The sequence below is a fragment of the Thioclava sp. DLFJ5-1 genome (genome assembly GCF_002020115.1).
GTDB lineage: Bacteria > Pseudomonadota > Alphaproteobacteria > Rhodobacterales > Rhodobacteraceae > Thioclava > Thioclava sediminum.
The window spans coordinates 1-223343 of sequence record NZ_MPZU01000001.1 but is presented as its reverse complement, the minus strand read 5'-3'; the positions used below and the strand labels follow the sequence as shown (position 1 = coordinate 223343).

Here is a 223343-nt window from a genome sequence, read left to right as displayed (position 1 = left end):
AACTGGCCGCGCGCGAGGCTGCGGAGGCCGAGGCGCGCGAGAAAGCGGCCAAGACCGCTGCGGGCCGCTCCGAGATCGAAGAGGGCTTCGACAGTTTCAACAATGCACGGCGCTACGATCCGACGGCGAAGTCGAAGCCGACGCGCAAAACGTCCTCCCGCCGGTCCGATACGATCCTCGAGACCTTCGGCAAGAGCCTTGCGCGTCAGCTGGGCACCAAGACGGGCCAGACGATCGTGCGCGGGGTTCTCGGCTCGCTCTTCAAGTCGCGCTGAGCGAAGGGGCGCTCGCGCTCTCCTCAGAGGGCTGCGGCGCAAGCCGCGCCTCCGCCAGCAGCGCGATCAGCAGCTCGATATGGCGGGCGACCGAATAGGTCGCCTCGCCCGCACGCCGCGCGTGATCGAGCGCCGCTTCCTCGGCCATCAACGCGCGCAGGGCCGTTCCCGGACGCGGCAGCTCGCTCATCCGCATCACCCGCTTGAGGTCGCGCTTGCGGCTGTAATCGCTCAGCCCGTGCCGGGCGGCGCGGATCAACAGGCGCGGGCGGCGCAGCTTCGCCACGGCGGTGACCGGATCGGGGTCGGGGGCGACACTGTCGGCTGCGGTCGGTTCGACGAGGCGCAGCGGCGACGCGGCGTGGACGGCGGGCGTGGATTTCTGGCGAAATGCGAAGGTCATCGGAAACTCCCTTGAGGTGAGATCCCGAGCGTTACCCAGCCTCAGGCGGTGTTGCGCAATTTCGCCCTCAAGCGCGCGCCCCGCAAAGCTTTGTTTAGGAAGTTTAAGGAATTCTTGCTGGCGTCCCGTTTATTAACGAACGGGTAACCAAAGCAACTCACGGTTGTTACCGGACGGACTCGTCGCGCGTTTCGCGGCGCAATCTGGGGGACAATATGACTTCGATCGCACCGGCCCCGGCGGCGCTTCCCGCCTGGCTGCCCGAACATGCCCGACTCTATCTGCGCCATGTCGAAGAAGGCGTTCCGATACGGGCACTGGCACGGGCGGAAGGGTGCGCGGCCTCGACCATCCTGCGCCGCGTGCGCCGGATCGAGGCGCGGCGGGACGATCCGCTGGTCGATGAAGCGCTCGAACGTCTTGGCCGCGCGGCCGGGCCGGGCGCCGCCAATTATCCCGAGGCTCCGATGACGACCGTGCTCCAAAAGGACACGCCCATGACCGCTGCTTTCCGCCCCTCCGAGACGCCCGCCGATGAAGACCAGCTGCGCCGCGAGACGCGCCGCATTCTGCGCCGCCTGGCCGAGCCGGGTGCGCTCCTGATCGTGGGGCGCGAGATGGACAAGGCCGTGGTGCTGCGCGGCACGGTGCGCACGGCGGTGCTGGAGCGTGCGGTGGCGCAGGCTTTCGCGCTCAAGGACTGGATCGAGGTCGCCCATGCGGGGCGCGTCACCAGCTACGAGATCACGCAGGCGGGCCGCGCGGCGCTGAAACGCGTGCTGGAAGAAGAGGCCGCGGCACGCGGCGAGACCGCCGCCAATCCCTTCGCCGCGCAACATGGCGAGTTCGTCCACGAGACGCGCGCCGACGCGGACGGGCATCAGCGCCGGGTGCGCGCCAATCTGGCCGAAAGCCCGCTCGCGGTGCTCGCGCGGCGGCGTGACAAACAGGGCCGGCCGTTCCTCGGCGCCGATCTCGTCGCCGCAGGGGAGCGTCTGCGCGAGGATTTCGAGCTGGCGCAGATGGGCCCGCGCGTGGGGCAGAACTGGGAACGGTTCCTGACCGGCGGCGGCGGGCGCGGTCAGTATCGCCCCGAGCTGGCGATGGGCGGCGGCTCCGACACTGCGCGCGAGCGGGTGGCGCTGGCGCTGCGCGATCTGGGGCCGGGTCTGGGCGACATGGCGCTACGCTGCTGCTGCTTTCTCGAAGGTCTGGAGACGGCGGAGAAGCGGCTTGGCTGGTCGGCACGCTCGGGCAAGATCGTCCTCCGCATCGCTCTGCAACGCCTCAAGCGGCATTACGACGACACCTATGGCGGTGCCAGTCCGATGATTGGGTGAGTGGCGGTCCGGGCGTTCTCACTCAGCCGAACCCTCAATGCCTAACAGTCCGCTTAAGTTAAGGTGTTACCTTAGCTTTTCTTTGCAAGACTCTGATAAAGCGAAAGAAAGGGCGTGATATTTTCTCGCGCCCTTTCTTTTTGTCGCTGGTCCGCGTCCTGCCGGCCATGGCGCGCACCCTTACGGCTTCCTTCTTGGCATGAGCGACCCACGCGAAAGCGATATAATGCAAAGTTGTATATTTTTTCGCGTGGCGATAATCGAAGGTTATGAATATCACGCTTCGCCAACTCACCTATCTGCGGGCGCTCGGTCAGGCGCGCTCTTTCTCGCGCGCCGCTGAGATCGTCCATGTCAGCCAGCCCGCGCTCTCGGTGCAAATCCGTGAGTTGGAGGAGCAGGTGGGCCAGCCGCTGGTCGAGCGCCGCCCGCGCGATGTGCGGCTGACGCGAGCCGGGCGGCGGGTGCTGGAGACCGCCGAGCGGGTCGCGGGCGAGTTGCGCGATCTCCAGTCCGAGGCGCGGCGCGGGCTGGGGCAGGTCAATCTTGGCGTGATCCCGACCATTGCGCCCTATCTGCTGCCTGCGTCTCTGGCGGGGCTGCGCGCGCAAGGGGGGCTGCGGCTGCGCGAGGCCACGACTGAGTCGCTGCTGGCCGAGATCGCCGAGGGACGCCTCGATGCCGCGATCATCGCGACGCCTGCGCCCGAACTGTTCGAGACACCGCTGTTCGAAGATCGCTTCCTGCTGGCCGGGACGCCGGATCAGTTGACCACGGTGCGCGGGCTCAGTCCCCAGGCGATCGACCCGGATCAGCTCTTGCTGCTCGACGAAGGTCATTGCCTCGCCGATCAGGCGCTGGCGCTATGCGGGCTGACGCGGGCGGCGCAGCGCATCGATCTGGGGGCGTCCTCGCTGACCACGCTTTGCGCGCTGGCCGGGCAGGCGATGGGGCTGACGCTGGTGCCCGAGATCGCGAGCTTGCAGGAAACCCGGGCCTTCCCGACGCTCGCGCTCAGCCGGTTCGACGAGGAGCCGGCACGGACTGTAAGGCTGGTCCGTGCCCGCGAAGTGTCCGATGCCGAGGCATGGTTCGACCCGCTCGCGCAGGTCTTGCAAAAAGCCGGCGAGGGGCTGGTCGCGCAGGCGCGCAGACGCTTCTGATCGTCGTGCGCCCCGATCCGTTGGTAGCCGGCCCGATAACGGGCCGGCATAGGGTCACGCCGCCGCTTCGGCCTTGGCGTCGACCAGCCAGTTCATGACGGTCTCGGGCGAGGAGACGCCATAAGGGTCTTCGCCGTGGTTGTCTTCAAGGCCCGGCTCTTCGAACCAGGCTTCGACCACGCCGTCATTGACGACGGCCGCATAGCGCCACGAGCGCAGACCGAAGCCCAGATTGTCCTTGCGCACCAGCATGCCGACGCGGCGGGTGAACTCGCCCGAACCATCGGGGATCACCTTGACGTTCTCGAGGCCCTGCGCCTTGGCCCACTGGTTCATCACGAAGGCGTCGTTGACCGACAGGCAGTAGATCTCGTCGATTCCCTGCTCGGCGAAATCGTCGAAGCCCTTCTCGAAGCCGGGCAGCTGGTAGGTCGAGCAGGTGGGGGTGAAGGCGCCGGGCAGTGCGAACAGCACCACGCGCTTGCCTGCGAAGTAATCCGAGGTGGTCTTGTCCTCCCAACGGAAGGGGTTCGGCCCCTCGATGCTGTCATCGCGCACGCGGGTGTGGAAGGTCACTTCAGGCAGTTTCGAACCGGAAAGCATGGGGAGGTCTCCTTTATCGGTTGGGGAGGTTGCGTTTTGGAGAGTGTATTGACTAGCGGATGTCCCTTTCGGTCACAATCGCTGACTTTGCAGTTGCGGCATTCGCTGTGCGAGACCCTTTCGGAGGCGCGGAGATGTTCGGCCTCTTTGAATTCGTTATCCTTGTGGTGATCCTGACCGCCGCTTACGCTCGGGTCAGCCGCGCGCGATGTGCAAGGCTGCCTTCGGGCTTGCGCATTTGCATCCGACACGCAATCGGCTTATGTGACGATCAACCGCACTCCGAAAGGATGGATCATGCGCGATCTCAAGATGCCCGGTGAACGCCACCCCGAAAAGGCGCATCGCGCCGACAATGCTCAGCCCAAGAAACCCGATTGGATCCGCGTGAAAGCGCCGGTCTCGGAAGGTTACAAGAAGACGCGCGACATTCTGAAGACCAACAAGCTGGTCACCGTCTGCGAAGAGGCAGGCTGCCCGAATGTCGGCGAATGCTGGAGCCAGGGTCACGCCACCATGATGATCATGGGCGAGATTTGTACCCGTGGCTGTTCCTTCTGCAACGTGGCCACCGGTCGCCCGGACGCGCTCGACGTGTTCGAACCGGGCCGCGTCGCCCATGCGGTCGAGACGCTGGGTCTGAACCACGTCGTGATCACCTCGGTCGACCGCGACGATCTGGACGATGGCGGGGCGGAGCATTTCGCCCAGACGATCCGCGCGATCCGTCACCGCTCGCCCGACACCACGATCGAGATCCTGACGCCGGACTTCCTGAAATGCGAGCCCGCCGCGCTGGAGAAAGTCGTCGAGGCGCGCCCCGATGTCTTCAACCACAATCTGGAAACCGTGCCGGGCCTCTATCCCGGCGTGCGCCCCGGTGCACGTTACTTCCACTCGCTGCGCCTGCTGCAGCGCGTGAAAGAGCTGGACCCGTCGATGTTCACCAAGTCAGGCATCATGGTCGGTCTGGGCGAGGACGCACCGCAGGTCCGTCAGGTGATGGATGACATGCGTTCGGCCGACGTCGATTTCCTGACGATCGGTCAGTATCTGCAGCCGACGCCGAAGCACCACGCGGTGATGCGTTTCATCACCCCGGACGAGTTCCGCGACTACGAGAAGGCGGCTTACGGCAAGGGCTTCCTGATGGTCTCTGCCACGCCGCTGACCCGCTCGAGCTATCACGCGGGCGATGATTTCGCCCGGCTCCGCGAGAACCGGCTCAAGAAGCTCGGCCTGAGCTGAGCGCGCCCATCGCGATTTGAAATGAACCCGGCCCCCAGCGGCCGGGTTTTTCATTTCTCCAGCCGCGTGAGTTTTTCGTCCAGACCGAACAACGCGCGAAATCCCAACGCGTCGCGCGCGCCCAAGGCCTGCGCGCCTTGGATGCTCAGATGGCCCGCGTCGCGGTAAAGCGGCGTGCCGGCTTCCTCCAGCGGGCAGGTATCATTGGGGCAAAGGACGCCGATCAGGTCCAGTACGCGCACGCCCTCGATCTCCTCCAGCCCGTCGAGCGCCGCGAAGGCCTGCGCGCGATAGGCCCGCGCCTCCGTCTGCCGCATCTCGCAGCGCGCACGGGGGCCGAATCTGAAAAGCCCGCTTTCGGCCCGTTCGCGACAGGCGAAGAAATTGGTGCCGACAGAGGGCGGCGGGCTGACCACGACGATCTGACGGTCGGGGCGGGCGATGGCCTGCACAGCCGCGTGCAAGGCGGCGCGGCCTCGGGGGAAACTCATCGCCACGGGGATGATCCGACCGCGCTCCATCGCGAGGCCCTGCGGTTCAGAGCCGAGGATCTGTGCGACGGGGCTGGAGATGACGACGCGGGTGATCTCGGGATGGGCTTGCAGATAGGCGACGATCTCAGCGTTCGAGCGGATGCAGCCTTCGCCCCAGATGGCATCCTGACCGACCTCCGGCTGTATTTGGGACAGGCCGAGCACCGTCGCGCAGGCGGATTTCGTGGCCTGCGCGACGGGGCCGATCTCGGGCGGCAGCGTCGCGGCCAGATGCATCGCGTAGCTGTCGCCCCATAGGAACGTGGTCGGGCGGGGGCCTGTCGTGCACAGGGCCTCCGGGTCGAACGCCCCGGTGAAGTCGCATCCCGGCGCGATCCCGGTATTGGCGGCCCCGAGCGCGAGGTAGTCGCGCGGAGGCGTGCGCAGGCCGGGCAGGGCGAGGGCGATCAGCCACAGCGCCACCGTCCCGCCAAGCGCCAGCCCCGCCGCGCGCGGCCATGAGGGCAGCGGCGCGCTATGCAGCGGCCGTTCGATCCCGATATGCAGCAGATGGGCGAGCCCCAGCGAAACAGCGATCAGGCTCAGTCGCAGCCAGAGCGGCAAAGGCGCATCCAGCCACGCATTACGCGTCAGCGCGAAAAGCGGCCAATGCACGAGATAGAGCGCATAGGAAATCCCGCCGAGCCAGAGGAGCGGTCGCATCACCCAATGGCTGCCATTCATCCAAGGCGGTCGCGCCGCGATCACAAGCGCCGTGGCCCCGACCACGATCACCGCATCCAGCCCCGGATGTACCGAGCCCCAGCCCGCACCCGGCGCGATGGCGCAGACCGCCAGCAATACGGCCAGCGCCAAGGGGCTGAGCAGGCGCAGCCAGCGCCCAGCACGCCTTTCGATCCGCGGCTCGAACAGCATCACCACCGCCCCGGCCATCAGCTCCCACGCCCGCGTCGGCAGCAGGAAAAAGCTCGCAACCGGGCTGCGCGGGGCCAAAACGAGGCAGCCGGCGAGGCTGATCGCTAGAGCCCCCAGCAAAAGCAACGGCCAGTGCCTGCGCGGTATAATCAGCATGGCGAGGGGCGTGACGAGGTAGAACTGCTCCTCCAGCGACAGCGACCAGCTATGCAGAAGCGGGTTCAACTGCGCGCCGGCGGTGAAGTAATTCACACTCCGCCAAAGCGCGATATTCGAGGTGAAGCTCAACGCCGCCCCGAGCGTGTCGAGGAACCGCGCCATCTCGGCTTGCGACAGCAGCCAGAGCGCGGCCACAGCGGTTGCGAGATAGACGGCAAAGGCCGCAGGCAGCAGGCGTTTGGCGCGCGATAGGTAGAATGTGCGCAAGGAAAACCGCCCCTCCGCCAGCGCGCGCGCGATCATCCCGGTGATCAGGTAGCCCGAGATCACAAAGAAGATGTCGACGCCGAGATAACCGGCCGCGAGGGGCAGCTCCGCGTGATAGAGCACCACCATCCCCACCGCGAGCGCGCGCAGCACCTGAATGTCGCGCCGATGGGGCAGACCCGCGCTCATGCCGAGGCCTGTGCGGGGATCGCGCGCAGGTCGGGCGCGATGTCGAGGGTCAGCCAGTCGGGGATCAGATCGGGCCGTGGCTCCTGTGCCGTCCATATCCCGTCCCGCAGCGTGAAGCCGTTCGCGGCATAGACGTCGCGGCACGGCGCGTTGAGGGGGCTCTCGTTGATCCGTCCGTGCAAGGGACGGCGTCCCGGGCGTGCCGCCAGCGCAGTCTGCAACAGCGCCGTCTCGATCCCGTAGCCGAAGGCCCGGCAACTGAGAACGAATTGGGTAATTTCACCCGCCTCGGCCCCATCCGCGATCACGAGCGCGCTCACGATCCCCATCGACCCGAACCTGTCGCCCGCCTCGGCAATCAGCACATGGCGGGAGGGATCGGATAGCTCCTTGGCCGAGATCGGAACCTGCGTCGTGTTGAACTGATTGGTGCGCGCGATCAACTCGCCGATCCGGGACAGATCGCGCCCTTTGGCGGTGCGGATCGCGACCCGCAGTCCAAGCTGGCGATAGGCGGCACCGGGGTCTTCGGAAGGCGTGGCGACATAGGCCTGCCGCGCCGCCCGCGCCTGATAGAGCGTGGTGCGGTCGGAGCCCGCAAACGAAGCGCGCTGATCGGCCCAGTCGTCCAGAAACTGCCAAGTCTCCAGCGCGTTCGGGTCGAGCGCCAGCAGCCCCGGACACCCAGCTTCGGCCAGCGCGCGCTCATCCGCGCGATCGTCGAGAAAGACGAAGCTCTCGGGCGCGAGGTTCAGCCGCGCCGCGATCTTGGCGATATTGCCCGCCTTCGGCGCCCAGTCGATCTCGCGCGCGACGAAATCGGAGGCCCGCAGTGCGGCACCCCGCCAACTGATATTCGTCGGATCGTTCTTCGAGGCCACCGCGAGCAGCACCCCGCGCGCCTTCAATCGCAACAGCAGCGCCTGACGGTCGTGGTGATGGGTGATCAGACCTTCGCCGATCTCACCGGCCCAGAGCGTGTTGTCGAGATCGCTCACCACCAGCTTGCGCCGCGAGAGCAGATGCGCCGCACGGCAGGCGCGCAGATAGGGGCCGGGTGCGAGCGATGCCGCCAGCGCCGTGGGGTGCAGATCGCCCGCCTCGAAGAGCACGCGCCCCGCCGCTGGCCCGAGACGATTCGCCTCTGCAGCCTCCGGGATGCGCAGAACCGGGCGCGCCGCCCGCTGCGCCAGCGCGTCGAGCCTCTCGTTCAGCCACGTCGCCACGCGGGCCCGCCTCCGCGCGCCGATGTGATCCGCCAGCGCACCGTGCCAGCCCGAAGCCTGCCGCGCGCCCGAGACGTCGTGCAGGTAAATCGGGGCATCGGTCCGCGCGAGGAGGTGGGACAGCGTCGCCTCCACCTCATCCAGCGTGGCGCGTAAACCGGGCAGGTCGCGCGCCATCGGGCGCAGGAGGGCGCCGTGCGCGAGGGCGCGGGCATAGCTTTGCGCGAAGCCGAACCCGAAAGGGGCGTAGAAGACCAGATCGACCGGGCCAGCCCGCTCCAGCGCGCGGCGCAATTCTGCCCTGTCGCGCTGGGCGCAGAGATGCGGCGTGATCGCGATGCCCTCCGCCGCCGCCGCGATCTGAAGCTGGGTCGCGATGTCCCAGATCAGGCAATCCCCGATGAACAGCACGCGCAGCGCACGACCGGGCGGTCGCGCCAGCGTCTCGGTCAACCGAGCCACGCCTTGGATGAGCGTGGTGCGGGCAGCCTCCGACAGCTCCGGGCTGAGCCTGTCATGCCAGAGTGCGGCGAGCGTCGTGTCGCAGCCCGCCTCTGTCTCAGACAGCCGGACGGCGCCAAAGGTCAGCTTCAGCCATCCCGCCAAAGCCGTGAAGCCCTGCGCGGCGTTTCCTTGCGAGAGGTGATGGGCGAGCAAGGCACAGCCCGTGCGGGCCTGCTGCAGTGCCGCAGGGCTCGGCGCCTCTGCCAGCCTTTGCAAATCCCCGGCAAGGGCGTCAGCTTGCGCACGGATCGCGCGGGACAGATCCAGCTCCCCCCCGTTCATCGCGCGGCTCTCCGGGGTTTCAATCGCAACCACGCCCTCAGCAGCCAAGGCGCGAGCGCGATCATCAGCGCCTTCGCCCAGAGCGCTTTCGGCGCGACCTGCCAATTAACCTGCGCCAGCCGCGCGAGTGCCGCATCCCGATGGCCCACATTCGCCTGCCAGATCACCGCATGCAGGCAGGAATAGGCGTGAAACCGCGCCGCGCTCCTCCGTCGCGGCAAAGCGATACGTCCGCGCGCGATCCAGTCCGCGAAGGTCTGATGCCAATGCGGCACCTCGCCTTGATGCGCGCGCCAGCCGCTCGCGCCGTCTTCGATGTGGTAGCGGGCGACGGGGGCGGGGAGATAGGCAAACCGCGCCTCGCAGCCCAGCCGAAACCACGTGTCGCTGTCCTCGCCGACCGTGACGCCTTCGGGAAATCCGCCCGCGCGGATAAGCGCGCCACGGCGGATCATCACCGAGGAGGCGGTAACCTCTGGCCCGCCCCGAACCAGATGCGCGAAGTAATCGCTCAGAGAGAGAATAGGCGTCTCGGCCAGCTCCGTCGCGGGCGATGTGTCCAGCCCCGCATGGCACACCTCGCCGAAAATCACCTCCGCCCCCGGGACCGTCCGCCTTGCGCGCTCGAACGCGGCCAGCGCGCCCGGCAGATAGGCGTCATCGGCGTCGAGAAAGGCGATCCAGTCGCGCCGCGCGGCCCGCATCCCGGCATTGCGCGCGACACTCACGCCGCGATTGTCCTGCCGGATCAGCCGAATGGTAAGCGGCGAACGCGTGGCGATCCGCTCCACCAGCGCGGCGCCCTCGTCGTTGGAACCGTCGTCGATCACCACCACCTCGGCAGGCGCAGGCCGCTGCGCCTCGATCGAGGCGAGCGTCCGCGCGATGAAGGGCGCCTTGTCATGCAGTGGGATCACCACGCTCAGATCGGCGCAGCGGTCGGGCCCGGCGCTGGGCGTGCAGAGGCGGGGCGTACGGTCCATCCTTGGCGAAAGCGCGGTCATGCGAAGGCGACCTCCTCGGCGAATTGGGTGAAGGCGCGGGCCAGCCCGGCGATCACGCCATCGATGGCGTCTTGCGGGGCGCAGCTCGCGAGGGCGCGCAGATCGGCGAGGCTTTCCGAGCCCGTAAGCGCCACGGGGTCCCAGACGCGCCGGGCCACCGCGCTGGCGTAATCGTCGAACTTGAACCGCCCGCCGATCAGCCCCGGCGCGGCCAGCCAGATCGCGGGCAGGCCAAGCGCATCCGCTGCGATCAGCCCGTGCAGCGAGGCCGAGGCGATACGTTCGCATGTGGCGATCTGCGCGATCACTCGCGCGGGCGGAGCCGCAGGCGAGATCACCCGGATCGCCGCCCCGTGCCGCGCTTTCAGTGCCGCAAATTCCGGCGCGTCGAGATGGGCGTGATGGGCCACCAGCCCGAAGGCATGGCTCGGCGCGGGCAGGGTGGGTCGTTTCTCGGTACCGCCGAGGAGAAGCCGCGTCGCGTAAAGCCCCGGATCCCCGAGGATGACCCCGTCGCCCACGCCCTCGATCCGGTCCCGGCTCAGCGCGCCGCGCAGCCCCACGATCCGCGCCCCGGTGAAGCGCCGTGTGCTGCGCGCATCGATGAACCCGGAGCCGAGGATCGTGCTGCGATATTGCTCCCTCAGGTGTTCGAGCACCGATCCGGTCGCGGTCAGCTGCGCGCGGTCGGGATAGGCATGGACCGGGGTGAAACCGTGATGGCGCAGGATCGCGGGCGTCAGCAGATCGCCGAAATTCAGCGTCTCGCGAAACCAATAGGCGCTGAGCCCGTTGCCCCGCGCCAGCGCAAGACCCTGTTGGGGCAGCCGCTCGGCGAGGTGATAGCTCATAAGCCGGTCGATCCGGTGGCGCAGCATGAGGCTCATTCGCCCGCCCTCCCGATGAGTCTGGCGAGACGCTCAGGGTTTTGTGCCGCAGCACCTTGGCCGCTCCGTGCAGCCTCCGCACGCAGGGCCGCGGCCTGCCGATAAAGTGCCGCCATCTGCGCCCCGACCTGCGGCCAGAGATAGGCCCGGGCCACAAGCGCCCGCCCGCGCGCGCCCATCGCCGCCCGCTCGGGCGCGGTGGTCGCACCAAGCGCCGCAATCGCGCCGCCCAAGCCCACCAGATCGGGCGCGACCCACCAGCCGCAGCCCGCCTTGGCCAGTTCCGCCCAAGGGCTGCCGGTCGTGGTAATCACGGGGCGGGCGGCGGCCAGCGCTTCGGCAACCACAGTGCCGAAATTCTCGGTGTGGCTCGGCAGGATCAGCGCATCCGCCGCCGCGATTTCCGCCTGTTTCGCAGCACCCCAGACCGGTCCTGCGAGGGTGATGCGTTCTGCTGCACCCCGCTCGGCGACGCGCGCGACAAGCGCCGGGGTCAGGCCGTCCTCGTCGGGGCCGATGATCCGCAGCTCCCAATCGCGCGGCGCGCAGGCGGCGAAGGCGCGGATCAGCGTGTCGAGGTTCTTGACCCGGTGCAGCCGCCCGAGAAACAGGAGGCGTTTGCGCCCATTCGGGCTGCGCGTCCGGGTTGGTGCACTCTCCGGCGGCAAGGCGATCCCCAGCGGAACTTGCGCGATCCGCGCGCCGCGGCAGTGGTTTGCGACCGCCTCCGCCTCGGCCTGCGAAGTGACGTGCAAAAGCTCCGCTCGCCCCAGATCGCGGCGCTGATACAGGTGCCACGCGAGGTCTTTCTTGCGCCGCTTATGCGCCCGCGCCCATGGCAGCAGCATCCCGTGCGGGCTGACGATCCGGCCCAGCCCCAGATCGATCGCAAGGCGCAGCCCCGCATGGTTCAGCGGGTCCCACAGCCCGTGGCTATGCACCACCATCCGCGCGCCGGCTCGCACCTGCGCGCGCATCCCGGCCATCGCTCGTGCGAGCTGCGCGACGTTCGGACCTTGCGTGGGCGCGCGCAGGCAGCGCGCGGCGATCTCCGCGTCCGGGTCGAAGGCGCGGGTCAGAAAGCGGCTCGCGATGCCCTGCGCCGCAAGCGCCTCCGCCAGAGCGGGTGCATTGGCTGCGATCCCTCCGGCGCTGCGGCGCAGGTCCGGCACGACATGCAATACGGTGATCTCAGGCGGGGGAGAAGTCATGGGAGAACTCCGGTTGGGGCATCGGGTCGGCAGAGAGATGGTCCATAGCCGCGGTCGCGAGGGCGGCGGTGAACCGGGCGGGGGCGAAGCGCGCGACGTCGGCCTGCAGGGCAGCGCTGAGCCGGGATTGCAGGTCCGCGTCGCGCGACAGGGACAGCAGGCGGCGCGCGGCCTCTGCCGCGTCCGAGAAGCGGCAGTCCGGGGCGGAGACGATTTCGTCCTGCCCGGTCCCGCGCGGCACCAGAGGGATCATCCCGCTCGCGGCCATCTCGGCGGTGGCGATGCCGAAGGCTTCCACCTCGCAGCAGTTGAGCCCGTAGCGCAGCGATCCCAGAAGCGCGGCTTTCGCGGCACCGCTCTGAGGGGGCAGCCGTTCGATCCAATTTTGCCCAGCGATCAGCGCGCGGATCCGGGTCATGTAATCGGGCGGCCCGTCCGGCCCGGCGATCACGAGCCTGCCGCGAAACCCTTGGGCACGAGCGCGCGCGACGATGGCGATGGCCCGCTCGATCCGTTTTTCCGGTGCGATCCGGCCGAAGATCAGCACATCTTCGCGCCGTACCGCCCAGTCTCGGGTCGGGCCGGGGACGGCGGCCAGCGCGACTGGCGGGGCGATCACGCGGACCCGGCCGGGGCAAAGCGGGGCGCTCGCCGCCGCCAGCCAACGCGAATTGGCGATCACCATGTCATCGGGGCGCGGGCGCAGGGCGGGGCCGTCGATCACGCGGCACAGAATCTTGGCGCGCGGGCCCGTTTGCCCTGCGAGCGCGGGATGCCAGTCGCGGGCAGAGAGCAGATGCAGCGCGGGCGCGTTCCAGCGACGGACGCCGGATAGCGAGACCCGCAGATCGTAGTCCCGCCCGAGCGCCGCCAGCGCCCGGTTGAACCGCGCGGCCTCAAGCGTGCCGATAGTGCTTCGCGCGGGAAGGGTGAGAACCCGCAGATCGCCGGGAGAGAGGTCGGTGCCCGCCAGCGCGTTGAGCGCGTTGCAGTCGAAGCCGCCACGCGTGACGACGGTCAGATCGAACCGCTCGCGCATTGCCACGAGGGCCCAGGCGGCCACGGCCTCCGCTCCGCCGCGCCCCCAGATCCCATGGGCGAGCACGGCGCGCGGATTTTGGGGCGGCGCGCTCATGCCGGTCCCTCCGCCGGGCGGCGTCGCAGGAGTGCGGTCAGCCGCGCACGTTCTCGCGCGCTCAGCCCCAGCCGCCAGCTTGCCCCGAGCCAGAGCGCCCCGCAGAGCCCGAGGCTCAGCGCCAGCCGCGCCGCACCTTCGGGCAACAGTCCCTGCACCAGCGCCGCGCCAAGCGCCACGGGCAGCGCGCTCGTCAGCACCGGGATCAGGGTCTCGTGCGCCCAGCGTGTGGCGGTGCCGGGGGAGAGGCGCGTCAGAAGCATAATCCGTAGCGCGGCGACCGCCGCAGTGACGGCGAGGGCGACCCAGAGGGCCGCGCCGATCTCGCCACTGGCCCGACCTGCGAGATAGGCCGCAGGCAGGCTAATAACCGCCAGCGCCGCGCCCCAGCCCTGCATCCATGCGATGCGACCGCGCGCGAGAAAGGCCAGCCCCAAGCCCGCGCTCAACTGATCGAGCGCGAGTGCCGCCAGCATCAGCCGCACCACCATCACCATCTCGGGGTTGCTGCGGCCCAGCCACAGCGCCAGCCGCGCCGGGGCGTTCACCGCCATCGGGATCGCAGCCCCGAACGCGATCAGCGCAGCGATCCGGCTGGCGACGAGTGCGCCGGGAATGCTGCCGTCAGAGCCTCTTGTCGCATGATCGGCATAGATACGCGGGGCCAGAACCTGACGCGTGGCTTCGGCGAATTGGCGCAAAGCGGCGGGGAGTTGGTTGCCCAGCCCATAGGCCGCACTCGCGACCGGACCGCCCAGCGCCGCCATCAGAAGCACCATGCCCTGCGCGCGTGCACTCGCCGCGAACCCGCCTAGAACCGACCACGACAGGAGCGCGGTCTGGCCGCGTGCGGGGGTGATATCGATGATCCAGTTCAGGTGCAGCCGCGTCTCGGGCAGGGATTTGCGTACCCGCCACGCTCCGGCAAGCGTGGCGCTCAGGCTCAGCCCGGCGGAGAGCGCGGCGAATGTGGCAAGCGGCGGCGTAGTCTGCCCGCCTAGGAGATAGGCCACCGGGATCAGCGCCACCGCCCGCGCCAGATCGAGTGCCGCAAACAGGCCGAAGCGCTCGTGTGCCTGCAATGCGGCCTCATAGGGCGCGAGCGCGATCGCGACGACGCTCGCCGCCAGAACGCAGAAGAAGGCGACCTGGGCCTGATCCGCCAGCGCGGGGGGCAGATCGAACAGCCGCGCCAGCGCGGGCGGGCCCAGAACTGCGCCGATCCCCGCCACGCCGAGCGCCACCCGCAGATGCAGCCCGATCAGCGCGTTGAAGAGGCGCGGTCTCTCTGCCAACGGCGCAAGGGAGAGCGCCCGCAGCGTCGTGCTTTGCAGCGCGCCGGTCACAATGCTTGCGATCAGCGCCAGAGCGAGGGCTGCAAGATAGGCGCCCATCGCCTCGACCCCCAAGGCGGCGAGCGCAAAGCGGGTGCTTAGCAACCGTGCGACCAGCCCGCCTCCGATCTGGCCCCATGCAATCGCGCCGTTGCGCATTGCGCGTGACGGAGGTGATTGTGGTGAGGAGGAAGGCAAAGGCCGGGGGACGATACGGAGACGCTCATCGGACACCGCCTTCCGACGATACGCCATCCGATGCCGCGCGCGGGCCGCGCCCGTCTCCGGCGCTGACATCGCCCAGAACGACGACACGCGGCGGCACGATCGCGCCGGGGCGCAGGACGCGATGCGCCGTGACCCATGCGCTGTCACCGATCTCGATGGACCGCGCGAAGAAGCGGAAATCGCCGCGCGCCCAGTCATGGCTGCCTGTGACGATGCGCACCCCTTGGCTGATGCAGACATGTGCGCCGATCCGCACCGGGCCGGGATTGTCGATCCAAACGCGCTCGCCCAGCCAGACATGCGCGCCGATCTCCAGAAGCCACGGGTATTTGATGGTGACGCGCGGCTTGCAGACGAGGCCGGGGCCGACTTTCGCCCCGAACCCGCGCAGGATCGCGGCTTTCGCGCGCGAGGGGATCAGGGCGAGAAGCGCCGATTGGAAGAAGAGCGCATTGACCAGATACCACGCCACGCGCCAGCCGAAGCTGCGATTGCCCGCGATCACCGGGCGGGGGAAGCGAGACAGGTCCTGCGTGGCGATGGGCCGGAAGGGACCTTGCCGGGAGGAGGGGCCCGGTTGCGGCGGGACAGGGAGGGGCATGGCATCAGGCATTGGAGCGCACCGCAGCTTGGGGGAAGCGTGCCCGGACCGCTTCGATCGCGCCGGCCACGCTCGGGCTGAGCCGAGCGGGCTTGAGCCGGGTCCGAATGCGCTTGGCCAGTGCGGTCGTCATTCCCAGCGCGGTCCAGAAGGCGGGGGTCGCCGCGCCTCCGGGCGAGAGCAGCCATGCCTCGAACTGCGCATGCGTGAAGAGCGCCGCGAGATAGCCTAGCAACAGCGCCATCAGCACCCGGTCGCTGCGGCGGCGCGCATGCCGGGCCGCGAGAACCGCGCCGCGCGTGATCAGGAGCAGCATTCCGGTGAATAGGACCGCCCCCGCAAGCCCGACCTCTTCGATCAGCGCCAGCGCCGAATTGGTCTTCTCGCGCCCATAGTGCGACGCGCTCGCCGACAGCGCGTAGTCGTCGAAACCATACGAGACGCCGAAGCCCAGCCCGAACATTCCGCCCTCGCGGGCCCCTTCGAGCGTGGCTGCCCATGTCTCTGCGCGCGAGGCGATCAGGGGCTCGGTCTGTGCGGACGCCTTGAAGAGATAGCGCTGCGTCAGCGCCTCCGCCCGATCCGGGAAATAGAGCCACAGAAGCGAAAGCACCGCTCCAAGCGTTGCCGCCGCCATCGCCAACCGCTTGAAGCCACGCCCCAGAAGAAAGGCCACGATCAGCACCGTGAGCGACAGCAGGCTCGCCCGCGACAGGCTCATCAGCACCAGCACCGTCAGGATCAGTGCCACCGCGCGCCAGAACAGCCGTCTCTGACGCCCGATCCGGCGCTGGGCGAGCCGCCACAGCGGTAGCGGCGCGACGGTAAGGATCATCAGGGCGAGGAAGTTGGAATTGGCGCTCAGCCCCCGATAGAGCGAGATATCCGCGTTCATCTCGACCGTGCCGAAGCCCGAACGCAGCCCCCCGACTCCGGCGAACAGGACAAGCGCCAGCAGCGGCCAGAGGATCGCGAAGAGATCGCGCCGCCGCGTGTGCTGTGCCCAGGCCGCGCCTGCCGAGGCGAAGGCCAGCGCGGTCAACGCGTAGGTCGCGGCTTTCGGCCCGCTCAGATGCGGCACGCTCGACCACAGCGCAGACAGCGCGGCCAAGCTCAGCAGCGCCAGCCTGAAATACATCCCGTCGCCCGGTATCTTGCGCCACAACCGCCCATTGAGCAGAAGCGCGAGGACCAGAACCCCCATCACCGCCCAACGCGCGCCGGGTCCGAAGATCATGTTGACATAGATGACGCTCGGCGCGGCGGTTGCGGCGATGCCGAGGCCCAGCAACAGGCCGCGTTTGCGGATCGCGAGCCTCATGCGCGTTCCGCCTTGCGGTTGGGCGCGGGCGCGGAGCTGGCCTCGCGCACGGTTTTCGGGGCGTCGTGCGTCACCCGCTCGGCCAGCGTGCAGAGCTGGCTTGCCCAATCCGCGCTCGACCAGCCTGCGATGGCCGCAGGCGCATCGGCCCGTATCCGGGCGCGCAGATAGGGATCGGCGCAGACGCGGGCCAGCGCGGCGTGCAATGCGCCGGCGTCGCCCGGCGGCACGATCAGCCCGGCCTCGCGCCCGCCCAGCAGGTCGGGCACCGCGCCGCAGGCCCCGCTTGCCACGACACCGCAGCCCGCAGCGAGCGCCTCGCCGATCACCAGCCCGAACGGTTCGGCGCGGCTCGGCAGGACGAGGCAATCCGCGGCGGCGAGGTGATCGCGCAGCGCCGCCCCTTCGAGCCGTCCGCGCCACAGGATACGGGGATCGCGTGCCGCCGCCTTCGCCAGTGTCTCGCCAAGCGGCCCGTCGCCCGCCACGATCAAGCGCGCCTCCGTGGCGTTGAGCTGCGCGAAAGCGTCCAGCAGCAGGTCCAGCCCTTTCTCGGGGGCGAGCCGCCCGAGAAACATCAGAACCGGCGCATCGGCTGCGATCCCAAGCCGCGCGCGCATCTCTTGCCGCCCTTCAGGGCCGAGGGTGCGAATGTGACGCGCGATGGCGGCGGTGTCCGAACTCATCCGTCCGGGGACGATCTTCTCGGGCGGCACGCCTTGGTGGCGAAGATAGTCGGCGGCGCGCTGGCCTGCCGGGCAGAACCCGTCGATCATCGCGAGGATCCGACGTTTGAGCACCGCGCGCACCCCGCGTGCAGGGCTGATCCACGTGTCGCTCAGCGCGATGATCCGCGCGCCCGAGAGTTTGCCGAGGACGATCGCGGCCAGCACGGGGAGATGCGCCCAACCGGCGGCGAAAATGACTGTGGGGCGCGTGCTGCGGATCTCGCGCCAGAGCGTGACGAGGGCAGAAAGACGCTTCGCGGGCAGGACGGTTTCAGGCGGGGCGTCTGCCCAGTTCTGCGTGGCCGCCGTCGAGATATAGCGCACAGTGAGACCGGTAGGCCAGCGCGCGGCCAGCGCAGCGGTCATTGCGACCATGTAGGGCGCGGGCTCGATCAGCACCGCGAATGCGGGGCCGGGTCGGGCTTCGGGGCAGGGAGGCTTAACCGGCAAGGCGTGCCTCCTGCGGGTAAGGAACGGCGCGGGCACAGGCGATGTACAGCACCTCGGACAGTGCGCGGGCATGGGCATCCCAACTGGCATGATCGCGGGCGAAGCGGGTGCCGGCGCGCGCAATCTGGCGCCACTCGGTACGCGGCCCGGTCAGCAGTGGGCGCACCGTCTCGACCAGCGCCCCGACCGAGCGCGGCGCGACCAGAAAACCGGTCTCGCCGTGGCGCAGGAATTGCCCCGGGCCCTGGCCCTCGACGCCGATGCAAAGCGCGCCAGCGGCCATCGCCTCGAGATAGACGATCCCGAAAGCCTCCCGCCACGACGGCAATACGAAAATGTCGCTTTGTCTGAGGTTTGCGAGCACATCTTCATGTGGTTTCTGACCGGCGAGGGTGATCCGATCCGCAAGCCCCTGCCGCGCAATCTGGGCGGCGAGATTGGCGCGCTCCGGCCCGTCGCCGATGATCGTCAGATGCCATGGCGCGTCCCCCTCGCGGGCAAGCCGTCCGAGCGCAGAGATCAGCAGGTTCAACCCCTTTGCGGGATGCAGATTGGCGACGCTCACCAGCCGCAGGGGAGCCTCGTCCGGTAGGCGCAGGGGCGGACGGTCGGGCGCGGGATCGACCCCGTTCCAGACCACCTCGATATGATCCCCACGCCCGGACAGATCGGTCGCGAAACGGCGCAGCGGTTCGCCCACGACGACAAGCCGGTCGAGCCCGCCCAGGGCGTCGCGAAACCGCTCGGCCTGCCCATTGGTCCAGAGATACCGCCAATTGCTGTTCTCGCCGTGCAGCACGCCGACCACAGGCAGTCCCAGCCGCGCGGCCAACGCCTGCGCGGCTGGGGCGAGGGTCTCTGTCTGCACCAGGATCGCATCGGGGCGGCGCGCGGCGATCATCTCGCCCGCCAGCGCCGTGAGCGCCCGGTCGAGCGTACGATTGGTCAGCTTGCGCATGAGCCCGCCCGGCAAGGTCGGGTAGCGCGCGAGGCGGATTTCGTCGATCTCGGGGAAGCGCGCGGCGTCGATCTCTCCGCGATGCTCGGGCGAGGCGAACCGCGCCGTACCCGCAGGCGTCAGCCCGCGCAGCACGCCGACCCGGACGCGGTGACCCTGCCGCGCGAGCGCCCGCGCGCTGTCGGCGACGAAGCGGCTCGGCCAGCCGTCGGGGCGGTTCGGAAACCACGGGGTCAGCATCAGAATGTCGAGCGATGCGCCGCTGATGATCACAATCCCACTCCTTCACTCGGTTCGCGAGGTCGGGAGGCGACGGGGCGCGCGCTTGGTTGACCTCGCGTTAACCGTCGCGCAAGCGAGGTTAATTTGAGGTTAATGGTCGAAAGCATTGCCTGCGGGGGGCGGCCAGAAGGGCGGAGAGGGCGCATCGGAGAGCGGACCGCGTGGCCCTGCGCACTGCGAATTCCCGCGCGCGCGAACCGGAATCTGCTATTCTGGTTCCCATAAAGAAACCTTTGCCGAGGTCCGGCGTTAAAGATATTCCAGCTTCTACGACACGCCGCAGACGGGTTTGTAATGACCAAGATTCACAGGCCCGCGCCTTCGCATGCGGTGTCCTTTCGACAAATCCTGAGACACGAGACCTCCGCCGCGCATGAGGCGGGCGAGGCGCAATTCTCCCAGTTCTTCGCGGCCCCGGAGCAGAAGCTGGGTTGGTTTCTCGCAGCGCAGGCCGCAGGGCTTGGCGTCTTGGCGCGCCATGCGGCTCCCGGCGCGCTCTGCGCGGGATTGCTGAGCGATTTGCTCGACCGGCTCGACCGGGATCTGGCGCGGCTGGGCCGTCCTGTGCACCCGGTGCCCGCCCCGGACGCAGAGCAGGGGCTGCTCGACCCGCTGGCGGTCGACTATCTCGTGCTGGGCTCGCGGCTCGGGACGCAGGTGATCGACCGCAAGGTCTTCGCCGAGACCCCGGCCGAGGCCAAACCGCTTTATTTTCAGGCACCTGCCGCCGGGGCGCTGTGGAAACGGCATTGCGCGACGCTCGACGCGCTGAGGCCCGCAGAGCCGCGCGCAACTCGTATTGTCGCCGATGCGACGCGAGGCTTCCATCTTTTCGCGCAGGCCGTGCAGGCGCAGGGGGCGGGCACAACGTCCGACGCTCTCGCACCGGCGCTTGCCTCCAATTCCATTGACCATCCGCGGCCCGGCAGGATCGCGGCAGACACCGATTTGACGCCCAAGGAGCCGACGTGACCTCCGATACCAGCCCCGCACCCAGCCAGCGCCCCGTCGATCTGACCGATTGCGACCGCGAGCCGATCCACCAACTGGGCCGGGTCCAGAGCTACGGCGCGCTTCTGGCGCTCTCGAGCGACTGGATCGTGCAGCATGCCTCGACCAATCTCGAGAAGATCCTCGGCATGTCCTATGAGGAGGCGCTTGGCCGTCCACTTGCCGATCTGATCGTCTCGGACGGGTTTGATCGGATCCGCGCGAGCCTGCGCACGGCAGAGGGCGGCGAGACGGCGGTGCGGCTGTTCGGTGTGGTGCTGAAAGCGAACGGGAAGAGTTTCGACGTCTCGCTGCATGCCTCGGGGCCGTATCTGGTCGTCGAATTCGAGCCGAAGCTGGAGACGCGCGGGCGCGATGTGATGACCGATGTCTACCCGCAGATCGCGCGTTTGCGCCGCGACCGGGGACTGGAGCGGCTTGCGCGCGATGCGGCGATGGGGCTGCAGGCGCTCTCGGGCTTCGACAGCGTGATGATCTACCAGTTTCAGCCCGACCAGTCGGGCAAGGTCATCGCCGAGACCCGCAAGGACCAGCAGCGCCTCTATGACGGGCTGCGCTTCCCGGCCAGCGATATCCCGGTGCAGGCGCGGGCGCTGTATAAACGCGCACTGCTGCGGCTGATCGCGGATGTGGACGATCCCGGTGCGCCGGTGCTGCCCGGGGTCGATCTGAACGGGCAGCCGCTCGATATGTCTCTGGCGGTGACGCGGGCGGTCTCACCGATCCATATCGAATACCTGCGCAATATGGGGGTCGGGGCCTCGATGTCGGTCTCGATCATGCGCGATGGCGAGCTGTGGGGGCTGTTCGCCTGCCACCATAACCACCCGCGCTATATCGATTACGAATTGCGCACCGCGATCGAGATGTACGCCCATATGTTTTCCTATGAACTCAGCAAGTTCGAGGATGGGGAGCGCAAGCAGGCGCAATCCGATACGGCCAGCCTGCAGCGCACGCTGATGGGGCATATGGCCGATGGCAAGGCGCTGTCGGAAAGCCTGATGGCCGTCTCCGACGAAATCCGTCTGGTGATCCCGCATGACGGGCTCGTCCTTTATGAGAACGAGGAATTCAGCGCGACCGGGACGACGCCGACCAAGGAGGAATTCGCCGGGATCGCGCGCATGCTGGACCGGTCGATCGGGTCCTCGACCTTCGCGACCGATCAGCTGGGGCGCGCCCACGAACCGGCCCGCGATTTTCCGGAACGGGCCGCAGGGCTGCTCGCCATTCCGATCTCGAAACGGCCGCGCGACTATCTCGTGCTGTTCCGCCGTCAGATCGCGGATACGGTCGAATGGGCGGGCGATCCCACGAAACCCGCGCAGCTTGGCCCGAACGGCGTGCGGCTCACGCCGCGCAAGAGCTTCGAGGTCTGGCGCGAGACGGTCACCGGGCGCTCGGCCCCCTGGACGAACCAGCAATGCCACGCGGCGGAGCTACTGCGCACGGTGCTGCTGGAGATCTTCCTCAAGATCACCGACGCGACCTCTGCCGAGCGCAAGCGCGCTCAGGAGCATCAGGAACTGCTGATCTCGGAGCTGAACCACCGGGTGCGCAATATCCTGAACCTGATGCGCGGACTGCTGGCGCAGTCGCGCAGCTCGGCGCGCTCGCTCGAAGAGTTCACCGACAATCTCGATGGGCGCATTCAGGCGCTGGCGCGGGCGCATGACCAGCTGACGGCCGAGCACTGGGAGCCCGCCTCGCTTCATGGGCTGATCTCGTGCGAATTCGCGGCCTATGCCGATCGCAAGGCCGAGCGCGTCCTCATCACCGGACCCGATGCGCTGATCTCGCCGCAGGCCTATACGACGCTCGCGCTGGTGCTGCACGAGATGGCGACGAATTCGATCAAATATGGCGGGCTGTGCGACAGCGGCGGGCGCGTCGAGATCGCGCTCTCCACCGATCACAGTGGCGGTCTGTTGATCGACTGGAAAGAGCGCGGCGGTCCGCCCGTCACCCCGCCGAAACGGCGCGGCTTCGGGTCGATCATCATCGAGAACTCGATCCCGCACGAGCTGCGCGGCGATGCCGAGATTTCCTACAAGATGACCGGGGTGGAGGCGCAATTCCGCATCCCGCCGACCACGATCGCGGAGCTGATCGATCAGCCCGGCACGGAGGGCGACGTTGCGGCGTCGCCCGCCGCGCAGACCGGCGCCGCGTTCCGCTTGTCGGGGCAGGGGCTGGTGCTGGAAGACACGCTCATCATCGCGATGGATGCCGCCGGTGTGCTGGAGGATCTGGGCGCGCGCGACGTCAAGATCACCTCCTCGGTGGAAGGCGCGCTGACATGGCTTGAGGGCGCGCGACCCGATTTCGCAGTGCTCGACGTCAATCTCGGGGACGAGCAATCCGTGCCGGTCGCCGAACGGTTGCACAAGATGGGGGTGCCCTTCGTGCTGGCCACGGGCTACGGGTCTGCGCCTGACCTGCTGGCGATCTACCCGCCCTGCTCGGTCGTCCAGAAACCCTTCTCCTCCGACTCGCTCAGAGAGGCTTTGCAAAACGCAATTGCGTGACACTACGCACAGAACTTCGATCATATCTGACGGTCCAATAACGATTTGACGTATCTGACATGTAAGTTTCCGTGATAATTCTGACCCCGCGGGACTGGGCAAACGGGGGTCGCCATGAATGTGAGTGCCAACGCGGTCGGCGGCAGCCGGGCCGATTTCACCGAGGACGAAATCGCGACACTCCGCGCGGCGCTGCACACGCTCGGGAATGTCGCCAGTGTCTGCGCCTCAAGCGCCCGCCTCCTGCCGCGATTTTGCGAGAATCAGGCGGCACTCGGGATTTGCGATGGGCTGAACGAGAATGCCGACATCGTCCGCGCCACGATGGAGGATCTGAAAGCGGTACTGCGCCTCGACAGCCTTCAGTGACGGTCGTGGGTCTATGCGCGCGGCCCGGGCCGAGTGATCCGGCGCGGCGGTCCTTTGCGTAGCCCTGTCACCCAAGCAAGAGGAGAGTGCCATGCGCCGCCTGTCGATCGCCTTTCTCGCATCAAGCCTTTGCGCTGCGCTGATGCCGAGCCTCGCCCCGGCCTCGATCTTCGGCGGCTGGACCGAGCAGCGGTTTTCGCTGTTCTCCTCCAACGACTGGCAGCAATCGGCCAATGGTGTCGCGATGCGCTCGGACGGCTCGGTGTCGCTGATCTGGCGGGCGCTGCCGCGCGCCGAGTGGGGCACGCGCAAGGCCGCGTGGCAATGGTCGGTCAGCCAGAGCGTCCCGCCCACGCCGCTCGACCGCAAGGGCGGGGACGATCGCGATCTGTCGCTCTATTTCGTCTTCATGCCCGAGGCCGTCGCCCGCGCCAATGAAGGGGCCAGCATCCGCAAGCTTCTGGCGGTGAAGGAAGCCCGCGTGCTGATGTATGTCTGGGGCGGCAAGCATGGGCGCGGGGCGCTGCTGCCCTCGCCCTATCTGGGGGCGCGCGGCAAGACCGTGGTGCTGCGCCCGGCGGGCACCGGCACGCATTCCGAGAGCGTGGATCTGGCGCGTGACTACCAGCGCGCTTTCGGAGGCCAGCCGACGCAGCTTGTGGGGTTGGCGTTGTCGGGCGACAGCGACGACACCGACAGCGCGATCCGCGCCCGGATCGAGGGGCTGAGCCTGAACTGACCGCGCCACACCGTCGCCGGTGATTTCACACAAAAACACTGCCAAGACATGACTTTGTCGGTAACCTGTGTCAGCAAGGCCCAAAAGGGGGGCAGGATGGCGCTCAATTTCCGACAGTCCGAAATTCTCGAGATCGCGCGCGACGAGGGCCGCGTCGTGGTCGAGGCCTTGGCCGAACGCTTCAATGTCTCGGTCCAGACGATCCGTCGCGATCTGACGGAGCTGTCCGAGGCGGGGCATCTGGAGCGCGTGCATGGCGGGGCGGTGATCCGCACCGGCGTGGTGAATTTCGCCTATGAAGAGCGCCGCCGGATGAACGAGGCGGCGAAGGCGGCGATCGGGCGGGCCTGTGCGCAGGCGATCCCCGATAACAGCTCGATCGTGCTGACGCTGGGCACCACGACCGAGGCGGTGGCGCGCGAGCTTCTGCATCATCGCAACATCACCGTGGTCACGAATAACATCAACGTCGCCAATATCCTGCTGGCCAATGAGAGCTGCGATATCCTCGTCGCGGGTGGCAACCTGCGCCGCTCGGATGGCGGGCTGGTCGGCGACCTGACGGCGGATTTCATGGGCGAGTTCAAAGCCGATTTCGCGGTGATCGGGACCTCGGCGCTCGATGCTGACGGCGACATGCTCGATTACGATCTGGCCGAAGTGCGCGTGAGCCGCCGGATCTTGCGGCAGGCGCGGCAGAGCTTTCTGGTGACCGACGCGTCGAAACTGGAACGCTCCGCGCCGGTGCGGCTCGCCTCGCTCTCCGATATCGACCGGGTCTTCATCGACAAGCCCTTGCCCGACGCGCTCATGGCGCTCTGCGCGCAATGGGACACCGAGATCACCGTGGCGGGGTGAGCCTTAGCGCAGCACGCGCCGCAGCCCGGTCTGCACCCGCGTGAGTTCCGGCAGATAGGTCTCGATCAGCGTCTCCGCCGGATCGGCGCTCGCAGCCATCCCGGTGTTGAGCGCGGCCACGACCCGCCCATGCATGTCGTAAAGCGGCACCGCGATGGAGCGCAGCCCGATCTCCACCTCCTGATCGATCACCGCAAAGCCGTCGCGGCGCACCTGATCGATGCGCGCGAGGATTTCGCCCGGATCGGTGAGGCTATAGGCGGTGCGCGGCGTCAGGTCCGACGCCTCCACGGCGGCGCGGGCTTCCTCCGGGGGCAGGGCGGCCAGCAGCACGCGCCCCATCGAAGTGCAATGCGCCGGCAGCCGCGACCCCGGCATCAGCCCGATCGACATCACCCGCCGCTGGGCGGCGCGCGCGAGATAGACGATCTCGGTGCCGTCGAGGATCGAGACCGAGCAGCTTTGCCCGATCCGATCCGTCAGCTGATCGAGCCACGGCTGCACGATCTGCGGCAGCGGCAGCGAGGCCAGCGCCCCCATCCCGAGCCGAAGAACCTTCGGCGTCAGCGTGAAGAACTTGCCGTCGTATTCCGCGTAGCCCTCCGCGTTCAGCGTCAGCAGGCAGCGCCGCGCGGTGGCCCTGTCGAAGCCCGTCGCCTGCGCCACCTCGGCAATCGAGAGCCGCGGCGTCTCGGCCCCGAAACATTCGATGACGCGCAGGCCTTTCGCGAAAGAGGCGATGAAATCGGTCGGTTTGTTCAACATGCGAACAGGTTTTCTCGCGATGCGAACAAATGTCAAGATGCGCACGAAATCCGTGGAAAGCCGTCCCACGCAGGTTTAAATCCAAGCCCTCAGGAGGACCGCAAATGGACAAGAGACTTTCCTCGCTGACCGAAGCCGTGGCCGATATTCAAGACGGCGCCACGGTGATGATCGGCGGCTTTGGCGGCTCGGGGGCCCCGATCGAACTGATCCACGCCCTGATCGACCGCTTTCTCGAAACCGGCTCGCCCAAGGGGCTGACCGTGATCAACAACAACGCAGGCAACGGCCATGTCGGCATCGCCGCGATGATCGAGCAGGGTATGGTCAAGAAGATGATCTGCTCCTTCCCGCGCTCGGCCGACCCGACGGTGTTCACCCAAGCGTATCTGGCGGGTGAGATCGAGCTGGAACTGGTGCCCCAAGGCACGCTGGCCGAACGTATCCGCGCAGGCGGTGCGGGCATTCCGGGCTTCTTCACGCCGACCTCCGTGGGCACCGATCTGGCCGAGGGCAAGCCGGTGCAGCAGTTCGACGGCCGTGACTACGTGATGGAGCGCTGGCTCAAGGCCGATCACGCGCTGATCAAGGCCGAGCAGGGCGACGCGCTCGGCAATCTCACCTACCGGATGGCCGCGCGCAACTTCTCGCCGCTGATGGCGACGGCGGCTTCAAGGGTCGTCGTGCAGGTCACGAAAGCGGTGGAGCCGGGCGAGATCGACCCGGAAGTCATCGTCACCCCGGGCATCTTCGTGGATGCGATCGTCGAGGTCGCCAACCCCGCCCAGGAAGAAGAGTTGAACCGCGCCGGAGCCCATCACCCATGACCCAGAAACTGAGCAATGCACAGATCGCCTGGCGCGCCGCCCAGGACATCGAGGACGGCGCCTATGTGAACCTCGGGATCGGCTTTCCCGAGATGGTCGCGCGCTTCCAGCCCGAAGGCCGCGAGGCGATCTTTCACACGGAAAACGGGGTTCTCGGCTTTGGCCGCGCGCCCGAACCCGGTCAGGAGGACTGGGACCTGATCAACGCCGGCAAGAAGGCGATCACGCTGAAACCCGGCACCGCCTTCTTCCACCATGCCGACAGCTTCGCGATGGTGCGCGGCGGGCATCTCGACGTGGCGATCCTCGGCGCTTACCAAGTCGCCGAGAGCGGCGATCTGGCGAACTGGTCGACCGGGCCGAAAGGCGTGCCGGCGGTGGGCGGGGCGATGGACCTCGTGCACGGGGCCAAGCGCGTGGCCGTCATCACCGACCACGTCACCAAGAAGGGCCAGCCGAAGCTGGTCGAGGCCTGCACCTTCCCGCTGACCGGTGTGGGCTGTGTGACCCGCGTCTACACCTCGCTCGCCGTGGTGGACGTGGTGGATGGCCGCTTCGTCCTGCGCGAAAAGCTCCCCGCGATCTCGATGGAGGAGCTGCAATCCGTCACCGGTGCGACCCTCCATGTCGAGGGCGAGGTGGGTGACCTGATCTGTCCCGAGGAGTTGGCCGATGCGTGACGCTTATATCTGCGACTATATCCGAACCCCGATCGGCCGTTTCGGCGGCGCGCTGGCGTCTGTTCGGGCCGACGATCTAGGGGCGATCCCGCTGAAAGCCCTGATGGCGCGCAATACGGGCGTCGATTGGGAGGCGGTCGAGGACGTGATCTTTGGTTGCGCCAATCAGGCGGGCGAGGATAACCGCAACGTGGCCCGCATGTCCGCGCTGCTTGTGGGTCTGCCGGTGAATGTGCCGGGGACGACGATCAATCGGCTCTGCGGTTCGGGGATGGATGCGATCCTCACCGCCGCGCGCGCGATCAAGGCGGGCGAGGCCGATCTGATGATCGCCGGCGGCGTCGAGAGCATGTCGCGCGCGCCCTTCGTGATGCCGAAGGCCGAGGCTGCCTATAGCCGCGCCAATGCGGTCTATGACACGACCATCGGCTGGCGCTTCGTGAACAAGCTGATGAAAGAGGCGCATGGCGTCGACTCGATGCCCGAGACGGCGGAGAACGTGGCCGATGATTTCGGCGTGAGCCGCGAAGATCAGGACGCCTTCGCGCTGCGCTCGCAAGCAAGTGCCGCAAAGGCGATGGAAGAGGGTCGGCTGGCCGAGGAGATCACCCCGGTCACGATCCCGCAGCGCAAGGGCGAGCCGGTCGTGGTCGACAGTGACGAACATCCGCGCCCCGGCACCACGCTGGAAGCGTTGACCAAACTGCGGCCAATCGTGCGGCCTGACGGCACGGTCACGGCGGGCAATGCGTCCGGCGTGAACGATGGCGCGGCGGCGCTGATCATCGCCTCCGAGGACGCCGTGCGCAAACACGGGCTGACGCCGCTGGTGAAGATCTCCGGCGGGGCCGCAGCTGGCGTGCCGCCGCGGATCATGGGGTTCGGGCCCGCGCCTGCGTCCAAGAAGCTGATGGCGCGGCTGGGGCTGACGCAGGACGCGTTCGACGTGATCGAGCTGAACGAGGCCTTTGCGAGCCAAGGTCTGGCCACGCTGCGCGATCTCGGTATTGCGGATGACGACGCCCGCGTGAACCCCAATGGCGGCGCGATTGCGCTTGGCCATCCCTTGGGCATGTCGGGCGCGCGGATCACCGGCACGGCGGCGCTGGAGCTGGTGCGCCGCAAGGGCCAACGGGCGCTCGCCACGATGTGCATCGGCGTGGGTCAAGGCATCGCCGTGGCGCTGGAAGCGGTGTAGAGAGCTGCGCCCGGTACGCGCCGAAGGCGCAGGGCGCGCGCCGGTCCGTCCCGACGGGCTGGCGCATCTGCAGCCGGGCACGCCGCTTCACTGATGGAGGGGCGTGGCAGGCATCAATCGCTAAAGCGGAAAAGTCGCGCGCGCCATCCCACGGACCGGCGCGCGCCCTGCTTGGCTCAGGTCCTGTCCAAGAAATCCTTCAGCAGCGCCGCGACAGCCTCGGGCTGCTCGTAACAGGGCAGGTGGCCCGCTTTCGCGATCTCGTGGAACTCGGCGCCGCACAGCTCTGCCGTTGCGCGCACCAGATCGGGCGGGGTCGAGGCGTCATCCGCACCCGTCATCGCCATCACTGGCAGCGTCAGCGCCCGCGTTGCCTCGGTCTGATCGGCCCCGGCAATCGCCGCGCAGCAGCCCGCATAGCCCTCGTCGGGCCCGCGTTCGAGCATGTTGCGGCAAAGCGTGAACTCCGCCGGGTGGGACTCGGCGAAACCGGGCGCGAACCAGCGTGCGAGGATTGCGTCGGAGATGCTCGCGATCCCGTCGCGGCGCACATTGGCGATCCGCTCGTTCCACATCTCGGGCGTGCCGATCTTGGCGGCGGTGTCCATCAGCACCAGCGCACGCAGAAGATCAGGACGGCGCGCTGCGAGGCTCTGGCCGATCAGCCCGCCGATCGAGAGGCCGATAAAGGTCACATCCCGAAGCCCGAGCGCATCGCAGATCGCGGCAGCGTCGCCCGAGAGGTCCTCGATGCTGTAGGGGCCGGGCGGGCAATCACTCAGCCCATGCCCGCGCTTGTCGAAGCGGATCAGCCGCAGCCCTTCGGGCAGATGCGGGATCAGTGCTTCCCAGAGCCGCAGATCGCTGCCGAGCGAATTGCCGAACATCACCACGCGCCCGTCGCGCGGGCCCTGGTCGAGAATGTGGAGCGTCACCCCGTCATGGGTCAGTGCGTGCATGAAAGCCTCCTCTTTGTGGGAGGTTGTACCGCGCAGGACGGGGGAAGGAAAACATACCGCGGAGGTATCGGGGATTACCTCGGTGATACCTTTGGAGGGGGCGGGATCTACTTGGCGCGGGGCGACCAGCCCCGGGCCGCGCCCGACCTCCCCCCGGGAGGGCGCATTGGCGAAGGCGTCGCGGGTGTAACCGGTCTACGGGCTTGCGAGATTAAGCGCCAAGCCACAGAGCGCGTACAGCGCCCACCCGAGGTCGGGCGCGGCCCTTTCCGCGCCAAAACGAAAAAGGCCACCCCCGAGGGGATGGCCAGTCTCCGAAACTGCGGAGAGGTATTACTCGGCCGGCTCGGCCACTTCGTCCTTGGTTTCCGCCTCGGCCATCGCGGCCTCGACGATCGGCGTGCCATAGACGAAGAAGTCCTGCGGAAGCTCGCCGCCGAACCAGACGCCACCGCCGTTGAAGAAGTTGCTCTCGTCCCAGGTCAGCGTCTTCCAGTCCGGATCGAAGATCAGGTAGCCGGTGTCGCCGAACAGCTCGATGCGGTTGCCGCCGGGCTCGTAGACATACATGAAATAGGCCTGAGAGACGCCGTGCTTCGCCGGGCCCGCTTCGATCGTGACATCGTATTCCTGCAAGATATCGGCAAGGTCGAGCATCTGGCCCTGATTGCCATACCAGAAGGCGACATGGTGCAGACGGTTGCCCGGACCGGCCTGATCCTTGGTGAAGGCGACCTCGTGCACGAGCGGGCTGACCGAGAACCACGCGGCCAACTCGTCCGAGCCGCCGAAGACCACGTTCTCACGCTTCAGGAAGCCGAGATTGTCCTGCAGGAACTTGCCATTCTTGGTCACGTCGGAGCAGAGCAGATTGACGTGGTCCAGACGACGCACCGGCACCCCGCGCAGCGGACGCTTCTGGGCGCGCGAGAGCAGCTTCGATTTCAGCTCTGCCGGGGCCTCGTAATACTCGACCTCCCAGAACAGGTGCTGCTTGTGGCCGTCCGGCGTAGTGAATTCATAGGCGCGGCCATAGCCCTTGTGGCCTTCGACCCATTTCCCCGGATTGTCGGAGGCCTCGAGCACGGCCACGCGGCGCTCCAGCGCCTGCGGAGACGACGCGCGCCAGCCCACCATGCCGATGCCGGCCTTGTCCGAGCGGGTCAGCTTCAGCGAATGGTGATAGCGGTCCTCGTAGCCGCGCAGGTAACACGAGGTGCCGTCATCCTCGGTGGGCGTCATCCCCAGAACGTCGTGGAAGAACCAGAAGCTTTCCTCGAATTTGGGGGTGAAAAGTTCGATGCAGGCAAGCTGCGCGATATCGTGGATCTGTTCCTGAAAGCTCATGGTGTCCTCCCTAAAGCTCGATAAGGTGAATGCGGTCAGTTTGCGGGGGCCTTCTCGTGGCCATTGGTCGGGGCTGTGCCGTTCGAGGCGGCGGGTTGCTCGCTCGTTTCGGCATATTTCGGCTCGCCCGCGACCGCGTAATGGCCCGAGCGCAGCTCGTTGAGCATGATCCGAACGGCCTGCGGCTTGACGCCCAGCGTCTCGACCGCCGCGCGCGTGACCTCGCGCATCAGCGCTTCTTTCTGCGCCTCGGTGCGGCCTTCCATAAGGTTGATCTGGATTACCGGCATGACTGCTCCTCTGTCTCGGGACGCGCCCTCATTCCCCGCGTGTCGGGGCCTCCTCGGCGTGTCCGTGGACCGAGATTGGGGCAGAAAAGGCGATACGATCAAATACCATTTAGTCCGGGTTTCGATACCGAAGGCGCATCGCTCCGTGTAAGAGGAAACCCGTCATATGGCATGATGCAGTACCCGGATCACGTCCGGTCTGTCGCATGAAGAACGTTTCGCAAGTGGCGGAATTTATTGGCTTAAACTGCGTGCGACTTCGAGGAAGTTCGCGACGATCGGGGACGTGTCACCCTCTCGGGAGATGCAGGAGATATCGACCCGCGCGGTCTCGCTCACATCACTGATCGGCAGGCATTTCACGCCCTCCATGATGACCGATGTGATCGATTGCGGGACGACCGAGACGCCGAACCCCGCCGCCACCAGCGCCATCGCGGTAAAGCCGTCGCCCACGACCTGCGCGACATTGGGCGCGAACCCCGCCTCGTGGCAGAGCCCCGTGACCTTCTCGACGAACCCCTGCGCGCGGCTGGCGGGAAACAGCATCATCGGTTCGCGCGCCAGTTCCGACAGCGCGACGCTCTCGCGATCCGCGAAAGGCCCCGGATCGGGCACGACGATATAGAGCGGCTCCGAGGCCAGTTCCTCGATCGCGAGACCCGGCACCGGCGTCAGCATCCGGTTGAAGCCCAGATCGATCGAGCGGTTCTGCAGCCCCTCGATCTGCGCCAGCTTGTCGAGCGCGTGCATCACCACTTTCACATCCGGATAGCGGCGTTTGAATTCGAGGATGATCCGCGGGATGAAGCTGAGGATCGCGGTGCCGAAGATCGCGATGTCGATCCGGCCAAGCCCGCCCTCGGACGCCCGATGGACCCGGTCCGCCGCCTGATCGAGCAGCGCCGCGATGTTGCGCGCCTCATCGAGAAACAGCGCCCCCGCCTGCGTCAGTTCGACACCGCGCGGCGTGCGGTTGAAAAGCTGCGCGCCGAGCTGTTCTTCCAGCGCCCGAATCTGGCGGGTGATCGGCGGCTGAGAGACATGAAGCCGCTCGGCCGCGCGACCGAAATGCAGTTCCTCGGCCACGGCGATGAAATAGCGAAGCTGGCGCAGGTTCATGACATTCCCTTTCCGCGTCCACAGTTACGCGAACGCGCGCCCCGGACAAGCCGGGACGCGCGCACAAGCCTTGAGACGAGGCTGGCGCTCACAGCTTAAGGCAGAGGTTCGTCCGCTCGGTGTAGAATTCGAGCGAATGCACCCCGCCTTCGCGTCCGATCCCGGAGGATTTCGAGCCACCGAAGGCCGTGCGTAGATCGCGCAGGAACCACGAATTGACCCAGACGAGACCCGCCTCCATCTGCCCGCCGACGCGATGCGCGCGGGAGAGGTTCTCGGTGAGGATCGTGGCCGACAGCCCGTAATTGGTGTCATTGGCCATCGCGATCACTTCCTCTTCGCTGTCGAAGGGCTGGATGTGGCAGCAGGGGCCGAAGATTTCCTCGCGCACGATGGGGCTGTCTTCGGGCAGGCCGGTCCAGATGGTCGGTTCGACGAAGAAGCCCCCGTTGCGGTAATCGCCTTCGGGGAAGTCCGGCGTGCCGCCGCCGGTGACGATCTGCGCGCCCAGATCGGCGGCCTTTTTGTAATAGCTCAGCACCTTCTGGCGATGCTCGGCGGAGATCAGCGGGCCGATGGTCGCGCCGTCGGTATCCGGGCCGCCTTGGATCAGATCTTCCGCCCCCGCTTTCAGGCGGCTGACGAACTCGTCAAACACAGGGCGTTCGACGTAAATCCGCTCGGTGCCCAGACAGACCTGCCCGGTATTGGCGAAACACGAGCGCATCGTGACCTCGATCGCCTTGTCCATATCGGCATCGGCGAAGACGATGGCGGGGTTCTTGCCGCCGAGTTCAAACGACACGTCGCGCAGACCCACCGCGGCCTGTTTCATGATCGCCTCGCCGGTGCGGGTCTCGCCGGTGAAGGTGATGCCGTTGACGCCCGGATGCTGGGTCAGCAATTCGCCCGCGCTTTCCGGCCCGAAGCCGTGGATCACGTTATAGACGCCTTTCGGAATGCCCACCTCGTTCATCACCTCGCCCAGCAGGGTCGCGGTGGCGGGGCTTTCCTCGGAGGGTTTCACGACGACCGTATTGCCACAAGCCAGCGCCGGGCCAACCTTCCACGTCATCAGCAGGAACGGCGCGTTCCAGGGCGAGATCACCCCGATCACGCCTTTCGGGCGGTGCAGTTCGAGATTGGCCGCGCCCGTGCCGTCGGGGGTATCCATGTGGAAATACTCGCCGCCTGTGTTCTTGAGCATCTCCGCGAAGATTCGGAAGTTGGCCGCGCCGCGCGGGATCTCGACCTTTTCGGCAAAGCCGCGCGTGTGGCCGGTATCGGCCACTTCCGCTTCCATGAAATCGGCCTTGCGCGCGTCGATCGCGTCGGCGAGCTTCATCAACAGGTCGCAGCGTTGCGCCTTCGGCATCTGGCTCCAGGGGCCTTTCAGCGCCGCCTGCGCCGCCTCCACCGCGTCATTCACATCCTCGGCCAGTGCCTCATGCACATCGGCGATCTTCTCGCCGGTCGAGGGGGAAATCTTGTCGAAGGTCTTGCCCGATTGCGCGGCGCGGTATTCGCCGTCGATGAAGAGCTTATGCGTGGTCATATCGTCCTCCCGTGAGCCACCTCTTGGGCGACAAGCTAGGCAACCCGGCCGATACGCTCCAATGCTTTTGCATCCCGCACGCGATACCGTTTTTGCATGATGCCGCATCGGGTCGCGATGCAAAACCCGTATCAAGCCCGGCCCGTCAAAGTATTGGAGCGTATCGCGCCGCCGTCTTAGCCTTGATCCGGAGGCAGCCCGTATCGGTTTCACGAGACCGACGCAGAGGAGGGCCGCGACGGAGGACACATGCTGGACAGCACCAAGATCGAGAGCTTGGGCGACGCGCTGTATGACGCGCTGCGCTCGGGCCGACCGACCCAGAAAATCAGCGCGCTCGAACCCGAGAGCGATATCGAGGACGCCTATCGCATCCAGTTGCGGATGCTCGAGCGGCGTCTGGAAGCGGGCGACGCGGTCGTCGGCAAGAAGATCGGCCTGACGAGCCGCGCCATTCAGGACGCGCTTGGCGTCTATCAGCCCGATTTCGGGCAGGTGACGAAGCGGATGCTGTTCGAGGACGGCGCGACGATCGACCTGTCGAAACTGATGCAGCCGCGCCTTGAGGGCGAGCTGGCCTTCCGCCTCAAGGAAGATCTGATCGGGCCGGGCGTGACGGTGACGGATGTGATCCGCGCCACCGATTACGTGACGCCCTGTTTCGAGATCGTCGATACCCGTTTCGAGGATTGGCAGATCAAGATCCAGGACACCGTGGCCGACAACGCCTCTTGCGGGGTGTTCGTGCTGGGCGAGGCCAAGGCCGATCCGCGCGATCTGGACCTGAGCCTCGCGGGCATGGTGATCGAGAAGAACGGCGAAGTCGTCGCCACCGGGGCAGGGGCCGCGGTGCAGGGCTCGCCGGTGATGGCGGTCGCGTGGCTGGCCAATACGCTCGGGCGTCTCGGGATTCCGCTGAAAGCCGGGGAGATCATCCTGTCTGGCGCGCAGGCGCCGCTGCTGGCCGTCGCGGATGGCGATCATTTCACTTGCGAGATCGCGGGCATCGGCACCTGCGAGATGCGTTTTGCCGGGAGGGCGATGGTATGAGCCTCGATCAACCGAAGACCGTCGATGACGAAGCGATCATCCGCATGGCCGAGCGCGTCGAGACCGCGCAGCGCTACGCGACCCCGATCCGCAAGCTGACCGAGGATTATCCCGATCTGAGCATCGCCGACGCCTACCGCGTCCAGACTGCGCTGCGCCGCAATCTGGAGAAGAAGGGCGAGCGGGTGATCGGCTGGAAAGCGGGTCTGACCTCGAAGCCGAAAATGGCGCAGATGGGGGTCTCGACCCCCGGCGTGGGCTTTCTGACCGACGCGATGGAGCGCCCGGCGAATTCGAAGATCACGGTGTCGGATATGATCCACCCGCGGGTCGAGGCCGAGATCGCTTTCGTCACCAACAAGGAACTGTCGGGCAAGGTCACGCGCGACGACGTGCTGGCCGCCACCGATTACGTCCAGCCCGCGCTGGAGGTAATCGACAGTCGCTTCACCGGGTTCAAGTTCGATCTGGAATCGGTGCTGGCCGATAATTCCAGCTCGGCCCGCTATGTGCCGGGCGGGCGGATGATCCGGCCCGACGCGCTCGATCTGCGCACCGTGGGTGTCGTGTTGGAGCATAACGGCGAGATCGCCCAGATCGGCGCGGGCGCGGAGGTGCTGGGCCACCCCGCTGAGGCGATCGCGATGCTGGTCGGCGTGCTGGCTGACATGGGCGAGGTGCTGCCCGCGGGCAGCTTCGTGATGGCCGGCGCGATCACCGCCGCCGTGGCCGTCAAACCCGGCGATGCCATCACCGCGAGATTTTACGAGATGGGCTCGATCACGGTGACTTTCACCGAGTGATCCCGAGCCAAGGAGGTTCAAGATGAACAAGATCAAATGTGCCCTGATCGGGTCGGGCAATATCGGCACCGATCTGATGTTCAAGCTGCTGCGCTCGGACGTGTTGGAACCGGTCTGGATGGTCGGCATCGACCCCAATTCCGACGGCCTCAAGCGCGCCAAGGACAAGGGGCTGAAAGTCACCCATGAGGGTGTCGACGGGCTGCTGCCCCATGTCGAGGAAGACGGCATCCAGGTCGCGTTCGATGCGACCTCGGCCTATGTCCATGCGGAAAACTCGTGCAAGCTCAACGAGTTGGGCGTGTTCATGGTCGATTTGACGCCCGCCGCGATTGGTCCCTTGTGTGTGCCGCCGGTGAACCTTGGTGATCTGGCGAAAGCGACGCCGATGAACGTCAACATGATTTCCTGTGCGGGTCAGGCGACGATCCCGATCGTCTCGGCCGTGGGCGCGGTGCAAAGCGTCGAATATGCCGAGATCATCGCCTCGCTCAGTTCGAAGTCCATCGGGCCGGGGACGCGGGCGAACCTTGACGAGTTCACCTTCACCACCTCGAACGCGATCGAGAAGGTGGGCGGGGCGAAGAAGGGCAAGGCACTGGCCATCATCAACCCCGCCGATCCGCCGATGATCATGCGCAACACGATCTATTGCGAGGTCGAGGGCACGCCCGACGAGGCCGCGATCACCAAATCGGTGAAGGATATGATCGCGCAGGTTCAGCGCTACGTCCCCGGCTACAAGCTGGTCAACGGCCCCGATTTCGACGGCAACCGCGTCGCGGTCTTCATGGAGGTCGCAGGCCTTGGCGACTACCTGCCGACCTATGCGGGCAATCTCGACATCATGACGGCGGCGGCGGCACGCACCGCCGAGATGTTCGCCGAGCGGATCCTCGACGGGTCGATGGAACTCAAGAAACTGGAGCCGGCACAATGACCTCAGAGAGCGTGATCCAACAGAAAGTGAAATCCGGCCTAGAGAGTCGCAAGGTCAAGCTGCACGACATGTCCCTGCGCGACGGGATGCATGCCAAGCGCGAGCAGATCCCGGTCGAGATGATGGTCAAGATCGCCAAGGGGCTGGACGCGGCGGGCGTGCCTTACATGCAGGTCACCCATGGCGCGGGTCTGGGTGGCAACTCGATCCAGCATGGCCGCGCGCTGGCGTCGAACGCGGAATATATCTCTGCAGTAGCTGATGTGGTGAAGCAGGCGGTAATTTCGGTGCTGCTGATCCCCGGTCTGGGCACGATGAAAGAGCTCGAAGAGGCCTATCAATGCGGCGCGCGCTCGGTCCATGTCGCGACCCATTGCACCGAGGCCGACACCTCGCCGCAGCATATCGCCTTCGCGCGCAAGCTTGGCATGGATGCGTCGGGCTTTTTGATGATGTCGCATCTGAATTCGGCCGAAGGGCTGACCGAACAGGCGCTCCTGATGGAGAGCTATGGCGCGAACACCGTCTATGTCACCGACTCGGCGGGCGCGATGCTGACCCATGAGGTCACCCATGCGATCGCGATGATGCGCGATGCGCTGAAACCGGAGACCGAGATCGGCTTCCACGGCCACCACAATCTCGGTCTTGGTATCGCCAACTCCATCGCAGCCATCGGTGCGGGCGCGACCCGGATCGACGCCTCGCTCGCAGGGCTGGGCGCGGGCGCGGGCAACGCGCCGATCGAGGTGCTGGCCGCCGTCTGTGACCGGATGGAGATCGAGACCGGCTCTGACACCTTCGCGCTGATGGATCTGGCCGAGGATGTCGTGGTCCCGTTCATGGATCACGTCGTACGCGCCGACCGCGAAGCGCTGACGCTGGGCTTTGCCGGGGTCTATTCGACCTTCCTGCTGCCCGCGAAACGCGCAGGCGAGCGCTTCGGCATCCCGGCGCGCGACATCCTTGTCGAACTGGGCCGCAAGAAGATGATCGGCGGTCAGGAAGACATGATCCAGGACACCGCAATGACCATGGCGCGCGAACGCGGTCTGCTGAAGGAGAGCGCCTGACAGATCCTTTCCGCGCGTCGGTCCCAACGGCGCGCGGAAAGCCGGACCGGGTAGGGGAAGAGGAGCCCTGATGCCCGGAGCGACCGGACCAAAGAAACGCGAAGGGAGGAAATCCATGAAACTGAAACGCGCCGCGCTCGCTTTGAGCGCGCTGATGTCGCTTGCCGCATTGCCGGCCCATGCCATAGACGTGGCCCCGGGGGATTACAACATCCTGCCGTCCGGCACGACTATCGGGCTGCTCTATCTGCAGCATCAAAGCGCCGATACGTTCGAGCTCGGCGGGACGAAGGTGCCCGACAGCAAGGCCAAGGTGAACGTGATGGTCCTGCGCGGGCTGCACTACTCCGAAGCCTTCGGGATGTCCGCGCTCTATCAGGCCGTGCTGCCGGTCGTGAATTTCGACACCGCGCGTATCGGCGGTGGGAACATGCCGACCAAATCGGGCGTGGGCGATCTGACGCTGGGCTTCTCGGTCTGGCCGGTACAGCCGGCGAACCCCGAGACCGGAACCACGCTGGGCGTGACCGCCTTCGTGACCGCGCCCACGGGGCGGTATGACGCGGCGAAGGTCAGCGCGGGCTCGGGGACGTGGACGCTGACGCCACAGATCGGGTTCATTCAGGGGCTCGGGCAGGGGCTCTATTTCGACGCGATGGCCGATGTGGCGATCACGATGGATCACACGGAGAATGGCCAGAAGATCAAGCGTAGCCCCGCCACGCAGGTTCAGGCCTATCTGCGCAAGCAATTCGGCCAGAAGACCTCCGTGTCCTTCGGTCTGTCCTCACAGCGTGGCGGCAAGATCAAGGTGGGCGGCGCCGATACCGGCCAGCGCACCGAGCGCGATCAGCTTCGTCTCTATGCCAATACTTTCGTCACCCCGACCTTTCAGGTGCAGGGGATGCTGGCAAAGGACGTGAACAGCGATGGCGGGTTCCGCAACGACGTGGTCGCGGAGCTGCGGCTCCTGAAGGTCTTCTGATCCTCCCCGGCCGGGCGCGAGCCCTCATTCGTGCCCGGCATTATCCAATACCTTTTGCGATAGTGAGGAGGGTTCCGTTATGACCTATATGGTATCAACGGGAGGAGGCGTGGGAATGGATTTCAAGCGGCTCAAATATTTCCTCGCGGTGGCCGAGGAATTGCATTTCGGACGCGCGGCGAACCGGCTCGATATCGCGCAGCCGCCGCTGTCGCGCCAGATCGCGGCGCTGGAGGCGGAGCTGGAGGTGCAGCTCTTCGACCGCTCGCGCAGCCAGATCCGGCTGACGCAGGCGGGCGAGGTGCTGCAGGATCACGCGCGGCAACTGCTCGAACGGCTGGATGCGGCCTATCGCGAGACGAAGATGGTGGGCTCGGGCGCGGGCGGGCGGCTGCGGATCGCCTTTGTCGGATCAGCCTCGCATGGCGTGCTGCCGACGCTGATCAAGTCCTACCGCTCCTTCTACCCGGAGGTCGAGCTGCAGCTCTCGGCGATGAACAATGCCGAGCTGCACACTGCGCTTGTGAGCCGGGAGATCGACATCGCAGTGGCGCGCCCGATCCTCGATGACGAGGAATTCCGCCGCGAGCCGCTCTGCACCGAGCCGTTGATCCTCGCGCTGCCCGACAATTCCGACCTCGGCACCCGCGCCGAGATTCATTTCGCCGATCTCGCCGATAAGACCTTCGTGCTCTATCCGCGCAAGCCCCGGCCCAGCTATGCCGATGTCGTGCTGGATATCTGCGCGCGGGAAGGGTTCAAGCCGAAGGCGGTCGATCTTGCGCAGGATTTTCAATCTGCGATCAGCCTTGTTTCCGTGGGCGTGGGGATCGCCGTGGTGCCGCAATCGGTGTCGCGCACGCAGCGCCCCGGCGTGATTTTCCGGCCCTATAAGGGCTATAATCCGGGGACCGGCCTGACCGTGCATGCGCGGCTCGACAATCGCGCGCCGCAGGTGATGCACTTTCTGGAAGTCACGCGTAAATTCGCGCGTAAACAATAGGTTGCGGTGCGAAGTTAAAGCGATGCATTAAGTCGGGCGCGGGTCGTCTCGGAAGGTCGTGGCCTGCACGGAGGGGCGTTCGGCAAAGCGTGCATGCCACTGCGCCAGCGCCGGACGGCCCTCGCGCCAGCCCTCACCGTCGAAGCGGAAATTGAGATAGCACAGCGCGACGCCGATGCTCAGATGACCGATATCGAAGGGCCGCTCGGTCAGGCGTGGGGCGTGGTCTTCGAGCCAATCGGCAACCCGGTTCATCTTGGTCCGGTAGACGGCGAGCATCTGCTCGGACCGCTGTTCCTCGGGCCGCATCTTCAGCTCCACCAGCCACGGCAGCGCCACATCCAGCAGCCCCGTTCCCAGCGCCTCGTCGCGCTCGGCCTCAAGCCGCGCGGCGGGGTCGGCGGGGAAAAGCTGCGGGCCGTCTGCGCTTTCCAGATCGGCCCATTCGCAGACCACATGGCTGTCGAACAGCACGCGGCCGTCCTCCAGCTCCAGCGTCGGGATTTTCGACAGCGGGTTGATCGCCATCAGCCCCTCATGCGGGATCATCGGATCGGCATGGGTGCGCACGGTCTCGACTTGATCGGCCAGACCTTTCTCATGCAGCGCGACCATCGCTTTGCGGACATAGGGCGAGCGCGGGGACCAGTGCAGGATCGGCATCGGCTCAGCCTTTCCGCGCGACGGAGGCCAGCACGTCCTCGTTCACCGTGATCCCGAGGCCGGGGCCGGTCGGGCAATGGACGTGGAAATCTGCGAAGCGGATTTCGCCGCCGGTGAGGTCCGTTTTCAGGATCTTCGGGCCGAAATGCTCGCAGCCCCATTCGAGCCGGGGCAGGGTCGAGAACACCGCCAGATGCGCCGCGGCGCCGATGCCGCTCTCGATGAGGCAGCCGCCATACAGCTCCATCCCGCAGGCCTGCGCGATCCCGGCGGCACGCTTGATTTCATTCAGACCGCCCGATTTCACTAGTTTCAGCGAATAGACGGAACCGGCTGCAGCGATGCCGTTGGCGATAATATCGGGGCCGGTGAAAGCGGCCTCGTCGACCATGATCGGGATCGCAGCGCGGGCGGCGACGCGCGCGGTCGCGGCAATCAGGCCGGGGCGCAGCGGCTGTTCGATCAGCGACACGCCCATCTCGGCCAGTTGCGGCAGGTAGCGGATCGCGACCGCCTCGGTCCAGCCCTGATTGACGTCGACGATGATCTCGGTGGCTTTGCCCTCCAGCGCCGAGACGATCTTGCGCAGGCGGATCATGTCCTGATCGGGCGTGTTGAAGCCCAACTTGATCTTGAAGCGACGATGCTCGCGCGCGTCGAACTTGCGGTTGGCTTCCTCGATTTCCTGATCGGCATCGCCCGAGGCCAGCGCCCAGATCACCTCGATCTTGTCGCGCACCGCGCCCCCCATCAGGACCGCGACCGGAAGATCGAGCGAGTGCCCGGCTGCATCGTAAAGCGCGGCATCCACCGCGGCGCGCGCCGCGTTGTTGCGGCTCGCGGCCTTGGCCATCTTGTCGGCGTTCAGCTCGAACTCGAGCGCATTCGCACCCGCCAGCGCCGGAGCGAGATAGGTGTCGATATTGGCCTTCATTGCCTCGACGCTTTCCTCGGCCCAGCGGGGGCCGCCCAGCGTCGATGCCTCGCCCCAGCCGACCGATCCGTCGGCCAGTTCGGCACGCACGATCACATAGGACTGGAAGTTGATTTCCGTGTTGGACAGCTTGTGACGCCGGGTCGTCGGGCAATCGACGATCATCGTCTCGATCTTCGCGATCTGGCGACCCGCATGGGCGTCCGCGCCCTGAAAATGATCTGCGAGTTTCGCAACGCCGGGCGTAGTCATCGGCTCTGTCCTTCGAAATATGTCATTGGTCTTCAAGGTAAATCCGGCGCCGCGCGTGCGGCGCCGGGAACTCTTTACGCCACTCGGATCATTCCGCGGCCATCGCCTGAGCCTGATTGCCCAGCGTGAAGTCGAAGCGCAGAACCAGATCGGTGTCCGAACCTTCGGGTGCCTTCTCGAACTTGCCGATCAGGTCCTCTTTCACGGCAAACACCGAGTCATTGTCGAGATAGTCGCTATCGGCGTCGTAGATCTGCGAGATCAGCGGGCGGTAGCCCTCGCGCGTGACCATCATGTGGATATGGCCCGGGCGCATGCAGTGGTGGCCCATGTAGCGGATCAACTCGCCCGCGGTCTCGTCGCCGGGGATCGGGTAGGGCACGGGGCGGATCGCGACGAAGGCGTAATGCCCCTTCTCGTCGCTCTCGAAACGGCCGCGCAGGTTATATTCGGGCTGATCGGGATCGTGGTTCTCGTAAAGACCGTTCGGCGCGTCTTCCCACACGTCGATAATCGCGCCGGGGATCGGGTTGCCCTTGTTGTCGCGGATATAGCCCTCGACATAGACGGTCTCCTGACCCTCGAAGTTCTTCTGAATGGTCGAGGCGCCTTTCGGCATCACCGGAGCGTTCTCGCGGAAGAACGGCCCGAGCACGGTCGAGACGGTCTCGTCGCCCGAGATCGGGTTCGAGAGCATGTCGACGAGCACTTCGACGCCGAGGATGTCGCCCAGAAGGATGAATTCCTGACGCTTGTCCGAGCACAGCGCACCGGCGCGGCCCAGATAGTCGCAGGCATAGAGAAATTCGTCATGGGTCAGGTTCACGTCTTTGCAGAACCCGTGCAGATGCTTGATCAGGCTTTCCATGATCTCGCGCTGGCGCGGCTCGAGCGTGGCGTGCTGGCCCAGCGAGTCGATGACCACATCGGTCACATTATCCACGGTTACGTTGCGCATAACTCTCCTCCTCGGATGCGGTGGGCGGCCCTCCTCCGGGCGGCGCCTTCAATTCGATAAGCGGAGATTTGCATGGCGCAGGCGGCTTGGGCCAGACGGGTGCGCGGTATCCTGTAATACCTCAAAGGTTCAGTTTGGCCGAAGTTCATACCCCAGGCGTTCGGAGATCGTCCGTGCGGCGCCCAGGGCGATATTGCGGAAGGCGCGCGGCTGGACCTCGTGGCGCGAGCGGGGGACCGAGATGACCAGCACCGCGACGGGCTGGGCGATATGGTCGCGGATCAGCGCCGAGACGCAGATCACATCCGCCTCGTCCTTCGGCGCGCCTGCGTTGAACCCGTCGCGTGCGAGCGCGTCCAGCTCCGCGCGCAGGCGTGCGCGATCTTCCAGCGGCGAGCCGGGCCGGGTGTGCCGGTCGAGATACTCGTCGAGCTGTGCCGGGGAGAACTGCGCCAGATGCAGCATCCCCGGCGGACTGTCATGCAGCGCGATCCACGATCCCAGCGCCTCGCGCGAGACCCGCAGCGCCTGCGTGCCCTCCAGCGCGTCGAGCACCAGAAGCCGCCCGTGATCGTGCAAGGTCAGGTGCAGCGTCTCGCCATAGTCGCGCCAGAGCGCCGCCAGCACGGGCCGCGCGGCCTCCGTCAGCGCGGAGCTGTCCTCCAGCGCGCGGTTCAGCGTCGCGACCAGCGGGCCCAGCCGATAGCGTCCCCGCTCGACCTTTCGCAGCAATCCGATTCGCGCCAGACCGTTCACGAGGTCATGCGTGCCGCTCACGGAATTGCCGATCGCGCGCGACAGATCCGTGACCGAATGCTCCGGCTGAGCGGCGGTGAACTGGCGCAAAAGCTCCCCGACCTTGCGTAATGTCTTCATCTGGACCCTCCCGCGGTGATTTCGGGTCTCAGAATTCCGGTATTGCCGGAAAAAGTCGCGGTATTTGTCGATACCTTTCGGTATCAGCCCGGCTCCGGCACCGTGAAGGGGACAGGTCGGACATGTCTTTCGTTCATCCGACCTGATGGAGGAGGAACCATGAAAGACCAAGTGAAAGGCGCCCAAAGCGGCGTCACGACCCCCTATACCGGTGACGAATATCTCAGCAGCCTGCAGGACGCCCGCGAAGTCTATGTCCATGGCGAGCGCGTCAAGGATGTGACCAAGCACCCCGCGTTTCGTAACTCGTCGCGCATGGTGGCGCGCTGGTACGACAAGCTGCATGCCGAGAAGGACTCGATCGGGCGTCCCACCGATACCGGCTCGGGCGGCTGGACGCACCCGTTCTTCAAGGGCGCGAAGACGAAGGAAGACCTGATCGCAGGCCGCGACGCCATCGCCGAGACGCAGCGCGTCGCCAATGGCTGGATGGGGCGCGCGCCGGACTACAAGGCGGCCTTCCTTGGCACGCTGGGCGCGAATTCCGGCTATTACGGAGAATACGAGCAGAACGCGAAGAACTGGTATGCCAAGTCGCAGGAACGTCTCGACTACTGGAACCACGCGATCATCAACCCGCCGATCGACCGTCACCTGCCGGCTGAGGAGACCGGCGACGTGTTCATGCAGGTCGAGAAGGAAACCGATGCGGGCATCGTGGTGTCCGGCGCGAAAGTGGTCGCGACCGGCTCGGCGCTGACGCATTACAACTTCATCGGCTATTACGGCGTCCCGATCAAAGACAAGAAGTTCGCGCTGACCTTTACCGCGCCGATGGACAGCCCCGGCGTGAAGCTGATCAGCCGGGCGTCCTACGAGCTGAACGCCGCCGTCATGGGCACGCCTTTCGACTATCCGCTCTCCTCGCGCCTCGATGAGAACGACGCGATCCTCGTTTTCGACAAGGTGCTCGTGCCGTGGGAGAACCTGTTCCTCTATGGCGATATCGAGAAGGTGAACGGCTTCTTCCCGGCGTCCGGCTTCGCGCCGCGCTTCACGCTGCATGGCTGCACCCGTCTGGCGGTGAAGCTCGACTTCATCGCGGGTCTGTTCTCGAAGGCGCTGGATGCGACCGGGGCAGGCGGCTTCCGTGGCCCGCAAACGGCGGTGGGCGAGGTGATCGGCTGGCGCAACCTGTTCTGGGGCCTCTCGGACGCGATGGTGATGAACCCCGACGACTGGGTCGGCACCGATGGCTATCTCGCGCCGAAATCGTCCTCGGCGATGGCTTACCGCGTCTTCGCGCCGATGGCCTATAGCCGGATCAAGGAGCTGATCGAGCGCCACGTCGCCTCGGGCCTGATCTACTTGCCGTCCTCGACGCTCGATTTCCAATCGGAAGACGTGCGCCCCTATCTCGACCGCTTCGTGCGCGGCTCGAACGGGATGGTCGCGGTCGACCGGGTGAAGCTGCTGAAACTCCTCTGGGACGCGATCGGCTCGGAATTCGGCGGCCGTCACGAGCTCTACGAGAGCAACTATGCGGGCAATTACGAAGCGATCCGCATGGAGACGATGTTCACCGCTCAGGCCACGGGCGAGCTGGATATGATGCGCGGCCTCGTCGACAATTTCATGAGCGAATACGACTTCGACGGCTGGGTGTCGAAGGACCTCGTGAACCCCTGGGACGTGAACCGCCTCAAGGGCGGCTTCCAGGCCTGAGACGAAAGGGGCTGCGCGGGATCCTCGCGCGGCCCACACCCCCGGGGAAGGAGGAGCCCCATGAGTTTGGATTTCACAGGGATGAAGACGCAGGTGCTGCGCGACGACCAGATCGCGCTGCCCGCGAGCGTCCTGACCATCGGCGCGTTCGACGGCGTCCATCGCGGCCATCAGGCGCTGATCACGCGCGCCGTGACCGAGGCGCGGGCGGCAGGTGTTCCGTCGGTCGTCTGGACCTTCGATCCGCCGCCGAAAGTGTTCTTCGGGCGCGCCAAGCAACTGTCGCCCGTCTCGGAGAAACTCGCCCGGATCGCGCGGCTCGGGCCGGATTACATCGTGCTGGCGTCGTTTTGCAAAAGCTACGCGGCGCGCAGCCCGCAGGCGTTTCTGGACGATCTGGCGCGGATCAACCCGGCCCGCATCCATGTCGGCGCGGATTTCCGCTTCGGCGCGAAACAGGCGGGCTGCGTGACGACATTGGCCGAGCGCTTCGACGTGACGCTGGCGCCTGCGGTGCTGTGCGAAGGTGGCGAGGTGATCTCGTCCACGCGCATCCGGGGCCTGCGCGCCGAGGGCCGCGCGCGCGAGGCCGTGGCGCTGCAGGGCTCGACCGATGCGGCTGCGCTGATGTCCGGCGCGCTTCTGACACAGGATATGAGATTTGGGGAGGAATTCGATGTCCGGAATTGATCCGCGCGATCTGCGCGACGCTTGCGGCAGTTTCGCAACCGGCGTGACGGTGATTTCGACGCGCACCGAAGATGGCGATCACGGGATGACGGCGAATGCGTTCATGTCGGTCTCTCTCGACCCGCCGCTGATCACCATTTCGCTCGATCACAATTGCAAGCTGCGCGAGAAGGTGCGCGCCTCGGGGCGCTACGCGGTCTCGGTGCTCAATCACGAGATGGAAGGGCTGGCGATGCATTTCGCGGGCCGCCACGATCCGGCGCATAACGATCCCTTCATCGAGCGCGCTGGGATGCCCGTCGTGCCGGGGGCTGCCTGCGTCTTCGTGACCGAGGTCGCGCAGGAGGTGGAGGCGGGCGATCACACGCTCTTCATCGGCAAGGTGGTCGAAATCGACCGCGATCTGGAGGCCCGGCCGCTTCTGTTCTGCGGTGGCAAGTTCGGCGCGCTGGCGAGCTAGGCCAACGCTATTGCGCGAAGATGTCGCGCCAGCGTTCGAGGAAGCGCGCGGTTTTCATCGTGTCGGTCGCGACCAGTAGCGGCGGGCCAAGCGCGATGAGGCGTTGCAGCGCGAGCGTCTCGTCGCTGTCGCTGCCGCCACCGTCGCGGGTGATCGGGTCGATGAGCTTGGTCTCCGCCAGCGCCCGCTTGCCTGCGGGCGAGAGCAGGAAATCCAGCAGCTTCGTGGCGGGCGGATTGGGCTCGCGCCCCGGCAGATAGGCTGCGCGGGACAGAACCAGCGTGTAATCGGCGGGCGCGATGATCCCCAGATCGGGATTGTCGCGCGCGGCCTGCGCCGCGTAGGAGCCGAGGATATTATAGGCGATCAGGTAGCGCCCGCCCGCGACCCCGTCGATGATCTCGGCCGAGCAGCAGGTGGCGACCGCGCCGGAGCGCGCGAAAGCCTCGGTCAGCGCGCCGAAGGTGCTGGCCTCCTGACTGTCGAGAAAGGCGAATAGGAACCCGAGCCCCGAATCCGCGATGTCATAGGTCGCGACCTTGCCGGTGTAGGGCGATTGCGCGGGCCGCAGCAGGTCCACCAGATCGAAGCGCGTGCGCGGCACGTCCTCGGGCGGGACCAGCGCGCGGTTGTAGATCATCACCGCAGGCTCGCGCGAGATGCCCCAGACCTGATCGCGCCAGCGCAGGTCTTTGGGTAGCGCCGTAGTCTCGGGCGAGACCCATGTGGCCGCGCAATTGTCGTTCACCAGCTTCACGACATGCTGCACGCCCGAACTGATGACCAGATCAGCGCCGGGTTTGCCGGACGCGCAGTCGGCCTCGGAAATATCGTAGAGGTCGTTCGAGCCCCATTGCTCGAACCGGATCGCGAGGCCGGGCTGGGTGTCGAGAAACGCCTCGATCGCGGGGGCGAGGATGTTGACGTCGGTCGTGGTACGCAGGGTGATTTGCCGCGCGGGCTGCTCGGGGCCGAAGGTGCGGACGGCTTCGGGCTCGGCCGCCGCGACGGCGGAACTCAGGCCCAGCCAGAGCGTCAGGGTCAGGAGCGCGCGGATCATGTGGTTTCCTCCGCCTGAGGCAGGGTGATCGCGATGGTGAAGCCTGCCGCATCGCTCTCCATTTCCAGCGTGCCGCCATAGGTCTCCGCCACCGATTGCGCGATGGCGAGGCCCAGCCCGCTCGACGCGCCGCGCCGCCGCGTGTCCGAATGCCCCGGCGCGAAACGCTCGCCCAGACGCGCGCGCAGCTCAGGCGTGGGGCCGGGGCCTGCGTCGCGCACCCAGAGCCGGGCGCGCCCGTCGCGCATGTCCGCGCCGATGGTGACCGGGGCCTCGCCATGCGCCAGCGCATTGCCCAGCAGGTTCTTCGCCGCCTCCGACAGCGAGAGTTCGTCGGCCAGCACGGGCACCTCCGCTTCGGCGATCTCCAGCCGGATTTCGCTCCCCGGTGCGAGGGCCGCGTGATCGCCTTCCTCGAAGATATCCAAAGCGATATTGCGCAGATCGACCCGCTCGCGCCGCGCACTGTCGGCGCGGTGGATCACAAGCGCCCGCGACAGCATCTGATCCAGCAGACGGCTCAGCCGCACCGTGCCGGAATGCATCTTCGCGACGATCTGGTCGCGCCGGGCGGGATCGTCTTCCTCGGCGGCGAGATCGGATTGCGCGCGCAGGGCCGCAACGGGCGTGCGCAGCTGATGCGCGGTGTCCGAGATCAGGCTTTTCATCGTGGCGAACTGCCGGTCCAGCCGCCCCATGAACCCGTTTGTCGCCTGCACCATCACATCGACCTCGCGCGGCACGGCGGCGCGGATCGGGGTGAGGTCCTGCGGGTCGCGTTCCGAGATGCGATGGGCGAGCCGTTCCAGCGGGCGCAGCGCGCTATGCACGATGATGATCGCGAAGGCGAGCATGGCGATGCCGCCGACCGCCAGCCCGCCAAGCGCGTTGCGGGTGATGCTGAGCGCAAGCTGGGTGCGTGCCCGCAGGGTCTGGCCGACGATCACCTCCACCGTGCCGGAGAACTGGCGCTCCGCGAAACGGCGCGTGACCCGGATGAAGCGCGCGGGCTCTCCCTTGAAGCGCGCGTCGTAGAGCTCGGAATCCTGTGCGGTCGTGTCGGGGCGGGGCAGATCCTCGTAGCCCGTGAGCACCGCGCCTTTCGGGCCGCTGACCTGATAGGCGATGCGGTCATCGGGGGCGAGGGCCAGCAGCTCAAACGCCGAGACCGGCAGATCGACCACCGGCGCGCCGTCGCGGATCGAGATCGAGGCGGCGATGTCATTGGCCGCGCCCACCAGCAGCCGGTCGAAGGCATCCCGCGCCGCCGCGCGCCCATAGGCGAAGGCCGCCAGCGCGAGGATCAACCCGCCGACGATCATCAGCCCCGACAGCCCGGTGACAAGCCGCGCGGTCAGCGAGCGCGTGGCGGAAAGGCCGGTTTCGCGGGGGAGAGCGCCGTCAGACATCGCCATCCCGTGCCGCCAGACGATAGCCGCGTCCGCGCAGGGTCTCGATCTCGACGCCGCTGCCGGTCAGCTTCTTGCGCAGCCGCGCGATATAAAGCTCGATCGCATTGTCGCCCGGCACCGCGTCGTCGAAGGCGTAGAGCCCCTCGTGCAGCCGATCCTTCGACATCACTTGCCCCGCATTGCGCATCAGAATTCCCAGCAGCGCGAATTCGCGGCCCGTCAGCTTCAGCGCCTGATCCCCGACCGTGGCGCTGCCTGCTGTCGCGTTATAGCGCAGATGGCCAAGCTCCAGATCGGCGGAGCGATCGGTTGCCTGCCGTCGCCCAATCGCATGAAGTCTTGCTTCCAACTCACGGTGATCAAAAGGTTTTACGAGGTAGTCGTCCGCGCCGAGCTCGAAGGCGGAGATCTTGTCATCCACCGAGAATTGCGCGGTCAGCATCAGCACAGGCATCGTGGCGGCCTGCGCGCGCATCTCGCGCAGAAGGTCCGTGCCGCTGCCATCGGGCAGGTTGATGTCGAGGATTACCGCGTCATAGGCCTGCACCGCCAGAAAGTCGCGCGCTTCCTCGACGGTGGCGGTGAGATCGCAGGCCATGCCTGAGCGCGCAAGCCGACGTTGCGTGGCCTCGGCCAGCTCCTCGGCATCCTCCACTAGCAAGAGCCGCATTCTTCCTCCCTCATGCGCCTCTGAACCTGTGACAGGTTCGTGACAGGTTCAAGCGGTAAAACCCGGCACATAGCCCGCTGCGGGAGGCAACGGGCGGACAGTGGAGGATATACCATGGCTTTTAAACTCATGCGCGCGGCGATTGCCGTCGCGGCACTCACCGTTGCGACCGGCGCTTCGGCGCAGGAATGCATCGCGCCCGCGAACCCCGGCGGCGGCTGGGACTTCACCTGCCGTCAGGTCGGCAAAACCATGCAGGATCTGGGCCTCATCGACTCGACCATGCAGGTCGTGAACCTCGCCGGTGGCGGCGGTGGCGTGGCCTTCGCCGAAGTGGTCAACAAGCGCAATGACGACGACAACCTGATCGTCGCGGCCTCCTCGGCCACCGCGACCCGTCTGGCGCAAGGCGCCTATCCGGGCAACTCGATGGATCAGGTCCGCTGGGTCGGCTCGATCGGCGCGGATTACGGCGTGATCGCCGTGGCAGCCGACAGCGACATCCAAACGCTTCCGGAACTGCTCGACAAGATCAAGGCCGATCCGAATTCGGTCTCCGTCGCAGGCGGCTCGGCTGTGGGCGGCTGGGATCACCTCAAGGTGCTGATCGCGGCTGACGCTTACGGCATCGATGATGTGCGCAAGGTCAAATACATCGCCTTCGACGGCGGCGGCGAAGCGGTCACCCAGCTTCTGGCGGGTTCGGTTCAGGCCTTTACCGGCGATCTGTCGGAAGCCAAGGGCTTCGTCGACTCCGGCGATATCCGCGTGATCGCGGTGCTGGCGCCCGAGCGTCTGGACGGCGAATTCTCGGAATTCCCGACCGCGAAAGAGCAGGGCGTGGACGCGATCGGCGCGAACTGGCGCGGCTTCTACGCGCCGGGCGGCATGTCCGACGAGGCTTACCAGGCTTGGGTCGACAAGGTCGGCCAGCTCTACGCCTCCGACGAGTGGAAGCAGGTGATGGCGGCCAACGGTCTGGCCCCGCTCGACCTGCAGGGCGCTGAATTCGAGAGCTTCGTGCAGAACTCGGTCCAGCAGATTCAGGACATCTCGCGCCAGATCGGCATCATCAAGTAAGCGAGACACCCCATGCGCGCGGCGGGCTTTCGAGCGCCGCCGCGCCTTCATACCAAGGGAGGGGATCATGAGTGATCGCATCTTCGGCGCCGTCGGCCTGTGCCTTGCGCTGTTCTACGGCTGGGCGACGCTGCAAATCCAAGAAAGTTTCCTGTCGGATGCGGTGGGGCCGAAAACCTTCCCGCTGGTGATCGCGGTGATCCTCGGGCTGGCTTCGCTCGTGATCTTGCTGCGCCCCGATCCCGACCCGGTCTGGCCGAGCCTCGCCCGGCTTGCCGAAATCCTCGCCGCCGTGGTGGTGATGATCCTCTATGCCGAGTTTTTGCCCGTCGTGGGCTTCCTGATCGCGACCGCTTTTGCCAGCGCCTACCTGACCTGGCGGCTGGGCACGCGGCCGCTGCAATCCGTCGTCGTCGGCGTCGCCACCTCGATCGGTATCTACGTAATTTTCAAGCTGGTTCTGGGCCTGTCGCTCGCCAGCGGCCCCTTCGGCTTCTGAGGTGAGATGATGGACACCTTAATGTCACTCGCAGACGGTTTTCATACCGCTCTGACCTTCGAGAACCTCGCGCTCGCGCTCTTGGGCACGTTCCTCGGCACCATGATGGGCGCGCTGCCCGGGCTCGGGCCGTCCAACGGCGTCGCGATCCTGATCCCGCTTGCCTTCACGCTGGGGCTGGGCGCCACGCCCTCGCTGATCCTGCTCACCTCGGTCTACTACGGGGCGATGTATGGCGGGCGGATCAGTTCGATCCTGCTCAATATTCCGGGCGACGAACCCGCAATGATGACCTGTCTCGACGGCTATCCGATGGCCAAGAAGGGTCTTGCGGGAGAGGCGCTGTCGCTCTCGGGCATCGCGAGCTTCGTGGGCGCTTTCATCGCCACCTGGGGCCTGATCTTGCTGGCGCCGCAGCTGGTGAAATTCGCGCTGCTGTTCGGACCGGCGGAATATTTCGCGCTCTTCGCGCTCGCCTTCGCCACGCTGGGCGGGGTCTCCTCGACCAATCAGGCGAAATCGGCTTTCGCCGCGATGCTGGGCCTTGGCCTGTCGGTGATCGGCGTGGATACCCAGACCGGCGTGCCGCGTCTGACCTTCGGCGAGGTCCACCTCTATGACGGGCTCGATTTCCTCGTCGCCATCGTCGGTCTCTTCGCGCTGTCGGAAGTGTTCATCTTCCTCGAGCACCGCCACGGCTCGGCCACCGGCGCGGGCCACAAGGTCTCGGTCGGGCGCATCACGCCGCCGTGGAAGATGGTGAAAGAGACGACGCCGACCATGCTGCGCTCGTCGCTGCTGGGCTTCGTCGCGGGCGTGCTGCCGGGGGCAGGGGCGTCGCTGGGCTCCTTCATCTCCTACTCGATGGAGAAGAAGCTGGTCGATCGCAAGAACACCTTCGGCACGGGCGATCCGCGCGGTGTTGCAGCCCCCGAAGCGGGCAACAACGCGGCCGCAGGCGGTGCGCTTGTGCCGATGCTGGCGCTTGGCGTGCCGGGCTCGGGCACCACGGCGGTGCTGCTGGCGGTGCTTTTGTCGCTCAACATCACGCCCGGGCCGCTGCTGTTCCAGAATAACCCCGATGTCGTCTGGGGCCTGATCGCGGCGCTGTTTATCGCCAACTTCATGCTGCTCGCGATGAACATCCCGATGGTGGGCATCTTCACCCGCGTGCTGATGATCCCGCCGCGCATCCTGATGCCGATTGTCGCGATGGTGTCCTTCGTGGGGATCTACGGCATCTCCGGCTCCAGCTTCGATCTGCTGGTGATGATCGGGTTCGGCGTGATGGGCTGGCTGCTGCGCAAGCTCGACGTGCCGCTGGTGCCGATCATCCTCGGCACGCTTCTGGGCAACACGATGGAGAACAACCTGCGCCGGGCCGTCACGATCTCGAACGGCGATTACTGGACGCTGGTCGGCAGCCCGCTGGCGATCGGTCTGTGGACCGTGGCGATCGTGGGCTTCATCCTGCCGCTGTTCCTGAGCCGCTTCGTGAAAGCGCGGATGCATGAGCGCCGCGATGACGAGGGTGCGATCTCGGACTGAGACCGCACCCCCTAGCGCAGGCATCACACCTCCCCCGAGGTGCCTGCGCCGGTTCGAAGGAAGGGGCGGCGGTGGTCAACCCGCCGCCCCTTTCTCTCCTCCGAGCCTTATTGCGTGGTCCAACCCCCATCGACCGGGATCGAGGTGCCGGTCACGTTGTGCGCGATCGGCGCACAAAGCCACAGCGCGAGCGCCCCGATCTCGGAGGGGTCGGACATGCGCCGGGTGGGCTGCTTCTCCGCCAGAAGATCCGCGATCCCCGCTGCCCGGTCGCCGCCATGTGCAGCCGCGCGCTCCGCGATCTGGGGCCCGAGGATGTCGGTCTCGGTCCAGCCAGGGCAGATGCAGTTCACCGTCACGCCACCCGCCTCGCGCGTGCCCGCCTGCGCATATTCCAGCGCCGCCACCCGGCTCATGCCGACGAGGCCGAATTTCGAGGCGACATAGGGCGCCTTATTGGCTGAGGCGACGAGCCCATGCACCGAGGCGATATTCACGACACGACCATAACCGCGCTCGGCCATGCCCGGCATAGCGCGCCGCATCGTGTGGAACGCGCCCGAAAGGTTCACCGCGAGAATGGCGTTCCAGATTTCGGGCGTGGCCTCGGCAAGGCTCACCGTGCGCTGGATCCCTGCGTTGTTCACGAGGATATCCGCGCCGCCCCAATCCGCGACCGCATCCATCATCGCGTCGATCTGCGCCGGATCGGCCATATCGGCGACGAAGAACTTCACCTCCGGCGCGCCCGCCGCCTCCAGCACCGCTGTCGCTTTGGCGATCTGCGCCTCGTCGGCGAGACCGTGCAGCGCGATGCGCGCGCCCGCCTCGGCCAGCGATTTCGCGATAGCCAGCCCGATGCCCTGCACCGAACCCGTTACCAGAGCCGTCTTTCCATCCAGTCGCGACATTAGTCCTCCTCCGTCACCATTTTGCGCAGCTCGGTCTTGAGGACCTTGCCGTAATTGTTCTTGGGAAGCTGCGTCACCACGCGATACGCCTTGGGGCGCTTGAACCGCGCGATCTGCTCGCAGCAATGCTGATCGAGGGCGGCGGGGTCGATCTCGGCCCCCGGCGCGGGCGTGACGAAGGCCACGACGCTCTCGCCCCATTCCGGGTCGGGCTTGCCGACCACCGCGACCTCGTGGACGGAAGGGTGCAGGAGCAGCGCCTCCTCGACCTCGCGGGGGTAGATATTCGTGCCGCCCGAGATGATCACGTCCTTCGAGCGGTCCTGCAGCGTGACGAAGCCGTCCGCATCCATCGTGCCCAGATCGCCGGTCCAGAGCCAGCCGTCGCGCAGCGCCTTCGCGCTCGCCTCGGGGTTCTGCCAGTAGCCCGCCATCACCGCCGCGCCGCTCACGAGAATCTCGCCGGTTTCGCCAGCGGGCAGGGCGCGGCCTTCGGGATCGGCGATGCGCACGGAGACCGGGCTATGCGCCAGCCCGACCGAAGCAAGCCGCGCGCGCCAGCGCGGATGGGCCCGGTCCGCCACCAATTCGCGCGAGAGGGCGGTGATCGTCATCGGGCTCTCGCCCTGACCGTAAATCTGCACGAAACGCGGCCCCATCACCTCGACCGCCTCGATGATATCCGCGACATACATCGGCCCGCCGCCATAGACGATCGTCTTGATGCCCTCGCCGGTCTGGCCCGTGGCGCGGGCGCGGTCCACCAGACGGCGGATCATCGTGGGGGCGGCGAACATCGAGACATGTTGCAGCTTCGGCGCGAGATCGAGGATTTCGTCGGCCTCGAACCCGCCCGAACGCGGCACCACATGGCGCGCGCCGCGCATCACATGGACGAAGTTGTAAAGCCCCGCGCCATGCGACATCGGTGCGGCGTAGAGGATCGCGTCCTGCGGTTCGACGCTGTCGACATCCGAGAAATAGCCCAGACACATCGCCTGCACATTGGCCGAGGTGATGCACACGCCCTTGGGCCGCCCGGTCGTGCCGGAGGTGTAGAACAGCCAGACCGTCTCGCTTTCCGCGATCTCGACCGGGGCGGGCATCGGGTCATGGCGCAGAAGATCGGCATAGGCCGGGCCTTTCAGGTCCACCGTTTCGACGCCCAGATCGTTTTCCGGGCCGCCGGTGAAGGCCAGCTTCGCCTCGGAAGCTTCAACGATCCATGCGGCCTCGCGCGGGTGCAGCTTGCCGTTGATCGGCACCGCCACCGCGCCTGCGAACCAGATGCCATAGATCGCCTCGAGATATTCGGGGCAGTTCTTGGCGAACAGCGCCACGCGGTCGCCCGGCGCGATCCCTTTCGCCACCAGCGCGGCCCCGATGCGGGCGGCACGGTCGGCGAATTCCGCATAGGTGGCGCGCAGCTCCTCGCCCTGCAGCAGCGCGGGGGCGTCGGGGGTGCGGACCGCACTGCGGATCAGCCACTCCGCCGGGTTCATGCCGCGCGCTCCGCTTCGAGGATCGAGCAGTAATTCGCGACGCCCGAGCCGCCCATGTTGAAGACGCAGCCCAGCTCCGCGCCGGGCAGTTGCATCTCGCCCGCCTGACCGGTGAGCTGCATCGCAGCCAGCACATGCATCGACACGCCGGTCGCGCCTACGGGATGGCCCTTCGCCTTCAGCCCGCCCGAGAGGTTCACCGGCAGCTTACCGTCGCGCAGTACCAACCCGTCGTCGATGGCCCGCGCGCCGGAGCCTTGCGGCACAAGCCCCATCGCCTCGTAGACGAGCAATTCCGCGATGGTGAAACAGTCGTGGACCTCCGCAAAGGAAAGATCATCGACACTGACGCCTGCCGAAGCATAGGCGCGGCGGAACGCCTCTGCCGGGCCCTCGAAGGCCAGCAGATCGCGGCGCGACATCGGCAGGTAGTCATTGACCTGCTCGGCGGCGCGAAAAGCGATGGAATTGGCGAAATCGCCCGCGCGGTCGTCGGCGACCATGACCAGCGCCGCAGCTCCATCGGAGATCAGCGAGCAATCGGTCATCCGCAGGGGCGGGGCGATCATCGGGTTCTTGTCGCTGACCGTGTTGCAGAACTCGAACCCCACATCCTTGCGCATCTGCGCCAGCGGATTGGCGAGCGCATTGTGGTGGTTCTTCGCCGCGATCCGGGCCAGCGCGGCCGAACGGTCGCCATGCGCCTGATAATAGGCCTGCGCAAACCGTGCGAAAATCTGCGGGAAGGAAACGCCCGCTTCCTCCATCTGGTAAGACGCCCCGGCCAATGCCTCGGTCACGCCTGCGGTGTCCTTCGCGGTCATCTTCTCGGCCCCGATCACCAGCGCGGCCTTCACCCGGCCCGAACGGATCGCATCGCGCGCAGCATAGATCGCAGCCGAGCCCGACGCGCAGGCGTTTTCGACACGCGTCGCGGGGGTAAAACGCAGCCTGTCGTCGATCCCCAGCGCCAGCGAGCTTGCGAACCCGTCCGGCACCAGCCCGGAGTTGAAATGCCCCAGCCAGATGCCGTCGATCTCCGCCGGGTCGATCCCTGCGTGCTCCAGCGCGCCGCCGCCCGCTTCGAGAACCAGATCCTCGAGCGTGCGCCCCTCCAGCTTGCCGAATTTCGTATGGCCCCAGCCGACGATCTTCGCGTCCATGCGGGTCTCCTCCCAATGATCCTCCGTTGCGGGGGAGACTAGCGCAGGGGCGGCGCGACCTCTATTCGTAGAACTACGCTATCGGGAGACGAGGATGGAGCAGGACCTGCTGGACAGCGATGAGATGGCGGTGCTGGCGTTCGAGCATGCGCCGGTCGGGCTGGCGGTCACCCGCGACCGGGTGATCGAGCGATGCAACGCGCGGTTTTGCGAGAGTTTCGGCTATCGCGAAGACGAGTTGCCGCAGCGCTCGCTCGCGGTGCTCTACCCGTCGCAGGAGGAGTTTCTGCGCATCGGGGAGATCGGGTTGCGGCGGATGCGCGAGACCGGGCGCTACGCGGATGAGCGGATCATGCAGCGCCGCGACGGGTCTTTGTTCTGGTGCCGGGTGCGGGGTCAGTCGCTGACGCCCGACGACCCGTTTGCGCGCGCGGTGTGGAGCTTTGCCGATCTGTCGGAATTGCGGCCCGTCGTCGATCTGACCGCGCGCGAGCGGCAGGTGGCAGCGCTTCTGGCCGAGGGGCAGACCAACAAGGAGATCGCGCGGGTGCTGGAGCTGTCACCGCGCACGGCAGAGGCGCATCGCGCGCGGCTGCAGGCGAAACTCGGCGCGCGCAACACCGCCGAACTGGTGGCGCGGCTGACGGGGCTGCCGCTCTAGACGCGTCGCCCCAATGAAAAAGGGGCGCCGATGCGCCCCTTTCTGTCTCGTTTCCAAATCTGGCCCAGATCACGAATGCGGTTCAGGTGACGCCTCAGGTGTCGACCGAGGCGGCCGTTCGCTACGCTGCGGGGTGAGCTTGCTCTGGATAATCGCGAGCGCGCTCGACAGCGAGGCGGCTTCCTGAGAGCTCGTCGCTTCTTCGGGGAAGACGTATTTGCCGTTCGCGATGCTCTTGGCATCCTCTGCCAGCCGCTCGACCGGGCGCAGCAGCAGCTTGAGGAACACCAGCGTCACGCCGAGCAGGCACAGCGCCGCGGCTGCGACCGTCGCCAGCGTCACCTGCGTCAAAACCGGCAGATCGTTCGAGATGTTGTCGCGGCGCAGAACCGCGAAGACGCGCCAGCCGAAGTTGGGCAGTTTGTTCCAGACGAAATCCGGCGCAAAGGCATAGGTTCCGCCGTCCTTGCCGTCGACAAGGTGGAAGACGCCGGAAGACTTGCTGCGCAGGCTCGCGCTCGAGGTCAGGCTTTTGGGCAGGGGCGTGCTCTCGTGACGGGTGTCGATGACGGTATCGCCGTTAATGTCCTGCACGACCACGTCGATGCCAAGTTCCTTGCTCGCCTCGAACAGGAAGCTGCGCACCCATGCGATCCGCACGCGGTAGACCAGCACGCCGATCTTCTGGCCGTTCGCGCCCTTCACTGGGGTCGAGAGGTTCAGGAAATACTCCATCTTGCCGGTCTGCGCATTCGTAGCCGTCTCGGTGATCGAGTCGACCGACGGCACGCGGATACCATCGCGGAACCACCGCTTGGAGCTGACATTCTTGCCGACCTCATAGCCGTTCGAGCCGGAGATGATCGTGCCATCGGGCGCGGCGAAGCCTGCCCAGGCGACCTGGCCCCCGGTGCGGGCGACGGCGTCCATGAACTTGTTGATGTCGTCTTGCGACGCGGTGCCGATGCTTCGCGCAACGGCATGCATACTGTCCCATTCGCGCATCAGCGCCGTGTTGAAGCTGAGCGCGATCGCATCCGAGCCTCTCAGGACCAGTTTGTGTTCAATGGCTGTCTGAAATTCATGGGCCTGATCCGACACGACCTTGGCGACGAAGACGGCCGTCGCTGCCACGACGAGCACCATCGCCAGAGCGGTGCGTCGGAAAATGCCCCCGAGATTGTGTTGTCGCCGAATGCTCATCTTCGCTTCAATCCTACGTTAATTGTAGAAGGGGTCCGATTTAAATCATGGTTACTGAGTAAATACGGCGAGAAAGTGGTGCGGGCCCATTTCAAGGTTAATTTTTTCGCGGACCGGAAGGATGGCTTGCAAAGCGCAAAGCGATGCCAAACACTCGAAGGAACAAGCTCCCGGGGTACGGGACTGCGAAGGCTCGATCGACGGGTCTTTCCGCAAAAACCAAATTGCAGATCGAGGGGCCGCAAAGGTCTCGGGCACAGGCTTACAGGACACGTAATATGCAAAAGATTCAAGGAGTAAGCGTCGCGATCGCGACCTGTCTGGCACTGTCACTGGGGGCGGGCTCGCAAGCCCGCGCGGATGGCACGTTTGTGCAGTTCGACGCGGCGCAGAATACCTCCGACACGGTCTTTTCGATGTCGCGCGGGAAAGTGAGCTTCAGCGCGAATTTCTCTGATTACGATGGCGGATGGTCGACCGGCGCGGCCGTGACGCGGGACTTCGCGCTCGAGGGAATCGGCACGCTGAAGCTCGGCCCCAGCATCGGGCGCACGCTGGACGATGATAACTGGCGACTCGGCGCGCGCGTGGGGCTGGAGCGGTATACGCCGACCAGCTTCGGGCATGTCTTCACGCTGGCGCAATACAACACGATCGATCAGGACTGGTTTGCGCTGTTTCAGGCCGGGAACCGCTCCGGGCTGGGGCTGGAACTGTCGGCGGGTGAAAGCGACACCTATTCCGAGCGCACCATCGCGGTGACCCAGAAAATCGACGGCGGCCCGGTCTCGATCCGGGCGGGTTGGCGTGCGTTGGCCAAGGAAGCCTTCGTCGGCATCTCCATCAATACCTATTAATCGCGCGCCCCGCGGGCTCACTCGTCCGAGGAGAATTTCGGCAAGAAACGGCGGTAGATGTCGTGCAGAAGCGCGCTTGCGCGGACATGGCTGACGCCCGGCTCGTCCCCTTCGGCATAGAAGCGCACGAACAGTTCTTCGCGCTGTTCCTCGGTCGGCAGAAGCTGGAGGCGCGCGCCGTCGCGGGTCTTCGCGATGACGTAGCATTCGATCGGGTCGGTGATCTGGTCGATCGTCAGCATCCCCCGGGTCTGTTCCGGCAGGGTCAGGCCACGCAGGCGCACCGTGTCCATCGTGAAAGAGGTCATCCAGACCCAGTATTCCGTGCCGTCGGAGACGAAGGAAATCCGCTCGGGCTTGTCGGCCACATGGATTTCGCGCCGGGGCAGCTCCACGCAGGCACGGCAGGTCGCGGCCAGCAGGAACAGGTTATAGATCGTCCAGAACAGGATCACCCATTTGCCGTCGCCCGCGTCGTAATAGGCGAAGCGATCCCAGACGATCCCGATCAGAAGGCCGCCCAGCGTCAGGAAAAACAGGATCAGGAACGGCATCATGATCCGCCACTGCACGACGACTTTCGACCGATCCCCGCCTTTCGCCGTCACCGAAAACGGGTGGCCATGGGGCCGCAGCAAGCCGGTGAAGGCGGCGCGGGCGATCGGAATCGCGCCGATCAACTGGCTCACGTCGTTCAGCAGCGGCACGACCATGCCGCGGCTGAGCATGTTCAGTATCATCAGGCTCCACAGGTAATAGACCCCGAAATAGCTCAGCACATCCGCGAGGCCCGCATTCACCACCGTGATGTTGAAATACCAGTAGAGCAGCGGGTAGCAGATCGCGGCGATCCGGAAGGGAAAGGTCGTGGTCCAGTAAAAGATCGAGTCGATGACGCTCCAGCGGTCGCGCAGCCGCAGATTGCTTTTCGAGAACGGGCCGAGCGAGGACCGCGCGATCTGCATCAGGCCGAGGCACCAGCGGGCGCGCTGGGTGATGTATTCCTTGAGGCCTTCGGGGGCGAGGCCTTCGGTCAGCGGCTCGGCCAGATAGACGGTGCGCCAGCCTGCGTTCTGCAACGCCAGCGTCAGCATAAAATCTTCGGTCACGCTCTCGGTGTTGAAGCCGCCGATCTCACGCAGCGCGCTCCAGCGGCAGACCGAGGAGGTGCCGCAGCAAAAAGCGATCCCCCAGCCGTCGCGCGCGGGCTGCATCTGGTCGAAGAAGAAGCGCTGCTCGTCCGGGTAGGAGCTGTCGAGCCGGAAATTGTGCTGGATCGGGTCGGAGTTGAAGAAATGTTGCGGCGTCTGCACGAGGCCCACTTCGGGGTCGTGGAACAGCGCCAGCGTGCGCGAGATGAAGCCGCGATGGGGCACGAAATCCGCATCGAGGATCGCCACGAAATCGGGCTGCACCTCTTCCTCGGCCAGCCGGTCCAGCGCGTGGTTGATATTGCCCGCCTTCTGTCCCTCATTGTCGGCCCGGCGCATGTAGCGCACGCCCTTGGCCTCGCAGAAATCGCGCAGCCAGTCGCGGCGGCTGTCGTCGCAGACCATGATCATCTTGTTGCGATGGCGCAGGAATTTCGCGCCCACGATAGTGCGTTCGAGAACGTCGCGATCCTCGTTATAGGTGGCGATCAGGATCGCGACGAGCGGCTCTTTCTCCGTCGGGAGATTGGCGTATTGATCCGCTTCCTCGCTGCGCAGCTTGATCCGCGACAGAACCAGAAAGGCGCTGAGCGAGCCGATCAGGGTGAAGACTTCGAGCGCGTAGAGAGACCAGCTCGCCACAACATCCAGCGTCAGGCCCGGCGGGGCGAGGGTCTCGGTTCCGCGCCACCAGATATAGCGCAGCGCGAGCACCGCGCTGATCCCCAGCAAGACCGCCCGGTGCCAATTGCGCCGCGGTTTGACGAAGCTCGGCAGAATGGCTGTGATGCCCACCACGAGGATGAGCTGCATCGCCGCCGAGCCAAGCTCTCCCAGTTGCGGATAGAAGAACATGCCGCCCCGCCCTCAGCGCAGGAAGTCGAGGGGGCGGTGCTCGAAGAACACCCGCCCGGTGCGCCCCACGGGACAGTCGAGGTCGGGATCGGATTTCAGGTCCGGAACGAGAAGCGTCACATCGTAGCGCTCGAGATGTTTCTGGCTCGGCGCGATGGCGAGATGCTGGTAGACGCGCGCCGCGCCGCTGCCGGCGAGCCGTGCGATCGTCGCGTCGTAGATCTTGTCGCGCGAGGCCAGCTTGAAGGTCGCGGAATCGCCCACCTTGAGGTTGTTGTAGACGCCTTCGCTCACCGAGGCGGTCACCAGCGAGACGTCGCAATCGACGAGCGACATGATCGGATCGCCGCGCTGCACCGTCACGCCATCCGCCTGCAGGGTTTCCCAGTAGATCCCGTTCGCGGGCGATGTCACCTGGCTCGAGGACAGGGTGTTGACCCGCGTCTGTTCCTTTGCCCGGCGCGCGTCGAGCGTCTTGACGCGGGCTTGGGCCTCGGTGAGGTCCGCGTCGAGCGAGGCGATCTCTTCGTCGAGAAGCGCGCCGCGCTGTTCGGAGCTCGGGGCGTCGTTATAGCCGTCGCCCAGATAGACGCCGGACTTGGCGGCGTCGAGCGCGTTTTCGAGCAGCGCCACGTCCTCGCGCGACTGGGTCACGGGCCCATTCTCCGCCGGGGCGGCAGGGGCGGTCTGCGCCACTTTCGTGGCACTCGTCTCCGAGCTTTGCGCATTGGGCTGCAGCCGGTCGAGCCGCGCGCGGGCGAATTTCAGCTTCGTCTCGATTTCGGCGATGCGATGCGTGCGATAGAGCTTGCTGCGCGCGCTATAGGCGTCGCGTTGCGTGCGTTTGGCGGCGAGGTCGCTTTTGATCCGCGCGACATTCGCCTCGGCATTCGCCAGCTCCATTCGCAAATCTTCGAGCCGCGTCGTGTCCGAGAGGATATCATCGACGGTGGCCAGCCGCTCACCCTTGTCGACATGGGCGCCAAGCGGTCGCTTCGGCATCGAGAGTTTGCCGGCGGTGCTACTGCGAACCGTGACCACGGGCGCATTGACGACGGCATCGGCGCTCACGCCCGACATCTGCTCTCCGACGATCACCCAAAGCGCGCCCGCGACTAAAACGATACCGATGACAGGGCGAAAAGTTTTCAATTCGGGGCTCCTCGAGATGACACGTTTCCGGGCGGCGGGGCCTAGATTTTAAACAACCTATAAACGTAACGTAATTGCAAGATGCAACCCAAGGTCTATTGAGAATATTTGGTTTGTGATGCGCCGCGGCACGCTAGATCAGCCGCGGCGTGAGGAGGGCGCCTCGCATGAAATGCGCGTCGATAATGCGAAGGAAAATCACTCGTTCGTGATATGCTTCCCGGTCTCAGGAGGAGGATTCACCATGACCGATCCAGCCAATGCGCGTCGCTTGACGGCGGCCGATTTCGACCAGGAACTTCTCGATCTTTACGATTACTATGTCCATGGCAAGATCTCGAAACGGGAATTTCTCGATCGGGCGGGGAAATGGGCGGTGGGCGGCGTGACCGCTCTGGCGATCCTCAGGGCACTCGCGCCCGATTATGCGCTGGCCCAGCAGGTGGCCGAGGGCGATCCCGACATTCTGGGCGAGGATATCACCTATGACAGCCCAAACGGCACCGGCGAGATTACCGCCTATCTCGTGCGCCCGACGCAGATCGACCCGGACAATCCGCCCGCGGCGATCCTCGTCGTGCATGAGAACCGCGGCCTGAACCCCTATATCCGCGACGTCGTGCGCAGGCTGGCCAAGGCGGGCTTCGTGGCGATGGGGCCGGATGGGCTGTCCTCGCTCGGCGGCTATCCGGGCAATGACGACGAGGGGCGCACGATGCAGCGCAGCCTCGATCAAGGCGCGCTGCTCAACGATTTCTTCGCCGGGTTCGAGTATCTCCAGACGCTCGACGGCACCAATGGCAAGGTCGGTGCGACCGGGTTCTGCTATGGCGGGGGCGTGGTGAACAAGCTCGCCGTCGCCTATCCCGAGATGGGCGCGGGCGTGCCGTTCTACGGGGCTGCGCCTGACAGCGCGCAGGTCGCGATGATCGAGGCGCCGCTGATGATCCAGCTCGCAGCGCTCGATCAGCGGATCAATGCGATGTGGCCGGAGTATCAAAAGGCGCTCGAGGAGAACGACAAGCGCTACGAGGCCTATATCTATCCGGGCGTGAACCACGGGTTTCACAACGACACGACGCCGCGCTACGACGAGGCCGCCGCCAAGCTGGCCGAGGAACGCATGATCGCGTGGTTCCGGACCTATCTCGCCGGATAAGCTGAGGCGCGCGCTTGCGACCTGCCGGGGGTGCGCTCCGATTTGGCGCGTGCTACGCCTCTCGCAAGATCCGCGTCATCGCGCGGAGCCGCAAACGGGAGAGAGGCGCGCGCATGAGAAACGGTGGTCAGGTTCTGGTCGAAAGCCTCGTGGGGCTTGGTGCGCGCAAGGCGTTCGGAGTGCCGGGCGAGAGCTATCTCGCGGTGCTCGACGCGCTGCATGACACGCAAGGCACGCTGGATTTCGTGCTGTGCCGTCAGGAAGGCGGGGCGAGCTTCATGGCCGCCGCTTACGGCAAGCTGACCGGGGAGCCGGGCATCTGCATGGTCACGCGCGGTCCCGGGGCCACCAATGCCGCGATCGGGGTGCATACCGCGATGCAGGATTCCGCGCCGATGATCCTCTTCGTAGGGCAGGTCGGCACCGATATGAAGGGCCGCGAGGCGTTTCAGGAGCTCGATTACAAGGCGGTCTTCGGCACCATGGCGAAATGGGCCGTCGAGATCGACCGGGTCGAGCGCATCCCCGAAATCCTCTCGCGCGCCTGGACGATGGCTGTGAGCGGGCGGCCCGGCCCGGTCGTGGTCGCTCTGCCCGAGGATATGCTGACGTCGATGACCGAGGTCGCGCCGCTTGGCGCGCCCGTCCGGATCACCGAGCCTCAGCCCGATCCGGCGGCGATGGGCGAGCTGCGTGAGATGCTGGCCGGGGCCAAGCGTCCGCTGATCCTCTATGGCGGGTGCAACTGGCGCGGGGACGGCACTGCGCACATTAAGTCCTTCGCGGAAGCCTCTGATATCCCGGTTCTTTCGGTGTTTCGCTATCAGGACCAGTTCGACAATAACTCGCCCGTCTTCTGCGGCGATGCGGGCGTCGGGATGGCGCCGCATGTGAAGCGTTTTATGCGCGAGGCCGACGTGATCCTCGCGATTAACGCGCGCTTTGGCGAGAACACGACCGATGGCTACACGCTTCTGGACGTGCCGCAGCCCGCGCAGCGGCTGATCCATGTCCACGGCTCGGATTTGGAGATCGGCAAGATCTACCGTCCCGAACTGGGTATCCATGCTGGGCCGAACGCCTTTGCCGCAGCCCTTGGCGCGCTGGAGCCGGTCAAGGGTGACTGGGCCGACTGGCGGGCCGAGGGCCGCGCGGCCTATGAGGCGGGCTTCGATCTGCCGGAACTGCCCTCGCCGGTCGATATGGGCAAGGTCTGCGCCTATCTGCGCGAGGAACTCCCCGAGGACATGATCCTGACCAACGGGGCGGGCAATTTCGCGGTCTGGCCGGGGCGGTTCTTCCGCTTCGGACCGAAAGCCACGCTGCTTGCACCGCAATCGGGCGCGATGGGTTATGGGGTGCCCGCCGCGATTGCCGCCAAGGTGGCGCAGCCCGAGAAGACGGTGGTCTGTTTCGCGGGCGATGGCGATTTCCAGATGACCTCGCAGGAACTGGCCACCGCCGCGCAGGCGGGTGCGCAACCGATCATCCTGATCCTCAATAACGGGATTTACGGCACGATCCGCGCCCATCAGGAGCGCAATTATCCGACCCGCGTCTCCGGCACTTCGATGTCGGTGAACCCCGATTTCGCGGCGCTGGCGAAGGCCTATGGCTTCCACGGCGAGCGGGTCGAGCGGACGGAGGATTTCGCCGCCGCTTTCGAACGCGCGCGGGCGTCCGAGACCGGCGCGGTGCTGGACCTTGTGATCTCTCCCGAGGCGCTGACCCCGCGCCAGTCGCTCTCGGCAATGCGGGCTGCGGCGCTGGAGGCGGGCAAGGGGCGCTGAGCGCCCGCCGGCTCAGAACGTCTCCACCCACGGGCGCAGCGTGATCTCGTTCGTCCAGGCGCTGCGATCCTGCTCGATCAGCTGGCGATAGGTCTTCGCGATCGCCTCGGGGCGCAGCATCGAGCCGGGTCTGTCGGGCGCCTCGCTGCGGCCCGGATTGAGGATCATACCGTCGATGTTCACCCATGCGACATGGATGCCTTGCGGGTGCAATTCGCGCGCCATGCTCTCGGCCAGCCCGCGCTGCGCGAATTTGCCCATCGCGAAGGGGGCCGAGCGCGCGAACCCTTTCACCCCGGCAGAGGCCCCGGTGAACAGGATCGTGCCGCGTGTGCCTTCGGTGGGCTCGGCTTCGAGCATCCGTCGCGCGGCGTGCTTGCCGGTGAGAAACGCCCCGATTGCGGTGATCTCGACGGCGGCGCGAACCTCGGCGGCATCGAGTTCCGCTACCGGGCCGCGCACCCTTCCCGAGGGGTTGTATACGACGACGCGCGGCGGCGCGGGCAGGGCGTCGAACAGATCGGCAATCGCGGCCTCGTCGGTCGCATCCAGTTGCACCATGCGCGCACCGGTCTCATCGGCCAGCGCCTGCATCTTCTCGGCGCTGCGGGCGGCCAGCGTCAGGTCATAATCGGGCGCAAGCTCCCGCGCCACTGCGGCGGAAAGCCCGTCGCCCACTCCGATAATCACCGCCTGTGCCTTGCTCATGGTCTGTCCTCCTCCAGTTCGCGTTCCCGCGCGCGGCGCGGATGCCTTACGACATAGCCCGGCGCGACACTGGCCCAAATCGGGGCTGCCCGTGTCGCGGACAGCTTAGCCGAAGAGGATCAGATGCGAGCGCCAGATCACGATCAGGCAGACGATCCCGAAGCTTGCGAACCCGGCCATCGACCAGATCAGCAGACGCCGCATCAAACCCGGCAGCGGCCCCGCCAGCGAGGCGCGCTTTTGAAACGGGCTGAGCGCGCCCGCCCCAAGCCCGGCTGCGGTGGCCAGAAACAGCGGCACATAAAGCGCGTAGCCGACATACCCGTATTCGGGCTTGAGGATGCAGAACGGGCAATGATGGTTGGGGTTTTCATAGATATAGAGCGAGATCGTGGCGACGATCGCGGTCAGCCCCATCCCGAACATCAACGCCGAGGCCAGCGCGTAAAGCCCGTAGCCGCGCTTGCGGATCAGCGCCGCGACCCCTGCCATCAAGGCGATCAGTGCGGTGAGGCCAAGCAGCCAGAGCGCCTGCGCCTCGCCGACGCCCGCCATCTGGTTCGCGAGATTGGGATTGTTCGGCGTGAACAGCTTCGAGCAGCACGAGGTGATCACATCGGTCTGCATGTCGAGGAAATAGCTCAACTCCACCGCGCCATCGGCAAGGATCAGCGGCGTGATCGCGAGGAGGAGTGCGTATTTCACGCGGGTCAGCGGGTAGTCCCGGCCCAGCCTGTCGGCCCGGTCGAGGATCAGCCAGATCACGGCGGCGAAGAACACCCCGATCTTGAGATAGAGCGCGGGGAAGCCGTAATCGTTCACGTTGAGCGTGCCGACGGCGCACATCGCGCCGACGAATAGCGACGACATCCGGTCGGCATTGAAGACGAACAGCAAAAGCGCTGCGAGCTCGGCCAGCATGACGGCGGCGAAGAGGGTCGAGACCAGCTCGGTCATCCGCTCCATGCGCAGCTGGCGCGCGCCCATATCCGTCAGATCCCAGCGGCGCAGCACGGTCACGGCGAAGCCGCCCGCCCAGAGCGCCGTCAGCGCGGCCAGACCGGCCACCAGCAAGAGCGCCATGATCGGCGTTTGAAAGATCATGGCTGCGGCTCCTGCTGGGTAGGGGCCTCCTCGATCCGCCCGTCGCGCATCGCCACCACCCGGTCGACGCAATCCGCGCCCCAGACGCGGGGGTCGTGGCTCGACATGATGACGGTGCGTCCGCGCGCTTTCTCCTCGGCGACGATCTGCAGGAAAGTCTCGGAAAGCGCGCTGTCGAGATTGGCCGTAGGTTCGTCCGCGATCAGGATCGGCGGATCGTTGATCAGCGCCCGCGCGATGGCGGCGCGCTGCGCCTCGCCGCCCGAGAGCAGCTCGATCCGGGTCTGGGCGCGCGGCCCCAGATCCAGCGCCTCGATCCGGTCCATCGCCCGTTCGCGCAACTCCCCGAAGGGCTGACCCAGCGGTGCGGCTGGCAGCATCACGTTTTCCAGCACGGTCAGGCCGCGCACGAGGTTGAACCGCTGGAAGATGAAGCCGAACCGCTCGCGCCGCAGTTCGGTCTGGAAGTGCTCGGGTAGGCCCGAGACGATCTCGCCGTCGAGGCTGACGCGGCCCGTGGAGGGGCGCGCCATACAGGCCACGACCGACAGGAGCGAGGATTTCCCCGAGCCCGACGGTCCCTTGAGCACGGTGACGGCCCGGCCCTCGATGCTCAGGTCGATCCCGTCCAGCGCGGTCACGGCATTGGGGCGGCCCGCATTATAGGTCTTGGTCACGGATTGCAGAGTGATCATGGGGGCCTCCTCAGCGCATCACGGCATCGGGATCGGCCGAGGCCGTGCGCCAGATCGGCACCACGGTCGCGGCGATATAGGGCAGGGTGGTCAGCAGCGCGAGCGTCAGTAGTTGCAGTCCATCCACATGCGGGCTCAGCGGGAAATCGGGATAGATCACCGCCCAGCCCTGCAGGATCGGTGCGAAGAGCGGGGCGCCGAAGAAGAACACATGGGCGAAGCCCGCGACGGTACCGATCAGGAAAGCCGCGAGCGAGATCAGCCCGCCTTCCCACATCTTCATCGCGATCACGTCGCGCGTGTTCCAGCCGACCGCCTTGAGGATGCCGATCTCGCGCGCTTCCTCGGCCGAGAGCCCGCTGGCTTTTTCGGCGGCGAAGATGACGAAGGCGAGGATGCCCGCGAAGGCCAGCGCCGTCAGCAACCCCTCGCGCCAGTCGAACAGTTTCTGATAGGTGCGCGCGATATCGGCGCGGGTGACGAAGCGCATCTGCGGCAGCGCGTTCGAGCCTTTCTGGACGATCGTAGCGACCTCGTTGGGGTTGCGCACGCGGGCCACGACATCGGTATAGCGGCCTTCGGGAATGTCGAAGAAGTCGCGGAAATCGGCCTCGTTCATCAGCATCAGATCCGAGGTCATCAGTGCGGAGTCGCGGCTGAAGGTCTTGGCGACGTCGAATTTCTTCAGATCGCCCTCGTAGCGCGACAGGAAAACCGGCGCGCCCGCCCATTCGAGGCCGCGCGCGCGGGGGATGCCCTCGCCAATCGCAATCTGACCGGGGTCGGGCATCATCTCGGGGTCGTCGGGCACCATGACGGTGTAATTCGCGCCATTGATGCGGTCGTAATAATAGCCCCAGAGCCGGGGATGGGCCTCGGTCACACCGCGGATCGCGGCGATCTCGTCGGCCACCGATCCGTCGATCAGGTCCTGACGGCCCAGCGTGATCTTCTGCACGGTGATCTCGGGCGCGCCTTCGAGCACGGTCGTGGTCTCGAACCGCAGGCTGGCGGTGAAGAACATCGCCGAGGCGAGCACGAAGACCACCACGGAATAGACCGCAATCAAGGCGATATTCTTGCCCTTGCGGCGGGCGAGAGCGGCGAGGGTGAAATCGGCCAGCGCGCGCTGGCGGCGCAGGAATGGGGTCATTTCGCGGCCTCGGGTTGGAAGAGGAGCCAGCCCTTGCCGGGCGTGGCGGGGGGCGGCACGAAGGTGCCGGAGGGGAAGTGGTCGAAGCTGCCCGGGTGGTCCTGAAACGGCGTGTTCAGATCGGCGAGGCTCGGGTTGCGGGTGTAGCGCGCCTCGGTAAACAGCGCCGGATCGGTCAGCCCCAGCCGCGCGACCAGTGTGCGCTCTTCGAGCAGACGCCCATCGCGATGAGGGCGCGCGAAGACGGGGTAATAAAGCTCCACCGCCAGCAGCAGCGTCAGGACGCCGAACCCCGCGAAAACATAGCTCGAACGGCGCATCAGAACGGGCCGCCCTGATCGAGCGCGTCGAGCAGCTCCGGCGTGACCTCGTCATGGCGCAACAGCTTCTGGCCCTTGTGGTCGCGCATGAAATCCTGCGCATCGACCGCGTTCATCAGCGGCACCAGCTCATGGCCCATCGGGCCCAGAACGTCCGAGCCCACGACATAAAGCGCCTCGCGCGCGTCGATCAGCTTGAGCCCGTAATACTCGGTCACGCCCATGCCGGTGATCTGGTCGGCTTTGCGGCCAAGGGCGTATTTCTCCATGTCGAACATGTATTTGAAGTAGTCCTTGGCGCCGTCGAAGTGATCGGCATAGCCATCCGCGTAGAGCACCGTGGTGACCCATTCGGGGTATTTGTAGACGAACATGCCGCAGACCGGGCAGGTGTCGCCGGGGCCGGGCGGGGGCAGGTCGAGCGTGGGCGCATCGGCGCGCGCGGGGCTCAGCCCCGGACCGAGCGAGAGGGCAGCGGCGAGGCCCGCCGCGCGTTTGAGCATCTGGCGGCGCGTAGGGCGCGACATGGCGCGCGACGGGGGGCGTGCGGGCGTGCCCCCGTGATGGCAGGGATGGTTGCACATCGTCTTGCAACTCCTTGAATATACGTCGGAAAGGACGGGGCCGCGCGGGCCCCGCCTTGAGGCGATCACTGACCGGCGCGGGCGCGGCGCTCGGCACGGCGTTTGCGAATGTTGATCGTGTCGCGCGCCATATCGGCATAGGCCATGACCAGCGCCTCGTCGAAGCTCGCCAGCTTGCCGCCGTCCTTGGCCGCCGCATCCGCCTTGGCCGGATCGGCATAGGCGTATTTCGACGTGCCAGTCATCGTGCCGGGCTTTTTCGTGTCGATCACGTAGGTCATGTCATCGACCACCGCGAGCGGCTTGACCTTGGCGGTGGCCCCCGCATCGCCCGCGTAGATCGTCTTCGGACCCGCATCCATGTTCAGCGCGAGGCTGATCGCTGCGCAATGCAGCGAGCAGGTGCCGTCGACCGTGTCGTTGTCATAGACGATCAGGTGGCGCGTCTGGCTGAACATCTGCCGCATCATGCCGCAATAGGGGCAGCGTGGGTATTTCTCGAACTCGTTCTCGAGCGGCGCGGTGTCGGTCTTGAGAAAGCGGGTCAGCCCGTTCTGGTCGGTCCAGTCCATCGGCGACATCGGCATGCCGTCCATCGGTTTCGCCATATCCTCGGCAGCGGCGCCGGAGGCCACCAGCGCGAGGCCGGTCGAAGAGGTCAGAAGAAAGTCGCGTCGTTTCATTGGGATCATCCTGTCATATCGCAACGCACCGCCATCGAGAGACGGGCGCAGTCGCGAGCCATGTGTCTGGTTTGGAAAAAGGCACGTCCGGATAGACGTGCAGGGACGCACTCAGACGACAGGAGGGGCGCGGGCGTGCCGGAAACGGGGCGTTGTCTGCACCGGGAGAGAGAGCCGCTCGAGGGACGCGTGGAGCGGGGCGATCTCGCGGTCGAGACGGGCCGGGGTGACGATGGTGTCGGGGGCTTCAAACGCGCAGACCGAGGCCGAGCCGCAGACTGCGCATTGGCTATGGACCTGACCGGTGGGCGCGGTCTGGCCGGGCAGGGGCGCGGCCCCATCCGGCGCGGCGACCGTTTCGCCCTGCGGGGTCATGTAGACGATGCCCTCGCCTGTACAGATCTGCAGCAGCCCCATCTGCGCGCCGGGCGCGGCCCGGCCGGTGGCGGCGATGGCGGCAGCGCCCAGATGATCGGTCAGAAGGACGACCTGCAACAGGATCGCGACGAGCGCGGTCAGTAGCGCCGATTGCGCGCGGCGCAATCCAGCGAAGCGCGGCGCGTGCAGACGCGGGCCGCGGTCGATCTTGCCGTCAAAGGCTCTGGAGGCGCGTTGGGATCGGGTCATTGTTCAAGCTCGTATCACACGAGGGTGAGCCGAGAATTGATCCGCGTCAAACGCTTGAGGGGTGACTCAGCGTCGCAGTCCCTCGCGCCCAGAGCGCAGGCGGCCAGGCCATGGCCCGGCCTGACCCTGTCCTTTCAGGCCGCGCCTCGCCAAGCTTGCGCGGGGAAGTGCACGACCTCGCCGGTCTCGATCGAGCGCTGCACTGCGCCTTTCGGGTCCCGCTGCGATATCTCAACACAACAACTCGGAAACCTGATGATAGGTCGGCAGGCCGATGCGCTATCAAGCAGGTTGCTTACCTAAGTTAAGTCGAAGAGAAATCGCGAGGGAGAGACGCATGACTGCAGTGCGGATGAGAACGGCTATGTCGCGCCGAACCTTTGGACCGGGGTGGGGCGCGCGGGCTGTCCGCGCGGCACTGGTGGGGGCAGCCGATCAGGTGCTCTCGAAGCTCGAGGAATTCCGCGAGATGGGCATTCGCGCCTTCATCTTGTAGGGCTATCCGCATATCGACACGGTCTCGCTGCCCGAAATCTATGGGACCGCCCGCAACACCGTTCGCAGAAGGGAAACGCCGCTATTGGAAAAGATCGACCTTACCTCGGATGTCGCGCTCAGCCGGATCGTCTATGGCATGTGGCGGCTGGCCGATGATGCCGACACCTCGCCCGCCCATGTGCGCGCCAAGATCGACGCCTGTCTGGAGCAGGGGATCACCACCTTCGACCATGCCGACATCTATGGCGGCTATACGGCGGAGGGGGTCTTCGGCGCGGCGATGCGCGAGGACCCGTCGCTGCGTGATCAGATGGAGATCGTCACGAAATGCGACATCATCGTCGCGGCGGGCCGTCATTCGCATCGCAAGGTGAAGCATTACGACACTTCACGCGCGCATATCGAAGCGTCGGTCGAGGCCTCGCTGCGGGAGCTGGCCACCGACCGGATCGACCTGCTGCTGATCCACCGCCCTGATCCGCTGATGGATCATCACGAGACCGGAGCGGTGCTTGACGATCTCGTGGCGTCCGGCAAGGTGCGTGCGGTCGGCGTGTCGAACTTCCGTCCCTGGGACTGGGAGCTGCTGCAATCGGGGATGAAGACGCCGCTGGTGACGAACCAGATCGAGATCAGCCTTGGCTGTCTGCAGCCCTTCACCAACGGCGATCTGGCCTTCCACCAGCGTCAGGCGCAGCCCGTGATGGCGTGGTCGCCGCTGGGCGGCGGCGCGCTGATGACGGGCGAGGGGCCGGTGCAGGCGGTTTTCGACGAGATCGCGCAGGCGCAGGGCGTGGATCGCGCAGCCGTCGCGACCGCTTTCCTGCTTGCCCATCCGGCGCGGATCATCCCGGTGATGGGGACGAACAATCTCGAGCGGATCGCGAAGCTTTCCGATGCGCTCAAGGTTCAGTTCGACAGGGAGACGTGGTTTCGCCTCTACGAGGCTGGGCTCGGTCAGCCGATCCCATGATGGACGCAACGCTTTAATTCACCCCGCGCCACCCGGCGCGGGGTCTTCTTTTTCGGGACGGATAAAGGGGCGTTCAGGCCGACAGCCAGCCCTCGAGCTTACCGCTATCCGGCAGGCCGCCCGAATGGACCAGCTTCCCGTCGACGGAGACCCCGGGGGTCGACATCACGCCCGCCATGGCGATGGCGCGGGGATCGGTCACCTTCTCGACCGACACTTCGATGCCGAGCTTGGCGGCCGCTTCCTTGACCATCTCCTCGGTCTTCTCGCAGCGCTTGCAGCCGGGGCCGTAAACCTTGACGTCCTTCATCTCTTTCTCCTTAGAACAATGCGTTGAACAGGAAGCCGACGGCGAGGATGCCGCTGGCGACGACCCCGATGAACACCGCGATCAGGCGCAGTTTGAGAACCTGTCGCAGGATGATCATCTCGGGCATCGACAGCGCGATCACCGACATCATGAAGGCCAGAACCGTGCCGAGCGCCGCGCCCTTGCCAAGAAGCGCCTCGACGATGGGGATGACGCCGGCGGCGTTGGTGTACATCGGCACGCCCATCAGCACCGCGGCCGGCACCGACCACCACGTGCCCGAGCCCATGATGCGCACCATCAGGTCCTGCGGCACATAGCCGTGGATCAGCGCGCCCATCGCGATCCCGACGATGATCCAGATCCAGACCTTGGCGAAGATCTCGCGCACCGCCTCGAAGCCCAGACGATAGCGGTCGGTCATGCTCAGATCGTCGCTCTCGACCGCGCCCGGCGTGGTCGCGCCGGAATGGATGTCGCGCACCCAGTCCTGCAGCCAGCCCTCGACATGGAGCCTGCCGATCACCCAGCCCGCGATGATCGCGATGGCGAGGCCGAAGGCGAGATAGACCAGCGCCACAGACCAGCCGACGAGGCCGACCAGCAGGATCAGCGCCACTTCGTTGACCATCGGGGCTGCGATCAGGAAGGAGAAGGTGACGCCCAGCGGGATGCCCGCGGAGACGAATCCCATGAACAGCGGCACCGCCGAGCAGGAGCAGAACGGGGTCAAGACGCCCAGGCCCGCCGCCATCACGTTGCCGACGCCCTCGCGCTTGCCCGAGAGAAGCGCGCGGGTCTTTTCGGGGCTGAAGAAGCTGCGCACGACCCCCATCGCGAAGACGATCAGGGTGAGCAGCATCATCACTTTCGGCACGTCGTAGAAGAAGAAGGCCAGCGCCTCGCCGGTATGGGTGTCGCGGGCGACCGGCAGCAGCGAGACGATCCATTCGGAGAGGGCCGGGAGCTGGTGGTAAACCACCCACCACGCGACGAGGCCTGCCGCGACGACCACGCTCCACGCCCAGCCGGGCATCCCGCCCTGCGAGGTTTCATGCTGTGTCACACTCATGCCGCGGTCCTTTCCGTCTTGGCGCTGGCTTTCATGACGGCGCTCAGAATCTGCTGGATTTCCGGGGAGAGGTCGGGGTTCACCCGATACCGGACCCATTGCGCATCGCGCCGGTCGACCACCAGCCCGGCGGCTTTCAGCACGCCCATATGGCGCGACATGCGCGACTGGGTGGCATTGAGACGCGCCATCAATTCGCAGGCGCAATGCTCGCCCCCGTCATGCAAAAGCTGCATCGCCCCCAGCCGGGTGGGTTCGGCAAGCGCGGAAAGAACAGTCACGATCATCGGTGCCTCCATTCCTACATTCGCATATGCGCATTCGCGCAAATGGAGTCAACGCGCCCGAGGTGGAGCATTCGGTCGCACCCATCCACCGGGGTACGGGAAACTATCGATGAGAGTGATCGCATCACGGGCCTCCGACCTTCACAGGGTCGGAGCCAGATTAGCGCTGAGGGGGCGCATCGCTTCAATGCGCTCGATCAAGTCGGGCGCGATTTTTCTCGATCTCTAGCGGAAGGTCACTGTGTTCGGCCTCAGGATTGGCCCTTCGCGATGTTGCGCTCCATGAGCCGCTGGAACAGCCGGGGCGAGGCGCGGTTGATCCACCACGCGAGCCGCGCGACGCGGCCCACCGGGATCATCGGGCGGCCTCGCTTGAGCCCGGCGAGGGTCACCTGTGCGGCAGCCTCGGGCGTCATGTAATCCACCCCGTCGGCGGCCGCTCCGGGGCGCGCGATGCCGTCGGATTGCCGCTCGGCCCGGTCGAGATTGGTCGCCACGAAAGACGGCGCCGCGATCTGCACGCGCACGCCGTGAGGGGCCTCCTCCGAGCGCAGCGATTTGAAGAAACCTTCGAGCGCGTGTTTCGACGCCGCATAGGCCGTGCGGTGGTAGAGCGGCGAGAACCCCGCGACTGAGGAAATCGCCAGATGCGTGCCGTGGCTTTCCCGCACGGGTTCGAGGAACTGCCGCGCCATTGCGGTGGCCGCGAAATAGTTGATCTCGAAGACCTTGCGATGCGCGGCCTCGGTCAGCTCCGAGAACGGCCCGATCTGGGTGACGCCCGCGTTGTAGATCACGAGGTCGATGCGGGGGTGACGCGCGCAGATATCGGCGCAGGCGCTGGCAAGCTGCGCCGGATCGGTCAGATCGCAGGCGATGGCTTCTTCGTTTGGCTTGGCCGTCAGCCCCGAGATATCCCGATCGAGCAGAACGACCTGCCATCCCTCGGCGCGCAGCCCCGCCGAGAGCGCCTGCCCAAGCCCCCCGGCACCGCCCGAGATTACCGCAACCCGCGCGCTCATAGCCCGGCCTCGCAGGCCCAGAGGTCGAAAACTTCCGCGCTGGTCAGCTCGGGCGTGTAGCCGAAGACCTCCTTCAGCGCGTCATTGGCCAGCACGGGGCGGTATTGCAGGAAGCGCACCTGCTCTGGCCCGTAGCGGCTCAGCCCCAGCGGATGGGCGAGGGCGAGCGCGGCCTTGATGCCAAGCGCGGGCAGGCGGCGCACCGGTTTGCGCAGACGTCGCGCCAGATCGGTGACGCCCAAAGCGCCGTCGCCCGCCACGTTGAAGATGCCCGGCGGGCCATCGGTCGCGGCGCGGATCAGGATGCGCGCGAGATCGCGGGTCCAGATGAAGACGAAGGGGCTCTCGCAGCCTCTCAGCGCGAGCAGGCGCGGCTTGCGGAAAAGCGCGGTGATCTGGTTGTCGGTGCCCTTGCCCAGAACCGTACCCACCCGCAGCACGACCTGCTCGAGGGCAGGGTGGGTGTCGCGCGCCTCGGCCAGCATCTCCTCGACCTGCCGCTTGTGATCGGCATAGGCGAACTCGGGATTGCCGCGCACAGGGTCGCTCTCGCGCAGCGGCACGGGATTGTCGGCGTGATAGCCATAGGCCGCGCCCGAGGAGGTGACGACGAGCCGCCGAACCCCGACCGAATGCGCCGCCTCCAGCACCTTGCGGGTGCCCTCCACATCGACCTTATAGGCCAGCTCGCGCCCCATGCCGGGGCCGGGGGTCACGATGGAGGCGAGATGCACGATCACCTCGGGCCGCTCGCGCGCGATGACCTTGGCGGGGGCGTCGGTGGTCACATCCATCGCCACGAAGCGCACGGCTTCGGGCAGGGTGTCGGGGCAAGCCAGATCGGTCGCGATGACCTCATGGTCGCTCTCAGACAGTTCGGCGGTGAGTACGCGGCCGATCATGCCGCCCGCTCCGGTAATCAGGATCCGGGTCATCGTGCGGCCTCCTTTCGTCTCATGAGTGTCGAGATCGCGAAGCCCGCGATGATGTGCCAGATGCCCCAGAAGGCCGCGACGATCGCCATGCCGCCTAAGCCCCCGAAAAAGGCAAAGATCAGCACGAGGCCGAGGCCGGAATTCTGGATGCCCGTCTCGATGGTGATCGCGCGCCGGTCGAAGGGCGACAGCCGCGCCAGCGTCGCGGTGCCATAGCCACCCGCGAAAGCCAGTGCGTTGTGTAGTACCACCATCCCCGCGATCAGCCCGACGAATTGCACGAAATACTGCCAGTTGGCGCTGAGCGAGAGCGCCACGAAGGCCACGAAGATCGCCATCGAGATCCATTTCAACGGATCGCGAAGGCGCGTGGTCAGATCATAGCGGTAATGGTTCAGCGCGATCCCGGCGATCAGCGGCAAAAGCAGCATGACGCCCACGGTGATCGCCACGCTCACCGGATCGATATGGGTCTCGTGCAGCAGCGCGCGCGTCGGCGCGTAAAGGCTGCCCCAGAAGGCGATATTGAGCGGCGTCAGCACGATCGCCGCCACCGTGGCGAAGGCGGTCAGCGAGACCGAGAGCGCCGTGTTTCCACCCGCCCGGTGGGTGAAGAAGTTCGAGACATTTCCGCCCGGGCAGGCCGCCACGAGGATCAGCCCGAGCGCAATCGAGGGGCTGGGCTGCAGCGCCAGCACCAGCCCGAAGGTCAGCGCGGGCAGCACCAGAAATTGCGACGTGAACCCCACGATCAGCGCCCAGGGCCTGCGCACCAGGGGGCGGAAATCGCGTGGGGATAGGTCGATCGCGACCGAGAACATGACGATGCCGAGGATCGCGTTGAGCAGATGCAGGGCGCCGGGGCTGAAATTGAGCCGAACCGCGTCGAGCCCGGTCATGCCGCCGCCTTCCCGCCGAGCGCCTTGATCCAGCCGGTGACCGCCTTGCGATAGGTCGCCTTGTCCACGTAATAGGCCATCCGCGCGAGCTTGAGATAGGCCATGCCGCCGGTCGCACGCTCGAACCCTTCGGCCTTCTTCGCCTGCAGGCGCTTCGCGGCCTCCGAGCCGTCGCGCAGCCCGCGAATGTAGCGCGCCACCATCTCGGCTTGCTCGTGGCGGCCCTGCCAGCCAAGCCCGCTCGCCTCGAGCATCCCCAGCACGAAGAGATCATCGCGCTTGGGGTGCATCGCGTTCAGGTACAGATGCGGCGCATCGCCCTGCCAGTTTAGCAGCTCGGGCGCGATGAACGGGTAATGCAGCTTGTAGCCGGTGGCCGCGAGGATCATGTCATACTCGGCCTGCGTGCCATCCTTGAAATGCACCGTGTGACCGTCGAGCCGTTCGATATCCGGGCGCACTTTCAGATCGCCGTGGCCTGCGTGGAACAGCACCAGCGAGTTCACGATCGGATGGCTCTCGTAGAGCTTGTAATCGGGCTTGGGAAACCCGTATTTCTGCGGATCGCCCACGAACCATTTCAGCAGCGCGCCGTCGATCTTGCGCTTGAGCCACATCGGCAGCTTGATCGCCCCGCCCAGCGAATCGGCGGGTTTGCCGAAGACGTATTTCGGCACGAAGTAATAGCCGCGCCGCATCGAGAGATCGCAGCTTTTGCCGTGATGGATCGCGTCCACCGCGATGTCGCAACCCGAATTGCCCGCGCCCACGACGAGCACGCGCTTGCCGGCGAATTGCGAGGGGTCGCGATAGGCCGAGGAATGGATCAGCTCGCCGTCGAACTGGCCCGGGAAGTCCGGCATGTTCGGCTCGGAGAGCGTGCCATTGGCGATCAGAACGCCAGCATAGACCTCCGAATGCTCTCCTTCCGCATCGCGCCAGCTGACCCGCCAGCCCTCGTCATCGTCGCCCAGCGGCTCGAGTTTGGTCACCTCCGCGCCGAAGCGGTAATGCCGGCGAATGTCGAAATGATCGGCGAAATCGCGGAAATACTGCGCCATCTCGCGGTGGCTGGGATACTCCGCCACCTCGTCGCGCATCGGAAAATCGGTGAATTCCGTCATCCGCTTCGAGGAAATCAGATGCGCGCTTTCATACATCGTCGAATGCGCGCCCTCGATATCCCAGAGCCCGCCCACATCGCTGTGCAGCTCGAAGCCCTGATAGTCTACCCCCTGTTCGCCCAGCACCTTGGCCGCGGCCAGACCCATCGGGCCCGCGCCGATCAGGGCGAACCTGCCCCTCGTATTTGTCATGTTGCGTCTCCTCCCAGACATTCTTAAATTGAACCATTGTTCAAAATAAGCAAGCCCCGATCTGATGACGAAAAAGACGACCGAGAAACAAAGGCTTAGGGCGCCGTCGAAGCGCTCTCTCGCGAGTCGTTCACGGATTCTCGATGCGGCGGAAACGGTGTTTGCACGGGACGGATTCGAAGGTGCGAAAGTGCGCGACATCGCCGCGCTGGCCGAGGTGCCGCTGGGTCTGGTGAACCATCACGGGGGCTCGAAAGAAGCGCTGTTTCGCGAAGTGGTAGAGCGGCGCGCCGAGGAGCTGGCGCGTCTGCGTCTGGAGGCTCTGGAGCGCGCGAAGGGGCAGGCGCCGCTCGATCTGACGGCGATCCTCGGCTGTTTCTTCCGGCCTTATCTGGCGAAGGCGGCGGGCAGCGATCCGCAATGGCTGGCCTATGCGCGGCTTGTGGCGATGGTCTCGGCCGATCCGGCCTGGGCGGATATTTCGACCGATCTGTTCGACCCGACCGCGCAGCGCTTCATGGATGAGATCTGCGCGCTGAATCCCAAGGTCAGCCGGGCGGTCGTCGCCGAAGGGTTCGTCTATTCGGTGGCGGCGCTTCTGGCCTTCCTGACCTCGGAATGGCGGATCGCGGCGCTGGCCTCGCAGTCCGATGCGCAAGCCTCCGTCGAGGGGCTGGTCGCCTTCTGTGCAGCGGGCTGTGCGGCGCGGATCGCGCAGGCCGAGACGTGACCGGATGTTGAGCACAACGACCCTGCTGGTCATCACGGCGGTGTTCTTCTCGGCTTTCCTGCGCGGCATCGCGGGGTTCGGTTTCGCGCTGGCCGCGGTGCCGATCGTCTCGCTGATGGTGCCGCCGGTCGAGGCGGTGACGCTGGCAGTGCTGCTGCAGGTCGTGGTCGGGTGCCGCGATCTTTTCACCCTGCACGGGCATGTGCACAAACCCTCGCTCGCGCGGCTGTCGCTGGGCGCAGTGCTCGGCACGCCGATCGGGATTTTCGCGCTCACCGCCGTCAGCGCCGACGCCGCGCGGGTGATGATCGCGCTCGCCGTTCTGGCGGGGCTGGCGCTGCTGTTGCGCTACAAGCCTGCGCGCCCGCATCCCCATGGCGGGGTCGCGCTGCTGGCGGGCGTCGCCTCGGGCGCGTTTTCCGGTCTGGCCGCGATGCCCGGCCCGCCTGCGGTGGCCTATTATCTGGGCGCGGGCACCACGGCTGTGCAGACGCGGGCGTCGCTGCTGTTGTTCTTCTTCGTGGCCTCGCTGCTGGCCACGCCGGGGCTGATCTGGGCGGGTGCTGTGAATGGCGATGCGCTCTGGCTGACGCTGGTCTCGGTGCCTGCGCTGGCGCTGGGGACATGGGCGGGCACGGCGGCCTTCGCGCGGCTCGACAACACGCAGTATCGCTCCCTCGCCATCGTGGTCATGGCGATTTCGGCGGTGCTGGCGGGCTGGAGGGGCCTGTCGGTCTATCTCTAGGGCAGGGCGCGCGCGCCCCTCTTAGCTGCTGCGGGCGAGGATGAACCACTCGCCGATATTCTCGCGATTGATGAAGCCCACGAAATTGCCGCTCTTGCCGATCACTGCCACGGCCGGAATGCGCCCTTTCGCGAACGCGTCGAGCACATCGTCCATCCCCGTCTTCAGCGACACGACGGGCACATTGTCGAACATGATCTCGGAAACGGGGCGCTGGCGGAACTCGGGGTCGGGCCGGGCGAGCACGCTCTCGCGGGTGACGAAGCCCACGAACTGCCCGTCCGGTGTGAGCACGGGGAACTCCGATTGCGAGCTGTGCAGGATCGCCTGAGCGGCGGTGTCGAGCGTGTCGTCGGGCGTCAGCGACACGAAGGAGGTGATGACCGCGTCCCGCGCGGCCGAACGATGGGCCAGACCACGCATCGCCGCATCCGAGCTTTCCGCCCCGGCCGCGAAGAAGATGAACGCCGCGATCAGCACGAGGATCGGGTTGCCGCTCGTCAGCCCCCAATAGGCGAAGAGCACGGCGATGACCTGCCCGGTGCGCGCCGCGACCTGCGTGGCTTTCACCCGGTCCATGAACAGCGCAAGCACGGCACGAAACACCCGCCCGCCATCCATCGGGAAGGCCGGGATCAGGTTGAACGCCACGAGAAGCGCGTTCACCAGCGCGAGCCGGCCCCAGAAGCTTTGGCCCGGATTGTCGAGCGATTGCAGGTCGCTCAGCCAGCCGCTGCCGCCAAGAACGATCGTCAGGATCAGGAAGATCACCACATTGACCGCAGGGCCCGCCACCGCGATCAAAATCTCCTGCTTGGGGTTTTCCGGGATCCGCTCCAGCCGCGCCAGCCCGCCGATCGGCAGAAGGGTGATGTCGGGCGTGCGCACGCCGAACCGGGCCGCCATCGTCGCATGGCCGAATTCATGCAGCACGACGCAGGCGAAGACCGACAGGATGAAGAGCATGTTGATCAGCGCCGCCTGCGGGCCCGCCGCCGCCCAAGCCGAGGCGGTAATCCAGATGATCAGCAGAACGAAGGTGACATGCACCCTGAGAACCGTGCCGCCGATCTTGCCGATTGAATAGGACCAGCTCATGTCATCCCTCTCTTTCCGCCGTGCGCTTGCCCCGAAAGCGGGGCGCGGCACATGGATGTCCGCCGCCCTCAATCTGACCCTTCGTCCCGGTCACCACAAGGAAGCAATCCCAATAAGTGACGGAGTTTGAAAAAGCTTCTGCCCGCGCAGATCAGAACTCGGTCACGCGCCGCGTCGTCTCCGGGTCGAGGAAACCCGCGACCGTGGCATCGGTCTCGAGCTGCAGCGCCCTGTGCAGGTCCGGCACCGCGGCGTGATTGAGAACGCGTTTCATCGCGCGCACCGACAGGGTGGGTAGATCTGCGAGGCGCTCGGCGGTCTGGACGGCCACCGCGATCAGCGCGGCATCGTCGACCACCTTCCACGCCAATCCGATCTCGCCCATCTCCTGCGCCGAATACCTGTCGCCGAAGATCAGCATCTCGCGCGCCTTGTTCAGCCCGACCAGCGCGGGCAGGAGTGAGGTGACGGCCCCGGTGACGAAGAGGTTCAGCGAGACCTCGGGGAAGAATCCCTTCGCGCTCTCCGCCCAGATCGGGAAGTCGCAATTGATCGCCCACTCCAAGCCGCCGCCGACGGCCCAGCCGTTGATCGCGCCGACCACCGGCTTCGCGCCCAGCGTAATCGCGTGGGTCGCGCGCTGGATCGCGTGCACGATCTCGCGCGCCTCTTCTTCGGTCTCGGGATGGGTATGGGCCTTGCGGTCATCGCCCGCACAAAACGCTTTGCCCGCCCCGGTGAAGATGATCACCTTGGTGGCCGGGTCGGCATTGGCGTCCTCGAAAGCGCGCGCGACATCGACGACCAGCTGCCGGTTCATCGCGTTGAGGCGTTCGGGGCGGTTGAGGGTGATCGTGCGCACACCCTTGGCGCCAAGCTGGCTCAGGACGGTATCGTAGCTGAAATGGCTCATTGGAAACTCCGGATGACGCGTTTGGTCTTGCCCTCGGTGCGCGGGAAGCTGTGGGCCGGGAGCAGGGTGACGCGCGCGCTCGCGCCCAGTTTCGACTTGATCCGTTGCTCCACCTTGCGCGCAAAATCGGGCGTGGCGTGCACGCCTTCCGCCAATTCGGCGCTGACGGGCAGGGTGTCATAGGGCGGCGGCGTGTCGAGCGTGATGCGGTAGTCGCCCGACAGCTCGGGGATTTCGTTGAGCACGGCGGCGACCATCGAGGGGAACATGTTGAGGCCCCGCACGACCACCATGTCATCGGAGCGCCCGACGACCGAGAAACGGAACCCGGTGCAGCCGCAGGCGCAGGGCTCGGTCTCGCCGATGGTGATTATGTCGCCCGTGCGGAACCGTACCAGCGGCTGACAGTCGCGCACGAGGTGGGTCAGAACCAATTCGCCGCGCGCCCCGGCCTCCAGCGGGATCGGCGCATCGGTATCGGGGTCGACCAGCTCGGGATGCAGCACGTCGGCGGCCATGAAATGCAGCTTCGTGTCATGCGGACATTCCGCCGCGAAGTTCGAGAAGACGTCCGAGACGCCGTAATTCGCGTTGCGCGGCTCCATCCCCCAGGTCTCGCGCAGGCGGGCGCGGAAGGCGGGGTCGTCGAGCCCCGGCTCGCCCCCGAACAGGCCCAGTTTGAGGCCGAGATCGCGTGGCGTCAGTCCGGGGTGTTTCTCGGCGATGACCCTTTCGAGGACGGAAGGGTAGGAGGGCGTGCAGGAAATCGCGGTGATGCCGACCTCGCGGATCGTCTGGATCAGCAGCTCGGTCGAGCCGACGCCGAAAGGCACGACCAGCGCGCCCGTGGCCTCCAGCGTCATGTGATCGGTCAGCCCGCCCATCCACATCTGGTAGTTCAGGCAATGCACCACCGTGTGTTCGGGCGTCAGCCCCGCAGAGCGGTGACAGCGCCCACCGACCTCCTGCGTCACCAATGCGTCGCGGGCCGACAGGGCGAGGTTCATGGCCTGACCGGTGGTGCCCGACGTCCGATGCAGGCGGTTGGCGGTGCTGCCCGTGGCGGCGAAGTAGTCGCCGAAGGGCGGATGCTCGGCCTGCGAGATCCGCAATTGCGATTTGTCGGAGAGCGGCATTTCGGGCAGGTCGCGCAGGTCTTCGGGTGGCCTGCGCCCTTGCCAGAGCCTTTGGTAGAAGGCGGAATGCGCGACGACATGGGCGCGCTGAGCCTGCCAGCGGCGTTCGATCTCGGGCTGCAACTCCGCGCGGGAGAGGTTCTCGGCGCCGGGAATGGTGCTCATGCCGTCATCCCCCGGTCCCAGAGCAGCGAAAGAGTCTCCAGCACCGCATCGCGGTCCTGCGATATCTCGATCAGGGCCGGGTCCTTCGCCAGAAGAAGGTTGGAGAGGTATTGATCGACCATGCCCCCCAGCGCATAGGCGCGGCGCAGCAATTCGTCGCGCGGGGGCGCCATCTTGCCCTCCTGCCGCTGCCTGCGTTCCACGGAGGCGACCACCGCCTCGATCCATTCCCGGTTCAGCGTCTGAAACGCCGCCTGCGCTTCGGGGAAGCCGTCGGTCGGGTGGATCAGGCTGCGCATCAACCCGCTATTTCGCTCGAACAGACGGAGATAGGCGCGGGTCGCCGCGCGCGGCGCATCATGGCCCTCGCGTTCGCTCGCCGCCCTCATCGCCAGTTGAAGGAAGGCCACGAACCCCCGAAGCAGGCTGTCGAGCAGGGCGTTGCGATCCTTGAAGTAGAGGTAAAACGTGCCGTTCGAGACGCCGGCTGCCTTGCAGATCTCCGCGACGGTGAGGCCCTGCGGCCCGCCGTCTTGTAAAACCTTGCAGGCGGCGATCTGCAGCTGGGCGCGAGTGCGCTCTCCCTTCGGGCGTCCGGCGCTTGTCGTGGCCAGATGCTCCGGGAAAGAGAACACGGCGGCGTCCTGCGACGCATTTGCGAGAGTGGGGGACACGTTCCGGCTCCAAATATGAAACTGACGTCAGTTTTATATTTAGGGAAAGCGTGCCCGTCAACGTTGGCGTGAATCCGTGTTGCGTCGGGGTGGCGGTCTCAGGTTCCAGAGGGCGCCAGATAGACCTCGCCGGGGGCAAAGGGGAGGAAGCGCTCCGCCGCGATCCCCGAGGCTGCGAGGCTTTCACCCAGCAGGGCGGGCGGCTCTTCGCGCGGCTCGTCGGTCAGCTGGAACGTCCCCCAATGACAGCCAAGCGCCTGCTTGGGGCCGATATCGGTGAAGATGCGCACGGCCTCTTCGGGCGCGACATGCTGGGGCTGCATGAACCAGCGCGGCTCATAGGCCCCGATCGGGATCACCGCGATGTCCGGCGCGCCGTGCCGGGCGCGGATGTCGCGAAAGAGTGCCCCGTCGCCATAGCCGGTATCGCCCGCGAACCAGATCCGGCTCTGCGGCGTGTCGATCCAGAAACCGCTCCAGAGCGCCATGCGCCGGTCCCCAAGGCCGCGCGCCGACCAGTGGTTTGCAGGCGTCAACGTGACCGAGACCTCGGAAGTCAGTGCGATCCGGTCGTGCCAATCCCCGGTCTCGATCTGTGCCCCGCGGACCGCCCGTCGCACCGTCGCATCCGTGCCCAGCGGCATCACCATCTTCGGGCGGTGGCGCTTATGCAGCTTGCGCAGCGTCACGGTGTCGAGATGGTCGTAATGGTTATGACTGATCAGAACCGCGTCGATGGGCGGGAGCTTGTCGAAGGCGATACCGGGCGCGGTGACGCGCCGCGGCCCGGCAAAGCGCAACGGGCTCGCGCGCTCCGACCAGACCGGATCGGTCAGCAGGTTGAGCCCCGCGACCTGAATGAGAACCGAGGCATGGCCGACCATGGTCAGCCGTGCCGCGTCGCTACGCGCGGGCGGCACGCTCGGCGCGACGGGGACATGTTTGGGCCAGCGCGCCCGCTGCCCCTCGCGGTGCCATTTCAGAATGTCGCGCAAGGAGCGGTCGGTGGAGGGCTGGCCATGCGGGTGAAACCGCTCGCCGTCGAAATGGTCCGTGACCGGGCCGGAATAGTAGCGGTTGCGTGCCATCTCGTGCCTGCCTTTGTCTTTCGGAGGGAGCGAACCGGACCCGGCCTGTCGCGTCCCGGGATATCAGCGCGCCAAGGCCTCGAGATGGGCGGTGGCCCCCTCTGCAAGCGCGGTCGGGTTATAGCCGCCCTCCAGACAGGAGACGATACGCCCCTCGCAGCAGCGGCGCGCGACGCCCCGGATCGCATTGGTCAGCCACCAGTAATCGCCCGCGGTCCAGAGCAACCCGGAGATATCGTCCTCGCGATGCGCGTCGAACCCGGCGGAGACGATGATCAGCTCCGGCTTGAACGCCTCGAGCCGCGCAAGCCCGTCCTCCCACGCGACCTTCATCTCGGAGGCGCCGCTTCCGCTGGCCAGCGGAAGGTTGAGCACGTTGTCATGCGCCCCGGTCTCCGATCGCGCCCCGGTGCCCGGCCAGAGCGACTTGGGCTCCTGATGCGACGAGATGAACAGGCTGCGCGGCTCGTCCCAGAGGATATCCTGAGTGCCATTGCCGTGATGCACGTCGAAATCGAGCACCGCGACGCGCGAAAGGCCATGCCGTTCGAGCGCATGCAGCGCGGCAAGCCCCGTATTGCCATAGATGCAGAACCCCATCGCCCGCGTCCGCGTCGCATGGTGCCCGGGTGGACGGGTCGCGACGAAGACGCGCTTGGCCTCGCCCGAAAGAACAAGGTCGACGGCCTGCAAGGCACCGCCCGCGCCCAGACGGCTCGCACGGCGCGACCCGGGCGAGACATGGGTGTCGGAGTCGAGATCGGCATGCTCTTGCCGCGCGAAGACCTCTTCGAGCGCTTCGAGATAGGCCGGATCATGGCCCAGCAGGAGGTCCTCGTCACTGGCCTCGCGTGCCTCGATGACGGGCAGCTCCATCTCGTCGATCAGTCCGCGCACCGTCTCCAGCCGCCACGGACGCTCGCGATGATGAGGCCCGGTATCGTGACCGAGGCAATCCTCGTGGGTGATCGTGACGAAACTGCTCATGAAGGTCTCCAGAGAAGGGGCGTATCGGGGCTATAGGCGCGAGTCGGACCCCGCCGCACCGTTACTCGTCCGGTGCTGCCCGTTGCGAAGCTGCGTCAGCCTTGGGGAAATGACAAGCACCCCCAAGGACGGAAACGCGCTTCCGCCGTGACTTTGAAGGGACGTCGCCTAAACGCGGCGCATTGCTGTCAGCAGGGTGGCCCGATCAGAAACACGGGCGGCAGTTCGCGCGCGCGGCGCTCTGCCAGCCGTCGTTTCGCGGTGGCCAGCTTGACCTGCGTGACCTCGAGGCGCACCAGCGCCCGGCTGCGCGCGTCATAGAGCCGTCGTATCGGTGAACCCGGATTTCCGATCATTCCCGGACGACGGTCCGCGCTTGGCGGAAACCAGTCGTTCAAGGCCACAAGCGCGTCTCGCCACGCTCTGTCCGCCTCGATGTAACGCTCGAACGCAAGACGCAAAGCGCGGCGGCGCGTCGTGAGTTCCGGTCGCATTCTCTCTCCTCCCCAGAAGATTCGACATTCTCCAATTATAGCAGAAACGCGGCGAGTCGTCAGATTTTGCTGGGCTCCACGGCGATCACCGTCTCGAACACGGTTTCGCGAGCAGCGCAGAATTCCTTGTCTCGACGCTTTAGGGTTGCATTAAATGAACCATCGTTCATTTAATATGAGCGCCCCCATGGAGGATCGTTGGCCCAATGTGCCGGCGATGGGGTGTCAGAGGAGGAAATCATGCATAGCGAGACGAACCCGCACCCTGAACTCGGTGTGGCCCCGAAACGCGGTCTGGCCCATGTCGCAGGACCGACCGATACCCCGCTGATCGAGGATACGATCCCGGCCGTGCTGAAGCGCACCGCCGCGCGTTGGCCCGATCGCGAGGCTGCCATCTTCACCTCGGAAGGCATCCGCTGGACCTGGGCGGAGTTCGCGGCACGGGTCGATCGGCTCGCCTCGGGGCTGCTCACGCTCGGTCTGCGGCACGGCGACCGGCTCGGCATCTGGTCGCCCAACCGCTCGGAATGGCTGCTGACGCAATTCGCGACGGCGCGGATCGGGGTGATCCTCGTGAACATCAACCCGGCCTATCGTCTGCACGAGCTGGAATTCGCGTTGCGCAAGACCGGTTGCCGGGGGTTGGTGCTGGCGGAGACCTTCAAGAGCTCGGATTACCTGTCGATGGTTCAGCGCCTGCTGCCGGAGCTTGCGAAGAGTGAGCCCGGGCAGCTCGAGACGCGCAAGCTGCCCGACCTGCGCGACATCATCACTCTGGGAGAGACCCAGCATCCCGGATGTCATCGCTTCTCGGATGTCGAGGCGCTGGGCGAGGCGCAGGACCGCAGCGCGCTCGATCCGATCACCGCTCGGCTGGACCCGAACGAGCCGATCAACATCCAGTTCACCTCCGGCACGACCGGGTCGCCGAAAGGCGCGACGCTGACCCATCGCAACATCGTCAACAACGCGCATTTCGTGACCCACGCGATGCTCGCGACCGAGCAGGACCGCGTCTGCATCCCGGTGCCGTTCTACCACTGTTTCGGCATGGTGATGGGCACGCTGGGCTGCGTCACCACAGGCGCGACCATCGTCGTCCCCAGCGAGGGCTTCGATCCCCAGAGCGTGCTGGAATGCGTCGCCGCCGAGCGCTGCACCGCGCTTTACGGCGTGCCGACCATGTTCGTCGCGATACTGGAGCATCCCGATTTCGCGAACCACGACCTGTCCTCGCTGCGCACCGGCATCATGGCAGGCGCGCCCTGTCCGATCGAGGTGATGAAGCAGGTGCAGTCGAAAATGCACATGTCGGAAGTAACCATCGCCTACGGGATGACCGAGACCGCGCCGGTCTCCTTCCAGTCGGCCACCGATACGCCTTTGGAAAAACGCGTGTCCTCGGTGGGTCAGGTGCAGCCGCATCTCGAAGTGAAGATCGTGCGCGAGGATGGCTCGCTTGCCAATGTGGGCGAGCAGGGCGAGTTGCTGACGCGCGGCTACTCGGTCATGTGCGGCTATTGGGGCGAGCCCGAGCGCACCGATGAGGCGCTCGATGCCGACGGCTGGATGCATACGGGCGATCTCGCCCGGATCGACAGCGAGGGCTATTGCAACATCACGGGCCGGGTGAAGGACATGATCGTACGCGGCGGCGAGAACGTCTATCCGCGCGAGGTCGAGGAGTTCCTCTACACCCATCCCGATATCAGTCAGGCGCAGGTCTTCGGCATCCCGGATCACAAGTTCGGCGAGATCGTCGCCGCATGGATCGTGCCGCGCAACGGCGCTGAACTGACCGAAGACGCTATCCGCGCGTTCTGCCGCGACGAGATCGCGCATTTCAAGGTTCCGGCGGTGATCCGGTTCAAGGACAGCCTGCCGCTGACGGTCTCGGGCAAGCCGCAGAAATTCGTCATGCGCGATGCGATGATCGAGGAACTGGAACTGGAGGTCGAGGCGACCGCCTGAGACGTCCCAAGCTTTAAGCGTCGCGCGGGGTCTCCGCGCGGCGCTCTCTGCGTCAGCCCGCGTCCTTGGGTTTATGCGTGCCATTGAACCGCGCGCGCAGCGGCAACAGGCTTAGCGCCGCCGTCGTCGCAAAACCCGCGCCCGCCAGGAACGTCCATTGCGCGCCGCCGATTTCCCAGAGCGCCCCGGCAAGCACGCTTGCGATCAGCAGACCCACGCCGGTCACGAGGTTGAACATGCCGAAGGCGGTGCCGCGCAGCTCTGCCGGGACCGCTTCGGCTACCAGCGCGGCCAGCAGACCCTGGGTGAAGCCCATATGCATCCCCCAAAGCAGCACGCCGACCGCAAGCCCGCCGATCCCGCCGACCAGCGCCAGCGTCAGGTCCGCTGCGATCAACAGGCCCAGCCCGACCAGCAGCAGCCCCACGCGCCCGACCCGGTCGGACAGCGCGCCCACCGGATAGGCGATCAGCGCATAGACCGCGTTCATGCCCACCAGAACCAGCGGCACCAGCATCACCGGAATGCCGTCGTCATTGGCGCGCAGGATCAGGAAGGCCTCGCTGAACCGCGCGAGGGTGAAGAGCGTCGCGACCACCACGACCCACCAGAACATAGGGCCCAGGAGCTTGAGTTCCGAACGGGCGAGCGGGTTGCGCACGCGGCGTTGCGTGCGGGGGTGGGCGGGCTCTTTCACTACGAACAGGATCAGCCCGAGCGACAGGAAGGCCGGGATCACCGCGACCCAGAAAACCGAGCGGAAATCGTCCGAGAACAGCCACATCAGCCCGATCGCGGCGAGCGGCCCGAGAAAGGCGCCCACCGTGTCGAGAGATTGCCGCAGCCCGAAGGCCGCACCGCGCATCTTGCCCGGCGCGAGGTCGGCGATCAGCGCGTCGCGCGGCGCGCCGCGGATGCCTTTGCCCACCCGGTCGATGAAGCGCGCGGCCACCAGCCAATCGAAGCTCGGCGCGAGCGGGAAGATCGGCTTCGTCACCGCCGCCAGCCCGTAGCCGAGCGCGGCCAGCTCTTTGCGTCGTCCGATCCGGTCCGACAGCGCGCCCGAGAAGACCTTGGTGATCGCGGCGGTGGCCTCGGCGATCCCCTCGATCACACCCACCGCCAGCGCTGTCGCGCCAAGCCCGGTCATCAGATAGACCGGCAGCAGCGCGTGGATCATCTCGGAGGAGATATCCATGAAAAGCGACACGAACCCCAGCGCCCAGATGCCCACCGGCAATCCGCGTCCAAACTTGCCCGCTGGCGTGTCCTGTGCCTCTTGCGCCTCGTCCGTCATGTGCCTCCTGCGCGCGCCGTGAGGGGCTTAGTGCCCGCGCGCCTGTGTCCTGCGATCATAAAGCGCGCGTATGAGCAAGGCCATCGCCCCTTCGAGGGGCAGCCAGACGAGACAATAGAGCCAAACCAGCAGCGCGGGCCCCCAGCCGATCGGCGTCACGAAGAGCCCGTAAACCGCGATCAGCGTGCCCAGCAATTGCGTGGCCTCGGTCGTCGCGAACAGCCGCAGCGCCGGGAAGGGCCGCCGCCAGAACCAGCTTTGGTGGCGCGTGACGAACAGCGTCATATGCCCCGAGACGAGCAGCTTGAGGAAGATGATCGTCTGGATTTGATCGCGCGGCAGGCCGAGATAGGCATCGACGAACCAGAACAGCACGAAGGTCTCGATCACCCCGGTCACGCCAAGCGTCGCCGCCACCGTCAGCACGCGCCGCATGTCCCATCGCACCGGGCGTGGCGAAACCGAGACATTGTCATAGGCGATCATCATGATCGGGAAATCATTCAGCACCGCCAGCAGCACGATCATGATCGCGGTGACGGGGTAGAAATCGAAGATCAGGATCGAGAGCGTCATGAATAGAAGCACCCGGATCGTCTCGGCGACGCGGAAGGTGGCGTAGCTCGTCATCCGCTCGAAGATCCGGCGGGCTTCCTCGATGGCGGTGGTGATGATCGACAGGCCCTTGTCGGTCAGCACCAGATCGGCGGCGGCGCGCGCGGCATCGGTGGCCCCGCTCACCGCAATCCCGGCATCGGCCTTGCGCAGGGCAGGGGCGTCGTTCACCCCATCCCCGGTCATCGCGACGATGGAATGCCCGGCCTGCAGCACCTCGACGATGCGGAACTTATGCTCGGGCAGGACGCGCGCGAAGCCGTCGGCGGCGCGGACATTGGCCTCCACCGTGGCCGGGTCGCCATCGAGCAACTGGCCCGCCGGATAAATCTTCTGCCCGAGATCGAGCTTGCCCGCGATCTGGCGCGCGATGGCTTCGTGGTCGCCGGTGATGATCTTGACGTCGATCCCCATGTTGCGGGCTTCTGCGATGGTGCTGGCGGCGTCGGGGCGCGGCGGGTCGATGATCGGCAGCAGACCGAGGAATTCCCAATCCTGCCCGGCGCGCTTCTGTGCGGCCCCGAGCGCGCGATAGCCCTGCTGCGCAAGGGTTTCGACCTCGTCCTCCACCGCCTTGCGCGCCTCATCTGCGAGGGCTGCAAGCTCCACGATCACCTGCGGCGCACCTTTCGCGACCTGCCAGCGATCTGCCCCGTGACGCACCTCCGCCTCGCTGCGTTTGCTCACCGGATCGAACGGGGTGAAGCTGAGCGTCTCGATGGTGTCGAGCGCAATGCCCTCCGCCGCCGCCAGCACCGCCTTGTCGATCGCATCGGGCGCGTCGCGGTCGCAGGCAAGCGCCGATGCGCGCAGCAGATCGTCGACCGCGATGCCCTCTGCGGGGCGCGGATCCTCGACGGTCAGCTCGTTCAGCGTCAGCGTCCCGGTCTTGTCCGAGCACAGCACATCGACGCCCGCCAGTTCCTCGATTGACACCAGCCGCGAGACGATCGCTTTCATCCGCGCAAGCCGCTCCGCGCCCACCGCCATCGTCACCGACAGAACCGTGGGCAGCGCGACCGGGATCGCCGCCACCGTCAGGATCAGCGCGAACTGGATCACCTCGAGCGGCGGGTTGTGCCGCTGAAACGAGACGATCACGATCATCGCCACCAGAACCAGCGCCGCTGCGATCAGGAAATTCCCGATCTGCATCACGGCTTTCTGGAAATGCGATTTGCCATTCGTGGTCTGCACGAGCGAGGCGGTGTGGCCGAAATAGGTCTCCATCCCGGTCGCCGTAACCTCGCCGGTCATCTCGCCCAGCTTCACGACCGAGCCGGAATAGGCGCTGTCACCGACCGCCTTGTCGACGGGCAGGGACTCGCCCGTCAGCGCCGCCTCGTCGATGGAGAGATATTTGCCCTCGAAGAGCGTCAGATCAGCCGGGACGATCTGACCGATCGACAGGCGCACGATATCGCCGGGCACCAGATCGCGCGCGGCGATCTCCTGCCATGTCCCGTCCCGTTTCACGCGGGCGCTCGGGGCCAACTGCGCCTTGAGCGCTGCGATGGCCGAACTCGCCTTGCTCTCTTCCTTGAAGCCCACGGCGGCGTTGAGCAGCAGCATCACGAAGATCACCGCGAAATCGGACCAGTCGCGCAGCACGAGCGACAACAGCGCCGCCAGTTCGATCAGCCACGGGATCGGTCCCCAGAAATAGCCCGCGATCCGTTGCAGCAGGGTTTTCTCGTCGCTCTGGAGCGCGTTGGGACCGTATCGCTCGAGCCTCTGTGCCGCCTCTGCCGCGCTCAGACCTGTCTTGCGGTCCGTTTGCGGCACATCCTGCGTCATCGGTTCAGCGACGGTCTGGTCCATTGTTCGTGTCTCCAGCTTTGGCCCCGAGCTTGCCGAGCCACTGACCGATTTCCGGCCAGACATTCGAGAGGGTATGGCTGCCCATGAAGAGGCCGATATGCCCGCCCTCGACGAGGCGGCTCACGATATCCTTGCGCGGCGTGCCGAGCAGCGTCTCGGCGGCGAAGACCTGTTCGCGCGTGGTGATGTCGTCCGCCTTGCCCGCCAGCAGGAAGGCCGGGCAGGTGATCGCGCCCAGATCGAGCTTGCGCCCGAGCCCCACGAATTCCCCCTTGGCGAACAGGTTCTGTTTGAACAGCAGGTCGATCGCCTGCAGATAATAGCGCCCCGGCAGGTCGATGGGGTTCTCGTACCAGCTCTCGAACCGCTCGGTGCGTTTCATGAAATTGCGGTCGTCGATATGTTCGTAGAGATCGACGAACTTGCCGAAATACTGCTGATCGGCATGCATGTTCTTCCAGCCGGTGAGCATGAACCGCCCCGGCATCCGGCCCTCACCGGCCTCGACCATCTCCTGATAGGCCGAGAGCGGCATCTCGTGGGCCAGCTTGCGGATCGGACCGTGCCCGGCATCGGTGTCGATGGGCGAGCCCGCCAGCACGAGACCCGCGACCTTCTCGGGGAAGCGCGCGGCATACATCGCCGACATCCAGCCGCCCTGACACAGCCCCACCAGCATCACCCGCCCGCCGAGCTCATCGACTGCGACATTGATCTCGGCGAGGTATTTGTCGATGTCGAAATCGCGCATCTCGGGCGTCGCGCTTTTCCAGTCGGTGCAGAGTACTCGCCCCAGCCCTGCATCCAGAAGCGTCTCGATCAGGCTCTGGCCCTTGGCGTAATCCGCGATGGTCGAGGAATGCCCGGCATAGGGCGCGTCGACAATCACCGGAATGCCGCCGCCCGTGCCGCCGAAATCGCGCAGCCGCATCGTGTCGAGATCGAGCAGAACGTCGTTCTTCGTGGCCCATTTCGGATCGGGCGGGTGCGTGATCTTCGCCGCCTCGTCGAGATAGGTCAGCCCTTTCTCGACCGCGTCGAGCCCGGTCTTCTGCCATTCCATCGCCGCCGCCATCGGCCAGAAGAAGGGAACGCTGTGTTCGTAGGTATTCTTGGCATCGCTCATGTTCGACACTCGCAAGACGCTTTGGTGCACAGATGCACTCTTTTGAGACCCCAAGGCCCGTTAGAATGCAAGCGCAGCAAAGCTCGAGCGCGCGAACGTGAAGCTGATGTGTGGAACGGTGAGGCGGTTTTGGTGGCGGGTGACGCTTTCTTAATCCGTGCTCAGAAGCGCCGTGACCAGCGCGCTGGACGGGTCGGACAGCTCCTCGATCACGTCGAAATGGTGCCGCCCGTAGGCCGCGACCAGATCGGCCTCCGGCCAGTGCTCGGCCAGCAGGGACGACTGGCGCAGGAATTCCGGACGCTCCGCCGCGCCGACCCAGGCGGTAACTTTCACGCCGGGGCGCAGCTTCAGCAGGGCGGGGCTCTCATCCGCGGCGATCTCGGGCGTGATCCCCAGCCGCGCGTTCATCGAATGCATCTGCAAGGGGCGCAGATCATGCACGCCGCTCACCGAGATCACCCTCCGGATGCGCGCTGCGGTTTCGTCTGACAGCGCGCTGCCCTCGGATACCGAGCGCGTTACCAGATGCCCGCCCGCAGAATGGCCGACGAGATGGATCGGGCCCTCCACGAGCCCCGCCGCGTGATCGATCGCCCGTGCGATCTGCTGCGCGATGCCGGGAATGCTGTTCTCCGGGGCGAGCGTGTAGCCGGGCAGGGCGACGGTCCAGCCCTGTGCCAGCGCGCCTTGCGCCAGATGAGACCACATGTCCTTGCTGAATTTCAGCCAGTAGCCGCCATGCACGAAGACCACGAGCCCCTTGGACGCGCCTTCGGGGCGGAAGATGTCGATCTTTTCGCGCGGCGCATCGCCATAGGCAGCTTCGCTCATCCGATCGGCGTGGCGCGACCGGAACTCGGCGGCGCGCTTGGCCCAGAGATCGGGATAGCTGCTGCCATTCTCGATATAGCCGCCGTTTTCGAAAGCGTCTTCCCAGTCGATCCCGCTCAGGTCTTCCATGTTTCCTCCCGCTCGTTTCGCGTCCTGTCCGGAGACAGAGCATATAGCGCGGGATATTGCGAGGGCATGGTTGCGCGGGTAGCGTGCGCCGGAGCCGAAACTTTCGTGATCCATCAGCCGATTGCCGGGTTTCGAGACGCGCTTTCGAGCCTTGAGAACAAGAGGAAAACGACCATGCCGAACCTGCCGAGAAAGCATCTTTTCGATCTGCCCGAGGGGGTGATCTATCTCGACGGGAATTCGCTGGGGCCGCTGCCGCGCGGCGTGGCGGAGCGGCTGGAGAGCTGCGCACGCGACGAATGGGGGCAGATGCTGACCCGGGGCTGGAACGAGGCGCATTGGATGGATCAACCCGCCCGCGTCGGCAACACGATCGGTCGGCTGATCGGCGCGCCGGAAGGCTCGGTCGTGTTGGGCGACACGCTCTCGATCAAACTCTATCAGGCGCTTGCCTCTGCGCTGGAAATGCGGCCCGACCGCAAGGTGATCCTGTCGGACAACGGCAATTTCCCGACCGATCTCTACATGGCGGACGGGCTGATCCGCTCGCTGGCTCGCGGGCACGAGCTGCGCACGCCGGCCCCGGAAGATGTGGTCGACGCCATCACCGAAGAGGTCGCGGTGGTGATGCTGACGCAGGTCGATTACCGCACGGGACGGATGCACGATTTCGAGGCGATCACCCGCAAGGCCCACGCGGTCGGGGCCGTGATGATCTGGGATCTCGCCCATAGCGCGGGCGCGGTGCCGGTGGACATGACCGCGAACGGGGCCGAATTCGCGGTCGGCTGCACCTACAAATATCTCAACGGCGGCCCCGGCGCCCCGGCCTTCATCTATGTCCGCCCCGATATCGCGGAGACCGTGCGCCCCGCACTCAGCGGCTGGCTCGGCCATGAGGCGCCCTTCGCCTTCGATCTCGACTATCGCCCCGGCCGCGCAGTCGAGCGGATGCGCGTCGGCACGCCACCGGTCCTCCAGATGACCGCGCTCGAAGAGGCGCTCAAGGCCTGGGACGGGCTGACGATGGAGGAGGTGCGTAAGCGCTCCATCGAGCTGTCGGAGCTGTTCATCCGCGAGGTCGAGGCGCGCTGCCCAGACCTCACGCTGCTCAGCCCGCGCGACCCGGAGGCCCGCGGCAGTCAGGTGTCGTTCGGTTTCTCCGAAAGCTACGCCGTCGTTCAGGCCTTGATCGCACGCGGGGTGATCGGAGATTTCCGCGCCCCCGACGCGATGCGCTTCGGCTTCACGCCCCTTTACCTCGACGAGGCCGACGTGACCCGCGCCGCCGAAATCCTCGGCGATGTGATGGCGCAGCGGGCCTGGGATACGCCTGCGTTCAAGGCACGCGGACGGGTCACCTAACCGTTCGCCTTTGCGCAGCCGTCAGCCCGGCGGCGATGTCGGGCGCGATCTCGAGCGCCTTCTCGGTGGGCTCCACCCCGTAGCGGGCGCGCAGGAATAGCTCGTCACCCAGCGCCGCACGCAGACGTGACAGCGCCGCGCTCACGGTGCTCTGGGATTGGCCGAGCCGCTGGGCCGCGGCGGTGACATTGCGTTCTTCCATGACCGCATGGAACACGCGCAAAAGCGATACGTCGGGTGTCATGTCTCCGGAATATCGATTTCTGACGTTGTCTGCATCAATTTCTCGATCAGTGAACGCAACCTATCTCTGTTGGGACGCGTTGACGGCCCGAGACGAACAGGACCGGAAATGCCCTGAAACGCACAACGAAGGAGGCCAAACCCATGGCACGTATTCTTATTCTTTCGACCGCAGCTGATGCCCTTGGCGACACCGGCAAACCGACCGGCGTCTGGTACGAGGAACTGGCGACCCCGTATTACGCCTTCCTCGATGCAGGCCACGAGGTGAAAGTGGCGACCATCGGCGGTCGCTCGATCCCGATCGACCCGAATTCCGACGTGACCGGCGATGACGCGCCGGCCTCGGTGACGCGTTTCCGGGATGACGCCGACGCCAAAGCGGTGCTGGAAAACCCGTCGCGGATCGAGGACGAGGACGTGACCGCCTATGACGCGCTCTACATCCCCGGCGGCCACGGCGCGATGTATGACCTCGCCGAGAGCGATATCTCCGCGAAGGCGATCAGCACCGCCTGGGATGGCGGCAAGATCGTCGCTTCGGTCTGCCACGGCCCGGCAGCCTTCGACAAGGTGAAGGACAAGAACGGCGACTCCATCGTGAAAGGCCGTAAGGTCTCGGCCTTCACCGATAGCGAAGAGCGCGGCGTGGGTCTTGCCGACGCGGTGCCCTTCCTGCTGGAAACCCGCCTGCGCGAGCTTGGCGCGAAGTTCGAGAGTACCGACGACTGGCAGCCCCATGCGGTGGCCGACGGGCGTCTGGTGACCGGCCAGAACCCGGCCTCGTCCGAGGCGGCTGCGAAAGAAGTGCTGGCCCTGCTGGGCTGATTTTGAGAGGCGCCGCCCGGTCCGGGTGGCGCCTTCTTCGTTCCCACCAAATTCAAAGAGGCTGACATGTCGAAAATCATTCTCATCACCGGCGCCTCCACCGGGATCGGCGAGAGCTGCGCGCGCCATGCGGTCGAAGCGGGTCACAAGGTGGCGCTGGCCGCACGCTCCGAGGAGAAACTCGAAGCGCTCGTCAAAGATCTGGGTGCAGACAACGCCCTCGCGCTGCCCACCGATGTCACGGACCCAGAGGCTCAGGAACGCATGGTCGCGCGTGCGGTCGAGCATTACGGGCGTCTCGACGTCGTGCTGGCCAATGCGGGCGTCGGCGCTTCGGCGCGCGGGACCGCGGCAGGATCGGTCGAGAGCTTCCAGAAGATGATCGAGGTGAACTGCCTCGCCGTGACCTACACCGCGAAATTCACGCTGCCGCATCTGCGCGCCTCCAACGGGCATATGGTGCTGACCGGCTCCAAGGCGTCGCAGGGCGCGATGTTCGGTTCGGTCTATTCGGCGACCAAGTGGTTCATCCGCGGCTATGCCGACAATCTCGGTGAGGAGCTTGGCGAGGCGGGCGGCCGCGTCACTTGCCTGCATCCGGGCATGGTCGACACGCCGTTCTTCGACGAGGCAAAGCCCGACGCGCTGCGCCCCGACGATGTCGCGCGCGCCTTCCTCTTCGCGATCGACCAGCCCGATCACGTTCTTATCCCGCATCTGCCGGTCTATCCCAAACCGAAGACGGATTGATCCGAGCGGGTCGCCTCTGCGGCGATCCGACATTGAAAGGAGCCGGCCCGAGGGTCGGCTCCTTGCTGTTTCGACCCTCTGAGAGCCCGGCTCAGATCGGGTAATGCTGCTTGGGGTCCTCGACGGTGATCCAGCGCAGATCGGTAAATTCGGCAATCGCCGCGCGCCCGCCGAACCGCCCGTAGCCCGAGGCCTTGACCCCGCCGAAGGGCATCTGCGGCTCGTCGCCCACCGTTGGGCCGTTGATATGGCAGATCCCGGTTTCGAGCCGGTTCGCCAGCGCCATCGCACGCGAGACATCGGCGCTGAAGATCGCGCTCGAGAGCCCGTATTCGGTGTCATTGGCCACTTTCAGCGCCTCTTCGTCGCCCTTCACGCGGATGATCGATTTGACCGGGCCGAAGCTCTCCTCGGCATAGATGCGCATGCCTTCCGACACCCCGTCGAGCAGCGTGGCCGCGACGATCGTTCCCTCGCGCGAGCCGCCAGCGACCAGCTTCGCGCCTTTCCCGGTCGCGTCGGCGATCAGGGCGTCCATCTTCTCGGCAGCCGCTTCGGAGACAAGCGCCCCCAGCGCCACATCGCCGCGCGGATCGCCCGCGGGCAGGGCACTGGCGCGTGCGGCGAGCTTCTCGACGAAAGCGTCGGCCACTTTCTCGTCGACGATGATCCGCTCGGTCGACATGCAGATCTGGCCCTGGTTCATGAAGGCCCCGAAAATCGCGGCATTCACCGCCCCGTCGAGATCGGCATCGTCGAGCACGATCAGCGGCGCCTTGCCGCCCAGCTCCAGCAGCGAGGGTTTCAGATGTTCGCCCGCGAGCCGCCCGATGATCCGGCCGACGGCGGAGGAGCCGGTGAAGTTCACGTGCTTCACGTCCCGGTGCGCGATCAGCGCCTCGACGACATCGGCCGCGTCCTCGGGCGCGTTGGTCACCACGTTGAGCGCGCCCTCGGGAAGTCCCGCTTCTGCGAAACATTCCCCGATCAAACGATGCGTCGCGGGGCACATCTCGGACGCCTTCAGTACCACGGTATTGCCGCAGGCAAGCGCCATCGCGACCGCGCGCGTGCCGAGGATGATCGGCGCGTTCCACGGCGCGATTCCGAGGCAGACGCCCTTGGCGCGCGCGACGCCCATCGCCATCGTGCCGGGCTTGTCGGAGGGGATGATCTCGCCGCCGATCTGGGTGGTCATCGCCGCAGCCTCGCGGATCATGCCGGCCGCGAGATGGACGTTGAATCCGGCCCAGGGCCCGGTCGCGCCGGTCTCGGTGATCATCGCCTGAATGAAGTCGTCGGCGCGGGACTCCATCACGTCAGCGGCTTTCGACAGGATCTTGCGCCGCCCGTTCGGCCCGGTCGCGGACCAGCCGGGAAAGGCGCGCGCGGCAGAGGCCACGACCGCCTCGACATCGTCACGCCCCGCCGCGGCGGCGCGGGTGGCGACCTCGCCGGTGACGGGATCGATCCGGTCGAAACTTGCGCCCGAGGCGGAAGGGGCGGAGGCCCCGTCCAGCAGCATTCCGATCTCTTTCATGGGTATTCTCCTCCTCGATTTCTGTCGCATTTGCGGAGTACCGCGCGCGCCCGTCGGGCATCACGTCTTCCCCGGCAATCATAGTGATAGTCCGGGCACCGAGGCGCGGATTGCAAGGGGGGATGACGTCACAAAACCGCAGCGGCGGGGGGCACCCTCCAAGCGGAGAGCGTCAGGCCGACGCTCTCCGAACCAGATCGGGCGAAGACCTCCGTCAGACGCGCAGCGCGTCGGCGGGGTGTTCGACCGAGGGGGCCGTCTCCTCGGGCTCGGGATCGGCGGTGCTGATACCGAAATCCTCCAGCACCGCGAGGATCGCCGGGGTCACGAAGAGCGACAGCACCGTGGCCGCGCTCAGACCGAAGGCGAGGCTCGCCACGATCGGGCGCAGGAACTGCGCTTGCGTCGAGGTCTCCAGCAAAAGCGGGCCAAGCCCGACCACCGTCGTCAGCGAGGTCAGGAAGATCGCGCGGAAGCGGTCGCGCACGGCCTCCTTTCCGGCCTCGAGCATCGGGGTACCGGTCGTACGTCTCTCGCCGATGAAGGCGTCGAGCAGGATCGCGTCGTTCACCACAACGCCCGCCAGCGTCGCCAGTCCCACGAGGCTCGGCAGCGAGAGCGGCAGGCCCAAGAGCACATGCCCCCACATCACGCCGATCAGGCTGAGCGGGATCGTCGCGATCACCGCGATGGGGCGGATGAAGCTGCCCATGTAGAAGGCCAGCAACAGATAGACCCCGATCGCCCCCGCCGTCATGAAACGCACGAGCGACGCGCCGGTGGTCGCGGTGTCCTGTTCCTCGCCCAGAACCTGCACCTTCACGTCGGGCCGCTTTTGCGCCAGTTCGGGCAGGTAATCGGCCCGCATCGCCGCCATCAGCTCGCGCGAATTGGCCCGCGTCGGATCGATCGTGCCCTGCACCGAGACCGCGCGCTGCCCGTTCACATGGGTGATCGTGGTGTAGCCGCGCGTCTCGCTGACCGTGGTCACGGCCGAGAGCGGCACCAGCGCGCCGTTCTTGCCCGGCACCCGCAGCGCCAGAACATCGCCGATAGCGCGCCGCTCGGAGGGCGCGAGCCGGGCCACGATATCGACCTGACCGCGCGCATCGGCGAAGCTGACCGCGCTGTCGCCCCGGAAGGCCGCGCGCAGCTCCCCCGCCAGCGCGGCAGGCGTCACGCCCAGCAGGTTGGCCACCGCCGGTTTCATCCGCACCACCAGCTCGGGCTTGCCCGGCTGCAGATCGAAGGTCACATCACGCACCCCGTCGAAGCCCCGGAAGAAGCGGCGCAGCTCGCGTGCGGTGGTCGCCAGATCAGCGAGATCGGGGCCGGTGACCAGCAGGTCGATCGGTTTGCCGCCCGCGCCGCGCTCCTTGTCGGTGATCCGGAAGGCGGCCATGTCGGGCATCTTGCCGACCAGCTGCTTCCAGCGATCGAGCACGGTGCCGACCTCGGTGGTGCGCGTCCCTGCGGGCAGCAGCGAGGCGCTCACCGTGGCCATGTTCGGCCCCGTCGTCGGGCTGTCGGCATTGCTGCCATAGGTGATGGTGTAGCTTTGCACGAGGGGCTGGCCGTCCGGCTGAGCGGGGCTCAGCTCGGCATCCATCTCCTTGAGCGCTTTCACGACCTTGCTCACTCGCGCCTCGGTCAGCGAGAGCGGCGCGCCCGCGGGCAGCAGAAGCCGCGCCTCGACCGTGTCGCTCTCCAGCGTCGGGAAGCTCTGATATTTCAGGAAGCCCCCGGTGAAGGGCGCGACCGAGACCGACACGAGCAAGATAGCCAGCCCAAGCGTCAGATAACGCCAGCGCAGCGCGACCCCGGCAAGCGGCACGATGACACGGTCGCGCAGCCGCTCGAAGACGCCGTTGACCGCGCGTTGTACGGGGCCGGGGCGCATGTCGTGTTTCAGCGAGTGGCGCATATGCGCGGGCAGGATCAGGAAGGCCTCGATCAGGCTGACCGTCAGCGTGATCAGCAGCACGATCGGGATGTATTTCAGCAGCGCGCCGATATTGCCGGTCAGGAAACTGAGCGGTCCGATCACCATCGCCGTGGTCAGGAAAGACGCCAGAACCCCGGGAAAGACCTGCATCGTGCCTTTGACGGCGGCGACACGGGCGGGCTCTCCCGTTTGTCGCCTGCGCACGATGTTTTCCGAGATCACGATGGCGTCGTCCATCAACAGACCGGTGGCGACCAACAGCGCCACCATCGTCATCATGTTGATCGTGTAGCCGAGGAACTGCATCGCGAAGATCGCGCCGAGGAAGCTGATCGGCAGACCCATCGCGACCCAGAAGGACATGCGCAGCCCGAAGAACAGCCACATCGCGACGAGCACGAGGATCAGACCCTGCAAGCCGTTGACCCCGATGATGCGCAGGCGTTCGACGATATTGCGCGTGGAATCCGCCGAGATCGCGAGCTGGATATTGCCCGGCGCCTCGGCCTGCGCCTGTGCCATCTCGCGATCGAGTGCGGCCCGCACCCGCAACGCATCCTGCGAGGCGGTTTTCTGGACCGAGACGATGGCAGCGCGCTTGCCGTCGAAATAGGTGGCCTGCGAGGGATCGGCGAAGCCTTCGCGGATCGTCGCGACATCGCCCAAGCGCACCTCGCCGCCCGCGGCACTGCCCGCAATCGGGATCTGCGCCAGCTCGGCAGGCGTGCGCCTCTCGCCGAGGAAGCGGATCGCCACCTCGCCCGAGCGCCCCTCGAGCGAGCCCGCGGGCATGTCGAGGCTGTAGCGCGCCAGCGTCGCGCCCACGGAGCCCATGTCGAGCCCGAAGCGCTCCAGCGCGGCGCGGTCGAACTCGATCGCGATCTCGCGGTCGGAGAAGCCGTTCACCGAGACCAGCGAGATCGCGGGATCGGCGCGCAGTTGATCGGCGAAGCTCTGGGCATAGGCGTAGAGCACCGCGGGATCGTCCGGCCCGGTCACCGCCACCGACGAGACCGAGGCGGTACGCTCGACGATCTGCACCACCGGATCGTCGGCCTTGTCGGGGAAGGAATTGATCCCGTCCACCGCGTCCTTGATGTCGTTGTAGAAGCGCGTCATATCCGCGCCCTCGATCATCTCGGCGGTGATCTGGGCGCTGTTGTCGCGCGCTAGGCAGGTCAGTTTCGCAAGGTTCTCGACCCGCGTCAGGACCGGATCGGTCACGGTGCAGATGCCGGTCTCGACCTCCGAAGGCGCGGCGCCGGGATAGGTGATACGGACCGAGACATCCGAGGGCGGCGTCGCGGGGAAGGTGTCGCGCTGCAAGCTTGGCAGCGCCATCAGCCCGAGCCCCGCAATCGCGATCATCGCGATATTGGCCGCCGTGCGATGGCCAGCGAAAAGCGCGATCATTGCGCATCTCCCGCGGGCTTGGCGGCGTCGCCTTCGGGCGCGGCCCCCTTGCCGCCGCCGCCACCGCCGCCGCCACCGCTGCCCGGTTGCGGGTTGGTGGCCGTCTGGCCAAGCGCCTCGGCGGCGATCTCGGCCTTGCGCGCCTCATCCTCGGTCGCTTTCACCGTCATGCCCGGCACCGCGATGGAGGGATCGGTGACGACCAGCTTGTCGCCCGCCTTGAGACCCTGCGCGATCACCGCCAGATCGCCCGAGACGAAGCTGGTCTTCACCGCGCGCTTCTCCAGCGTGCCATTTTCCGACACTACCATCGCGGTGCCGCCCGCGACCGCCTCGGCGGGCACGACGAGCAGGCTCTGCTTCGGCGCGGCGAGTTCCACCGCCACTACCATGTTGCGCCGCAGGGGCGGGCGCTCGCCCGCCTGCGCCTGACCCAGCGGATCGTCGACGCGCACCACGACGGGCGCGCTTTGCGTGGTCTCGTCGATAGCTTCGCCCATTCGCTCGACCCGGGCCTTCCAGACCACGGGATGCTCGGGCTCGGGCAGGGTGACGCGCGCCTTTAGATCGGTGACCTTGGTGCCATCGCCCGCGAGCCGGAGCAGGGGCCCCATCCGCCCGATCGGGAATTGCGCCGAGATATCGACGGCCGCCACGCCTTCGCCGCTCAGCAGAACCTGACCGCGATTGACGTATTGCCCCAGATCCGCGTCCAGCGAATTTACCCGCAGCTCGAAAGGTGCCGAGATCGTCGACAACCCGATCGAACGGTCGATCGTTGCCGCCTGCGTATCGAGCACCTCGCGTTCGGCCTCGTTCAGCTTCAGCTGGCTCTCAAGATCGGTCACCTTGGTCTGCGCGGTTAGCTGCTGGCGGCGCGCCGCGTCGAGCTGGGGCTGGGTGATCCGACCCAGATCGTGCAGCGTCTTCTGGCGGTCGAGCTCGTCCTGGGCGAGCGCGAGATCGGAGCGCGCCAGTTCGAGGCTCGTGCGCACCGTGTCATCCTTGACCTTGGAGGCCGCGACCTGCGCCTCGAGACTGGCGCGCTGCAGTTTCAGATCGCTGTCGTCGATGGTGAAAAGCGGCGTGTCCTTGGCCACGATATCGCCCGGCGCGAGCGGCTTGGCGATGTCGCGGATTTCCCCCTCTATCCGGGCGACGGCGCGCCACTCGCGCACCGGCGCGACCGTGCCATAGCCGGTGACGCGCGGGATCATCTCGATGGGCGCGAGCGTGATCACCCGCACCAGCGTCGCCGGGCGGTTCGCCTCGCTCGGGCTGGGCAGAGATTTCAGATCGCCCGCAAAAACGATCGCCGCCACACCCAGTGCGGTCGGAACCGCCACCATCGCGAGCCGTGCGAGGCCCGTTCCAATTCCAACCATGACGTCCCTCTTCGCGCATGTCTTTTGACTACTTATGCAAACCTTGGCGCGTCGGGCTAGCGCAAATGTGACGCACCCCCTGAAAGGCCCCGTGGCCGGGCCGGGGCGTCGCATGCGGCTGGTGGGTCGCGGGAGGCTTGGCGGGCGCGGCGCGGGCCCTACCTCAGGCAGGATCTCGTCTCGAGACACGCACAGACATCAGTCAGGGAGCCAGACCAGCCATGAAATATTCTCTCATCGTGGCCGCTGCGGTCTTCGGGGGCGCGCTCGCCTCCGCCGCGCAGGCCGATATCACCGTCTCGTCCAAGATCGACACCGAAGGCGGTCTCTTGGGCAATATCATCGCACTGTCGCTGGAAAATGCCGGGATGCCGGTGGAGCGGCGGTTGCAACTGGGTGGCACGCAGGTCGTGCGCAAGGCGATCCTCGCGGGCCAGATCGACATCTACCCCGAATACACCGGCAACGCGGCCTATTTCTTCAACGAGGCCGATAGCGACATCTGGAAGGATACCACAAAGGCCCATGACCGCGCCGCCGAACTCGACAAGCAGAACGATATCACCTGGCTCGACTCCGCGCCTGCCAACAACACCTGGGCGATTGCCGTGACCGGCGATCTGGCCAAGGAGAACAACCTCACCACCATGTCCGATTTCGGCAAATGGGTGTCGAAGGGCGGCGATGTGAAGCTCGCGGCCTCGACCGAGTTCGTCTCGTCCCCCGCCGTGCTGCCCGCGATGCAGAAGGCCTACGGGTTCAAGCTGAGCCCCGATCAGACCGTGGTTCTTTCGGGCGGTGACACCGCGGCGACCATTCAGGCAGCGGCGCGCGGCACCTCGGGCGTGAACGCGGCGATGGCCTATGGCACCGATGGCGGAGTCGGCGCGGCGGGGCTCGTCGTGATGGAAGACGACAAGGGCGTGCAGCCGGTCTACGAGCCCACCCCGATCGTGCGCGACGCGGTGCTGAAGGAATACCCGAAGATCCCCGAGGTGCTGAACCCGATCTTCGACAAGCTCGACATGCAGACGCTGCAAAAGCTCAACGGTCGTATTCAGGTCGGAGGTGAGCCCGCCGAGGCGGTCGCGAAGGACTACCTGACGCAGATCGGAGTGCTGAACTGACTGCGGCGGCGCGCAAACGGGCGGTGACGCGCTCCGCGATGGCGGGGCTGTCGCCGCCGGGCGTGCTGTTCGCGGTGCTTGGTCTGGCCGCGATCTTCGCGCCCTTCATGACCTTGGCGGCGAACCGGATCGTCGCCGGTGAGGGCAGGGCGCTCTGGACCCTCGCCGCGCCGCAGGTCACGGGGCCGGGGATCGCGCTGATGCTGTTGGGGCTCGCCTTGGGGCTGCCCGCCGCGCGGCCCTTTCTGCGCATCGCGGGGGCTGCGCTTGGCCTTGCGGGGCTGGTCTGGCTGCTGGTTCTCGGCGCGTCTTCCCTGCTCGAGGAGGCAGGGGAGTATGCCCGCGTCTCTCCGGCGGCGGGCTTCTGGTTCCTGCTGGTGGTCTTCGCGCTGATGATGGCCGATGCGCTTTCCGCGCTGTCGCCGGGGCCTGCCGCGCGGGCGGGGCTGCTGGTGCTGGTGCTTGCGCTGATTGGCGCGCTGCTGTGGTCGGGCGCGCTGAGCGATCTGTCCATCGCGCAGGAATTCGCGAGCCGCAAGGACGCTTTCTACAGCGCCAGCCTGCGCCATCTGGGCCTTGCCTTCGGCTCGCTTCTGGCGGCGGCGGTGATCGGCCTGCCGCTGGGCGTGCTCTCCCACCGCAACGCCGGGCTGCGCCGCGCGCTCCTGCCGGTGCTGAGTTTCCTGCAGACCATTCCGTCGCTCGCGATGTTCGGGATCATGATCCCGGTGCTGAGCTGGCTGAGCGGGATTATCCCCGGCGCCCGCGCGATCGGCATCGCCGGGATCGGCTTCGCGCCGGCCTTCCTTGCGCTCACCCTCTATTCGCTGCTGCCGGTGGTCGCCAATGTGCTGGCCGGGCTGCGCACCGCGCCCGCCGCCACACTCGAGGCCGCGCGCGGGATGGGCATGACATGGCGCCAGCGTCTGACCCGGGTGGAACTGCCGCTGGGCCTGCCGGTCGTGCTGGCCGGGCTGCGCATCGTGCTGGTTCAGAACATCGGACTGGCGGTGATCGCCGGGCTGATCGGCGGCGGCGGCTATGGCACATTCGTGTTCCAAGGTCTGAACCAGACGGCGGGCGACCTGATCTTGCTGGGCGCATTGCCCACCGTCGCACTGGCGCTGGTGTCGGCCATCGCGATGGACATCCTCGTCGAACTGACGACCCCCCGAACGGAGCGAGAAGAATGATCGAAATCGACGAGATCACGAAGCTCTATGAGGGCACCGCAGCGGTCGACCACGTGTCGATGACGGTCGAGACCGGGACGATCACGGTGATCGTGGGCACCTCCGGCTCGGGCAAGACGACGCTTCTGCGGATGATCAACCGGCTGATCGAACCGAGCTCGGGCGAGGTGCGGATCAATGGCGAGGCCACCGCCGCGCTGGCCAAGCACGAACTGCGCCGCCGTATCGGCTATGTCATTCAGGGCGACGGCCTGTTCCCGCATTACACGATCGCGGGGAATATCGGCGTGGTGCCGCGGCTTTTGGGGTGGTCCAAGGACAAGACGCGCGCACGTGTCGACGAGTTGCTGGACCTGTTCTCGATGGAGCCTGCGCAGTTTCGCGACCGCTACCCGGCGGAGCTGTCGGGCGGCCAGCAACAGCGCGTGGGCGTGGCGCGCGCTCTCGCCTCGCGGCCCGATCTGCTGCTGATGGACGAGCCCTTCGGCGCGCTCGACCCGATCATCCGGGCCCGGGCACAAGCCGATCTGCGCCATATCCAGCGTCAGTTGGGCTCGACCATCGTGCTCGTGACGCATGACATGGAAGAGGCGATCCATCTGGGCGACCGGGTGGCGGTGATGGATGGCGGCAAGCTGCTGCAACATGGCACGCCCGCCGAGATCATCGCCGCGCCCGCGACCGATTTCGTGGCGCAGATGGTGGGCGGCGTCGACCGTCCGCTGCGGCTGTTGTCGCTGATCCCGGTGTCGGAGGTGCTGGAAGACGGCACCGCCGAGGGCGAGCCGATTGCGCCCGACACGAGCCTGCGCGATGCGCTGTCGCTGTGTCTGTGGCGCGGCTGCGAGGCGCTGCCGGTGGCCGATGGGGACACACCGCTTGGCCGGGTGCCGCTGGCAACGATCCGCGCCCGCGCGGCGGAGCTGGCATGAGCCGTAGCGGCGCGATCCGGGCCGCCTGCGTGGCGCTCTTGCTGGCGCTGGTTCTGCGCCCGTATTGGTTCGCGCCAGTCTTCGCGCCTTTCGCCCCGGCGGGCGGCCCGGTGATCTACGAGCGCGCCTCGATCCTTTCGCTCTCGCTGAGCCATCTGGGGCTCGTGGCGCTGGCCTCCGGCCTGGCGACGCTCGTCGCGGTGGGCCTTGCCATCCTCGTGACCCGGCCTTCGGGCGCTGCCTTCCTGCCGCTGTCGCGCACGATCACCAATATCGGCCAGACCTTCCCGCCTGTCGCGGTGCTGGCGCTGGCGGTGCCTGCGCTCGGTTTCGGGGCGGGGCCAACGCTGGTGGCGCTGTTCCTCTACGGGTTGCTGCCGATCTTCGAGACGGCCATCGCGGGGCTCTCGACCCTGCCGCCCGCCACGATGGAGGCCGCCCGCGGCATCGGTCTGACCCGATGGCAACGTCTGATCCGGGTGGAACTGCCGCTGGCCCTGCCGGTGATCCTGACGGGCATACGGCTATCGGTGGTGATCGCCATCGGCACCGCCACTGTCGGCTCCACGGTGGCCGCGCGCACTTTGGGCGAGGTGATCATCGCGGGGCTTCTGACGAGCAACACCGCTTTCGTCCTTCAAGGCGGCGTGATCGTGGGGCTGTTCGCAGTGCTCGTCTACGACGCGCTGAGCCTGTTGGAGACCGCGCTGACGCGGCGCTTGGGCAGGCAGTCCGCCGGGGCCGATACCTGAAACCGGACAGGCTCGAGGAGCGACCCGCGCCTCGTCCGAGGCGCGGCCCGCTGGCAGGGCTTCAGAACGCCCAGTCTTCGTCCTCGGTCGCGACCGCCTTGCCGATCACATAGCTCGACCCCGAGCCCGAGAAGAAGTCGTGGTTCTCGTCCGATCCGGGCGAGAGCGCGGCGAGGATCGCCGGGTTCACGCGCGTCGCCTCGTCGGGGAACAGCGCCTCGTAGCCGAGGTTCTGCAGCGCCTTGTTGGCGTTGTAATGCAGGAAATGCTTCACATCCTCGGTCAGGCCCAGACCGTCATAGAGTTGCTCGGTGTAGCGGCCCTCGATGTCATAGAGGTCGAACATCAGCGAGAAGGCGAAATCCTTGATCTCGGTGCGCTCGGCCTCGGTCACATGCTCCAGCGCGCGCTGGAACTTGTAGCCGATGTAATAGCCGTGGATTGCCTCGTCGCGGATGATCAGGCGGATCAGGTCGGCGGTGTTGGTCAGGCGCGCGCGGCTCGACCAGTGCATCGGCAGGTAGAAGCCCGAATAGAACAGGAAGCTTTCCAGAAAGACGCTCGCCACCTTGCGCTTCAGCGGGCTGGCCGTCGCGTCGTATTCGTCGAGGATCAGCCGCGACTTCGCCTGCAGATGCGGGTTCTCCTGCGACCAGCGGAAAGCCTCGTCGACCTCGGCCGTGTTGCACAGCGTCGAGAAGACAGAGGAATAGCTGCGCGCGTGCACCGCCTCCATGAAGGCGATGTTCGACAGCACGGCTTCCTCATGGGGCGTCGCGGCATCGGCCATCAGCGCGGGCGCGCCGACCGTGTTCTGGATCGTGTCCAGAAGCGTCAGCCCGGTGAAGACCCGGATCGTGAGGGTCTGTTCGTCCTCGGTCAGTTGCGACCAGCTTTGAATGTCGTTTGACAGCGGCACCTTCTCGGGCAGCCAGAAATTCGAGGTTAGACGGTTCCAGACTTCGAGGTCCTTGTCGTCCTGAAGGCGGTTCCAGTTGACGGCACGGGGGACGGGGCGCGGAACGGGGCGGGGCGTGTGCAGATCTTTCATGGCGGGCCTCACAGGGAACAGGAAACGCAGCCCTGCACCTCGGTCCCCTCAAGGGCCGCTTGGCGCAGGCGGATGTAGTAGATGGTCTTGATGCCGCGCCGCCATGCATAGATCTGGGCGCGGTTGATGTCGCGGGTCGTGGCCTCGGCGGGGAAGAACAGCGTCAGCGACAGGCCCTGATCGACATGCTCGGTCGCCGCCGCATAGGTGTCGATGATCGCCTCGGGGCCGATCTGATAGGCGTCGCGGTAGAACTCCAGATTGTCGTTCGTCATGTAGGGCGCGGGGTAATAGACCCGGCCGATCTTGCCTTCCTTGCGGATCTCGATCTTCGCGGTGATCGGGTGGATCGAGGCGGTGGCGTTGTTGATATAGCTGATCGACCCGGTGGGTGGCACGGCTTGCAGATTGCGGTTCCACAGGCCGGTTTCCATCACCCGGTCGCGCAGGGCGGCCCAGTCGGCGCGCGAGGGCAGGGTGATCCCGAAGCGGTCGAACAGGGCCGTGACGGCCTCACTCTCAGGCAGCCAGTCGCGGGTCACGTATTTTTCGAAGAAGCTGCCATCGGCATAGGCAGAGGCCTCGAACCCCTTGAAACTGCGCCCGTGCTCGGCGGCCAGCCGGTTCGATTCCGCGAGCGCGTGATAGGCCACGGCGGCGAAATAGACGGAGGTGAACTCGATCCCCTCGGGGCTGCCATACTGGATGCGCTCGCGGGCGAGGAAGCCGTGCAGGTTCATCTGGCCCAACCCGATCGCGTGGCTTTCCTCATTGCCCTTGCGGATCGAGGGGACGGCGTTGATCGCGCTCATCTCCGACACCGCCGAGAGCGCCCGGATCGCGGCCCCGACGCTCGCGCCCAGATCGCCGCCATCCATCACCTTGGCGATGTTGAGCGAGCCCAGATTGCACGAGATATCCGTGCCCATCCGCGCATAGCCCAGATCCTCGTCGAATTCCGAGGGTTCGGCCACCTGCAGGATTTCGGAACACAGGTTCGACATGGTGATGCGCCCCGCGATCGGGTTGGCGCGGTTCACCGTGTCCTCGAACATGATGTAGGGATAGCCGCTTTCGAACTGGATTTCGGCCAGCGTCTGGAAGAAGGCGCGGGCGTTGATCTTGCGTTTGCGGATGCGCGCGTCGTCGACCATCTCGTGATATTTCTCGGTGACCGAAATCTCCGAGAAGGCGCAGCCATAGACCCGCTCCACGTCATGCGGCGAGAAGAGATACATCTCCTCGTTTTTCTTCGCGAGCTCGAAGGTGATGTCGGGGATGACCACGCCGAGGCTCAGCGTCTTGATGCGGATTTTCTCGTCGGCATTCTCGCGCTTTGTGTCGAGGAAGCGCAGGATGTCGGGGTGATGGGCGTGCAGATAGACTGCGCCCGCGCCCTGACGCGCGCCCAGCTGGTTGGCATAGCTGAAGCTGTCTTCGAGCAGCTTCATCACCGGGATCACGCCCGAGGACTGGTTCTCGATCCCTTTGATCGGCGCGCCGTATTCGCGGATATTGGTCAGCATCAGCGCCACGCCGCCGCCGCGTTTGGACAGTTGCAGCGCCGAGTTGATGCCGCGCCCGATGCTTTCCATGTTGTCTTCCAGCCGCAGCAGGAAACACGACACGAATTCGCCCCGCGCCTTTTTGCCCGCATTGAGGAAGGTGGGCGTCGCGGGCTGGAAACGGCCCGCCAGCATCTCTTCCATCAGCCGCATCGCCAGCGCCTCGTCGCCGCGCGCGAGCGTCAGCGCCACCATCACGACGCGGTCCTCGTAGCGTTCGAGATAGCGCTGCCCGTCGCGGGTCTTCAGCGTGTAGGAGGTGTAATATTTGAACGCGCCGAGGAAGGTCGGAAAGCGGAACTTGGCGGCAAACGCCGCGTCCCAGATCGCACGCTGGAAATTGCGCGAGTACTGATCGAGCACGGCGGCGTCGTAATAGCCTTCCTCCACCAGATAGCCGAGCTTTTCATCCAGCGAATGGAAGAACACCGTGTTCTGGTTCACATGGCGCAGGAAATATTGCCGCGCCGCCATCCTGTCGGCGTCGAAGCGGATATTGCCCTCCGCGTCATAGAGGTTGAGCATTGCGTTGAGCGCGTGGTGATCAAGCCCCGCGAATTCCGAGGCCGCGGCCCCGCTCGGTTTCACGTCGCTATCGAGCATTCCTGCCTCCAGAAGGTTTCGAGACCTGCGCGCACGCGGTCGATGTCACTGTCCGTGCCTGCCAGCTCGAACCGGTAAAGCACGGGGATATTGCATTTGCGCGCCAGCAGATCGCCCGCGCAGGCGAAGAGTGCGCCGAAATTGCGATTGCCGCTGGCGATGACGCCGCACAGGCCCGCGCGTCGGGCGGGATCGTTGAGAAAAGCGATGACCGGTTTCGCGACCGCACCTCGCCCCTTGCCGTCGGCATAGCTCGGGCAGATCAGGACATAGGGGCCGGGCGGGGTCGGCATCGGAGCCTCAGCCGAAACGGGCAGGCGCAGCGCGGGCAGGCCCAGCCGCTCCACGAAGCGCTGCGTGTTTCCCGACGCCGAGGAGTAATAGATCAGCCTTGCCTGTCCCATCGCGGCTAGGTCTCAGGCCAGCCGGTTGATCATGTCGGGGCGAAAGCCCGCCCAGTGATCCTCGTTCGCGATCACGACCGGGGCCTGACGGTAGCCGAGGTCCTGCACCATCTCCATCGCGGCGGCATCCTCGGTCAGGTCGATCACGTTGTAATCGATCCCCTTGGCATCGAGCGCACGGGTCGTGGCGGTGCATTGCACGCAGGCCGGTTTCGAATAGACGGTGATGGTCATTTTCCTGTCCCTTTGTTTGCTGTCGGCAGCGCGGGACAAGGCTCGTGGGCAGGGCGCAAAGCACACTGCCACGCGCCCGGGCCCTCCGCCGCGGTCGTCGTCTATCTGCTCTGGCAGGTCTCCTGGCTCGCGGCTCGAGCGCCTCTCGGTCCGTCTTCCCGGTGCATCGCACCAGTGACATTCGGACCTAAGGCTCGCCGCTTACAGTTGCGGGGGCAGCGCCGGAATCTCACCGGCTTCCCTCTTCGCCTGCGGAGTGACTCGCAGGAACCAAAGCAACATCATATTGGGTTAATGAGATGACGGCTGTCAATATATAGATTGCCCTGCCGCGCGAAATGCGCGCGCGACAGGGCGGTGTCAAGCCTCAGGCGCCGTCGCCAAGCGCCCGGATATGCGCCGGAAGGCGGGCGTTCTGGCCATACATGAAGTGGTTCTCCATGCGCTCCGAGAAGCGGCTGGCCTCGGTCTCGCGGCCCACGGCCTCGGCCATTTCGCGGATATGCATCGGGCTCGCCCCGCAGCACACGCCGAGGTAATTTACCCCGATCGCCTGCGCCTCGCGGGCGAAGGCGCCGATCTCGTAGCGGTTACACGCCAGCGGATCGAGCGCGGTCGGGAAGGTCCGGCCATGCGGCGAGGGGCAGGTGCAGCCGTTGTGGTCCGAGAGGTTGAAGAAGGTCGGCTCCTCCTTCGTGGTCCGGTAGGGCACGGGCAGGGCGCCGACATGGCAGCTCACCGCCGCGCGCACCTTGCGCAGCCACGGCATCATCGTCTGCGGCCCGCGGAAGCAGTTAAGCCCGACGACATCGGCGCCCGCCTGTTCGAGCTGCTGGCAGGTCTCGACGATGCCGACCCCGTCCATCATCTCATCGGCCGCCATCGGCGCCAGCGTCAGCACCACCGGCAGCCCCGACGCTTTCGCGGCCTCCAGCGCACATAGCGCCTCGCCCGCGTAGTAGAAGGTCTCGCCGATAATGATATCTGCGCCTTCCTCGACCGCCCATCCGATCATCTCGTCGAACATCGCGCGCACCTCGGCCTGCCGTGCCGGATCGGTCGGGTCCCAGATATTCGTGTTCGAGATATTGCCCGCCATCAGGTTGCCGGTCTTCGCATTGGCGACCTCGCGCGCGATCTTCAGCGCCGCGCGGTTGAGCGGCTCCAGCAGGTCTTCCTTGCCGATCACGCGCATCTTCTCGCGGTGGCCGTTATAGGTGAAGGCCTCGACGATATCGCTGCCGGCGCGCTGGAAATCGACATGCAGATTGCGCAGCGCCTGCGGGTATTCGAGCGCGACTTCGGGTACGAATTCCCCGGCGGTCAGATAGCCGCGCCGTTCCAGTTCGAACAGAAAGCCCTCGGCGCAGATCACCGGGCGCGCGTCGAGCAGACGGGTCAGTTTGTTGTCATTCATGGAGAGATCCTCTCAGTTCATCCATGACCATCGTTTGGAAAAGCCGAGCCTCACAGGAAACGGAGTGCCGTTTCCTGCTGCAATGGTCCTCGGCCGGGCCGCTGAATGCGACCGCAAGACGAGAAATGGGTCAGAGGCCCCGTCGGGCGCGAGCACCGCCCCGCCGCACCGGTGGAGGCATCTCGATCTGCAAGGCGAAAGGCTGCGGGGTCAGCGACTCCAGCAGGAGCTCGCAGAACACCTCCACCGCGGGCGAGATCAGGGAGTGCGGATAGGCCTGCATATGAGCGACGATCGCCGCCTTCGCATAGGGCATGTCGCCCGGCAGCGTACCGAGCCATTCCATGTAGCCGAGCGTCCCCAGCTCACGCGCACGCAGCGGCGAGATCGGTCCTATATCGAGTTGTAGCAGTGAAAGCGTTCGTTCCAAAAGCATCGCGCCCTCCGCGCAAAAGGGCGGGATTGGTCGCGGCACGGCGATATGCGAGGTCCGATCTGGTCCATCTCTCGTCTCTCCGTCCCAGGGCACCCCGCCCGGGTTTAAGGTGACCGAGATGCGCTAGGCGCGCATCCGAGATGGCAGGTCTCCTGACTCGCGGGTCGTAGCTTCACCGGACCTTCCCAACCTTTGCAGGTCAGTGGCGTTTCCGGTGGCGCTCGCCGCTTACAGTTGCGGGGGCAGTCACGGAGTTGGGCATCGCCCGCACCGTGTTCCCTTTTCAGCCGACCCTTTGGGGCCGGACACCATCCCGGATTTGATCGCAGGAAAATCTGGCGCTGTCCAGAACGGATTGGGGGATGTGGGACAAGCGGGCCCGCGTTGACAAAGATCAAGGTCAAAATGCGCCTCTGCGATAAAGTGCCCGCAGGTGCAAACAGGGGAGGCGAGCTCATGGCCACGAAGAAAGAAGTCATTCCTTTCGATAGCTTGCGTCGCGAGGATGTCGCGCTTGTGGGCGGCAAGAACTCTTCGCTTGGAGAGATGGTGCAGGAGCTTGGCGCCAAGGGCATTCAGGTCCCGCCGGGCTTCGCCACTACCTCCGACGCCTATCGGATGTTTCTCGAGGAAAACAATCTGACCGAGGCCATCGCGGGCTATCTCGCCGATTACGATGCCGACAAGATCAGCCTTCACGTCGCGGGTCAGAGCATTCGCGACACGATCGTGGCCGGGGACTGGCCCGCCTCGACCGAAGCCGCGATCCGGGAGGCGTATCGCGATCTGTCGAAGCGGGCAGGGGTGCCCGAGGTCTCCGTCGCTGTTCGCTCGAGCGCCACGGCAGAAGACCTTCCCGATGCCAGCTTTGCCGGTCAGCAGGAGACCTATCTCAACGTCTCGGGCGAGGAGGAGCTTCTGACCGCCTGCCGAAAGTGCTACGCTTCGCTCTTCACCGACCGCGCGATCACCTACCGCAAGCTCAGAGGGTTCAATCACCTCGATGTCGCGCTTTCCGTGGGCGTTCAGCAGATGGTGCGCTCCGATATCGGCGGGTCTGGCGTGATGTTCTCGATCGACACCGAAACCGGCTTCGACAAGGTCGTGCTGATCAGCGCGGCCTGGGGCTTGGGCGAGAATGTCGTGCAAGGCGCGGTCACGCCGGACGAGTTTCAGGTCTACAAACCTTTCCTCGGCAAGGCGGGCGTCAAACCGATCATCGAGAAGAAGCTCGGGGCGAAAGAGATCAAGATGATCTATGCCGGGCCGGACGCCCCGAACCCGGTGCGCAACGTGCCGACATCGAAAGCCGAACGCGGGAAGTTCGTCCTGTCGGATGACGAGGTACTGGACCTCGCGCAGCAAGCGGCGACCATCGAAGCGCATTACGGCCAACCGATGGATATGGAATGGGCGAAAGACGGCGTCACGGGGAAGCTGTTCATCGTGCAGGCGCGCCCCGAGACGGTGCAGTCGCGGGTCTCTGCAGGGTCGCTCAGGCGCTATACCATCGGCGCGCACGGTCCGGTCGTCGTCAGCGGTCTGTCGGTCGGCGAACAGGTCGCGACCGGGCGTGTCTGCCTGATCGAAGACGTCAAGGATATCGACGATTTCGTTGACGGCTCGGTCCTCGTCACCTCGACGACGGACCCCGATTGGGTGCCCGTGATGAAACGGGCCTCTGCCATCATCACCGATCACGGCGGCAGAACCAGCCACGCCGCCATCGTCAGCCGCGAATTGGGCGTTCCCGCCATCGTCGGCTGTGGCGACGCGACCCATGTGCTGCACGACGAGCAAGAGGTGACTGTCTGCTGCGCCGAAGGCGACGAGGGCCGGGTCTATGACGGCTTTGCCGAGTTCTCGGTCGAAGATCTGAACCTCGACGCGGTGCCGGAGACCAAGACCAAGGTCATGCTCAACCTCGCCAACCCGGCCATTGCGGCGCGCTGGTGGCGGCTGCCGATCGACGGTGTCGGTCTGGCGCGGATGGAATTCGTGATCTCGAACACGATCCGGGTCCATCCGATGGCGCTGCTGCATTTCTCCGACATCCGGGAGACGGAGGTGCGGGAGGAAATCGAAACGCTCACAAGGGGATACGAGGACAAGGCCGAGTATTTCGTCGATCAACTGGCGCTTGGCCTGTCCCGGATCGCCGCCGTGGCCTATCCGAACCCGATGATCCTGCGGCTGAGCGATTTCAAGACGAACGAATATGCCGACCTACTTGGCGGGCGGCAATTCGAGCCGGTGGAATCCAACCCGATGATCGGCTGGCGCGGCGCCTCGCGCTATTACGATCCCGCCTATGTCGAGGGGTTCCGGCTCGAATGCCGGGCGATCCGGCGGCTGCGCGAAGAGGCAGGCTTCGACAATGTGCTGGTGATGGTTCCGTTCTGCCGCACGCCCGAGGAAGCCGACCGCGTGCTGGCGGTGATGGCCGAGGAAGGGCTGGTGCGCGGATCGAACGGGTTGCAGATCTACGTGATGTGCGAAGTGCCCTCGAACGTCATCCTCGCCGAGGAATTCGCCAAGCGGTTCGACGGTTTCTCCATCGGGTCGAACGATCTGACGCAGCTGACCTTGGGCATCGACCGCGACAGCGACCGGCTCGCGCCGCTGTTCGACGAACGTCACGCCGCCGTTCAGTGGATGATCCGGAGCGTCATCGAAAGAGCGCATGGCGTTGGCGCGAAGGTCGGGCTCTGCGGTCAGGCGCCGTCGAACTACCCGGAATTCGCCCGCAGGCTGGTGGAGTTCGGGATCGACTCGATCTCGGTGACGCCGGATAGTTTCCTGAAGGTCAAAGGCCATGTTGCGGAGGCCGAAGGTCAACGCTGACCCGGATGTGAGCCTGCAGGACGCTGCCGTTAACCGTCTCGGGCAAGTTACCCGAGACAGTCGCGCGCTCAAGCCACGGGTGCCGGTTCGGCGCTCGGCTTCGCGGGGGCCACATGCATGCCCAGCCGCGCCAACAGGTCCTGATCTCTCCAGGCTGCGGGGTTATCCGTGGTCAGAAGCTGATCTCCCACGAAAATCGAGTTCGCGCCCGCGAGGAAGCACAGCGCCTGCCACGCGTCGCTCATCCCGGTGCGGCCTGCCGAAAGCCGCACCACCGACGCGGGCATCAGGATCCGCGCAAGTGCGACGACCCGCACCAGCGCGAAAGGGTCGACCGGCTCGGCATTCTTTTGCACCGGCACGCCGTCGATCTCGTTCCAGAGGTTGATCGGCACGCTGTCCGGGTGCGCGGGCAGGGTGGCGAGCGTCACCAGCATGGCGATCCGATCCGCCTCGGCCTCGCCCATGCCCAAGATCCCACCGCAACAGACCCGAATGCCGCCTTTGCGCACATTTTCGACCGTATCGAGTCGATCCTCCATGGTGCGGGTCGTCGCGATCTCCTGGTAATAGTCCGGCGACGTGTCGATGTTGTGGTTGTAGAAATCCAGCCCCGCCGCCTTCAGCTTCTCGACCTGCTGCGGCGAGAGCATGCCCAACGTCATGCAGGTCTCCAGCCCCAGATCGGAGACGCCGCGCACCATCTCGCACAGCGCATCCATGTCGCGATCCTTCGGGCTGCGCCACGCCGCGCCCATGCAGAACCGTTGCGCGCCTGAGGCCTTCGCGCGTCGTGCCGCGCTCAGAACCTCGTCTGTCTTCATCAGCTTGGTGGCCTTCACGCCGGTATCGTAATGCGCGGATTGCGAGCAATAGCCGCAATCTTCCGGGCAGCCGCCGGTCTTGATCGACAGCAGGCTCGCCGTTTCGATCGCGCTCGGGTCGAAATGGGTGCGGTGAACCGTTTGCGCCTGGTGAAGAAGTTCGGGGAAGGGCAGGTCGTGGATCGCTTTCGCCTGCGCCATGCTCCAATCGTTTCTGATGTCTCCCGCCATGATTACGCGCGCTCCTTCAGGCGAGTGAGGCCCGTCGCGAGACCGCTGGCAATCGCGATCTTGACCAGATCCCCGGGAACGAACGGTGCGACGCCGGTTGCGAGAAGTTTCGACGCCGGCACGAAATTGGCGAGCCAGGCGAGGCCCGCGGCATAGACCACGATCAGCCCGACGAGCATCGCCAGCGCTCTGCCGAGCCAGCCTCGACCTTGTGCGAGCACGCTGATCAAGGGCGCCGCCAGCAGGAAGCCCAGCAGGTAGCCCCCGGTCGGTCCCATCATATAGGCCAGCCCGATGCCGCGCTCGGGTGTGCCCGAGAAGACCGGCACGCCCATAGCGCCCATGGCGAGATAGCTCGCCATTGCGGCGGCCGCCATTCTGGGGCCGACGCTCGCTGCGATGAAGAAGACCGCAAGCGTGTGCAACGTCATCGGCACGGGCCAGAAAGGCACCTGAAGCTTCGCGCCGAGTGTGATCAGGGCCGCGCCGCAAAGCGCGAGGCCAAGGCCGCGCCAGAGAGTGTGGGTGAGCTTCTGGGAAGTATCGAACGCTGTCATTGAACCTGTCCTCAGTCGATAGTTGGAATTTCTATCTATGACTATGCAGGCACATCCGGGGCTATCAATTGAAGTTATAGATAATTATCCAGAAATCACGTAAGTCTCGTGTAAGTTGGCATTTTTTATCGATGACTTGCGTTTGCCGATCCAGCCGACATGGCGTGCCAAGGTTGCGCAGGCCAGGTCTGTCTGTCCCTTGTGGAGGGCGGTGATGATGATCCGGTGGTCATGGTCCGAGCGGGCTTCCCAGTCTCGACGCCAGGCGGCGAAAAGGAAGCGTGCGCTGGTCGTCTGCAGATTGTCGATCGTCTCCAGAAGTCGTGGCATTCCGCAGGGTGTCAGGATCAGCCGGTGGAATTGGCGGTTCGCGGCCTCCCAATCACGGACTGTTCTGGCACTGTCTCCGATACGCGTAACCTGTTCAGCTTTTTGGAGAATTGCGCGTGTCATGTTCGGAGCTGCATGGCGCAGCGCCAAGGGTTCGAGGCTGGCGCGCATCTCCGCCACTTCGCGCAGTTCGGCCACGTCGAACTCGGTCACACGAAAGCCGCGGCGCGCTTCGCTCTCGGCCAATCCGCGCGCCTGCAATTCGCGAAAGGCTTCGCGCACCGGGACGTGGCTCGCGCCGAACTCGCTCGCGATATGGTCCTGTCTCAGGCGGGCGCCGGGCGGAATCTCACCGGAAATGATGCGATCCGAAAGTATCCGCGCGATGCGCTGCGAATGTGTTTCATGGGGTGTATCCGTCATGCTTTATAGATAATTTTTCTCGCGGCAATTCGTCCACCTTTTTTTATGTGACCGAAACATGTTTGTAAGATTAAGGAAAAGCTATACTTGTGATGCGTGGTGGAGACGCACTTACCTGCATTGGATCTTATGTGACTTGGCAAGAAGCTTTCCGGCGTGATGCGCGCGGAACTGAGGACGACGCGGCTCCTGATGCTGGCTACAAAGCCCTGATGGAGCTGATCGATGACGGATTCTGCGTCATCCAGTTCATCGACGGGCCCAGAGGGCCCTTCAGCGACTATGTCCATATCGAAGCCAATTCCGGTTACGAAAGACATACCGGGATCGACGGTATCGTCGGCAAGACCGTGTTCGATGTCGCCCCGCAAGACGGGGCCGAGTGGGTCAAAATCTACGGCGAAGTGCTCAGAACCGGAGAGCCTCTGAGGTTCGAGCGCGAGTTCGTCGAGGCCGGACGGCATATCGAGGTTTCCGCGACGCGGGTGGAGCCCGCCGCGAAAGCGCAGGTCGCGGTTCTGTTTCGCGATATCACCGAGCGCAAACGCAAAGAACGCGAACTACGCGAAAGCCAGCGCCGCGCGGAAAAGAGTGCACGTCACGTCGCACGCGCGCTTTCGGCCGGGGCGATCCTTGGCACCTGGGTCTGGTATCTCGACAGCGAAACCTTCGATCTCGATGAAGAATTCTCGCGCAGCATGGGGCTCGATCCCGCGCAGGGGGCCGAAGGTCTGACGATCGACCAGATTGTCGTGAACGTTCATGAGGACGACAAACCGGGGCTGATGGCGGCGATCGATCGCGCCACGCAGCAGACGACGCCGTATGCATATCAGTTTCGCGTCAAGCGGGCCGACGGGCTGTATCACTGGGTCGAAGCCAATGGCCGCATGGAGGCCGAAACGCCGCGCATCTTCGCAGGCGTTCTGATGGATCTCGATGACCGGCGCGCCATTCTCGAAGAGCGCGACAAGGCGGCGGCCGAGCTGTCCAAGCTGAATGAAACCTTGGAGCAGCGCGTCGAAGAGCAGACCGCGAAGCTCATGCAGCGGGAGGGAGAGCTCCGGCAGGCCCAGAAAATGGAGGCCGTCGGGCAGTTGACCGGGGGGCTCGCCCACGATTTCAACAATCTCCTCACGGCGATTTCCGGGTCGCTCGACTTCGTCGCGAAGCGGCTCGAAGACGGGCGTCGCGAGGAAATCCTGCGCTATCTCGAAGCCGCGCAAGCGTCGACCGAGCGGGCCGCCAGCGTCACACAGCGTTTGCTCGCCTTCTCGCGTCAGCAGTCGCTGATGCCCAAGCCGACCGACGTGCCGCAACTGGTCCGCAGCATGGAAGACTTGATGCGGCACACCATCGGGCCGCATATTCTGGTAAGGGCGGAGGACGACGCAGAGGCCTGGCCCGCGATGGTCGACCCGAACCAGCTTGAAAGCGCGCTTCTCAATCTGTGCATCAATTCGCGCGATGCGATGCCCGATGGTGGCACGATCACGATCAGCACGACCAACGAGGCCATCGAGACCGAGAACTCGGAGCTTCCGCCCGGCGACTACCTGCGGCTGTCCGTGCACGACACCGGAACGGGAATGACTTCGGAGGAAATCTCGAAAGCCTTCGATCCCTATTTCACGACGAAGCCCAGCGAGAAGGGCACCGGCCTCGGGCTTTCGATGGTCTACGGGTTCGCGCGCCAAAGCGGCGGATGCGCGACGATCGACTCCGAACTGGGCAAGGGGACGACCGTGAACATCTTCCTCCCGCGCTCGGTCGAGACGGTCGCGCGCGCCGAAGAGGACCTGCCAGTCAGTGAGGAACCCGCCACAGGGGGCGGACACACGATCCTCGTTGTCGACGATGAGGCAATCGTGCGTTTCGTCGTCGTGGAGGCGTTGGAAGAGGCAGGCTTCACGGTCTATCAGGCGGCGCATGCGGCGGCCGGGCTTCAGGTGCTGCAGGACCAGCCCGAGGTGACGCTTCTCCTGACCGGTATCGGCTTGCCGGGCGGTATGACCGGCCGGGAACTCGCGGCCCGGGCGCGAGAGGCGCGAGAAGACTTGAGGGTGATGTTCATGACCGGCTATGACGAGGAAGCGGCAACGGCCACGACGCTTACGGACACCGAAGTCTTGCTGAAGCCATTCGATTTCGACGAAATGGTGCGGCGCGTCACGAGTTTCGCAAACCGTACCGCTGCGTGACGCGGGTCGCGCCCGAGTGATGTTCGGGGCGCCCGACCCGAGGTGGATCAAACGCCGCGCTTGTTGCCCCAGATCAGGACATGCAGCTGCGGCAGGATGCGGGGCGCAAACCAGTTATCCGCCATAGTGGTGTCGGTCAGCCAGCCAAGCCGGTCGGCCAGACCCTGCGGATCGACCGGAACCTCCGGGTCGACCTCGGGATTGCCCGGTTGAAGATAGAGCGGCAGATCCGGGTGGCGGGCATGGGCGTCCTTCGCCCAATCGTAATCCGCCCGGTCGAAGATCACGATCTTCATCACAGTGCTGCGGGCCGAGTGTCCGGCTGCCACGCACTTGGCAAAGGCGTCCCAATCGACCTGCTCGCCGCTCGAAGGCGGCTTCGGCGACAGCACCAGCGTATCCAGATTGCCAAACCACGGCCGCGCGACAGAGCCCAGTGTCTCGCGGGCGAAGCGGTAGCCGGCAGCCCGCCCGAGCGCGATCAGCGGTCCGAAATCCTGAATGGCCGGGTTTCCGCCGCTGAGCGAGATCGTCAGTGGCCGGTCACTCGACAGGCGGCGCAGCTCCGCCCAGACTTCCTCGGAACTCATCGGCGCCCATGTGTGGCGATAGGCGCTGTCCACCGCGTGGAGGCTGTCGCACCACGAGCAGCGGTAGTCGCAGCCGCCCGCGCGCACGAAGAGCGTGGGCTCGCCGATCAGCGCGCCTTCGCCCTGAATGGTCGGGCCGAAAATCTCGGCGATGCGAAGGGTGGTCATGGACGATACTCGGCCCAGGTCTTGGGCGTCTCGCTGACCAGCGCCGCACTGGTTTCGGGCCATCGTGCCTTGCACCAGTCGTAGAAATGCTTGGCCATGTTCTCTGCGGTCGAGGGCACGTCCATCACGTCGTTCAGGTGCCGGTGATCGAAGGTGTCGTCGATATAGGTCTTGAGCGGTTTCAGATCGTGATAGTCGCGCACGAACCCGTTCTCATCGAGCTTCGCGGCGGCCAGTTCGACGACCACGATGTAATTATGCCCGTGCAGCCGCGCGCATTGATGATCTTCGGGCAGATGCGAAAGCTGATGCGATGCGGAGAAGTGGAATTCCTTGCGGATACGGAACATCAGCGGGCCTCCTTCTCGGCAACGGCCTTGGCCCAGAAATCCGGATCGGCATAGACGGTCGGATCCGCGACACCCGCAAGATGGAACGCCTCGCGCCGCTCGACGCAGGTGCCGCAGCGCCCGCAATGCACATCGCCACCTTTGTAGCACGACCACGTCTCGGCAAAGGGCGTGCCGTGTTTGGAGCCCTCGGCCACGATGTCAGCCTTGGAGCGATGCACGAAAGGCGTCTCCAGCCGCACATCGGCATAGCCGTCGAGCGCCATGCGCTGCATCACATCGAAGGCCTCGGTGAAGGCGGGTCGGCAATCGGGATAGATGAAGTGATCGCCCCCATGCACCGCAGTCGCCACGGCCTCGTCGCCATTCGCGGCGGCCACGCCAAAGCCGATGGCGAGCATGATCGCGTTGCGGTTCGGGACGACGGTGATGCGCATCGTCTCTTCGGCGTAATGCCCGTCGGGCACGTCGATATCGTCGGTCAGCGCCGATCCGGTCAGCGCGGCCCCGATGGGGCGCATGTCGATGAGGTGATGCGGCACGCCAAGGCGGCGCGCGGCGGCGGCGGCGTAATCGAGCTCCTTGCGGTGCCGTTGGCCGTAATCGAAGGAAACGAGCCGCGTGAGATTGCCCTCAGCGGCGACGATATGGGCGAGCGACACGGAATCGAGTCCGCCCGAGCAGATGACGAGAGTCTTCATATTTGAACCCTTGTTTTGATGACCGGGTAGGCTGCGACCGGTTGAGCGGGCCTCTAAAGGATGGGGCAGGGCTCTGCAAGGGTGGCGCGCGGGATAGATCGCCACGATCGCGCGACCGGACAGACGCGAACCATCGAGGCCCCCGCTTGTCGTCACACCGCTTGTCGTCACACCGCTTGACGGGGGGCTCGGACGGTGTCACCTCTTTGCGCGAAGCGACAGGGGCGCTCGGGAAACCGGGCTGAGACGAACCCTTAGAACCTGAACCGGATAATGCCGGCGGAGGGAGGCGCGTGAGACGGTCAGGCGCAGTCCCGCCTTTTGCCCCCTCGCACTCCTCTTGCTGCCCGTAGCCAAGGAGAGTGCGATGGAAGACCCCGGACAATATCTCACGTCGATGCGGCAGACTGCGCCGCTCGTTCATAACATCACCAACTATGTCGCGATGAACGTGATGGCGAATGTGCTGCTCGCGTCCGGCGCCTCGCCCGCGATGGTCCATGCGCGCGAAGAGGCGGCCGAGTTCGCCGGGATCGCGCAGGCGCTGAGTATCAATATTGGCACGGTGTCGCCGCCATGGGCGGAGGCGATGGAGGCGGCGGCCACGGTCGCGCGCGCGCAGGGCATCCCGTGGGTTCTAGACCCGGTTGCGGTCGGCGCGACGGGTTATCGGCGCGCTCTCGGGGCGCGGCTGGTGGAACTGCATCCGACGGTGATCCGCGGCAACGCTTCGGAGATACTCGCGCTTGCGGGTGAGGCCGCCGCGGGCAAGGGCGCGGATTCCACCGAGAGTGTCGAGACGGCTGAAGGCGCCGCGCGGGCCTTGGCCCATGTGAGCGGCGCCGTGGTGGCGGTGACCGGCGCGGTGGATTTCGTGACTGACGGCACGCAGGCCGCGCGGGTTGCGAATGGCCATGCGATGATGCCCCGCGTGACCGCTTTGGGTTGTTCGCTCACCGGTGTCGTCGCCGCCTTTCTGGCAGGCCAGCCCCGGTTCGAGGCGGTCGTCGCGGCGTTGGCCTACTTCGGGCTCGCCGGGGAGCGCGCTGGCGCGACCGCCCAAGGTCCGGGCAGCTTTCAGTTCGCCTTCCTCGATGCGCTCCATGCGATCGACGCCGAAGCCTTGACCGCCGGTGCGCGGATCGAACCCACATGATCCCGCCCATCTGTTTCGTCACTGACCCCGACGCCCCGCAGCCCGTGATCGCGCAGGCTATCGCTGCGGCTGAGGGCGGCGCGGGCTGGGTGCAGCTGCGCGACAAGACGCTCCCCGATGCGGAATTCGCAGAACTCGCCAAGACGCTGATTGCGGCGCTCGCACCCTACGACGTCCCGCTGATCGTGAATGACCGGGTCGCGGTGGCCATCGAGATCGGCGCCGCCGGGCTGCATATCGGCCAGAGCGATGGCGATCCCGCCGCGATCCGCTGCCGGATCGGGCCCGAGATGCTCCTTGGCCTCTCCATCGAGACCGAGGCGCAGATCGGTGCCGTGCCTCCCGGCGTCGATTATCTCGGCGTCGGACCGATCCATGCGACCGGCTCGAAGCCCGACCACGCCGCCCCGATCGGACATGCGGGCTTTGCCGCGATCGTCGCACGCACGGACCTCCCCTGTCTCGCGATCGGCGGGATCACCGCCACCGATGCGCCCGCGGTCCGCAAGGCGCGCGGTGCCGGTGTCGCGGTGATCTCTGCCATCTCGCGCGCCCCTGACATGGCGCGCGCCACCCGAACCCTGCGCAGCGCATGGAGCGACCTATGACCCCGAATATTCTCACCATGGCTGGCTCCGACCCATCGGGCGGGGCGGGCATTCAGGCCGATATCAAGGCCATTTCCGCCAATGGCGGCTATGCGATGAGCGTGATCACTGCGCTGACCGCGCAGAACACGCGCGGCGTGCAGGCGGTGAGCCTGTGCGACACCGGCCTGATCGCGGCGCAGATGGCCTCGCTGCGCGATGACATCCGGATCGACGCGATCAAGATCGGGATGTTCGGCGAGGCTGCGATCATCGAGACCGTGGCCGAGGGGCTGACCGGGCTCGAGTGTCCGGTGGTGCTCGACCCGGTTATGGTCGCGAAAGGCGGGGATCGGCTGCTGGCGGAGGCCGCGGTGACCGCGCTGCGCGGCCTGCTGCCGCGCGCCGATCTGATCACGCCGAACCTGCCCGAGGCTGCCGATCTCTTGGGCTGCGCCGAGGCGACGACGCTTGATGAGATGCGCGATCAGGCCCATGCGCTGCGCGCGCTCGGGCCGCGTGCTGTGCTGCTGAAGGGCGGGCATCTGAGGGGCGATCACAGCCCGGACCTGCTGGTGGCCGCGCGGGATGAAGTTTGGCTGAATGCGCCGCGCATCGCGACGCGCAACACGCATGGCACGGGCTGCACCCTGTCCTCGGCGCTGGCGACGTGGCTCGGCGCAGGCTTGTCGCTGCCAGACGCCACCCGTCGCGCGAAGGCCTATCTGAACGCCGCGATTGCCGGGGCGGATCGGCTATCCGTCGGATCGGGCCACGGGCCGGTGCACCATTTCCACGCTTTTCAGGAGGACAGCCAATGAGCTTTACCCAAGACCTCGCGCAGGCGACCGCACCGCTGCGCCGCCAGATCCATGACATGCCCTTCAATCGCGAACTGGCAGAGGGGCGTCTCGATCCGGAAACGTTCCAAGGCTACATCATTCAGGACGCCCATTACCTCGAAGGCTTCGCCCGTGCGCTCGCGCTCGCCGCCGCGAAGGCCCCCGATGCACCGACCGTCGCGCAACTCTCAGGTTCGGCGGCCGGCGCGATCGCGGTCGAGCGGGAATTGCACGCGCATTACATGGGGCTATTCGGTGTTTCGGCCGACGATTTCGCGAAGATCGAGCCCTCGGCCGCCTGCGATCACTACGTCTCGTTCCTTCTGCGCAGTGCCACGACGGGCGATTTCCCCGAGGCGGTGGCGGCCCTGTTGCCCTGCTTCTGGATTTATCGCGATATCGGCCGGGAAATTGCGCATGTCAGCGGGGACGCGAACCCATATGCCGCCTGGATCGCGACCTATTCGGGAGAGGCTTTCGATCAGAGCGTGGAACGGATGCTGGACCTGACCGACAGGCTGGGCGCGAAGGCCGATGAGGCCGCCCGCCAGCGGATGCACCGGGCTTTCGCCCGCAGTTGCTGGCATGAATGGCGGTTCTGGGACAGCGCTTACCACCGCGAAAGCTGGCGGCGGCCTGCGGCTTGAGTATCGCGCGCACCTGACGCTCTCGGTGGGCCCGGTTTCGGGCCCGCGGCGGAATTCCCCGCGCGGCCCTGCGCCTCTCACAGGTCCTTGGCCGAGCCGTCGGCCTGTCCGGCGATCCAGTATCCTGCCGCCTTCAGCCATTCCTTCGGATGACCGCGGGCGGTCAGGTCGTCGCGCAGGGCGCGGGCGACGCTGGCTTCGGCCGCGATCCAGACAAATGTTCGCGGCGGCAGGGAAATGCGGTCCAGCAACCGGCGGAGCGCATTGCCATCTGCCGGATTCGCTAGATGCGTCCAGAGCGCGACGTGATCCGAAATCCTTTCGAATGCGCCCGTCGCTCGAGAGCAGGCGCCACCCCTTGCGTCCTGTCGATGAACCCGATCCCCCTACAGGGATCGCTGTGCTTCGGGGTAATAGGTCCAGGCTATGAACCGGCTTGTCTTCTGCCCCTGAGCCATTTCGACGACCCTGGACTCGGCAACCCTCGCTTTGCGCAGCAGTCTGGAAATTGGCTGCAGGTTGTCTTTCTTCGACACCAGAGAGGTAAACCACAGGCATTGATCGGCGACGTCCATGCTCTGCTCGATCATTCTGGCGATGAAGCCGATTTCGCCACCGGGGCACCAGAGTTCGGCGTTCTGGCCTCCGAAATTGAGTTTCTTCGAGTGACCTTTCCCCAAATTCCGCCACTTGCGCTGGGTGCCTTTGTCCGCCTGCTCAATGGACGCATGAAACGGCGGATTGCATAAGGTGACATGGAAGATATCGTCGGGACCGATCACGCCTTCGAAGATGTCCTCGGGATCGGACTGGCGCCTGAGGCTGATGTTCAGGCCGTTGCGGTCGCAAATCTCCGCCGCCGAGTTGATCGACACCGGATCGATATCGACGCCGGTGAACCCCCAGCCATATTCATGCTGACCGGTCAGTGGGTAGACGAGGCTCGCGCCGGTCCCTATGTCGAGCGCCTTGATCTCGGGCCCGTGCGGGATCTCATGGTCGTTACACTCGGCCAGAAGATCCGCCAGATAGTGGATGTAATCGACACGGCCGGGGATCGGAGGGCATAGGTAAGAGGCCGGAATATCCCAGAAATCGATGTCGTAATGCGTCCGCAAGAGTGCCCGGTTGAGCATGCGGACCGCGTCGACGTCCGAAAAGTCGATCGTCATCCGACCGCGCGGGTTTCTCGTCGTGAATGCCTCCAGCTCCGGAGTTTGCACGATCAGGCGCTCAAAGTCGTACCCCGCCCGGTGTTGATTGCGCGGGTGCAACATCGGTTTGGTGGCCATGGAAAGAACCTTCATGCATAGCGGTGGAGGCCGCGCGGCCAACAGGATGTCGACCTTAGATCTTCATCGCGGCTTGAGAAATGCCTGATCGGCCTGCTTGTCACCGATATCAATATGTCTGGGATGTGTCGCGGTCGGAATGCCGAAGCTCGATAGGGATTGGACTTGCGGGGCCACACCACAAGAGGCGAGGGCGGCCCACTGCCAAAAGGTGCCACCTATTTTGCGTTGTCGCTCAGAGCTGTGCAGGGGGGCAGGCGGTCTTTCTCGACATTGAGAAGCGCTTCGACCTGCGCGCTCACCTCGGCGCCCGGAAGCCCGGGCGGGATTGCCGGGAAATAGGCGACGGTGATCGTGCCCCCGGTCTTCACGTCCCTGCGCCAGACATGGCCCGCGTTATGCGCGACCGGCACGATCGGCAGGCCGAGCTTGCGATAAAGCGCGATGAGACCCGGCTGGAATTCGCAGCGATCAGTCACGCCGACCCGCGTGCCTTCGGGGAAGATCAGGATCGAGCGGCCTTTGGCGGCCTCTTCGCGCGCCTGGGTGATCATGCCGGCGAGGGCACGCCCGCCGCCGCTGCGGTCGATCAGGATCATCGGCGAATGTTCGAGGAACCAGCCGAAGATCGGGATACGCCGCAATTCTTGTTTCGCGATGATGCAGACATCGGGCACGAGCTGGTTGAAGGCCAGCGTCTCCCAGGTGGACTGGTGGTTGCAGACATAGATGCAGGGGCTGTCGAGATGCTTGTTCTCGAGCCCTTGCTCGCGCACGCGCAATCGCAGGATCCCGCGTGCGAACGCGAAGACCCCGCCGGTCCAGACCCGCACGGCGGCGCGCACGAGCCGGGGGCGCCGCGCCAGCGCGAGGACCGGAATCATCGGCGCTTGCAGTGCCGTCCACGCCCCGAAGGCTACGTCGAAGAGCTTTGAGCGCAGGCCTTCGAACCTCGGGGCCGAGCCGGCCCGTCCGCGTCGCGCGCGCGACGCCGTATGTGCTGTGTGATCAGGCTGCAATCGGGTGATCCATGGTTTCGAAAGGTGAAAAGCCGGCGGTGGTCGCGGCCCCGAGGAATGCGCTGCGCGCGTCGCCCACGGTGCCCAGACATTCCATGGCCGCTTCGACGCGGTCAATTGCACGGATCTGTGCGGTATCAGTGACCGGCCATTTCTCGCGCAGCCAGTAATGCACCTGTTCGATGGTGCTGAAGGTTTTGACGTCGCCGTCCGGCGACACGACGAGGGAGATGGGTTTGCCCCAGCAAATTTCGATCAAGGTTCGTATCTTTCTAAGCGGTCGTGACGGCTCCGATTTGAACGGTCGCGCGATCACGGAGGCATAGTGCGGGCTAAGCCTTTTCTATGCGGTGAATTAGGTCTGCGCGCGAGGGCGCGCCGGTTTGGTATCCCAAGCGGATCGCGAGGCGTCAGCGTCAATGCGCGCGGATCACGGTCCGGCCCCCCTGACATGCGAAGTTCTCGTGGAGGTCGCGAGGGGCAGAAATTGCGGTATCGACCAAGTTCATCCCGGTAGGAGGGCTGAATGGGTTCGTCTGCTCGAACGGCGTCACGGCACCATGGGCCGATGGGAAGCTCCTTTTCCTTACTGCCGCCTTTGAAAAGCTGCGGCCCGACAAAGCTCAAGATCGTCGCTGAGCCGGGAGGAACAGGGTCCGAGAATTAAGATATGCGAGTGCAGACATAAGGGATTTGCGCCCAAATTACGAGGAAATTGCGTTTCGGCACCGGAATTTTCGCGCAACGGCTTGATTGTACGAGATATAAATTGCGCGCTCGGAAAGACGTGGCCGTGCGTGCCGTTCGCTCGCTGCTGATTTCCTTTGCAAAAGGGGCCGCGGTCACTTAGGTATACCGGACTACGCTCGTCTCATCTGTAATTTCTCTTCTCTTCTCTGCCGGCTCCGGTCTTCCTACTGAAATGACTGAGCTTGGCTGATCTATTCTGCAGACGGGATATCTTCGTCCACATCTCGGCCCTTGCGCGTGCAGGTCTCTCTCTGCGCGAAGACAGACAGGCCGTTACCTGAGAATTCGGAACCGGACGCGACGGTCGTGAGACCGCCTGCAATCTGGCACCAGCTGATGCGGTTCCGTAGCCGGTCTTCAGACCGGATTTCGCGACCAGAGCGGGACTATGCCCCGCAAACACGACTTCGACGGCGTCTTCCGTGATCTGCCCCCGAAAGCCCCGACGGCTCGGGACCGGACGGACGCCGCATTGCGCCTCATCTTTGGAGGCACCGCCGCGACACGAGCGAAACTGACCGAAGCTTTCGGTCATCCAGAGGAATTCCGCGAGTATCCCTCGCGGGTAAAATGGAGGGCCGAACATGGCTATCGAAAAACTGCCCAAGGGTAAGACGCCCCAGACGAATGACATCGCGAACAACAAGGGCCATGCCGCCCTCGCCTGGCCTCATTTCTTCCGGACACTGTCCGAAGAGAAAGCTGCGAACGGGGAAAGCACAGCGCCGCGCAGCGCCCAGAAATAGGTCTTCGCGAAGATCAGGACCGGAATTCCCAGCATGAAGGCTGAGCGATGTGAGGTTCTACGCGAACCGGCCGATGCTCGCCACACGACGTGCCGGGACGTGGAGCGGCAGGGGGAAACTCCTGCCGCTTCGCTTTTTCGAAAGGCGGGTCAGCCGCCGTCGGCTGTCTAGGCCTCAATGCCCCGACATCATCTCGCCCTTCGCCATCGCCAGATGATGCGGCTGATGGTGCGCGCCGACCGTCAGGATGCCGATGAAGCCGAGCGCGCGGATCTTCTGCGAATCCGCGCCGGTCACGGTGAGCGCGCTGCCGCCGGGGATTTCCGCGGCGCTCATCTCCCAGCCCTCGACCCCGTTCATCGTCGCGACATGAGCGGGCACCATCGCGCGGATCGAGGCGGTGACCTCGGGGTCGTCCGAGGTTGCCTCGAAGCGCGCGCCACCTTCGATGTCGTCCTCTTTGACCTTGGCGCGCAGGGTGACGTTGTTCATATCGATCAGATGCTGGCGCAGGCCCTCGATATTGACGCGGTTCCAATCCGTGTCGGGATCGGCGAGCAGATAGGCGACGATCTCCTGAATGGCCGCGAAGGCGCTTTGGCCCGGCTCGGTGATCGCGCCCGTGTCCTCGGATTGCATTCCGGGCATCTGCGCGGTCGAGGTCATCGGCATCTGCCCGTCGGCATGGGCGTCGTCGGACATCATGTGGTCGTCATGTGCGGGCATGTCCTCGTTGTCGCCCATATGCTCATGGTCGCCCATGTCCGCGTCGTCCATCATCATGTGATCGCCCGACATCATGTCATGCGCGCTCCCATCCGCGCTGCCATCTCCGTGCGCGTAGCTGACGGTGGGCAACGCCACGAGGGCGAGAATGCTAAGAAAACGTGTCATGAGTCCTCCGGAGTTTTGCGTAACACTGTCATCTTTGCGCGCCAATGTCACAGCTTCAGCCTCCGCAGGCGCAAGGCGTTGCCGATCACCGAGACCGACGAGAAGCTCATCGCGAGCGCTGCGATCACCGGCGAGAGCAGCACGCCGAAGACGGGGTAGAGCACGCCCGCCGCGATCGGCACGCCCGCGGTGTTGTAGGCGAAGGCGAAGAACAGGTTCTGGCGGATGTTGCGCATCACGCCCTCGGCCAGACGGCGCGCGCGGACGATGCCGGTCAGGTCGCCCTTGACCAGCGTCAGACCTGCGCTCTCCACCGCCACATCGGCGCCGGTGCCCATGGCGATGCCGACATCGGCAGCGGCGAGTGCGGGTGCGTCGTTCACCCCGTCACCGGCCATCGCGATGGAGACGCCGTCCTTGCGCAGTTTCTCGACCAGTGCGGCCTTGTCCTCGGGCGAGACCCCGGCATGAACCTCGTCGATGCCCAGCTCACGCGCGACGGCCCTTGCGGTGCCCTCGCTGTCGCCCGTGGCCATGACGATCCGCAGGCCTTCCTCGTGGAGCGCGCGAATGGCGTCCGCCGTGGTCTCCTTGATCCGGTCGGCCACCGCGATCACCCCGATCACCTTGCCGTCGCGGGCGAGATACATCGCGGTTTTACCGTCCGATTGCAGACGCTCGACCGTGTCGGACTGAGCGGAGGTATCCGCGCCGATCTGCTCCATCAGCGCCGCATTGCCGAGCGCGATCTGTGCGCCGTCGACGCGACCCGTGACGCCCTTGCCGGTGACCGCCTCGAAGCCTTCGGCGTCGAGTTTGGGCGCATCTTCGGCCCCTTGCACGATGGCCTCGGCCAGCGGGTGCTCCGATCCGCGCTCCAGCGCGGCGGCAAGCGATTTGACCTCTTCCTCCGAGACCCCGTCCGCGATCACATCGGTCAGCGCGGGCTTGCCCTCGGTCAGGGTGCCGGTCTTGTCGACGATCAGCGTGTCGACCTTGGCGAAGCGTTCCAGCGCCTCGGCGTCGCGGATCAGCACGCCTGCGCTGGCACCGCGCCCGGTGCCGACCATCACTGACATCGGCGTGGCGAGACCCAGCGCGCAGGGACACGCGATGATCAGGACGGAGACGGCGGCCACGGTCGCATAGCCCAGTGCGGGCGAGGGGCCGAAGACGAGCCATGCGATGAAGGCGAGGATCGAACAGGCCACCACGGCGGGCACGAAGTAGAGCGCCACACGGTCGGCCAGCCCTTGGATCGGTGCGCGCGAGCGTTGCGCCTTGCCGACCATCTCGACGATGCGCGAGAGCGTGGTTTCCGACCCCACGGCCTGCGCTTCCATCACGAAGCTGCCCTGCTTGTTCAGTGTGCCGCCAGTGACCGGATCGCCTTGGGTTTTCTCGACTGGGACGGGCTCGCCGGTGATCATGCTTTCGTCGATGGCGGAGGAGCCTTCCGCGACTACACCATCCACCGGCACGGTCTCTCCCGGGCGCACGCGCAGCTTGTCGCCCGTCTGCACCTGATCGAGGGGGACGTCTTCCTCGCCATTTTCGCCCACGCGGCGCGCAGTTTTCGGCGCGAGGTCCATCAGCGCGCGGATCGCGTCGCCGGTTTTCTCGCGTGCCGTCAGCTCCATGATCTGCCCGACCAGAACCAGCACGAGGATCACCGCCGAGGCTTCGAAATAGACCGGCGGAAGCCCGTGCTCATTGAGCATTTCGGCGGGAAAGATCCCCGGCACCAGAAGCCCCGCGAGTGAGAAAAGATAGGCCGCGAGCGTGCCCAAAGCGATCAGCGTCCACATGTTGGGCGAAACATTCACCACCGATTTCCAGCCGCGCACGAAGAAGGGCCGCGCGAACCACAGCACCGGCGTCGCCAGCGCGAATTGCAGCCAGAGGAAGGCTTTCGGCCCGATCCACTCCGCGAAGGGCAGCCCGATATGCGCGCCCATCTCCAGCACGAAGACCGCAGCCGCCAGCGGCCCCATGATCCAGAGCCTGCGCCGGAAATCGACGAGCTCGGGGTTCGGGCCGCTATCGGCACTGGGGCTCATCGGCTCCAGCGCCATGCCGCATTTCGGGCAGTCGCCGGGCTTGTCCTCGACGATCTCGGGATGCATCGGGCATGTATATTGCGTGCCTTCGGGCATTGCCTTGGCAGCGGGACGAACGCCCAGATAATCCTCGGGCCGGGCCTCGAACTTGTGCTGACAGCCCTCGGAGCAGAAGTAGAACCGCTCGCCGTCGAGCTTGGCCATATATTTCGCCGTCGCGCGCTCGACCGACATCCCGCAGACCGGGTCGGTCGCCTTGATGTAGTCATTCGGCTTGGCCACGAACTTGTCGTGACAGCCTTGCGAACAGAAGTGGTAGAGATGGCCGTCATGCTCGGCACTGGGCTTGTCGGCATTCGGGTCGACCGTCATTCCGCAGACTGGGTCACGCGTGATCGCGTCCGTCGTTTCCTGCGTGTCGTGGGTCTCGTGGTGGGCGTGCTGCGATGTCATCCGTTCATCCTTTCGGCAACTTCGCCCGATCAGATAGGGCTTCCAGCTGCTGGAGGGTCAAGAGTATAACCGATCTTTTTCCCAAACCCGGTCCCGCGTCCCTATGTTCCGGCGGCCCTCACGTGAGCGTGACTTTTGCTTCCAGTCACTGGAAGGTTTATATTAGGCACAGGAGGCCTATGCAGATGAATATCGGAACCGCCGCGACGCAGACCGGGCTGCCGGTCAAGACGATCCGCTATTACGAGGAGATCGGCCTCGTCACGCCCGACCGGCGCGCGAATGGCTATCGCGATTTCTCCGAGGCTTGCGTGGAGCAGTTGCGGCTTCTGGCGCAGGCGCGCCATCTGGGGTTCTCGCTTGAGGAATGTCGCCGCCTGCTCAGCTTGAGCGCAGATGAGGGGCGGGCCAGCCGGGATGTGCGTGCGCTGGCGCAGCAAAACCTCGAAGCGGTGCGCGAGAAGATCGCCTCACTCAATGCATTGGAGGCGCAACTCCAGCGGCTGATCGCGCAATGTCATGGCGACGACGCCCCCGATTGTGCGATCCTCGACGACCTGATGGGGCAGCGCGGGAATTGACAGCCGCGCCACAGCCCACCAGATAGGGTACAGGGAGAAACCGGGAGAGCCATGCGCAAAGCGCTGCATATCGTCATCGTCGGGCTGGTCTGTTTGGTCGGTCTTTCGCAGTTGGGCGCGCCCGCTGCCGCGATGACCCATGCGCGTGCGATGGATGCGATGGAGACCGTCGCCGTGAGCGACTGTTCGGCCTGTCCCGACAGCCATCACGATGCGGGCTCGACGCAGGACCAATCCTGCCCCCATGCGCAGATAATGGTCTCCGCCACGCTGGACTTCGCGCCGGAATTCTCGCTGAGCCGGGCGGACCTGTCGGTGACGCTCCTGCCTGCGGAGACGCCCGCGCCCTTGGCGCATGAGCCGCAGCTCGACCTTCCGCCACCACGTATCTGATCGATCACACCGTCACTGGCCCCTGAGGGGGCTCGTCTGTCGCGTCCCAAGTCTGGGCGCATGATCGAACAGGATACTCTATGAAACGCTATATTCTCTCTGCCGCGGTCGTCGCGGCCCTCGCTGCGGGCGGTTGGCTCGTGTTGCGGCCCGACACCGCGAGTGAGGCCGAGGCGGCGACGCCCGCACAAGGTGAGCCGCTTGTCGCTGTCACCTTGCCGAATACGCTCTCCGAACAGGCCCAGATGGGCAAACGCGCTTTTGACGCGACCTGTGCGGCCTGTCACGGCGCGAATGCCACCGGCAAGATGGGCTTCGGCCCACCCCTCGTGCACAAGATCTACGAGCCGTCCCATCACGGCGACATGGCCTTCCAGGCCGCCGTTCAGGCGGGCGTGCGCGCGCATCACTGGAAGTTCGGCAACATGCCCCCGCAGGAGGGTCTGACCCGTGGCGATGTCGCCAATATCGTCACTTACGTGCGCGAATTGCAGCGCGCGAACGGGATCGAGTGAGATGCAGAATTTCCAACTGACCCGCCGCGCGGTCCTTGCAGGAATGGGGGGCACGGCGCTCACGGCGCGCATGGGTGGCGCGGCAACCGCCCCGACGCCGCTGACCGCGCAGCGCGCCATGGCCCAGATTGCCCCCGAGGGCTATCCGCAGACCGAGGTCTGGTCCTATGACGGCACGTTGCCGGGGCCGCAGCTACGGGTGCCGCAAGGCGCGCGCCTGCAACGCCGCTTCGTCAACAAGCTCGATGTGCCAAGCTCGGTGCATTGGCACGGCATCCGCATCGACAATGCGATGGATGGCGTGGCGGGGCTGACGCAAGACGCGGTGCCGCCCGGCCAGACCTTCGATTATGATTTCGTCGCACCAGATGCGGGCACCTACTGGTATCACGCGCATACGAACTCGATGGAGCAGGTCGCGCGCGGCCTCTCCGGTGCGCTGATCATCGAGGAGCCGGACGCCCCGGATGTCGATCGCGACGAGGTTCTGCTGCTCGACGATTGGCTGCTCGATCCCGATACCGCGCAGTTGGAGCCGGATTTCACCCATCCGATGGACCTCAGCCACGGTGGGCGCTTCGGCAATCTCGTCGGAACCAACGGACACTATGCCCTGACCCTGAAGGCCAAGCGCCACGAGCGCTTGCGGCTACGCCTGATCAACGCCGCCAATGCGCGGATCTTCGTGCTGCGTCTGACCGGGCTTTCGGGCTGGCAGGTGGCGCTGGACGGGATGCCGCTGCCCGCGCCAGAGGCCATTCCCGACGAGCTGGTCCTCGCGCCCGCGCAGCGCGTCGATCTGATCGTCGATGTCACCGGCGACGGGGTTCAGGCGGCGATCGAACGTTTGGGCAATGACGACCAATGGCACAGCCAGGTCGCGTTCGAGATTTCGGGTGAGGCAAGCCGGTCGCGGCGTGACGCGCCTGCGCCTTTGCCGCCCAATCCGAAGATGGCCCCGCCCGATCTGACGCAGGCCCGCCCGCTGGAGATGAAGATCGAAGGCGGCGCGATGGGGCGGATGTCGCGCAGCCAGTTGCAGGGGCTGATGCAGAGCGGCAATTTCTGGACGCTTGCAGGTAAGCCGGGGCCGGGAGATACGCCGTTTGCGCAGCTGACCAAGGGCGAGCCGGTGCGGCTGCGCTTCGTCAACGACACTGCGTTCCCGCATGCGATGCACCTGCACGGGATGCATTTCCGCGAGGTGCTTGAGGATGGACGCCTAGGCCCGATGCGCGACACGGTGCTGACCTTTGCTGGACGCAGCCATGAGATCGCGCTCACGGCCGACAATCCGGGCAAATGGCTTTTGCACTGCCACATGCTCGCGCATGCGGCGGCCGGCATGTCGTCCTGGATCGACGTGACCTGAGTTTCCGATGAAAGGAGTGACTATGAAACAACCCCTGATGACGACCCTGTTCCTGCTCGGCTGGGCGCCGATGGCGTTCGCGCATGGCGGGGTGGCGGACCCACAGGTTCTCGCGCGGATGGAAGGCATGAAGCGGCTCGGGACCGAGATGAAGCTTCTGAGCACGATGGCGAAAGGGGAGAGAGACTTCGAAGCCGAGAAGGTGCGGCGCGCGATCACCCGGATCGAAGCCGAGGCCGGACAGATTCCGGTGCTTTTCGAGCCCGAGGCGCAGGACCCGAAATCCGAAGCCCATCCGTCGATCTGGGACGAATTCCATGACTTCCGCGGCCAGGCGCAGGCGCTGAAGGAAGCGGCCAGCTCGCTCTCGGAGCCGATCGAGTCCCGGCAAGCGCTTGGACCTGCTCTCGTCAAGCTCGGGGTGACCTGCAAGGAGTGCCACGACGAGTATCGGGAGTGAGCGGCGATGCGAATTGAAGCCGTAGGTCTGGCTGTCGTAATCGCGCTCGGGGCAGGGGGCGCGCACGCCGCCAGTCTGCTCGACGGGCGCGATATCGCGGCGGGCAAGGATCTCTATGCGCAGAACTGCGCGAGCTGCCATGGCGCGCAGCTCGAAGGCCAGCCAGATTGGCGCGAGGCGGGACCCGACGGCGTTCTGCCAGCCCCGCCACATGATGCGAGCGGGCACACTTGGCACCACGAGACCGCGTTGCTGTTCGATTACGTCAAGCAGGGTGGGGCGGATGCGCTGGCCGCGCGCGGGGTCGCCGATTTCCCAAGCGGGATGCCGGGTTTCGGCGGAACGCTCGATGACGCGCAGATCCTCGATATCCTGGGCTTCATCCGTTCGACCTGGCCCGAGCGGATGCAGGCGGTGCAATCGGCGCGCGACGCACAGTAAGCCACCGGCGCGGCTCCGTCTCTCCGTGCCGCAAATGTGCCTTGGAGCGTGCCGCGTTTGTGCCTTCGGGAAGTGAAAAAAGAAAGCCCGGAGCGAACTCTGGGCTTTTCTCTTTGAAGTCAGTCTTTTGCGAGAGATTTGGCCCCGGCGGTAGGGAGCGGGGCTGTCTTGGATTCAGTCTTAAGGATTTGAAGTCGTTAAGGATTTTCTGCGTTGTCCGTGGTTTTTGCCACAGTTGGATGTCCTGCGGATAGGTGCGCGATTTCGGCGCGGCAAGGTATTTTCGGTAGTCCGATCACGCTATCGAGCCGAAAAATCGCTCGGCTTGACAGAAGGGTTGGCTTAGCTGCGTTCACCAAGTGTTCTTAGCTCATCTCGAGATTAGCTCCGGCCAGCCAGAAGGTGCCAGTCGAATTGGAGTCGAAATTCCAATGCTTCGAGGTATTGGTCGCCTGAGCTTGGCACGCCGAGTGTCAGTGCCGACTAACCGGAGCGTAAAAGGCAGCGAGGTTCCCATAGCTGCGTCCGAATATTGACGACACAGCCACCCCGTCCGACACGTTCATTGGTTCGTAATGTCGCCTTTGAGAGAATAGCCGATCATCAGCACGTCCTTGCGGGTCATCTCATCGATCTCATGCGCGGCGAGGACCGACATGATGTCGTCGATTGCGGCCATGTATTCGCCGGTGCTGATATTCATGCCCCGATGCGCCGCCACCATGTCTCGCCCGGTATATTGCTCGGGGCCGCCACTGCCTGCGCCGAAGAAAGCGCAGAGTTGGGCCTTGGCGTCGTTCAGGTCGTCTGGCCTTTCGCGATACGGCAGGAAGCGCGCGCTGATTGCGGGGTTCACCATATGCGCCTCGAGGACATCGTCGACGAGCGCCTTGATCCCGGGCTTCCCGCCCAGCCGGTCGTAGAGGGTCTGTTCCATCGCTCTTGCTCCTTGTTCGCTATCCGAAGTGTTTGCTGCTTGGACCCCGGGCGCTGGCTCGCGCCCGGGATGAGGGCTCATTGCGCGGCCTGCTGCACACGCTGCGGCTGGATGTTGTGATTGACCCGGAAGAGGTTCGTGGGGTCGTAGCGCGCCTTGATCTCCTGCAGCCGGTTGAGGTTGCCGCCATAGGCCTCGGCAAGGCGATCCGCGTCATCCGCTGGCAGGAAGTTCACGTAGACACTGGGCGCCGCATCCATTGCCGTTGCGTTGAACAGGTCGCGCGCCCACGCGATGCAGGCCTTGTCCTTCGTCGCGTCGTCCCAGCGGGTGTGAACGTTCATGGTGAAGTGGCTGTCGCGCTGCGGATAGGCGGTCGCGTCCGATGGCACGCGAGCCATCGCGCCGCCGACATGGGCGATGAAGATCTCGCATTGCGGATCGGGAAGCTCCTCGACCGCGCCGAGTATCGCCTCCATCGTGCCGGGGCCGAGCTTCAGGAAGTCCCGGCTCTTCCAGTAATTGCGCGCGCCGGGCGTCAGCAGCGGATCGAAGGCCGCCTGCCAGCCGGTGAAGGGATGCGGGCCGATCACATCGACAATAGGCGTGCCGAGGGCGCGCAGCTCGCGCATCGCCTCTTCGCCCTTGGCCATGTCGCCGACGTAGCAGGCCGCGAAGATCAGCACCTCTCGCCCGTGCCAGTCTTCCGGCAGGAAGGGCAGGGGCGGCGCCTTGCGCAGGACCGACCAGACCGTCAGCTCGTCGGGGGCCTTGTCGCAAATCTCCTGAAACTTCGGCAGCAGAGTGGCCGCCTCCGCGAAGGGATGGATAACGAGGCCGGACAGAACCTCGGTGCCGATGGCGTGGCCCTGGAATTCGAAGGAGGACACCACCCCGAAATTGCCGCCCCCGCCGCACAGCGCCCAGAAAAGGTCCGGATGCTCCGTCTTCGACGCCTTGACGCAGCGCCCATCGGCGAGCACCACGTCGGCCGACAAGAGGTTGTCGATGGTCATCCCGTATTTCCGGGTGATCCAGCCGAAGCCGCCGCCAAGTGTCAGCCCCGCAATCCCGGTTGTCGAGTTCACGCCGACAGGAACCGCAAGCCCATGCACCTGCGACTCGCGATCGACATCGCCCAGTGTCGCGCCCGGCTCGGCCCGGACGGTCCCGGCCTCAGGATCGACGTGAACCGAGCGCATGCCCGACAGGTCCAGCATCAGCGAGCCGTCCTCGACCGCGAGACCGGCAATCTGGTGGCCGCCGGACCGCACGGCCATCCGAAGCCCTTTATCCTTGGCAAAGGCGACCGCAGCCTGAATGTCGCTGGCTCCCATCGCATGCGCGACAAGCCCCGGTTTGCGGTCGATCATCCCGTTCCAGATCGACCGCGCGGTGTCATAGCCCTCATCTCCCTCGATCAGGGCCTTGCCGCGCAGAGCGGCTCCAAGGGTCTCCCGGTCCGCGCCGGTGATCTTCTTGCGCGTGCCGTCCAGCCCGTTCATTTCAATGATATCCGACATGTCTTTCTCCCTGTGAGATCATGGCGCACAGCGACGCGATCCACCCCTCGCGCGTCTGCCGCGTTCGATTGTTTGCGGTTCTGAAAGGATGAGCGCGCCGCGGGTCTCAAACCAGTGGCGAAACTGGACCGGCCCGCTCGGGCACAGGGTGTGGGCACAGAGTTGGATACAAGAAGCGCAATTTGCGCTATGCTGGGAAAAGCCATGGAGGAGATCTCCGATGTCCAACGCCAGCTATTTCCAGTTCTGTCCGGTCGCGATGGCCGCTGAAATCCTCTGCACCCGGTGGACGATGGTCCTCGTGCGCGAACTCGTGGCCGGATCGACCCGCTTCAACGATATCAGGCGAGGTGTCCCGCGCATGTCGCGCACACTGCTTGCGCAGCGCCTGCGGGAACTGGAAGCAGCAGGAATCGTCGAGAGACACCCGGTTGAGGGCACTCAAGCCGTCGACTACCTTCTCACCGATGCGGGAAAGGACCTGCTGCCGCTCGTCGAGGCCTTCGGGATCTGGGGGCAGAAATGGGTGGAATCCGAGCCGTCTCTGGAGCGGCTCGATGTGTCGCTGCTGATGTGGGACATGCGCCGCAATCTCGATCCTTCCCCGCTTCCTCCGGGCCGGACTATCCTGAATTTCCACTTCCCCGAGCTCGCGGCGTCAAAATCTTCGTGGTGGCTGATCGTGGAGGCGAGCGGCGATGTCGATCTGTGTCAGGTCGATCCGGGCTTCGATGTGGACCTCTTCGTCACGACGGATCTGCGCACGATGACAGAGATTTGGATGGGCCTCACGACCGTGTCGAAGGCCGCCCGCAAGCTCGACCTTATCGGGTCCCGAGACGTGGTGGCTTCGATGCAGAAATGGCTGGGCCTCAGCCCCTTCGCAGCCGAGAAAAAGCTCGCCTCCTGAGCTGCGTCGCCGTTCCGGTCAGCGTGTCATCGAAGGCTGTGGCAGACCGTGCCTGCATTGGCCACAGGCCGCACGTTCCGAAGGGCTACATGCCCATCAGCACCCGCGCGGCGTTGAAGAGCACTTTCGGGTCGAGGTCCGTGCGTGCAACCGGCGGGGGAGGTGTGATCCGTCCCGTCAGGCTCGCCACCGCGGCCCGGGCCGAGCGGACGGAATATTCCACCGTGAAGACGCAATCGCGCGGGAGTTCGCAGAATTGCCCGATGATCGCGAAGTTGCTGGCGCCGCTGGGTCGGGTGTCGGGGCGATCCCCGGGCTGACGCGGCATGAACTGGCTGGTGATGAACGGCATCCGGCAGGGGATCACGCGGGCGGTCTTGAACCAGCCCTGCTGTTCGGGCGTCAGGCCCATATGGCCGAACAACTCGGTCAGGATCTCGTCGCCGGTCGCCTCCCACATCGGTTTTGCGGTGAAGTCGCCGGGACGATCTCCGCGCAGGCCATATCCCCAGAAGACATAGGTGCCGTGTTTCTGGCCGCGGAAATTGGGTTGGTGGAAGAGCACGATCGAGAGCGTCCAGCCCGAATCCGCGAAGGTCACCAGCCCGCCCGTGCCCGTGCGGTTGCCGGTGAAATCCTCCATGAACTCGAAGAAATCGGGGCTGTCGAGCGTGACCGTGAAAGAATGCCACGCGGTTTTGTCAGTCTCGCTGCAGAACACCTCCGGGCGGCCGAAGCCCTCATGCTCCGCCGCCAGCTTTCGCCACAGCGTCCAGGCACCGCCCTCGTGGTCATCGCGGCTGGGCGCGCGGTCGTTCGATCCGGTCACCGAGGCATCGGTCATCGAGCCGAGCGTGAGATAGACCTTGTCGGTCTCGGCGACCGGTATCTCCTCGCCGCTGGCAAAGGCCAGCGCACTGACGCGGCGGTCCTGCCGCGTGCCCTCGATCCGCACGTCGACGACCTGCGTGCCGGTGACGATTTGCACGCCTCGGTCGCGCAGCCAGCTCACGATTGGTGCGATCAGGGAATCATACTGATTGTAGCGGGTGCGCAGGATGCCGGCGATCCGGGTGAAACCGGGAAAGAGATGGATGAACCGTCGCAGGTAGCGCCGCATCTCGACCACGGAATGCCATGGTTGGAAGGAGAACATCGTCGACCACATCAGCCAGAAGTTGCTGTCCAGAAAGGTCGGCTGGAACCAGTCCTCGATCGTTTGGGCGCCGAGAGACCCTTCGCGATGCAGGATCAGGCGGTTGATATCGACGATGTCCTGCGCCGTGAGCGTTAGGTCAAAGCGGTCCTCTGCCGGTTTGCCGTCGCGCACGATGCGGCAATTGGCCGAGCCGGGCACCATGCGGTTGAAGGCGAAGATGTCCTGTGCTGCCGAGGTGGCGGGATCGTCCGCCGAGGGGATCGAGCCGAGCAGATCGAACGTGCAGGCGAAATGCTCCTCGAACATCCGGCCGCCGCGGACGAGATAGCCGTCCTCGCCATCGCCCGATCCGTCCAGGGAACCGCCCGCCGTGCCGAGTTGTTCGTAGACATTGATCGCCGCGCCATCCACGCCCGCGTCGCGTAGCAGAAAGACCGCCGTGGCAAGGCCCGCGATACCGCCGCCGACGATGTGATGTCGTTCCGTTGTCGCTTCCATCGCCGAGCCTCGCTCCCTGCAGTCCAGATTTCCTTCGCCCGCGTCGAAATCCTTGGGGGCACAGCGAATTCTAGCATTTTATGAGAAGCGGACGAAGAAGATTGCTCGCCGAGTTTACGCCTGCTCCGCCCGCTTGCATGGTGATCAGGGAAGGCACGTCATGCGGCGGACTGCCCAAACTGTCTGAGCATGGGACCGGCCATTCGCGCCGGGTGCAGCTAATATCCATGCTCTCCCTTTGGCGAGAGGGAAAATCTCGGCCCTGAGCGGACATCTATGGCCTGAGCGGCGAAGGTCAGCTCTGAAGTATTTCGGATCAAAGAAAGCGTTTGGCCCGTTACTGAGAATAATGCTCCGGTCAAACGGCTTGGCACGGCGAAAGCGATGCTCATTGTTCGCACTGCATGCCAACCCGAAGCAACGACGGCTTGCTGGGAGTAGGAGGCGCGTTGACCGCTGTTGTGTATACGATCAATGGCGAGCGCTCTCGCCGGGGTATTTGGGAGGAGCGCCCTCTGGCAAAAGATCCTCACATCGTCAAACCGCGTAGGACTCATCAGCCAAACTGAAGATGGGTGATAGCGTGCGCCATGCTGCGATGCACAAAACCTCCAAGGCGACCGTTTTCTTTGACGGAGGGTGTCCTTTGTGTCGCGCGGAGATCGGTCTCTATGAGGAGACGCCGGGCGCGGAAGCGCTGGCGTTTGTCGATCTCTCCGAGCCGGGCGCGAAACTGCCTGACGGGTTGAGCCGGGCCGATGTGTTGGCTCGGTTCCACGTCCGCAAGGGGGATGGGCATCTCGTCTCGGGGGCTGCCGCTTTCGCCGAACTCTGGTCGCATCTTCCGCGCTGGCGCGGTCTGGCGCGCATCACACGGTGGCCGCTCGTCAAGACCCTCCTCGAACTGACCTATCGCGTTTTTCTGAAGCTCCGGCCTGCTATCGTCTGGCTCTTTGTAAGGCTCACGGGGCGGCGCGTCCGATGAGTTCGACGCCGGTGGAGCAGCCGAGAGACTACTGGCGCGTGGGCTTTCTCGCGATGTCGCTCGCCACGGCGAGCATCCCGATCTACATCCATCTGCCGCGCTTCGCGGCCACGCGTCTGGACCTGTCGCTCAGTCAGGTCGGGGCGATCCTGCTTTTGATCCGTATCGTGGACTTCCTGCAAGACCCGCTCTTGGGGTGGATTACCGATCGCTGGGCGCGTCACCGTTCGAGTTTCGCGGCGCTGGCGATGGGGCTACTGGCGACGGGCTGCGTCGCGGTTTTCTCACTGCCTGTGCAGGGAAGCCCTGCGCTCTGGCTGACCGGGGGGTTGGTCGTGGCGTTTACGGGCTACAGCCTTGGGACGATCCTGATCTACGGCCAGAGCGCCGCCTTCGCGGGCACCGGGCAGACCCGGGCGCAGCTGAGCCTTGCGGGCTGGCGCGAAACAGGTGTTCTGATCGGTGTGACTCTCGGGGCGATTGCGCCGACTTTGCTTGCGAACGTCTCCGCGCAGGCTGATGGTTATGTGGCGTTCGGCTGGCTCATCGCGGGTCTGGCTCTGATCGCGATCGTGCTGGCGCGGCCGCTGTGGCGCAAGACGCAAGTGGCGTCGATGCGACTGAACTGGCGGGGGCTGATCGGGTCCGGCGCGGGCTGGCTCCTGCTGCTGGCCTTCGTCAACAGCCTGCCGGTGGCCGTCACATCGACACTTTTTCTGTTCTTCGTGGGAGACCGGCTCGGCTTGCCTGACATGGCCGGGCCTTTCCTCATCCTTTTCTTCATCGCCGCGGGCGCAAGTGCGCCTCTCTGGGGGCGCCTTGCCCGACGCGTCGGCGCCCGCCGGGTGCTTCTGGCCGCGATGATCCTCGCGATCGTGAGTTTCATCGGCGCGTTCAGCCTACCGCCGGGCGTCGCGTGGTCATTCGCGGCGATCTGCATCGGCTCGGGCATCGCGCTTGGCGCGGATATGGTGATCCTCTCGGCGCTCTTTGCCGCCGCCCTGTCGCGTGCGGGGCTGCAGGCGGGGCAGGCCTTCGGGATCTGGAACTTCAGCGCCAAGGCGACGCTCGCGATCGCCGCCGGGACCGTGCTGCCGCTGCTTCAGTATTTCGGCTACCAGCCCGATGGCGAGAACAGCCGGGCGGCACTCGATGCGCTCAATGTCAGCTATGCGCTCGTGCCTTGCGCGCTGAAACTGGCGGCGATCGCCCTCGTGCTTCGATTGCCGCGTGACATTCTTGACCCTGCAACCTGAGGCTGGAGGATACCCGTGACCCTCAAATTCCTGCTCACGATCGCAATGCTCGTTGGCGCGACGATCTCTGCCCAAGGTGAACCGATGCCCCCAGAAATGCTCCCAGAGACCTTTTCGAACCACCCAGAGACCCGCTGGCGTGTCTTAACCGATAAGGTGATGGGCGGCGTCTCGACCGGGCAGGTTCGCTTCGAGCGCGAGGGAGCCACGCATTTCGCCCGCCTCAGCGGCAAGGTCAGCACGCAGAACCGCGGTGGTTTCATCCAGATGCAGATGAAACTCGATGCGCCACCAGAGGGCGCGCGCGGTGTGCGGATCGTCATGCGCGGCAATGACGAGGATTACTTTGTTCATCTGCGCAGCCGCGCGATGCTTTTACCCTGGCAGTATTATCAGGCGCGGTTTCATGCCACTGCAGGCTGGACGGAGGTGAAACTGCCCTTCGCGGCGTTCACGCCGTCGGGCGGAATGCTGCGGGCCGAACCTCGCGCGAAGAACCTCAAATCCATCGGCGTGGTTGCCTATGGCAAGGATTATGAGGCCTCCGTCGACGTTAAGGAAATCGGCTTTTACTGAACGCGGACCGGCCGGCGCAACGCAGACCGACGATCGCGCGGCGCGGCCCCTTGCGCCGCAACGAGGGGGCAGGGCCGCGCTTTGATCGTCGACATGTGCGCTCAGGCGGCTCGGATCGCGGGCGGCTGATCTCTCGCGATCCATGCGCCCTGTTCATAGCGCGCGCAGATCCGGCCCGCGTCATCCATCGCCTGCAGCGACAGCCAGCCATTGTCGAACAGGGTTTTAAGTTGCGGATGCCGCTCCAGCACGCCGGAGATCGCTTCCGTCGGAGCTGCGACGACGACCGAGAGCCGCAAAGGATCATGGCGTAGCTGTTCCCCGTCATGCAGCGATTGCATCGGCAGGCCGACCCGCAGATCGCCGCCATTGCCCTCGAACACGCCGATACCGCCGACCACGTTGTGCAGCAGCTTGTTGCCTGCCCCGAAGACCTCGGGCGCGGTGGCCGAGCCGTGATATTGCAGCGCGATCCAGCTGGTGACCACTGCGGGGGCGGTCAGGATCAGTTCCAGCGTCGCGAAGCCGTCATCCTGCCGCCAATGGTAATCGTGCAGGAAGGCTCGCCCGCCAAGATCACAGCTCAGGCTGCGCGCCCGCGGTGCCACGAGGAAGGCACGGCACCCGGCCAGACCCCATTCGGGGCGCAGCTCGGACCAGTCCTTGCCGCGCCGGGGCAGGCCGGCCCCGGATCCCGCGCGGGGCAGGGCCTGCGCCCGCGCCATCCGTGCGATTTCGCCTGCCTTCGCGAGCGCCGCTTGCAGCCGCGCCTGATGCGCCCGCGGCACCGCACCGAGCCCTTCGTCAAACAGGCGCAGCGCATCGGTGACCGTGTCATGCAACCCCGCGACGAAGCGCGTTTCAGGCGGGATCGCGATGCCGTTCCGCGACAGCCCCTTGCGCACCACCGGATCATTGAGCAGCTCGGCCAGAAGCCGCGCGTTCACATCGCCCGCATGGCCGCCGCAAGCCCCGCATTGCAGGGCGCTCGCGTGCGGCGCGTTTGTGACATGCGCCCCATGGCCGGCGATCAGCACGACCGGCGCGAAACCGGAGGTAAGCGACATAGCCCGCAACACCCGGCCCGCGAGTGCGATCCGCTCGTCCGAGGGCAGGTCGAGTGCGGGCACGGGGTCAGGGGACGGGGCGTCGTCCTGCGCCATCGCAGACCCGAATAGCTTGCCCAGATAGAGTGGTCCGGCCGCCTCCACGAAGGCGAAGGACGAGACCGCGGCCAGCTTGAACCGGCCCCAGGCGCGGGTCGCACGCTGGGCGATCCGTTCCGTCTGATCTGCCTTGCCGCTCTCCGCGACCTGCGAGTTGAGCGCCGCCTCCAGCAGCACCGGCGCGCGCGCCTCGCGCTGATCCGAGGCCAGCCCGAGATGCGCGATCGGCAGGCCGAAGAACCCCGCGAAGCCACGCGTCTGCACGCCCGGATCAGCGGTTTCCAGCGCCCGCCGGAACGGCTCGGAGCGCACGTCGATGCAGAAGATTGCCTGAATGTCCGGCGTCGATGCGCCAGCCCTGCCTCCCGAGGCGGGGAGCTTTTCAGCCAGCGCCCGCTCCTCGGCCTGATCGGCAGCCTCCTGCAGGGCCAGATCGATGCGTAGATCGAGGCTCGGCTCCAGCGGCGCGGCATGAGCTTTCAGCGCCTGCGCCCAGGGTGTGGATAGCTGCTCGCCGAAGCTGTCGAGCAGCGCCACCTCCCACGCGAGCCGGATCACCAACATCTCGAACCCCAGCGCGTTGCGTTCACCCTTCAGCCCATCGACCCAGCCGAGCCCGCGCACATATTGTGCCCAGCCGCCAAGGCTCATCGCGAGCCGGTGCAGATAGAGCGGTGCGGCCTCGGTGCTCAGACCAAGCCGTCCGGTCAGTTCCGCGAAGGCCGCGCGTGGATCCGTGGGCAGGCTCGCCGCGAAGGCGCAGAAGCCGCGCAGTCCGTGCAAGCCCGGCGTCAGGTCGCGCAGCGCGAACGCCCGCCACGCTTTGAAGGCCGATCCGCCCGGTGCGGGCCAGAGCGCTTGCCCCTTGTCGAAATGCCCGCCAGCCCACAGGCCGACCCGGTCCGCGATCAGCGCGGGCCAATCCTGCCCGGTTTCACGCGCCGCCAGATCGACCAGCGTTGGATCGGGGCAATAGGCGGGCGAAGGGTCATGAAGCGCCTTTTGCACCTGATCGGGCTCGAGCCCGGCCCCGATCGCGGCGGTGGCGATGTCCTGTTTTGTCACGCGCCCGGCCTTGAGCCACGCGGCGATCACCTCGCGCGGTGCGGTGATCCGGGCGCCTGCCACGCGCGCCAGCCGGGTTGCGGCCTGAACGCGGCTCTCTCCGGCCTGGCCGAGGTAGGGGTTCACCGCGACCGTCGCCTCCAAGCCGAAGGCGGGCGGGATCTGTGCCAACGCGTCTTCGGCGGCGGCAAAGAGTTGCAGCGTGGCGTCGGGAAACTGATAGCTGTGGAAGCTCATTGCCTTAACCTTTCTTTAGGGGTGTCTGCCCGATCAACCGATCGGTGAGCGCATTGAGATAGAGACCGTTCATCAGATGGACCCGCAGCCCCGCCGCAGCCGGATGGCTGCCCCAGAGCGGGAAGGTCGCCTGCGCCCATGCTGCGAGACCGAAGCCCACGACGGTCAGGAGCATCACCAGCCAGACCAGTGGATCGGCGACGGGCGGCGGCGGCAGGGCGCCCGCCGAGAGCGCATTCGCCCCCCAATGCAGCGCGAAATAGCCTAGGGTCGCGCCCAGAGACATCAGCGTCGTGCGCCAGAACAGAGGCCAGGGTGCGGCCTCCGCCAGCCCCTGCGCGATCAGGTAGGCCACACCGAAGACGAGGATGGCACCGAGCGCGATCGCCTGTGGCGGCTCGTGCCAGAGCCCGGAGATCGCGAGCGCCCCGCCATCGAGTGCGACCCGCGAGAAGCGCAGCACTGCCCAGCCGACGAAGCCCACGGTCAGCGCGAGAGAGATGCTGACGATATCGCTGCGCGCCGACAGCCCGATGCCTGCCACCCCGAGGAGCGGGCTTGTCTCGGGCCCTGACCGCGCGAGCGTCACCGCCGCGATCATTGTCGCGAGAAGCCCCAGCACCGTGGCCAGTTCCGGTCCGCGCAGGCGTGCCCCGGCCCGTGTCGCAGGCCGAAGAAGCAGATTTGTCCCGACCGCGATCAAAAGCGCCGAGGGCAGCAGTAGAAGATAAGACATGGCAACCTCCATTCCGTTCCGGGGAGAGGTAGCGGTGGTTCATCTTGAATGAAAATTCATTGTTTGCCTCATATCGTTCTGTTTAATGGAACGATGTCAGAGCTGAACTATCATCATCTGCGCTATTTCCACGAGGTCGCGAAGGACGGAAACCTGACGCGCACGGCGGAGCGTTTGAACGTCTCGCAATCGGCGCTCTCGACGCAGATCCGCACATTAGAGGCGCGGATCGGGCACCAGCTGTTCGAACGCCGCGGTCGCCAATTGGTTTTGACTGAGGTGGGCCATATCACGCTCGACTATTCGGAGCGGATTTTCGAGGCGGGCGAAGAACTTGAAGCCACGTTGCGGCAGGCTTCGGCGGGGCGTCAAGCGGTGCGCATCGGGGCGCTCTCGACGCTTTCGCGCAACTTCCAGATCGGGTTTCTCGCGCCGATCATCGGCCGTCAGGATGTGGAGATCGTGTTGCGGTCAGGCAGCGCGAACGTGCTGTTCGAGGCGCTGCAGGCGATGGCGCTCGACGTGGTTCTGACGACCGAGCCGCCCGCTCGCGACGTGTTCTCGAGCTTCATCGCGCATCGCGTCGCGGAGCAGAAGGTTCTCTTGCATGGCACGCCGCATCGGCTGCGGCACGCCACGCTTGAGGAGATGCTGCGTGAGGAGCCTGTGATCCTGCCGACCGACAGTTCGATCCGGACCGGGTTCGACAGTCTGATCACGCGACTCGGGCTGCGCCCGCAAGTGGCGGCGGAAGTCGACGACATGGCCATGATCCGCCTTCTGGCCCGGGAGGATGCAGGCCTTGCGATCACGCCCGCGGTCGTTCTGGCAGACGAACTCCGTGAAGGGGTGCTCATGACTGCGCCTTTCGATCTCGATATCGGCGAGGATTTCTACGCCGTGACCCTGCAGCGCCGATTTCCGAACCCAGTGGTTGCGGACATGCTGGAGAAGGCGCGCGAGGCCGAGACGGGGAAAGCTGACTGACGCCGCAGTCCATCGACCTTTCGGCCCTTACCTAACGCCGCTCAGCGCAGGCCGAGCGGTTGCCCGACGCGGCGAGGGCCACGTCACGGGCGAGACCGTCCGTGACGGCGCATTTCGTCACGGATGCGGCACTCAGATCAGCATCCGGCGCGGGTCCGCCATCAGCGTCGCGTAGCGCGCCAGGAAACGTGCCGCATCCGCCCCGTTGATGACCCGGTGGTCATAACTCAGATCGAGCGGGCAGAGCGGCACCGGGACCCATTCGCCCTCCCAGACTGGCGTGACCTGACTGCGAGTTATGCCAAGGATCGCGACTTCGGGCGGGTTCACGATCGGGGTGAAGGCGCTGCCGCCGATCCCGCCAAGATTGGAGATCGTCATCGACGCCCCGCCCATCTCCTCGGGACGCAGCTTGCGACCCTGCGCCTTGCGCGAGAGGTCGGTAATCTCCGCCGCGATCTCCCACAGTCCCTTGCGGTCGGCGTCACGGATCACCGGGACCATCAGCCCGTTCGGCGTGTCGACCGCGATCCCGACATGGACGTAATCCTTCAGCACCAGCGTCTCCCCGCTGGCATCAAGCGAGGCGTTGAAGCGAGGGAATTCCCGCAGGCAACGCGCGAGGACGCGCACATGAAAAGCGAGGGCGGTCAGGCGCGTACCACGTTCGCGCGCCTCGTCGCGCAGGCCTTTGCGGAACGCCTCGACCGCGCGCATGTCGGCGCTGTCGTGATGCGTGACCTGCGGGATCAACGCATTCGCGGCCGAGAGGTTGTCGGCGGCCACGCGGGCGATGCGCGAGAGCGGCTCTTCGGTGACGGGCCCGAAGGCCGCATGATCGACATCCCAGTAGCGCGCGGCATCCGGGGCGGTTGGTGCCGACGAGGTCGCCCCGGCTGCCTTCGCATCCACGTCTTCGCGCGCGAGCGTCTCGCGTCCGGTTTCCTGTGCGAGGCGGTCGAGGTTCACCCCACGCTCGGCGGCATAACTGCGCACCGATGGGCTTGCGACATAGCTCATGGCTTCCTCCTCACCAACTGGCCGAAATATATTGCGTTTCCATGAATTCGAGCATGCCCTCATGCCCACCTTCGCGGCCAAGCCCCGATTGCTTGGAGCCCCCGAAGGGTGCCGCCGGGTCGCTGACCAGACCTCGATTGAGGCCGACCATCCCGTAATCGAGCCGCTCGCAGACGCGCATCCCGCGCGCCATGTCCTGCGTGAAGACATAGCCGACCAGCCCGTATTCGGTGTGGTTTGCGCGCGCGATCACGTCCTCCTCGTCGGTGAAAGTCTGGATCGCGGCGACCGGGCCGAAGATTTCGTCATGCACGCATGCGGCATCCTGCGGAACCTTCGTCAGCACGGTCGGCGGGTAAAAATAGCCCGGTCCGTTCGGGACCTTGCCGCCCAGTTTCAGCTCCGCGCCGCGTTCCAGCGCGTCGGTGACGAAGCTCGCCACCTTGTCGCGAGTTTTGGCGTTGACCAGCGGGCCCACATCGACATCTTTCTCGACGCCGTTGCCCACCTTCAGCGCGCCCATCGCCGCGGTCATCTTCGCGGTGAATTCCTCGGCCACCGCCTCGTGCACATAGAACCGGTTCGCGGCGGTGCAGGCTTCGCCAAGATTGCGCATCTTGGCCAGCATCGCGCCTTCGACGGCGACGTCGATATCGGCGTCTTCGAAGACGATCAGCGGCGCGTTGCCGCCCAGCTCCATCGCCGGTTTCAGCACCTGATCGGCGGCGGAGCGCAGAAGCTTCCGGCCGACCCCGGTGGAGCCGGTGAAGCTGACGACCCGCACCCGCGGATCGTGCAGCATGTGGTCTACGATCTCTGCGGAGTTCTCCGACGGCAGCACGTTCACGAGGCCCTTGGGCACGCCTGCCTCTTCCAGCAGCGGCATCAGCGCGAGCATCGTCAGCGGCGTCTCGGAGGCGGGTTTGATGATGACAGGGCAGCCAGCGGCGAGCGCGGGCGCGATCTTGCGGGTGCCCATCGCGGCGGGGTAGTTCCACGGCGTCACCAGCACCGCGATGCCCGCCGGTTTGTGTTGCACCACGATCCGCGCGCCGGACGCAGGGGCGCGGGTGATCATGCCGTCTGCGCGCACAGCTTCCTCGGCGAACCAGCGGAAGAATTCGGCGGCGTAACGCGCCTCGCCCATCGCATCGGCCCCGGCCTTGCCGTTCTCCAGCGTGATGAGATGCGCGAAATGATCGAGCCGTTCGGTCATCAGCTCGAACGCCTTGCGCAGGATTTCCGAACGTTCGCGGGGCGAGCGTGACGCCCAATCCCCGAAGGCTTTCTGCGCGGCATCGAGCGCCGCGTCCGCGTCTTCGATCTCGGCGGAGGCGACGGAGGCGAGCACGTCCTCGGTCGCGGGGTTGATCACATCGAAGCGGGTGCCCTTCGCGCCCGGGCGCCACGCGCCGTCGATATAGAGATCGGTCTGGTCCATGTCGGTCCGGTTCCTTGTATCAGAGGAGATGGCGCAGCGGCTCGTCCAGCCGCGCGGCAAATCCGGTTATCAGGTCGAGCGCCGCCTCGGGCGCGAGTTGGCCGGGGTCGGCCTCAAGCGTGAGGGTCAGCGGATCGGAGCCCGTGAGCGTGAGCACCGGCTGCGCCTCCGCGCCGAGCGAGATCCGCTGCAACGCGCTTCCGCGCAGGTCGCGGATCAGGAGCGTGGGGGTGGCATCCTCTTCCGCCTCAGGCGCCTGACCCAGCGGATGACGCGCCGGGTCGGCGAAGCAGCGGCTGCGCCCGTGGCGCGAGATCGCGATCGGGCCGGACAGCGTCGCGCTCGCCGCAAGACCGGCGAGCAGCGCGCCCGGATCGGGGGCCTCACCCGTCTCCGCCGCGATCCATTCGCAGAAGGCGGCGAACCCCTGGGCTGAGACCTCGGCACTCAGATGCAGCGCCTGTGCGGTCGGGGATGGTCCCGCCGTCGTTTGAGGGGCGGGCAGGGTGCGCAGCGTCTCGAGATCCGAGACGTGATAGGGCTGCGCGATCCCGGCCTCGGCCAGTCGTGCAAGGTCGAGCCCTTGTTCGCGGGCCAGCCGTTTCGCCTTTGGTGAGGCAAGGATGCGGCCGCCGGGCGCGGGTGTTGCCGCGGTTTTCTCAGACGGCTTGGCCGCTGCTGACTTCGGCGCAGCCTCCTTCTCCGGCGTGGGTTTCGTAACCGGGGCTTCCGCTTTGGCAGGCTTGGGCGCGGTCAATTTCTGCGCATGGCTGCGACGGACCGGGTTCGCGGGCGCCTCCGCCGAGATGATCGCGATCGGCGCGCCGACCGGCACTTCCTCGCCGGGTTCGGCGAGGATCGCGGCGAGATAACCCGAGGCGCCGGCGGGCACTTCGACGGCGCTCTTGTCGGTCTCGACCTCGAAAAGGATGTCGTCGGCGCCCACCGCCTCGCCCGGCTCCTTCAGCCAGGTCGTGATCTGACCGGTCTCCTGCGCCATGCCGAGCGCGGGCATGATGACCTCCGCGCCTTCGGGGAGCGCATCGTCGGTCGCGGCCTCGGTGGCGGTCTTGGGAGTCGCTTCGGGGGCCGGGGCGTCTTGCGCGACATCCCCGCCAGCTTCGGCCTCCGCGGCCTCCTTGCTTTCCGCGATCACGGCGACGACCGCACCCACCGGCACGTCATCGCCCGCCATCGCACGCAGCCCACCGAGGAAACCGTCGGCCTGCGCCTCGACCTCCATCGTGGCTTTGTCGGTTTCGACCTCCATCAGAGGGTCACCCGCCTTCACGGCATCGCCCGGCTCTTTCAGCCAGGCGACCAGCTGGCCCGATTGCTGGGCCATGCCGAGCGCGGGCATGATGACCTCATGCGGCATCGCTCACCTCCTGCCGGACCAGCCGGCGGGCCGCTTGCGCCACGCCCTCGGCCGTGGGCACGGTCAGATCCTCGAGCGCGGGTGAGAAGGGCACGGGCACGTCCATCGCGCCCATCCGCAGCACCGGCGCATCGAGATGGTAGAAGGCCTTCTCGGAGATGCGCGCGGCGATCTCGCCGGTGATGCCGTAGCTCTGATGGCCCTCGTCGATGACGATGGCGCGGCTGGTCTTGCGCACGCTGTCGAGGATGGTCTTCTCATCCAGCGGCACGATGGTGCGCGGGTCGATCACCTCGGCCGAGATACCCTCGGCGGCCAGCGTCTCGGCGGCGGCCTGCGCCACCTGCACCATCGACGAGGTCGCGACCAGCGTGATGTCTTTGCCCTGGCGCAGCACGTTGGCCTCGCCAAAGGGGATGTAATACTCCTCCTCGGGCACCGGGGCCTTGTCATTATACATCAGCTTGTCTTCGAAGATCACGACCGGGCTATTATCGCGGATCGCGGTCTTCATCAGCCCCTTGGCCTCGTAGGCCGAAGAGGGCAGGGCGACCTTCAGTCCCGGGATATGCGCGACCAGCGCGTGCAGCGACTGGCTGTGCTGCGCCGCCGAGCGTCGGGTCGCGCCGAGGTTCGTGCGCAGCACGAGCGGCACGCTCAGCTTGCCGCCCGACATGTAATGGGTCTTGGCCGCCTGATTGCAGAGCTGATCCATCACGAGGAACAGGAAGTCCCCGAACATCAGGTCGACGATGGGCCGCGATCCGGTCATCGCGGCACCCACCGCCAGCCCCATGAAACCGGGCTCGGAGATGGGAGTGTCGATGATCCGCTCGGTGCCGAATTCCTCGACGAGCCCGGAGAGGACCTTGAAGGGAGTGCCGGCTTCGGCCACGTCCTCGCCGATCAGGAAGATCGTGGGATCCCGGCGCATTTCTTCCGCGATGGCCTCGTTGACGGCCTTGGACAGGGTGATCTCGCGCATGATTTCCTCCTCAGGCGGCGTCGTTGGGGGCGTAGACATGCATGTCGACCTCGCCCACGTCGGGGTAGTCGGCGGCAAGCGCATATTCGACGGCGTCGGCGGCGTCTTTCTTCACCGCCTCGCGGATCTCCTCGAGTTCCGCGTCGCTCGCGACGCCCTCACCGACCAGCCATTTACTGAAATTGATGATCGGGTCGCGCTGCTCCTTCCAGATCGTCTCTTCGTCCTTGGAGCGGTAGTAGTCGCGGTTGATGTCGCCGACATGGTGGCCGTGATAGCGGTAGGTCTTGAGTTCGATGAAGAATGGGCCCTCGCCCTTGCGGGCACGGGCAACCAGTCGCTGGGCGAGTTCGTTCACCGCCAGCACGTCTTGACCGTCGACCTCGAAGGCTTCGATCCCGAATGCCTCGGCCCGCGCGGTCAGCGAACCTGCGGCGATTTCGTCGGTCTTGGTGTACTCGGAATAGCCGTTGTTCTCGCAGGCGTAGATCACCGGCAGCTTCCACAGCGCGGCCATGTTCATCACCTCGTACCAGAGGCCCTGCGCGGTCGCGCCGTCGCCGAAGAAGCAGACGGTCACGTCGTCGCGCCCGAGCCGCCGTGCCGAGAGCGCGGCCCCCGTCGCGATCCCCATCGAGCCGCCGACTATGGCGTTGGCGCCGAGGTTACCGTGGCTTTGGTCGGCGATATGCATCGAGCCGCCCTTGCCGCGGCAATAGCCCTCGACCTTGCCCAGAAGCTCGCAGAACATCTGCTTGAACTCGGCCCCCTTGGCGACGCAATGGCCGTGACCGCGGTGTGTCGACGTGATCTTGTCGTCGTCGGTCAGCGCCTCGCAGATGCCTACAGCCACGGCCTCCTCGCCGGAATACATGTGGGTCAGGCCCGGCATCTTGGCGGACAGGTAAAGCTGGTTGGCGTTGTCCTCGAAACTGCGGATGCGCACCATCTGGCGGTACATGCGCAGGTAGTCTTCGGTATTCGTCTTGCGCTTGGTGGCTTTGGCCATGGCGCGCTCCCCCCTTTGGCGTAGGCGTTTTGCGTAAGGTCCGGGCCCGCGCGGGATGGCGCGGGCCCGGGAGCCGGTCAGTAGCGGGCCGCGATCGGCAGGTCCTCGGCCGGGAAGAGGCTGATCACGGTGCAGCCCTTGTCGGTCACCACGACCTCTTCCTCGATCCGTGCCGCCGAATAGCCATCCGAGGCCGGGCAATAGGTCTCGAGCGCGAAGACCATGCCGGTCTGGATCTCCATCGGATTGTCGAGCGAGACCGCCCGGCTGATGATCGGGCGTTCGTGCAGCGCCAGACCCAGCCCGTGGCCGAATTGCAGGCCGAAGGCCGACAGCTCGTCGGGGAAGCCGAACTCCTCGCATTTCGGGAAGGCCTTCGCGACGACATCGGTGGTCACGCCCGGCTTGATCAGCGCGATCGCATTGTCGAGCCATTCGCGGCACCGGATATAGGCGTCGTTCTGCGACGGCGTCGCCCGGCCGATGTTGAACGTCCGGTAATAGCAGGTGCGATAGCCCTGATAGCTTTGCAGGATGTCGAAGAAGGCCTGATCGCCGGGCCGGAACAAACGGTCGGTGAAGTTATGCGGGTGCGGATTGCAGCGCTCGCCCGAGATCGCGTTGATCGCCTCCACGTCGTCCGACCCCATTTCGTAGAGCAGCTTGTTGGACATCGCGACGATATCGTTCTCGCGGATGCCCGGCCGCAGCTCTTCATGGATCATGTGGTAGACGCCATCGACCATCGCGGCGGCCTGATTGAGCAGCTGGATCTCGTCGATGTTCTTGATCTCGCGGGCGCCGAGCATGACCTGCTGGCCGTCCACGACATTCAACCCGGCTTCTTTCAGCGCGAAGAACATCGCCGTTTCGGCATAGTCCACGCCAACCGGCATGTCGGCCATGCCGGCCTTCTTGATCAGCGAGGCGATTTCCTCGGCATATTTCTTCATCAGCCCGAAGGAGGGCGGGATCGTGCCGCGCATGCCGACGACGCCGGCCAGCATCCGCTCGGGGTCGAGCCAGTCGCAATATTCGCGGTGGTGCACGGCAGCCGAGCCGAAGTCCCAGACATAGGGTTCGTCATCGCCTGCGAGCAGGCAGAACCGGCACATCTTGTCGCGTTCCCACTCGCCGATCTTGGTGCCGGAGATGTAGCGGATGTTGTTCACGTCGAAGAGCAGAAGCGAGCCGCAGCCCGATTTTTTCAGCGCGTCCTTGGTGCGGCTGAGACGATAGCGACGCAGACGGTCGTGATCGACGCGGCGTTCGAAATCCACGGCAGTGTGGCCCCAGGCGGGGATGTGCTTGTCCCAACGCCAGTTCGGGTCGATGTCGCCGGGTTGCAGAATGCGCGGGTTGAGGGCGGTCGTGTTCATGATGGGTCTCCCGACGCAGCCGTGACGGCGCGCCTGTTTGGTTGAAAATGCGTAAGAGGGTCGGGGTCGGTCCCGCCTCAGCGGGGGGTCACTGGATCACCCAGCCGCCGTCGATATGGAGCATCTGCCCGGTCATGTAGTCGCTCTCCGGGCTGACGAGGAACGCGGCCGTGCCCTTGATGTCATCCGGGTAGGAGACCTTCTTGAGCGCGAGAATCTCGGCCAGATCGTCGAAAGCCTGACCTTCGCGCTCTTTGAAGCCGATCTCGACGAGATCCTTGTCGAGCTGTTCCCAAAGCGGGGTCTTCACCACGCCGGGTGCATAGCCGTTCACGGTAATGCCATGTTCCGCCAGCGCGATCGCGCCGCAATGGGTCAGCGCGAGGCAACCATATTTCGAGGTGCAGTACACGGTCACGTCGACCAGCGGCTTGCGCGAGGCGACGGAGCCCACATTGATCAGCTTGTAGGGATAGCTCTGCTTGCCCTGCGCGATCATCTGTTTCGCGGTTTCCTGCATGCCGAGCCACATCCCCTTGGTGTTGACCGTCATGATGTGATCCCAGTTGTCCTCATCGATATCCATGAAGAACCGGGGCTTGTTCAGGCCCGCATTGAAAAGACCCACATTGATCATCCCGAAGGCATCCACGGTGGCGCCGACCGCCGCTGCGTTGTCTTCGCGCTTGGTGACATCCATGCGCACCGCGATCGCTTTGCCATTGCCGCCCTTGTTGATCCGGTCGGCGGTCTCCTGGGCTGCGTCGAGGTCGATATCGCCCAGGCAGACATTCGCGCCTTGCTGCGCGAAATATTCGGCGTTGCACGCGCCCATCCCCTGGCCTGCGCCGGTAATCAGGATGTTCTTTCCCTTCAATCGATCGGGGTCCATGTTATTCCTCCCTAACTTGATGGTGTTCTCAGCACCCGGTCAGCGCGTTGCTGGATCTTTCCGAGTGCCTTGCGCGGGGGAATGACCCCGCGCAGCATGTCGTGGATTTCCTGTCCGCAAATTTCGATCAACTCGCAGATGCGCGGCAGCGGCGGTCGCGGCCAGAATTGCAGCTCGTCGCGCCAGGACATCGCGTCCACCGCCTCGAAGATTGGGGACAGGTTCTGCACCTGCGGGTCGGCGCCCACCGAGTAGCGCGGCACCGTCCGGCTGCCGTTGAGCACGTAAAGCTTCTGCGCCGCGGGCGATGTGAAGGCGATCAGCGCCTCGGCGGCGGCGGCGCGCCGCTCCTCGGGCAGGTTGGCCGGGATCGCGAGCACATAGCCGCCCACCGGGGCGACAGGCTTGGCACCAAGCCCCGTCGGGTGCGGAAGATAGCCGGTCGTGTTATGGGCCGGCGAATTCGCGTCGAGTTCGAAATACGGCGCGAGCAGCGTATAGCCATAGGCCATCGCGACCTTGCCCGCCGCATAGGGGCGCACGCGTTCGTACCACGACATCGACAGGATATCGGGTGGCGAGACGCTCATCAGCTCCAGAAGGTACTCGGCCGCCGCCTCGGTCGCGGGCGTGTCGAACTGCGCTACGAAATCGTCGCGGTCCAGATGATCGGCGTCGAACCCGCCCGCAACCGGGTCGAGATTGACGACAGGCTGGCCGAAATCGGCCATCGCCATGATGAAGGTGTGTCCCAGCGCAGTGCCGCGCGCGGCGTTCCAGGCGATGCCGTAGCGGCCATGCGCGGGGTCGTGGAAATGGCGCGCGGCCTCGAGCACGAGATCGGACGTGGTCGGCGGCGTCAGCCCGGCTTCGGCGAAGAGGTCCTTGCGGTAGAACAGCAGCTCCGGCGTGGTCTGGCTGGGCACGCCATAGGGACGACCTTCCCAATGCGCGCCGCGCCAGCCCGCGGTGTGAAAATCGCTCGGATCGAGGCGCGAGATGTCCATCACCTCGTCGAGCGGCATCAGAAGACCCTTTTTCGCGAATTCTCCGATCCAGGGCAGGTCGACGGCGATGATGTCGTAATGGCTGGTCTTGCGGGCCGCGTTGCGCAGAGTCTCTTCGTGGAGCCGGTCGATCGAGAAGGCCCGCTGCGAGATCGAAGTGCCCACGATATGCTCGAACTGGCGCTTTAGGTTCTCCATCACCATGAAGGTCGGGTCGCCATGGACCAGAACGCGCAGGCCGCCCGACACCGAGATCGGCTCGGGTAGCACCGAGGGCGGGGCGATCGAGTGCCCGGCGAGATAGGTGCCGCCGAAGTAATAGTCGCGCTCGCCCCCGTCGGATTCGGCGAGATGACGGCGCGCCAAGCGACCGACGCGGTCCGACAGCTGCCCCCAGTTCGTCAGCAGTTGCGTGCTGGCATGAAGCGAGACCGTCTTGCCCGAACGGGTGCGCGGACGCTGTTCGATCATCCCGGCATCGACCATGTCCGACAGTTTGCGCATCGCGGTCGCATAGGGCACGCCCGAGGCGGCGACGAGCGACGAGGGCGTGACGATCTTTCCCTCCAGATGGCAGCGCACCAGATGGGTAGCCATCGCGAAGTAAGGGTTCGGCGCGGAAAGTGAGAGCGTGGAATCGATCTCCTCGGCCAGCGACTCGAGCAGATCAATCATCGACAGCGCGGTATCCTTATCCTGAACGACGGACGCGCTCGACGCCGGAGCGCCGATATGTCCATGTTGGATATTTTGCGGATCGAATTTGGTCACGCGTTCTGGTCCGAGCTGTGGTTCTGGTTGCTTCGCCATAGGGTCCTCCGAAAGATGTCCAAATCGAGGATCGTTCACCTTAGCGAAAATATCCATTATGGATGCTTCAATATCCGAAATGGATAAGTTGGCGGGCGAAAGCGGGGGCTGCTGTCGGAATGATCAGGTTGTGCCGCCGGTGGATTCGGGCTGCATGGCAAGAGCTCAGGAGGGGGCGACTGCCACAGTCTCACCGGCCGGACTGAAACTTCATGGGAGGATAACAATGAAAAGATCGATGAAGGCGCTCGTCGCCGGAACCACCGCAGTCGCAACGCTCGCGCTTGCTGGCGGTGCATGGGCCGAACAGATGAAGATCGGCATCACGCAGAACAACGTCGGGGTGGACAGCTATCAGACCACCTACGAGAAGGCGTTCAAGGAAGCGGCCGCGGCCAATCCGGACGTCGATGCGGTCGTGCTCGATGCGGGCGGCGACGTGGCGCGTCAGATCGCGCAGATCCAGGATCTCGTGCAGCAGAACGTGCAGGCGATCATCGTCTGGCCGACCAACGGCAAGGCCGTGGTCCCGGCGGTCAAGAAGGCGCATGACGCGGGCATCCCCGTCATCATCACCAACTCCAACATTGCCGAGCAGGGTATGCCCTTCATCGCCGCTTTCTCGGGCCCGAACAATATCGAGCAGGGCAAGGAAGCCGCGGACATGATGTGCACCGGCCTCAACGGCAAGGGCGACATCGTGCAGATCTCGGGCAAGCCGGGCTACACCACCGCGATCGAACGCCAGAAGGGCTTCGAGGACGAGCTGGCCAAAGCCTGCCCGGACGTGAAGATCATGGACACCCAACCGGGTGACTGGAACCGCGAGAAGTCGCAGCGCGTCATGGAAGATTTCCTCGTGAAATATCCGCAGATCGACGGCGTCTATGCGGCCGACGACAACATGGGCGTCGGTGCGCTCAACGCCGCCAAGGCTGCGGGCCGTGCCAAGGACATCAAGTTCGTCGGCGCCACCAACTTCGCGGTCGGCTACGAGGCGATGAAGAAGGGCGAGTATTACGGCTCGGTCTACCAGTCGCCGATCGACGATGCGAAGAACGCGCTTCAGACCGCGATCGACGTGATCCAGGGCAAGGACGTTCCGAAGATGAACTACTTCAAGACGCCCCAGATCACCGAGAAGAACATGGACCAGTTCGAGAAGCCCGCCTTCTGATCTCTCCTCCCCGCGGGCATGGGCGCAGGCGACGGGCCGGCCCATGCCCAACTTATTGCAGGCAAGATGGAGATTTTAATGGGACGCGTATCAGGACGGGTCTGTCTCGTGACGGGCGCAGCGCGCGGTATTGGACGCGCAATTGCCGAGGCGCTGTTGGAAGAGGGGGCGGATGTCTGTTTCGCCGACCTCAACGGCGAACGGGTCGCTGAACTTGCCGCAGAGAATGCGGCGCGGGCAGAGGCCGCAGGCGGCCGGGCGATGTCGGCGCAGGTCGATGTGACCAAGCGCGATCAGGTGCGCGCGATGATGGAACAGGTGGCTGAACAGTTTGGCCGAGTTGACGTGGTGTTCAACAATGCCGGGGTGAACCGGCCGATGAATTTCCTCGATGTGACCGAGGAAAACTGGCATTTCATCATGGATATCAATGCGCTCGGCACGTTGATCGGGATGCAGGAAGCGGCCCGGCAGATGATCGCGCAGGGCGGGGGCGGCAAGATCGTCAACACCGCCTCGATCGCGAGCCGTCAGGGCTTCGACAATGTCGCGCCCTATTGTGCCTCGAAATGGGCGGTTGTCTCGCTCACGCAATCGGGTGCGCGCGATCTCGCGAAGCACGATATTACGGTGACAGGTTTTGCTCCGGGCGTGGTGGCGACCGAGATGTGGGAAGAGGTCGATCGCGACCTGATGGAAATCGGTGCGGCGAAGATGCCGGGGCAGGCGATGGAGGAATTCGCCTCCGGTATCTTGCGCGGACGCGTGGCGCGACCCGTCGACATCACCGGAACGACAACGTTCCTCGCCTCGCCCGACAGCGACTACATGACGGGACAGATCGTGATGATCGACGGTGGGATGACCTTGGTCTGACCCGCCGTCAGCGGCAGCGAGGAGGCTGCCCGACGGGAGGAGAAAATGGCGAATTTTCATGTGGAGAAGCCGGTCGCCTCGCGCGGCCAGCAAACTGCGCGCGTGGCGCGTGACATCAGGGGGAGTGGAATGAACCGAGACAGGTGGAAAACGATCGCGAGCGTTCTGGCGCGACAGGGCATTCTGGTGGCCTTCGCGCTGTTCCTGATCGGGTTTTCGATCTTTTCGGACCGGTTCCTGTCGCCTGAGAACATCCTTTCGGTGATGCGTTCATCAGCGATTATCGGGGTGATGGCGCTCGGCGTGACGGTGGTGGTGATCGGGGGTAATCTTGATCTGTCCGTCGGTTCGATGCTGTCCTTCTCGACGGTTCTGGTGGTCGATCTGCATGACAAGATCGGCCCGGCCCCGGCCATTGGCGTGATGCTTGTGGCAACATTGGCACTGGGGGCGGTGAACGGCCTTCTGGTCGGTGTTGCGCGGCTCAATTCCCTGATCGTGACGCTCGGGATGCTTTCGGCGATTCAGGGGCTTACGCTAATCTATTCGGGCGGCAAGAACGTCGATATCGTCAATCAGGACCAGACCTGGTTCAAGATTTTCGGGCGGGGCACCATCGCGGATATTCCGACGCCCATCGTGATCTTCGCGGTCGGCGCGATCTTGTTGCACCTGATGATGGCCTACACGCCCTTCGGGCGGCGCATCTACGCCACGGGCGGCAATGCGACGGCGGCGGTGTTCTCCGGCGTGCGGCGCTCGCGCGTGGTGTTCCTGACCTATCTGATCTCGGCATCCGGGGTCGCGATTGCCGCGATCATCCTCGGCAGCCGGGTCATGGGCTCGCAGAACAATGTCGGTCAAGGCTACGAGCTGCAGGTGCTGGCCGGGGTGATCCTTGGCGGGACCTCGCTGCTGGGCGGGGCGGGCACGATCTGGAAGACGGTGATCGGCGTGCTGATCCTCGGCTTCATCCAGAACGGCCTGCTGCTGATGGGCTTCGAATATTACGTGCAGTGGCTGGTGACCTGGGTGGTGATCATCCTCGCGGTCTGGCTCGACATCGCGGCCAAGCGTGGCCGGCTGCTTTCCCCGATCGCCTGAGGAGGAGACAATGGCGGATACCGTTATCAAATCGCCCGTGCGTTGGCTCGCTGCCAACCCGATCTGGGGCTTCATCGTTCTGATCTTCGTGTTCTTCAGCTTCGCGAACCCCTACTTCTTCGCGCTGCAGAACTTCCAGAACATCCTCGTCCAGACCTCGACCATCGGGTTGATCGCGCTCGGCATGACGCTGGTGATGATCAACGGCAATATCGACCTGAGCGTCGGTGCGGTCGTGGCGCTTGCGGCCAGCCTCTGCGTCGATATCCAGGGCTGGGAGATGTTTGCGGACTGGGGCAACTGGGCGATCCTGCCGGGCGTGATCGCGGCGCTGGTCGCGGGTACCGCGCTTGGTGCGCTCAACGGCTTCATCGTCTGGAAGACCGGGGTCGATGCCTTCATCGTCACGCTGGGCGCGATGCTCGGCGTACGTGGTCTCGTCTTCGTCTACACCAAGGAGCAATCCTTCTTCGCGATGAACTTCGCATTTTCGGATTTCGGCTCGAGCAGCATGGGGCCATTGCCGACATTGGCGGTGTTGTTCCTCGTTTGCACGGCGGCGGTGTATTTCCTGCTCGCGCGGACGGTTCACGGCCGAAACACCTATGCGGTGGGCGGGAACCGCTCGGCTGCGGTGAATGCCGGGATCCGGGTCGGGCCACACATGCTGATCAACTTCATGATCGTGGGCTTCTTCGCGGCGCTCGCGGGGGTGACGCTCTCGAGCCAGATGGGCGCTGCGACTCCGAACCTCGGCACCAATTACGAGCTTTGGGTGATCACCTCGGTCGTTCTCGGCGGCACCAAGCTCAATGGCGGGGCGGGGACGATCCTTGGCACGCTGGGCGGGGTTCTCGCGATCGGCATCCTGCGCAACGGGATGAACCTGATGCAGGTGCCCGCTTTCTACGTGCTGGTGATCCTCGGGACGATCCTGATCGCCGTGCTGCTTCTCGACAAGCAACTGAACCGCAAGGGCAAAGAGGAGCTTCGGGTATGAGCGATGTTGCTGCAACCAAAACCCCCGCGCTGCAACTCAAGGGGATCGTCAAGACGTTCCCCGGCGTGCGGGCGCTCGACGACGTGACATTCGAGGTCCGCGCGGGCGAGGTCCATGCGCTTCTGGGCGAGAACGGCGCGGGCAAGTCGACCCTGATGAAGGTGCTCGCCGGGATGTATCAGCCCGACGAGGGCACGATTGAGATCGAAGGCACCCCAGTCACGATGCGCACGCCGCTCGAGGCGAAACGACGCGGCGTGGTGCTGATCCACCAGGAGCTCTCGCTGGCCGAGGAGATGACGGTCGCCGAGAATATCTACCTTGGCGAGCTGCCCCGCCGGAGCCTCGGTCGGGTGGACTGGAAGACGCTCTTCGCCAAGTCGGAGGAAATCCTCAAACGGCTCAATTGCGGCTTCGGCCCGAAGGACCGGGTCGGCGCACTCTCCATCGCCAACCAGCAGATGGTCGAGATCGCCCGCGCGCTGACGGTGGATGCTAAGGTCGTTATTTTCGACGAGCCGACCGCCTCGCTGACCGATGCGGAAAAGGTGGTGCTGTTCGAGATTATCAACGACCTGAAAGCGCGCGGCGTGGGCATCGTCTACATTTCGCACCGGATGGACGAGATCTTCACGCTGGCCGACAGGATCTCGGTACTGCGCGACGGTGGCTATCGCGGCACGCTGGTCGCGGGCGACACCACCGAGGACGAGGTGATCCAGCTGATGATCGGGCGCTCGCTCGACCTGTCGCGCCGTCAACATTCCGAGGTGAAGACCGGTGAGGTCGCCCTGAAGGTCGAGGGGCTAAGCTGCGGCAAGCTGTTCCAGGATGTCAGCTTCGAGCTGCGCGAGGGCGAGGTGCTGGGCTTCTACGGTCTTGTCGGCGCCGGGCGCACCGAGATTGCCGAGACGCTGTTCGGCCTGCGCCGTCCCACCGCCGGCACGATCGAGATCGACGGTAAGGAAACCGCGATCCACTCGCCCGCCGATGCGATTGCGAAGGGTATCTCGCTGGTGCCCGAAAGCCGCAAGGAACAGGGGCTGGTGCTCGGCATGAACTGCCGCGACAACATCACCCTGCCGCAGGTCGGCGATCTGACCTCGGGGCCCTTCGTCTCGGACGGGGCCGAGATCGCGATCTTCGACCAGTATCGCGACACGCTGAAGATCAAGACGCCCAGCTGGCGGCAGGCGGTCGGCAACCTCTCGGGCGGGAACCAGCAGAAGATCGTGATCGGGAAGTGGCTGGCGATGCATCCGCGCATCCTGATCGTGGACGAGCCGACGCGCGGTATCGACGTGGGCTCGAAATCCGAGATACACGACCTGATCCGCGAACTCGCGCGCTCGGGCTATGCGGTGATCGTGATTTCCTCGGAAATGCCCGAAGTGCTGCATGTCTCGGACCGCATCCTCGCGATGTATCATGGTCGGGTGATCCGCCGCTTCACCGCCGAGGAGGTGACGGAAGACAGTCTCGTCGCCGCGATCTCCGGGATCGAGCAAGAACAGGTGGCGTGATGCGGATCGGTTTTGCAGGTTTAGGGCGCATGGGCGCCCCGATGGCGCGCAACCTGATCGCCGCGGGGCACGAGGTGAGTGTCTGGAACCGCTCGCACGAGCGTGCCGAGGCCTTTGCGCTCGAAACCGGGGCAGGGGTAGCCGCCACCCCGCGCGCCTTGGCCGAAGGGGCAGAGGTCGTCGTCACGATGCTGGCCGATGATGCGGCATCTTCTGCCGTGCATCTTGGTGAGGACGGTCTCTTCGCCGCTTCCGGCCCGCTGACGCTTCTGGAGATGGGCACGATGAGCCCCGAGCATATCGCCGATCTTGCGGGCGAGGCCCCTGCGGGCTGGCAGGTGATCGACGCGCCGGTCTCCGGTTCGACCGCGGCGGCAGAGGGCGCGAGCCTGATGATCATGGCAGGCTGCACCGAAGATCAGGCCGCGCCACTGCGTCCAGCACTCGATGCGATGGGCAAGACGGTGATCTGTCTGGGCAATGTAGGCGACGGCGCGGTGATGAAGCTCGCGGTGAACATGCTGATCCACAGCCTCAACCAGACCCTGGCCGAGGCGCTGAGCCTAACCGACGCAGCAGGCATCGACACAAGCACGGCCTTTGCCGCGATCGAAGCTTCGGCCGCCGCCGCGCCGATGCTGAGCTACCGCAAGCCGCTCTATCTCGACGAGGCGGCCCATCCCGTCAGTTTCACCGTGGCGCTTGCGCGCAAGGATATGGAGGTCACGCAGGCGCTGGCCGCGCAGCTTGGCGTCGGGCTGCCGCAGGGCGATGTCGTGCTGGAGCGGCTGCGCGCTGCCGAGACGGCGGGCCGAGGCGCGCGCGACATGGCCTCGATGGTCGATTTCAGCCGAAAGGATAAATCATGAAAGCTGTTCTCTTCGTTGGTGGCTGGGAAGGCCACGCGCCGACCGATTTTGCCGACTGGTGCCGCGACCTGCTGGAGGGTGAGGGCTTCGAGGTGGTCGTGCATGACACGCTCGCGCCTCTTGCCGAGCCAGAGAAGATGGCCGATTGCGATCTGATCGTGCCGGTCTGGTCGTCGGCCCGCTCCGCCCATCAGCCGGAATTCGGTAATATGACGAAAGCGGAGGAGGACGGCCTTCTCAAGCTGGTCGCCGATGGCTGCGGTCTGGCGGGCTGGCACGGGCATATGGGTGACGCGTTCCGCGACCGCCCGACCTATCACTTCCTGATCGGCGGGCAGTTCGTCGCCCACCCTCCGGGGTGGCCCGACAACCTCGTGCCCTCGGACGATTACGTCGATTACGACGTCACGATCTGTCGCCCCGCTGATCCGATCGTAAAAGGCATCCGCAGTTTCCGTCTGAAGTCCGAGCAATATTATATGCTTACCGATCCGTCGAACGAGGTTCTCGCGACGACGACCTTCTCCGGCGATCACCTGTGGTGGATCGAAGGCACGGTGATCCCGGTCGTCTGGAAGCGGCGTTGGGACAAGGGACGCATCTTCTATTGCTCGATTGGCCACACGCTCGACGATCTGCGGGTCGATCAGGTGACCGAAATCATCCGGCGCGGGATGCGGTGGGCGGCGCGGGGGCGCTCGCTCGAGGGTGCCCGATAAAGACGGCAGTCAGGTGCGAAAACATCGATTTACTGATGCAAGCCGATGCGGTCTTGCGGTCACTGTATCAGTTGCTCTCACCGACATATCTCGAAGACGACGAGGGTCGAGCGTCGTCGTTACAGTCCGAGGTGATCGGGTTCGGCACGGTGAGCCTTGACCTGGATCTCGCACTCGCAAGCGCGGCCACCGATCGCGAGGATGCTGTCAACGCCGGGCCTGGCGAGGTCGAAAGTGTGTGTCGTTCAATACTCGTTTTAGATTGGGTGAGGCATTTCCCTCCAATAAGGAAGTGCATTTGCTCTGTAGCGCCGAAGCGCCCTGAAAAGACCCGCGTGGCTTGTTGCCGGACCGCTCAGATGTCGATCCCTTGATCGCCAATGATGTTTGGCAGGTTCTTTCTGGGCTGGCAAAGATTACGGGCGGAGGAGAGGACCTTCGGACGCATGGCGGCGATGCCCATGGTCGCGAAAAGGGCATTGCGCCTGTTCATGCGCGGAGTGTCAGCTCGTTAGTTCATATGGCGAGCATCCCTGCGCTCTTCGTAGGCTCGGGGCTCATTAAGTGGCCTGCGCCGCCGTTGGCGGCATGTTTCCGGCCTCCCCGACTAAGACGGGACGATGAGAAATCTCTTCTGGCTGACCGACGAAAAGATCGCGCAACTTCAGCCATCTTTCTTGAGGTTTGCTACTCCCAAGTCGTTGGACAGGATTTGGTGGAAATCAAGCTGCTTGTTGCCCCTGCTGACCGGGTTGTTTGTTAGCATTGCTCTGCCAATCGGCCTACACAAGTGGTTGCTGGATCCGGTTCTTCATGTTCACCGCCCAAATCATTGACGACACCGGCGCGGCAGCTCTTCTGGTTCGCCTGTCCGCGGTTCGACGCTATGACGCCGACTGGTTTCGTGAAGCTTCGCGGAGCGAAAGGGGCGGGGGCTGCATTGCGGACCTCAAGTCGCGCAAGGTCGCCGGAAAATATGACAAGCGGTGCTACAAACGCCAAAACCGGATCGAGATCATGTTCGGTAGGTTTGAGGACTGGGTTCGACCGTTCTCTCGACCCAGTGCCGATCATGATCTCACCGTAGCGATCCGCTAAGATAGATGTCCGAAGGTGTTCCTCTCCGCTATAGCGCTCGCCGCGACTGCCCTGTTCTGGTGATGCATCCTGAGCATAGGATGTGACCTGAGCCCATAGTCGGAAGCGCTTGAATCGGATTTGTTCGCGCCAATGGCGCGTCGTTTTCGTGTTCGTTTGAATCGCCCCTGAGTTCTCGGGGGGGCTCTCGTTTGCCCATCGCTGCCGTTCGTCCAAGACGCAGCGAAGTGCGGCTCTCCGCCCTTCCAACTTCAGGGCAGTGAATGGCCCATAGCGGTCCTCGGGGCAGTGCGCCGCGAAAGTCTACGTTGCGTTAAACGGAGCCTCTAACTCAGACAATGGCTTACCCGTTTGCGCGAGCGGTGCCTGCGGCTCGCATCGCGGTCAACAGGACCAGCGCTACGGCGGTGACCGAGACCGGAGCGCCAGCGAAAGCGAGGATCGCGACCACAGCGGTCCCGGCCAAGAGCAGGTGCTGGCGCAGCAGACCTTCGCGGAACCTGTCCCGGATGAACCATAATCCGAACAGGTAAAGTGCAACGGGACCTGCGACCCAGCCTGAGGCGGTGGATGCGTCGATCTCGGAATGATGGGTCACGACATCCATCACCGCGCCCAAGCCTGCCGCGACCAGCGCGCCGGCGGCAAAGACGATAACATGGCCGTAGCCCCAGACGATGGCGCGACGAAATTCCGACGTTTCCAAATGATCTTCACTTTCAAGGAAATAAAGCCACCACAAGGCGAAGACGATCACCAGCCCCGAGACGGCGACGAAGATCAGTGGCGCTTCGGCTTGGCCCTCATAGAGATCACCGAACATCAGCGAGATCGAGACCACGACCTCGCCCAGAACGATAATGTTCAGCAGGCCGTAACGTTCGATGAGGTGGTGGCGATGCCAAGGCGTCTCGCGGGCGCGCTCGGCCCAGACCGGAACGGCCAGCTCCACCACAAAGATCGCGGCGAACACGGCAAGGAAGGCGGCGTGGTTGGGCGGCATCGCGAAATAAAGCGCGATCCAGAGCGCCTGAGCCACCGCGATGCCGATGGCATAGCGCAGCGCCGGGCGCCGATAGTCGGGGTTCGACCGCGCGGCCCGCAGCCACAGCGCGATCATGCCGATGCGCATGATGATCCAGCCGACCAGCGCATAGCTGAAATCAAGGGAGGTGGTGATGGACTCGACCCCTCCGGCAAAGACCGCGGCTCCGCTCATCACCACCATCGTCAGCAGGATGAACAGCGCATCGCCATTGTCGAAGGCTGAGGCGAACCATGTGAAGTTCATCCAGGCCCACCAAATCACCGCGAACAGGGCGATGAAGTTGAGCAGCATCTCCGGCCCGTGCCCTTCGGAAATCGCGTGGTGTAGCGTCACCGTGACCGAAGCAATGGCGACCACACTGACCAGATCGAAAAACAGTTCGAGCTGCGTGGCCGCGCGGTGGCCCTCGCGCGGATCGCGGGCGATGAGGGGGCGAATTCCTGTGGGCATCGGCGTCTCCTGTCCTTTTTGTCGTCAGGTTGGCACGGATCCCTCTGGTGCCAAAGAAAAACCCCGCCCGGGTTTCCGGGCGGGGTCGGTGACTGCGTTACGCTGCCAAATGCTTCTTGAAGAAAGGCGCGAGAACCGAGACCGCCTCGGCCACATATTGCTGACCATCATAGAGCATCATGTGGTTCGCTCCCTCGACGATGTGGAAGGCCTTGTCGCTGCTGGCGGCGCGCTCGAAGAGATCATCGCTCATCCATTTGCTGCCCGCCTCGGAGCCAGCCACGATCTGCAGGGGCTGGGTCAGGAAGGTCTCCGCCATGTTGAAAGCATCATAGGTGATAAGCTGGGTCAGGCTGCGTGCTGTGCCCCAGCCTGGTGCGGTCGGACATTGCGCACGTTGCGTGTGGTAATATTCCCAGGCCTGACGCAGTTCCTTGTTCGGGGCGTCTTCCTCTTTCAGCGGCGCCATCGGCATTTGCGCGACCGGGTTGCCAGCTGCATCCGAGCTCCGCGCCGCCGAGCCGGCCTCAATGTAGGGCATCGCGGCCTCCGAGGGCTGCTCGCCTTCCCAGCCGTTGCGCAGCATGGAGCCGATATTCACGGCGCTGACCGTGCCGACCGCCTTGATCCGGCGATCGTTGATCGCGGCATTGGCGGTGTAGCCAGCTCCGGCACAGACACCGGCAGCGCCGATCCGGTCGGTGTCGATGAAAGGCAGCGTGGTCAGGTGATCTATCACCGCACTCACATCCTCGGTGCGGATATAGGGGTTCTCGAGCTGGCGCAGCTCGCCGCCGCTCTCGCCCTGATAGGAGGCGTCATAGGCGATCGTGACGAAGCCCGCACGGGCGAGCTCCGCCGCATAGGTGCCCGCGGTCTGTTCCTTCACACCGCCGCCGGGATGGGTCACGACGATAGCGGGATACTTCCGGGTCTCGTCGAACCCTTCGGGCAGGTTGAGGATGGCCGACATCTCGATGTCGGGATTGTTGGAGTTCGCAAAGCTGATCTTGGTCATGTCTTAATCTCCTTGGGTTGGGCCATTTGCCCTTTCGATGGAGACAATATGCAGGCTGGCGCCCAAAGTGATTAGATGGCAAAATCTTAATGAACTTATAAATCAGGTGATGAATGCGGCGAGAGGATATCGCGGATATCTCTGCCTTCGTGATGGTGGCCGAGGCTGGCAGCTTTACCAAAGCCGCCCGACAATTGGGGATTACCCAATCCGCCCTTAGCCAGATCGTGCGGCGGCTGGAGGAACGGCTGGACGTGCGCCTGTTGGCCCGCACCACGCGCTCGGTCGCGCCCACTGCTGCCGGAGAGCGCCTCGTCGCGCGTATGGCACCGATGTTGCGGGACCTTGAAACGGGATTGACCGAGCTGATCGAGACCCGGGACCGGCCCGGCGGCCATATCCGTATCACCAGCGTCGAACATGCAGCGCGCGCTTATGTGCTCCCCGCTTTGGCGCGCCTGCTCTCTGACTATCCCGAGATCACGGTGGAAGTGATTGTCGATTACGGCCTGGTCGATGTGGTCGCCGACAGGTTCGACGCGGGCGTGAGGCTTGGCGCGCAGGTCGAGAAGGACATGATAGCGGTGCGCATCTCGCCCGACATCCCGATGGCCGTTGTCGCGACGCCCGAGCACATCTCGGCGCATGGACGTCCCGAACGGCCCGAAAGCCTCGTCGAGCATCGCTGCATCTGCCTGCGCCTCCCGAGTTCCGAGACGCTCTATTCGTGGCGTTTCGTGGCGGCAGATCGCGAGACCCAAGTGCGCGTATCCGGCCCGGTTATCTCCAACACTGCAGAGCTGATGCACAAGGCGGCGCGCGAGGGGCTCGGCTTTGCCATGCTTCCCGCAGATATGGTTGCGGAAGATCTGCAAGCGGGCCGGCTGGAACAGGTGCTGAGCGATGCGACGGCACCGTTGCCCGGGTATCACCTTTACTATCCCAATCGTCGCCACGCTTCGCCGGCTTTTCGCCTGCTCGTGGATGCGCTGCGGTATCGTGCGTAGAGACGTGATCAGGGTCCAAGTTCTTTGTTCGATTAGCGCACCCTGCGCGGAAAAAATCTAAGGACGGCCTGAGAAGAGGTAAGACTGGGATGCCAACGCCGGGTTGGTGTGGTGGCAGGGCGCGGTGGATCGGAGGAACCGCCATGCATACCATGAACCTGCCTGCCATCTGCGCCAAACGCCAAGCGTGGAACAAGGGCCGCCTCGTCGGCCAGAAACGTCCGCACCTTCCAAAGCACGTCTGGGCGATCCGCGTGCGTTTGGAGATCGCCGACAAGGTGCGCGACCTGGCGCTCTTCAACCTCGCCATCGACAGCAAGCTCCGTGGATGTGATCTCGTGACATTGAAGGTCGCTGACGTCTTCGCCGGTGGGCAGGTGAAAGAACGAGCTTCGATCATCCAGAGCAAGACACAGAAGCCGGTTCGGATCGAAATCACTGTGGGAACCCGCAATTCGCTGGCGGATTGGCTCGACGACCCGATGATGATTGGGTCAGAGTATCTTTGGCCTGGGCGTTTCCATGAGCGTCTTCACATCTCAACACCGCAATACGCCCGCCTGGTTCGTGACTGGGTGACCGCCATCGGCCTCGAACCCAGCTCCTACGGCACGCACTCGATGCGCCGCACCAAGGTCGCGCAGATCTATCGGAAGACGGGGAACCTTCGCGCCGTTCAGCTCCTGCTTGGCCATACCAAGATGGACAGCATGGTCTGATATTTGGGGCTCGAAATGGAGGATGCGCTTGCGATCTCTGAGGCCGTTGAGATCTGATCTACCGGGCCGCCCTTCATGGTCGGCCCTTTGCTGTCGTAGACCCTAGCCCCAACCAATGTCTGCTATTTCCAATCAAAAAAGGACGTTCGGTCCCCAATCAATATCGCGCGGAAGCTGCCCTCCCGCGAAAGCTTCACGTGATAGGATTTATGAGTTCGGGGCTGCACGATGTGCAGCCCCGCATCTGTCTTTCAGGAACACACAGTTCAAAACCGGTACCGAGGCAGCTCTACAAAAAGCGGCGCAGCGCGAATGCAGACTTCTCACGAGCCTACTGACCGGGAAACCGTAGCTTCCGTCAGCAATCCTCAGCCGGCAGCATGGTCACGTCGGAGTAGCGACCGTCGGAGGTCGTGATGCGTGCGCAGGCGCCAGTGGAGCGGTTGAAATACCAAGAGGTAAGTCCTTCGGACCGAATGCGCTCATAGCCGAGCGCCATGATCCCGCCTTCGGCCTGACCCGCGCGAGCGCCCTCGAAGGAGGAGAGGTCGTATTCGCTGCCGACCGCTGGGCGACCTTGCTCGGGCATGCTCGTGTCGCCGGTCTCCACGCAGGCGGCAAGCGGAAGGGCCGCGGCAAAGGTCCAGATCAGTTTCGTCTTCATGGTCGTCTCCTTCGAAAGTTTGTGCGCCAGTTCAGATCTATGCGCGGTGGGAAATCTTGGCTGCGGCCCCGCTATGAGGGAGGCGAGGCCGCAGGAGGCGCGTCAGTTCGCGTATTCGCTGAAGACTGTGACGCTGCCGTTCGCTTCAAGGCGGCAGGTGTATTTGCTCCCGCCCGCCATGAGCGTGAGGATCGGGCCGCCGCCGGTCTGGATGCGATCGAGGATGGAAACCGAGCTGGCGCTGGTGCCGGTCAGGGTCGCAGCCTGCGCGACGCAGGGATCGGTCATGGTGTCGAACTGGGCATCGGTGCCGCTGAGCGCCGGGTCCGAGCCTCCGGTCTCGACGCAGCCTGCGAGCAGGGCCGAGGCCGCGAACAGGCCTGCGATGGTCACAGTGGTCTTCATGGTTCTTCTCCCTCCAGGTTGGTCGTCGGTGAGTTCGGGCGACATCCGCAGGGCTCAAGCCTTTCGGATCATCTTCACGATCAGCAGCAGGAGCACCGCTCCGAGGAACATCACGATCAGCGAGCCGAACGCGCTCGCGATCTGAATTCCGAACAGCCGGAGCAGAACGCTCGCGAGGATCGAGCCGCCGATCCCGATCAGAATGTCGAGCCCGATACCGGAACCGGTCCCCTTCACGAGCAGGCTCGCAAGCCAGCCGACGATCCCGCCGACGACGACGGCGATCAGGATGCCGATGATCAGCCCCATCCCGGCGCCGACCGCGTTCGCGGGCCCTTGCTGCGCGAAGGCAGGCGCTGCGAAAGCGGTGGCCGCGAAGGCCATGAGTAGTTTCTGTTTCATCACTGGATCCCCAAGATTGCTTTGAAATCTTTCAGGCCGGGCGAACGGTTCTCGACCTCGATCAAGTTCGGTCCCGTCTCTCCGGGAGCATTCCGCCGATGTAGTCGCCCACGGCCCCGGCAAGAGCGGTGGGCCAATCAAGACGTGCCTCCGTAGCCCAAGGCGCGTGAAATGAACCACCCGATGATAAGGGCGACGCAGCCAATGAGTCCGTATTTGACCGGTGTGCTGAGAGCGTTGAACAAGGCTGTCTCCACCTGTTGAGGCTTTCGGGGCAGGGGCCATACGCCGCCCCCGAAAGTCGGTGCCGATCAGAGGTAGCCTTCGCTGCCCATGAACATGGTTTGCGGGCGGGCCTGCAGGCTGCGGCTCTGCCAGCGCAGGATACCTGCGACCGTGGCCCAGTAGACGATCCAGCCGCTCAGCGTCGCGGCGTCCGGCGCGGCGCGATAGCCGGTCAGCGCCGAGATCAGCCCGCAAACACGACTGCCGTCATCGAGCACCGCGCTCATATCCCAGAGCGGCGCGCCGAAGGGCAGGATGCCTGCCGAGACGAGATCATCGACACCGGTGGTGAAAAGCGCCGCGCCCAGAAGCAGCAGCATGACCTCGGACACCCGGAAGAAACCGCGCCACGGCATGAAACGCGCCCCGGCCCGCAGCGCCGCATAGCTTGCCCCAGCGGCAGCCACGCCCACGGCGATCGAGGCGAGACCCCCTGCGATCTCGCTCTGCTTCGCCGCCGCGAGCGAGCCGTAGAGGAAGACCACCGTTTCCGAGCCTTCGCGCGCCACTGCCGCCATCGCGAGGACGAAGACCGCCCACCAGCTTTGGCGTATCGCGGCGGCTTTCAGCCCGGCCTCGAGGTCGCGTTTCAGCGTGCGGCCATGGCCGCGCATCCAGACCACCATCTGCACGATCAGCCCGGCTGCGACGAAGACCATCACCGTCATCAAGTCCTGCCGGACATCTGCCGACAGAAGCTTCGAGAAGCCCAACAGCGTCAGCGCGAAGGTCAGCGCCAGCGCGAGCCCCGTCAGCACGCCACCCCAAAGGAAGCGCGCCGTCCGACGTCCGGCGCCTTCATGCGCGAGCCAGCCCGCGAGAATGCCGATGACGAGAAGCGCCTCGACGCTCTCGCGCCACAGGATGAAGATGATCTGTCCGTCCATGACATTCTCCTGCGGGTGGAAGATGGATTATTTGACGACGATCGTGCCCTTGGCGGTGTCGAGATCCTCGTGGAATTCCTCGACGAAGGGGTAGTTGCCAGCAGGTAGCGCCGGAAGGTCGATCGTCTCGGTCTGGCCCGGCGCGATGATCTTCTCGATACGCAGGCGCTTGCTTTCGAACTCGGCAGCTGTCTTGCCGGTATTCGAGACGGTCAGCGTCACGGCGGTATCGGCGGCCAGGTCGATCATTTGCGGCGCGACGACACCGTCGGTCAGGGTGATCGTGGGAACGGCCTCATCTGCCACGGCAAGGGCCGGCGCACAGGCCAGCACGATGAACGCGGGAATGATGCGTGAAATACGGGTCATGATGTTCCTGCTTGTCTGTTCGCTCGTCGAATAACCGACAAAAACACTTGGATCAATAATTCCCGATAAAAATGCTAAGCTGTTTCGCCCGCAGATAGGCGCTCGATGCTGAACGGGCCGAGTCTGACCTTCCTCACTTCCAAAGAGCCATGGCAAACCGCGGGTCGATGACCGGCGGGTCATGAACGGAATAATCTTCATTAATCGTAATGGCTTGCGTTGGTCCGATGCGCCGCCAGAGTATGGCCCGCCGAAGACTCTCTACACCCGATGGAAGCGCTGGAGGTGAGTGGCTGAACGCCACTGGTCCGAGAGAAGCCACGAACGGGGTATTTTCGCCCGGATGATGGAGGGGCTTGCTTCCGGGGCCGCCGACCGGAAGACAGTGATGATCGATGTGAGCAGGCGAACGCCATGCGTTCGAGTGAGCCTGCGGTTGAAAAAGGGGGGTGTGGCAGGCTAATTGGGCGGAGTTCGAAGATCAGAAAACGATCCGGGGGATCGTTTTCCTGAGAACGGGTGGCATGAACACCAAGTTGCATGCCGTCACGGACGCGAACGGCCGCCCGATCAAGTTCTTCATGACAGCCGGCCAGGTCAGCGACTACACCGGTGCGGCGGCCCTGCTGAGCAGCCTGCCCGAGGCCGAATGGCGGCTCTCCGCCCAGGCCACCGAGCGGGTAGCGACCGGCCCTAAGCTGACATCTGTTTTTGCGAGAACGCTGCCTGAGAACGGCGGAGCAAAAGTCGGTCACGGTAGCGGCGGGATGCGCCTGCTGCGGGCGGCGTAAAAGTCGTCCACTTTTACCCTTTCTGGCGACAGGGAGGGTGCGAAGATTTTTCGCCGTGGACTTGTATCGCAAGGTTCGACTTGCCTGCGCCGAGGAGATCGTCAAGCTTGCCACCGCAAGCCTGCCGGTTCGGTAATCGAGGAGGAGCCGATGTCGGAGACAATCGAAGAGGAAAGCGCCAAGCCCCGGCCCGCCGATGACGTGGCGCGCGAGGTCGATCTGCCGTGGTGCCAGCCCAAACCCGGCCACGAGGATGTCCGCGCCCCCGATCTGATCCGCGAGATCATGGCGCATCCGAACTACCTGCAGGCCGATGAGGATGTCGATTTCCTCAACCGCGACGAGATGCGCGGCCCGCGCCTGCAGCTCGATTACCAGAAGGCCGAGACGTTGCTGCGCGAACATGGCATCGCCCATTCGATCGTGGTCTTCGGCGGCACCCGCATCCCCGAACCGGAAGCCGCGCGCGAGAAGCTGGCCGATATGGAGGCCCGCAGCGCGGCCGATCCGAGCAATGACGATCTGACCCGCCGCGTCGAGATCGCCAGACGCGTCGTCGCGAAAAGCCGCTATTACGACGTCGCCCGCGCTTTCGGCCAGATCGTCGGCGCACGCGAGGGCACGCATGGTAACCGTCTGGTGATCGTCACCGGCGGCGGGCCGGGGATGATGGAGGCCGCCAATCGCGGTGCGCATGATGCGGGTGCGCGCACAGTGGGGCTCAATATCACGCTCCCGCACGAGCAATTCCCCAACCCCATATCACGCCCGGCCTGTGCTTCCGCTTCCGCTATTTCGCTCTGCGCAAGCTGCATTTCCTGATGCGCGCGCGGGCGCTGGTGGTGTTTCCGGGCGGCTATGGCACGCTCGACGAGCTGTTCGAGACGCTCACGCTGATCCAGACCCGCAAAATCCGCCCGTTGCCGGTGATCCTTGTCGGGCGCGACTATTGGAGCCGGGTCTTCGATCCGGAATTCCTTGTGGAGGAGGGGGTGATCGACCCCGAGGACCGCGACCTGTTCTGGTATGCCGAAAGCGCCGACGAGATCTGGGAGGATATCGGGCGTTGGTATGCGCAGTTCGGTCGCAATATCGACGAACCAATGGGAGGAGAGGATGAAGATTTCATTTCACGGTGCCGCGCATGAGGTGACGGGGTCCTGCCATCTCGTCGAATGCGCGGGGCGCAAGATTCTGATCGATTGCGGCATGTTCCAGGGCCGCTCGGAACTGACCGAGGACAATGCCGCGAAATTCGGCTTCGAGCCCTCCGAGATCGACATGGTGCTGCTGACCCATGCCCATCTCGATCACTGCGGGCGGCTGCCGCTTCTGGTCAAGCGCGGCTTCAAGGGCGAGATCATCACGACCTCGGCCACGCGCGATCTGGCGCGGCTGGTGATGCTCGACGCGGCCCATCTGCAAGAGGAAGAGGCGCGCCATCATCACCGCCATGGGCGGCGCGGCGGGTCGCGTGAGGCTCTTTACGACACGATGGATGCGCTCGACGCGGTCGATCGGTTCGGGCGCAACGCTACCTATCGCAAGACGCTCTCGCTGTTCGACGGAATCGAGGCGACCTTTTTCGATGCGGGCCATATCCTCGGCTCGGCCTCGATCCGGCTTGACCTGACCGAGCATGGCCGCACCCGAAAGGTTCTGTTCTCGGGCGATCTGGGCCCCGACAATCGCCCGCTTCTCAACGATGCCGACCCGCCCGACGATGCAGATGTCGTGGTTATGGAAACCACCTATGGCGAGCGCGACCATCGCGGGCTCGAGGCCTCAATCGCGGAATTCCTCGCCGCGATCCGCGCGACCACGGGGCGGGGCGGCAATGTCATCATCCCGACCTTCGCGCTGGAGCGCGCGCAGGAGCTGCTGTGGTTCCTGCGCGAGGGGATGGCCTCGGGCGAGATCGAGAAATCGCTGCGGGTGTTTCTCGACTCCCCGATGGCGATCTCCGCGACCCGGATCTTCGCGCGCCATGACGAGGCGCTGCGCCCGGAACTGGCCAAGATCATTCGCAAGGGGCGCGACCCGTTCCAGCTGCCCGAGCTGCATTTCACCCGCGAGACGCAGGATTCGATCGCGCTCAACGAGATCCGCTCGGGCGCGGTCATCATGGCGGGCTCGGGGATGTGCACGGGCGGGCGCGTGCGCCATCACCTGCGCCACCACCTCGCGCGGCAAGAAAGTGCAGTGATCTTCGTGGGCTATGCCGCCGAAGGGACGCTGGCGCGGATCATCGTGGACGGGGCGAAACATGTGAAGCTTTTCGGCGAGGAGATCCCGGTGCGTGCGCAGATCCACACGATCAACGGCTTCTCCGCCCATGCCGACCAGAGCGATCTGAAACGCTGGCTGGCCCGCACCCGCCACCCGGAAAAGATCTTCCTCGTGCATGGCGAGAAAAAGTCGATGGAGGCCTTCGCGAAAGGGCTCGACCCGGCGAAGGTCGTGATGCCCGAGCTGCACCAGAGCTTCGAGCTCTGACTGCGCTTCACAGCCCCGGCAGGTCGATCGCGACGGCCGCGTGATCGCTTGCATGGGGGCGGTGGCGGCCGACGCCGGGCAGGTGCTCGCCTTGATAGCGGGCGGCCTCGGCGCCCAGCCCTTTGCGCAGGATACGCGGCGCCGCATCGGGGTAGCGCGCGGCGAGCGCGGGCGAGGCGAGCAGCACATCGGGGCAATGATAGCGCCCCGAATGCGGGTCGTAATAGGTCCAGCGCTCGGGCCGGGGCATCCGCGCCATCAGATCCACGCTGAACCCGTGTTCGAGCGGCGCGGTCGCGCGGGGCAGGGGCAGCTCGGGGTCGTCGGGTTCGTTCAGATCGCCAAGGATCAGCCAGAGCGCGTCGGCCGGATCGTCGAAGTGCCGCTCGATCAGCGCCCGCGTCGCCAGCGCCTCAAGGCGCCGGGTGCGCCAGGCGGCGGCCTCGTCGGGGTAGGGCGATTTGAAATGCGTCACGAACAGCGTCAGCGCGCCCACTTCGACCATCAGGCAATCGCGGCGGAAGACCGGCATCTCGGGGTCGACGCCCTCGGGCAACTCCAGCCCCAGATCGCCCGGCGTCAGAGCGGCATGGCTGCGCACCGCTCCCAACGCGCGGCGCGACAGCACCGCCAAATCGAGCCCGCGCCCGTCATTGCCCGGCAGGCAGACCCGCTCGGGATAGGGCCGCGTGCCGGTGGGCAGCAGGTAGCACGCGTGGAAGTGCTCCAGCGTCGCGAGGTCGAACACCTCCTGCAGCGCGACCAGATCGGCGTCGATCCCGGCGAGCAGTTCCGCCGTCAGCCGCCGGTCGATCGGATCGAGGCGCGGGTCCTCGGGGTCGTCGCTGTCCCAAGCCCCATGCAGCCGCCCCAGCTCCCGGTTCGGCAGCAGGCGCATGTTTTGGGTGTTGAGGCTCGCGATCCGCATCTTGGCGTTAGCATCGCATGGGCAGGGCGGTTTGGAACAGCGCGAATGCGTCCTTTGATCCTCCCCCAATCAAGTGGTCCGCCGGTATGTTTAGGAAAACGGAGGATCAGAATGGCTACGAAGCGACACAAGCCGGAAGAGAGTGTCACGGTGTGAGGGGGCCGTGGCCCCAGTGGGCCCGCGCAAGCCCCGATCACGCGGCAAGTTGAGGTGCTTGACCACGTCGCAGCCAGAAGAACGAGATGTCGCTGAACAGCAGAAAGCCGACATTCGGCAGAAGCGCAGCGAATGTCTGCTCACCGCCCAGGCCGGTCGTCAAGGCTGTCGGCTGGAAAGCCCTTCGACGATGGGCATTTGAACCACGGGCACCCAGCAGAACGTTTCCCATGACCAGTGAGTGTCGCCCCCTGGTCTGAAGCAACCTTTCCGAACGCGGCAGGTTTCCGCGACGCGCTGCAATGACCGAAGTTGATGCCCGTCCTCTGGCTGCACGATAGCAGAAGCATACGCGGTTAGCGCTTCCTGTCTTGTGCCTTTGCGACGCTGTCGCGCACGACCAGTTCCCCCGTCATCAGAACCTTGACGGGAGATTGGTCACGGTCGTCCGCCGCTATGAGGTCGTCGAGCAGGCGGATCGCCATTGCGCCGATGCGCGCTTTCGGCACGTCGACCGAGGTCAGGGGCGGGTCGAAGACGCTCGAGGTGGGCAGGTTGTCGAAGCCCACGACCGAAACATCCTCCGGCACTCTGTGGCCCAATTCGCGCAAGGCCCGGACGAAGCCGAAGGCGATTATGTCGTTCGCGCAGAAATAGGCATCCGCGACGGGCCGGTCGCGCAATTGAGTCAGGGTCTCTTTATAGGCCCCTTCCAGCGTCGACATCACCGAAAGTTCCAGCGCATCCTCGCCCTGCAATCCGAGTGCCGCGGCCGCGGTCTGGAAAGCCCTTTGACGCAGTCGGAAGTTCATCACCTCGCTGTAGCTCCCGACATAGCCGATCTTGCGGAAGCCTCGCGCGATCAGATGTGAGAGCGCGTCGTGGACGAGTTGATCGTTATCCATGTCGACGAAATTCGCCTTCAGGAATGGGTGGTAGGTGTCGATGAGCACCGTGGGGAGCGGCGCGTATTCAATGATCGTCTCGATATCCTCGCGCGACAGTTCGGTGCCGAGCACGACGATCCCGCGCGGCTCCGTCCCCTCCAGGTCGGACAGCATCTGCTGAAGAGATTCCTGCTCGTAGCTTACGACCTGCAAGGCGTAGTCGCGCCGCAGCGCCTCGAAGGACATGCCGTCGATATAATCCGAGATGAAGTGGTTGTGGTCGCGGTTCACCGTCTGGCCGTGCCGCGCGATTTTCAGGAAACGGATCGTGTTGGTGGCTTCCTGCCGTGGCCGATTCGAACGCGGCGTGTAGTTCAGCGCTTCCACTGCCTGCAGGACGCGGGCGCGGGTGGCCTCTGAGATATCGCCCTTATCGTTCAGAACCAACGACACGGTGGCAGCGGAGACCCCCGCATGCCCGGCAACTTCGCGTAAAGTGACCGGTTTCTTCGGCTGAACTTCCATGGTCTCGCTCATCCCACCTTCATTTCATGGCGATTTGTCTGTGCCGCACATGGGCGGAACGCACGGTCCTTTTAATCTCACGCGCCGAGAGGGGCTAGTGAACAAACGGGGTTGACTTTAGTAAACATAATAGTAGCAATTTAGTAAATAAGATAATTATTCAGTAAACGACACGGGGGAGGAGATGTCGAAACTGGACGGGAATCTGTTTGTGTTGTCCGTGCTCATCGTGCTGCTTCTCGCAGTCGGCGGCGCGGCATCCGGCGGCAATTACCTTTCGATCTACAATTTGCAGTCGATGGCGAACCAAGTGCCCGAGATCGGGTTGCTCGCCATCGGCGTGATGCTCGCGATGTGCTCAGGCAATGGCGGGATCGACCTGTCGGGGATCGCGCTGGCGAACCTTTCGGGGGTGGCCTCGGGGCTTGTGGCTCTTTCGATCTTCCCGGTGGACGAGGCCCCGGTGCTGTTCACCATCACTTTCGCTGGGGGCTGCCTGCTGATCGGCATGCTGGGGGGCGCGCTGAACGGATTTCTGATCTCGCGCTTCGAGATCACGCCGATCCTGTGCACCTTGGGCACGCAGATGGCCTTTACCGGTGCGGCGGTCGTGTTCTCGGAAGGGCGCTCGGTCATGATCGGGTCGCCGCCCGCGCTCTATGATCTGGGCAACGGCCTGATCTTCGGAGTGCCAGCGAGCTTCCTGATCTTCCTCGGCGCGGCTTTGATTTTGGGGGGCGTGCTGCGGTTTACGCCCTACGGGATGAAGCTGATGCTCACCGGGGCAAACCCGAAAGCGGCGCTCTTCAGCGGGTTCAACCGCGACCGCATTCTGATCACGACCTACGCGCTGTCGGGGCTGATGGCCGGGCTTGCCGGGGTGATCATCGCGGCACGCAACATCAACGTGAAATGGGACTACGGCACCTCCTACTTGCTGATCGCGATCCTCGTCGCGGTGATGGCGGGGGTGCGTCCTGATGGCGGGTATGGCCGCGTCGTCAACGTGGTGCTTTCGGCGATCACTCTGCAGCTCCTGTCGAGTCTGCTGAACTTCGTCGGGTTCTCGAATTTCGTGCGGGATTTCGCCTGGGGCGCGCTGCTGCTGTGCTTCCTCGCGGTGAACCGCTTCGAGCTGGTCGACCAGTTCATCACACGCTTTTCGCTGGGGCGCGCGGCGCGCGCTCCGAAAAACTGAGCCGAAGAATGTAATCCAGGGAGGAGATCATCATGGCATTCAAAGGACTTAAAATCGGCCTGTTGGCCGCGACAACAGCAGCGATGCTGGCCGGTGCGCAAGGGGTCGCGGCGCAAGAGGGCAAGTCGATCACCACGGTCGTCAAGATCAGCGGCATTCCGTGGTTCGACCGGATGAAGACCGGCGTCGAGAAATACGCGCAGGAACATTCCGACATGAAGATCGAGCAAGTCGGCCCTGCCACGGCGGATTCCGCGCAGCAGCTGCAGATCGTTCAGGATCTCGTGGCACGCGGCGTCGATGCGCTGGCCGTCGTGCCGATGGATCCGGCGATCCTCGAAGGCGTGCTCAAGCGCGCGATGGATCGCGGCATCGTCGTCGTGACCCATGAGGCCGATAACCAGAAGAACACCATGGCCGATGTCGAAGCCTTCGATAACGCCGAATACGGTGCGGCCCTGAACGAGCGTCTGGCCAAGTGCATGGACGGCAAGGGCAAGTGGACGACCTTCGTCGGCTCGCTGGGCAGCCGCACCCATATGCAATGGGTCGGCGCGGGCGAGGAGAACGCGAAGAAATATCCCGACATGGAACTCGTCGATCCGAATAACGAAAGCTTCGACGACGCCCAGGGCACCTATGAGAAAGCCAAGGAAATCCTGCGCAAGCATCCGGATATCAAGGGCTTCCAGACCTCGGCGGGCAATGACGTGCTCGGCGTCGGTCGCGCGATCGAAGAAGCGGGTCTGGCCGGTAAGGTCTGCCTCGTGGGCACCGGTCTGCCGAACCCTTCGGCGGCCTATCTCGACAGCGGAGCAATCACCGCGATCGGGTTCTGGGATCCCCAGAAGGCCGGCATGGCGATGAACTCGCTGGCCACCAAGATTCTCGCGGGTGAGGAAATCACCGACGGCATGGATCTGGGTGTCGACGGTTACCACAGTGTCAGCGTGCGCCCCGGCGCAGGTGACGGCGTGCTGGTCGTGGGCAACGGCATGGTTCTCGTCGACAAGGACACCTACAAAGAGACCCTTTTCTAAGGCGTGAAAAAATTGGTCGGTCGGGGGCAGCCCCGGCCGACTGTCAGACGGCCCGTGCCCAGGCTGGAGGAGCTTTGGCGCATGGGATGGAAGCGACCGGTGTTCAGGGGGGAGCAATCAGATGTCAGACGGACATTTTCTGGAGCTGCGCGGCATCCATAAGCGCTTTGGCGGTGTTCACGCGCTGCGTGGTGTCGATGTGACGATCGATACCGGCGTCGCCTATCACCTGCTGGGCGAGAATGGCTGCGGCAAGAGCACCTTCATCAAGATTATTTCGGGCGCCCACGCGCCCAGCGAGGGGGAGATCGTTCTGGACGGGCAGGCGCATAGCGAGCTGTCGCCGATCCAGTCACTCGAAGCGGGGATCGAGACGGTCTATCAGGACCTCTCCTTGCTGCCGAACCTCTCCGTCGTGGAAAACGTCGCGCTTGGCGACCAGCTGGTAAGCGGCAACGGGCGCTTGATGCGTCTGTTGAACCGCCGCCGCCTGCGCGAGACTGCGCGCGAGGCGATCCGCAATGTCGGGCTGGAGCCGACGGCGAAACTCCTCGGCACGATGGTGGGGGATCTGCCGCTTGCGATCCGTCAGCGCGTCGCCATCGCGCGCGCTATCGCCGCCGATGCGCGGCTGGTGATCATGGACGAGCCGACCACCTCGCTCACCCGGCACGAGGTCGACGCGCTGATCGAGCTGGTCGGCAAGTTGCTCGAACGCGACGTGGCGGTGCTGTTCGTCACCCACAAGCTGGAGGAGTGCTACCGCATCGGCGGGCAGGCGATCATCTTCCGCGACGGCGAATGTATTTCGCAGGGCCCGATCGCGGACTATTCGCGGGCCGAACTGTCGCATCTGATGACCGGGCGCGAGCTGGACACGATGCGCTATCGCAAGGGCACGCCGCAGGCCGAGGAAGTGCTTCGCGTCGAGGGCGCGAGCTCCGGCGCGGCCTTTGAAGATGTCGCCTTTTCGCTGAAAGCGGGCGAGGTGCTGGGGATTACCGGGCTCTCGGATTCCGGGCGCAACGAGGTCGCCCTCGCGCTGGCTGGCCACCAGCCGCTGAGTTCCGGTCATTTCGAGATTTCGGGCGCGCGGGTGCATCTCGACTCTCCCGCGGACGCGATTGCGCGCGGCATCGGCTATGTCCCCGAGGACCGCCTCTCCGAGGGTCTGTTCCTGCAGAAATCGATCTACCAGAACGAGGTGACACTGATCCTCGACCGGCTGCGCGGTCGCGGCGGCATCGTCGACAAGCGCAAGGGCCGCGAGGCGGCGAGCAAGATTTCCGAGGCAATGAACCTCAATACCGGCAATATCGACCTGCCGGTGTCCGCTTTGTCTGGTGGCAACCAGCAACGTGTGCTGATCGGTCGGTGGCTCAGCATCGAGCCGAAACTGCTGGTGCTGCACGGCCCGACGGTCGGCGTCGATGTCGGCTCCAAGGACACGATCTACCGCGCGATCCAGGCGATGGCCGAGCGCGGGATCGGGCTGATCATCGTCTCCGACGACCTGCCGGAACTGCTGCAGAACTGCGACCGGATTCTTGTGATGAACCGCGGTCGCCTTGTCGATGAACTCGACGCCGCGACCACCGACGAGAACCGTATTTACCAATCGATGCTCGGCTCGGCGAACGAGGCTGCCTGATGACCATGGTGCAAGAGATGAATGACCGATCAACGCCCAAACGTCCCGAGGACAAACTGACGATTTGGGAGACCCTCCGACGCCGACCCGAGATGGTGACGCTGACCATCTTGGTCGTGATCTGCGTGGCGGTGTCGATCATCAACCCCAACTTCCTGCAGCCGGGCTCGCTCATCGATATGGGCCGCGCGAGCGTGGTGACCGGCCTCTTCGCGCTCGGCGTCTTTGCCATTCTCGCGGCAGGGGGGATCGACGTTTCCTTCACCGCGATCGCGGCGCTGACGATGTATTCGCTGACGAAATTCGTGATCACCGTGGCGCCCGATCTACCGATGGCTGCGATCATCGCGATTGCCGTTGTGGCCGGGGCGCTTCTGGGGGCGGTGAACGGCCTTCTGGTTCACGGTCTGCGCGTGCCCTCGCTGATCGTGACGATCGGGACGCAATACCTGTTCCGCGGGATCCTGCTGGCTTTCGTCGGCACGGTGTGGCTGATGGAGCTTCCGCCGCAGATGACCGCCTTCGGCAAGGCCGCGCTCTACCAGTTTCAGGGCGCAAATGGCGTGACGGTCGATCTGCCCGCCTATTTCCTGATCTTCCCCGTGGTCGTTGGGCTGGCGTGGTTCCTATTCGACCGAACGCTGATGGGCCGGGCGATCTTCGCCACCGGCGGCAACCCGGAGGTCGCGGCACGGCTCGGCTATGGCCAGCGCGTGGTGCATGTCTTTGTCTTCGCCTTCGCGGGAGCGCTCGCAGGTCTGGCTGGCATCATCCATGTCAGCGCGACCCGCATGGCCAACCCGTTCGATCTGGTCGGCACGGAAATCGAGGTGATCGCCGCCGTCGTTCTGGGCGGGGCGCGGATCACCGGCGGCACGGGCTCGGTGCTGGGCACCGTGGCCGGTGTTCTTCTGATCACCGTCGTCAGCAACACCCTGGTTCTGGTGGGAATCCCCAGCACCTGGCAGCGCCTCGTCGTGGGCGCGTTCATCCTTCTCGCAGCGGCCTTCTTCGTGCGCCGCAAGCAAAAACCCAAGCAACGCAAAGCAGAGTGATCCGATGAAGAAATTTCTCAACAAACCCGAAGATTTCGTCGAAGAGATGCTGGAGGGGATTTACGCCGCCCATCCGGAAGTGACCCATGTCGCGGACGATCTGCATTGCTTCGTGACGGCCAACCCGGTCCCCGGCAAGGTCGGGATCGTGACGGGGGGCGGCTCCGGCCACCTACCGCTGTTCCTTGGCTATGTCGGCGACGGGATGCTCGATGGTGCGGGCGTTGGCGGGGTGTTCCAGTCACCCAGCTCGGACCAGATCCTCGAAGTGACCAAGCATGTCGATCAGGGGGCGGGGGTCCTCTATCTCTACGGCAACTACAGCGGCGACATCATGAATTTCGACCTCGCCGGGGAATTGGCCGAGGTCGACGATATCGAGACCGCCACCGTGGTCGGCAATGATGATGTCGCCTCCTCCAAGCCGGGCGAGGAACACAAGCGACGCGGCGTGGCCGGGATCGTCTTCCTCTACAAGGTCGCGGGTGCCGCCGCCGCCGAGATGAAGCCGCTCGCCGAAGTCGCCCGCCTGACCGAGAAGGCGAAGGCGCGCACGCGCACCATGGGTGTCGCGCTGACGCCCTGTATCGTTCCCGAGGTTGGCAAACCGAGCTTCACGCTTGGCGAGGACGAGATGGAAATCGGCATGGGTATCCATGGCGAGCCGGGGATCACCCGCAAGACGCTCGAGCCCGCAGATGCCGTCGTGGACGAAATGATGGAGCGCATCTTTGCCGAGCAGGACTACGCGGCAGGCGACGAGGTGGCGATCATCGTCAACGGGTTGGGCGCGACGCCGATGGAAGAGCTCTACATCTTCTACCGTCGCATCTCGCAGCTGTTCGCAGAGCGCAACGTGAGCGTCGCGCAGGTCTGGATCGGCGAATTCGCGACCTCGATGGAGATGGCGGGCGTCTCGATCTCGGTGCTGCATCTCGACGACGAGTTGAAACCGCTGATCGCTCGCGGCGCGACGACGCCGTTCTTCAAACATATCGCGAAGTGAGGGTTGCCATGACGATGGATGCGAAGGCACTGCCGGACCTGTTCAACCGTTACCGGGACCGGTTCGCCGCCGAGAAGCAGGCGCTGATCGAGCTCGACGGCAAGGTCGGGGACAGCGATCTGGGACTGACCATGGCGAAGGGCTTCACCGCTGCGGCGACCGCGCTTGAGGAGAAAGCGCCCGAGACGCTGGCGGACGGAATGAAAACCGCAGGCGCTGCGATCGCGAAAGCTGCCCCCTCGACCATGGGCACACTGATGGCGACGGGCTTCCTGCGCGGCGCGAAGGCGCTCGACGGTGTGGACGTGATGGATACCGCGGCGCTTGCAGATTTCTGGGCGGCCTTCCGCGACGGGATCGCGCAGCGCGGCAAGGCGCAGCTGGGCGACAAGACCGTGCTCGACGTGCTGCACCCGATGGCCGAGACCATCGCCGCGCAGGCGCAGGCAGGCGCATCGCCCGCGGAGGCATCACGCGCGGCGGCCCAAGCCGCGAAAGAGGCGTTGGAGGCGACCAAGGACATGGAAGCCCAGCACGGCAAGGCTGCCGCGTTTGGCGAGAAATCCAAAGGCATTCAGGACGCGGGCGGCACCGTCGCCTGCATCCTCATCGAAGAGACAAGCGCCGCTTTCGGCGCGTAGGAGAGGGTATGCACTACAATACGCTGGGACGGAGCGGGCTGAAGGTTTCAGCCCTCGCGATGGGGACTTTTACCTTCGGTGGCGAGGGGCCCTTCGCGATGGTCGGCAGTCAGGGCGTGGCCGAGGCGCGCGATCTGTTCGATTGCGTGATCGACCACGGGGTGAACCTGATCGACACCGCGAACATGTATTCCACCGGCACGGCCGAAGAGATCGTGGGCGAGGCGCTGGAAGGCCGCCGCGACAAGGTGCTGATCTCGTCAAAAGCCCGGATGCCGATCGATGACGGTCCTAATGGCGAGGGCGCGAGCCGCTGGCATCTGATCCGCGAATGCGAGCGCAGCCTGAAGCGCCTGCGCACCGATCACATCGACATCTACCACATCCACGAATGGGACGGCCAAACCCCGGTCGAGGAAACGCTCGAAGCCCTGCAAATGCTGATCGATCAGGGCAAGATCCGCTATGCGGGCTGCTCGAACTATACCGGCTGGCAGGTGATGAAATCGCTCATGCCCTCGGACAAGCCGGGTCGGGCGCGCTTCGTCACCCAGCAGATCCACTACACGCTCGAGGCGCGCGAGGCGGAATACGAGCTTTTGCCGATCGCGGTCGATCAGGGCGTCGGCGCGACCGTCTGGAGCCCGCTTGCCGCAGGGCTGCTGTCGGGCAAACACACCCGCGACAACCCGGTGGCCGAGGGCAGCCGTCAGGCGAAAGGCTGGACCGAGCCGCCGATCCGCGATCAGGAGCGGCTGTGGAAGATCGTCGATGTCCTCAACGAATTGGGCGAGGCGCATGGCGTCGAGGCCGCTCAGATCGCGCTGGCATGGCTGCTTACGCGTCCGGGCGTCGCTTCGCTGGTGGTGGGCGGCAGCACGGTGGAGCAGTTCGAGCGCAATTTCCGCGCGCTCGAAGTAGCGCTCTCGGCTGACGAGCTAGCCCGCCTGGACCAGGTGAGCCGCCCGCCGCTGATCTACCCGCTATGGCATCAAGAGCAATTCGCCAAACCGCGCTTCAGCCCGGCGGACGGGATCGTGACGCGCTGAAATGACCGGTTGAAGCTGGTGCACGAGGTCGGTCGCAGTAAGTCGCTCCGGTCGATGAAGCCTAAGACGACTACTGACGCTTTTGTGTGGTTTCGCAGTTGCCGCTAAGGTCGGTAGCAAGCGAATACTTGGGCGCATAGCAGGAATAGGGACCGAACGAAGCGAACGGCCGCGCACCGCCCAGACCTACGGACCCGTCGCGAACGGCCCAGAGCCGACGAACGCTGACGGCAGCGAATGTCAGCGGCCGTCTATCGGGCCGTCAGCGATTTTGTAACGTCCAAGTCCGCCTCAGAGCCGCTGCAGCGGGATGCGCAGACTGATCGAGAGCACATGTGCGTCGTTTTCGAAGCTCAGCGGAGCAACCGGCTCATCGCCACCGGTCACCGGCGTGCTGCCGCCCTTCGCGGTCCCGAAGCTGTAATAGCGATAGGACATCTCGAGGATCGCCGGGTGCTTGCCGGGAGGCGTCAGCTGGTAGGCCATGCCGATGCCGAGCGAATAGGCGAAATCGCCATGGGTGTCGCCCGAGAAGGTGCGGTTTTCGGTGTCCGATGCGGGGTTCGTCCGCGTCCAGTCGCTGACCTTGTTGTTCGCGTAACCAAGCCCCGCCACGACGAAGGGATGAAGGCGGGAATTGACGCCCATCTGTTCGAACGGGGAATAGTAGAGGTTCCCCATCACCGCAGTGGTCGAAACCGAAGCCGCGGTGATGTCGGCATGGTCGCCGCTGGTCGTGTGCGGACCGGTGGTATGGGCGGCGCCAGTCGTGAGGAAGCTGACATCGCCGCGGAAGCCGTTCATCCAGTCATAGCCGAAGGCGATCTCGCCGAAGCCAGTCGTGTCGTTGCTCAGGTTGAAATCGATTCGCGGATCGGACGGGTAGCCGGGCGGCAGCCAGTGCTCGTCGGACGGTCGGGTGTTTGCTGCCCCGAGCCCGAAGCGCACGTAAGGTCCGTAAGTGACACTCGCCGTGCCGACCTTGAAGAAACTGGCCGAGTCCTGCGCCGCGGCTACCGCCGGAACTGCAAGACTGAAGACAAGGGCGCAGGCCGCGGCCCGCTTGATTGAAAAAACCATTTCGATGACTCTCCGTCCGCCTCATCCATCCGCCTGACCGGATGGTCCTGTTCCGCGACATAATGGATCTCTGGCTGCGCGCGTTGAAGAAGAAACTTCTGCCCCCGCTTCACGCAAGGGCAGAGTGTTGCTTCGGTTCCATAGCCTCTCAGCCGTCGTGCCCCGCGAGAACCGCGATACGCACTGCTTCGGCTTGCGCGGCGAGGCTGGTCGCCGCCGCGCCCGTCACCGGCTGGCCAAGAATGGTCGTCACCGCCGTTACCGTGGCCGCCGTGATCGGCACCGTCTTGTCCGAGGCCGTGCCGAGGAAGATCGCCTCGAGCGTTGCGGTGTTGTTCGTCACTCCGAGACTGGAAAGCGCCGAACTGCCATCCAGCGTGTCCTTGAGAAGGGCGAGGTTCTGCAGCGGCGAGTCGATGAAGGAGACGTTGTCCCAATTCAGCGAGAGCTGGTCGATCGCCTGATCGAGCGGCAGGTTGTAGAACGAGACCATGGTCGGCGAAATCGTTGCCAGCGCTTCCTCATAGGCGCGCTGCAGCACGTGATCGGGGGAACGCGCCACGTTCAACCGCCCGAGCTCGACCTCCGGGATACCCTCTTTGGACCAGACCGGCTTGGTGCCGCGGGTGCCGGACGGGGTGCCGGCTTGCGGGCCCTTGCCCTCGGAATCTGCGCCCGGGCCGCCCTGACCCTGCCCGGAAGACCCGCTGGCGCCGCCATGGCCACCGCTGTCCTCATGCGAGCCGTCGTCCTCATGGCCGCCGCTGCTCGAGCCATGCCCGGCCTCTCCGGTCTTGCCCTTCTGTTGGCCACCATCCGTGTGATCGCCATCGGTATGCGTGCCGCTATCCTGCGCAAGGGCGCTTGGCACGACAAGATGGAATGTCCCGAAGCTCGGGCCGGGCTGCACGGTGAGCCCCAGCCCAGCGATCAGCGCAATTCCTGCCACGGCAGTTGCGCTCTTTGCAGTCTTGCGTGTCATGACTGCCTCCTTGTTATGAGATGTTGGTCGTCTTGACCCGGACCCCGCGCCAGAGGTGGGTCCGGGTCGATGTTCGTCAGATGCGATCAGCCATGTCCGGCGAGGATCGCGATGCGCACAGCTTCGGCATCGGCTGCAAGAGACGCGGCCGCAGCCCCCGTGACCGGCACCCCGAGGATCTGCGTGACGGCGATCACCGTATCGGTCGTGATCGGAACGGTCTTGTCCGAAGCCGCGCCGAGGAAGATCGCCGCGAGCGTGTCGGCATCATTCGAGACGCCAAGGCTAGACAGCGGGGTCGATCCCTCAAGCGTCGCCTGCAGAAGGCCGAGGTTCTGCAACGGGGAGTCTATGAAGCTCACGTTGTCCCAGTTCAGGGAGAGCTCCTCGATCGCCTGGTCGAGCGAAAGGTTGTAGAACGAAACCATCTCGGGCGAGATCGATGCGAGCGCTTCTTCATAGGCCTGATCGAGCACATGTCCCGGCGAGCGCGCGACGTTCAGGCGCCCCAGTTCGACTTCAGGAATCCCTTCCTGCGACCAGGTCGGTTTGCCGCCGCCGGAGGAGGAGGGCGCGCCTGCTTGCGGCCCCTTGCCGTCGGAATCTTCGCCCGGGCCGCCTTGGCCCTGACCCTGAGATTGTCCGGTCTGGGCGCCTTTGCTGCCTTGACCCTGACCGCCTTGATTTCCCTTGCCGGTCCCTTGGCCGCCGGACTCCTGTGCATTGGCCGCGAAGCTGAACGGTCCAGCGACCGGTGCCTGCCATGCGATAGCGAGTCCCAACGCCGCTGCGAGAGCGACAAGCGATACGCGAGATTTACCAGTGAAAATTGAACTGCGCATTTCCATATCCTCCTCTGTGTTGACGCCATCGCGTCGAGGCAAGAAGAACATAGGAGGAGGGATCCCTCTTTGATCGTAGTCAATGAGATGTATGTTTTGGGATGACGATGACCCTCGCTCCACCTGAGACGTCGCGTCATCACCATCGTGACGCATTGGCAGAGGGCGCGGGACCGGTGACCCGAGCGCGCCCCGCGACCGGCAGCGAGCCTGCCTCGCTGCCGGTCGTGTCTGGCGAAGCGGACGTCCGTTTCCTGCCGATTTCCATCAGAGCGTCGCGGTTGGCCCATAGCCGACGTCTATGGCCTGAGCGGCGAAGGTCAGCTTCGAATTGTCTATCTCGGTTCGGCTTCCGGATGCTCTCGTCGACTTTGGATGATGCTTCGGCCCCATTAACAGTTGGATCACTGCATGACTATTGCGGAGATTGAGGCTGTCAAAGGGCTCTTTCGCGTTTGTCTGTTCCTGAAGCATTGGCGCAGCTTGCTGCATTACGCGGAACGATTTCGCGGCGGCCAAGCCAAGATCGCGCTGAACCCTATAGTTTCTCATAGATTGCGCGCGCGGGGGGCTGTGACGTGAAATGCGCGTGATCGGTTCGTGTGTTTGGGCCGTGACAAAACACCAATAAATCGGGGTATTCTCATGACATTCAAATTCGCGCTCGCGGCGTCAGCCGCCTGTCTTGCGCTGGCCGCATGTAACAGCAGCAACGGGTCCTCCGCGGCGCTGACGTCGGCAGAGGCGCAAAACGTCGAAGCAACCTATTCCGACTACGCGGACAGGATCGGTACGGGCGACCTGACGACGACCGTGCCGACGGGGCAGGCGTCGATGTCGGGCTATATGGGCGTGAGCAACGTCAATCCCGACGACCCGACCACGACCGTGATGGGGGAACTGGCGATGGATGTCGATTTCGACGCGGGGACGCTGACCGGCAAAGGGTCCAATTTCGGCATCTATAGCGGCGACGTCCTGACCAAGGAAGCCGATGTGACAGGCTCGCTCGACGTTGCGGGCACGGTTTCGAACTCGGACATGAGCGCGACCGCGACGGGTACGATGTCGGATGGCTCCTCTGCGGGCGCCGACTTCGCTCTGGATATGACCGGCAGTTTCTATGACGACGCGGGCACGCTGACTGCGGTGGGCGATATCTCCGGGACGATGACTGACGGATCTGACGTCCAGAACGTCGACGGCAATTATTACGCCACCGAGAACTAAGGCGGGGCTTTTCCTGCACAGGCCGGGCGTTCTGTGCCCGGTCTCTTTCCGTCTCGCCGAGAGGCAAACGACAAGCGCGATGCGATACCGTTCTTCCTTCCTCCTGATCTGGCTCGCCTTTGCGCTTGTCGTCTGTCTGCTCTCACCGTCGCGCAGCTTTGCGGAACAGACGGTTTCGGATTGGCTCGGCGTGGCGAATGCGCAGCTCGCGCAGGGCAAACCGGGGCGGGCGCTTCTGATTTTCGGAGAAATCGCGGCGCACCATCCGGAATTCACCCCGGCGCAGACCGGGTTGGAGCAGAGCTTCACCAAGCTTGGCTCCGTTCGCCGCAACGAAGCGTTCCTGCGTTACGCGCTCGCCAAGGATCCAAAGCACGAAGCGGCGCTTCTCGCGGCATGGCAGGCGTTGGATCGGGCGCATCCGTTTCGCTTTTCCGCCACGGCCTCGATCCTGCCGAGCAGCAATATCGATCACGTCGCCTCCGAACGGTATCTGGTGACCGATTTCGGCACGTTTCTGATCAACGACGGCGGCAACGAGACTTCCGGGGTCGGGCTCGGCTATGGCGCGAACCTCGACTGGTTCGTTCAGCCGCGCCCGGGGCATCGCCTCCGCCTGCGCGCCTCCTATGCGGGGGCGTGGTATCACACCGCGATTTTGCGCTATTCGGAGCCCGGGCTCGCCCTGCGCTACGAGCATCTCGGTGGGGGTGCGCCTTGGTCGGTCGAGGCGTTTTTGCGCGACAGGCGCTATGGCGGCGGGTCGCAGGATATCACGTCGGACAACCTCACGCGCGGAGTGCGGTTCGCGAAAGTGTGGCGGTCCGCTGGGGGCGGGCGCACGGTTTTCCGGCTGGACGGGGAGTATGCCAGCTACAGCGAGAAACCCTACCTGACGGGCCCGAGATATTTCGTGGACCTCGCGCGCCGAACGAGATTGGGGCAACGTAGCGCCCTGAGCTATGGCCTGCGGCTGGAACGCGCCTTGCCGCGAAAGGATTACCACCGCTATTCCGGCGTCGAGCTGCGCGTGGGCTTCGATCGACCGCTTTTCGACGGAGTTCGTGGGGGGCTGTCGCTCAGTTACGGGGAGCGCCGCTACGACGCCGCCTTTCCGATCGTCGTGGTGCACCGTCGGGATAGGACCGCGAGCCTCGGGCTGAGCCTCGAGTTGAAACGAGCGAAAATCCTCGGTCAAACGCCCAGGATCACCTGCAGCGCGCGGCGCACCCGGTCGAATGTCGCGCTCTACACGACGAACTCGGTTGATTGCGCTTTGTCCCTAAAGCTTGATTTTTGAGCGAAATTCGGCATCTATGTCGAATGTTAATCGGTGAGCATTTTAGCTTCGGTGTTTTTTTCGGCGCATTGCTCGGCGGTCCGGTTGGCTTTGATTTGAAGAGTTTTGGGGGGTCCATGCCGAGTTTCGATCCGCGGCGCGTCGTTTTTCGAGAAACGCACGCAATTTTAGATTTGACCCGACCGCACCGGCTGACCTGACACGATGCCACGTTTCATATCGCATCACGAAATTTATGATGCCGCGCTCGATGACGAGCTTTTCACCGCGCTGCCAAACATGCTCGCGCAGGTGATCGGCATCCCGTCGGCTGTCTTCATCTGGCTCCATCCCGGCGATTATCGGGAAGTTACCGCCGGAACGCAGGCGGATGCCAATCTCGATTACAATTCTTTTGAAGGTCACGACCCCTGGTTGGCCCACGGTACGCCGGAGAAGTGCGGCACAGGCCTGTTTCGTTTGTCGAACCACGTGAGCGCTCAGGAATTCGAGCGCAGCGAAATGTATAACGATTTCATCGTGAAGAACGGTGTCGATCGCTACTGGTGTCTCGCGATGATGCAGAGCACCCGCGACGGTCTGGTCGCCACGGCCTTCCACAAGGGCAAGCGCGGGGGCGATTTCACCGATCCCGAGGTGGAGACTCTCGGTTTGCATGTCCAGGATCTGGGACGGCTGCACAAGATCCGTCGGGAGCTGCATCGCGCCAGTATCCAGCAGGTCACCGCGCCCGACCGTAGCCTGCTTGATGACGCCCCGATCTTCGAGCTCGACCACGAAGGGCGGCTCGTGCGGATGAACGGGAAAGCCGAGCTGCTGCTCGATCTTCATCCGCTTCTGGTGCTCGACTTCGAACGGAAATTACGGTCACGTGGGCCGATGCACGGGGTTTTACGCCAAGCCATCGGACGTTCGACAGATGCGGTGAAGAGCCAGGCAGGCTCGCTCGATCTGCCTCAAATGCGCGCGACTGACGGGCGAATTATACCGAAACTGAGGCTGAACCTCCTGCCGCGAACTGACGGGGGCCGGAAGGTCTGGGTTATCGCGACGAGTGACGAAGAGGATGGAATACGAAATCTGGTCGCGGCCCCACGTGAGAAGATGCGGCTCACGCCACGCGAGCGGGACGTTCTTCAGGGGATTATCCGGGGCCGCAGGCGGGACCAACTCGCCAATGATCTCGACATCGCCATTCCGACAGTCGATCTGCATAGCGCCAATCTTCGCCGCAAACTCGGGGCACGGACCATCGCGGAGGCTGTTGCCATCGCCTTGCAGTTTGGACTGATGTAGCTCTTCCGTGAAGGTGTCGCTCCGGGACACGGGCGACAATTCGATGGACGATCCGGGTCAAATGCCGCCCATGGGGTTCGGCATGATTGGCGCTGGAGGACAGGTCCAGAAGGCTACGATAGCGGTGGCCGCGATACCCTCCAGTCGCCTTCGGGCATCGCACCAGTTCGCTGGACTACGCGGCTGCACCGAACAGTTACGCCTTGCGACTGTTGAAAAAGCGCCGGACGTAGAAGCCGACCCCGATCAGGATCGCAACGAGCACCACGCCATTGAGGGCGTGCATCGTGTTGCGCAGGGCCGGGCTTTTGTCCCACGCTTGGCCGAGCTTGAGGCCGACATAGGCGAGGACGAGGCACCAGGGCCAAGATCCGATGAACGTGTAGATCTGGAACTTCCAGAACGGCATCCGAGCGATTCCGGCCGGGAGGGAGATGAATGTCCGCACCAGCGGCAAGAGCCTCGAGACAAAGACCGCGGCGCTGCCATAGCGGGAGAACCAGCGATCGGCCCGGTCCAGATCCGATTGGCTGAGCAAAATGTATCGCCCCCAACGTTCGACGGCGCGTCGACCGCCGTAAGCACCAACGAAATAGGCGAGGGTCGACCCGATATTGCAGCCGATTGCGCCAACGGTGGCGACCAAAAGCAGAGAGAACTGACCTTTCGAGGCGAGATAGCCAGAGAAGGGCATGATCACTTCCGATGGGAGCGGGATACAGGCGGATTCGATCGCCATCAGCGCAGCGATCCCGGCATAGCCCATGGAACTGATCGCATGGGTTATAAAGCCCGCGATGGCTCCCATCAGTCCTGAAATCATGTCTCATTCCTCCCGCGTCTGGCCCTGTGCTCCCCCTGAGGTTTCCGGCAAAGACCCTGCCTTGCGGTCGTGGGGTAATCTGAAGGTGTGGCGGCGATGAAGGCGGGAAAGAAAGCTCGCGAAACCGTGTCCCGGCCGCGAAAGTCATGGGTCGGGTGGGCTCATCGAGAAGCGCGTGAATGCGTGCATGTCACCTGCGTTTGTCCCGTCGCTGGTGGAGCGTCATTTGCGCGGCACATTTCACCCATCACAACGTCGGAAAGCGCATCTCCACCCGCAGGCCGCGTTCGAGGTTTTGCAGGCGCAGCTCGCCCCCGTGTATCTGCGCGATGGCGTCGACGAGGCTCAGGCCCAAACCGCTGCCTTGGGTGTTGCGGCTCTGGTCCAGGCGGACGAAACGTTCGCGCACCCGCGCCAGATCGCGGTCCGGGATACCGGGGCCGTTATCTGTCACGCTCAGCACGACGTGCTGGTTCATCTCATGCACGCCTATCGAGACCCGCGCCGGGGAGGGGCTGTAGCGAAGCGCGTTGTCCACGAGGTTCACGAGCGCCTGAAACAGAAGCTCGCGGTCGCCCTCGATAGAAATGTTCTCCGGCAGATCGAGCGCCAGTTCCTGCCCTGCATCCTCCGCCCCCGCGCCGAGCATCTCCGCGACATCTTGGCAGAGCTGCGTGAGATTGACGGGCAAACGCGTGATCTCGACCATTCCGGCCTGCATGCGGGACAGGCGCAGGATCGCGTCGAAGGTTTCCGAGACCTGATCGAGATCGCTCAGCGCTTTCCCGATCTCGCCGCGCTGCGCCAACGGCAGGGACGCATCCAGCGCCACCGGTTCGAGCCGAAGCCGCAAACGCGCGAGTGGCGCGCGCAGGTCATGGGCGACATCGGTCGAGACCTGCCGGATCGACGCGATCCCCGCCTCCAATTGGTCGAGCGCTTCATCCACGCTTTGCGCCAGACGCGCCACGTCGTCATCGCCTTCGTCGCGGATGCGCAACCCGTGGCGGCCCTCGCCGACCGCGTGAAGGACCTGCTCCATCCGGTCGATGCGCGCCTCGTTTCGCCGCGCAATGAAGACCGCAAAACTGATCGACAGCAGAAGTGCGAGGCCGAGACCCCAGCCGAAGCTCGTGGCGAGGATTTCGCCCTGTTCGCGCAGCCATGCATCGTCGCGCCCCGTCATCAGCCAGCCTGACGGAAGCTGCATTCCATAGGTGACATAGCCTTCGGGGACATTCGCACCGGGTGGGTCGAGCAGCGTCAGGCCGGACCCCGGTTCGAGGTGTCGCGTACCTTCGAACGAGGCGGCGACGCGAACATTGCCAAGCGCGTCAGAGCCATCGGCCGGCACGAAGGTCACGATATTCGCGCCGTCGCGGCTCGTCGTCATCCGCGCTGTGATCTGCTCGCTCAGGTCCTGCATGTCGGCGCCTCGGGCGGAGAGAGCGAGCGCCTCGGTATCGGCGCGGACCTCGCCCTCGAGGCGGAGGCTCATTTCCTTGGATTGCAGCACGTAGGACACGCCGCCCGCGACGAGTGCCGCGAACGCGAAGACCGTGGAAATCGCGATGGCGAAGCGCATCGACCAAGTGAACGCACGCATCACGAGGCCTCGAACACGTAGCCGATCCCGTGCAGCGTGGTCAGGTAGGGGGTGGCGAAAGGCTTGTCGATCTTGCCGCGCAGACGGCTGATATGGGTCTCGACGACGCTGCTTTTCGGGTCGAAATGGATGTCCCAAATCGCCTCCAACAGGATCGTCTTGGTCTGCACCCGACCGGGACGTTCCATGAAGTGCTTCAGAAGCATGAATTCCCGCGGCTGCAATTCGATGCACTGACCTTCGCGCCATGCCTCGCGGGCGAGAAGGTCGAGCCGCAGGTCGCCCTGCACCAGTTCGGTCACCTCGGCCTTGAGGGCGGGGCGGCGCGCGATCGTGTCGATCCGCGCGAGCAGTTCCACGAAGGCGAAGGGCTTGACCATGTAGTCGTCGGCCCCCGCGCGCAGCCCGGCGACGCGATCCTCGACGCTGCCCATCGCGGTCAGCAGAATGGCGGGCGTGGCGATCTGCGCCGCGCGCAACGCCTTGAGCAACGCCAGACCGTCGAGCCCCGGCATCATCCGGTCGAAGATGAACAGATCGTAGCTCTGCGCGGTGGCTTGGGTCAGCGCTTCGCGCCCGTCGCTGAGCAGGTCGACGGCATGACCTTCTCCGGTCAGACCCTTGCGCAGGTAGTCTCCGGTCTCGGCATCGTCTTCGGCAATCAGGATTTTCATCGCACCATCCTTCGATAACGGACCGGGATTGTCACGGGCGGCTCCGCAAGGTCTGTGCGATTTCTTACAAATTCGTAAGACGGGAGCAAAACGCTTCGTCCTTCTGCAGGGGATTGCTGGCGGTATCGATGTGGATGCATCGCAAGCAATGAGGACCTTATGCGAAACCTGCTTCTCTCCGCCGCGCTGATCGCGGTGCCGGTCGCGTCATTTTCAATGGTCGAAATGGCCATGAGTCCGGGAGCGCCGGGCGCTTCCGCGCCGCAAGCTGCAAGCCTCGGCGATATGAGCCCTTACGAGACGATCGTGAGCGATACACAGTCGCTTGCCAAGAAAGGCGAGTTCACCGCCGCAGAGAAACGCATCACCGATCTGGAGACCCTTTGGGACAAGAACGCGGCCAAGCTGCGCAAGGCCGATCCGTCGGCCTGGGGCGTGATCGACGGGGCCGCGGACAAGGCTTTCGCCGCCCTGCGAACGAAGTCGCCGAACGCGAAGAGCGTGATGCAGAGCCTTGACGGATTGCAGACGGCGCTTGCCGATCCGGTGCCCTCGGAAGTCGGGGCCGTGCAGAAAGTCGCGGGCATCGCGGTGACCGACAAGACCGGCCACGCGCTGCCCTGCGAGGCGATGATCGGGCAAGTGCGAGATACGCTCGGCAGCAAAACCGCGTCGCAAGCGGTCTCCGATCTTCAGGCGAAAGCGCTTGAGCGCTGCAACGCGGATGACGACACCCGCGCCGATGCCTTCTCGGCGCAGGCGCTGGCAATGCTGAACAACTGAGGCGCATCATGAGCTACCAACAGACTTTCATCTACCCCGACGAAGAGTTGACCAATCCGGTCAGCCGCGTTCCCGAGGTCACGCCGGGCTTCTGGCTCATCAAACTGATGGCGGTGACGATGGGCGAGACGGCGGCCGACTTTCTGGCCGTCAATCTGGGCCTCGGCCTGACCGCGACGACGATCCTGATGACCGCGATCCTCGCCCTCGTGATCCGCTGGCAATTCGCGCAGCGCCGCTACGTGCCTGCGGTCTACTGGTCGGCCGTGGTGCTGATCTCGATCGTGGGGACGCTGATCACCGACAATATGACCGACAATCTCGGGATTCCGCTGATTGACTCGACGATCGGGTTCACGATCCTGCTGGGCGCGACCTTTGCGGCGTGGTTCGCCTCCGAGCGCACGCTTTCGATCCACGAGGTCTACACGGCCCGGCGCGAAAGGTTCTACTGGCTCGCGATCCTGTTCACCTTCGCGCTCGGCACGGCGGTGGGCGATCTGATCTCGGAGCAATTCGGCATCGGCTATCTCGCGACCGGCATCCTCTTCGGGCTGATCATCGCGTCGCTCGCTTCGGGATATTTCGCGCTCAAGCTCGGTGGGCTCTGGGCGTTCTGGCTGTGCTATATCTTCACCCGCCCGCTGGGCGCGTCCTTCGGCGATCTTCTCTCGCAACCCACCGAGTATGGCGGGTTGGGCTTCGGCACCATTCCCACCAGCCTCGGCTTCCTTGCCGTCATCGCGATCACCGTCGCCGCGATGACTGTGAAACGCAGGCGCGTCTGACACCCTTTCCAGATCGTACGCCGCGTGGCCCTCCGTCCCGACCGTCCGGGGCGGAGGGTTTTTCGTTCCGGCCAAGCCAGAAACCCGGCTTCTCACGGATTTGTAAGAAACGGGCGAATTCGATCCGGAACGCGGCGGGCAAGCTCCTCCCAACATCAAAAGGAGGTGCCCAGAGATGCAAACAGACACACCGGCCGTCAGCACGCGGGGGCTTACCCTGCGCTACGGCGATTTCACCGCGCTCCAGCCGCTCGACCTCGACATTGGCCGTGGCGAGATCTTCGGATTTCTCGGCCATAACGGTGCGGGCAAGACGACGACGATCCGGCTTCTGACGACGCTGATGGAGCCCAGCGGCGGCACGGCGAGCGTCGCCGGGTGCGACCTCGCGCATAACCGGATCGCGCTGCGCCGCGCCATCGGCTACCTGCCCGAAAACGTCCGCCTCTACGATACGCTCACCACACGCGAGAACCTGCGCTTCCTCGCGGCCCTCTCGCGCATCGAGGACGCCCGCGACCGCGTCGAGGAGGTGATGGAATTCCTCGGCATCACCGATCTCGCCGACCGCCGGATCGCGACCTTCTCCAAGGGGATGCGCCAGCGGGTCGGGCTCGCGCAGGCCATCGTCCACCGTCCGCAGGTTCTGTTTCTTGACGAGCCGACCTCGGGGCTCGATCCGATGGGGGTGCACCAACTGCGCGAAGTGCTGGAGCGGTTGAACGGGCAGGGCATGACGATCTTCATGAACACCCACCTGCTGAGCGAGGTGGCGCGGTCCTGTTCCTCCATCGGCGTCCTTTCGCACGGCCAGCTCGTTTTCCACGACACGATCGAGACGGTAAACGCGCGCTACGGCTCGGAAGAGGCCCTCGAGGAGCTTTACCTCTCGGTGGTGCCGGATCGCGAGGTCGCGGCATGACACCCTCCACGATCCTACGCCGCCACGCGCTCGCCGCGCTTGCGCGCGAGCGGACGATCGCGCTGGTGGCCGCACTGTTCGCCGCGTTGGTGCTGGTTTCGGCCTATCTGGGCTGGTCCGCGACCTCGACGGTCGACGCGATCTACGCGAGCGCCACGCATTGGTTCGAAGCCAATGGCAAGCCGGTGCCGCCGAACCCGGTCACGCAGGGCTCGCCGCTGGCGCTGCTGCGCAATCTCACGATCTATATCAGCCTGTTCGGCGCCTTCTCGGCCATCGTGATCGGCTACCGCATGGTCGAGACCGACCGTCGGGCAGGGGTGCTGCCGCTGATCGGCGCGCGCCCGCTGGAGCGGCTCGATTACGCGCGGGGCAAGGTCTCGGCACTCGCCCTGGCCGTCGGCGGTCTCGCGGCGCTTGCGGGTGTGGTGGGGGCGGCGACCCTCGCCATCCTGCCTTCGGTGCATCTCGCAGCCGGGGACTGGGCGCGGCTGGCTGTGTTCTTCTCTCTGGGCTGGCTCTACATGATGACCTTCGGGCTGATCGCGATCGGCGCTTCGGCGCGGGCGCGCAGCGAAACCGTGGGGCTGATGGTTCCGACGGTGGTCTGGCTGGTGCTCACCTTCGTCTGGCCCGCGCTGACCGGGAACATCCTGCCCACCGCTGCGATCAACCCGATCTCGGCGCTCGCACCCGCGCCGCAATCCGCGATCTTCGACCTCTCCGCAAACCTGCTCGGGCCGTTCTCGTTAGCCGAAGCCTACAAGTATCTCGGCGCGGAGCTGATGGGCTATCTGCCCGACGGCCTGCCGCCGCGCGGCCCCGTTCCCCCGCTGGTCGTGATGATGCTCTTCGCAGCGGGCTCCGGCCTCTATGCGCTGCGCGGCTGCCTCAAGCTCGACATGACGAAGGGAGGCCCCGATGCCTGATCTCTCCGCTATTCCCACCATTGCGCTCAAGGACGCACGGATCGCGCTGCGCGACCGCTTTCTGCTGGCCGCGACCCTGGCGCTCGTCGCAGCCGCGCTGATCTCGCTGATCACCGGAACGGTTGCGATGCGCACCGATGTGGCCACCTACATGGCCGCGAAACAGCAACTGCTGGCGCTCGGCAAAAGCCTCGGTTCGATCGCGGCCCCCGAATTCTACCCGCTCAAGCTGATGCGCGGCACGATCGAGCAGATCGAGATCATGGGCGCAGTGATTGCGCTGATCGCGGGTTACCGCGCCGCCGTCGAAGAGCGCGGGCGCCAGACGCTGGCGCTGATCCTGACGCGCCCGCTTTCAAACTGGCAGTTCCTCACTGCGAAGCTGCTGGGGGGGGCCGGGTTGATGGCGACCGCGCTGGCCTTCGTCTTCGCGCTTTGCGCCGTAGTGCTCGCGCTTGGTTCGGGCATCGGCATCGGGGCGAATGACCTGTTGCGGCTCGCGATCACCTGGGGGGCTTCGACGCTCTATCTCAGCGCGATCTTCGCGGTGGGCTTCGGCCTCAGCCTCTGGCTGAAAAGCCCCGCGAGCGGGCTGCTCTACGCCTGCGCGCTGTGGCTTCTGGTGGTGCTGGTGGCGCCGCAGATCGGCGACACGATGGACCCCGACAATCAGGTGGCTGGCGGCGTCTTCGCGCAGCTTTCGATCCCGAAGGCTGAGCAGACCAGGATCAAGCAGGGCTTCGCCACCTACGAGACCATCCGCAACGGGATCGAGGTCTCGTCCGTGACCAAGCATTACGAGCGCTTCACCTTCGCGGTGCTCGGAATCAAGGACATCTACACCGGCAAAGCGCTCGGGCCGATCTGGGCCGACAAGAAGGGCGATGCCTGGTTCCTCATTCTCTTCACCCTCGGCCTCGGCGGGCTCGTCCTGCTGCGTCCGATCCGTGCCGATCGTCTGACCAAGGAGACCTGACGATGAACAAGACTCTTTCCACCCTCACCGTGCTGCTGATGCTCGCCGCTGGCGGCGCCCAGGCCGCGCAGACCGATACTGACAAGGATGGTGTGCCCGACATGGCAGAGCCGCTGCTGCACACCGATCCGCAGAACCCCGACACCGACGGCGACGGGAAGAACGATCTGGCCGACAAGGACCCGGTGGTGGCGCAAAGCCCGATCCAGCCCGGGGGTGCCGCCGCGCCGTTCCATATCGGAGAGCTGCTGGTCGAGAACAATGTCGACCCCGCGACCCATACGGACGCGCCAGATCACCTCGAAATCCAGCTGGTCAACGACAGCGCCAAACCGCTGAGCGGCTTCACCCTTTTCTACACGATCACCGATGCCGATAGCGGCGCGAAGGAGGCCTATATCCTGCACCCCGACGTGACGGTTCCCGCCAGTGGCTCGGCCCGCATCCATGTCGATGACAGCGGCAAGCCGGGGCATCTGCGGGCGAACCCGAACTCGATCTACACCACCGCGCAATCGGCGAAACAGGTCGAGGTGAGCCTGCAGCTTCCGGGCGCTGCCGCTGTGACGCAGGGCGTCAAGAAAGACGCAGGCGGCGCCGAGCAGGCGGATTGATCCCGACACGATCGGATCGCGGCCCCGCTCCGCGGGGTCGCAGAGGGAGGCAGAGGCAATGAAACTCCGTAAAATCGCGCAGATCGTGGGCACCGTATTGCTCGGCACGCTCGCGGCGCTGGTGCTCTATTTCGGATATCTTCAGGTGACTGGAAATTTCCACACCGTGGTGGCCGGCGAATTCTACCGCTCGAACCAGCCGACGGCCGAGCGGCTGAAATCCTACAAGGAAAAGGACGGCATCCGATCGGTTCTCAACCTGCGCGGAGCCCATCCGGGACAGGCATGGTACGACGAAGAGAAAGCCGCGGCGCAGCGGCTGAGGCTGACGCTGATCGACTTTAAAATGTCCGATCACGAGGTCCTGAGCCCCGCGCGCATCGCCGCGTTAGAAGCCGCCATGGCCGCCGCGCCGAAACCCTTGCTGGTCCACTGCAAAGCCGGTGCAGATCGCACAGGATTGGCCGCGGCCCTTTATCTCACGCATCAGAAAAAGCGCTCGCCGTCCGAGGCAGGCTGGCAGTTGTCGCTGCTTTACGGCCATGTCGGCGTGCCCCGGCTCTCCAGAGCTTGGCCGATGGACGAGACATGGATCGCGGCCAACAGTTGACGAATTTCGAACCTCTTAGTTGCAGGTCTTATGATGGTGGGAAAGTCTCGTTTTTCTCGTGAGCGGACTTTCGAGAGACGCGCAGCGAAGGGCGGCTCTCCGCCCAAAAAGCGCCTGACACATCCCCGTCATACCCAAAGTGGCAGAGCATCGATTGCCGGGCGCATCAGGTTGGGTGGGGTCGGTTTGTGGTAAGTCTTCTCGTGAATATCGCGCCTTCATGGCCCACGATGTCGCGAATGATCTTATCGTCGGTTGCCGCGTGTTCGAGCGCGTTCTGCACGTAATGGCGTAAGCTGTGGAAAGGTAGTGCCGCGCCGTCGGCACCCAGCGTGTCATCGATGATCTGTCGCATCCGGCGTCCGAGTTTCTTGCCGTGCTTCCCGCTCTTGGGCTCCCGAAGGTCCAGAAACAGATCACGGTGCCCGGCACGCTTCATCTTCGTCACATGGTCGAGAAACCTGAGCTCGATCAGGCGCGCATGGATCGGAACGATACGACAGGAGGAGAGCGTTTTGACGTGGCGCATATCATCGAGCGGGTCGAGAGAGTCGAACTGGCGCAGCATCTGCAACTCTTCGATCTTCGCCCGCTCGCGCTTGATTACATTCGCCGCCAGGCGCGCGCCTCCCAAGGGGAGAACTCGGTCCGGATGATGCCGTCCATAAATGTGTCGCTCTCCGCACTAATCTTGCGTGCTAAGATAGTCGCCACACGGCGATCCGTCGTCCCCAAGGAGAGCTTCAGGTCAACGAATTTTGTGGAAAACACTCGGATCCGACGGCGCCATTGATAGGCGGCACCGCGACGGGAGAGATGAGGTTGGCCGTGCATGGTCTTGCGTCGCCCTCGTTTCGGACGGACCCACGCAAAACTCGGGTGATGGAACACCCGTATGCCACACCTACGAAGCCATGAAAGGCTTTTTGTAGCTAAATCAACACCCTAGAGGGGAAGATGGCTCCGGCGGTAGGGATCGAACCTACGACCAATTGATTAACAGTCAACTGCTCTACCGCTGAGCTACGCCGGAACATGTGAGGGTGTATATGAATCTCGAATTGGGATGTCCAGAGGGTTCTGGCGAAAAATTTCAGGCTTTCGTCACGTCAGCGAAAATAGCGCCTCTGGGCGCAGGTCGGGCGCGGCGGTGACTTGGTTTTGCACTGACATTTCAACGAGATGCGCGAAGACGTTGCGTTCGGCCGCGGGCAGGAGGGCTGCGGGGACGTCGGTGTAGATCGCGCGGGTGAGGCCCTGCGGGGTGGCGGGGCGTTCGGTGAGGGCGCTTCGGATCTGCTCGGTGCGGGCGTCGCGATGCGCGCGCTGACTCGCGATCAGGGTTTGGGGGTCGGTCACCGGGTCGCCGTGGCCGGGGTATAGGATGCGCGGGCTCTGCGCCTCGATCCGCGCGAGCGAGCGGTAGTAATCGCCCAAATCGCCGTCGGGCGGCGAGATCAGCGTCGAGGACCAGCCCATTACGACGTCGCCGGTCAGAAGGGCATCGCCGAGCGCGAAGCTTAGATGGTTGCAGAAATGGCCGGGCGTATGCAGCGCGGTGAGCGACCAGTCGCCGTGGCTCAACGTCTCGCCATCCTCGAGCAAAATGTCGGGATCGAAGGCATGATCGACCCCTTCGCCGCCGCCCGCATGGCCGCGCGCCGCGAGTTCCGCCATCACAGGCGCGCGCCCGGCTTCGGGCGGGCCGAAGGCGAGGATCGGCGCGCCCGTGGCCTCGGCCAGAAGCCGCGCGCCGGGGGAATGGTCGAGATGCGCATGGGTGACGAGGATATGGCTGACACGTTCACCCGGCGCGAGCGCGTCGAGCAGCGCCTGCAGATGGGCTGGATCGGCAGGACCGGGATCGACCACCGCGACCTCTCCGGTGCCGATGACATAGGTGCAGGTGCCGGTATAAGTCATGGGGGACGGGTTCGGAGCCACGATCCGACGCAAGCCGGGCTGCAATTCTTCCATCTTTCCCTCCATCGCGGCCATCGTTAGGGTTCTGGCATGAAATTTCGCTGGCTGAAACAGATGATGCCGCGCGGGCTTTATGGGCGGGCCGCGCTGATCCTGATTCTGCCGGTCGTCACGATCCAGCTCGTGGTCTCGGTCGTCTTCATTCAGCGCCATTTCGAGCGTGTCACCCAGCAGATGACCGAAGGGATGGTGCGCGAGATCGCTCTGCTCGATCAGGTCGCGACCAATGCGCCGACAGCAGAGGTTGCGCGCGAACGGCTCGACGTTCTCGACAAGACGCTGAACTTCGCCTCGCAATTCCCGGCGCCCGCGAATCTTGCGTCGCAGCGGGGCGATACGCGCAGTTTCTTCGATCTGACCGGAATCGTGGTGATTTCGACGCTGCGGGCGAACCTGTCGCAGATCCGCTCCATCGATCTCGACAACAACACCAATTCCGTGCGGGTGGTGCAGGAGACGCCGAACGGGCCGCTGGCGGTGACCTTCGCGCGCAGCCGGGTGTCGGCCTCAAATCCGCACCAATTGCTCGTTTTGATGGTCTTTGTTTCCATTCTGATGACGCTGATTGCCTATATCTTCCTGCGCAACCAGCTGCGTCCGATCCGCAGGCTGAGCCACGCGGCGGAGGAATTCGGCAAGGGGCGAAACCTGAATTACCGCGTCTCGGGGGCGACGGAGGTGCGCGCCGCGGGCCGCGCCTTCCTCGATATGCGTAACCGGATCGAGCGGCAGATTGAACAGCGCACGCTGATGCTGTCCGGGGTCAGCCACGATCTGCGCACGCCGCTGACGCGTCTGCGGCTCGGGCTGTCGATGATGGAGGAGAACGACGAGGTTCGCGCGATGGAACGTGACGTCGACGAGATGGGGCGCCTTGTCGATGCGTTTCTCGAGTTCTCGCGCGACGGTGCGTCGCATGGCGAGCCGGAGACGCTGCCGATCTGCGGCTTCGTTGCAGGCGTGGTGGAGGACATGCGCCGAATGGGGCGCGATGTGACGCTGGTCGATTGTGACAGCGAAGAGGAGGCGACCTTCCGCCCCGATGCGCTCAAACGCGCCTTGGCGAATCTGATCGGCAACGCGGTGCGCTACGGCACGCGCGCGGAGATCACCGTCTCGATCGCGCGCACGGGGTGGCGAATCGCGGTGCATGATGACGGGCCGGGCATCCCGCCCGAACGCTGCGAAGAGGCGATCCGGCCATTTACCCGGCTCGACCCGGCGCGCAACCAAGATCGCGGGCAGGGCGTCGGATTGGGGCTTTCGATCACCGCCGACATCCTGCGGCGCCACGGTGGATCGCTGAAACTCGGGCGATCCGAACGGCTTGGCGGCCTGATGGCCGAGATGATCCTGCCGCGGTGAGCGGCTACACGTTCGATCACGCGCGCGCACGAACCGCTCACGGCAGCGAGATCGCCTCTTGCGGCCTGTCCCGGGGCCACGCATTGTGACGGGTGAGTGACATGCCCTAGTTGAACGGATGCTTCGCGGCTCCTAGATATTGGGTTGAACAGGGGAGGGACGTGGTCGCCGAAAGCGGGGCCGGACCCTCCTGCCAAGAGAGGAACGCCGATGACCGAATTTAGCTCTGTCACCCATCCGGTCCTGCCGCTGCGCGACATCGTGGTTTTCCCCCACATGATCGTGCCGCTCTTCGTCGGGCGCGAGAAATCCGTGCGCGCACTGGAAGAGGTGATGGCGGAGGATCGCCAGATCTTGCTCGCAAGCCAGGTCGATCCGTCGCAAGACGACCCCGATACGGACGGGATTTTCCGCGTTGGTGTGCTCGCCAACGTGCTGCAACTGCTGAAACTGCCCGATGGCACCGTGAAGGTGCTGGTCGAGGGCAAGAGCCGCGTGCGCATCACCGATTTCGTCGAGAATGACGACTATTTCGAAGCGAATGCCGAACCGCTGATCGAGACCGAGGGCGATGTGGAGACGATCCGCGCGCTGCTGCGCTCGGTCGCCGAGGAATTCGAGCGCTACGCGAAGATCAAGAAGAACATCCCCGAAGAGGCGCTGTCGGCCGTGGCCGATGCGACCGAAGCGGACAAGCTGGCCGATCTCGTCTCGGGCCATCTGGGGCTGGAAGTGGCCCAGAAGCAGGAGCTTCTGGAAACGCTCGACGTCTCCGAACGGCTGGAGCGGGTCTACGGTCTCATGCAGGGTGAGGTCTCGGTTCTCCAGGTGGAGAAGAAGATCAAATCCCGCGTGAAGACGCAGATGGAGAAGACCCAGCGCGAGTACTACTTGAATGAGCAGATGAAGGCCATTCAGAAGGAACTCGGCGATGGCGAAGACGGCCAGAACGAAATCCTCGAGCTCGAAGAGCGCATCGAGAACACCAAGCTCTCGAAAGAGGCGAAGGAAAAGGCTGAAGCCGAGCTGAAGAAGCTCAAGTCGATGTCGCCGATGTCGGCGGAAGCCACCGTGGTGCGCAACTATCTCGACTGGATGCTGTCGATCCCGTGGGGCACCAAATCCCGCGTGAAGAAGGATCTCAGCAAGGCCGAGGCCGTGCTCGATGCCGATCACTACGGTCTCGAGAAGGTCAAGGAACGCATCGTCGAATATCTCGCGGTGCAGGCGCGCTCGGCCAAGCTCAAAGGCCCGATCATGTGCCTCGTGGGTCCGCCCGGCGTGGGTAAGACCTCGCTCGGCCGGTCTGTCGCCAAGGCGACGGGGCGCGAATTCATCCGCATCTCGCTGGGCGGCGTGCGCGACGAATCCGAAATCCGCGGCCACCGTCGGACCTATATCGGCTCGATGCCCGGCAAGATCATTCAGGCGCTGAAGAAGGCGAAAACCACGAACCCGCTCATCCTGCTCGACGAGATCGACAAGATGGGTCAGGACTTCCGTGGCGACCCGGCTTCGGCGATGCTTGAAGTGCTCGACCCCGAGCAGAACGCGACCTTCGTCGACCACTATCTCGAAGTGGAATACGACCTGTCGAACGTGATGTTCCTGACGACGGCGAACTCCTACAACATGCCGGGCCCGCTTCTGGACCGGATGGAGATCATCCCGCTCGCCGGCTACACCGAGGACGAGAAGGCCGAGATCGCCAAGCAGCACCTGATCCCGAAGCAGATCAAGGGTCACGGGCTCAAGAAGAACGAGTTCGAACTGACCGACGGCGCGCTGACCGACGTGATCCGCTACTACACCCGCGAGGCGGGCGTGCGGAATCTCGAGCGCGATATCGCGAAGCTTGCCCGGAAAGCGGTGACCGAGATCATCAAGTCGAAGGGTGCGACCAAGCACATCACCGTCGATGAGGCGAAGGTGGGCGATTACCTTGGCGTCAAGAAGTTCCGCTACGGTCTGGCCGAGAAGGAAGATCAGGTGGGCGTCGTGACCGGCCTTGCCTGGACCTCCGTGGGCGGCGACCTGCTTCAGATCGAAGCTCTGCGCCTGCCGGGCAAAGGTCGGATGAAGACCACCGGTAAGCTGGGCGACGTGATGAAGGAATCGATCGACGCGGCGTCCAGCTACGTCCGCTCGGTCGCGCCGCAATTCGGCATCAAGCCGCCGCGCTTCGAGAAGTGGGACATCCACGTCCACGTCCCCGATGGCGCGACGCCGAAAGACGGGCCCTCTGCGGGTCTGGCGATGGTGACCTCCATCGTGTCGGTGCTGACCGGGATCCCGGTGCGCAAGGATATCGCCATGACCGGCGAAGTCTCCCTGCGCGGCAACGCGATGCCGATCGGCGGCCTGAAAGAGAAACTGCTCGCGGCGCTGCGCGGCGGGATCACGACCGTCTTCATCCCCGAGGAGAATGAAAAAGACCTCGCGGATATCCCTGACAACGTGAAGGAGGGGCTGGAGATTGTTCCGGTGACCCACGTTCGCGAAGTCCTCGCCCGGGCGCTGGTTCGCCAGCCCGAGCCGGTCGATTGGGACGAAGAGGCCGAAGAGGCAGCAGCCGCTGCCGCCGCTGCGGCCAAATCGGACGGGCAGGGCGCAACCGCGCACTGATCACCTTCGAATTGAAAACGAGAACGCTCGTCGCATATCGCGGCGGGCGTTTTTTGCATTTGAACAGGTTTGCCCTTAACCTCTTCGTATTACGGTCAAAAAAGGAGCCGCTATGGCCAAGAGCCAGAAACCGAAATCGACCCGCAAGCCGCCCGTCGCCACGCCCGAGGCGCCTCCGGCCTCCGCCGCGACGCTCACACCCGCCACGCCCGATCCGGCACCTGAGCCGAGCGAGGCGAAGGCGCTCGTGCGCAAGAGGAGCTTCGTGGATCGGGTGATGGTCGAGGCTGGCGTGAAGCGCGGCGAGGCCAAGGCCATGTCGGAAGCGGTTCTCAAGGTTCTGGGCGAGGCGCTCTCGGAAGGCGAGGAACTCAGCATCCCACCGCTCGGCAAGCTGAAGATCAACCGCCAGTTCGAGAAGAACGGCGACGAGATTCTCGTGGTCAAACTGCGCCGCCCTTCGGGCATGCTCGAAGCGGTCGCTGCAGAGGCCAGCCCGGCGGAAAACGACCCCGCGCAGGACGGTGGAGATTTCGACGAAAACCCTCTTGCGGAGCCAGAAGAGGGGCGCTAAAAGCCCGCCACGGAGGGCGATTAGCTCAGTGGTAGAGCGCATCGTTCACATCGATGATGTCGGGGGTTCAAATCCCTCATCGCCCACCATCCCCCCTCCATAAGCGACTGAAAAGTAAAGAGTTTTGCCAAAGAGGGGCTTCTAGCCCCTCACTTGGCCCCTCAGGTTTTTTTGCGGCTGTGTGATCTGAGCCGCAAATCTGAGACCCCTGCGATTCGAGCAGGCCGGACATTGGGACAGTCGAGGACAATCGAGTTTTTTACGTGTGTCCCTGCCTGAGTGTCCCAACGCGGCCCCTGCATCGATCAGCCTCATTCATCCCCGACGCGCAGCGGCCCGGTGCCTGCAATGGCCTGCAACCGCCTGCGACGATTGGAGAAAAAACAACCGATGATATCCGTCAAACTTGTGGACGAACGTATTTTCGTGCCGATAATTGGCAGCATCTTTTAAAAATGAGGTGCAATAAAATGTTTCTGACATGTGATGAAGTCGCCGCGCGGTATGGAGTTTGTAACCCGACCATCTGGCGCTGGCAGAAAAATCGGCCCGACTTCCCCAAAGCTATAGCAATCGGCCCGAAAGCGTCGCGCTGGCTCCTGCGCGACCTTGAAAACTGGGAGCGCAAAAAATTCGCCGAGCGCGGGGCGGGCGCTGCGTGATGGCGGACGACTTCACGCGCGACCGGCTGATGTGGCTTGAGCAGGTGGCAAGCGACACCAGCCTCACACCCACCGCGCCACGAGTCGCGATCCTGATCGCTACGCGCTACACAAACCGGAAGACGCGCAGCGCATGGCCCTCACGGGAAACCTTGGCGGGCGATCTTGGTGTGTCGGTTCCAGCGATTGGCCGCTCGATTGAGGCCTTGCAAGGCGGGGGGCATCTTGACGTCGAAAGGGCGCGTGGCCGGGGGCATTCGAACGTCTACCGGATCATTCTAAAAGAGAACGCGGGCGTATCCTTTTCAGACGATAAAACAGAACGCCCACGTTCTCTTTCGGATGAAGAAAAGGGAACGCCCACGTTCGTAAAAGGGAACGCCCACGTTCATAAAAGGGAACGCCCACGTTCAGAAAAGGGAACGCCCACGTTCCCCGAACCCTTAGAAGAACCCTTAGAAGAACCCATTGAATTGAACCCTTCGCGCGCTGGCGCGCCCGAGGCTCTTTTATCAGAGACAGAATTTGTCTCGTTCGAGAATGACGCAGGCGCGCATCTGGAGACCGCCTTTGCCGCCTTCTGGGCCTCCCATCCGCGACCGGTGAAGAAGAAAGAAACGCGCACAGAGTTTGACGCCGCCGTTTCGCGCGGCGTCGATCCGCAAGAAATTGCCGTCCAAGCGCGCGCCTACGCGAACAAGGTCCATTCCAGCGGCGGCGACCCGAAATTCACCACCGGATCGCTGAACTGGTTGCGCGACGAAGGGTGGACCGAAAAAGATCTACCAGACCCCCGCGCCGCGCCGCGCAGCTTCGCAGATGAAATGATCGAATTCGTTCGCTCGTGCGGATGATGAGACAAGGATGACCCAATGAAAAACCAGATCGCCAAAAAAGCGCCGCCGCCTGCACAGGCCAAAAACGTCAGCACGGAAGTTAAGTCCAATCCGCCCGATCTCGCGGCGCTGGTCGAGCCGCGTCGTCGGTCGACCGACCTTGAGGTGCGAATCCACGAGCTGATCCTGAACGAGGTGGCAAATTCCGTGATCCGCAATTCCACGACTGGCTGGTCACGCGCCTACGCGCCAAACGATATCGATCGGGCGCGCAGGGCGCATAAAGCGCTTCCGGAACTCACCGACCTGCTTGATTTGTCTCACGAACTCAGCGTAGCGAAGCGGTCCAGCTTTGAGGCGGTTTCAGGGATTGTCGGAAGCTTGCTGAGTTCGCACGAAAGCTTCAAAAACGACGACCATCAAAAACTATATGCGGCGAGCATTGCAATCGAGCTGCATGCCGCCGCCGCGCAGAGGCGCTGGGCCACGCCTGTAATCGAAATCGGGACGCGGAAGGCGCTCGCCAAGACACCATTTCGCCCCCACGTCGATGCCTATATCGAGGCCTGCGCGATGGCAGCGGAATTCGTCGGTGAGGCGATGATCCGATCCGGCCTCCTGATCGAACTGATCCACGAGTTGGAGGATGTGCTGGGGATTGATGACGTATGAATATTGTTGTTTTTCCTATCGGACGGCTCGGAAACGAAGCCCAGCGCACAGCCGATATTGTGCGAAAACACCTGCGCCGGATGGATTCCCGAGCCGCGAAGCAGGCCTACTGGGATATCCTCCGCCAAAAGCGAATTGCGCTCCAAGAGCGCGGCGTTCCGAACGAAGCGATCCGTGAGGCGCTCGGGGAATTCAACGAGACCGTTCGCGCGCTGCTTCCCGAATACAACCGCAAACGGCGCGAGGTGGCGGAGTGAGACCCGCGCTCGCGATCCTGCTCGACCACCAGGTCGCCCATCTGCTGCGCGCCCACGACCTTGAGGCCCACGACCTGGCGCGGATGTTGACCGGCGCGCCGCCGACCGAGCCCGAGCAGAAACCCGATCCCGCGGCCGAGCGCCGAGCCGTGCGCGACCAGGTTCTCATCGCCTGCGCGGACCGGCTGGACCCAGATCGGGAAAGGTCGGTGCGGTCGATCTTCATCGAGATCCGCGCAGCCTATCGGACAGTGAACTCCCAAGCGCGGCCGACCGGGCGCGGGATTGAGCCTCTTGCGTGGGAACTGCGCCGCCTTCAGGCGGCTGGCCTCAAAGCAGCGATGCCTGGATACGAGACCTTCAGGAGGCTCCTAGTGGCGAATGGGTGGCCGTCACCCGGAAAAGGCGGGCGATTTCCTCGCAATCCGGCGTTGTCAATTGCTAACTGACCAGCCTTAGCAATTTCGCCGAGTGAGGATCGCGGGCAGCGTCAAGGGGCAAACGAGGAGCCCGACGATGAACCAGCCGAAATTCAACAGCCGAAAGCACCTGACCCGCCTTCGCGACATTCGCGACAGAAAGCGCGCAGAAGCGCTCGCCGCTTCGAAACGCCGCAATGAACTGTTGGGCGCGCTCGCCGCCGCCCGAGCCGACCTCGCGAAAATCGCCCCGGCCGATCTCGATCTCGGGAGCGTCGGCCGCCGGATCGCTGAGGTGATGCGGGGACGCGGGATGCGCGATCAGGCGAAACAGGCCGAAGCCATCGAGGCGCGTATCGCCGAGCTGGAACCCGAAGCCGAGGCGGCGAAAGAAGCGGCCGAGAGCGCGAGCACGATCGCGCGGAGTGCTGCTCAGACCTATCAGACCGCGAAGGAATACGCGATCGAGCACGGCCTCCCGCTGCCGATCGAAACCGAAACCCGCCGGGTGGAGGGCTGATCTGATGTTTGGACGTAAGGTTGATTTGAAATCCATCGAGGCGGCTACCAAGGTCGAGCAGGCGCGCACGACGGTCTACCGGTTCAAGTCGGAGCTGGCCGAGCTGAACAATGCCGCACCTCCCGAGAAGGCAATCACCGCCGCGCTTGATGCTGCGCTCGACCGTCTCGCCGACCGGGGCCGTGAGGCCCTGCCGGTTCGCGGTCTGGTCGCCCCCGCAGGGGCGCCGAACTGGAAGCCTGAACTATCGGACGCCGATCTGCTCGGGCTCGTCGTGGCCGTGGCGCGCGACCAAGTGCGGGCGCTCGTGATCGAGAAGGCCGAGGTCGCTCTCGGTTCGCGCAAGTCCCTCAGCCCCGCCGAGCGCGCGAAGAAGGTCGAGGCCGTGAAGGCCAAGCTCCTCGCGGCTGAGCTGGAAGAGGAGAGCCTGATCCGTGCGGCCGACGATGGCGGCATCGAGGTGCTGCGGCGCGCTGACGCTGACCCCCGAGCGACGCTGGGGGCCTGACGATGAAGAATTCGCGCGGGTTTTCTGTCCTTTTTCCCGTGCCGGGTCGCAGCCACCCAGCGCGAGCGAGATCGCGCGAACATGCGCAGCGCGAGCGAGATCGCGCAAATGTTTCGGGCGGCGTCCTGCTGGCGCGTCGTTGCGCCGTCCGAAGGGATGGGTCCACTACGGCCTCCTCCCGACCCACCCCCCGGGTCAAGGGACCGTCCGCAAATTCCGGCGCAGCGCGGGGCCGCTGCCACCCGATATTTGACCGTTTTTTTGGATCGAAAAAGTCGATTTCCGTTTCCGCAAGCGAGGTGTCGCGATGAATCTGGCAGATCAAGAGATGAGCGGCGCGCAAATCGCTCAGGCCTCCGGTCGAACTGAGCGTTGGGTCCGGCAGCTCGCGGCGCGCGGCGTGATCGAGCGCACCCGGCGTGGGCACTATTCAACCGCCTCCGTCCTGCGCGGCCTGACCCGACACTTTGAAGAGCAGATCGCGGCGCGCGAAGTGCCGACGACCCGTCAGCGTATCGACGAAGCGAAGGCGCGCGAGGTCGAAATGCGGATCGCGGAAAAGGAGCGCAAGCTGATCTCGCAAGCGGAGGCGCAAGGCGCGATCACGCGCGTGGTGGCTGAGGTTGAGGCCGATTTGGGCGCGCTGCATTTGCGGTTCAAAGAGCCCGCCCGCTCGCTGATCCGTGGCGAGGCCTTGGCGAGTCTGGCGCGCATTAAATCCGCCGAGGCCAAGCTGATCAATTCGCTCGTGACGGGCGACGAAATCGGGGGTGCGCTATGACCGTGCTCACCCTGATCGAACCCGTGACTATCGCGCACGACGATGGCACGACGCGCACCATCAAGGCCGTGGCGCTGCGCGTCGGGCCGAACGAGGCCGTGGCGCTGCGCGAGCTTTGGGAGGCGGACATGCCGCCATTGGCCCGCGTCATGGCCGCTGTGGACACATGCGCCGGATTGCCGCCCACGACCGCCGCCGCGCTCGACCTTGAAGATTTGAACGCCGCGTTCACTGAGATTGACCGCCTCGTTGCGGCTTTCGCTGACAAACATGGAGGCCAGTGATGGCACAACGCACTTCGCAACTTGTGGTCGAGCTTCTCGACCGTGTCAGCGGCCCCGCAAAGCGCGTGGCGGCAGGCCTGCGCGGGATGAACCGGGGGATCGATAAAGACGGGAAGGGCGGGGTCACCACGCAGGAGCGGCTTCATGCCGCAATTGCGCGCAACGATGCCGCCCTTTCCAAAGCCCGCATGGGCCTGATGGATAGCGTTGGGGCCTATTATGCCCTCAAGAATGCAATCGGCGGGCCGGTGCAGGCAGCGCGCGAGTTTGAAAGCTCGATGGCCGATGTGAAGAAGGTCGTCAATTTCAAGACGCCCGAGGATTACGACAAGTTCAAAAAGGGGCTGATGGACCTGTCTAAGCAGGTTCCGATCAGCGTGAACGGTCTGGCCGAGATCGCCGCGGCGGCGGGGCAGGCTGGCATTGCTGGCGACGACCTCACAAAGTTCACCGAGGCCGCGGCAAAAATCGGTGTTGCGTTCGATATCTCTGCCGATCAGGCCGGGGATGGGATGGCCAAGCTGATGACGGGCATGGGCATGTCGATCGATCAGGTCGTCTCCCTATCCGACGCGATGAACCACCTCAGCAACGCCCAGGCATCCAGCGCCGCCGATATCCTTGACGTGATGAAGCGCGTCGGCGCTACCGCGAAGCAATACGGCTATTCTGCAAAGGACGTGGCCGCGCTGTCCTCGGCGATGATTGCCTCCGGCGCTCCGGCCGAGGTTGCCGCCACCTCGTTCCGCAACATGGGCCGGGCGCTCACTAAGGGTGAGAGCGCCACCAAACGTCAGCGCACAGCATTCAAGGACCTCGGCCTCGATGCGAGCAAGACCGCAAAACGCATGCAGGAAGACGCCGTGGGCACCACGGTTGACGTTCTGGAACGCATCTCGAAGTTGCCGAAGGAAACACAGGCGGCGGTATCGTCTAACCTGTTCGGCGATGAGGCCCGCGCGCTGGGGCCGCTACTGACGAACCTAGATCTGGTGAAAACCTCGCTCGGCCTCGTATCGGATCAGTCGAAATATGCCGGATCTGCATTCAAGGAATTTGAGGTCCGAAATGCGACCTTTGACGCGAAGGCGAAGCGCTTCAACAACACCATGCATGCGCTCAAGGTGACCATCGGCTCCGCGCTTCTGCCCGTGCTGTCCGACCTTATGGACAAGATTGCGCCAATCGCGGAATCGATGGCGAACTTTGTTGATGCGCACCCGAAGCTGACCGCCGGGATCATGTCCACTGTTGGCGCGCTCGTCTCTCTAAAGGGCGCGATTTCCGTCCTGCGTTTTGTCGGTCTGCTGGGCAAGGGCGGGGCGCTGTCATTGATGGCAGGTGCGCTCCGTCTGGTTGGCACCGCTGGGACGCTGATGGGGACGAGGATCGCAGCGGGCGCGGCGGTCGCGGATGGCGCGCTTGCCGGTCTGGTGGCTAAAACCGCCGCCCGCTCCGCAGTGCTGCGCGGCCTGCTTGGGGGGCTTGGCAAATTCGGGCGCTTGGGCGGGATCGGCTTGGCCGCAAGCGTCGCGCTTACCCCGTCGACCCCCAACACCGACGAAAGCGGCGCCACCGAACAAGACATGCTGGCCAAGTCGCGCGCGGCGATGGAGGCAATGACGCCCGCGCAACGTCAGGCGATGGTCGATGCAGAAAGCGGGCGCACCGCCGCGCAAGCCGCCGGCCAAAAACTCGCCGCGTTGCGCGATGAGGCCGATGGCCTGCGCCAGACGATCAAAGAACTTCAGGGTGAAATCGCGAACATGGGCACCGGGCCAATGGCCGACACCATGTCCGCACCGCTGCGCGACCAGCTGGACGCGCGCAAGGGCGATCTGGCCGAGGTCGAGACGAAGATCAAGGACACGGAATCGGCGGCGCAATCGCTTGGCGCGGTATCGGTGACGCCAGAGGTGAAAACATCGTCAATCGATATTGCGCTGGAAAAGGTGAGCCGCCTTTCTCAGAGCCTGCGAAATCTGCCATTTTCTGGGCAGGTCAAAGCTGCGGCGCCCAGCGTTGAGAAATACCCTGTCTCGGGCCAACGCGCCAAGGGCGGGCCGATCAGCGCGGGCAGCCAATATTTGGTGGGTGAGCGGGGGCCGGAAGTAGTCACCCCATCGCGCAGCGGGTTTGTCCACTCAGGCGGCAAAGCCGGTGCGGGCGGGCCGACCATCGGCGATATTCACGTCAAGTTCGCGCCGGTAATCCAAGGCGGGGCCGACTTTGCGTCGATGATGGACCGCGTGATGCGCGAGTTCGAAGACAGAATGCGCATGTCGCTCTCGGGCGTCATGGCTGATCTGCCGGGAGGTATGTGATGACCTCAGGCATCCGTCTCACGAGATATGTGGACCAGCGCCTCGGCGTCCTCCGCTACGTCGCCTCGAACACAATTCCCCCCGAAATTTTCAACCGGCTCGTCGCGGAAGATGAGCAACGCAGAAAGGAGGCCCGCATGGCCCAGAAGAACGGCGCCGTGGCCGAAAGAAACGCGGCAATAGAAGCGGCCCGTGCGGAGGGCTTCGCATTTGGCGCCGCCGAAGAGCGCAAGCGTTTTGCCGCTATCACGACCTCGGACGAAGCGAAGGATCGCCCCTCCCAAGCGATGGCCTTCGCGCTCGATACCGATTTGTCGGCAGAGAAGGTAGCCGCGCTGCTTGCAAAGGCTCCGAAGGAGGCTTCGGCCGACACCGGTTATCAGACGATCGCGCAACGCGCGGCGGCGCAAAAGGAAATCGGCGGAAGCGCAACGGCGATGCAGTTTCTTGGATCTGACGGCGCAGCGAACGCACGCCAAACGTGGGACGCAGCAATGAAAAAGGCAAAGTTGAAATGAGAAACATGAACCCCATCAACCCGCTGCAACTGGTGCCTCTGGCCCTCGCGCGGATCGAGGCAATCCTGCGCTCCCCTGAGGGGCGCGCCAACCCGAGCCTTGCCGTCGAACTCGCCACGGAAGGCATGAACCCCCAAGAGGCTCTCGCGAAGCTGCGCGAAGCCCAGAGCGCCTAAGGAGGCCGTAAAATGATCAATTTCAATGACAGCCGATTTAGCGTCGAAACGCTTTCGGCGATCATCAACGAAGATGACTTTGTCCCGTCGCGGATCGAGAAGCTCGGTATCTTCCGCGCGAAGCCGATCAACACGACGAAGACGGCAATCGAGAAGAAGAAGGGCGTTCTCAAGCTGATCCCGCCGACCCCGCGCGGCGGCCCGGGCACGACTGTGAAGGAGGGCAATCGCTCGCTCGTGGAGCTCAAGGTGCCGCACTTCGAGGTTAACGACGCCTTCTATGCGGAAAGCGTCCAAGACAAGCGCGAGTTCGGTGGCGAAGCCCTTCAGTCCGCCATGGTGTCGATCCTCGAAAAGCTGATCGCGGGACGGACCAACCTGCTCGCGACCGAGGAACACGCCCGGATGGGCGCGATCAAGGGGATCGTCACATACGCTGACGGTTCGAGCTTGAACCTTTACGACGAACTCAACGTGACGGCCCCGGACAAGACGTGGCTGGACCTCGGGAACACTGCGGCGACCGACGGCGCGTTGCGCCGCGCCTGCTCGGGCGTGGTGCGCAAGGTGATGGATCGCCTCGGGGCCTTCCCCATGAGCGGCGTGCATGCGTTCTGTGGCGATGACTTCTTCGACGATCTGCTGACCCACCCCGAGGTGCGCGAGACCTATCGCGGCACGAGCGAGGCCGCTTTCCTGCGGTCGGGCTTGGTCGACGAGAAGACGCCGGGCGCTTACGCGGCCTTCAGCTTCGGGGGCATCACCTTCGAGAACTATCGCGGCGGCGCCGATGCGACCTTCGTGGAGCCGACCGAATGCCGGGTGTTCCCTCTGGGTGTTCCTGATCTCTTCATCAGCGCCTATGCGCCGGCCGACTACCTGGAGACGGTCAACACCGAGGGCGAGCGCTTCACAGCCAAGATCCGTCCGATGGCGAATGACAAGGGCGCGAACATCGACGTCCAGATGAATGCCCTTCAGTATTGCTCGCGCCCGGAGCTCCTCTTCGAGCTTTCGTCCGAGGCTGATCCGGCGCCGTGAGTAGGGCGATGAACAATAACGAGCAGGGCGCGGTTGAGCCGCGCCCCATCTCATTTCCCGAACTGGCGGCGATAACGGGGCGGACCGAAAACTGGCTGCGCGTGGCGGGCAAAAATGGGCTGTTCGCCGTGAGCAGAGGGCGGGTCGATCTTGCCAAGGCGGTGCGGGCGATCATCAAGGATCAGGCGGATCGGGCCGAGGCCAAAGCGATTCAGCGCGTCAAGAAATCGAAAAAGGTCAACAGGCGGGTCGCGCTGCTCGATCAGGCCAGCGACGCGCACATGACCTTGGCGCTCGAAATGGCCCAGATCGGCCACGAACTCACAATCGCGCTTGCGGAACTTGAGGGCGACCTGCCCGACAGTGCGAAAGCCAGCGCGGATCACCTCGCGAAGCTTGTTGGGCGGCTCAAACGCTTGGCCGACACTACCCGAGAATAACCAACACGGCCCAGAAACGGCCCGCCAGCGCGCTCCCTTGGTGATTTGGCGACGACCATAGCCAGAAACCAGAGATTGCGCTCCTGCCCCCCTCACAGCGCGCCGTATGAGAAAGCCCCGCCATTGCGCGGGGCTTTTTCGTCGTTTGGGGGGCGTGATATTTCCAGCGATCAGGCTGCGCGCTCGGCCTGCTCCGATGCCGACCGGACAATGTTGGAGAGGAGCGCGTCAAGGTTCGCCTCCTCGCCCCCGAACATCATCAGCGCAACAGCGGCCTTTGCGGCCAATCCAGCGGGGCCTTGGGCGGGGTCTTTGAGGAGGCTGTTGAACAAATCTCGCTCGTCGGTGGCGTCCATATCATCGCCGCGCTCAAGGCTGTTGAACAGCGTATCTCGCGCCTCAATCCATTTCCTGAATATTGCGAGGGCCGGATCAGCACCGGGCAGGGCGGCGATGGCGGCGAGGCGGCTATCATTCATCAAGTCAGTCATTGGTCTTTCTCCTTTTCCTGCCCCCAAAAGGCCCGATCAATCCCCCACTGTCAAACAAAAAACGAAATAAAAACAGATAGTTGGAGAATATCCAACCCCCTGCATTGGGGCATTTCCAAGCCTGATCAATGAGCGTTGCCCATGCGGATGGGGAGGGGTTGGAAGCCGTCCAACTCGCCGCGCCGATCAGATGGGGCGCATTTACGTTGCCCCGCCGCTCGACCAGCCGAATCGCACGTCCGGTCGCCCTCGATGCCCGCAGGCCGCGCATCGCATCCGGGCAAGGACCTCGCGCCGGATCGCCCAGCCCGAGCCATCCAGCCAAGCGGGCGGCAAATCCGCAAGCATGAGGGTTCGCGAGTGGCCACAGGCCTTGCAGGTCAAATCGGCGAAGTGTCCGGGCTTCACGATGCCCCCGCGCGGATCGGCACAACCTTCGCATCGCGCCCCGTCACATAATCCGCCCACCGCTGCATGAGAGAGGCGCGCAGGTCTAGAAGGTCTGACCGCGCATAAGAGCGTTCAACGCGCCCACCCACGACATGCCCAAGCGCGGTCTCTGCAACCTCAAACGTTGCGGCCTCAGTATCCTGCACCCACGTCCGAAAGCTTGTGCGCATCCCGTGGGGTCTGCCTGCCTCGCCCATGTCGTTTAGGACGTTGACCAGCGCATTCTGTGAGAGAGGGTGATTTTGCTTTTCGGGGCTTTCGAATAGCAAGCCATTGATCGGATCATTGGAAAGGGCGCGCGCACGTTCGACCAGCTCCAGCGCCTGAGACGACAGCGGCACGCGAAACTCTTTGGCGCGGTTCTTGGTGGACTTCACCCGCTCGGGCGGCACGGTCCAGACATTCCCCTCAATCTCCGAGAACCGCGCCCCGCGCGCGCTCTGTGAGCGCACGGCGGTGAGCAAGACGAATTGCAGGCACATGCGACCGGATGATTGAACCTCTCCCAAGCGATCAAACAGGGCGGGGATTTCCTGCCATGAGGTCGATGCGACATGGCGCTGCTGATGGTCAATTGCACCCAGCGTTTCCCGCACCCGCTCGATGACAATGGGATCGACGTTGAAGCCCATGACGCGCCCCTTCGTCCACACGATGCGCAGCCGCTGGATGGCCTTCTTGGAAACGTCTGGCTTTGACTTCCAGATTGGTGACAGAACGCGCACCAAGTCCTGCGCGGTCACCGAGCTGGCTTTGCGCTTGCCGATACGGGGCAGGATATGGACATTGAAAGGGCTCAGCCATCGCACGTCGTTCGGATCTTTGAACGTGGCCTTGCGCGCGTCATACACTGTCATCACAAGCTCTTCGACAGTCGGATCGGCTTGGTCGATTTCTGCAAGAGCCTCGCCCCGGAGCCGGTCGCGCTCGCTGATCGGATCGACGCCACGAGCGATGCAGGCTGCCCACCTATCGCGCTCTGATCGCGCCTGGGCGAGCGTTACATCAGACAGGCGACCAAGCCCCATATCGCGCCTGCGCCCCGCGAATGAATAGCGGTAAATCCATTTCGAGTTGGTTTCCGTCTTCTCAAGATATAGCCCGCCGCCATCGGCATGACGCCCCGGCTTGGCCTTTTTCACCGCAATGGCGGTAAGTTTGTTCAGCATTGCAAATCCAGTCAATCAGTCAGTCAATCGGTCAGTCAATCAGTCACCCAGCCCCACAGCCAGCCCCTCACCAGCCCCACAGATAGCCCCTCAATCGGTTTGCGCTCTTCAGCGACGGTCTGAGACGGTTATCAGGCGAACAGCCTGTATTTACTGGCGAAAGTGCGTTTATTATTGGCTGATCTGCGTCAGATAGCAACGCCGTGATACGTTTTTGTTAATCTCTCATCGCCCACCATTTTCCTACGAAGGCGCGTCTTGAACAGACGCGCCTTTGTCGTTTTCCGGTTAGTTTTCTGCGCCCCGCGGCGTCAGATTATGGGCCAGACAGCACGCCAGAGAAGCGCCCGAGGCGCGAGATGCGGAGGATGCGATGACCGAGACCACGCCGATGTCCGATGCCGGGCCCGACGAGGGGCTGCGCGTCTCCGATTGCCCGGACTGGCTGTATCTGCTGCGCGAATTCGACACGCTCTACCGGCATGGCTCGGCAGGCGGTAGCCGCCTGATCCGCAGCCATCGCAAACGGGTGCGCGATACGCTCTCGCAGATCATCGACACCAATCCCCCGGTGACGCCGCGCCAGCCGCAGCCGAAACCGGTGACAGCACATCTGTCGCGGGCGCTCGATCTCGGTGAGCGCGGCGCGGTCGCGGGCATGGCGCGCGCGCTCTCGCGCGTGACGGGGCAGCTGACTTGGGAATATGGCTACGAGAAAGTGCCGAAGGCGCTGGCGCGCAAATACGCCTATTGCGAGGTGCTGGGGCCGCGCGGACCGGTGGCTTCCGATCGGCTGGTGCTGGGATTCGTCCTGTTTGCGCCGCGCACGACCTATCCGCAGCACAGCCATAAGGAGATCGAGGAGAGCTATATCTCGGTCGCGGGCCCGTGGTCGGAGAATGACACTGCCGTGCATGCGCCGGGCTCGCTGATCCTGAACCGACCCGATCACGAACACCGCATCACCACTGCCGATCTCGACCCCTGTCTGCTGGCCTATGCCTGGGTCGGGCCGGAGGCGCGGCTGACCGCGCCGGGGATGAAACTCTCCTCGACCCGCAAGGTGCGGATGCGCGAGGGCATCTGAGGTCTTGATCCCCGCGCAAGGCGAGGCTAGAGGAAGGGCCGGGGGCGGTTAGCTCAGTTGGTAGAGCGCTTCGTTTACACCGAAGATGTCGGGGGTTCGAGCCCCTCACCGCCCACCATTCCCTCCGAAGTCTAACGATATTAAAGGCTTGTGTCTCGTTGCGCGGCCGCGCTCAGACTCTGTTCGCGCATGGCTCTATGATATGCGCGCCACGATGCTACCTTTCCCTCAACCACAGGAAAGGAGCGCTCCGATGAGCTGGAACCCCGCCCTCGACCCCGAAATTCCGATCGGTGATGCCGTCGACGCCATTGAAACCGTTATCGCGCCGCGCGCGCGCGACCTCGGCGGCTTTGAGGTGCGTCGCGCGCTGCCGTCCGCCGCGCGGCAGATGATCGGCCCGTTCATCTTCTTCGACCAGATCGGCCCGGTAGAATTCCTTTCCGGCCAGCGTGGAATCGACATTCGCCCGCACCCGCATATCGGCCTCGCGACCGTGACCTACCTTCTGCAAGGCCGCCTGCATCACCGCGATTCGCTGGGCACCGATCAATGGATCACGCCGGGTGCGGTGAACTGGATGAATGCGGGCTACGGCATCACCCATTCCGAGCGCACCGACGGCAAGGTCCGCGACACCGGCCAGCATCTCGCGGGCATCCAGACCTGGGTCGCGCTGCCCGAGGAACAGGAAGAGGGGCAGGCGGCGTTCAAACATGTGGGCGCCGAGGCGCTTCCCGAACTGCAGGCCGAGGGCAAGACCGTTCGGCTCGTGCTTGGCGATGCCTGGGGCGCGCATGCGCCGATCGATCTGCCCTCCGAGATGTTCTACGCCGATGCGAATCTCGACCCGGGCGCGCAGCTCCCGCTGCCCGACAATCACGAAGATCGCGGCGTCTATGTGCTGCAAGGTTCCGTCACCGTGGCGGGCGAGACATATGAGGAAGGCCGGATGCTCGTTTTCCGCCCGGGCGACCGGGTGTCATTGAAGGCGGGCGGGCAGGGCGCCCGACTGATCGTGCTGGGCGGCGCCACCATGGGCGGTCCGCGCTATATCTGGTGGAACTTCGTGGCCTCATCGCGCGACAAGATCGACGCCGCGAAAGAGGCATGGCGCGCGGGCGACTGGGCGCATGGCCGTTTCCAGCTCCCGCCTGCAGACGATGCGGAGTTCATTCCTGCGCCGGAGCGGTGATTGCAGCCGCCGAAAAAGAGGGGCTCTGCCCCCGACCTTCGGTCTCCCCCGGGATATTTCTGCCAGGGGGAAGCAGAAAGCGCATCTCATCGGGGCGCGTGCGGGCGCGATAAATAAGGGTCGCGGACGCGCACTGAGGAGCCGCGATTTGCTTGCCCGAACGGCAGGTGAAAATTCGTCGGATTTTTGCTCTCAGGCCGCTTGACGGGGGCAGGTCGCCCGCGTAATACCCTCCCCACGCTCGGACGGCGATCCGGGCAGATGATGCGAGCGGTTGTAGCTCAGTTGGTTAGAGTACCGGCCTGTCACGCCGGGGGTCGCGGGTTCGAGCCCCGTCAACCGCGCCA

Annotated in this window: 219 protein-coding genes, 4 tRNA genes, 3 pseudogenes and 3 riboswitches (1 of these 229 running past the window's edge); of the genes and pseudogenes, 112 read left to right on the top strand and 114 right to left on the bottom strand. The window is 64.9% G+C overall.

Annotation, left to right across the window (positions count from 1 at the left end; translation table 11 throughout):
- Window positions 1-275, top strand: partial view of a helicase HerA-like domain-containing protein gene (locus BMI86_RS01110; RefSeq protein WP_078540393.1) — the final stretch only. It extends 1309 nt beyond the left edge of the window; only the last 275 of its 1584 coding nucleotides appear in the window; the start codon falls outside the window, past its left edge; it ends in the stop codon at window positions 273-275.
- On the opposite strand, the gene BMI86_RS01105 is transcribed toward BMI86_RS01110, so the two are convergent.
- A complete protein-coding gene (locus tag BMI86_RS01105; protein ID WP_246831604.1) occupies window positions 262-678 on the bottom strand; it encodes a DUF6477 family protein in 417 nt (138 codons plus the stop codon). The genes BMI86_RS01110 and BMI86_RS01105 overlap by 14 nt on opposite strands.
- Window positions 679-893: 215 nt before the next feature.
- Here BMI86_RS01105 and BMI86_RS01100 point away from each other — a divergent pair, with 215 nt between their 5' ends.
- Window positions 894-2018 (top strand): DUF6456 domain-containing protein, encoded by a 1125-nt coding sequence (locus BMI86_RS01100; protein ID WP_078539395.1) that lies wholly within the window; start codon window positions 894-896, stop codon window positions 2016-2018.
- 269 nt (window positions 2019-2287) lie between these two features.
- Entirely contained in the window at window positions 2288-3181 is an 894-nt protein-coding gene (locus BMI86_RS01095) for a hydrogen peroxide-inducible genes activator (protein ID WP_078539394.1), read from the top strand.
- A 54-nt stretch (window positions 3182-3235) separates the two neighbouring features.
- On the opposite strand, the gene BMI86_RS01090 is transcribed toward BMI86_RS01095, so the two are convergent.
- A complete protein-coding gene (locus BMI86_RS01090; RefSeq protein ID WP_078539393.1) occupies window positions 3236-3784 on the bottom strand; it encodes a peroxiredoxin in 549 nt (182 codons plus the stop codon).
- Window positions 3785-4081: 297 nt separating this feature from the next.
- Here BMI86_RS01090 and lipA point away from each other — a divergent pair, with 297 nt between their 5' ends.
- The gene (gene lipA / locus BMI86_RS01085) at window positions 4082-5032 is read left to right on the top strand and encodes a lipoyl synthase (RefSeq protein WP_078519270.1); all 951 of its coding nucleotides are present in this window, start codon (window positions 4082-4084) and stop codon (window positions 5030-5032) included.
- Between the two features lie 50 nt (window positions 5033-5082).
- Here the strand turns inward: lipA and BMI86_RS01080 are convergent, their stop codons facing one another.
- The 11 genes from BMI86_RS01080 to BMI86_RS01035 all read right to left on the bottom strand — a co-directional run bounded on the left by BMI86_RS01080 (window position 5083) and on the right by BMI86_RS01035 (window position 19198).
- Window positions 5083-7056: an acyltransferase family protein gene (locus tag BMI86_RS01080; protein WP_168173759.1), complete on the bottom strand. Its 1974-nt coding sequence runs from the start codon at window positions 7054-7056 to the stop codon at window positions 5083-5085.
- Window positions 7053-9068, bottom strand: coding sequence for an HAD-IIIC family phosphatase (locus BMI86_RS01075; RefSeq protein ID WP_078539392.1), 2016 nt, complete (start codon window positions 9066-9068; stop codon window positions 7053-7055). Before BMI86_RS01075 ends, BMI86_RS01080 begins: the two co-directional genes overlap by 4 nt.
- A complete protein-coding gene (locus tag BMI86_RS01070; RefSeq protein WP_168173758.1) occupies window positions 9065-10051 on the bottom strand; it encodes a glycosyltransferase family A protein in 987 nt (328 codons plus the stop codon). Before BMI86_RS01070 ends, BMI86_RS01075 begins: the two co-directional genes overlap by 4 nt.
- 17 nt (window positions 10052-10068) lie before the next feature.
- On the bottom strand, window positions 10069-10959 hold the full coding sequence (locus BMI86_RS20820) for a polysaccharide pyruvyl transferase family protein (protein ID WP_143594653.1): 891 nt from the start codon (window positions 10957-10959) through the stop codon (window positions 10069-10071).
- Window positions 10956-12170: a glycosyltransferase gene (locus BMI86_RS01065; protein WP_078539390.1), complete on the bottom strand. Its 1215-nt coding sequence runs from the start codon at window positions 12168-12170 to the stop codon at window positions 10956-10958. Before BMI86_RS01065 ends, BMI86_RS20820 begins: the two co-directional genes overlap by 4 nt.
- Complete coding sequence (locus tag BMI86_RS01060) at window positions 12151-13305, bottom strand: glycosyltransferase (protein ID WP_078539389.1); 1155 nt, start codon at window positions 13303-13305, stop codon at window positions 12151-12153. The genes BMI86_RS01065 and BMI86_RS01060 overlap by 20 nt, the downstream gene beginning before the upstream one ends.
- Entirely contained in the window at window positions 13302-14798 is a 1497-nt protein-coding gene (locus BMI86_RS01055) for a hypothetical protein (RefSeq protein WP_078539388.1), read from the bottom strand. The genes BMI86_RS01060 and BMI86_RS01055 overlap by 4 nt, the downstream gene beginning before the upstream one ends.
- Before the next feature lie 64 nt (window positions 14799-14862).
- Complete coding sequence (locus tag BMI86_RS01050; RefSeq protein WP_143594652.1) at window positions 14863-15468, bottom strand: colanic acid biosynthesis acetyltransferase WcaF; 606 nt, start codon at window positions 15466-15468, stop codon at window positions 14863-14865.
- 4 nt (window positions 15469-15472) lie between these two features.
- A complete protein-coding gene (locus BMI86_RS01045; protein ID WP_078539386.1) occupies window positions 15473-16789 on the bottom strand; it encodes an O-antigen ligase family protein in 1317 nt (438 codons plus the stop codon).
- The gene (locus BMI86_RS01040; protein WP_168173757.1) at window positions 16786-17967 is read right to left on the bottom strand and encodes a glycosyltransferase; all 1182 of its coding nucleotides are present in this window, start codon (window positions 17965-17967) and stop codon (window positions 16786-16788) included. Before BMI86_RS01040 ends, BMI86_RS01045 begins: the two co-directional genes overlap by 4 nt.
- A complete protein-coding gene (locus BMI86_RS01035; RefSeq protein ID WP_078539384.1) occupies window positions 17957-19198 on the bottom strand; it encodes a glycosyltransferase family 4 protein in 1242 nt (413 codons plus the stop codon). Before BMI86_RS01035 ends, BMI86_RS01040 begins: the two co-directional genes overlap by 11 nt.
- Window positions 19199-19501: 303 nt before the next feature.
- Between BMI86_RS01035 and BMI86_RS21375 the strand changes: the two genes are divergently transcribed.
- The 5 genes from BMI86_RS21375 to BMI86_RS01010 all read left to right on the top strand — a co-directional run bounded on the left by BMI86_RS21375 (window position 19502) and on the right by BMI86_RS01010 (window position 24715).
- Entirely contained in the window at window positions 19502-20179 is a 678-nt protein-coding gene (locus BMI86_RS21375; RefSeq protein ID WP_078539383.1) for a hypothetical protein, read from the top strand.
- Window positions 20176-22749 carry an HWE histidine kinase domain-containing protein gene (locus BMI86_RS01025; RefSeq protein WP_078539382.1) on the top strand — a complete coding sequence of 858 codons (2574 nt, stop codon included), beginning with the start codon at window positions 20176-20178 and terminating at the stop codon, window positions 22747-22749. The genes BMI86_RS21375 and BMI86_RS01025 overlap by 4 nt, the downstream gene beginning before the upstream one ends.
- Window positions 22750-22863: 114 nt before the next feature.
- Window positions 22864-23118, top strand: a complete 255-nt coding sequence (locus tag BMI86_RS01020) for a hypothetical protein (protein WP_078539381.1) — start codon at window positions 22864-22866, stop codon at window positions 23116-23118.
- Between the two features lie 91 nt (window positions 23119-23209).
- The gene (locus tag BMI86_RS01015) at window positions 23210-23857 is read left to right on the top strand and encodes a DUF3047 domain-containing protein (RefSeq protein WP_078539380.1); all 648 of its coding nucleotides are present in this window, start codon (window positions 23210-23212) and stop codon (window positions 23855-23857) included.
- 96 nt (window positions 23858-23953) lie between these two features.
- Window positions 23954-24715, top strand: a complete 762-nt coding sequence (locus BMI86_RS01010) for a DeoR/GlpR family DNA-binding transcription regulator (protein ID WP_078539379.1) — start codon at window positions 23954-23956, stop codon at window positions 24713-24715.
- 3 nt (window positions 24716-24718) lie between these two features.
- On the opposite strand, the gene BMI86_RS01005 is transcribed toward BMI86_RS01010, so the two are convergent.
- Window positions 24719-25480 carry an IclR family transcriptional regulator C-terminal domain-containing protein gene (locus BMI86_RS01005; protein ID WP_078539378.1) on the bottom strand — a complete coding sequence of 254 codons (762 nt, stop codon included), beginning with the start codon at window positions 25478-25480 and terminating at the stop codon, window positions 24719-24721.
- Between the two features lie 104 nt (window positions 25481-25584).
- Here BMI86_RS01005 and BMI86_RS01000 point away from each other — a divergent pair, with 104 nt between their 5' ends.
- From BMI86_RS01000 to pcaF, 3 genes are read left to right on the top strand one after another with little or no spacing between them, the layout of a single operon-like run.
- Window positions 25585-26307 carry a 3-oxoacid CoA-transferase subunit A gene (locus BMI86_RS01000; RefSeq protein ID WP_078539377.1) on the top strand — a complete coding sequence of 241 codons (723 nt, stop codon included), beginning with the start codon at window positions 25585-25587 and terminating at the stop codon, window positions 26305-26307.
- Window positions 26304-26987: a CoA transferase subunit B gene (locus BMI86_RS00995; protein WP_078539376.1), complete on the top strand. Its 684-nt coding sequence runs from the start codon at window positions 26304-26306 to the stop codon at window positions 26985-26987. The genes BMI86_RS01000 and BMI86_RS00995 overlap by 4 nt, the downstream gene beginning before the upstream one ends.
- Window positions 26980-28185: a 3-oxoadipyl-CoA thiolase gene (pcaF, locus tag BMI86_RS00990; protein WP_078539375.1), complete on the top strand. Its 1206-nt coding sequence runs from the start codon at window positions 26980-26982 to the stop codon at window positions 28183-28185. The genes BMI86_RS00995 and pcaF overlap by 8 nt, the downstream gene beginning before the upstream one ends.
- A gap of 176 nt (window positions 28186-28361) precedes the next feature.
- On the opposite strand, the gene pcaD is transcribed toward pcaF, so the two are convergent.
- From pcaD to BMI86_RS00965, 5 genes are all read right to left on the bottom strand, one after another.
- On the bottom strand, window positions 28362-29144 hold the full coding sequence (gene pcaD, locus BMI86_RS00985) for a 3-oxoadipate enol-lactonase (protein WP_078539374.1): 783 nt from the start codon (window positions 29142-29144) through the stop codon (window positions 28362-28364).
- A 333-nt stretch (window positions 29145-29477) separates the two neighbouring features.
- Window positions 29478-30491 carry a VOC family protein gene (locus tag BMI86_RS00980; RefSeq protein WP_078539373.1) on the bottom strand — a complete coding sequence of 338 codons (1014 nt, stop codon included), beginning with the start codon at window positions 30489-30491 and terminating at the stop codon, window positions 29478-29480.
- Between the two features lie 35 nt (window positions 30492-30526).
- Window positions 30527-30883 carry a 2-hydroxymuconate tautomerase gene (locus tag BMI86_RS00975; RefSeq protein ID WP_281480082.1) on the bottom strand — a complete coding sequence of 119 codons (357 nt, stop codon included), beginning with the start codon at window positions 30881-30883 and terminating at the stop codon, window positions 30527-30529.
- A 132-nt stretch (window positions 30884-31015) separates the two neighbouring features.
- Complete coding sequence (locus BMI86_RS00970; protein ID WP_078539371.1) at window positions 31016-31903, bottom strand: LysR family transcriptional regulator; 888 nt, start codon at window positions 31901-31903, stop codon at window positions 31016-31018.
- A gap of 88 nt (window positions 31904-31991) precedes the next feature.
- Window positions 31992-33458, bottom strand: a complete 1467-nt coding sequence (locus tag BMI86_RS00965) for a 2-hydroxymuconic semialdehyde dehydrogenase (RefSeq protein WP_078539370.1) — start codon at window positions 33456-33458, stop codon at window positions 31992-31994.
- Between the two features lie 249 nt (window positions 33459-33707).
- Here BMI86_RS00965 and BMI86_RS00960 point away from each other — a divergent pair, with 249 nt between their 5' ends.
- The 6 genes from BMI86_RS00960 (at window position 33708) to BMI86_RS00935 (ending at window position 39312) form a co-directional block, all read left to right on the top strand.
- The gene (locus tag BMI86_RS00960; protein WP_281480081.1) at window positions 33708-34508 is read left to right on the top strand and encodes a fumarylacetoacetate hydrolase family protein; all 801 of its coding nucleotides are present in this window, start codon (window positions 33708-33710) and stop codon (window positions 34506-34508) included.
- Window positions 34505-35311 (top strand): 2-oxo-3-hexenedioate decarboxylase, encoded by an 807-nt coding sequence (dmpH, locus tag BMI86_RS00955; protein ID WP_078539369.1) that lies wholly within the window; start codon window positions 34505-34507, stop codon window positions 35309-35311. The genes BMI86_RS00960 and dmpH overlap by 4 nt, the downstream gene beginning before the upstream one ends.
- 22 nt (window positions 35312-35333) lie before the next feature.
- Entirely contained in the window at window positions 35334-36251 is a 918-nt protein-coding gene (locus tag BMI86_RS00950) for an acetaldehyde dehydrogenase (acetylating) (RefSeq protein ID WP_078539368.1), read from the top strand.
- A complete protein-coding gene (dmpG, locus tag BMI86_RS00945) occupies window positions 36248-37324 on the top strand; it encodes a 4-hydroxy-2-oxovalerate aldolase (RefSeq protein ID WP_078539367.1) in 1077 nt (358 codons plus the stop codon). Before BMI86_RS00950 ends, dmpG begins: the two co-directional genes overlap by 4 nt.
- Window positions 37325-37439: 115 nt before the next feature.
- Window positions 37440-38309, top strand: coding sequence for a transporter (locus BMI86_RS00940; protein ID WP_078539366.1), 870 nt, complete (start codon window positions 37440-37442; stop codon window positions 38307-38309).
- A 115-nt stretch (window positions 38310-38424) separates the two neighbouring features.
- Window positions 38425-39312 carry a LysR family transcriptional regulator gene (locus BMI86_RS00935; protein WP_078519240.1) on the top strand — a complete coding sequence of 296 codons (888 nt, stop codon included), beginning with the start codon at window positions 38425-38427 and terminating at the stop codon, window positions 39310-39312.
- Window positions 39313-39339: 27 nt separating this feature from the next.
- Here BMI86_RS00935 and BMI86_RS00930 read toward each other — a convergent pair whose 3' ends face one another.
- The 4 genes from BMI86_RS00930 to BMI86_RS20810 all read right to left on the bottom strand — a co-directional run bounded on the left by BMI86_RS00930 (window position 39340) and on the right by BMI86_RS20810 (window position 42995).
- Window positions 39340-39975 carry a glutathione S-transferase N-terminal domain-containing protein gene (locus BMI86_RS00930; RefSeq protein WP_078539365.1) on the bottom strand — a complete coding sequence of 212 codons (636 nt, stop codon included), beginning with the start codon at window positions 39973-39975 and terminating at the stop codon, window positions 39340-39342.
- Between the two features lie 4 nt (window positions 39976-39979).
- Window positions 39980-41161 carry a muconate/chloromuconate family cycloisomerase gene (locus BMI86_RS00925; RefSeq protein ID WP_078539364.1) on the bottom strand — a complete coding sequence of 394 codons (1182 nt, stop codon included), beginning with the start codon at window positions 41159-41161 and terminating at the stop codon, window positions 39980-39982.
- 88 nt (window positions 41162-41249) lie between these two features.
- Window positions 41250-42119, bottom strand: a complete 870-nt coding sequence (locus BMI86_RS00920; RefSeq protein WP_078539363.1) for a dioxygenase — start codon at window positions 42117-42119, stop codon at window positions 41250-41252.
- A gap of 129 nt (window positions 42120-42248) precedes the next feature.
- Window positions 42249-42995 carry an IclR family transcriptional regulator C-terminal domain-containing protein gene (locus BMI86_RS20810; RefSeq protein ID WP_168173756.1) on the bottom strand — a complete coding sequence of 249 codons (747 nt, stop codon included), beginning with the start codon at window positions 42993-42995 and terminating at the stop codon, window positions 42249-42251.
- 159 nt (window positions 42996-43154) lie between these two features.
- Here BMI86_RS20810 and BMI86_RS00905 point away from each other — a divergent pair, with 159 nt between their 5' ends.
- Genes BMI86_RS00905 through BMI86_RS00895 form a run of 3 tightly spaced genes read left to right on the top strand, consistent with a single transcriptional unit; the run spans window position 43155 to window position 45870 of the window.
- Entirely contained in the window at window positions 43155-44720 is a 1566-nt protein-coding gene (locus tag BMI86_RS00905) for a 4-hydroxyphenylacetate 3-hydroxylase N-terminal domain-containing protein (RefSeq protein WP_078539362.1), read from the top strand.
- Between the two features lie 60 nt (window positions 44721-44780).
- A complete protein-coding gene (locus BMI86_RS00900) occupies window positions 44781-45410 on the top strand; it encodes an FAD synthetase family protein (protein ID WP_078539361.1) in 630 nt (209 codons plus the stop codon).
- A complete protein-coding gene (locus tag BMI86_RS00895) occupies window positions 45397-45870 on the top strand; it encodes a flavin reductase family protein (protein WP_078539360.1) in 474 nt (157 codons plus the stop codon). The genes BMI86_RS00900 and BMI86_RS00895 overlap by 14 nt, the downstream gene beginning before the upstream one ends.
- A gap of 7 nt (window positions 45871-45877) precedes the next feature.
- Here BMI86_RS00895 and BMI86_RS00890 read toward each other — a convergent pair whose 3' ends face one another.
- From BMI86_RS00890 to BMI86_RS00880, 3 genes are read right to left on the bottom strand one after another with little or no spacing between them, the layout of a single operon-like run.
- Window positions 45878-46930 (bottom strand): ABC transporter substrate-binding protein, encoded by a 1053-nt coding sequence (locus BMI86_RS00890; protein WP_078539359.1) that lies wholly within the window; start codon window positions 46928-46930, stop codon window positions 45878-45880.
- Window positions 46927-48339: a sensor histidine kinase gene (locus tag BMI86_RS00885; RefSeq protein ID WP_078540388.1), complete on the bottom strand. Its 1413-nt coding sequence runs from the start codon at window positions 48337-48339 to the stop codon at window positions 46927-46929. Before BMI86_RS00885 ends, BMI86_RS00890 begins: the two co-directional genes overlap by 4 nt.
- Window positions 48332-49012 (bottom strand): response regulator transcription factor, encoded by a 681-nt coding sequence (locus BMI86_RS00880; protein ID WP_078539358.1) that lies wholly within the window; start codon window positions 49010-49012, stop codon window positions 48332-48334. The genes BMI86_RS00885 and BMI86_RS00880 overlap by 8 nt, the downstream gene beginning before the upstream one ends.
- Before the next feature lie 114 nt (window positions 49013-49126).
- Between BMI86_RS00880 and BMI86_RS00875 the strand changes: the two genes are divergently transcribed.
- The 3 genes from BMI86_RS00875 (at window position 49127) to BMI86_RS00865 (ending at window position 52139) form a co-directional block, all read left to right on the top strand.
- Window positions 49127-50092, top strand: a complete 966-nt coding sequence (locus BMI86_RS00875; protein WP_078539357.1) for a tripartite tricarboxylate transporter substrate-binding protein — start codon at window positions 49127-49129, stop codon at window positions 50090-50092.
- A 67-nt stretch (window positions 50093-50159) separates the two neighbouring features.
- Window positions 50160-50591, top strand: a complete 432-nt coding sequence (locus tag BMI86_RS00870) for a tripartite tricarboxylate transporter TctB family protein (RefSeq protein ID WP_078539356.1) — start codon at window positions 50160-50162, stop codon at window positions 50589-50591.
- A 9-nt stretch (window positions 50592-50600) separates the two neighbouring features.
- Window positions 50601-52139 carry a tripartite tricarboxylate transporter permease gene (locus BMI86_RS00865; protein ID WP_078519990.1) on the top strand — a complete coding sequence of 513 codons (1539 nt, stop codon included), beginning with the start codon at window positions 50601-50603 and terminating at the stop codon, window positions 52137-52139.
- A 107-nt stretch (window positions 52140-52246) separates the two neighbouring features.
- Here the strand turns inward: BMI86_RS00865 and BMI86_RS00860 are convergent, their stop codons facing one another.
- Genes BMI86_RS00860 through BMI86_RS00850 form a run of 3 tightly spaced genes read right to left on the bottom strand, consistent with a single transcriptional unit; the run spans window position 52247 to window position 55715 of the window.
- Window positions 52247-53050 carry a 3-hydroxybutyrate dehydrogenase gene (locus tag BMI86_RS00860; RefSeq protein WP_078539355.1) on the bottom strand — a complete coding sequence of 268 codons (804 nt, stop codon included), beginning with the start codon at window positions 53048-53050 and terminating at the stop codon, window positions 52247-52249.
- Window positions 53050-54552 (bottom strand): AMP-binding protein, encoded by a 1503-nt coding sequence (locus BMI86_RS00855; RefSeq protein WP_078539354.1) that lies wholly within the window; start codon window positions 54550-54552, stop codon window positions 53050-53052. The genes BMI86_RS00860 and BMI86_RS00855 overlap by 1 nt, the downstream gene beginning before the upstream one ends.
- Window positions 54549-55715 (bottom strand): acetyl-CoA acetyltransferase, encoded by a 1167-nt coding sequence (locus tag BMI86_RS00850; RefSeq protein WP_078539353.1) that lies wholly within the window; start codon window positions 55713-55715, stop codon window positions 54549-54551. The genes BMI86_RS00855 and BMI86_RS00850 overlap by 4 nt, the downstream gene beginning before the upstream one ends.
- A gap of 94 nt (window positions 55716-55809) precedes the next feature.
- Here BMI86_RS00850 and BMI86_RS00845 point away from each other — a divergent pair, with 94 nt between their 5' ends.
- Entirely contained in the window at window positions 55810-56376 is a 567-nt protein-coding gene (locus tag BMI86_RS00845; protein WP_246831603.1) for a PAS and helix-turn-helix domain-containing protein, read from the top strand.
- A gap of 69 nt (window positions 56377-56445) precedes the next feature.
- Here the strand turns inward: BMI86_RS00845 and BMI86_RS00840 are convergent, their stop codons facing one another.
- Window positions 56446-57579, bottom strand: a complete 1134-nt coding sequence (locus BMI86_RS00840) for a cache domain-containing protein (protein WP_143594649.1) — start codon at window positions 57577-57579, stop codon at window positions 56446-56448.
- Window positions 57580-57857: 278 nt separating this feature from the next.
- Between BMI86_RS00840 and BMI86_RS00835 the strand changes: the two genes are divergently transcribed.
- A complete protein-coding gene (locus tag BMI86_RS00835) occupies window positions 57858-58436 on the top strand; it encodes a hypothetical protein (protein WP_078539351.1) in 579 nt (192 codons plus the stop codon).
- A gap of 17 nt (window positions 58437-58453) precedes the next feature.
- Here BMI86_RS00835 and BMI86_RS00830 read toward each other — a convergent pair whose 3' ends face one another.
- Complete coding sequence (locus BMI86_RS00830; RefSeq protein WP_078539350.1) at window positions 58454-60442, bottom strand: cellulose synthase catalytic subunit; 1989 nt, start codon at window positions 60440-60442, stop codon at window positions 58454-58456.
- 12 nt (window positions 60443-60454) lie between these two features.
- Entirely contained in the window at window positions 60455-61594 is a 1140-nt protein-coding gene (locus tag BMI86_RS00825; RefSeq protein ID WP_078539349.1) for an HlyD family efflux transporter periplasmic adaptor subunit, read from the bottom strand.
- A gap of 244 nt (window positions 61595-61838) precedes the next feature.
- Here BMI86_RS00825 and yghX point away from each other — a divergent pair, with 244 nt between their 5' ends.
- On the top strand, window positions 61839-62753 hold the full coding sequence (gene yghX, locus BMI86_RS00820) for a YghX family hydrolase (protein WP_078539348.1): 915 nt from the start codon (window positions 61839-61841) through the stop codon (window positions 62751-62753).
- Window positions 62754-62866: 113 nt separating this feature from the next.
- The gene (locus BMI86_RS00815) at window positions 62867-64543 is read left to right on the top strand and encodes a thiamine pyrophosphate-binding protein (protein WP_078539347.1); all 1677 of its coding nucleotides are present in this window, start codon (window positions 62867-62869) and stop codon (window positions 64541-64543) included.
- Between the two features lie 12 nt (window positions 64544-64555).
- On the opposite strand, the gene BMI86_RS00810 is transcribed toward BMI86_RS00815, so the two are convergent.
- The 8 genes from BMI86_RS00810 to BMI86_RS00775 form a co-directional block, all read right to left on the bottom strand.
- Entirely contained in the window at window positions 64556-65251 is a 696-nt protein-coding gene (locus tag BMI86_RS00810; protein ID WP_078539346.1) for an SDR family NAD(P)-dependent oxidoreductase, read from the bottom strand.
- Between the two features lie 105 nt (window positions 65252-65356).
- Complete coding sequence (locus BMI86_RS00805) at window positions 65357-66355, bottom strand: hypothetical protein (protein ID WP_078539345.1); 999 nt, start codon at window positions 66353-66355, stop codon at window positions 65357-65359.
- Window positions 66352-67050: an ATP-binding cassette domain-containing protein gene (locus tag BMI86_RS00800; protein ID WP_078539344.1), complete on the bottom strand. Its 699-nt coding sequence runs from the start codon at window positions 67048-67050 to the stop codon at window positions 66352-66354. The genes BMI86_RS00805 and BMI86_RS00800 overlap by 4 nt, the downstream gene beginning before the upstream one ends.
- 10 nt (window positions 67051-67060) lie before the next feature.
- On the bottom strand, window positions 67061-68203 hold the full coding sequence (locus BMI86_RS00795; protein ID WP_078539343.1) for an FtsX-like permease family protein: 1143 nt from the start codon (window positions 68201-68203) through the stop codon (window positions 67061-67063).
- Window positions 68200-68523 (bottom strand): hypothetical protein, encoded by a 324-nt coding sequence (locus tag BMI86_RS21370; RefSeq protein ID WP_078539342.1) that lies wholly within the window; start codon window positions 68521-68523, stop codon window positions 68200-68202. The genes BMI86_RS00795 and BMI86_RS21370 overlap by 4 nt, the downstream gene beginning before the upstream one ends.
- Window positions 68523-69050 (bottom strand): nitrous oxide reductase accessory protein NosL, encoded by a 528-nt coding sequence (locus BMI86_RS00785; protein ID WP_078540386.1) that lies wholly within the window; start codon window positions 69048-69050, stop codon window positions 68523-68525. Before BMI86_RS00785 ends, BMI86_RS21370 begins: the two co-directional genes overlap by 1 nt.
- A 122-nt stretch (window positions 69051-69172) precedes the next feature.
- On the bottom strand, window positions 69173-69790 hold the full coding sequence (locus tag BMI86_RS00780) for a nitrous oxide reductase accessory protein NosL (protein ID WP_078539341.1): 618 nt from the start codon (window positions 69788-69790) through the stop codon (window positions 69173-69175).
- Window positions 69791-69901: 111 nt separating this feature from the next.
- Window positions 69902-70417: a DUF2946 family protein gene (locus BMI86_RS00775; RefSeq protein WP_078539340.1), complete on the bottom strand. Its 516-nt coding sequence runs from the start codon at window positions 70415-70417 to the stop codon at window positions 69902-69904.
- Window positions 70418-70765: 348 nt separating this feature from the next.
- On the opposite strand from BMI86_RS00775, the pseudogene BMI86_RS00770 reads away from it, so the two are divergent.
- Window positions 70766-70910: pseudogene (locus BMI86_RS00770) on the top strand (alkanesulfonate monooxygenase); the annotation flags it as partial.
- Window positions 70911-70997: 87 nt separating this feature from the next.
- Window positions 70998-71888, top strand: a complete 891-nt coding sequence (locus BMI86_RS00765; protein WP_078539339.1) for an aldo/keto reductase — start codon at window positions 70998-71000, stop codon at window positions 71886-71888.
- A gap of 73 nt (window positions 71889-71961) precedes the next feature.
- Here BMI86_RS00765 and BMI86_RS00760 read toward each other — a convergent pair whose 3' ends face one another.
- The 7 genes from BMI86_RS00760 to BMI86_RS00730 all read right to left on the bottom strand — a co-directional run bounded on the left by BMI86_RS00760 (window position 71962) and on the right by BMI86_RS00730 (window position 77729).
- Entirely contained in the window at window positions 71962-72198 is a 237-nt protein-coding gene (locus BMI86_RS00760; RefSeq protein WP_078539338.1) for a thioredoxin family protein, read from the bottom strand.
- 10 nt (window positions 72199-72208) lie between these two features.
- Window positions 72209-73234 carry a permease gene (locus BMI86_RS00755; RefSeq protein WP_143594713.1) on the bottom strand — a complete coding sequence of 342 codons (1026 nt, stop codon included), beginning with the start codon at window positions 73232-73234 and terminating at the stop codon, window positions 72209-72211.
- Between the two features lie 32 nt (window positions 73235-73266).
- A complete protein-coding gene (locus BMI86_RS00750; RefSeq protein WP_078539336.1) occupies window positions 73267-73557 on the bottom strand; it encodes a metalloregulator ArsR/SmtB family transcription factor in 291 nt (96 codons plus the stop codon).
- A gap of 251 nt (window positions 73558-73808) precedes the next feature.
- On the bottom strand, window positions 73809-74579 hold the full coding sequence (locus BMI86_RS00745) for an SDR family NAD(P)-dependent oxidoreductase (protein ID WP_078539335.1): 771 nt from the start codon (window positions 74577-74579) through the stop codon (window positions 73809-73811).
- On the bottom strand, window positions 74576-75514 hold the full coding sequence (locus BMI86_RS00740; protein WP_078539334.1) for an SDR family oxidoreductase: 939 nt from the start codon (window positions 75512-75514) through the stop codon (window positions 74576-74578). Before BMI86_RS00740 ends, BMI86_RS00745 begins: the two co-directional genes overlap by 4 nt.
- The gene (locus BMI86_RS00735; protein ID WP_078519207.1) at window positions 75511-76413 is read right to left on the bottom strand and encodes a bile acid:sodium symporter family protein; all 903 of its coding nucleotides are present in this window, start codon (window positions 76411-76413) and stop codon (window positions 75511-75513) included. Before BMI86_RS00735 ends, BMI86_RS00740 begins: the two co-directional genes overlap by 4 nt.
- Window positions 76410-77729 carry an NAD(P)-binding domain-containing protein gene (locus BMI86_RS00730; protein ID WP_078539333.1) on the bottom strand — a complete coding sequence of 440 codons (1320 nt, stop codon included), beginning with the start codon at window positions 77727-77729 and terminating at the stop codon, window positions 76410-76412. Before BMI86_RS00730 ends, BMI86_RS00735 begins: the two co-directional genes overlap by 4 nt.
- A 64-nt stretch (window positions 77730-77793) precedes the next feature.
- Here BMI86_RS00730 and BMI86_RS00725 point away from each other — a divergent pair, with 64 nt between their 5' ends.
- Together BMI86_RS00725 and BMI86_RS00720 are read left to right on the top strand one after the other, a co-directional pair.
- Window positions 77794-78459 carry a TetR/AcrR family transcriptional regulator gene (locus BMI86_RS00725; RefSeq protein WP_210402681.1) on the top strand — a complete coding sequence of 222 codons (666 nt, stop codon included), beginning with the start codon at window positions 77794-77796 and terminating at the stop codon, window positions 78457-78459.
- 4 nt (window positions 78460-78463) lie between these two features.
- Entirely contained in the window at window positions 78464-79204 is a 741-nt protein-coding gene (locus BMI86_RS00720) for a sulfite exporter TauE/SafE family protein (RefSeq protein WP_078539331.1), read from the top strand.
- A 21-nt stretch (window positions 79205-79225) separates the two neighbouring features.
- On the opposite strand, the gene BMI86_RS00715 is transcribed toward BMI86_RS00720, so the two are convergent.
- From BMI86_RS00715 to BMI86_RS00685, 7 genes are all read right to left on the bottom strand, one after another.
- Window positions 79226-80302 (bottom strand): site-2 protease family protein, encoded by a 1077-nt coding sequence (locus BMI86_RS00715; protein ID WP_078539330.1) that lies wholly within the window; start codon window positions 80300-80302, stop codon window positions 79226-79228.
- Between the two features lie 151 nt (window positions 80303-80453).
- The gene (locus tag BMI86_RS00710) at window positions 80454-81215 is read right to left on the bottom strand and encodes an enoyl-CoA hydratase/isomerase family protein (protein ID WP_078539329.1); all 762 of its coding nucleotides are present in this window, start codon (window positions 81213-81215) and stop codon (window positions 80454-80456) included.
- Entirely contained in the window at window positions 81212-82516 is a 1305-nt protein-coding gene (locus BMI86_RS00705; RefSeq protein ID WP_078539328.1) for an AMP-binding protein, read from the bottom strand. Before BMI86_RS00705 ends, BMI86_RS00710 begins: the two co-directional genes overlap by 4 nt.
- Window positions 82513-83190 (bottom strand): TetR/AcrR family transcriptional regulator, encoded by a 678-nt coding sequence (locus tag BMI86_RS00700; RefSeq protein ID WP_246831601.1) that lies wholly within the window; start codon window positions 83188-83190, stop codon window positions 82513-82515. The genes BMI86_RS00705 and BMI86_RS00700 overlap by 4 nt, the downstream gene beginning before the upstream one ends.
- A gap of 98 nt (window positions 83191-83288) precedes the next feature.
- On the bottom strand, window positions 83289-84278 hold the full coding sequence (locus BMI86_RS00695; protein WP_078539326.1) for an MBL fold metallo-hydrolase: 990 nt from the start codon (window positions 84276-84278) through the stop codon (window positions 83289-83291).
- Window positions 84279-84341: 63 nt separating this feature from the next.
- Window positions 84342-85265: a histone deacetylase family protein gene (locus BMI86_RS00690; protein WP_078539325.1), complete on the bottom strand. Its 924-nt coding sequence runs from the start codon at window positions 85263-85265 to the stop codon at window positions 84342-84344.
- Window positions 85266-85453: 188 nt separating this feature from the next.
- On the bottom strand, window positions 85454-85759 hold the full coding sequence (locus tag BMI86_RS00685) for a hypothetical protein (protein WP_078539324.1): 306 nt from the start codon (window positions 85757-85759) through the stop codon (window positions 85454-85456).
- Window positions 85760-85999: 240 nt separating this feature from the next.
- Between BMI86_RS00685 and BMI86_RS00680 the strand changes: the two genes are divergently transcribed.
- The gene (locus BMI86_RS00680; RefSeq protein WP_078539323.1) at window positions 86000-87733 is read left to right on the top strand and encodes an AMP-binding protein; all 1734 of its coding nucleotides are present in this window, start codon (window positions 86000-86002) and stop codon (window positions 87731-87733) included.
- 52 nt (window positions 87734-87785) lie between these two features.
- On the opposite strand, the gene BMI86_RS00675 is transcribed toward BMI86_RS00680, so the two are convergent.
- The 4 genes from BMI86_RS00675 to BMI86_RS00660 all read right to left on the bottom strand — a co-directional run bounded on the left by BMI86_RS00675 (window position 87786) and on the right by BMI86_RS00660 (window position 93555).
- On the bottom strand, window positions 87786-89030 hold the full coding sequence (locus BMI86_RS00675) for an MFS transporter (RefSeq protein ID WP_078539322.1): 1245 nt from the start codon (window positions 89028-89030) through the stop codon (window positions 87786-87788).
- A gap of 27 nt (window positions 89031-89057) precedes the next feature.
- Window positions 89058-91466, bottom strand: a complete 2409-nt coding sequence (locus BMI86_RS00670) for a plasma-membrane proton-efflux P-type ATPase (protein ID WP_078539321.1) — start codon at window positions 91464-91466, stop codon at window positions 89058-89060.
- Window positions 91447-92592, bottom strand: coding sequence for an alpha/beta fold hydrolase (locus tag BMI86_RS00665; RefSeq protein WP_210402680.1), 1146 nt, complete (start codon window positions 92590-92592; stop codon window positions 91447-91449). The genes BMI86_RS00670 and BMI86_RS00665 overlap by 20 nt, the downstream gene beginning before the upstream one ends.
- A gap of 150 nt (window positions 92593-92742) precedes the next feature.
- Window positions 92743-93555: an alpha/beta hydrolase gene (locus tag BMI86_RS00660; RefSeq protein WP_078539320.1), complete on the bottom strand. Its 813-nt coding sequence runs from the start codon at window positions 93553-93555 to the stop codon at window positions 92743-92745.
- Between the two features lie 174 nt (window positions 93556-93729).
- Here BMI86_RS00660 and kynU point away from each other — a divergent pair, with 174 nt between their 5' ends.
- On the top strand, window positions 93730-94920 hold the full coding sequence (gene kynU, locus BMI86_RS00655; protein WP_078539319.1) for a kynureninase: 1191 nt from the start codon (window positions 93730-93732) through the stop codon (window positions 94918-94920).
- Here the strand turns inward: kynU and BMI86_RS00650 are convergent.
- Window positions 94913-95164 (bottom strand): LysR family transcriptional regulator, encoded by a 252-nt coding sequence (locus BMI86_RS00650; RefSeq protein ID WP_078539318.1) that lies wholly within the window; start codon window positions 95162-95164, stop codon window positions 94913-94915. The genes kynU and BMI86_RS00650 overlap by 8 nt on opposite strands.
- A gap of 143 nt (window positions 95165-95307) precedes the next feature.
- Here BMI86_RS00650 and BMI86_RS00645 point away from each other — a divergent pair, with 143 nt between their 5' ends.
- Window positions 95308-95991, top strand: a complete 684-nt coding sequence (locus tag BMI86_RS00645; protein WP_078539317.1) for a type 1 glutamine amidotransferase domain-containing protein — start codon at window positions 95308-95310, stop codon at window positions 95989-95991.
- Window positions 95992-96057: 66 nt separating this feature from the next.
- A complete protein-coding gene (locus BMI86_RS00640) occupies window positions 96058-96741 on the top strand; it encodes an SDR family oxidoreductase (protein ID WP_078539316.1) in 684 nt (227 codons plus the stop codon).
- 91 nt (window positions 96742-96832) lie between these two features.
- On the opposite strand, the gene BMI86_RS00635 is transcribed toward BMI86_RS00640, so the two are convergent.
- From BMI86_RS00635 to BMI86_RS00625, 3 genes are all read right to left on the bottom strand, one after another.
- Entirely contained in the window at window positions 96833-98281 is a 1449-nt protein-coding gene (locus tag BMI86_RS00635; RefSeq protein ID WP_078539315.1) for an aldehyde dehydrogenase, read from the bottom strand.
- 214 nt (window positions 98282-98495) lie between these two features.
- A complete protein-coding gene (locus BMI86_RS00630; protein ID WP_078539314.1) occupies window positions 98496-101639 on the bottom strand; it encodes an efflux RND transporter permease subunit in 3144 nt (1047 codons plus the stop codon).
- On the bottom strand, window positions 101636-103024 hold the full coding sequence (locus tag BMI86_RS00625) for an HlyD family efflux transporter periplasmic adaptor subunit (RefSeq protein ID WP_168173755.1): 1389 nt from the start codon (window positions 103022-103024) through the stop codon (window positions 101636-101638). Before BMI86_RS00625 ends, BMI86_RS00630 begins: the two co-directional genes overlap by 4 nt.
- Before the next feature lie 221 nt (window positions 103025-103245).
- Here BMI86_RS00625 and BMI86_RS00620 point away from each other — a divergent pair, with 221 nt between their 5' ends.
- From BMI86_RS00620 to BMI86_RS00605, 4 genes are read left to right on the top strand one after another with little or no spacing between them, the layout of a single operon-like run.
- Complete coding sequence (locus tag BMI86_RS00620; RefSeq protein WP_078539312.1) at window positions 103246-104151, top strand: ABC transporter substrate-binding protein; 906 nt, start codon at window positions 103246-103248, stop codon at window positions 104149-104151.
- A gap of 23 nt (window positions 104152-104174) precedes the next feature.
- A complete protein-coding gene (locus tag BMI86_RS00615) occupies window positions 104175-105344 on the top strand; it encodes an ABC transporter permease (RefSeq protein ID WP_246831600.1) in 1170 nt (389 codons plus the stop codon).
- Window positions 105341-106276, top strand: coding sequence for an ABC transporter ATP-binding protein (locus BMI86_RS00610; RefSeq protein ID WP_078539311.1), 936 nt, complete (start codon window positions 105341-105343; stop codon window positions 106274-106276). The genes BMI86_RS00615 and BMI86_RS00610 overlap by 4 nt, the downstream gene beginning before the upstream one ends.
- Complete coding sequence (locus BMI86_RS00605) at window positions 106273-107028, top strand: ABC transporter permease (RefSeq protein ID WP_078539310.1); 756 nt, start codon at window positions 106273-106275, stop codon at window positions 107026-107028. Before BMI86_RS00610 ends, BMI86_RS00605 begins: the two co-directional genes overlap by 4 nt.
- 61 nt (window positions 107029-107089) lie before the next feature.
- Here BMI86_RS00605 and nrdF read toward each other — a convergent pair whose 3' ends face one another.
- The 6 genes from nrdF to BMI86_RS00575 all read right to left on the bottom strand — a co-directional run bounded on the left by nrdF (window position 107090) and on the right by BMI86_RS00575 (window position 112738).
- Complete coding sequence (gene nrdF / locus BMI86_RS00600; protein ID WP_078539309.1) at window positions 107090-108079, bottom strand: class 1b ribonucleoside-diphosphate reductase subunit beta; 990 nt, start codon at window positions 108077-108079, stop codon at window positions 107090-107092.
- Between the two features lie 8 nt (window positions 108080-108087).
- Complete coding sequence (gene nrdE / locus BMI86_RS00595; RefSeq protein ID WP_348638952.1) at window positions 108088-110259, bottom strand: class 1b ribonucleoside-diphosphate reductase subunit alpha; 2172 nt, start codon at window positions 110257-110259, stop codon at window positions 108088-108090.
- A complete protein-coding gene (gene nrdI / locus BMI86_RS00590; RefSeq protein WP_078540383.1) occupies window positions 110229-110651 on the bottom strand; it encodes a class Ib ribonucleoside-diphosphate reductase assembly flavoprotein NrdI in 423 nt (140 codons plus the stop codon). Before nrdI ends, nrdE begins: the two co-directional genes overlap by 31 nt.
- Window positions 110652-110663: 12 nt before the next feature.
- The gene (gene nrdH, locus BMI86_RS00585) at window positions 110664-110885 is read right to left on the bottom strand and encodes a glutaredoxin-like protein NrdH (protein ID WP_078519183.1); all 222 of its coding nucleotides are present in this window, start codon (window positions 110883-110885) and stop codon (window positions 110664-110666) included.
- A 94-nt stretch (window positions 110886-110979) separates the two neighbouring features.
- A riboswitch (cobalamin riboswitch) is annotated at window positions 110980-111175 on the bottom strand.
- Window positions 111176-111252: 77 nt separating this feature from the next.
- The gene (locus BMI86_RS00580) at window positions 111253-112302 is read right to left on the bottom strand and encodes a homocysteine S-methyltransferase family protein (protein ID WP_078539307.1); all 1050 of its coding nucleotides are present in this window, start codon (window positions 112300-112302) and stop codon (window positions 111253-111255) included.
- A gap of 130 nt (window positions 112303-112432) precedes the next feature.
- Window positions 112433-112738, bottom strand: coding sequence for a hypothetical protein (locus tag BMI86_RS00575; protein WP_078539306.1), 306 nt, complete (start codon window positions 112736-112738; stop codon window positions 112433-112435).
- A 124-nt stretch (window positions 112739-112862) separates the two neighbouring features.
- Window positions 112863-113066, bottom strand: a riboswitch (cobalamin riboswitch).
- Between the two features lie 128 nt (window positions 113067-113194).
- Between BMI86_RS00575 and ppsA the strand changes: the two genes are divergently transcribed.
- Window positions 113195-115582, top strand: coding sequence for a phosphoenolpyruvate synthase (ppsA, locus tag BMI86_RS00570; protein WP_078539305.1), 2388 nt, complete (start codon window positions 113195-113197; stop codon window positions 115580-115582).
- Between the two features lie 68 nt (window positions 115583-115650).
- Here ppsA and bioB read toward each other — a convergent pair whose 3' ends face one another.
- The 3 genes from bioB to BMI86_RS00555 all read right to left on the bottom strand — a co-directional run bounded on the left by bioB (window position 115651) and on the right by BMI86_RS00555 (window position 117947).
- Complete coding sequence (bioB, locus tag BMI86_RS00565) at window positions 115651-116637, bottom strand: biotin synthase BioB (RefSeq protein ID WP_078539304.1); 987 nt, start codon at window positions 116635-116637, stop codon at window positions 115651-115653.
- Between the two features lie 2 nt (window positions 116638-116639).
- Window positions 116640-117194, bottom strand: a complete 555-nt coding sequence (locus BMI86_RS00560) for a biotin transporter BioY (protein ID WP_078539303.1) — start codon at window positions 117192-117194, stop codon at window positions 116640-116642.
- A gap of 84 nt (window positions 117195-117278) precedes the next feature.
- Window positions 117279-117947 (bottom strand): GntR family transcriptional regulator, encoded by a 669-nt coding sequence (locus BMI86_RS00555; protein ID WP_078539302.1) that lies wholly within the window; start codon window positions 117945-117947, stop codon window positions 117279-117281.
- Between the two features lie 212 nt (window positions 117948-118159).
- Here BMI86_RS00555 and BMI86_RS00550 point away from each other — a divergent pair, with 212 nt between their 5' ends.
- The gene (locus BMI86_RS00550) at window positions 118160-120148 is read left to right on the top strand and encodes an ATP-binding protein (protein ID WP_246831599.1); all 1989 of its coding nucleotides are present in this window, start codon (window positions 118160-118162) and stop codon (window positions 120146-120148) included.
- A 47-nt stretch (window positions 120149-120195) separates the two neighbouring features.
- Here BMI86_RS00550 and queE read toward each other — a convergent pair whose 3' ends face one another.
- The 3 genes from queE to queC are packed head-to-tail and all read right to left on the bottom strand — an operon-like array spanning window position 120196 to window position 121957.
- Complete coding sequence (gene queE, locus BMI86_RS00545; protein WP_078539300.1) at window positions 120196-120906, bottom strand: 7-carboxy-7-deazaguanine synthase QueE; 711 nt, start codon at window positions 120904-120906, stop codon at window positions 120196-120198.
- Window positions 120903-121256: a 6-carboxytetrahydropterin synthase QueD gene (queD, locus tag BMI86_RS00540; protein WP_078539299.1), complete on the bottom strand. Its 354-nt coding sequence runs from the start codon at window positions 121254-121256 to the stop codon at window positions 120903-120905. Before queD ends, queE begins: the two co-directional genes overlap by 4 nt.
- Window positions 121256-121957 carry a 7-cyano-7-deazaguanine synthase QueC gene (gene queC / locus BMI86_RS00535; protein WP_078539298.1) on the bottom strand — a complete coding sequence of 234 codons (702 nt, stop codon included), beginning with the start codon at window positions 121955-121957 and terminating at the stop codon, window positions 121256-121258. The genes queD and queC overlap by 1 nt, the downstream gene beginning before the upstream one ends.
- Window positions 121958-122167: 210 nt before the next feature.
- Window positions 122168-122262: riboswitch (TPP riboswitch) on the top strand.
- A gap of 62 nt (window positions 122263-122324) precedes the next feature.
- Between queC and thiM the strand changes: the two genes are divergently transcribed.
- Genes thiM through tenA form a run of 4 tightly spaced genes read left to right on the top strand, consistent with a single transcriptional unit; the run spans window position 122325 to window position 125189 of the window.
- On the top strand, window positions 122325-123113 hold the full coding sequence (gene thiM, locus BMI86_RS00530; protein WP_078539297.1) for a hydroxyethylthiazole kinase: 789 nt from the start codon (window positions 122325-122327) through the stop codon (window positions 123111-123113).
- Complete coding sequence (gene thiE / locus BMI86_RS00525) at window positions 123110-123721, top strand: thiamine phosphate synthase (RefSeq protein ID WP_078539296.1); 612 nt, start codon at window positions 123110-123112, stop codon at window positions 123719-123721. The genes thiM and thiE overlap by 4 nt, the downstream gene beginning before the upstream one ends.
- Window positions 123718-124521, top strand: coding sequence for a bifunctional hydroxymethylpyrimidine kinase/phosphomethylpyrimidine kinase (gene thiD / locus BMI86_RS00520; protein WP_078539295.1), 804 nt, complete (start codon window positions 123718-123720; stop codon window positions 124519-124521). Before thiE ends, thiD begins: the two co-directional genes overlap by 4 nt.
- Window positions 124518-125189 carry a thiaminase II gene (gene tenA, locus BMI86_RS00515; RefSeq protein ID WP_078539294.1) on the top strand — a complete coding sequence of 224 codons (672 nt, stop codon included), beginning with the start codon at window positions 124518-124520 and terminating at the stop codon, window positions 125187-125189. The genes thiD and tenA overlap by 4 nt, the downstream gene beginning before the upstream one ends.
- A gap of 77 nt (window positions 125190-125266) precedes the next feature.
- Here tenA and BMI86_RS00510 read toward each other — a convergent pair whose 3' ends face one another.
- From BMI86_RS00510 to BMI86_RS00495, 4 genes are all read right to left on the bottom strand, one after another.
- Complete coding sequence (locus tag BMI86_RS00510; protein ID WP_078539293.1) at window positions 125267-125506, bottom strand: SIP domain-containing protein; 240 nt, start codon at window positions 125504-125506, stop codon at window positions 125267-125269.
- 69 nt (window positions 125507-125575) lie between these two features.
- Window positions 125576-126481, bottom strand: a complete 906-nt coding sequence (gene rlmF / locus BMI86_RS00505) for a 23S rRNA (adenine(1618)-N(6))-methyltransferase RlmF (RefSeq protein WP_078539292.1) — start codon at window positions 126479-126481, stop codon at window positions 125576-125578.
- A 218-nt stretch (window positions 126482-126699) separates the two neighbouring features.
- On the bottom strand, window positions 126700-127365 hold the full coding sequence (locus BMI86_RS00500) for a lysophospholipid acyltransferase family protein (RefSeq protein WP_078539291.1): 666 nt from the start codon (window positions 127363-127365) through the stop codon (window positions 126700-126702).
- A 124-nt stretch (window positions 127366-127489) separates the two neighbouring features.
- Window positions 127490-127759: a DUF982 domain-containing protein gene (locus BMI86_RS00495; RefSeq protein ID WP_078539290.1), complete on the bottom strand. Its 270-nt coding sequence runs from the start codon at window positions 127757-127759 to the stop codon at window positions 127490-127492.
- A 1075-nt stretch (window positions 127760-128834) separates the two neighbouring features.
- Here BMI86_RS00495 and BMI86_RS21140 point away from each other — a divergent pair.
- On the top strand, window positions 128835-128996 hold the full coding sequence (locus tag BMI86_RS21140; protein WP_168173754.1) for a hypothetical protein: 162 nt from the start codon (window positions 128835-128837) through the stop codon (window positions 128994-128996).
- Window positions 128997-129170: 174 nt separating this feature from the next.
- On the opposite strand, the gene BMI86_RS00490 is transcribed toward BMI86_RS21140, so the two are convergent.
- Both BMI86_RS00490 and BMI86_RS00485 read right to left on the bottom strand, forming a co-directional pair.
- The gene (locus BMI86_RS00490) at window positions 129171-129890 is read right to left on the bottom strand and encodes a hypothetical protein (protein WP_078539289.1); all 720 of its coding nucleotides are present in this window, start codon (window positions 129888-129890) and stop codon (window positions 129171-129173) included.
- Window positions 129891-129937: 47 nt separating this feature from the next.
- Window positions 129938-132403 carry a heavy metal translocating P-type ATPase gene (locus tag BMI86_RS00485; protein WP_078539288.1) on the bottom strand — a complete coding sequence of 822 codons (2466 nt, stop codon included), beginning with the start codon at window positions 132401-132403 and terminating at the stop codon, window positions 129938-129940.
- 185 nt (window positions 132404-132588) lie between these two features.
- Here BMI86_RS00485 and BMI86_RS00480 point away from each other — a divergent pair, with 185 nt between their 5' ends.
- From BMI86_RS00480 to BMI86_RS00455, 6 genes are all read left to right on the top strand, one after another.
- Window positions 132589-132984, top strand: coding sequence for a MerR family transcriptional regulator (locus tag BMI86_RS00480; RefSeq protein ID WP_078540382.1), 396 nt, complete (start codon window positions 132589-132591; stop codon window positions 132982-132984).
- Window positions 132985-133035: 51 nt separating this feature from the next.
- Window positions 133036-133377: a hypothetical protein gene (locus BMI86_RS00475; RefSeq protein ID WP_078539287.1), complete on the top strand. Its 342-nt coding sequence runs from the start codon at window positions 133036-133038 to the stop codon at window positions 133375-133377.
- Between the two features lie 80 nt (window positions 133378-133457).
- On the top strand, window positions 133458-133892 hold the full coding sequence (locus BMI86_RS00470) for a cytochrome c (RefSeq protein WP_078539286.1): 435 nt from the start codon (window positions 133458-133460) through the stop codon (window positions 133890-133892).
- A 43-nt stretch (window positions 133893-133935) separates the two neighbouring features.
- On the top strand, window positions 133936-135264 hold the full coding sequence (locus BMI86_RS00465; protein WP_246831652.1) for a multicopper oxidase family protein: 1329 nt from the start codon (window positions 133936-133938) through the stop codon (window positions 135262-135264).
- A gap of 22 nt (window positions 135265-135286) precedes the next feature.
- The gene (locus BMI86_RS00460; RefSeq protein WP_168173753.1) at window positions 135287-135724 is read left to right on the top strand and encodes a cytochrome c; all 438 of its coding nucleotides are present in this window, start codon (window positions 135287-135289) and stop codon (window positions 135722-135724) included.
- Between the two features lie 6 nt (window positions 135725-135730).
- Complete coding sequence (locus BMI86_RS00455) at window positions 135731-136165, top strand: cytochrome c (RefSeq protein WP_078539283.1); 435 nt, start codon at window positions 135731-135733, stop codon at window positions 136163-136165.
- Between the two features lie 562 nt (window positions 136166-136727).
- Here BMI86_RS00455 and BMI86_RS00450 read toward each other — a convergent pair.
- Together BMI86_RS00450 and BMI86_RS00445 are read right to left on the bottom strand one after the other, a co-directional pair.
- Window positions 136728-137102 carry a group 1 truncated hemoglobin gene (locus BMI86_RS00450; RefSeq protein WP_078539282.1) on the bottom strand — a complete coding sequence of 125 codons (375 nt, stop codon included), beginning with the start codon at window positions 137100-137102 and terminating at the stop codon, window positions 136728-136730.
- A gap of 77 nt (window positions 137103-137179) precedes the next feature.
- Window positions 137180-138625, bottom strand: coding sequence for an FAD-binding oxidoreductase (locus BMI86_RS00445; RefSeq protein ID WP_078539281.1), 1446 nt, complete (start codon window positions 138623-138625; stop codon window positions 137180-137182).
- 220 nt (window positions 138626-138845) lie between these two features.
- Here BMI86_RS00445 and BMI86_RS00440 point away from each other — a divergent pair, with 220 nt between their 5' ends.
- Complete coding sequence (locus BMI86_RS00440; RefSeq protein WP_078539280.1) at window positions 138846-139535, top strand: helix-turn-helix domain-containing protein; 690 nt, start codon at window positions 138846-138848, stop codon at window positions 139533-139535.
- An 85-nt stretch (window positions 139536-139620) separates the two neighbouring features.
- Here BMI86_RS00440 and BMI86_RS00435 read toward each other — a convergent pair whose 3' ends face one another.
- Complete coding sequence (locus BMI86_RS00435; RefSeq protein WP_078539279.1) at window positions 139621-141192, bottom strand: oleate hydratase; 1572 nt, start codon at window positions 141190-141192, stop codon at window positions 139621-139623.
- 571 nt (window positions 141193-141763) lie between these two features.
- Between BMI86_RS00435 and BMI86_RS00430 the strand changes: the two genes are divergently transcribed.
- From BMI86_RS00430 to BMI86_RS00420, 3 genes are read left to right on the top strand one after another with little or no spacing between them, the layout of a single operon-like run.
- Window positions 141764-142177 carry a DUF393 domain-containing protein gene (locus BMI86_RS00430; RefSeq protein WP_078539278.1) on the top strand — a complete coding sequence of 138 codons (414 nt, stop codon included), beginning with the start codon at window positions 141764-141766 and terminating at the stop codon, window positions 142175-142177.
- Window positions 142174-143433, top strand: coding sequence for an MFS transporter (locus BMI86_RS00425; RefSeq protein WP_246831597.1), 1260 nt, complete (start codon window positions 142174-142176; stop codon window positions 143431-143433). Before BMI86_RS00430 ends, BMI86_RS00425 begins: the two co-directional genes overlap by 4 nt.
- Before the next feature lie 15 nt (window positions 143434-143448).
- On the top strand, window positions 143449-144009 hold the full coding sequence (locus tag BMI86_RS00420) for a CIA30 family protein (protein WP_246831596.1): 561 nt from the start codon (window positions 143449-143451) through the stop codon (window positions 144007-144009).
- A 101-nt stretch (window positions 144010-144110) separates the two neighbouring features.
- Here the strand turns inward: BMI86_RS00420 and BMI86_RS00415 are convergent, their stop codons facing one another.
- Together BMI86_RS00415 and BMI86_RS00410 are read right to left on the bottom strand one after the other, a co-directional pair.
- On the bottom strand, window positions 144111-146477 hold the full coding sequence (locus BMI86_RS00415; RefSeq protein ID WP_078539277.1) for a DUF2309 domain-containing protein: 2367 nt from the start codon (window positions 146475-146477) through the stop codon (window positions 144111-144113).
- Between the two features lie 4 nt (window positions 146478-146481).
- A complete protein-coding gene (locus BMI86_RS00410) occupies window positions 146482-147213 on the bottom strand; it encodes a hypothetical protein (protein ID WP_143594646.1) in 732 nt (243 codons plus the stop codon).
- A 93-nt stretch (window positions 147214-147306) separates the two neighbouring features.
- Between BMI86_RS00410 and BMI86_RS00405 the strand changes: the two genes are divergently transcribed.
- Window positions 147307-148200, top strand: coding sequence for a LysR family transcriptional regulator (locus BMI86_RS00405; protein WP_078539275.1), 894 nt, complete (start codon window positions 147307-147309; stop codon window positions 148198-148200).
- A 132-nt stretch (window positions 148201-148332) separates the two neighbouring features.
- On the opposite strand, the gene BMI86_RS00400 is transcribed toward BMI86_RS00405, so the two are convergent.
- The 8 genes from BMI86_RS00400 to BMI86_RS00365 all read right to left on the bottom strand — a co-directional run bounded on the left by BMI86_RS00400 (window position 148333) and on the right by BMI86_RS00365 (window position 158121).
- Entirely contained in the window at window positions 148333-149220 is an 888-nt protein-coding gene (locus BMI86_RS00400) for a 2-oxo acid dehydrogenase subunit E2 (protein ID WP_246831595.1), read from the bottom strand.
- 10 nt (window positions 149221-149230) lie between these two features.
- Complete coding sequence (locus BMI86_RS00395; RefSeq protein ID WP_078539273.1) at window positions 149231-150661, bottom strand: NAD-dependent succinate-semialdehyde dehydrogenase; 1431 nt, start codon at window positions 150659-150661, stop codon at window positions 149231-149233.
- A 19-nt stretch (window positions 150662-150680) separates the two neighbouring features.
- Window positions 150681-152039: a biotin/lipoyl-containing protein gene (locus BMI86_RS00390; RefSeq protein WP_078539272.1), complete on the bottom strand. Its 1359-nt coding sequence runs from the start codon at window positions 152037-152039 to the stop codon at window positions 150681-150683.
- Entirely contained in the window at window positions 152029-153024 is a 996-nt protein-coding gene (locus BMI86_RS00385; RefSeq protein ID WP_078539271.1) for an alpha-ketoacid dehydrogenase subunit beta, read from the bottom strand. The genes BMI86_RS00390 and BMI86_RS00385 overlap by 11 nt, the downstream gene beginning before the upstream one ends.
- 10 nt (window positions 153025-153034) lie before the next feature.
- Window positions 153035-154033: a thiamine pyrophosphate-dependent dehydrogenase E1 component subunit alpha gene (locus tag BMI86_RS00380; protein WP_078539270.1), complete on the bottom strand. Its 999-nt coding sequence runs from the start codon at window positions 154031-154033 to the stop codon at window positions 153035-153037.
- A gap of 77 nt (window positions 154034-154110) precedes the next feature.
- Window positions 154111-155412, bottom strand: coding sequence for a Xaa-Pro peptidase family protein (locus tag BMI86_RS00375; RefSeq protein ID WP_078539269.1), 1302 nt, complete (start codon window positions 155410-155412; stop codon window positions 154111-154113).
- Window positions 155413-155500: 88 nt separating this feature from the next.
- Entirely contained in the window at window positions 155501-156304 is an 804-nt protein-coding gene (locus tag BMI86_RS00370) for an SDR family oxidoreductase (RefSeq protein ID WP_078539268.1), read from the bottom strand.
- A gap of 11 nt (window positions 156305-156315) precedes the next feature.
- Window positions 156316-158121 (bottom strand): extracellular solute-binding protein, encoded by a 1806-nt coding sequence (locus tag BMI86_RS00365; protein WP_078539267.1) that lies wholly within the window; start codon window positions 158119-158121, stop codon window positions 156316-156318.
- Window positions 158122-158347: 226 nt separating this feature from the next.
- On the opposite strand from BMI86_RS00365, the gene BMI86_RS00360 reads away from it, so the two are divergent.
- From BMI86_RS00360 to BMI86_RS00320, 8 genes and pseudogenes are all read left to right on the top strand, one after another.
- Window positions 158348-159298: a sugar ABC transporter substrate-binding protein gene (locus BMI86_RS00360; protein ID WP_078539266.1), complete on the top strand. Its 951-nt coding sequence runs from the start codon at window positions 158348-158350 to the stop codon at window positions 159296-159298.
- A 78-nt stretch (window positions 159299-159376) separates the two neighbouring features.
- Window positions 159377-160174, top strand: coding sequence for an SDR family oxidoreductase (locus BMI86_RS00355; protein WP_078540379.1), 798 nt, complete (start codon window positions 159377-159379; stop codon window positions 160172-160174).
- 129 nt (window positions 160175-160303) lie between these two features.
- Window positions 160304-161278 (top strand): ABC transporter permease, encoded by a 975-nt coding sequence (locus tag BMI86_RS00350; protein ID WP_078540378.1) that lies wholly within the window; start codon window positions 160304-160306, stop codon window positions 161276-161278.
- 10 nt (window positions 161279-161288) lie between these two features.
- Window positions 161289-162278, top strand: a complete 990-nt coding sequence (locus BMI86_RS00345) for an ABC transporter permease (RefSeq protein WP_078539265.1) — start codon at window positions 161289-161291, stop codon at window positions 162276-162278.
- The gene (locus BMI86_RS00340) at window positions 162275-163801 is read left to right on the top strand and encodes a sugar ABC transporter ATP-binding protein (RefSeq protein ID WP_078539264.1); all 1527 of its coding nucleotides are present in this window, start codon (window positions 162275-162277) and stop codon (window positions 163799-163801) included. The genes BMI86_RS00345 and BMI86_RS00340 overlap by 4 nt, the downstream gene beginning before the upstream one ends.
- A complete protein-coding gene (locus BMI86_RS00335; RefSeq protein WP_078539263.1) occupies window positions 163801-164670 on the top strand; it encodes an NAD(P)-dependent oxidoreductase in 870 nt (289 codons plus the stop codon). The genes BMI86_RS00340 and BMI86_RS00335 overlap by 1 nt, the downstream gene beginning before the upstream one ends.
- On the top strand, window positions 164667-165389 hold the full coding sequence (locus BMI86_RS00330; protein ID WP_078539262.1) for a ThuA domain-containing protein: 723 nt from the start codon (window positions 164667-164669) through the stop codon (window positions 165387-165389). The genes BMI86_RS00335 and BMI86_RS00330 overlap by 4 nt, the downstream gene beginning before the upstream one ends.
- Before the next feature lie 801 nt (window positions 165390-166190).
- Window positions 166191-166550: pseudogene (locus tag BMI86_RS00320) on the top strand (hypothetical protein); the annotation flags it as partial.
- A gap of 280 nt (window positions 166551-166830) precedes the next feature.
- Here the strand turns inward: BMI86_RS00320 and BMI86_RS00315 are convergent.
- The gene (locus BMI86_RS00315; protein WP_078539259.1) at window positions 166831-167985 is read right to left on the bottom strand and encodes a low temperature requirement protein A; all 1155 of its coding nucleotides are present in this window, start codon (window positions 167983-167985) and stop codon (window positions 166831-166833) included.
- 97 nt (window positions 167986-168082) lie between these two features.
- On the bottom strand, window positions 168083-169003 hold the full coding sequence (locus BMI86_RS00310) for an alpha/beta hydrolase (protein ID WP_078539258.1): 921 nt from the start codon (window positions 169001-169003) through the stop codon (window positions 168083-168085).
- A 113-nt stretch (window positions 169004-169116) separates the two neighbouring features.
- Here BMI86_RS00310 and BMI86_RS00305 point away from each other — a divergent pair, with 113 nt between their 5' ends.
- Together BMI86_RS00305 and BMI86_RS00300 are read left to right on the top strand one after the other, a co-directional pair.
- Window positions 169117-170010 carry a LysR family transcriptional regulator gene (locus tag BMI86_RS00305; RefSeq protein WP_078539257.1) on the top strand — a complete coding sequence of 298 codons (894 nt, stop codon included), beginning with the start codon at window positions 169117-169119 and terminating at the stop codon, window positions 170008-170010.
- 143 nt (window positions 170011-170153) lie between these two features.
- A complete protein-coding gene (locus BMI86_RS00300) occupies window positions 170154-170729 on the top strand; it encodes a tyrosine-type recombinase/integrase (protein ID WP_078539256.1) in 576 nt (191 codons plus the stop codon).
- Between the two features lie 358 nt (window positions 170730-171087).
- Here BMI86_RS00300 and BMI86_RS00295 read toward each other — a convergent pair whose 3' ends face one another.
- The 5 genes from BMI86_RS00295 to BMI86_RS21135 all read right to left on the bottom strand — a co-directional run bounded on the left by BMI86_RS00295 (window position 171088) and on the right by BMI86_RS21135 (window position 173741).
- The gene (locus BMI86_RS00295; protein WP_078539255.1) at window positions 171088-171393 is read right to left on the bottom strand and encodes a hypothetical protein; all 306 of its coding nucleotides are present in this window, start codon (window positions 171391-171393) and stop codon (window positions 171088-171090) included.
- A gap of 102 nt (window positions 171394-171495) precedes the next feature.
- Complete coding sequence (locus tag BMI86_RS00290) at window positions 171496-171798, bottom strand: hypothetical protein (protein ID WP_078539254.1); 303 nt, start codon at window positions 171796-171798, stop codon at window positions 171496-171498.
- 54 nt (window positions 171799-171852) lie between these two features.
- The gene (locus tag BMI86_RS00285; protein WP_210402678.1) at window positions 171853-172200 is read right to left on the bottom strand and encodes a GlsB/YeaQ/YmgE family stress response membrane protein; all 348 of its coding nucleotides are present in this window, start codon (window positions 172198-172200) and stop codon (window positions 171853-171855) included.
- Between the two features lie 311 nt (window positions 172201-172511).
- The gene (locus BMI86_RS00280; RefSeq protein WP_078539253.1) at window positions 172512-173372 is read right to left on the bottom strand and encodes an FTR1 family protein; all 861 of its coding nucleotides are present in this window, start codon (window positions 173370-173372) and stop codon (window positions 172512-172514) included.
- A 27-nt stretch (window positions 173373-173399) separates the two neighbouring features.
- Complete coding sequence (locus BMI86_RS21135; RefSeq protein ID WP_168173751.1) at window positions 173400-173741, bottom strand: cupredoxin domain-containing protein; 342 nt, start codon at window positions 173739-173741, stop codon at window positions 173400-173402.
- A gap of 139 nt (window positions 173742-173880) precedes the next feature.
- On the opposite strand from BMI86_RS21135, the pseudogene BMI86_RS00270 reads away from it, so the two are divergent.
- The 4 genes and pseudogenes from BMI86_RS00270 to BMI86_RS00260 all read left to right on the top strand — a co-directional run.
- A pseudogene (locus BMI86_RS00270) lies at window positions 173881-174403 on the top strand (transposase); the annotation flags it as partial.
- Window positions 174404-174682: 279 nt separating this feature from the next.
- Complete coding sequence (locus tag BMI86_RS00265; protein WP_246831594.1) at window positions 174683-175354, top strand: hypothetical protein; 672 nt, start codon at window positions 174683-174685, stop codon at window positions 175352-175354.
- Entirely contained in the window at window positions 175354-175680 is a 327-nt protein-coding gene (locus BMI86_RS21410; protein WP_246831593.1) for an LOG family protein, read from the top strand. The genes BMI86_RS00265 and BMI86_RS21410 overlap by 1 nt, the downstream gene beginning before the upstream one ends.
- The gene (locus BMI86_RS00260; protein WP_078539251.1) at window positions 175649-177028 is read left to right on the top strand and encodes an MBL fold metallo-hydrolase; all 1380 of its coding nucleotides are present in this window, start codon (window positions 175649-175651) and stop codon (window positions 177026-177028) included. Before BMI86_RS21410 ends, BMI86_RS00260 begins: the two co-directional genes overlap by 32 nt.
- A 7-nt stretch (window positions 177029-177035) precedes the next feature.
- Here BMI86_RS00260 and BMI86_RS00255 read toward each other — a convergent pair whose 3' ends face one another.
- The 3 genes from BMI86_RS00255 to BMI86_RS00250 all read right to left on the bottom strand — a co-directional run bounded on the left by BMI86_RS00255 (window position 177036) and on the right by BMI86_RS00250 (window position 179536).
- Entirely contained in the window at window positions 177036-177956 is a 921-nt protein-coding gene (locus BMI86_RS00255; protein WP_078539250.1) for an endonuclease/exonuclease/phosphatase family protein, read from the bottom strand.
- A 193-nt stretch (window positions 177957-178149) separates the two neighbouring features.
- A complete protein-coding gene (locus BMI86_RS20795) occupies window positions 178150-178344 on the bottom strand; it encodes a hypothetical protein (RefSeq protein ID WP_143594645.1) in 195 nt (64 codons plus the stop codon).
- Between the two features lie 124 nt (window positions 178345-178468).
- Entirely contained in the window at window positions 178469-179536 is a 1068-nt protein-coding gene (locus tag BMI86_RS00250) for a LacI family DNA-binding transcriptional regulator (RefSeq protein ID WP_210402677.1), read from the bottom strand.
- A gap of 208 nt (window positions 179537-179744) precedes the next feature.
- On the opposite strand from BMI86_RS00250, the gene BMI86_RS00245 reads away from it, so the two are divergent.
- The 7 genes from BMI86_RS00245 (at window position 179745) to BMI86_RS00215 (ending at window position 187164) form a co-directional block, all read left to right on the top strand.
- A complete protein-coding gene (locus tag BMI86_RS00245; protein WP_244176571.1) occupies window positions 179745-180722 on the top strand; it encodes an ABC transporter permease in 978 nt (325 codons plus the stop codon).
- A gap of 32 nt (window positions 180723-180754) precedes the next feature.
- Entirely contained in the window at window positions 180755-181762 is a 1008-nt protein-coding gene (locus tag BMI86_RS00240; RefSeq protein ID WP_078539248.1) for a substrate-binding domain-containing protein, read from the top strand.
- A 121-nt stretch (window positions 181763-181883) separates the two neighbouring features.
- Window positions 181884-183413, top strand: coding sequence for a sugar ABC transporter ATP-binding protein (locus BMI86_RS00235; RefSeq protein WP_078539247.1), 1530 nt, complete (start codon window positions 181884-181886; stop codon window positions 183411-183413).
- Entirely contained in the window at window positions 183413-184468 is a 1056-nt protein-coding gene (locus tag BMI86_RS00230; RefSeq protein WP_166504566.1) for an ABC transporter permease, read from the top strand. Before BMI86_RS00235 ends, BMI86_RS00230 begins: the two co-directional genes overlap by 1 nt.
- A 4-nt stretch (window positions 184469-184472) precedes the next feature.
- The gene (locus BMI86_RS00225) at window positions 184473-185474 is read left to right on the top strand and encodes a dihydroxyacetone kinase subunit DhaK (protein ID WP_078539246.1); all 1002 of its coding nucleotides are present in this window, start codon (window positions 184473-184475) and stop codon (window positions 185472-185474) included.
- 8 nt (window positions 185475-185482) lie between these two features.
- Window positions 185483-186115 (top strand): dihydroxyacetone kinase subunit L, encoded by a 633-nt coding sequence (locus tag BMI86_RS00220; protein ID WP_143594644.1) that lies wholly within the window; start codon window positions 185483-185485, stop codon window positions 186113-186115.
- An 8-nt stretch (window positions 186116-186123) separates the two neighbouring features.
- On the top strand, window positions 186124-187164 hold the full coding sequence (locus BMI86_RS00215; RefSeq protein ID WP_078539245.1) for an aldo/keto reductase: 1041 nt from the start codon (window positions 186124-186126) through the stop codon (window positions 187162-187164).
- 291 nt (window positions 187165-187455) lie between these two features.
- Here the strand turns inward: BMI86_RS00215 and BMI86_RS00210 are convergent, their stop codons facing one another.
- From BMI86_RS00210 to BMI86_RS00200, 3 genes are all read right to left on the bottom strand, one after another.
- Entirely contained in the window at window positions 187456-188244 is a 789-nt protein-coding gene (locus tag BMI86_RS00210; protein WP_078539244.1) for an outer membrane beta-barrel protein, read from the bottom strand.
- 148 nt (window positions 188245-188392) lie between these two features.
- Complete coding sequence (locus BMI86_RS00205; RefSeq protein ID WP_078539243.1) at window positions 188393-189226, bottom strand: hypothetical protein; 834 nt, start codon at window positions 189224-189226, stop codon at window positions 188393-188395.
- Window positions 189227-189312: 86 nt separating this feature from the next.
- Window positions 189313-190068 (bottom strand): hypothetical protein, encoded by a 756-nt coding sequence (locus BMI86_RS00200; RefSeq protein ID WP_143594643.1) that lies wholly within the window; start codon window positions 190066-190068, stop codon window positions 189313-189315.
- A gap of 645 nt (window positions 190069-190713) precedes the next feature.
- Between BMI86_RS00200 and BMI86_RS00195 the strand changes: the two genes are divergently transcribed.
- The 4 genes from BMI86_RS00195 to BMI86_RS00185 all read left to right on the top strand — a co-directional run bounded on the left by BMI86_RS00195 (window position 190714) and on the right by BMI86_RS00185 (window position 193894).
- A complete protein-coding gene (locus BMI86_RS00195; protein ID WP_078539241.1) occupies window positions 190714-191298 on the top strand; it encodes a hypothetical protein in 585 nt (194 codons plus the stop codon).
- A gap of 79 nt (window positions 191299-191377) precedes the next feature.
- Window positions 191378-192598 (top strand): surface lipoprotein assembly modifier, encoded by a 1221-nt coding sequence (locus BMI86_RS00190; RefSeq protein WP_078539240.1) that lies wholly within the window; start codon window positions 191378-191380, stop codon window positions 192596-192598.
- Window positions 192599-192621: 23 nt separating this feature from the next.
- Window positions 192622-192798, top strand: a complete 177-nt coding sequence (locus BMI86_RS21130) for a hypothetical protein (protein ID WP_168173750.1) — start codon at window positions 192622-192624, stop codon at window positions 192796-192798.
- A 4-nt stretch (window positions 192799-192802) separates the two neighbouring features.
- The gene (locus tag BMI86_RS00185; protein ID WP_078539239.1) at window positions 192803-193894 is read left to right on the top strand and encodes a LuxR C-terminal-related transcriptional regulator; all 1092 of its coding nucleotides are present in this window, start codon (window positions 192803-192805) and stop codon (window positions 193892-193894) included.
- Window positions 193895-194090: 196 nt separating this feature from the next.
- Here BMI86_RS00185 and BMI86_RS00180 read toward each other — a convergent pair whose 3' ends face one another.
- The 3 genes from BMI86_RS00180 to BMI86_RS00170 all read right to left on the bottom strand — a co-directional run bounded on the left by BMI86_RS00180 (window position 194091) and on the right by BMI86_RS00170 (window position 196997).
- Window positions 194091-194717 (bottom strand): DedA family protein, encoded by a 627-nt coding sequence (locus BMI86_RS00180; protein WP_152843924.1) that lies wholly within the window; start codon window positions 194715-194717, stop codon window positions 194091-194093.
- A gap of 247 nt (window positions 194718-194964) precedes the next feature.
- Window positions 194965-196323 carry a HAMP domain-containing sensor histidine kinase gene (locus BMI86_RS00175; protein ID WP_078539238.1) on the bottom strand — a complete coding sequence of 453 codons (1359 nt, stop codon included), beginning with the start codon at window positions 196321-196323 and terminating at the stop codon, window positions 194965-194967.
- Window positions 196323-196997, bottom strand: a complete 675-nt coding sequence (locus BMI86_RS00170; protein ID WP_078539237.1) for a response regulator transcription factor — start codon at window positions 196995-196997, stop codon at window positions 196323-196325. Before BMI86_RS00170 ends, BMI86_RS00175 begins: the two co-directional genes overlap by 1 nt.
- 159 nt (window positions 196998-197156) lie before the next feature.
- Between BMI86_RS00170 and BMI86_RS00165 the strand changes: the two genes are divergently transcribed.
- The 7 genes from BMI86_RS00165 (at window position 197157) to BMI86_RS00135 (ending at window position 202619) form a co-directional block, all read left to right on the top strand.
- Window positions 197157-197780: a hypothetical protein gene (locus BMI86_RS00165; RefSeq protein WP_078539236.1), complete on the top strand. Its 624-nt coding sequence runs from the start codon at window positions 197157-197159 to the stop codon at window positions 197778-197780.
- Between the two features lie 8 nt (window positions 197781-197788).
- A complete protein-coding gene (locus BMI86_RS00160; protein WP_078539235.1) occupies window positions 197789-198568 on the top strand; it encodes a hypothetical protein in 780 nt (259 codons plus the stop codon).
- A 175-nt stretch (window positions 198569-198743) separates the two neighbouring features.
- On the top strand, window positions 198744-199490 hold the full coding sequence (locus BMI86_RS00155) for an ABC transporter ATP-binding protein (RefSeq protein ID WP_078539234.1): 747 nt from the start codon (window positions 198744-198746) through the stop codon (window positions 199488-199490).
- Window positions 199487-200419, top strand: coding sequence for an ABC transporter permease subunit (locus tag BMI86_RS00150; RefSeq protein ID WP_078539233.1), 933 nt, complete (start codon window positions 199487-199489; stop codon window positions 200417-200419). The genes BMI86_RS00155 and BMI86_RS00150 overlap by 4 nt, the downstream gene beginning before the upstream one ends.
- On the top strand, window positions 200412-201395 hold the full coding sequence (locus BMI86_RS00145) for an ABC transporter permease (protein ID WP_078539232.1): 984 nt from the start codon (window positions 200412-200414) through the stop codon (window positions 201393-201395). Before BMI86_RS00150 ends, BMI86_RS00145 begins: the two co-directional genes overlap by 8 nt.
- Window positions 201396-201397: 2 nt before the next feature.
- Window positions 201398-202009: a hypothetical protein gene (locus tag BMI86_RS00140; RefSeq protein ID WP_078539231.1), complete on the top strand. Its 612-nt coding sequence runs from the start codon at window positions 201398-201400 to the stop codon at window positions 202007-202009.
- 58 nt (window positions 202010-202067) lie between these two features.
- Complete coding sequence (locus BMI86_RS00135; protein ID WP_078539230.1) at window positions 202068-202619, top strand: tyrosine-protein phosphatase; 552 nt, start codon at window positions 202068-202070, stop codon at window positions 202617-202619.
- 166 nt (window positions 202620-202785) lie between these two features.
- Here the strand turns inward: BMI86_RS00135 and BMI86_RS00130 are convergent, their stop codons facing one another.
- From BMI86_RS00130 to BMI86_RS00120, 3 genes are all read right to left on the bottom strand, one after another.
- Window positions 202786-203187 carry a hypothetical protein gene (locus BMI86_RS00130; RefSeq protein ID WP_143594642.1) on the bottom strand — a complete coding sequence of 134 codons (402 nt, stop codon included), beginning with the start codon at window positions 203185-203187 and terminating at the stop codon, window positions 202786-202788.
- A 390-nt stretch (window positions 203188-203577) separates the two neighbouring features.
- A tRNA-Asn gene (locus BMI86_RS00125) sits at window positions 203578-203652 on the bottom strand.
- A gap of 71 nt (window positions 203653-203723) precedes the next feature.
- Entirely contained in the window at window positions 203724-204596 is an 873-nt protein-coding gene (locus BMI86_RS00120; protein WP_246831592.1) for an MBL fold metallo-hydrolase, read from the bottom strand.
- Between the two features lie 36 nt (window positions 204597-204632).
- Between BMI86_RS00120 and BMI86_RS00115 the strand changes: the two genes are divergently transcribed.
- The 18 genes from BMI86_RS00115 to BMI86_RS00035 all read left to right on the top strand — a co-directional run bounded on the left by BMI86_RS00115 (window position 204633) and on the right by BMI86_RS00035 (window position 218604).
- Window positions 204633-205967, top strand: a complete 1335-nt coding sequence (locus tag BMI86_RS00115; RefSeq protein WP_078539228.1) for an ATP-binding protein — start codon at window positions 204633-204635, stop codon at window positions 205965-205967.
- Window positions 205968-206177: 210 nt separating this feature from the next.
- Window positions 206178-208592 (top strand): endopeptidase La, encoded by a 2415-nt coding sequence (gene lon, locus BMI86_RS00110; RefSeq protein ID WP_078523364.1) that lies wholly within the window; start codon window positions 206178-206180, stop codon window positions 208590-208592.
- A gap of 112 nt (window positions 208593-208704) precedes the next feature.
- Entirely contained in the window at window positions 208705-209166 is a 462-nt protein-coding gene (locus tag BMI86_RS00105) for an HU family DNA-binding protein (RefSeq protein WP_078539227.1), read from the top strand.
- A 14-nt stretch (window positions 209167-209180) separates the two neighbouring features.
- Window positions 209181-209255 (top strand) — tRNA-Val (locus BMI86_RS00100).
- Window positions 209256-209636: 381 nt separating this feature from the next.
- Complete coding sequence (locus BMI86_RS00095) at window positions 209637-209828, top strand: AlpA family phage regulatory protein (RefSeq protein WP_210402676.1); 192 nt, start codon at window positions 209637-209639, stop codon at window positions 209826-209828.
- Complete coding sequence (locus tag BMI86_RS20790; protein ID WP_143594640.1) at window positions 209828-210682, top strand: helix-turn-helix domain-containing protein; 855 nt, start codon at window positions 209828-209830, stop codon at window positions 210680-210682. Before BMI86_RS00095 ends, BMI86_RS20790 begins: the two co-directional genes overlap by 1 nt.
- Window positions 210683-210700: 18 nt before the next feature.
- Entirely contained in the window at window positions 210701-211336 is a 636-nt protein-coding gene (locus BMI86_RS00085; protein WP_078539224.1) for a hypothetical protein, read from the top strand.
- Window positions 211333-211593, top strand: coding sequence for a DUF6074 family protein (locus tag BMI86_RS00080; protein ID WP_078539223.1), 261 nt, complete (start codon window positions 211333-211335; stop codon window positions 211591-211593). The genes BMI86_RS00085 and BMI86_RS00080 overlap by 4 nt, the downstream gene beginning before the upstream one ends.
- Window positions 211590-212042 carry a hypothetical protein gene (locus BMI86_RS00075; RefSeq protein ID WP_078539222.1) on the top strand — a complete coding sequence of 151 codons (453 nt, stop codon included), beginning with the start codon at window positions 211590-211592 and terminating at the stop codon, window positions 212040-212042. Before BMI86_RS00080 ends, BMI86_RS00075 begins: the two co-directional genes overlap by 4 nt.
- Before the next feature lie 67 nt (window positions 212043-212109).
- Window positions 212110-212532 carry a hypothetical protein gene (locus BMI86_RS00070; protein ID WP_078539221.1) on the top strand — a complete coding sequence of 141 codons (423 nt, stop codon included), beginning with the start codon at window positions 212110-212112 and terminating at the stop codon, window positions 212530-212532.
- A 4-nt stretch (window positions 212533-212536) separates the two neighbouring features.
- Window positions 212537-213040, top strand: a complete 504-nt coding sequence (locus BMI86_RS00065; protein WP_078539220.1) for a hypothetical protein — start codon at window positions 212537-212539, stop codon at window positions 213038-213040.
- A gap of 307 nt (window positions 213041-213347) precedes the next feature.
- Window positions 213348-213821, top strand: coding sequence for a hypothetical protein (locus BMI86_RS00060; protein WP_078539219.1), 474 nt, complete (start codon window positions 213348-213350; stop codon window positions 213819-213821).
- Window positions 213818-214105, top strand: coding sequence for a hypothetical protein (locus tag BMI86_RS00055; protein ID WP_078539218.1), 288 nt, complete (start codon window positions 213818-213820; stop codon window positions 214103-214105). Before BMI86_RS00060 ends, BMI86_RS00055 begins: the two co-directional genes overlap by 4 nt.
- A complete protein-coding gene (locus BMI86_RS00050) occupies window positions 214105-216429 on the top strand; it encodes a phage tail tape measure protein (RefSeq protein ID WP_078539217.1) in 2325 nt (774 codons plus the stop codon). The genes BMI86_RS00055 and BMI86_RS00050 overlap by 1 nt, the downstream gene beginning before the upstream one ends.
- A complete protein-coding gene (locus BMI86_RS00045) occupies window positions 216429-216947 on the top strand; it encodes a hypothetical protein (protein ID WP_078539216.1) in 519 nt (172 codons plus the stop codon). Before BMI86_RS00050 ends, BMI86_RS00045 begins: the two co-directional genes overlap by 1 nt.
- A gap of 5 nt (window positions 216948-216952) precedes the next feature.
- A complete protein-coding gene (locus BMI86_RS21125; RefSeq protein WP_168173749.1) occupies window positions 216953-217123 on the top strand; it encodes a hypothetical protein in 171 nt (56 codons plus the stop codon).
- Window positions 217124-217135: 12 nt separating this feature from the next.
- A complete protein-coding gene (locus BMI86_RS00040) occupies window positions 217136-218164 on the top strand; it encodes a major capsid protein (RefSeq protein WP_078539215.1) in 1029 nt (342 codons plus the stop codon).
- 8 nt (window positions 218165-218172) lie between these two features.
- A complete protein-coding gene (locus BMI86_RS00035) occupies window positions 218173-218604 on the top strand; it encodes a hypothetical protein (RefSeq protein ID WP_078539214.1) in 432 nt (143 codons plus the stop codon).
- A 170-nt stretch (window positions 218605-218774) separates the two neighbouring features.
- On the opposite strand, the gene BMI86_RS00030 is transcribed toward BMI86_RS00035, so the two are convergent.
- Together BMI86_RS00030 and BMI86_RS00025 are read right to left on the bottom strand one after the other, a co-directional pair.
- A complete protein-coding gene (locus BMI86_RS00030; protein WP_078539213.1) occupies window positions 218775-219095 on the bottom strand; it encodes a hypothetical protein in 321 nt (106 codons plus the stop codon).
- 404 nt (window positions 219096-219499) lie between these two features.
- Window positions 219500-220714 carry a site-specific integrase gene (locus BMI86_RS00025; protein WP_078539212.1) on the bottom strand — a complete coding sequence of 405 codons (1215 nt, stop codon included), beginning with the start codon at window positions 220712-220714 and terminating at the stop codon, window positions 219500-219502.
- A gap of 373 nt (window positions 220715-221087) precedes the next feature.
- Here BMI86_RS00025 and BMI86_RS00020 point away from each other — a divergent pair, with 373 nt between their 5' ends.
- The 4 genes from BMI86_RS00020 (at window position 221088) to BMI86_RS00005 (ending at window position 223343) form a co-directional block, all read left to right on the top strand.
- Complete coding sequence (locus BMI86_RS00020; RefSeq protein ID WP_078539211.1) at window positions 221088-221801, top strand: dimethylsulfonioproprionate lyase family protein; 714 nt, start codon at window positions 221088-221090, stop codon at window positions 221799-221801.
- Between the two features lie 42 nt (window positions 221802-221843).
- Window positions 221844-221919: transfer RNA gene (locus BMI86_RS00015), tRNA-Val, on the top strand.
- A 135-nt stretch (window positions 221920-222054) separates the two neighbouring features.
- Window positions 222055-222996, top strand: a complete 942-nt coding sequence (locus BMI86_RS00010) for a pirin family protein (RefSeq protein ID WP_078539210.1) — start codon at window positions 222055-222057, stop codon at window positions 222994-222996.
- 270 nt (window positions 222997-223266) lie between these two features.
- Window positions 223267-223343 (top strand) — tRNA-Asp (locus tag BMI86_RS00005).

Bases quoted from the DNA above. Each gene is read 5' to 3' on its own strand.
- BMI86_RS01105 (WP_246831604.1), bottom strand. From the start codon at position 678: ATGACCTTCGCATTTCGCCAGAAATCCACGCCCGCCGTCCACGCCGCG.
- BMI86_RS01100 (WP_078539395.1), top strand. From the start codon at position 894: ATGACTTCGATCGCACCGGCCCCGGCGGCGCTTCCCGCCTGGCTGCCC.
- BMI86_RS01095 (WP_078539394.1), top strand. From the start codon at position 2,288: ATGAATATCACGCTTCGCCAACTCACCTATCTGCGGGCGCTCGGTCAG.
- BMI86_RS01090 (WP_078539393.1), bottom strand. From the start codon at position 3,784: ATGCTTTCCGGTTCGAAACTGCCTGAAGTGACCTTCCACACCCGCGTG.
- lipA (WP_078519270.1), top strand. From the start codon at position 4,082: ATGCGCGATCTCAAGATGCCCGGTGAACGCCACCCCGAAAAGGCGCAT.
- BMI86_RS01080 (WP_168173759.1), bottom strand. From the start codon at position 7,056: ATGAGCGCGGGTCTGCCCCATCGGCGCGACATTCAGGTGCTGCGCGCG.
- BMI86_RS01075 (WP_078539392.1), bottom strand. From the start codon at position 9,068: ATGAACGGGGGGGAGCTGGATCTGTCCCGCGCGATCCGTGCGCAAGCT.
- BMI86_RS01070 (WP_168173758.1), bottom strand. From the start codon at position 10,051: ATGGACCGTACGCCCCGCCTCTGCACGCCCAGCGCCGGGCCCGACCGC.
- BMI86_RS20820 (WP_143594653.1), bottom strand. From the start codon at position 10,959: ATGAGCCTCATGCTGCGCCACCGGATCGACCGGCTTATGAGCTATCAC.
- BMI86_RS01065 (WP_078539390.1), bottom strand. From the start codon at position 12,170: ATGACTTCTCCCCCGCCTGAGATCACCGTATTGCATGTCGTGCCGGAC.
- BMI86_RS01060 (WP_078539389.1), bottom strand. From the start codon at position 13,305: ATGAGCGCGCCGCCCCAAAATCCGCGCGCCGTGCTCGCCCATGGGATC.
- BMI86_RS01055 (WP_078539388.1), bottom strand. From the start codon at position 14,798: ATGCGCAACGGCGCGATTGCATGGGGCCAGATCGGAGGCGGGCTGGTC.
- BMI86_RS01050 (WP_143594652.1), bottom strand. From the start codon at position 15,468: ATGCCCCTCCCTGTCCCGCCGCAACCGGGCCCCTCCTCCCGGCAAGGT.
- BMI86_RS01045 (WP_078539386.1), bottom strand. From the start codon at position 16,789: ATGAGGCTCGCGATCCGCAAACGCGGCCTGTTGCTGGGCCTCGGCATC.
- BMI86_RS21375 (WP_078539383.1), top strand. From the start codon at position 19,502: ATGACCAAGATTCACAGGCCCGCGCCTTCGCATGCGGTGTCCTTTCGA.
- BMI86_RS01020 (WP_078539381.1), top strand. From the start codon at position 22,864: ATGAATGTGAGTGCCAACGCGGTCGGCGGCAGCCGGGCCGATTTCACC.
- BMI86_RS01015 (WP_078539380.1), top strand. From the start codon at position 23,210: ATGCGCCGCCTGTCGATCGCCTTTCTCGCATCAAGCCTTTGCGCTGCG.
- BMI86_RS01010 (WP_078539379.1), top strand. From the start codon at position 23,954: ATGGCGCTCAATTTCCGACAGTCCGAAATTCTCGAGATCGCGCGCGAC.
- BMI86_RS01005 (WP_078539378.1), bottom strand. From the start codon at position 25,480: ATGTTGAACAAACCGACCGATTTCATCGCCTCTTTCGCGAAAGGCCTG.
- BMI86_RS01000 (WP_078539377.1), top strand. From the start codon at position 25,585: ATGGACAAGAGACTTTCCTCGCTGACCGAAGCCGTGGCCGATATTCAA.
- BMI86_RS00995 (WP_078539376.1), top strand. From the start codon at position 26,304: ATGACCCAGAAACTGAGCAATGCACAGATCGCCTGGCGCGCCGCCCAG.
- pcaF (WP_078539375.1), top strand. From the start codon at position 26,980: ATGCGTGACGCTTATATCTGCGACTATATCCGAACCCCGATCGGCCGT.
- pcaD (WP_078539374.1), bottom strand. From the start codon at position 29,144: ATGCACGCACTGACCCATGACGGGGTGACGCTCCACATTCTCGACCAG.
- BMI86_RS00980 (WP_078539373.1), bottom strand. From the start codon at position 30,491: ATGAGCTTTCAGGAACAGATCCACGATATCGCGCAGCTTGCCTGCATC.
- BMI86_RS00970 (WP_078539371.1), bottom strand. From the start codon at position 31,903: ATGAACCTGCGCCAGCTTCGCTATTTCATCGCCGTGGCCGAGGAACTG.
- BMI86_RS00965 (WP_078539370.1), bottom strand. From the start codon at position 33,458: ATGACCACGCATAAGCTCTTCATCGACGGCGAATACCGCGCCGCGCAA.
- BMI86_RS00960 (WP_281480081.1), top strand. From the start codon at position 33,708: ATGCTGGACAGCACCAAGATCGAGAGCTTGGGCGACGCGCTGTATGAC.
- dmpH (WP_078539369.1), top strand. From the start codon at position 34,505: ATGAGCCTCGATCAACCGAAGACCGTCGATGACGAAGCGATCATCCGC.
- BMI86_RS00950 (WP_078539368.1), top strand. From the start codon at position 35,334: ATGAACAAGATCAAATGTGCCCTGATCGGGTCGGGCAATATCGGCACC.
- dmpG (WP_078539367.1), top strand. From the start codon at position 36,248: ATGACCTCAGAGAGCGTGATCCAACAGAAAGTGAAATCCGGCCTAGAG.
- BMI86_RS00940 (WP_078539366.1), top strand. From the start codon at position 37,440: ATGAAACTGAAACGCGCCGCGCTCGCTTTGAGCGCGCTGATGTCGCTT.
- BMI86_RS00935 (WP_078519240.1), top strand. From the start codon at position 38,425: ATGGATTTCAAGCGGCTCAAATATTTCCTCGCGGTGGCCGAGGAATTG.
- BMI86_RS00930 (WP_078539365.1), bottom strand. From the start codon at position 39,975: ATGCCGATCCTGCACTGGTCCCCGCGCTCGCCCTATGTCCGCAAAGCG.
- BMI86_RS00925 (WP_078539364.1), bottom strand. From the start codon at position 41,161: ATGACTACGCCCGGCGTTGCGAAACTCGCAGATCATTTTCAGGGCGCG.
- BMI86_RS00920 (WP_078539363.1), bottom strand. From the start codon at position 42,119: ATGCGCAACGTAACCGTGGATAATGTGACCGATGTGGTCATCGACTCG.
- BMI86_RS20810 (WP_168173756.1), bottom strand. From the start codon at position 42,995: ATGAAGACATTACGCAAGGTCGGGGAGCTTTTGCGCCAGTTCACCGCC.
- BMI86_RS00905 (WP_078539362.1), top strand. From the start codon at position 43,155: ATGAAAGACCAAGTGAAAGGCGCCCAAAGCGGCGTCACGACCCCCTAT.
- BMI86_RS00900 (WP_078539361.1), top strand. From the start codon at position 44,781: ATGAGTTTGGATTTCACAGGGATGAAGACGCAGGTGCTGCGCGACGAC.
- BMI86_RS00895 (WP_078539360.1), top strand. From the start codon at position 45,397: ATGTCCGGAATTGATCCGCGCGATCTGCGCGACGCTTGCGGCAGTTTC.
- BMI86_RS00890 (WP_078539359.1), bottom strand. From the start codon at position 46,930: ATGATCCGCGCGCTCCTGACCCTGACGCTCTGGCTGGGCCTGAGTTCC.
- BMI86_RS00885 (WP_078540388.1), bottom strand. From the start codon at position 48,339: ATGTCTGACGGCGCTCTCCCCCGCGAAACCGGCCTTTCCGCCACGCGC.
- BMI86_RS00880 (WP_078539358.1), bottom strand. From the start codon at position 49,012: ATGCGGCTCTTGCTAGTGGAGGATGCCGAGGAGCTGGCCGAGGCCACG.
- BMI86_RS00875 (WP_078539357.1), top strand. From the start codon at position 49,127: ATGGCTTTTAAACTCATGCGCGCGGCGATTGCCGTCGCGGCACTCACC.
- BMI86_RS00870 (WP_078539356.1), top strand. From the start codon at position 50,160: ATGAGTGATCGCATCTTCGGCGCCGTCGGCCTGTGCCTTGCGCTGTTC.
- BMI86_RS00865 (WP_078519990.1), top strand. From the start codon at position 50,601: ATGGACACCTTAATGTCACTCGCAGACGGTTTTCATACCGCTCTGACC.
- BMI86_RS00860 (WP_078539355.1), bottom strand. From the start codon at position 53,050: ATGTCGCGACTGGATGGAAAGACGGCTCTGGTAACGGGTTCGGTGCAG.
- BMI86_RS00855 (WP_078539354.1), bottom strand. From the start codon at position 54,552: ATGAACCCGGCGGAGTGGCTGATCCGCAGTGCGGTCCGCACCCCCGAC.
- BMI86_RS00850 (WP_078539353.1), bottom strand. From the start codon at position 55,715: ATGGACGCGAAGATCGTCGGCTGGGGCCATACGAAATTCGGCAAGCTG.
- BMI86_RS00845 (WP_246831603.1), top strand. From the start codon at position 55,810: ATGGAGCAGGACCTGCTGGACAGCGATGAGATGGCGGTGCTGGCGTTC.
- BMI86_RS00840 (WP_143594649.1), bottom strand. From the start codon at position 57,579: ATGAGCATTCGGCGACAACACAATCTCGGGGGCATTTTCCGACGCACC.
- BMI86_RS00835 (WP_078539351.1), top strand. From the start codon at position 57,858: ATGCAAAAGATTCAAGGAGTAAGCGTCGCGATCGCGACCTGTCTGGCA.
- BMI86_RS00830 (WP_078539350.1), bottom strand. From the start codon at position 60,442: ATGTTCTTCTATCCGCAACTGGGAGAGCTTGGCTCGGCGGCGATGCAG.
- yghX (WP_078539348.1), top strand. From the start codon at position 61,839: ATGACCGATCCAGCCAATGCGCGTCGCTTGACGGCGGCCGATTTCGAC.
- BMI86_RS00815 (WP_078539347.1), top strand. From the start codon at position 62,867: ATGAGAAACGGTGGTCAGGTTCTGGTCGAAAGCCTCGTGGGGCTTGGT.
- BMI86_RS00810 (WP_078539346.1), bottom strand. From the start codon at position 65,251: ATGAGCAAGGCACAGGCGGTGATTATCGGAGTGGGCGACGGGCTTTCC.
- BMI86_RS00805 (WP_078539345.1), bottom strand. From the start codon at position 66,355: ATGATCTTTCAAACGCCGATCATGGCGCTCTTGCTGGTGGCCGGTCTG.
- BMI86_RS00800 (WP_078539344.1), bottom strand. From the start codon at position 67,050: ATGATCACTCTGCAATCCGTGACCAAGACCTATAATGCGGGCCGCCCC.
- BMI86_RS00795 (WP_078539343.1), bottom strand. From the start codon at position 68,203: ATGACCCCATTCCTGCGCCGCCAGCGCGCGCTGGCCGATTTCACCCTC.
- BMI86_RS21370 (WP_078539342.1), bottom strand. From the start codon at position 68,523: ATGCGCCGTTCGAGCTATGTTTTCGCGGGGTTCGGCGTCCTGACGCTG.
- BMI86_RS00785 (WP_078540386.1), bottom strand. From the start codon at position 69,050: ATGTCGCGCCCTACGCGCCGCCAGATGCTCAAACGCGCGGCGGGCCTC.
- BMI86_RS00780 (WP_078539341.1), bottom strand. From the start codon at position 69,790: ATGAAACGACGCGACTTTCTTCTGACCTCTTCGACCGGCCTCGCGCTG.
- BMI86_RS00775 (WP_078539340.1), bottom strand. From the start codon at position 70,417: ATGACCCGATCCCAACGCGCCTCCAGAGCCTTTGACGGCAAGATCGAC.
- BMI86_RS00760 (WP_078539338.1), bottom strand. From the start codon at position 72,198: ATGAAGGACGTCAAGGTTTACGGCCCCGGCTGCAAGCGCTGCGAGAAG.
- BMI86_RS00755 (WP_143594713.1), bottom strand. From the start codon at position 73,234: ATGCCCGGCTGGGCGTGGAGCGTGGTCGTCGCGGCAGGCCTCGTCGCG.
- BMI86_RS00750 (WP_078539336.1), bottom strand. From the start codon at position 73,557: ATGATCGTGACTGTTCTTTCCGCGCTTGCCGAACCCACCCGGCTGGGG.
- BMI86_RS00745 (WP_078539335.1), bottom strand. From the start codon at position 74,579: ATGAGCGCGCGGGTTGCGGTAATCTCGGGCGGTGCCGGGGGGCTTGGG.
- BMI86_RS00740 (WP_078539334.1), bottom strand. From the start codon at position 75,514: ATGACCCGGATCCTGATTACCGGAGCGGGCGGCATGATCGGCCGCGTA.
- BMI86_RS00735 (WP_078519207.1), bottom strand. From the start codon at position 76,413: ATGACCGGGCTCGACGCGGTTCGGCTCAATTTCAGCCCCGGCGCCCTG.
- BMI86_RS00730 (WP_078539333.1), bottom strand. From the start codon at position 77,729: ATGACAAATACGAGGGGCAGGTTCGCCCTGATCGGCGCGGGCCCGATG.
- BMI86_RS00725 (WP_210402681.1), top strand. From the start codon at position 77,794: ATGACGAAAAAGACGACCGAGAAACAAAGGCTTAGGGCGCCGTCGAAG.
- BMI86_RS00720 (WP_078539331.1), top strand. From the start codon at position 78,464: ATGTTGAGCACAACGACCCTGCTGGTCATCACGGCGGTGTTCTTCTCG.
- BMI86_RS00715 (WP_078539330.1), bottom strand. From the start codon at position 80,302: ATGAGCTGGTCCTATTCAATCGGCAAGATCGGCGGCACGGTTCTCAGG.
- BMI86_RS00710 (WP_078539329.1), bottom strand. From the start codon at position 81,215: ATGAGCCATTTCAGCTACGATACCGTCCTGAGCCAGCTTGGCGCCAAG.
- BMI86_RS00705 (WP_078539328.1), bottom strand. From the start codon at position 82,516: ATGAGCACCATTCCCGGCGCCGAGAACCTCTCCCGCGCGGAGTTGCAG.
- BMI86_RS00695 (WP_078539326.1), bottom strand. From the start codon at position 84,278: ATGGCACGCAACCGCTACTATTCCGGCCCGGTCACGGACCATTTCGAC.
- BMI86_RS00690 (WP_078539325.1), bottom strand. From the start codon at position 85,265: ATGAGCAGTTTCGTCACGATCACCCACGAGGATTGCCTCGGTCACGAT.
- BMI86_RS00685 (WP_078539324.1), bottom strand. From the start codon at position 85,759: ATGCGACCGGAACTCACGACGCGCCGCCGCGCTTTGCGTCTTGCGTTC.
- BMI86_RS00680 (WP_078539323.1), top strand. From the start codon at position 86,000: ATGCATAGCGAGACGAACCCGCACCCTGAACTCGGTGTGGCCCCGAAA.
- BMI86_RS00675 (WP_078539322.1), bottom strand. From the start codon at position 89,030: ATGACGGACGAGGCGCAAGAGGCACAGGACACGCCAGCGGGCAAGTTT.
- BMI86_RS00670 (WP_078539321.1), bottom strand. From the start codon at position 91,466: ATGGACCAGACCGTCGCTGAACCGATGACGCAGGATGTGCCGCAAACG.
- BMI86_RS00665 (WP_210402680.1), bottom strand. From the start codon at position 92,592: ATGAGCGATGCCAAGAATACCTACGAACACAGCGTTCCCTTCTTCTGG.
- BMI86_RS00660 (WP_078539320.1), bottom strand. From the start codon at position 93,555: ATGGAAGACCTGAGCGGGATCGACTGGGAAGACGCTTTCGAAAACGGC.
- kynU (WP_078539319.1), top strand. From the start codon at position 93,730: ATGCCGAACCTGCCGAGAAAGCATCTTTTCGATCTGCCCGAGGGGGTG.
- BMI86_RS00650 (WP_078539318.1), bottom strand. From the start codon at position 95,164: ATGACACCCGACGTATCGCTTTTGCGCGTGTTCCATGCGGTCATGGAA.
- BMI86_RS00645 (WP_078539317.1), top strand. From the start codon at position 95,308: ATGGCACGTATTCTTATTCTTTCGACCGCAGCTGATGCCCTTGGCGAC.
- BMI86_RS00640 (WP_078539316.1), top strand. From the start codon at position 96,058: ATGTCGAAAATCATTCTCATCACCGGCGCCTCCACCGGGATCGGCGAG.
- BMI86_RS00635 (WP_078539315.1), bottom strand. From the start codon at position 98,281: ATGAAAGAGATCGGAATGCTGCTGGACGGGGCCTCCGCCCCTTCCGCC.
- BMI86_RS00630 (WP_078539314.1), bottom strand. From the start codon at position 101,639: ATGATCGCGCTTTTCGCTGGCCATCGCACGGCGGCCAATATCGCGATG.
- BMI86_RS00625 (WP_168173755.1), bottom strand. From the start codon at position 103,024: ATGGTTGGAATTGGAACGGGCCTCGCACGGCTCGCGATGGTGGCGGTT.
- BMI86_RS00620 (WP_078539312.1), top strand. From the start codon at position 103,246: ATGAAATATTCTCTCATCGTGGCCGCTGCGGTCTTCGGGGGCGCGCTC.
- BMI86_RS00610 (WP_078539311.1), top strand. From the start codon at position 105,341: ATGATCGAAATCGACGAGATCACGAAGCTCTATGAGGGCACCGCAGCG.
- BMI86_RS00605 (WP_078539310.1), top strand. From the start codon at position 106,273: ATGAGCCGTAGCGGCGCGATCCGGGCCGCCTGCGTGGCGCTCTTGCTG.
- nrdF (WP_078539309.1), bottom strand. From the start codon at position 108,079: ATGAAAGATCTGCACACGCCCCGCCCCGTTCCGCGCCCCGTCCCCCGT.
- nrdI (WP_078540383.1), bottom strand. From the start codon at position 110,651: ATGGGACAGGCAAGGCTGATCTATTACTCCTCGGCGTCGGGAAACACG.
- nrdH (WP_078519183.1), bottom strand. From the start codon at position 110,885: ATGACCATCACCGTCTATTCGAAACCGGCCTGCGTGCAATGCACCGCC.
- BMI86_RS00580 (WP_078539307.1), bottom strand. From the start codon at position 112,302: ATGAATGACAACAAACTGACCCGTCTGCTCGACGCGCGCCCGGTGATC.
- BMI86_RS00575 (WP_078539306.1), bottom strand. From the start codon at position 112,738: ATGCTTTTGGAACGAACGCTTTCACTGCTACAACTCGATATAGGACCG.
- ppsA (WP_078539305.1), top strand. From the start codon at position 113,195: ATGGCCACGAAGAAAGAAGTCATTCCTTTCGATAGCTTGCGTCGCGAG.
- bioB (WP_078539304.1), bottom strand. From the start codon at position 116,637: ATGGCGGGAGACATCAGAAACGATTGGAGCATGGCGCAGGCGAAAGCG.
- BMI86_RS00560 (WP_078539303.1), bottom strand. From the start codon at position 117,194: ATGACAGCGTTCGATACTTCCCAGAAGCTCACCCACACTCTCTGGCGC.
- BMI86_RS00555 (WP_078539302.1), bottom strand. From the start codon at position 117,947: ATGACGGATACACCCCATGAAACACATTCGCAGCGCATCGCGCGGATA.
- BMI86_RS00550 (WP_246831599.1), top strand. From the start codon at position 118,160: ATGGAGCTGATCGATGACGGATTCTGCGTCATCCAGTTCATCGACGGG.
- queE (WP_078539300.1), bottom strand. From the start codon at position 120,906: ATGACCACCCTTCGCATCGCCGAGATTTTCGGCCCGACCATTCAGGGC.
- queD (WP_078539299.1), bottom strand. From the start codon at position 121,256: ATGTTCCGTATCCGCAAGGAATTCCACTTCTCCGCATCGCATCAGCTT.
- queC (WP_078539298.1), bottom strand. From the start codon at position 121,957: ATGAAGACTCTCGTCATCTGCTCGGGCGGACTCGATTCCGTGTCGCTC.
- thiM (WP_078539297.1), top strand. From the start codon at position 122,325: ATGGAAGACCCCGGACAATATCTCACGTCGATGCGGCAGACTGCGCCG.
- thiE (WP_078539296.1), top strand. From the start codon at position 123,110: ATGATCCCGCCCATCTGTTTCGTCACTGACCCCGACGCCCCGCAGCCC.
- thiD (WP_078539295.1), top strand. From the start codon at position 123,718: ATGACCCCGAATATTCTCACCATGGCTGGCTCCGACCCATCGGGCGGG.
- tenA (WP_078539294.1), top strand. From the start codon at position 124,518: ATGAGCTTTACCCAAGACCTCGCGCAGGCGACCGCACCGCTGCGCCGC.
- rlmF (WP_078539292.1), bottom strand. From the start codon at position 126,481: ATGGCCACCAAACCGATGTTGCACCCGCGCAATCAACACCGGGCGGGG.
- BMI86_RS00500 (WP_078539291.1), bottom strand. From the start codon at position 127,365: ATGATTCCGGTCCTCGCGCTGGCGCGGCGCCCCCGGCTCGTGCGCGCC.
- BMI86_RS21140 (WP_168173754.1), top strand. From the start codon at position 128,835: ATGGCTATCGAAAAACTGCCCAAGGGTAAGACGCCCCAGACGAATGAC.
- BMI86_RS00490 (WP_078539289.1), bottom strand. From the start codon at position 129,890: ATGACACGTTTTCTTAGCATTCTCGCCCTCGTGGCGTTGCCCACCGTC.
- BMI86_RS00485 (WP_078539288.1), bottom strand. From the start codon at position 132,403: ATGACATCGCAGCACGCCCACCACGAGACCCACGACACGCAGGAAACG.
- BMI86_RS00480 (WP_078540382.1), top strand. From the start codon at position 132,589: ATGAATATCGGAACCGCCGCGACGCAGACCGGGCTGCCGGTCAAGACG.
- BMI86_RS00475 (WP_078539287.1), top strand. From the start codon at position 133,036: ATGCGCAAAGCGCTGCATATCGTCATCGTCGGGCTGGTCTGTTTGGTC.
- BMI86_RS00470 (WP_078539286.1), top strand. From the start codon at position 133,458: ATGAAACGCTATATTCTCTCTGCCGCGGTCGTCGCGGCCCTCGCTGCG.
- BMI86_RS00465 (WP_246831652.1), top strand. From the start codon at position 133,936: ATGGGGGGCACGGCGCTCACGGCGCGCATGGGTGGCGCGGCAACCGCC.
- BMI86_RS00460 (WP_168173753.1), top strand. From the start codon at position 135,287: ATGAAACAACCCCTGATGACGACCCTGTTCCTGCTCGGCTGGGCGCCG.
- BMI86_RS00455 (WP_078539283.1), top strand. From the start codon at position 135,731: ATGCGAATTGAAGCCGTAGGTCTGGCTGTCGTAATCGCGCTCGGGGCA.
- BMI86_RS00450 (WP_078539282.1), bottom strand. From the start codon at position 137,102: ATGGAACAGACCCTCTACGACCGGCTGGGCGGGAAGCCCGGGATCAAG.
- BMI86_RS00445 (WP_078539281.1), bottom strand. From the start codon at position 138,625: ATGTCGGATATCATTGAAATGAACGGGCTGGACGGCACGCGCAAGAAG.
- BMI86_RS00440 (WP_078539280.1), top strand. From the start codon at position 138,846: ATGTCCAACGCCAGCTATTTCCAGTTCTGTCCGGTCGCGATGGCCGCT.
- BMI86_RS00435 (WP_078539279.1), bottom strand. From the start codon at position 141,192: ATGGAAGCGACAACGGAACGACATCACATCGTCGGCGGCGGTATCGCG.
- BMI86_RS00430 (WP_078539278.1), top strand. From the start codon at position 141,764: ATGGGTGATAGCGTGCGCCATGCTGCGATGCACAAAACCTCCAAGGCG.
- BMI86_RS00425 (WP_246831597.1), top strand. From the start codon at position 142,174: ATGAGTTCGACGCCGGTGGAGCAGCCGAGAGACTACTGGCGCGTGGGC.
- BMI86_RS00415 (WP_078539277.1), bottom strand. From the start codon at position 146,477: ATGAGCTTCCACAGCTATCAGTTTCCCGACGCCACGCTGCAACTCTTT.
- BMI86_RS00410 (WP_143594646.1), bottom strand. From the start codon at position 147,213: ATGTCTTATCTTCTACTGCTGCCCTCGGCGCTTTTGATCGCGGTCGGG.
- BMI86_RS00405 (WP_078539275.1), top strand. From the start codon at position 147,307: ATGTCAGAGCTGAACTATCATCATCTGCGCTATTTCCACGAGGTCGCG.
- BMI86_RS00400 (WP_246831595.1), bottom strand. From the start codon at position 149,220: ATGAGCTATGTCGCAAGCCCATCGGTGCGCAGTTATGCCGCCGAGCGT.
- BMI86_RS00395 (WP_078539273.1), bottom strand. From the start codon at position 150,661: ATGGACCAGACCGATCTCTATATCGACGGCGCGTGGCGCCCGGGCGCG.
- BMI86_RS00390 (WP_078539272.1), bottom strand. From the start codon at position 152,039: ATGCCGCATGAGGTCATCATGCCCGCGCTCGGCATGGCCCAGCAATCG.
- BMI86_RS00385 (WP_078539271.1), bottom strand. From the start codon at position 153,024: ATGCGCGAGATCACCCTGTCCAAGGCCGTCAACGAGGCCATCGCGGAA.
- BMI86_RS00380 (WP_078539270.1), bottom strand. From the start codon at position 154,033: ATGGCCAAAGCCACCAAGCGCAAGACGAATACCGAAGACTACCTGCGC.
- BMI86_RS00375 (WP_078539269.1), bottom strand. From the start codon at position 155,412: ATGAACACGACCGCCCTCAACCCGCGCATTCTGCAACCCGGCGACATC.
- BMI86_RS00370 (WP_078539268.1), bottom strand. From the start codon at position 156,304: ATGGACCCCGATCGATTGAAGGGAAAGAACATCCTGATTACCGGCGCA.
- BMI86_RS00365 (WP_078539267.1), bottom strand. From the start codon at position 158,121: ATGGCGAAGCAACCAGAACCACAGCTCGGACCAGAACGCGTGACCAAA.
- BMI86_RS00360 (WP_078539266.1), top strand. From the start codon at position 158,348: ATGAAAAGATCGATGAAGGCGCTCGTCGCCGGAACCACCGCAGTCGCA.
- BMI86_RS00355 (WP_078540379.1), top strand. From the start codon at position 159,377: ATGGGACGCGTATCAGGACGGGTCTGTCTCGTGACGGGCGCAGCGCGC.
- BMI86_RS00350 (WP_078540378.1), top strand. From the start codon at position 160,304: ATGAACCGAGACAGGTGGAAAACGATCGCGAGCGTTCTGGCGCGACAG.
- BMI86_RS00345 (WP_078539265.1), top strand. From the start codon at position 161,289: ATGGCGGATACCGTTATCAAATCGCCCGTGCGTTGGCTCGCTGCCAAC.
- BMI86_RS00340 (WP_078539264.1), top strand. From the start codon at position 162,275: ATGAGCGATGTTGCTGCAACCAAAACCCCCGCGCTGCAACTCAAGGGG.
- BMI86_RS00335 (WP_078539263.1), top strand. From the start codon at position 163,801: ATGCGGATCGGTTTTGCAGGTTTAGGGCGCATGGGCGCCCCGATGGCG.
- BMI86_RS00330 (WP_078539262.1), top strand. From the start codon at position 164,667: ATGAAAGCTGTTCTCTTCGTTGGTGGCTGGGAAGGCCACGCGCCGACC.
- BMI86_RS00315 (WP_078539259.1), bottom strand. From the start codon at position 167,985: ATGCCCACAGGAATTCGCCCCCTCATCGCCCGCGATCCGCGCGAGGGC.
- BMI86_RS00310 (WP_078539258.1), bottom strand. From the start codon at position 169,003: ATGACCAAGATCAGCTTTGCGAACTCCAACAATCCCGACATCGAGATG.
- BMI86_RS00305 (WP_078539257.1), top strand. From the start codon at position 169,117: ATGCGGCGAGAGGATATCGCGGATATCTCTGCCTTCGTGATGGTGGCC.
- BMI86_RS00300 (WP_078539256.1), top strand. From the start codon at position 170,154: ATGCATACCATGAACCTGCCTGCCATCTGCGCCAAACGCCAAGCGTGG.
- BMI86_RS00295 (WP_078539255.1), bottom strand. From the start codon at position 171,393: ATGAAGACGAAACTGATCTGGACCTTTGCCGCGGCCCTTCCGCTTGCC.
- BMI86_RS00290 (WP_078539254.1), bottom strand. From the start codon at position 171,798: ATGAAGACCACTGTGACCATCGCAGGCCTGTTCGCGGCCTCGGCCCTG.
- BMI86_RS00285 (WP_210402678.1), bottom strand. From the start codon at position 172,200: ATGAAACAGAAACTACTCATGGCCTTCGCGGCCACCGCTTTCGCAGCG.
- BMI86_RS00280 (WP_078539253.1), bottom strand. From the start codon at position 173,372: ATGGACGGACAGATCATCTTCATCCTGTGGCGCGAGAGCGTCGAGGCG.
- BMI86_RS21135 (WP_168173751.1), bottom strand. From the start codon at position 173,741: ATGACCCGTATTTCACGCATCATTCCCGCGTTCATCGTGCTGGCCTGT.
- BMI86_RS00265 (WP_246831594.1), top strand. From the start codon at position 174,683: ATGTCGGAGACAATCGAAGAGGAAAGCGCCAAGCCCCGGCCCGCCGAT.
- BMI86_RS21410 (WP_246831593.1), top strand. From the start codon at position 175,354: ATGCGCGCGCGGGCGCTGGTGGTGTTTCCGGGCGGCTATGGCACGCTC.
- BMI86_RS00260 (WP_078539251.1), top strand. From the start codon at position 175,649: ATGAAGATTTCATTTCACGGTGCCGCGCATGAGGTGACGGGGTCCTGC.
- BMI86_RS00255 (WP_078539250.1), bottom strand. From the start codon at position 177,956: ATGCGGATCGCGAGCCTCAACACCCAAAACATGCGCCTGCTGCCGAAC.
- BMI86_RS20795 (WP_143594645.1), bottom strand. From the start codon at position 178,344: ATGGGAAACGTTCTGCTGGGTGCCCGTGGTTCAAATGCCCATCGTCGA.
- BMI86_RS00250 (WP_210402677.1), bottom strand. From the start codon at position 179,536: ATGAGCGAGACCATGGAAGTTCAGCCGAAGAAACCGGTCACTTTACGC.
- BMI86_RS00240 (WP_078539248.1), top strand. From the start codon at position 180,755: ATGGCATTCAAAGGACTTAAAATCGGCCTGTTGGCCGCGACAACAGCA.
- BMI86_RS00235 (WP_078539247.1), top strand. From the start codon at position 181,884: ATGTCAGACGGACATTTTCTGGAGCTGCGCGGCATCCATAAGCGCTTT.
- BMI86_RS00230 (WP_166504566.1), top strand. From the start codon at position 183,413: ATGACCATGGTGCAAGAGATGAATGACCGATCAACGCCCAAACGTCCC.
- BMI86_RS00225 (WP_078539246.1), top strand. From the start codon at position 184,473: ATGAAGAAATTTCTCAACAAACCCGAAGATTTCGTCGAAGAGATGCTG.
- BMI86_RS00220 (WP_143594644.1), top strand. From the start codon at position 185,483: ATGACGATGGATGCGAAGGCACTGCCGGACCTGTTCAACCGTTACCGG.
- BMI86_RS00215 (WP_078539245.1), top strand. From the start codon at position 186,124: ATGCACTACAATACGCTGGGACGGAGCGGGCTGAAGGTTTCAGCCCTC.
- BMI86_RS00210 (WP_078539244.1), bottom strand. From the start codon at position 188,244: ATGGTTTTTTCAATCAAGCGGGCCGCGGCCTGCGCCCTTGTCTTCAGT.
- BMI86_RS00205 (WP_078539243.1), bottom strand. From the start codon at position 189,226: ATGACACGCAAGACTGCAAAGAGCGCAACTGCCGTGGCAGGAATTGCG.
- BMI86_RS00200 (WP_143594643.1), bottom strand. From the start codon at position 190,068: ATGCGCAGTTCAATTTTCACTGGTAAATCTCGCGTATCGCTTGTCGCT.
- BMI86_RS00195 (WP_078539241.1), top strand. From the start codon at position 190,714: ATGACATTCAAATTCGCGCTCGCGGCGTCAGCCGCCTGTCTTGCGCTG.
- BMI86_RS00190 (WP_078539240.1), top strand. From the start codon at position 191,378: ATGCGATACCGTTCTTCCTTCCTCCTGATCTGGCTCGCCTTTGCGCTT.
- BMI86_RS21130 (WP_168173750.1), top strand. From the start codon at position 192,622: ATGTTAATCGGTGAGCATTTTAGCTTCGGTGTTTTTTTCGGCGCATTG.
- BMI86_RS00185 (WP_078539239.1), top strand. From the start codon at position 192,803: ATGCCACGTTTCATATCGCATCACGAAATTTATGATGCCGCGCTCGAT.
- BMI86_RS00180 (WP_152843924.1), bottom strand. From the start codon at position 194,717: ATGATTTCAGGACTGATGGGAGCCATCGCGGGCTTTATAACCCATGCG.
- BMI86_RS00175 (WP_078539238.1), bottom strand. From the start codon at position 196,323: ATGCGTGCGTTCACTTGGTCGATGCGCTTCGCCATCGCGATTTCCACG.
- BMI86_RS00170 (WP_078539237.1), bottom strand. From the start codon at position 196,997: ATGAAAATCCTGATTGCCGAAGACGATGCCGAGACCGGAGACTACCTG.
- BMI86_RS00165 (WP_078539236.1), top strand. From the start codon at position 197,157: ATGCGAAACCTGCTTCTCTCCGCCGCGCTGATCGCGGTGCCGGTCGCG.
- BMI86_RS00160 (WP_078539235.1), top strand. From the start codon at position 197,789: ATGAGCTACCAACAGACTTTCATCTACCCCGACGAAGAGTTGACCAAT.
- BMI86_RS00155 (WP_078539234.1), top strand. From the start codon at position 198,744: ATGCAAACAGACACACCGGCCGTCAGCACGCGGGGGCTTACCCTGCGC.
- BMI86_RS00150 (WP_078539233.1), top strand. From the start codon at position 199,487: ATGACACCCTCCACGATCCTACGCCGCCACGCGCTCGCCGCGCTTGCG.
- BMI86_RS00145 (WP_078539232.1), top strand. From the start codon at position 200,412: ATGCCTGATCTCTCCGCTATTCCCACCATTGCGCTCAAGGACGCACGG.
- BMI86_RS00140 (WP_078539231.1), top strand. From the start codon at position 201,398: ATGAACAAGACTCTTTCCACCCTCACCGTGCTGCTGATGCTCGCCGCT.
- BMI86_RS00135 (WP_078539230.1), top strand. From the start codon at position 202,068: ATGAAACTCCGTAAAATCGCGCAGATCGTGGGCACCGTATTGCTCGGC.
- BMI86_RS00130 (WP_143594642.1), bottom strand. From the start codon at position 203,187: ATGCTGCGCCAGTTCGACTCTCTCGACCCGCTCGATGATATGCGCCAC.
- BMI86_RS00120 (WP_246831592.1), bottom strand. From the start codon at position 204,596: ATGGAAGAATTGCAGCCCGGCTTGCGTCGGATCGTGGCTCCGAACCCG.
- BMI86_RS00115 (WP_078539228.1), top strand. From the start codon at position 204,633: ATGAAATTTCGCTGGCTGAAACAGATGATGCCGCGCGGGCTTTATGGG.
- lon (WP_078523364.1), top strand. From the start codon at position 206,178: ATGACCGAATTTAGCTCTGTCACCCATCCGGTCCTGCCGCTGCGCGAC.
- BMI86_RS00105 (WP_078539227.1), top strand. From the start codon at position 208,705: ATGGCCAAGAGCCAGAAACCGAAATCGACCCGCAAGCCGCCCGTCGCC.
- BMI86_RS00095 (WP_210402676.1), top strand. From the start codon at position 209,637: ATGTTTCTGACATGTGATGAAGTCGCCGCGCGGTATGGAGTTTGTAAC.
- BMI86_RS20790 (WP_143594640.1), top strand. From the start codon at position 209,828: ATGGCGGACGACTTCACGCGCGACCGGCTGATGTGGCTTGAGCAGGTG.
- BMI86_RS00085 (WP_078539224.1), top strand. From the start codon at position 210,701: ATGAAAAACCAGATCGCCAAAAAAGCGCCGCCGCCTGCACAGGCCAAA.
- BMI86_RS00080 (WP_078539223.1), top strand. From the start codon at position 211,333: ATGAATATTGTTGTTTTTCCTATCGGACGGCTCGGAAACGAAGCCCAG.
- BMI86_RS00070 (WP_078539221.1), top strand. From the start codon at position 212,110: ATGAACCAGCCGAAATTCAACAGCCGAAAGCACCTGACCCGCCTTCGC.
- BMI86_RS00065 (WP_078539220.1), top strand. From the start codon at position 212,537: ATGTTTGGACGTAAGGTTGATTTGAAATCCATCGAGGCGGCTACCAAG.
- BMI86_RS00060 (WP_078539219.1), top strand. From the start codon at position 213,348: ATGAATCTGGCAGATCAAGAGATGAGCGGCGCGCAAATCGCTCAGGCC.
- BMI86_RS00055 (WP_078539218.1), top strand. From the start codon at position 213,818: ATGACCGTGCTCACCCTGATCGAACCCGTGACTATCGCGCACGACGAT.
- BMI86_RS00050 (WP_078539217.1), top strand. From the start codon at position 214,105: ATGGCACAACGCACTTCGCAACTTGTGGTCGAGCTTCTCGACCGTGTC.
- BMI86_RS00045 (WP_078539216.1), top strand. From the start codon at position 216,429: ATGACCTCAGGCATCCGTCTCACGAGATATGTGGACCAGCGCCTCGGC.
- BMI86_RS21125 (WP_168173749.1), top strand. From the start codon at position 216,953: ATGAACCCCATCAACCCGCTGCAACTGGTGCCTCTGGCCCTCGCGCGG.
- BMI86_RS00040 (WP_078539215.1), top strand. From the start codon at position 217,136: ATGATCAATTTCAATGACAGCCGATTTAGCGTCGAAACGCTTTCGGCG.
- BMI86_RS00035 (WP_078539214.1), top strand. From the start codon at position 218,173: ATGAACAATAACGAGCAGGGCGCGGTTGAGCCGCGCCCCATCTCATTT.
- BMI86_RS00030 (WP_078539213.1), bottom strand. From the start codon at position 219,095: ATGACTGACTTGATGAATGATAGCCGCCTCGCCGCCATCGCCGCCCTG.
- BMI86_RS00025 (WP_078539212.1), bottom strand. From the start codon at position 220,714: ATGCTGAACAAACTTACCGCCATTGCGGTGAAAAAGGCCAAGCCGGGG.
- BMI86_RS00020 (WP_078539211.1), top strand. From the start codon at position 221,088: ATGACCGAGACCACGCCGATGTCCGATGCCGGGCCCGACGAGGGGCTG.
- BMI86_RS00010 (WP_078539210.1), top strand. From the start codon at position 222,055: ATGAGCTGGAACCCCGCCCTCGACCCCGAAATTCCGATCGGTGATGCC.